This window comes from Halobacillus sp. Marseille-P3879 (assembly GCF_900240285.1).
In the GTDB taxonomy this organism is placed as follows: Bacteria; Bacillota; Bacilli; order Bacillales; family Halobacillaceae; genus Halobacillus_A.
In genome coordinates, this window is sequence record NZ_OESS01000002.1 from 401,911 (window position 1) to 632,596 (window position 230,686).

Here is a 230,686-nt window from a genome sequence, read left to right on the forward strand (position 1 = left end):
CCACCGTACGATAGGTTGAACTTGAGGTTGGAAATAATGAGACTTGTTAATATGTGGCCGCGTTCTTTAACTCTTTCTTCAACGGAGGAAGGAGTCTGTTTAAATCGCCTAAAATTACTTCATCAAACAAATAATCCTTTATAGTGGGTTCGTTATTTATTAAGATAGATGGAATCCCCTGGTTCCTTGCATACTCAGGTAAAAAGCTGAACGGAGTTACCTTAAGTGAAGTACCAAGCACGAGCAGACAGTCAGCCTGATCAATGACTGCTTCTGCTTCATCATGTGCGGTAATTAAATCTCCGAACAACACTACATTTGGTTTTAATATTGTTGTACATCCTTCACATCGAGGGATTTCATCTGCCAGTACATAATCCATAGAATAAGCTTTTTGACAGTATGGACAAGTCGCTTTGTCCAAAGACCCGTGGTATTCTATAATTCTTGAGCTTCCGGCCTTCTCATGTAATCCATCTACATTCTGAGTAATAATAGAAACTTGACGGCTGCCTGATTCTAATTCATTAATAAAGTAGTGGACGAAGTTAGGCTCATATTGCTTTAATAACTTTACACGAAAAATTTGTTTGTACTTCTTCCAAAAATCAACGGGGTCATAGAAGAAATATTCGTTAGACATATAATCTTCTCTAGTTAAATCTTGAGACCATAATCCATCATTTGAACGAAAATCAGGAATGCCGCTTGCTGTGGAAACACCAGCTCCAGTTAAAACGACTAATTTTTGCGAACGAGCAAGTTCTTCTGCTGCTCTTATTAATTGCTCTCTCATCATAACACCATTCTTTCTAGCGTTTGTTGAACCCTTTCTTCTGAACAAGGTCTGTTACATCCATCCGGATAGTTTTAGAGAAACGTCGGTGCATCTGTGCTGTCCATGTATCCTTGCGGCTGTTTTCTGATCTCGTTTGATAATAAGAAGCAATTTTATCATCAAATGCTTGGACGATATCATCGTGAGCTTCATACTTATTCTCAAAATAGACAGCAGACTTAGGAAGGCGCGGCTTACGTTCTGGTTGATGGGCTGGGACACCGACAGCCATCCCAAATAGCGGGATTACATGCTGAGGTAACGATAACAATTCGTCAACACGGGCTAAATCATTACGCAAGCTTCCTAAATAACAGATGCCCAGCCCCATAGATTCGGCAGCAATGGCAGCATTCTGGGCTGCTAAGGCAGCATCTATAGCAGAAACGAGGAAGTGTTCGCTGTTTTCCAGGTTTTCTATCATTTGGTTAAACATTTCTTGTGATGCTGTGTGAGTCTGACGGTGCAGATCAGCACAGAACACTAACAAATGACCGTTGTTCTTAACGTAAGACTGGCCGCTTACTTCAGCAAGTGCAGCTTTTATTTGTGGGTCTGTTACCCCAATAATAGTGTAGGCCATCATGTAGCTTGATGTGGATGCCTGCTGAGCTGATTGGATAATGCAATTCACTTGTTCATTGGTAAGCTTCGTATTCTTAAATTCACGAATACTGCGATGGTTGAGAAGAGTTTTAATTGTTTCGTTCATCATTCGCACTCCTTTGCTTCTTTCGTTGATAGAATAACATAATCGAAGCATAAAAATCTCCTGCTGAAATTATTAATCACTTTAAAGGAATTCTGTCGATTGAGGTAGAACTAATATATAACGAGCGTAAGGATGAAAGAAGGGACTGGGGATCATGACGAATGTTTATAACTTTGAGAAATTCAAATCAAAAAAAGAAATAAGAAAAGTTACCCAGGAAAATATTGTTTATGAGATTTATCTTACAACCGTGAAATACGTGCTTCGGTACAGCATATTTGAAAGTGAGGATCTTGAAAAGCCAATCACAACGGAATCGTCTCTCAATTATTTATTTAATGGCAGTCCTGAGAGATTTTCAAAAGCCTTCAATGGACTGGCCGATTATTGGAATATTGATATTGATTCAACAGGGCTCTATCCTACGGGTAAGGAATTTCAGGTTTTTCCAACTGTTGGACACTTGTGTATTTTCATTGAGGGAAAGATTAAGTACTCTGATGCATGATAAACTTTCGCTTTTTTATTAAGTGTAATGTTTTTATCTGAAGATGGGATTACTATATAATAAAGGAAACGTTTAAAAAGGGAAAAATAAGGAGGATATCATGAAATACTTTAAAGGTTGTATCCTTATTTCTTCTTTTATAGTGCTTATGGGCTGCTCTGATCAGCCAGACCCAGAGAATACGGTAGAGGACTATATGGAAGCATGGGAAAACGAAGATTTCGGTGAAATGTATGAATTGCTGAGTGAAGAGTCAAAAGAACAGATAAGTCAAGAAGATTTCGAGGAAAGGTACACGGCCATTTATGATGGAATAGAGATGAATAATCTGTCGATTACATATGAATCCTCCGAAGAAGAACAAGATTATGATAAAGAAGATACTCCTTCCTACAATTATGAAGTGGGCATGGAAACACTTGCAGGGCAGTTAGATTTTTCTCATACTGCTGAATTGGTTTATGAAGAAGGAGAAGATGAAAGCAGCTGGGCCATGGAATGGGATCCTTCTATGATTTTTGCAGGAATGGAAGAAGGAGATACGGTCAGCGCTGAATCCATTGCTGCTGAAAGAGGTGAGATTCTGGATGTAAATGGGGAGCCTCTAGCTGAAAATGGGTCAATGCAGCAGGTTGGTCTTGTTCCAGAAAGAGTAGAAGGAGAGGAAGATGAGGTTAAAGAAAAGTTGGCTGAAATATTAAATACTTCAGTAGAATATATTGATAGTCAGCTTGACCAGGCATGGGTACAGTCTTCATCTTTTGTTCCGGTTGGTTCTGTTGCCAATAATGATGAGGAAAAAATTGCAGATATTAAAGAATTAAGCGGTACACAATTTCAGGAAACCGATGCACGTGTCTACCCAGCCGGGGAGGCTGCCGCACATATTATAGGTTATGTAGACGACATTACCGGTGAGCAGTTAGAAGAAAAAAGCGAGGAAGGATACACAGCCCATGATCAAATAGGTCAAACAGGCTTAGAAAGTGTATTAGAAGATCAGTTACGTGGCAAAGCCGGAGGCAAGGTTACAATTGTAAATGAAAATGACGAGGAAAAAGAAGTACTGGCCGAGAGAGAGCCCACCAACGGAAAAGATGTGGAGCTTACCATCGATCGTGAAGTACAGGAAGCCATCTATGGAGAAATGGACGGGGAGTCAGGTTCTTCAGCAGCTCTGGATCCTAAAACAGGGGAAGTAAAAGCACTGGTTAGCTCACCTGCCTATGATCCTAATGAGTTTATTTTAGGAATAAGCGGAGAAAGAAGAAATGAGTTGCAGGAACAGGAAGGTGCCCCATTAAGGAACAAATTTAGCTCAACCTACTCACCAGGCTCCACTTTTAAACCAATTACGGCTGCTATCGGGCTCGAGACTGGAGATATAGATCCTGACTCAGAAATGACAATTGAAGGCAAGTCCTATACAAAAGACGGCTGGGGAAACTATTCAGTTTCCAGAGTAGAAGGCGCGAATGTAGATAATAGCGTGAATCTACGTGATGCATTAGTCCGTTCAGATAATATTTACTTTGCCCGCTCCATTATGGAAATTGGTGGAGAAACATTTTTGGAAGAATCTAAAAAGTTTGGGTTCGCAGAAGATTTGCCTTTTTCTTATCCGATCAGTGCCTCTCAGATAATAAATGAAGAGGAATTTGACAGTGAACCTTTACTTGCGGATACTGGGTATGGACAGGGCCAGGTACAAATGAGCCCGCTTCATTTAGCTGTTTCGTATACTCCTTTTATTACCGGCGGGGATCTGATAAAACCCACTCTGACATCTGAGGAAGAACCTGAACAAGTGTGGAAAGAGAGTATAATAAGTGAAGAGACAGCTTCTATAATTACCGAGGATCTTCAGGAAGTTGTAAATGATTCTGAGGGATCGGCTTACGAACCGAGACTTGAAGGGCTGACTTTAGCCGGCAAAACGGGAACAGCAGAATTAAAACAGTCTCTTGAGGATGAAAATGCCCAGGAGAATGGCTGGTTCATTGCTTGGGATACTGAGGCAGAGGATTTAGTCATATCTATGATGGTCGAGGATGTAGAGAATGGAAGCGGAGATGTTGTGCCGTTAGTAAAGAATGTATTTGAGGAATTAAAATAACACTTTTATGAGCATCAAGCAGGGAAGTCTTCCTGATACTTGATGCTTTTTTTTGGTCATGTATATATGGTTAATAGATTATGTGAACTAGTTAGTTATGGGTATGATTCGTTCAATTTTAAAAGGCTGGCTATTTTTAAGTCATGAGGACATTTCAAACAATATATTCTTCTCTAATTAGTAGCCCTAAGCTGAATCTTCTTTTATAAAGTGGAGGGTGTAAATAAAGAAAGCAGGGACAAAAAGTTCTAAGGACTGCTTTTTATTTACCAAAACTCATTCTTTCATATCGGCCTCTGGTTATTTCGTAAACGCCATAAAGGGTTAAACCAAGTGCAGTAATTCCTAGTAACCACTGTCCAAAAGGCTGTTGAGAAACTTCGGCGAGTGCGCCGTCTAAACCTTTTGCTTCACCTGGATTAGACGATAGCGCGGTTTGTATAAAAAAGATTCCAATAAGAGCCAGGACAACGCCTCTTGAAATTAAACCTATTTTTCCTGATTTTTCTGCTGCTTTTCTCTCATGTTCATTCATTTTCTGGAGATTAAATTTCCCTAAAAATTTTTTCGTCATACCACTATATAATTCAAAGAGTCCATAACCAACAATTATAGCTCCTATACCACTGACCAGCCAGGGACCGAATGGCTGGCGCAACAGCATGGCTGACATCGTTTGTTCCGCATTTCTTTCTCCGCTCCCGGCATGCATGGCTATTTGGAAAGCATTAAGAGCAAGACCTCCGTAAATACCAGCTCCAATAATATAACCAATGCGAGTAATCATTCCGCTCACACTTTTTCCAAGGTTTGATGTATTAAATACCGATTTAATAATTACCCAAGCTATATATCCAATCAGTCCTGTTCCAATTATCCAAAGTAAAACTTCTCCCATAGGGATGGAAGCGAGGGATTGGAAAAGTCCTTTTGTACCCTGAGCTTTCCCTCCTGCACCTATGGAAGCCATGAATGCAAGTAAGCCTAACATGGTGTAGACAGAGCCTTTCACCATATGCCCAAAACGGCCGAACCTTCGAAGCCATGGTTTGAGTTCTTCTGACGGCTCCCCTTGTTCAAATTTACTTTTTTCTTTTGCTAGGGTTGTGCTCATATTTCAATGCTCCTTTATCCATAATTAACAGCTTAGTTGTTAATTTCCATTTCCCTAATTTAGCGGTTACAAACAAAAAAGGTTGGGGCAAAACAGAATAAAGCATAAAATAATCCGAACGATTTTGAAATCAGTTCGGATTATTTATTTAGTAATAAAGTATTTTGTGGGCACGGTCTCAGCTTCCTTGAAAAAGCAAAGAACGCTTTCCTGCGGGACCTTCGACTCGCGCTGTTCCCACGTGAGCCTTAAGCATTTTGACTATGCTGATGATGCGTTTATATCTTATTTAATTTTTATTGTTCGTTTTTGACTGTCATTGCTGGTATGTCTGAGTAAGCCGCTTTATGGTAACGATTAAGGTTTCAAAATCACTTTAATGTTACCGTCTTCTTTTTTATCAAAAATGTCGTATCCTTTTGCAGCTTCCTCCAAATCAAGAGAGTGGGTAATTATATCAGTGGGGTCAAATTCTTTATTTTCTACCATTTCATAAAGTTTAGGCATTAAATGAATCACTGGAGCCTGGCCCATCTTCAGCGAGATATTCCGGCTGAAGAAATCTCCAAGAGGGAAGCCGTTTGCTTCTGTACCGTAGACTCCGGTCAACTGAACTGTTCCAAATTTACGTACTGCTTGTGAAGCAGTAACAATCGGGCTGATAGTACCGAACTGATTATCATGATTAGAACCGAATTCTTCTCCTGGAGAGACAGTTCCATCCATACCTACACAATCTATAATGACATCTGCCCCGCCTTTTGTCTCTTCAAATAGTAAAGCACCGATTTCGTCAAAATTTTTAAAGTTATAAGTTTCTACGTTATTTGTTCGACCGGCATGCTGTAACCGGTGGTCTACTTGATCAACAGCTATTACTCGTTCCGCCCCTTTTAAAGAAGCGAATTTTTGAGTCATCAACCCTATTGGACCACTTCCTAAGACTATGACGGTATCTCCTTTCTTTACGCCACTGTTCTCAACGCTCCAATAGGCTGTTGGAATAACGTCTGAAAGGAATAAAACTTGTTCATCATTCAGTTCACTTTCCTCTGGAACTTTAAAGGAAGTAAAGTCAGCGTAAGGAACCCTTAAATATTCGGCTTGTCCACCCGGATAGTCCCCAAAAGGTTCCGTGAAGCCAAATAAACCGCCGGAATCACTATGAGGATTGGATTCATCACACTGACTCTCCATTTGATTTTTACAGAAAAAACATTCCCCGCAGCCAATATTAAAAGGGATGACAACTCGGTCTCCCTTCTTTAAACTTTTTACATTATTACCGGTTTCTTCAACAATACCCATGGGTTCATGACCAACAATGTAATCATGCTGCGGTTCTATTCCTCCTTTATACAAGTGAAGGTCAGACCCGCAGATCCCGCTTGCTGTAATTCTTACGATCATATCATCCCCTGATTGAACTGAGGGAACAGGCATATCTTTTACAATCATTTTTTCTTTTCCTTGATAAGTTACAGCTTTCATAGATGTCACATCCTTTGTTACATGTTTACTGGTCTATTGCCAATTTTTAGATGTTTTAAACGATAGATTTTGAAGGAGCAGTCATAGACGAAGAAAGTATTTTCCCTTATAATCGAAACTGGAGTTGAATTACATAATGATAGGTAAAGGAGAGATGAGCATGGCGAAAAAATTAGTTTTTGGACATAAAAATCCAGATACGGATACAATTTGTTCAGCAGTTGTTTATGCCGAATTGAAAAATAAACTAGGGGAGGACGTAGAGGCCGTTCGTCTTGGAGAAGTGAACAGCGAAACGCAATTTGCGCTGGACCACTTCCATGTTAAGGCTCCGAGATTGGTGAACAGCGTGAGTAAGGAAGTAGAGCAGGTTATTCTTGTGGACCACAATGAACGTCAGCAAAGCGTAGATGATATTGATGAGGTTCAGGTTACGGAAGTAATTGACCATCACAGAATCGCTAACTTTGAAACGAATGGTCCTCTTTATTATCGTGCAGAACCTGTTGGGTGTACGGCTACTATTTTGCTGAAAATGTTTAAAGAAAAAGAACAGGAAGTTTCGAAGCATACAGCAGGATTATTATTATCTTCAATTATCTCAGATTCTCTGCTTTTTAAATCACCAACTTGTACTGAGGAAGACATTGAAGCTGCGAAAGAGTTGGAAGCTATTGCAGGAGTCGACGCAGAATCTTATGGTCTCGACATGCTTAAGGCTGGAGCAGATATTAGCAGTTCTTCAGCCGAAGAGCTTCTCACTATGGATGCAAAAGAATTCTCTATGGGGGAGGCTAAGGTCGAAATAGCACAGGTGAACACTGTAGATACACAAGAAGTATTGCAGCGGAAAGCTGAAATCACAAAATCTATTCAAGAAGTAGTCACTGCTAAGTCACTTGACTTATTTGTGTTTGTTATTACAGACATTCTTACTAATGACTCTACTGTTATCGCTATTGGCGACAAAGCCACTGCTGTTAACGAAGCGTTTGGAGTGCAGCTTACGGATAATCAGGCAGTTCTCCCGGGACTTGTCTCCCGTAAGAAACAAATTGTACCTCCTTTAAATGAACAGCTTGACTAATGATGTGAAGCAGGGAAAGCCTCTACTTAAAGAGCCTTTCCCTGCTTTTTAACTGTTCCCATTCTTCTCTTAAAATTCCCATGCGTATGGAGTCATAATATTTTCCTTCATAAATTCTGCACTTACGTAAACGGCCTTCCAACTTCATACCTAACTTTTCACCTACTCTCATCATCCTTTGATTCTTCGACCAGGTGGTCAGTCCGACTCGGGCTATCGGAAAGCTTGCAAACATATGCTCAATCCACAGCCGCAAAGCTTCCGTACCATATCCCCCGCTCCAGTAGGCCGGGGAGTAAATCCCGATCCCCACCTCCAGCCATAAAGATGGTTTGTGTTCCCAATAATAGGAAACTGTCCCTATGAGCGAACTATTCACTTCAATAATTAATCTCGAATCGGGTTCACCATTCCTTAACCGTTCGATTCTTGCATGCTCATGACTACGATAAGTCTCGAGTGTATGGGGTTCTAACGGATAATAGGGGGCATCCCATTTCTTCCACTCTGGATCAGCCTTACCGTATATTAATTGATATAACTCGGGGATGTCATGATCTGTAATACTTCTTAATTGTAAGGTATCACCTTTCAGCAATGTTTTAACAGCACTCATTTAAATTATTCCCCCCTTATTAGGGTTTGTTTATCTTATCCTATCATAATAAGAAGCCGTTTGTATGTTTGAGTTGTACAGATTCGGGTAATTTAAGTTCGTAAGGAAAGAAGAAGGTGATCGGTAATGTTAAGAATTTATGGATACTCTCGCGTTGAAGGACTGCTCTCCTTCAATAATCTTAAGGAGATAAATCACGCTTCACTTGATTGGTATTGGGTGGATCTTGAAAAACCTTCAAAGAACGAAGTGAATTATTTAACTTCTTATTTTAATTTTCATCCTCTCGCTGTTGAAGACTGTCTTCATGATTTGCAGCGTCCGAAGCTGGATTATTATGAGGATCATACTTTTTTTGTTTTTCATGCTTTACATAAAAAAAGCCTGGATCGAAGTGAGATCAATTTGTTTTTAGGGGATGGCTTTGTCGTAACCTTTCATAAACAACCATCCTCGGAAATAGAAGCAGTTGAGCGGCTTCTAATAAAGAACCAGTCTGACAATGTAATAGATGAGTATTTTGTTCTTTATCAGCTTCTGGATAAAGTTGTCGACCAATACTTTCCCATTGTTTATGATATTGAAGATCATATCAATGAAATTGAAGACAATACGAGGAAACTTTCTATGGAACAACTGCTTGAAGAACTATTTGACCGAAGAAGTGAACTGCTGAAAATTCGTCAAACTGTCCACCCGATGAGAGATTTACTGTATCGAATGCTGAATACTCATCATCTTGACGGAGTAAAAGAACGGAAAGAATATTTTATCGATATATATGATCACTTAATTAAAGTCGCTGAAATCGTTGGTTCAAATCGGGAAATGACCCAAGATATACGAGACAGTTATTTGTCATTAAACTCTCATCAAACCAATCGTACAATGCAAATACTTACTGTCATTTCAGTAATTTTTATGCCCTTAACTTTTATTGCAGGGGTTTATGGCATGAATTTTGTAAATATGCCTGAGCTCAGTACGCAATACGGATATTTTGTGGTATGGGTCGTAATGATTGCAATGGCTGTTACAATGATATTCTGGTTTAAGAAAAAAGGCTGGTTTGATTAAAAGGAAGGGGATAAAACTGAATAAAGCAAATAATAATCCGAACGATTCTATTACAATCAGTTCGGATTATTAAGTATCAAAAAAGGATTTATTGCTCCGTCAAAATACTTTGCTTTCGTCACTGGATTATTAAGCAATTTGGCTGCGCTGATGATCTGTGCTTATACGACTCAACTTTTATTGTTCGTTTTTAGCTATTATATAACTTTATTTATTTCACAGCTTCTTTTAAATTACTTTAATATGTCATGATCCACGTAACGTTCTCCATTTAATTCACTTACAATATTGACGGCGACTTTAGCTCCATCTCCTGCAGTAATAATTGTATGAACACTTACCCCGGCGATGGTACCCGCAGCCCATATTTTTCTTCGGTTTGTCCGTCCATCCTGATCTACATTAATTACTTTAGCTACACGGGGTTCAGAACCATCACTAATAGATAGCCCTGCTTCCTCAGCCAGTTTTGCGGACATCCCGCTTGCAAAGATGATATGATCGGCCTCAAAGCTTTGTTGATCTGTTTCCAAGGTATAATAATCATCAGTTTCTTTTATGGAATTAACATTTTCTTTAACTAGTTGGGCTCCATGTTTCACAGCCTGTCTCTGGCCTTTTTCTAATAATTCAGGACCTTCAACCTCATCTGCTCCATAATGATTTTCGATCCAGGCTTTAGCTGTAATGCTTTTACCATTATCGAAAAAGACGACGTTTTTTCCGGCTTTAGCAGCGAATAGTGCTGCACTGGCACCTGCAGGTCCTGCTCCTATAATGGCTATATCATACATATTCAGCACTCCTTTATTAAATAGATCTATGTTGATTATACAGAAAATTCAATTAAATATAAATCTCCAACCAAAAACCCTGCATTAGCGCAGGGTTGGTTGTTAAGGAAGAGAACAGAAAATATGCCAAACCTCCTCTCGTTTTGGTTTCTGCGTGGGAGAACACGGCATTTATGTTATTTTTTCTGGTGAGAGCCTTTGTTGTAAACTTCAGGCTGTCATTAAACAGAGATCGATGTTTCGCTGTTTATATGAGCTTCATAATGCTGAGAGCGTATACTGATGTCAGCAATACATCCTTCACATTCAGCCAGTATGGTCTCGAACACTTCATCAACATTTTCTCCGTCAATAATCATTAAAGCAGGCTGGTCAATATCTACGTATAAAAAAAAGGACAATAATTTAGTTAAGTGACCAGCATCAGCAATTAAATGATTCTGATGCAAGTAGATATTTCTATTGTTTTCAGTGGAATGTTTATAAATATTAATGATTTGATCAGTAGATAAAGGACGATTTAAATGTAAGTGATAAGAGGATAATTGGCTCATCCTTTTCACCTCCTGTTAGAAAGTATCTTAATATAACACTACCCCTCCTTGATTATCGATAAACCTTAACGGCTCCTTTATAATCATTCCGGTAACTTGTAGCGAAGAAGGGAGAATGGTATATTTTTTGAAAAGAGAGGTGATCGTATGTCTGTAGTGACCCTGGTTGATGTTTTTAAACATCGTATAACGCAGAAATACTTGAGGAGATCAGGTATTCACCATGCAGTAACAGTAGCACAGCATGCTTTTAAGCTTGCTGTTGCAGCTGGCATATCTCCTGACTTAGCAGCTAAGTCTGCTTTATTGCATGATATTGGCCATTACGAATGGTATAAAGATGGTAAATGGGATTATGAAGAATATCGTAAGCATGATATCCATGCCATTAAAGGTGCTGAACGGGCTCACAAATTGTTAATAAGACTGGGTGAGGACCGCCTGGCAGCAAAAGAAGTATCTTTAGCCGTTCTGCTGCACACAGATAGTTATCTGCCCTTTTCTTTAACTACTTTGCGCACCCCGCTTCAAAAGGTGGTAGAAGAGGCGGACCGAATGGATGAGCAGCCGCATGGTCTTCATCATTACAACAATATGTCTCCTAGTGAGGCGGTTAGACTGCTGCATCAATTAGATATGAAAATATCAGACTATTACGAAAATAATCCGAAGGTATAAGAGCACACATAATGAACGTTAAGGTCGCATATTTTAATTTTGTGGTTTTTATTAAACTGCATGATTTGCCAGGTTATGAAAGAAAGGAAAGAGGCCTTATGACGATTCATTTTTTTATTTATACAATTGACGTATCCGTCTCAAAGAAGAATGGAAAGCCGGGGAGAAGGATTAACAAAGAATGGGAAGATCAATTATTAAATCGGAAAGCAGCCTATCGTAATTTATATTAATATTAAATCCTCTTCCGTTAACAGCGGGAGAGGATCTTTTATTATCTTTGTAATTAACAAATATTTTCGTTATGGTTTTAAATAGAGAATTTATATACGAAAGAGGGAGTTAAGATGAATTTACATAGAAAGCCAATTCCCGTGACTCAAGCGATACAGCGTGTGATGGATTCATCACACGTACTGGAAACAGAAATAATTGATCTTGAGGAAGCGGATAACCGCATTTTAGCTGAAGATATAGTGGCAGCACATGCTATTCCGCCCTTTGACAAGTCCCCTTATGACGGGTTTGCTATTAGAGCGGAAGACACCTGCCATGCTTCAAAAGAAAACCCTGTTACCTTCAAAGTAATTGAAGAGATAGGTGCCGGTCACCGAGCGAGCCGCCCGATTAACAGCGGGGAAGCGGTTAGAATTATGACCGGCGCCGAAATACCGGAAGCAGCCAACTGTGTTGCTATGTTTGAAATCTGCCAATCATTTGAACAGGATGGCCAGGCTTACATGACAATTAAGCGAACAATGGAAAATGATCAGAATATTATTAAACGAGCTTCTGAAACTGCAGAAGGCACCCTGTTAACAGAGAAGGGAACTTTAGTTAACCCTGGTGTAAAAGCATTGCTTGCTACGTTTGGCTACGCAAATGTAGAGGTTTACAAGAAGCCTGTTGTGGGAGTGTTTGCAACGGGTACAGAATTGCTGGATATCGATCAGCCTCTGGAGCCGGGAAAGATTCGCAATTCCAATGCATATATGGTATTATCACAACTTAAAAGAAGTGGTGCAGAGGCAATTTATTTTGGTAAACTTGCCGATGATTTCGAAAGCAGTTATAAAGCAATAACTGAGGCTTTGAAGGAAGTTGATGTGTTAATTACTACAGGCGGTGTTTCAGTGGGAGACTATGATCTCATGCCTTTGATTTATGAGAAGTTAAATGCTGAAGTTTTGTTTAATAAAATCGCTATGAGGCCGGGAAGCGTAACTACAGCAGCTCGCATAGATGGTCAAATGCTGTTTGGTTTATCAGGAAACCCTTCAGCATGTTATGTTGGGTTTGAGCTTTATGCGTACCCCTATATACAGAAGTTGCTGAAAAAGGGTTCTCCTTATCACTCTGTAGTGGATGCTTATTTAGGAAGTGACTTCGGAAAACCTAATCCGTTTACTCGTTTTATAAGAGGTTTTCTCTCTTATGAAGGAGGAAATGTTGTGGTTTATCCGGCAGGTATGGATAAATCTGCAGTGGTTACCTCATTAGCGCGGACAAACGTGCTCATCGTTTTAAAGAGTGGGACAAGAGGGTATCGTAAAGGAGAGCAAGTTCAAGCCGTATTGCTTGAAGAAGATAGAGGCGCAAAGCACTTTGAGTTAAAGGGGAAGTAGAAAGGAGTAAGTGCTCCATGGTTGACTATGTACTAGATAAACACGATCGTCCGATGAAGGATTTACGCATTTCGGTCATTGATCAATGTAACTTTCGCTGTACCTATTGTATGCCTGCAGAGATATTTGGGAATGATTACCGATTTATGCCTGAGTCTGAACTTTTAAGTTTTGATGAAATTGTAAGACTGGTTAAAATATTTGCTCAGTTTGGTACAGAGAAGGTACGTATTACAGGGGGAGAACCCCTGATGAGAAAAAACATCGATCAGCTCGTAGGCCGGATTAAACAAGTGGAAGGAATAAAAGACGTAGCGATTACTACGAACGCTGTTTTCTTAGTCCGGCAGGCTGCCAAACTGAAAGAGGCCGGATTGGACCGGGTTAATATCAGCCTGGATGCAATTGAAGATGATGTTTTCAAAGAAACGAACGGCCGTGGAATTAAAACGAAGCCGGTTATTAAAGGGATAGAAGCCGCGAGGGCAGCTGGGCTCTCCATAAAAATAAATATGGTTGTAAAAAAAGGAATGAATGAGAGTCAGATTCTGCCAATGGCTCGTTATTTTAAAGAAACAGGTGATACACTTCGGTTTATTGAGTTTATGGATGTGGGCAACCATAATGGCTGGAATATGGATACGGTTGTGCCAAAGAAAGAAATCATTGATCAGATAAATGAAGAAATGCCTTTGGAACCCGTTGATCCTAATTATTATGGTGAAGTGGCCAACCGTTACAAATATAAAGATGGTTCTGGAGAGATAGGGGTTATCTCATCAGTTACTGATGCGTTTTGCAGTACGTGTACGAGAGTCAGACTATCAGCAGACGGTAATCTGTTCACTTGCCTATTTGCGTCAGTGGGGTATGACATTCGTTCGATGCTTCGCGATGGAGAAAGTGATGAAGCGATTATATCAAGATTGATCCAGATCTGGACGAAGCGAGATGATCAGTATTCTGTCGACAGGAAAAAGAGAAAACCGACGAAGAAAAAGATTGAAATGTCTTATATAGGAGGGTGAAGCAGCGAGCTCTTTTACTGGAGCTCGTTTTTTTATTATAGAAAAAATAAATCCTGCTTTGCTCTATTTGCTTACGTCCTCTATAATAATGATAGAATTCCAAACGGAGGTGCCATTGTGAAAACATTTAAGCTCGTTTCCCTTGATATTGTGGAAGAGAAAAATGAAGATATTACGCAGCGTCGTATTAAATTAAACGACGGATTGATTATTAACCGCGAAGATGATCGCGGGCGCTGGGTAATAGAAGCCTACGTTCATAATGAATATGAGAATTTTTTTCAGGAGATTTTAACCAACTCTGAAGAAGTGATGATTCAAGTAAAGATAACAAAGAGCAGTAACCGCCCGGCTACTTTTTTAGCAAAAGTAATTGATACAAATGTAATTGGAGAAGATATGAATGTGATCTTCATGGGCACGATGGTTGACCGCCGTCAAGAAAATATTGAGAAAATGTTAAAAAGCCTACTAGATGAAGGCTATCAAGGTGAAGAGCTGTTAGAAGAATTTAAGAGACGGGGAGAAGAAGCAGGAACTTAAACTTCGTCTTACATAATAGATAAAAGGAGCTTATATGTATGTTGTGGGTGAGAAAGCGAAAATGGAGGTGGATAAATGATTTATCCCCTTTCCAATTAATCGCACTATTCTATTTATTTGCAGTTACGATTTCATCCATCTTAATCGCTCTTCCCGTCGCCCACAGGCCCGGAGTAGAATTGTCTTTTATTGATATACTGTTTACGGCTGTAAGTGCAGTAAGTGTAACGGGACTTACTGCTGTTCCGACAGCTGAAACATTTAGTACTACAGGGTATTTTATCCTGGCTTTTGTGCTGCAGTTCGGTGGTATCGGTGTTATGACAGTGGGAACCATGATATGGCTTGTACTGGGTAAAAAAATCGGGTTAAGAGAAAGAAGATTAATTATGGCCGACCATAACCGTTCTTCCTTCCAGGGTATGGTGAGAATGGTTAAACAGATTGTCATCGTTGTATTAATTATTGAGTTCATTGGATTTCTAACATTGGGAACTTATTTTCTCCAGTACTACGAACCTGGAGAAGCTTACCTCCAGGGTTTTTTCGGTGCAATAAGTGCAATGACCAATGGAGGTTTTGACATAACCGGGGCATCTTTAGTTCCCTTTGAAAGTGATTATTTTGTCCAATTTATAAATATGATTCTAATTATAGCAGGGGCGATCGGATTTCCAGTGTTAATCGAGGTTAAGCAGTATTTGTTTAACAGCTATGACGTACGAACGATTCAGTTCTCGCTATTTGCCAAGTTAACTTCTTTTACTTTTTTTGCCCTGATTGTTTTTGGGGCGGTTATTATTGTTTTGTTAGAGTTTAATCATTTTTTTGCTGACAAAAACTGGCACGAAATCTTTTTCTATGCTTTATTCCAGTCTGTTACAACACGGAGTGGAGGGCTCTCCACAATGGATGTGAGTGAATTTGCTGAGCACACCCATATTTTTATGTCTTCTCTCATGTTTATAGGCGCTTCGCCAAGCAGTGTAGGGGGCGGTATCCGTACAACTACATTTGCATTGGTAGTAATTTTTATATTGACTTTCGCCCGTGGAGAAAACAACATTCGCGTGTTTCGACGTGAAATTCATCATGAAGATTTAAACAGAGCAGTTGTAGTAACGATTATGGCACTATTTACTGTATTCCTGTCTATTCTGGCGCTGTCCATCAGTGAAAAGTTTTCATTAAATGAAATTATCTTTGAAGTTTGCTCAGCGTTTGGAACAGTAGGTTTATCACTAGGCATTACTTCTGAACTTTCAAGCTTCGGCAAAGTGGTGTTAATGATCTTAATGTTTATTGGACGGATCGGAATATTAACTTTCTTGTTCAGTTTTCACAATGACAGAACGAAATCAAATTATCATTTTCCAAAAGAACGGATTCTCATTGGTTAATTAAAAAAAACCGCTGTCTCCTTAAAAAAGAGACAGCGGTTTTTTAATTCGTATTTAGTTAGCAGTAAAAAGCTGCACCTACGATGATTAGTAGAATGAACAACACAACGATCAACGCAAAGCTGCTGCCGGGTCTAGGGCATCTGCGTCCGTAACCGCCATAACCGCCGCCGTACGGGCTGTTTGCATAAGGACTGTTTTCGTACATCATCTCACCTCCTGAATGATTACCCTTCTAGCCTATGCGGGCAAATGGAGGAGGTATGGTTATATACCCATTTTTAGTCATATGAATTGATAAAAGAATAAATAGCGACGGTGACAATTTTACACGGGCAATTTAAACCGTGCTCGAGGTCGTGGTGGGTGAATTCGTTTTCTTCCTCTAGTTCATGGTGCCAGTGGTTTATATGTTCTTGTTTTAAGTTATTTAAATAAAGCGGTGCTCTTGTGTCTTCATAAAATGAAGAGATACGTTGATGATTCATTTTGTATTCCTCCTTACTGATAGCTTGCACAATTATAAATGAACTATGAATGGTTTACTTACATTAATCCCGTAAGGAGTTGAATTTAAGTGAAGGTGCTCGTACAAGAAATCAAGTCTCAGTATTATTTACTAAACTATAGGTAAAAAGAAGGGTTTTAAAAAAATTTTAAGTCATCATCTACAATTTCGTTAAATTAATTAGTTGAGTGTTATTCGATATTAGGTCATTCCGGAGGTTCTCGAGGTAAAAATAACCTATAGGTGTTATGGATAGCTTCATATAAAATCATTACATTTGTAGCACAAAATTGAAAAAATTTGTATAATAATAAATAGGAAGATTTTCTTACCTTACCTGGGTGAAAGTTAATATACGAATGTGTTGAAAGAAGGAATTCGATGACTCTATCCTTGAATTATTTAAATTTATCTCATATCCCACTTTTAAAAGAATTAGGAAGTTCAATGAGTGACAGTGTCTTCCTAATGAAGGTAAGTGACCAAAATTTCATTTATGATTATATGAATGAGGCAGGGTTTGAATTAGCACGTTTAAATCCGACAAGTCTGGGAAAGAGCCTGCAGGAATGTCTGCCCGAGAGTGAAGCTGCTTTTCTAACAGATCAATATTCTAAAGTTTTATTACTTCAACAAAAGATCTCCTATCACGATACCGTTGTATTTCCTAATGTACAATATTTAGCGGAAACCACATTATATCCCCTTTTTAACAATGGTTTAGAAGTCTCTTACGTCTTTGCAATAACTAAAAATATATCCATTCATACAATGAATTCACCTGAAGTCCGTCAATTAAATCGAATTTTTTCTTCTTATCTTGAAAACACTGAAGAAGCTTTTGCTTTATTTGACTTAAATTGGAACTTTCTCCGTATCAACGAATCCTTTTATCGACTTTTTGGCTATAAGAAATCGGAGATCTACAACTTGAATTGGTTCGACATACAGCCTAAATTAAAACTGCGATTTATGGAACTATATGAATTATTAAAACAAGGGGAAAAACTAAAACGGTTTGATCAAGACTTGGCTGGAAAGAATGGACAACAATTAATAGCGTCCATTGGTTTAACGGCAATCGCTGACGAGAATGGAGCCCTAATCAGGATTGTCATGACCCTGGAAGATATTACGGAAAAAATACATACAAAAAAACAGCTGGAAAAGTCTGAAGAAAGGTACAGGCTGATTGCTGATCACTCCCAGGACTTAATAAAGATTTTAACCAAAGACGGCTTTATCCAATACGCTTCTCCTTCCCATAAGCAGGTGCTGGGGTACCATCCAAAGGAGTTAAACGGGATTCATTACAGTGAATTTGTAGATGAGAGAGATTATAATACGATTGAAAGAAACTCAATCTCTCAATTGCAATTTTCCAAGGAACTCCGTTATGAAGTAAGACTTAAGAATAAAAACAACAAACCTTTATGGGTAGAAACCAGACTTACCCCTGTAAAAGACAATCAAGGACACTATAGAAAAGTGGTTGCTTCTAGCAGAGATATCACGAAGAGAAAGCTTGCTGAAGAACAACTAAAAAGAATGGCGTATACTGATTCATTGACAGGATTAACAAACCGGAGGGTTTTTGAGGATTCTTTAACACAGGCAGCTGAAAACAAATTAACAAGTAAATTTGCTCTTCTGTTTTTAGATGGAGATCAATTTAAAACTATTAATGATGAATATGGACATAATGTTGGAGATGAATTACTGATCATTATTGGCAGAAGGTTGAAACGCGCTGTGCGAGATGGGGATATTGTTGCCCGAATGGGGGGAGATGAATATGCGGTACTCTTAAAGAACATAAGTTCATCTCTTGATATTGAAGAAGTAGCAAAACGTATCATCAGCAACCTTCACCGTCCCTTTCTAATTCAGGGCAGGACATTTTCATTCACTTGCAGTATAGGAATTAGCGTTTTTCCTGAAGATGCGGTTAAAATAACGCAAATAAAGAAAAAGGCAGATCTTGCTTTATACGAAGCAAAGAAGAAGGGGAAGAGTCAGCATGTATTTTATTCTTCATTAAAATCTAAAAACCAGCATCGCTGAATGCTATGCTGGTTTTATTATTTCAATCTAGGCTGCTTTTGTTAAAAGAAGTTGCGATTTCTTTTTTAAGAAACGATGAGCAAATGGATCCAAACCAATACGTCCTGCATTAAGTCCGGCAGCTAGGATGAGAGCTCCAAGGATTGCCATTTCTGGGTTGGTACTTATGGTCCCGCTTAATAAGAAAGACATGTTCATGATTATACCAAAGAAGGCAGCGGTCTTCGTTAACAATCCAATAACAAGTGCTAATCCTACTAACACTTCGCCCCACATGACAAGAAAACTGAACAGTCCACTGTAAGGTAAAGCAAATGTCTCTAAAAAAGCAGCCCACCATCCTTGAACTACCGCTTCTTCACCTTGAGCATTGGCTATTGCACCCTGAAGATAACCCGACGCATCAAATTCTCCTGTCACTTTGCCAAATCCTGCAGTTAACCAGGTGTAACCGAGATAAAGTCGAATCCCTAATAAAATAATTGCACCACTTACATGTTCCGTAAACCATTGTTTCATAACCAATTCCCTCCTTTGGGTTGTTCAATGTTTCACAATCTTTTTACAGTTTTATAATAATATAATTTTGAAAAAAAAGGAATATATTGTTCAACAATTCACAATGTGTTCAATATCATATGTCTAAATTGTGAACAATGAAATGATTGATAACAATTAATACGTGTATAAGCGGTGCGGGACATGATATGATATAAATATAAATGACTGCATTTTTATATAATGCTTACCAGGTTTATCGTTGATGAGGGGGTGAAGGTATGACGGAGATTATTATGTTTTTAGTCTGTCTCGTTGTTCTTTTAGGGTTTATTGGCTTTTGTATTTTTGATCGCGGATAAACTTACACATATTACATGAAAAACTAATACATGATACGAAAAAACGGGACCAAAACGGTTCCGTTTTTAATTTTAACAGAGGAAGTTTAAGCAGCAACAAACAAGTTATATTGTCATCTTCAGGTAAAAACTGCACCTTCTAAATTACAGCAACATGGATGCTCCAAAATGAATAATAATAAAAGTTATAATTTATAGACACCTCCTGGCTGCTTATTTCGATTATAGAAGTGAAAGGAGGTGATTTACATGGCAGTAACAGCCGATATGGTTAACTCTCAGCTGCAACTGGTGTTTGAAAACGGAACAGATGATGAAGGGAATGTCAAGTATCGTCGTAAGTCTTTCAACAATGTAAAGATGGAAGCTACTGAAGATCAATTGTATAGAGTAGCAGTATCTATCGAATCTTTACAACAAAACCTATTGTCCACGATTGAAAGAAATGACCGCTCTGTTTTAGTAGATCTTTAAAATACCATAAGGAAATAAGGGAGGGGAGCCTATGAAGAAACTTGAATTAAAATTTTTAAATGAAGAAGAAAAGATCGTAACTGTATCGATTGATGATCCTGTCGAACCTGTAAATGAAGCAGATGTTAATGCAGCAATGGATGCAATCATTGAAGAGAATTGTTTCTTTTCAAGCGGGGGAGATCTTATTACTAAGAAAGAGGCTCGAATTGTAGAGCGCAATGTAACATCGATTCAACTATAATCCAGAAAAGCCGCTATTAAAATTATAGCGGCTTTTTCTAAAAAGAGGTGATTGAAAATAGAAAACTGGCTGCCGATTGTTACAGATCTAGGGTTTCCTGTTGCGGTGACATTTTACTTACTTCACCGTATTGAAGGTAAGTTAGATATACTCATCGATGCCCTTCATCAATTTTCTCAACGAACATAAAAAGACGTCCCATGCCTGATAAGTCAGGATGGGACGTCTATTTGGTCAAGCTTATTTCAGTAAAAGGATATATAATAAGTTCAGTACGACCAATAATTTCCTCTTCGCTAACAAACCCTAAGCCATTTCGGCTGTCTTTACTTACAGATCGGTTATCTCCCATGACGAAATATCTTCCTTCAGGCACTTCAACTGGACCGAAGTCTCTCGTTCCAGCCAATGATTGGTCACTCAAATAACTTTGCTCCTGGGGCTGTTCATTAACGTACAACTGGTTTTCTTTAAATTCTATTGTATCTCCTGGCTGGCCGATTACTCGTTTGACATAGTTTTTGGTAGGCTTTTCAATAATTACAATATCCCCATGATCAGGTTCATCTATATAATATATGATTTTATTAAACATGACTCTTTCTCCGCTTTCCAATGTAGGGTTCATGCTCGCTCCCTCAACAATCGAAGTAGCAAAGAAAAAGGTACGTAAAACAAAAGCAAGCACAATCGCAATAGCAATTGCTTTTATCCACTCTAACCATTCTCTTTTTGTTTGCTCAGACAATCTCACTCTTCCTCTCTTACAAAGCCATAGTAATCCAATGGTTACGTATCTATTTTACCATAAGAATATGGATTCCTTTGCAGAAGATGTTTGTTTGTCATTAAAATTTAATTAATTTTTACAAATTATTAGTGTTTAAATATTGTTCCAGCCGATCTAAACCTTTTTTAAGGGTTTCTTTACTATAGGCGTAAGAAAGTCGGACATATCCTTCTCCGTAAATAGAGAAAGCACTTCCCGGTACCAGTGCCACGCCGGCTTTCTCTACTAATTCAACGGCAGTTTCAAAGGTGGAGCTGCCAGAAGGAATCCTGGGGAAAATGTAAAAGGCTCCATCTGGAATAACATACTCTAATCCCATTCTATCCAACCTTTTCATAACATATTCCCGTCTTTCACCATAAGATTGCTTCATCACAGCTGGATCATAACGGCCGTTTTGGATGGCTTCGAGAGCTGCATATTGACTTGGTGTAGCAGCACAGGAAACATTGTATTGATGAACCTTAAGAATTTGACCAGCCAGCCATTGCGGTGCAAGTAAATATCCAATTCTAAATCCAGTCATAGAATGAGATTTTGATACACCATTAATGACGATGACATGATCACGCACTTCAGAAAATGAAGCAATAGACGTATGAGAGTCATCGTAGACTAATTCACTGTATATTTCATCAGCAATCATAAAGATTTGATGATTTAACAGAACTTGTGAGATGTCACTCAGCTCACTTTCTGTTAAGGATACTCCAGTTGGGTTAGATGGGTAAGGAGTAATCACACATTTGGTTTTCTCAGTTATCGCATCTTCCAGCAAATCCGCAGTAAGTTTAAATTGGTTATTACTTGTGTCGACATATTTGACTGTGGCTCCAGCCAATTTAATTAAGGGTTCATACCCAGGATAAATGGGACCAGGGAGAATGACCTCATCTCCAGGTTCAATTATAGTTCTTAGGGTGATATCAATGGCCTGAGAAGCCCCCACCGTCACAATAATTTCATCGGCAGGATCATAGTCCAGGCAGAAACTCTCTTTTACATAGCAACTGATGGCTCTTCTCAGTTCTATAATCCCGGCATTATGGGTATAGGTCGTACGGTCGTTATTTAATGCATTAATCGCAGCTTCTTTGACATGGCCGGGGGTAGCAAAGTCCGGCTGACCAATTGTTAAGGACACAACATCGTCATATTTACTAATCATATTAAAAAACTGACGAATTCCGGAAATTTCAATATCTGATAATGTAGTGTTAATTTTATTCTTCATAAAGAGTGCCTCCATATTTGTTAACAAAATGTTCAAACAATTTTGATTTATCTTATAAATATTTTTGTTACAATGAAAATGTAATTGAAGTTGCGAAAGAAAGGAGTTTGATCATGAGGACCAACCGAATCTCATTTGAAGAGCTCGTCGATCAAAATAAACAAAAACTTTTAAATGACCAACAGGCACTGGATAAAATCGATGAGCATTTAGATGAAAAAAGAGTGAACAATAGTGACCAAAATAAAATGATAAACTGATCATATCATAAAGAAAAAGCAGTCGCATTCGTGGCTGCTTTTTCTTTATGATATGATCGGATAAGGCCTGTTTTATCTTGTCAATTAATCGTTGAATGATTATTGATAGAAACACAAATTAACTTATGGATGGAGAAGGATATGTAGGTCTTAGAGTAGAAAATGCAAAAAACATCAGTGTTTAGGTAGTGAAGATCAAGAGTCAGATAAGATAAGAGTTAAGTATAAATAAATCAAAGGCCGTCTACAATGAGAAGTAAGTGATAAGAAGGGGAGTTTAACTTGATTAACTTTTCAATTGTAGATATTGTATCAAGTTGGTTTGATGAGGATTTACTACAAATATTTGGCTTAGACCCATGGTATTTGCTTTTTGGGCTGGTTTTCCTCCTAATGACAGGTATGATGTGGGTTGTTAAAGCTGTGGTCGAGTGGATGACCGTAAAGAATTGGATTACACTGCTTAGCTATATCAACTGCATACTTATTGGTTTTCTTATCCTCCAAACTGTAGATCATTCCTTTTCTGCCACTCAGTCCAGTGTGCTGCCTGTTTACTATTGGTCGGTGAGCTTATTAGCCATTAGTGCGTATGGTCTTCTCCTCGTAATGGTAAGAAGTATTCGGACAATGGCAAGACTTATAAGAAAAAAATCAAAAAAAGCGGCATAACAGCGAAACTTCTTAACAATCCTTCTCGTATTACATAGAGGAGGTGGATGAGTTGGAAATTGGATTGATTTTTCTAATTTTTATATTATTTGGGCTTGCCCTGTTTATATTTAATATTATTACGAGTGTATGGGCTTATCGTGATTCGAAACGTAAAGGAAACAGCCAGGTATTTACCTTAGTAGTCCTGCTTGGGACGTTATTCTTCCCGGTAGTCGGATTAATTGTCTATTTAATTATTCGTAATGATTAAGCGGTCTGCAAAAGCAGATCGTTTTTTTGTGACAAAAGACCTGTTTATGTATTGTTTTGTGATTCTAAGGTACTATGAAGGTTGAGTTTGTGGTATTGTCAAATGTGTAAAAGTGTTGAAAGGGAGAGACATACATGAATAAGGATCAAGGTATATTATTAGAGAGTGGAACAAACGAGCTGGAAATAGTAGAATTTAGTATTGGTGAAAATCGTTTTGGCATTAACGTAATTAAAGTAAAAGAAATTCTTAATCCTTCTGCCGTCACCAAGATACCACACTCTCACTCCTCAGTAGAGGGCATAATTGAAATCAGAGGCGACGTAGTACCTGTTTTGAATGTAGCTCATGCGTTAGGGTTTGAGAAGTCTGATAATCCAGATCAAGATAAGTTTATATTAGCGGAATTTAATCAGACTAAAATTGTATTTCATGTACATACTGTTACTCAAATTCATCGGATTTCATGGGAATCTATTGAAAAACCGGGTAAAATGTATCAAGGGCTTGATACTCAAATTACAGGAGTAATTAAAAAAGATGAAGATATGCTGCTGCTTCTGGACTTCGAAAAGATTGTGGCCGATATTAATCCTGAATCAAGCGTACATGCTGAGCAGATTCAGGAACTGGGAGAAAGAGAAAGGTCAAATAAAAACATTTTAATCGCAGAAGATTCTCCCCTTTTGAGAAGTTTGCTTCAGGAGACTTTAGAGGAAGCAGGCTATGTACATACAAACTGTTTTGAGGATGGAAAAGAAGCGTATGAGCATTTATTGAACTTAGCTCATGAAGGAAAAGAAATTTTAAAAGAATATCAGCTCATTATCACAGATATTGAAATGCCACAGATGGATGGGCACCACTTTACAAAGCTTGTAAAAGAACATAATCAGTTACAGGATCTGCCTGTCATCATTTTTTCCTCTTTAATTACAGGGGATTTGAAACATAAAGGAGAAAAAGTAGGAGCCGATGCTCAAATCTCTAAACCAGAGATAGTTAATCTGATTCAAACAATTGATCATCATATTAAATAAAAGAAGGGGCGGGATACTCCAGCCCTTCTTTTATTTGTGTTTTTCCAATCTTTTAAACAATGTATCATGCCATTGGTAAACTTTCTTTGAAATCTCTTCAGGACTGTTTCCATCAGGATGAGCTTCGAGGATCATATTTTTCTCAGCGTCAGTTAAGTGTTCGTACGATGACCTCATCTCAGTAGTATATTCCATGTAACGTTTTAAGTGAAACAGAAAATCATCCATTGCATTCATCGTCATACCATCACCCTCCTATGAACTTACATACCTTTTTAATGATTCTTTAAAACATAAGAGAGGTGGGGACAAAACTGAATAAAGATAAATAATCCGAACGATTTTATTGAAATCAGTACGGATTATTATGTGCCAAGAAAGGTATTTTACCATCGCTTAGTCAAAACATTTCGCTTTTTTCGTGGGCCTATAGCTCTTTCGACAAAGCAAAGAGCGTTTTCCAGCACCATCTTTCGGCTTGGGCAGTTTCCACAGGAGTCTTGAGCGTTTTGACTGCGCTAACGGTCTGCGTTTGTATGATTCAATTTTTACTGTTCGTTCTTTCATTACTGGACTTATGTCCCAGCCTCATTTACGTTTATGACGCTGATTCCATGGGGTGATATTCCGCTGACCTAGAAACGATGGGGAGGAGTGATAAGAAGCGGGTGTAGTTCTATCTTTTGTAGGTTGATCCCAGTCTAAGTAATCATAAAGAATCCGTTTGGCCTTAGATAAAGACAGCTTAGGTTTAGGATTGCGGTAAGCCTGGTCAACGGACCCTAAATGCTTCAGATGATCAAAGTCTTTTTTCTCAGCAGGTATATGGAAATAATAACCTCCCACTTCAATAAGCAAAGTCGAATGTTGTTTACTATATTTCGGGTGTTCTGAAAAATGAAGTCCGACCTTTCTTGCTTTATTTTCTTTAAGCAGCTTAGAAATCGCCTGCTTTTTAATATCATATAAATGCTTAGGCTGAGGAGCTGTTTTTGCATGACGATTAACGATGAACAAAGATTCAGCTAATTCCTGGTCCGTGATCTCTGAGCGCATATATGTCCTCCTTTCAATTATCTTCCATCCTATAAGAAATAGGGATTAATTGCAAAAAATTACTGGATTTTCTTTAAATCTTCTACAATGTTTTTCATTTCTTCAGCTTTCGTACCGTCATAGCTCTTTACTACAGTTCCATCTGAGTTAACGAGAAAAAAGTTTGTGCCATGAGCCATTTGATCTGAGTCTTCTAATTGGTTAAGGGGAGATCGAAATGATTTTATCGATAGTTCCTTTATCTCTTGAAAATCATACCCTGTCATAAAATCCCATGTTTCAAAATCAACATTATATTGGTCAGCAAATTCTTTTAACTTCTCTGGTGTATCATATTCAGGATCAACGGAAAACGAAACAAGAGAAGTGTGTAAATCATTCTCTTTTAATTGTTGCTGTAATCTTGACATGTTGCTGGTCATAGGAGGACAGACAGTATCACATCTCGTAAATATAAAGCTGGCCACCCAATACTCACCTTCATAATGATCAGGAAACGTAATGGTTTCTCCGGATTGATTGACGCCCTGGAAATCTTCTACGTCTCGTGACATCGTTTCTTCAATAGGAGAGCTGCACGCTGTTAATACAATAGTTATAGATAGAAGTAAAAGAGTTTGTTTCATAGTATCCCCACCTTACCAAATCAACAATAATTTAATTTCTTAGTTTGATTGCATAGTATACACGGTGTACTCTGGTCTACATAAAAAACGATAGGGCATGCGGGTGGTTCCTACACCGCGGCTGATATAGAGAGTCAGCGTATCACTGATCAAATGTTTGCCATCTACATATTTCTCCGCATATGGAGGAGTGATCATAGAACCGAGCAGGGGTATTCGAACTTGACCGCCATGACTGTGGCCAGATAGCTGGACATCAGCATGATAATCTTTGACACGGTCAGCAATGTCTGGTTCATGTACAAGCACAATAGAAAAAATGTTTTCTTTCAATTGGTTTAATGTCCCCCCAATGTTTGGGGAACCCAGCATGATATCGTCTAAACCTGCTAACATAATGGAGCTATCAGTTATAGTGATTTCTTTTACCTCGTTTTTTAATAAGGTAAATCCTCCATTAGACATGACTTCTTGCAGCTTTTCGGTTCCGTATCCTCCATGATCATGATTCCCGTAAATCCAATATTTTCCTAAAGGCGCATCTAATTCATTTAATAGGGATGGAATCTTTGCATTAAAGTGATATTTTTGAGGTTCGTCTACTAAGTCACCAGTGAATAAGATTAAGTCGGCTTCCTCTTGTTTTATTTTTTGTATAAGATTATGGAATTGGTCTATTGAATAATGAAAGCCAAGGTGTATATCAGAGAACTGTACAATTTTTATCTGGTTGAATGCCTCCGGGATCTTAGGGTGCTTCCATGTATATTGCTGGGTTGTTAACATATCAGGTTCAATATACCTGGCATAATAGTAGCCGCCGCCTGACAACCCAAGAAAACCTAACACACTGTATAACATTTTCTTAATAAAACTTCTTCGAGTTATCAGCATGCTTGTCCCTCCAATCAATACTTTCGCTATTATACCACTTTTCCTATCTATGAAATATAACAAACTTCTTTCAAATATTTTTAAAAATGAACAGGAATTCAGTTTTGTTTATGGAATTTATAATTAGAGGGAGGAATGATGTATGAAGGATCAAGTTATTGTGATAACCGGCGGGTCGAGTGGAATGGGCCTCTACATGGCTGAGCGCTTTGTAAACGACGGAGCAAATGTAGCCATCACAGGGAGAAACTTAGAAAAGCTGCAGCAGGCAAAAGAGAAAATTTCAAAAGGAAAAGAAGACCAGGTTCTCATTATAGAGATGGATGTACGGAAAAATGAAGACGTTGAAAAAATGGTGAACCAGACAGTGGAAGTGTTCGGGCAAATTGATCATTTAGTAAACAATGCAGCTGGAAATTTTATAACTCCGGCCGAGAAATTATCAGCAAATGGATGGAATTCCGTAATAAATATCGTATTAAACGGTACTTTCTATTGCAGCCAGGCAGTAGGGAAATACTGGATTGAAAACGGTATTAAAGGGTCAATTTTAAATATGGTAGCTACATATGCGTGGAACGCCGGTGCAGGAGTCATCCACTCAGCTTCTGCAAAAGCGGGAGTTCTCGCTATGACAAGGACGTTAGCAGTTGAATGGGGGAGTAAATATGGAATACGAGCAAATGCGATTGCGCCTGGTCCCATAGAAAGGACAGGAGGAGCAGATAAATTATTTGAATCAGAAGAAGCGGCAAAGCGGACGCTTCAATCCGTACCTCTAGGGCGCTTAGGTACTCCGGAAGAGATTGCAGGGCTGGCCCGGTTTATACTCTCGCCAGAAGCTTCCTATATGAATGGCGAAGTGGTAACGTTAGACGGCGGACAGTGGCTGAATAAGTTTCCATTTTAAGAAATAGTCCCTTTCCCGTCTGAGTGTAGTAGCGAAAAGGTATCGTTTCCGTGCTGCTCCTCTTGGAAGGGGTCTCCCGTAGAACACAGGTGTTTACTGGAAGACAAATACTTTCAGGGAGAAAAGTATTTGTCTTAAGGATTGTAAGCTGCTTATAATGAGCAGCTTTTTTTGTTAAATGATATAAAAGAAAATGGTGAAAAAGTGGAAAATGGATCCTCCTAATACGAACAGGTGCCATACCATATGATGATAAGTAAAGCTTCTCCATACATAAAAAATAGAACCTATGGAATAAAGCACTCCACCTACTACGAGATAAGTAATTCCTGCAGCTGGTACTTGTTCAGTCAGCGGACCCCAGACCAGGATAATAAGCCAGCCCATCACTACATAAAAAATCGTTGATAAGACAACAAACCGTTTGACAAAAAATACTTTAAATACAATCCCTAAGATCGCCATCGCCCATACGACAGCGAACAGAGTCCAACCTAAAGATCCTCTTAAAGGAATGAGCAGCATGGGAGTGTAGGTGCCGGCAATGAATAAATATATTGCTGAGTGATCAAAAATCTCAAATAAATCTTTAGCTTTACCAGGTGGAAAACTATGGACCAGGGTAGAAGAAACATATAATAAAAACATAGTCCCACCATAGATACTTACAGACACGATGTGCCAGCTTGTTCCTTGTAAACTTGCATATACAATCAGAAGAACGAGCATTGCCGTACTTAAAATAACGCCGATGCCATGGGTAATAGCATTAGCTAGTTCTTCTCTTCTCGAAAATGTGTGAGTCATCACTTTAATCTTCACCCCAACTTTTTACTCATGCCTAAGAAACATGGAGTTTTCTATAAGTATAAGCGTAATTCTTCTATAAATAAAGCAGGGAGGGCTAAGTTGTTATCGTTATAGTGTGAGTAATATGGAATGTATTTGATATAAGAGAAAAAAAGAAAGCGAATTCGTTTTCAGGAGGAATTTATGTTAGTATAAGAATGTATGATTTTATTGCTAGTTTCAATTGCTCCTTCAGTGAGAAAGGTCAAGGGAGTGTTCATGTAAAATGATAAGTGTACAAAGTAATGAATTAAATTTTCCGGTAGTTGAAGAGCTAATGATTTCATCAGAAAAAGTGGCGCACGTTCAAACAAACAATCCACTCGATCATGCTTTACTGGTATTACTTAAGACAGGCTACTCTGCTATACCAGTCCTTGATGCTGAAAATAAGTTTCAGGGAGTCGTAAGTAAATCCATGATCCTTGAAGAAACACTGGGAATCGAACAATTTGAACTCGATAAATTAAACGACCTTACAGTAGATCAAGTAATGAATAAAGACGTTCCTTGTTTAACTAAGGAACATTCAATGATTGATGCCCTTCATAAGCTGATTGATCATCCGTTTATATGTGTAACGAGTGATCAGGGAGAGTTTGATGGGATCATAACAAGAAGAACGATTTTAAAACAATTTAGTAAATACTATCATGAAACATTGAAGAGAGCATAGAAGAAACGAAAATTAAAATGCTTGCAGGGAGGCGTCCGTTCGTTCCGGGCGCCCTTTGTTATGTCTTTTTTATTAACTAGGGGGGCTTCTCATGAAAAGAGGCTTCGTACTGGCTTCAATTATGCTAGCCATGTTCCTTGCTGCCATTGAGGCTACGATTGTGTCTACAGCTATGCCCGGCATCGTTGCTGACTTAGGAGGCTTCAGTCTTTACAGTTGGGTTTTCTCTGCTTATCTGCTTACAAATGCATCAACAGTCCTGTTATTTGGTAAGCTTTCGGACACATATGGGCGAAAGCCTATATTTATGACGGGAATCAGCTTATTTCTAATAGGGTCAGTGATAGCTGCGATGGCCGAGTTCATGATAATCTTAATTGCAGCCCGATTCGTTCAGGGGTTGGGAGCAGGTGCGCTAATGCCCATCGCTACTACTATTGTTGGCGATATGTACACTAAAGAAGAACGTGCTAAAATTCAAGGCTATTTATCCAGTGTATGGGGAATATCAGCAGTCACCGGACCGCTGCTTGGAGGCTTTTTTGTCGATGTGCTAAGCTGGCCGTTTGTATTCTGGATGAATATACCTCTGGGGTTGCTTGCTCTCGCTGGTGTAATGCTTTTCTTTAAAGAAAAGGTAGATCGAAGGGCAGCATCTAAAGTGGAAGTAAAAAGCTCTTTGTACATAATGGTCGTGATCAGTCTGGCCGTTCTGATTCTCGTAGAAGGAGGATTTGGAATTAAATGGATTTCATTGGAAATGCTTGTGCTTTTTATAGCAGCGGCTGCCAGTTTTCTGCTTTTCCTTCGATCTGAACACACTTCCATGAATCCCATGCTGCCAATGCATTTATGGCAGAATCCTGTGATCCGTTATGCGAATCTGACATCCTTTACCACCGGAATGATATTAATCGGTGTTTCAAGCTACCTTCCTGCTTTTGTACAAGGTGTGATGGAGCAATCTGCTACAATAGCAGGTTTCACTTTAACAACAATGTCTATTGGCTGGCCGGTTGCATCAACTGTTGCAGGGCGTCTGCTTTTAATTATCGGTTTTAGACTAACATCAATTCTGGGTGCGGGTGCTTTAATAGTAGGAACCGGACTATTTTCCTTATTAACTCCAGAAAAAGGTCCAATTTTTGCTGCCGCAGGTTCCTTATTTATCGGAATAGGGATGGGGTTATCTACCACTTCTTTTATCGTTTCTATTCAGAATTCGGTAGCCTGGCAGACCAGAGGGATCGCCACAGCTTCAAATATGTTTATGCGGACTTTGGGAAGTGCTGTGGGTGCAGCAGTTTTAGGAGGTCTATTAAACAACCGGATTCATGAGTCCCTGCAGCAGGCTGGAATTGAGGAAGAGTACACAGTGGACTCTACGAATCTATTATTGAATAAAGAAGCACGAGCAGACCTGAGCGGACAAGCCTTACAGGTCTTTAAAGAAGGTTTGACGGATGGACTACATCTAGTCTATCTTTGTTTATTAATACTGGCTTTCATAAGTTTTATGTTTATATTGCGGCTGCCTAAAAAAGGATGATGGGAAATATCTTGTCACATATTATCCGCTTTGATAAAGTAAAGAATGAAACCTAAAGAAATGAGGAGGCTACATATGAAACAGATGGATGCTAATGAGATTATCTCATTTATTTCTAATAGTGAAAAATCTACACCAGTTAAAGTTTATGTGAAGGGGAAAGAATTATCTTCCATTAACTTTGGTGATGACGTTCAAGACTTCATTACCGGGGAGTCAGGTGTCATTTTTGGAGAGTGGAAAGTAATCGAACCGCTTCTCGAAAAATATAAAGATCAAATTGAAGACTATGTTCTGGAGAATGACCGCAGAAATTCTGCTATACCTTTACTTGATTTAAAGAAAGTAAATGCACGTATTGAGCCTGGTGCAATTATTCGTGACCAGGTAGAGATCGGTGATGGAGCTGTCATCATGCTTGGCGCTTCAATCAACATTGGTTCAGTTGTAGGAGAAGGCACAATGATCGATATGAATGCTGTTCTCGGAGGACGAGCTACTGTTGGCAAGAACTGTCATATTGGGGCAGGAGCTGTTCTAGCTGGGGTAATTGAGCCGCCTTCAGCTAAACCTGTCGTAGTTGAAGATGGAGTAGTTGTTGGGGCAAATGCTGTTATCCTGGAAGGTGTTACCGTCGGAGAAGGGTCTGTAGTAGCAGCAGGAGCAATTGTTACAGAAGACGTTCCTGCTAATACTGTTGTAGCTGGGACACCGGCACGTGTTGTTAAAGAGATTGACGACCAAACGAAATCAAAAACTGAAATTAAGCAGGAATTAAGAAAACTGGATAATTAAGTAGTAAAGACCTTGCTGTTTATGCAAGGTCTTTGTTATAAGGAGAGTAATGACGAATGGATAAACAACAAATCGTTAAAATAAGGCGGGATCTTCACCAAATTCCAGAATTAGGATTTAAAGAAGAGAAAACGCAGAAATATCTGCTTAGATTTATAGAAACACTTCCTCAGCAGCATTTGGAAATAGAAACTTGGCGAACGGGGATATTTGTGAAGGTAACAGGGAAGAAACCTGAAAAAACGATAGGTTACCGAACTGATATCGATGGCCTTCCGCTTAAAGAAGAAACTGGTCTTACATTTGAATCAAAACACAAGGGGAGGATGCACGCTTGTGGACATGATTTTCATATGGCTATCGCTTTAGCGTCACTCGAGGCTCTGGCGAGTGAACCTGCTGATAATCATGTTCTATTTTTATTTCAGCCAGCAGAGGAAGGACCTGGCGGTGCTGAGCCAATGCTTCAATCTTCAGCAATGAAAAAGTGGAAACCTGATGTAGTATTTGCCCTCCATATTGCCCCGGAACTTCCTGTAGGTACAGTGTCTTCCAGACCAGGTTTATTATTTGCTAATACAAGTGAATTGTTTATTGATCTGGCTGGAAAAGGGGGACATGCCGCTTACCCCCATCGCACAAAAGATATGGTAGTAGCCGCCAGTTCTCTGGTTACTCAACTGCAGCAAGTCGTATCTAGAAGAGTAGATCCCCTCGACAGCGCCGTTATTACAATTGGTAAAATAACAGGAGGCACCGTACAGAATATTATTTCCGAAAGTGCCCGGTTAGAGGGAACGATTCGGACAATGTCGCCTGAAGCAATGGAGGAAGTGAAGCAGGAAATAGAGAAAATAACGCGAGGTTTAGAAATCTCCAATGATTGTAAAGTATCAATCGACTATGGAGCAAATTATTACCAGGTAAACAATTCAGACAAACTTGTTCATCAATTTGAATATTTTGCCAAAGACCTGGGGGTAACCTATGTCGAAGCGGATCCTGCCATGACAGGGGAGGACTTTGGCTATATGCTAAAAGAAATTCCTGGTTTTATGTTCTGGCTGGGGGTGAATTCAAAAGCTGGACTTCACAATGCAAAACTTGCACCAGATGAGAAGGCTTTAGCTGTTGGTGCCTCTCTTGTCATAAAGAGTCTAAAAGAACTTTAAACCGTGCATAGGTTGCTTTCGTTATTCTCATAATAAATTCAAATTGTTTTTTTAGTTATAGAAATCAGCAATTGGTCTAATATTATGGGAAGTGACGCTATGGAATCTACGATAAAACTGCTGGCCGTTGCGCTGCTCATTATTTTAACGGCTTTTTTTGTGGCAAGTGAATTTGCCATCGTGAAAGTCCGCAGGAGCAAGATTGAATCAAGAGCAGAATCAGGAGATAAAAAATCTAAGATTTCCCTTGAATTATTAGATAATCTAGATGATTATTTATCAGCTTGTCAATTAGGCATTACAATAACTGCCCTTGGATTAGGATGGCTTGGAGAGCCAACATTGCAGCATATTCTACAGCCAATTGTGGGAGAAACCGGGCTGCCTGAAGCTCTCAGTCATACCGTTACATTTATTATTGCTTTTTCTATAATTACGTTCCTCCATGTGGTTTTAGGTGAATTGGCTCCGAAAACGATTGCTATCCAAAAGGCTGAACAACTTACACTTTTATTAGCACGACCTCTTATTATTTTCCATAAAATTATGTACCCTTTTATCTTTATACTTAACGGTTCTGCAAATGCGCTCGTCCGTTTATTTGGGTTAGCGACAGCAAGAGAATCCGGAGAGGTTCATTCCGAAGAAGAACTTAGATATATACTTGCCCAAAGCTTTAAAGAAGGTGAAATAAATCGGAATGAATACAGGTACGTGAACCGTATTTTTGAGTTTGATAACCGGATGGCAAAGGAAGTAATGGTGCCTCGTACTGAAATGGTAGCCCTTGATACCAATGATTCAATGAAGCATAATATACGAATTATGAAGCAGAACCGTTACACCAGGTATCCTGTTATAAATAATGATAAGGATCATATTTTAGGAATTATTCACATGAAAGAGTTCTTCTATGATGATATTGAAAAAATGGGCGTTCTAAAACCATACATTAAACCGGTAGTGAGAGTATTTGAAAACATTGCTATTCAAGATCTTCTCGTCCGTATGCAGAAAGAACGAACCCACCTTGCTATTTTAATTGATGAGTATGGCGGCACTTCGGGATTAGTAACGATTGAAGACATCATCGAAGAAATTGTCGGAGAAATAAGAGATGAATATGACCATGAAGAAGAAAGGGAAATCAAAACTTTAAAGAATGGGCATTTTCTTCTTGATGGAAAAACCTCTATCCAGGATATCAATGATTATTTTCATGTTGAATTGGATCACTTTGAAGTAGATACCATCTCTGGCTGGATATACACTCAAGATATTGATGCTAAAGAAGGAACAGTTATTGAAGGGAGCGGTATACACTTTAAAATTGTGGATATGCAAACGGGAACGATACGAAAAATTGAAGCTTGGTTATAGCAAAGAGCCCGTTTAAACTCAGGCTGTGGAGTAGTCTTGACAGCCTGATGTTTTTCTGGTTTCTTTCATTTTTCACCGCCTAAATAGTTGCTTATCCTAAAGATAAGAAACTATTTAGGCGGTGATTTTTTGTTTCATGACGTTTGGAGAACTTGTTTCCGAGAATCACTTACTTCGAAAAACGAACCTCTACATAGATTTCTCCTCTATCCCCGAAAAAGTACGGGCTGCCTGCCAAAACATTAAGAAATTTCAAGGAGCGAGTTCCTTCGCCTCCTGCGGAAGAACAAGTGAGACGAGATCGCCGAGCATGGTATCGCGAGGAAACTCGGGCGCTCGTCCGGAGAAAGGGAAGGAGAATCGCTCCTGACGGCATGAAAAAAGCTTGCGGAAAACAGGGGTTTCTCCACAAGCTGAGAGCCCGGTTGTTTTTCAAACCGGGCTCTTTTTACTAATTTTCTTTTTTGTTGATATAAACCTGGTGAGGGAAAGGTATTTCTATACCTGCTTCATCAAGAGCTTCCTTTATTGCTTTCCTAAGGTCTCTTTCTACTCCCCACTGCTCCATGTTCTCTGTCTTGCCTAGAATTCTTAATACAACATCAGAATCTCCCAGGCTTTGAACACCTAACACGTCCGGGCCTTCCTTAAAGCGAGGGTCTTCTGCGAATTCATCTGCTACTTTTTTAAGTATGTCAAGCGCGTAATCAATATTTTCATCATAAGAAATTCCGATATCGACAAGGGCACGCATATTGCCACGTGAGTGGTTGCTTACACCTGATATGTTCCGGTTCGGAATGAAATTAAGAGTTCCGTCAAAGCTTCTAATCTTAGTCGTTCGAATCCCGACTTCCTCTACAATTCCATCAAATCCCCCGGCTGTTACATAATCATCCACTTCAATTTGGCGCTCGAGAAGAATAAAGAACCCGGTCACTATATCAGAGACTAAGCCTTGTGCACCAAAACCAATTGCTAGACCTACGATCCCGGCACCAGCAAGTAAAGGACCAATCTCTATATTTACAGCTCCGAGAAGCATAACGATAAGCAGGAAAATCAGGATATATGAAAAAATGTTTACGGTGAGCTTTTCCAATGTTTTCGTACGCCCCTCTGGAAGCTTACGCTGTTTCCCCATGCGCTGAATACCCAGTCTGATAGCTTTCTTTCCAAGTGGTCCAATAATGGCAAATGCAATCAGGATAACGAGGATTTTTAATCCTCCTGTAATTAACCATTCAACAACAATTGTTGGGTTGAATTCAAAACCTTCCTCAAATAAGTTCATAGTAAAACTCCTTTCCGGCTTTAAAAAGCCTTATACCCATAATAGCGGAATTTTAATTGTATTTTCAATATTTTGCTGGTTAATGTCAAATGCTGTTGTTTTAGGGAGCAAATCATTTTACAATATTGTTTTCTTCATGTTTAATGGATTACAGCGTTGCCCATATTAAGTAGTATCAAGTACTAAAACGCTAGATTAAACTAATTTTTATTAAACATTGACTACAATCTAAACTATCGTTATACTATTTCTTGTGATTGTAGTTTAATGTTGAATTAAAGCAAAAACATATGGAGGGATTCTTTTATGGCAGAACGTATGGTAGCAAAACAAGCACCTCGCTTTGAAATGGATGCAGTACTTCCAAACAAAGAGTTTGGTAAAGTATCACTTGAGGAAAACATGAAAAACGATAAATGGACAGTACTATTCTTTTATCCAATGGATTTCACTTTCGTATGTCCAACTGAAATTACTTCACTTTCTGATCGTTTCGACGAATTCGATGATCTTGATGCTGAAGTAATCGGGGTATCTACTGATACGATTCACACTCACCTTGCCTGGATTAATACAGGCCGTGACGAAAATGGTCTTGGAGACCTTGAGTATTCACTGGCTGCTGATACGAATCACCAAGTTGCAAAAGACTACGGGGTACTTGTAGAAGAAGAAGGCGTAGCCCTTCGCGGACTATTCATCATCAGCCCTGAAGGTGAATTGCAGTATCAAGTAGTTAACCATAACAATATTGGCCGTGACGTAGACGAAACACTTCGTGTACTTCAAGCACTTCAAACTGGCGGACTCTGCCCGGCAAACTGGAAGCCAGGACAAGAAACACTTTAATTTAATTTCTAAAATTGGTCTAACCATAGTGTTAGACCTTTTTTTCCATGAGAATTCCATTTAAAGAGGAGGACTATTAATGAAGCTAAGAACACCTATGCCTGAACTCCCTGAAGCAACAAAATGGTATAACAGTGAACCTATTAGTAAAGAGGATCTGGTTGGGAACAAACCAACCCTTATTCATTTCTGGTCGGTAAGTTGTGGGTTGTGTAAAGAGGCCATGCCAAACGTCAACGAATTTCGGGACGAATACAGTGAGGATTTAAATGTCATTGCCGTTCACATGCCGCGGTCTGAGAAGGACTTGGACTTAGATCAAATTAAAGAAGTTGCTGAGGAGCATGGTATTACTCAGCCTATTTACGTAGATAATGAGCATCAGCTGACGGATGCTTTTGAGAATCAATATGTACCTGCCTACTACGTGTTCGATGAAGAAGGAAACCTTCGTCACTTCCAGGCTGGCGGCGGCGGAATGAAAATGCTGCGAAAGCGAGTGAATCGTGTACTAGGGGTTAACCAGAAATAATTCTTATAAAAGACAGTCTCATAATTGAGGCTGTCTTTTTGTATGATTAATGATAACGCATACAAATGGGGGTGTTCATTTTTCCTAAATTTTTAAAAATTTAGTCAAATGGGTGGAAATTTATTTCGATACTCGATATATTAGTAATTACGTTAAAGAAAAAGGAGGGAAAATAATTGGATGTTTTTAAAAAATTGAAACCGTATTACTGGCCGTTTAAGTCTTATTTTTTCTGGTCGTTATTTTCCTTGTTATTTGTAACCGGGATTACCGTAATCTATCCGATAGTTCTTCAGGTGACGATTGATGATGTAGTTGCGCAAGAACGTTATCATTTAATTCCTTATATATGTATCGTATTTATAGTTCTTATGATATTTAAAGGCGTAGCTACATATTATCATCAGTATTTGGGGGAGTATTTCGGAATTAAGTCAGTATATGTCCTGCGGGATGAGTTATATAAAAAACTCCAACGGCTTCCTTTTAAATATTATGACAATGCAAAAACAGGAGACATCATGTCCCGGTTAACAGCAGATGTAGAAGGCTTCAGATTTTTCTTAGCGATGGGCTTCTCTGAGTTAATTCGTATCATTTTATTGATCGTGATCAGTTTGAGCGTCATGTTTTATTACTCTGTTCCTTTAGCGTTCGTAACGATGGCCGCGATGCCGTTTCTGGCTTTCGTTGTTTATCATTTTGACCGTCGTGTTCATCCGGCTTTTCGTAAAATCCGAAAATCTTTCGGTAAACTAAATACGAGAGTCCAGGAGAACATAAGTGGAATGAATACGGTCAAGTCGCTTTCAAGAGAGGACTTTGAGGTAGGAAGGTTCAATGACCGCAGTGAACATTACCGTTCAAATTACATCCGTACATCAAATATATGGGCGCGTTTCTTTCCTCTTATGGAGTTTATCGGCAATGTATGCGTTGTTGCGCTGCTGGCATTTGGAGGGTATCTAGTCGTTAACAATTCCTTGCAGCTAGGTGAACTGGTAGCGTTTTTCAGTCTTGTCTGGTATATTCTTGGTCCGCTTATGAATCTTGGGTTTGTTATTAACCTGTTCTCTCAATCCAAAGCTTCTGGAGAAAGACTGCTCGAAATCCTTGAGGCGAATGAGGATATACAGGAAAAAGAAGAGGCGATCGTACAGGATCGGTTGAATGGACATGTGACTTTTGAAGGTGTAACGCTCACCTATTCAAAAGACGATGACTCCGCTTTAAAAGATATTACCTTTGATGCGCCGCCAGGAACTACAATAGGGTTGATTGGGGCCACAGGATCCGGAAAAACAAGTATTACCCAATTAATTACACGTTTTTACGAGCCGGAGCAGGGGGGCGTAAGAATTGATGGCCGTTCGGTAGCTGAATATGGTTTAAAAACATTAAGAAAAAATATTGGCTTTGTATTGCAGGAATCTTTTTTATTCTCCACCACGATTAAGGAAAATATTGCTTATGGAAATCCGGACGCTAGCCTCGAAGATGTAAAAGCAGCAGCCAAAAGGGCTCAAGCTCATGACTTTATTATGGAGATGCCTGAAGGCTATAATACTTTGCTGGGAGAAAGAGGAATGGGCCTTTCCGGCGGCCAGAAACAGAGGATTGCCATTGCACGGGCCATTTTAATCGACCCGGCAATCCTTGTATTGGATGATGCGACTTCAGCTGTAGATATGGAAACTGAGTTTCAAATTCAGAAGGCACTCAAAGAGGTAATGAAAGGAAGGACAACGTTTATTATTGCTCACCGGATTTCCTCTTTAAAGCATGCAGATGAGGTTCTAGTTTTAGAAGATGGTTGTATAGTTGAACGAGGCCGACATGATGTATTACTGCAAAATGGAGGGCCTTACCAAAGAATTTATGAAATTCAATATCAGGATAAAGAAAAAATATTAAACTCTACCAATATCTAATAAGGGAGGGAAAGCTTATGGCCGGGAAGCCAAAACATGTCCCTGAAACAACAAAACATTTAAACCGTTTTAAATATACGCAGGACCAGGCCATCGAGAAACCGTTTAACTGGAGTCAGCTGGTCCGTCTATTAAGATATGTTAAACCTTACTGGAAAACCCTGCTTCCCATTTCTATAATTGCCATGCTGATCGCAACAATTGTACGTTTAATTGTTCCTATTCTTATAGGGAAAGTGGCTATAGATGGAGCGATTGCAGACGGAGATACAAATTTACTTATTCAACTTGTCGTGGGAGTAGCCATTATGTATTTAATCAGCTATATTGCTAATATGCTCAGGATTAAATATGTAAACATACTCGGGCAGAATGTTATTTATGATTTAAGACAACACCTCTTTTCTCACGTTCAGAGATTGTCCCATAAGTTTTTTGATACTCGTTCAGCAGGGTCAATTCTCGTGAGGATTATGAATGATATTAATTCCTTACAAGAGCTGTTTACTAACGGGATTATTAACCTGCTTATGGATGTGGTCATGTTGACCGGGATTATTGTCATTCTGTTTGCGTTGAGTCCGAAGCTGGCTCTTGCCATTCTTGTTATTATGCCAATCATGTTTTACATTTCAACTAAACTGAGGAGAAATATAAGGAAATCCTGGCAGCAAGTGAGAATTCAACAATCCCGGTTGAATTCTCATTTAAACGAAAGTCTTCAAGGTGTGCGAATAACTCAGTCTTTTTCGCAGGAAAGAGAGAACGCCGAATACTTTGATGGGGTCAATACAAATAATTTCGAATCATGGAACGTAGCTACTCGCAAAAGTGCGATGTTCAGACCGTTCGTAGAGATGAGTAATGCTGTAGGAACCGTGATACTAGTAGCATATGGGGCATTCTTGATCTTACAAGAAGGGTTACCTGTCGGAACATTTGTATCATTTGCTTTTTTTCTTGGTATGTTCTGGGAGCCAATCTCCAGGTTAGGGCAAATGTATAATCAACTGCTTATGGCAATGGCTGCTTCAGAACGAATCTTTGAATTCCTGGATGAGAAACCAAATGTAGAGGAACGTGTGAATGCTAAAGTGTTAACGGATATGAAGGGGCATATCGTATTTGAACAAGTTCAATTTGCTTACGATGAAAAGAGGATTGCCTTAGATGATATCAATTTAGAAATGAAACCAGGAGAGACTGTAGCTTTGGTAGGGCACACCGGCTCAGGTAAATCAACAATTGCCAACTTGATCAGCCGTTTCTATGACCCGACAAAGGGAGCTGTAAAAATAGATGGAGTGGACTTGAAAGATGCAACGATTGATAGTGTCAGACAGCAGATCAGTGTTGTGCTTCAGGATACATTCATTTTCTCAGGTACGATCATGGAAAATATTCGATTTGGGCGTCCAACTGCAAGTGATGAAGAAGTAATGGAAGCAGCTAAAGTTGTAGGGGCTGAAGATTTTATTCAACGTTTGAGTGATGGCTACAATACGGAAGTAGAAGAACGGGGAAGCATTCTTTCTGCTGGTGAGCGTCAACTCTTATCATTCGCTAGAGCATTACTTGCTAACCCGAGAATTCTCATTTTAGACGAAGCTACAGCTAGTATCGATACTGAGACGGAAATGAAGATCCAGTCAGCTTTACGCCGCTTATTAAAAGGGCGAACAGCGATTATTATCGCTCACAGATTGTCGACGATTCGCGAAGCAGACACCATTTACGTACTTGAAAACGGCCACATATTAGAAAGCGGCTCTCATGAAGAACTAATGAGTGAAAAAGGTGAATACTTCGAATTGGTAAAAGCTCAGTTTCAGATGCTTGATGCGATTTAGATTATAATGCTCTCATATGAGGGCATTTTTTTTTGTTATTTGTGGTATGGTTCAATATCAGTTAAAAAAGTAGACAAACTCTGCTTCCTTTTTGTACGATACTAATATGCTGACTTTGTGAAGTTTGTCACAAAATAGTCATCAGTTGTATACCGCCAGAATGGATAACGGTACTATAATGGATTAGACAAATATTACTTGATTGATTTCAAGGAGGGACTTCCATGTTTTTTGAAGATACAGTCACCATGAGTCGGTTACTTACATCACTAACTTTAGTATTTCACGTTATTTTTGCGACCGTAGGAGTGGGGATCCCCGTTCTTATTTCTATTGCGGAATTTATCGGCATAAAGAAGAAAGATAAGCATTTACAATTGCTGGCCAGACGTTGGACAAGAGGGATGACAGTCACGATAGCCGTAGGTGTTGTGACCGGAACAGCGATTGGCCTTCAGCTTTCTCTTTTGTGGCCGAGATTTATGCAAATCGCCGGAAACGTAATCAGCCTTCCTTTGTTTATGGAAGTTTTTGCTTTTTTCTTTGAGGCTATATTTCTAGGTATCTATCTTTATACTTGGGATCGCTTTAAAAACCCAATTTATCATTGGCTTCTTTCAATACCGGTTATCATAGGATCTACTCTGTCAGCTTTCTTTATTACTACAGTAAATGCTTTTATGAATACACCTCAAGGGTTTGAGCTCGATAGTCAAACAGTAACGGAGATCAACCCATTAGCTGCTATGTTCAACCCTGCAACACCTACAAAAGTTTTTCATGTGGTAGCGTCATCTTATTTGACTTCTGCGGCTATTCTAGCAGCAATAGCTGCTATTATGCTGATTAAAAGAAAAGGTTCTACCTATCATAGAAAAGCTTTAAAACTAACCGTAACCGCTACTTTTATTTTTGCAATATTAACTGCAGTGGCAGGGGACCTGTCTGCTAAGTTTCTTGCTGAGAATCAGCCGGAAAAGCTGGCGGCTGGAGAGTGGCACTTTGAAACGGAAAGTGGAGCGGACCTTGTTTTATTCGGTTCTTTAAACGAAGAAGGGGAAGCAGAGAACTCCATTCGTATCCCTAATGCCTTAAGCTTCTTAGCATATGGAGATTTTAATGCAGAAGTAGAAGGTTTAAATGAAACGCCTGAGGACGAACAGCCTCCATTATGGATTCATTACATGTTTGATTTAATGGTCTCGATCGGGATGTATACCCTGGTTGTTTCTGCAGTCTTTCTGCTTTTATGGAAAGTGAAGAAATGGAACGAAGAAAATAATCTTCTTCTCTGGCTGATTGCCAGCTGCGGACCTTTGTCTATGCTTGCGGTAGAATTTGGCTGGATTTATGCAGAAGAAGGAAGGCAGCCGTGGATTCTCAGAGGAATTATGACAGTTACTGAAGGTGCGACAACTTCGAACCATGTAGGGCTCATGTTTATTTTGTTTACAGCACTTTATACAGTGTTAGGAGTTGGTTGTGTGGCTGTACTTCGTAAAATGTTTAAAAACCATCCGGCTGAAGCTGAATTTGAATCCCGTTATCCAGAAGTTGCTGCTACGAAGGAGGTTGAATGATGGGGTATGAACATATAGGTATAACGGTGCTGTGGATCTTTTTATATGGATATTTAATTGTAGCTTCTGTTGACTTTGGAGCAGGCTTCTTTGCTTATTACGCCAGGATCACCAAAAAGGATCATATAATGAACCAGTTAATAGCACGATACCTTTCGCCTGTGTGGGAAGTCACGAACGTATTTTTCGTATTCTTCTTTGTAGGTATTGTAGGTTTCTTTCCGGATTCGGCGTTCTATTATGGACAGGCATTACTCATACCTGGGAGTATAGCGATAGTGCTGTTGGCCATCCGTGGTTCGTTTTATGCTTTCGAAAATTATGGATCAAAAAATAATCACCTTTACATGTTTTTGTATGGGGCTACCGGTCTACTTATCCCAGCCTCTCTGTCTACCACACTGACAATCTCAGAAGGAGGGTTTATTGAAGAAACAGCTGGTGGCGTTCGATTGTTGTATGGGGAGCTGTTAAGCAGTCCTTATTCCTGGAGTGTGGTTTTTCTGGCTATAGTATCAGTTCTTTATATCAGCTCGATGTTCTTAACGTACTATGCAGCAAGAGCAAATGATCAATCTGCATTACAACTGGTCCGTAAGTATGCTTTATTCTGGAGTTCGCCGACCATCATTGCCAGTATGACTACATTTATTGCGTTAAGTCAGCATAATCCGGAACACTATCAAAAGGCTATTGACCTTTGGTGGATGTTCGGCATTTCCGTCGCATTCTTTCTGGCAGCTGTATTGCTGGTTTATAATGAAAAGTATTATGGATGGGCGTTTATAGCGGTGATGTTCCAATTTCTTTTTGCTTTCTTCGGGTATGGAGCCTCTCATCTTCCGTACATTTTGCAGCCGTATATTACAATTACCAGTGGAGCGACCCATGAAACGATGGGTGTTACATTGATCATAGTGTTTATAGCTGGTCTTTGTCTGCTGCTGCCATCCTTATATTTACTAATGAGGTTGTTTCTCTTTGACGCAGATTACGTTAAAGGGAATAAATAGAAAGGGAAGCCGCCGGACATCCCCTATTTATTTGACAGATTCCCTTTGTAAATTAAATTATGATAAAATGTCTTTAGAATGGAACTTTGGAGGATGGCTTTATGAAGAGAGAATTTGCTGTAATTGGACTGGGTCGTTTTGGCGGCAGTATTTGTAGAGAACTGAGCCGGGAAGGCATGGAAGTATTAGCTCTCGATTTAGATGAAGATAAAGTAAATGAATACCGGGATATAGCAGCCCACGCTGTAATTGCGGATTCTACCGATGAGAACGTATTAAAAGAACTTGGGATTAGAAATATTGATCACGTTATAGTAGCTATAGGTGATAACATACAAGCAAGTATGCTGACCACATTAATGCTTAAAGAATTAGGGATTAAAACAATTACAGTTAAAGCCCAAAATGATTATCATGAGAAAATTTTAAGTAAAATCGGTGCTGACCACGTTGTCCATCCTGAAAGGGATATGGGGAAAAGGATTGCTCATAATATCATTTCGAATAACATTTTAGATTACATTGAACTTTCAGATGACCATAGTGTAGTAGAAGTAAAAGCGGGAAGTAAAATGAGTGGACGGACATTAGTTGATTTAGATATTCGTGCTGAATACGGCTGTAACGTAGTTGCAATTAAAAGGAAGAAAGAGGTTATCGTCTCGCCGATGGCAACTGAAGAAATCCATGAGAGTGATATTTTAATCGTTATTGGGGCCGATAAAGATATCAGCCGCTTTGAGAAAAATTTAGTAGTAGAAGATTAAAAAGATCCTGTTTGACAGGGTCTTTTTATTTTTGTGTTTATTTTTTAATTGATAGGGAAAAAAAGAGGGGTAAAGTCATTTATCTGAAAGGATGTGTCTCTCTTGGCAGATCAAAGAACAGGTCAAATCATAGTAGATCTACTAGTTAATTGGGGCGTCCGTCATGTGTATGGACTTCCAGGTGATTCTATAAATGAATTAATAGAGGATCTAAGAAAAAGGCAGGAAGACATTGAATTTGTACAAGTGAGGCATGAAGAAACCGCGGCACTTGCTGTTTCTTCCTATGCGAAGTTAACAGGTAATCTTGGAGTCTGCATGTCAATTGCAGGTCCAGGAGGCGTTCATTTGTTAAATGGACTCTACGATGCAAAAGCTGATAAAGCTCCTGTTCTTGCAATTGTAGGACAGGTTCATAGTGAAGAGGTAGGGACAGGAGCTTTCCAAGAAATAAATTTAGAAAAAATGTTTGATGATGTTGCTGTATTTAATAAGAGAGTACAAACCGAGAAACAGCTCCCGGATTTATTAAACCAGGCAGTTAGAGAAGCATATACTCACAAAGGGGTATCTGTACTGGTTGTTCCGGATGACTTATTTAAAAAAACCCAGTCTTATGACGTGAAACTAACTTCTGAAAGCTATTATCGTCCTGAGGTCAGTCCGCAGAGTCATCACATGGAAGAAGCAAAAACATTGATTGAAACCGCTGAAAAGCCTTTAATATTAGCGGGGCAGGGAGCTGCAAACGCTAATAGAGAATTGGTGACCTTCGCCGAAAAGATTAAAGCACCCATTATTTTAAGTCTATTAGGTAAAGGTGTCATTCCCGATCATCATCCTTATTGTCTCGGACAGCATGGTCAACTGGGAACAAAACCTGCTTATCATGCGATGAAAGAATGTGATTTGCTTGTCTTAGTCGGGACTCAGTTTCCCTATCGTGATTTCCTTCCTGATAATGTAAAATCTATACAAATTGATAACCAACCCGATCATTTAGGGAAATATTATCCAATTACCGTCGGATTAGCAGGGGATGCAAAAGAAACGCTAGGAAGTCTGACCTCGATCCTGATTGAAAATAATAACTCTGATTACTTGGAAAAGTACCAGAAAAAAATGAAGAAGTGGAGCGTGGCTCTGCAGGAGGAAAAGAGGTCAACAGAAGAGCCCCTGCATGCTCCTCAAGTAATGTATCATATGGAAAATGTGATGCAGCCGAATGCGGTGGTATCTGGAGATGTAGGCAATGTTACCGTTTGGCTCTCCCGTTATTTATCATTGGTAGATCAGAAGTTCCTTATTTCGGGGTGGCTGGCTACAATGGGCAGCGGTTTACCAGGAGCGATAGCGGCCCAGAAAGCGTACCCTGACCGTCAAGTGATCGGAGTGAGTGGGGACGGTGGCTTCTCAATGGTTATGCATGATTTTGCTACTGCCGTACAACAACAGCTACCGATAAAAATGGTGATCCTAAATAACAGTAAAATTGCTATGATTAAATACGAGCAGGAGCAAATGGGACACCTTAGTTACCAGACGAACCTTGGAGATGTAGATTTTGCCAAATTCGCTGAGGCTTGTGGAGGAGAAGGATACCGAATAGAAACATTTGAAGATCTTACAACAAAAATGAAACAGGCTTTTCTTTCTAACAAACCAGCAATAATTGACGTAGTAATTGAAGATCAAGCTCCCCTGCCGGGTCATATTGACTACCAGTCAGCAGCTAATTACTCCAAATATATTATTAAGAATTTCTTTGAATCTGGGGATTTGGACTTGCCAGATATGAAGGAAACTATAAAAAGATTATATTAATAAAAGCACTGCGCTGTTACAGCGCAGTGCTTTTTCATTAAATCAAACTTCCATAATAATCGGGAGAATCATCGGACGACGCTTCGTTTTCTCGAATAAGAAAGGAGCAATTGTATCCGTGATTTCATTTTTAATTTCAGACCATTGCGTGGTTTTACGCTGCATCACTTTGTCAACGTGAGTGCTGACGAGTTTTTGTGCTTCTTTTATTAAATCCTCAGATTCCCTCATGTAGACAAAACCTCGGGAAATAATGTCAGGACCTGAAGCGATTTTGAACTCTTTCATGTTAATACTTACCACAACAATAACGAGTCCTTCTTCTGATAATATACGACGATCTCTTAAGACAATGTTACCGATATCTCCTATACCACTGCCGTCTACGTAAACAGAGCCTGATGGGACTTTTCCTGCGATCATCGCTTCATCTTTGCCCAGGGCCAGGACATCGCCATTATCCATAACAAAACAATTCTCTGGATCAATTCCGCAGTCTTCACTTAAATTAACGTGTTCTTTAAGCATACGGTATTCACCATGGATAGGCATAAAATATTTAGGTTGTATAAGTCGAAGCATAAGCTTCATTTCTTCCTGACTTCCATGCCCGGAAGTATGGATATCATTTAAAGGTCCATGAATAACTTCTGCACCGGCACGGTAAAGCTTGTTAATTGTCCGACTGACACTAATCGTGTTACCAGGGATTGGGGAAGAGGAAAACACGACAGTATCTTTTGGCTGGATTTGAATCTGACGGTGCGTACCGTTAGCGATCCGTGACAGCGCAGCCATTGGCTCACCTTGTGAACCGGTACATAAAATTGTAACTTCATGAGCAGGAAAACGATTAATTTGATTTGGTTCGATAAACGTTTCTTTTGGAGCGCGGATATATCCAAGTTCCTGACCAATTCGGACAGAGTTTTCCATGCTCCTTCCAAATACTGCAACTTTACGGTTGTACTTCACTGCTGATTCAATTACTTGTTGTAATCGATAAATATTCGAAGCAAAAGTTGCAAAAATTAATCTGCCATCCACTCTGGTGAAAATATCAGCAATGCTTTGGCTTACCACACGTTCGGATTTTGTAAAACCTGGTACTTCGCTATTGGTACTGTCAGATAATAAAGCAAGCACGCCTTCTTTTCCAATTTCCGCCATTCGCGCCAGGTTGGCGGGCTCTCCAACTGGTGTGAAATCGAATTTGAAATCTCCCGTATGAACAATATTGCCCGGAGGTGTCTTTACTACGATTCCAAATGAATCAGGGATACTGTGTGTTGTACGGAAGAATGATACCGACGTTTTGCGGAATTTAATAACATCGTCTTCCTGAATAGTGTGCAGCTTGGTACTTCTAAGCAGACCGTGCTCGTCCAGCTTATTACGAAGTAAACCTACAGCTAATTTTCCAGCATAGATTGGAATATTAACCTCACGCAGCAGGTAAGGGATACCCCCGATGTGATCTTCATGTCCGTGAGTGATAAACAGGCCTTTGATTTTATCTTCATTTTGAATGAGGTACGTGTAATCTGGAATTACATAATCTATTCCCAGTAATTCATCTTCTGGAAATTTTATTCCAGCATCAATGAGGATGATTTCATCTTGGAATTGTACTGCGTATGTGTTTTTGCCGATCTCACCTAATCCGCCCAGTGCGAATACGGCTGTTTGATCATTTTTTACAAACTTCATACGTTACACATTCTCCACTTTGAAATCTTCATCTTGCTTTTCATATTCCAGGTGTTCCTCATTTAACACCTGGATAAATTCAATATTTAACTTCTTTTCAATTAGTTTTTCGCGTACTTCTCTTTCTGAGTTCGCTTCAACGTACATAGCCTGAGTGCGTTCGCGAACAGGAACTTCTTGTGACAGCTCCTGATACAAAACTTTGTATACCATTCCTTAATCTCTCCTTACTAGATATAATTTCCATGTTTGTTCTAAGTGTAATGATAGCACGATTCATTTACGGTAGTCATAAAAAAATAGGTGAAGTCGTCATATTCCGCCATATGACATTAAATTTAAGCATAGCTCTTACGTTCCATGATTTCTTTCCAACGTTTTCGAAGCTTTCTTCTTAGACGCTTCATCATGTGCATCCATCTCCTTTCACCGATGAAGAAAGACACTAAAAACGTTAAACCGCCCAATCCCTGATACCTATAGTATAATACGGATTGTGCAAGAAAGAAACATTTTGGCACGATCAATTTCTTATATCTTTCGTAAAACTTCTCAAATATATCCGCTCATGCTAAAGTATAGCCAGTGTATTTTTATTGTTAATGGATTTTTGGAGGGATTGGATGACGAAAAAAATTGCTTTTTTTGATATTGATGGAACACTGCTTAATCATGATAAAGAACTGCCTGTGGAAACGATACAAGCTATTAAGGATTTACAGAATAATGGTGTATACTGCGCCATCGCAACGGGAAGAGCCCCGTTTATGTTTGAGCAAATAAGAGAGACGCTTGGAATCGATTCCTACGTAAGTTTTAACGGTCAATATGTTGTTTTCGAAGGGAATACGGTTTATAAAAATCCGCTTCCACATGAACGGTTAGAAGAGCTATACTTTGACGCTGTCTCTAATGGGCATCCTTTAGTATTTATGAATCATGAAGGAATGAAAGCTTCAGAGCCTAACAGGGAAACAATTGAAAAAAGTCTGGATTCACTGCATTTTCAATACCCTGCAGTAGATAAGGATTTCTATAAAAAGAAAGAATTATACCAATCACTTATTTTCTGCGAAGGAAATGAAATTGATTATTACCGGGATCAACATCCTGATTTCAGTTATATTCGCTGGCATGAATTTTCGTGTGATATATTGCCTGCGGGTGGCTCAAAGGCAGAGGGGATCGACCAACTGATTAAAGCAGCAGGCTTAGACATTGAAGACACCTATGCCTTCGGTGACGGACTTAACGACATAGAAATGATTCGTGATGTGGGGACAGGGGTTGCAATGGGAAATGCAGTTGATGCTACCAAGCAGGTTAGTGATTATGTGACGTCTGATGTATCCGAAGGGGGTCTTGTCAAAGCGATTTATCATTTGGAACTTCTATAAAGGAACAGATAAAGGAAGGCTTCCAGGGGGAGAGCCTTCCTTTATTTACTGATTCACCGATCGACTGCAACAGCTCCTTCAGGTTCTTTAAAGGGATTTTCGCTGTCAATATGATCATAGAACATAATACCATTTAAATGATCAATTTCATGTTGAAAAACAATGGCAGCAAAGTCTTTCAGTCTGAGCTTGATCTCGCTGCCTTCAAGATCCGTTCCTTTTAAAGTAATTCGGCGGTACCTCGGAACGTAACCTGGAACTTCACGGTCTACCGAAAGGCAGCCTTCTCCAGTAGATAGATAAGTCCGTTCAACGGAATGACTCACGATTCTTGGGTTAAATAAGCCATAACTGAAGAGTTTGTCGTTCAAATCATAAAAATGAACGGCGAGCATACGTTTATTTACATTTATCTGAGGTGCTGCCAGACCAACCCCTGGTCTAAGACCGTATCTTTCGCATACTTGCTCGTCCTGACTATTTTTTAAATACTGAAGCATATCTTCTAATATTGCTTTATCTTCTTCGGAAGCAGGTAAAGTTACTTCTTCAGTAACTTTTCTTAAAGCGGGGTGACCTTCCCGGACGATATCTTCCATTGTAATCATTTGCGACATCCTTTCTATAAGACACATTCCAAATTAGTTTAACATAGAAAAATCAACTATGGTCCGTCATAATGATATTCAATTCTTACTTCCAAACCTTTCAATTTATGTCTTTTTATTATAATATTAATGGTATGATTTAGAAACTACATAGCAATTTATGAGCATAAGGGGGAGAAATGTGCGTTACTTAAAAGTAGTGGGGCTGTTTTTGGCAGCGTTTTTTTCATTAGTTGCCTGTTCAAGCCAGTCACCTGAGGAACAAATGTATGAACATATGGAAGAGTCAGTGAGTTTGGAAGAAGACTTTAGACAACAGCAGGAACCCTTACAGGAGTTAGAACAAGAAGAGGAAGAGATTTATAATCAAATTATTGAAATGAATTCAGAGGAAATGGATGAGATAGAGGAGCTTTCTTCTGAAGCAGCTTCTATTGTTGAAGAAAGAAAAGAGCGAATTGACACCGAAAAAGAAAGTATAGACGAAGCAAAAGAGGAATTTGATAAAGTAGAACCTCTTGTTGAAGAGCTTGAAAGTGAAGAAGCACAGGAAGCAGCTAATAAATTGGTTGACACTATGAATAATCGGTATGATGCTTACCTGGAATTACATGAAGCTTATCAAACTGCATTAGAATTGGACAGCGAGCTTTATGAAATGATGAAGAAAGAGGATTTAACTAAAGAAGACCTACAAACTAAAGTTGATGAAATTAATGAAAGTTACAATGAAGTAATAGAAGCTAATGAAATCTTTAATGAGCATACAACTAATTATAATGATGAGAAAAAGGCATTCTATGATGCTGCAGATTTAGATGTTAATTACGAGGAAGCTGAATAGACAGGCTTTTCGATGGTTTCGCTTTCCGGGAAACGCTTCTTTCTTTTGGAGCACTTTTCACCTCCCCTGGTCTTGGCGGTCTGACTGTTTGTTTTGGTACAGGGGCCCCTGAAAGATGAGGGTTCCGCAGACCGTTCTTTAAATGAGTTACACTATGTATGTAAAAAGAATAAAGTAAGCTGTCGAGATTGTCGCGACACATTGAAACCAGCTGTGACGGCTGGTTTTTTTATTTGCATCTCTCTTTAAAAAAACGTAGAATTAATACAGGTTCAAAAAATAAGTAGTACAGTATTAAACTTATCGAATGAATCTAAGGAGGGTTTTTGTTCAATACGCTTATAACTACCATTGTAATTATTTAATTACAGAGTTATTGACGGTAACTTAAGATTGAGCTAAACTACAATAGGAAATTACATTGTACCAATTATTAAGTTGCTGAAATTGTAACAGTTATGCTCGGAAGCCGGCTAAGATTAATAAAGTTTGGTAAAGGGTAAAACCTATAAGAGGAAATCGGTACAGTTTTTTTACTTTTTTGGGAACGCTAAATGCAGCATCCAATTTTCAAATAATAGAAAGGAAGAGGTGGATCACTTTGAAACGAGTTCTCGAGAATATCGAAAATCAGTTTGAAATGTTTCAAATCCTTAATGAAAAAGGCGAAGTAGTCAACGAAGACGCAATGCCTGATCTATCTGATGAAGATCTAAAAGAAATTATGAAGCGTATGGTATACACAAGAATTCTTGACCAGCGCTCTATTGCCCTTAACAGACAGGGACGCTTAGGTTTCTACGCACCTACAGCGGGACAGGAAGCTTCTCAATTAGGAAGTCAATATGCATTGACGAAAGAAGACTTTATTCTTCCCGGTTACCGTGATGTACCACAGTTAATTTGGCAGGGTCTTCCGCTCTACCAAGCATTTCTTTTCTCTCGTGGACACTTTAAAGGGAATCAAATGCCTGAAGGCGTTAACGCAGTAAGCCCTCAAATTATCATCGGTGCTCAAATTACTCAAACCGCAGGTGTTGGCCTTGGCTTTAAGAAACGTAAAGAAGATGCGATTGCAATTACTTACACGGGGGATGGCGGTGCCTCCCAGGGTGACTTTTATGAAGGGATCAACTTTGCCGGGGCATTTGGTGCACAAGCAGTATTTGTAGTGCAAAATAATCAATTTGCTATCTCCGTCCCAGTAGAAAAACAGTCCGCAGCTCAAACAATTGCACAAAAAGCAGTTGCAGCTGGTATCGAGGGAATTCAAGTAGATGGTATGGATGTTCTTGCTGTATATGCAGCTACAAAAGAAGCCAGACAGCGTGCTGTAGATGGGGAAGGTCCAACTTTAATTGAAACAATGACATATCGTTATGGCCCTCACACAATGGCAGGGGACGACCCAACTCGTTATCGTACCGAAGACATGGATAGTGATTGGGAAGAAAAAGATCCGATTGTACGCTTCCGTAAATTCCTTGAGGCTAAAGATCTATGGTCGGAAGATGAGGAAAATGAAGTGATCGAACAAGCAAAAGAGGATGTTAAAGCTGCCATTAAAGAAGCGGATAATACTCCTAAGCAAAAGGTAACAGATCTTATGGAAAATATGTACGAAGAACTTCCTTCAAACTTGAAAGAGCAGTATGAAGAATACAAGGAAAAGGAGTCGAAGTAGATCATGGCACAAATGACAATGATTCAAGCCATCACTGATGCGATGCGCACAGAACTAAAAAATGATGAAAACGTGCTGATATTCGGTGAAGATGTTGGTCAAAACGGCGGTGTGTTCCGTGCGACTGAAGGTCTTCAGGATGAATTTGGTGAAGAGCGTGTATTCGATACACCGCTTGCGGAATCTGGAATTGGCGGAATGTCAATCGGACTTGCATTGACAGGTTTCCGCCCTGTACCTGAGATTCAGTTCTTCGGTTTCGTATATGAAACGATGGATGCGATCAATGGCCAAATGGCTCGTTACCGCTACCGTTCTGGAAATACTCGTCCAATGCCTATTACAGTTCGTTCTCCTTTTGGAGGAGGGGTGCACACACCAGAACTGCACGCCGACAGCCTTGAAGGGTTAATGGCACAGCAGCCGGGACTTAAAGTTGTTATTCCATCCAACCCTTACGATGCAAAAGGACTTCTTATCCAGTCAATTCGTGAAAACGATCCGGTTATTTTCCTCGAGCACATGAAACTTTATCGTTCATTCCGTGAAGAGGTACCTGAAGAAGAATACACAATTGAACTTGGAAAAGCTGAAGTTAAGCGTGAAGGCACAGATGTTACATTAGTTGCTTACGGTGCAATGGTTCACTCTTGTCTAAAAGCCGCTGAAGAACTGGAAAAGGACGGTGTAAGTGCTGAAGTTATTGACCTTCGCACAGTAAGTCCAGTTGACTATGACACTATTCTTGCATCTGTAGAGAAAACAAATCGTGCAGTAGTTGTTCAGGAAGCCCAAAAACAAGCAGGAATTGCTTCAAACGTTGTTTCTGAAATACAGGAAAAAGCAATTCTTCATTTAGAAGCGCCTGTTCTTAGAGTAACTGCTCCAGACACTGTATATGCGTTTACTCAGGCAGAAGAAGTTTGGCTTCCAAACCACAATGATATTGTTGAAAAAGTAAATAAAGTAGTGAACTTTTAATCATCCCTAATAATAGGAGGTAATACCTGTGGCGTTTGAATTTAAACTACCTGATATTGGAGAAGGTATCCATGAAGGTGAAATCGCAAAATGGTTTGTTAAACCCGGCGACGAAGTAAAAGAAGACGATGTTCTTTGTGAAGTGCAAAATGACAAGGCTGTTGTAGAGATTCCTTCTCAGGTTGATGGAACGGTAAAAGATATTCATGTTGATGAAGGTGAAACAACAACGGTCGGTACAGTTATCATCACGATCGATGATGGTTCTGAAGATTCTGCTGAGGAAGCTCAAGAGGAACAAAAAGAAGAGCCTAAAGAAGAAAAAGAAGAAGCTCCTAAACAAGAGGAAAAAGAAGAACAGCCGGCAGCTGAAGCTGAAGATGTGGATAGTGATAAGCGCGTTATTGCTATGCCTTCTGTAAGGAAATATGCGCGCGATAACGATGTAGATATCCGTAAAGTACAAGGATCCGGCAAGAACAGCCGTGTACTTAAAGAGGATGTAGACAGCTTCCTAAGCGGAGAACAGACATCTGCTACTAAAGAAGAAGCTTCTGAAGACAAACAAGAAGCTGCAGCTTCAGACGAATCCAGTCAGCAGCAAGCTCCTGCAGCCGGAGAAGCTTATCCTGAAACTCGTGAGAAGATGAGTGGAATCCGCAAGGCAATCGCTAAAGCGATGGTTAATTCCAAGCATACAGCTCCTCACGTCACTCTTATGGATGAAGTAGACGTTACTGAATTAGTCTCCCACCGTAAGAAATTTAAAGCTGTAGCAGCAGAGCAGGATATTAAGCTAACTTATCTTCCTTACGTTGTGAAAGCACTAGTTTCCACGCTTAAGAAGTATCCAGTACTAAATACTTCTCTTGATGATAATACGGATGAAATTATTCAAAAACACTATTATAATATTGGTATTGCAGCTGATACGGACAAGGGACTGCTCGTACCTGTAGTTAAAGATGCTGACCGTAAGTCAATCTTCTCTATCTCTAGTGAAGTAAATGAATTGGCTGTAAAAGCTAGAGATGGTAAGCTAGGATCAGACGAAATGAAAGGTGCATCTACAACGATCACCAACATTGGTTCAGCTGGCGGACAATGGTTTACACCTGTTATTAACCATCCTGAAGTAGCTATCCTTGGAATCGGACGTATTGCAGAGAAACCAGTTGTTCGTGACGGTGAAATTGTTGTAGCTCCAGTACTTGCAATTTCCTTAAGCTTCGACCACCGTATGATTGACGGTGCGACAGCTCAACATGCAATGAATAACATCAAGCGTTTACTGAACGATCCACAACTTATTATGATGGAGGCGTAAATGTATGGTAGTAGGAGATTTTCCAATTGAATTAGACACATTAGTAGTAGGAGCAGGACCTGGCGGCTATGTAGCTGCCATTCGTGCTGCTCAAACAGGACAAAAGGTTACAATTGTAGACAAAGGTAACCTGGGTGGTGTTTGCTTAAACGTCGGCTGTGTCCCATCTAAGGCACTTATTCAAGCGGGGCACCGTTTTGAACATGCTAAAGGCGCAGAAGACATGGGCATTAAATCAGAGAACACAACGGTTGATTTCTCTAAAGTTCAGGAATGGAAGAGCGGCGTAGTCAACAAACTTACAGGCGGTGTAGAAGGTCTGTTAAAAGGAAATAAAGTTGACATCGTAAAAGGTGAAGTTTATTTTGTCGACAAAAATACAGTACGTGTGATGGATGAGAAGAACTCTCAAACATATACGTTTAACAACTGTATAATTGCTACAGGCTCTCGTCCGATCGAGATTCCATCTTTCAAGTTTTCAGACCGTGTAATTGATTCTACTGGTGCTTTAGCTTTAACAGAAGTGCCGAAGAAAATGGTTGTCATTGGAGGAGGGTACATCGGTACTGAATTAGGTACTGCGTATGCCAATTTCGACACAGAAGTGACGATTCTTGAAGGTACGAAAGATATACTTGGGGGATTTGAAAAGCAAATGTCTTCTCTTGTTAAACGCCGCCTGAAGAAAAAAGGCGTTGACGTTGTCACAAACGCAATGGCTAAAGGTGTCGAAGAGAAGGAAGATGGAGTAACTGTAACTTATGAAGTGAAAGGCGAAGAGAAAACAATTGATGCTGATTACGTGCTGGTTACAGTAGGTCGCCGTCCTAACACTGATGAAATCGGACTTGAAGAGCTTGGTATTGAGATGAATGATAAGGGTGTTATTAATACCGACAAACAATGCCGTACCAATCTTGATAATATCTATGCAATTGGTGACATTGTAGACGGACCTCCATTAGCTCACAAAGCTTCTTATGAAGGCAAAATTGCTGCAGAAGTGATTGCAGGCGAAAAATCAGAAATTGATTACCTTGGTATTCCAGCTGTAGTCTTCTCTGATCCGGAACTAGCTTCGGTAGGATATACGGAACAAGAAGCAAAAGACGCAGGCTATGAAATTAACGCTTCTAAGTTCCCATTTGGAGCGAACGGCCGTGCATTGTCCCTCAACAACAGTGATGGTTTCTTAAAGCTAATCACACGTAAGGATGACGGTCTAGTGATCGGTGCACAAGTTGCAGGTCCAAATGCGAGTGACATGATTGCTGAATTAGGACTAGCTATTGAGACTGGAATGACTGCTGAAGACTTAGCTCTTACCATTCACGCTCACCCAACTCTTGGGGAGATTACAATGGAAGCAGCAGAAGTTGCTATGGGTCAGCCTATTCATATCACTAAATAAGTATAACAAAGCTCCTAAGCACAAGCTTAGGAGCTTTGTTTTTTTGAGATAGCAACCGTATTTTCTAATGTATTTACGATATCCTTAGGAGTAGTGTTTTCACCAGTAACTGTTTGTATGGGTTTGCCTTCTTTATATATGATAAGGGCGGGTAATTGCTCGGCACTCAAGTCTAATTCACTTGTGTTCACGGTAGATTCCTGGAATGAAAGATAATTGTCATCTTCTTGGTTTGTTTTCCAGTTTAACAGGGCCGCCATGTATTCATTTGCCTGCTCTTCATCGTCAGGGTGGGTATAGAGGTTTATTTTATAATCTGAGGGGTTCGCACTGATCACCTTTATATCTTCTCCGCCGGCAGTACAGCTTGAAATAAGGATTAAAGATAAACAGGATATAAATATGATTGCTGTTATTCTTCCCATACTGGACCACTCCTTCTTATACAACGAAGTGTATCAGAGAATCATTAAAAACAGCCTGATGTTATCTAATTGTTATTATAATGAAAAAACGTTGTTCATTGTTTAACTGTATTGTTATGATAGTTTTTTTAATGTAAAAAAGACGGCTCCTTGTGTCAGGGGCCGTCTTTTCTAGGGATTTATTTTCTCTTAAGACCTACTCGTTTGCCTTCATTTTGAAATTCTTTAAATAATGAGAAACACATAAGAATCATAATGAAAGTGAACGGGAAAGCGGCAATAATAGCTGCTGTTTGTAACGAATTTAAGCCGCCCTGCCAAAGTAATATGGAAGCTGCACCTGCTTGGATAACTCCCCATACAAATTTAACTTGTAAGGAAGGATTCAAGCTTCCGTTAGTAGTCTGCATACCTAATACAAAGGTTGCTGAGTCTGCTGAAGTAATAAAGAAAGTACTGATTAACAACAGACCGATAATTGTCATTACTCCGCCAAGAGGGATATGTTGCAGAGTGGAGAATAAGGCTACTTCTGACCCTAATTCACTTACGTCGGAGTAAATATCAATTCCCTCAAAGAACTCCAAATTAATCGCTGTTCCGCCAAATACAGAGAACCACAGCGCTCCAAAGATTGTAGGAACAAGCAGTACACCTGAGATAAATTCACGGATTGTGCGCCCTTTTGATACACGGGCAATGAAAGTACCAACAAATGGAGCCCATGAAATCCACCATGCCCAGTAGAATATCGTCCAGTCTGCCACCCAGGTATTATCTTCCGAGAATGGGGTCATTCGAAAACTCATATATGGAAGGTCACGTACGTAAGAGCCGAAAGTGGATGTGAAATAATCCATAATAAAGTTAGTAGGACCCGCAAATAACAAGAAGAACATGAGTAATAAGGCTAATACGATGTTCGTATTACTTAAATATTTAATACCTCGGTTAAGTCCTGTCATAGCTGAAGTCATAAACAAAACAGTGACAATAATAATGATTATCAGCTGGAGGCTGAACGTGTTTTCTATCCCTTCAAAGGAGAATGACAAACCACTTGCGATTTGTAGTGCTCCTAAGCCCAGGGAGGTAGCAACACCAAAGATGGTGGCAAATACCGCGATAAAGTCAACCAAAGTACCAATTGGACCTTTTACTCTTTTTTCGCCAAGTAAAGGAGTCAGGACTGCACTGATTACGCCGGGCGCGCCTTTTCTAAATTTGAAGTAAGCTAGTGCCAGGGCTAATACAGCATAGATTCCCCATGGATGGAAACCCCAGTGAAAGAAACTGTATTTCATTGCTTCTCTTGCAGCATCCTGACCCTGTGCCTCTGTTTCAACACCAGGTGGTGCATGGAAGTGAGAGAGAGGTTCCCCTGCTCCCCAAAAGACAAGTCCAATCCCCATACCAGCGCTGAATAACATGGCGAACCATGTAATGTATGGGTATTCAGGTTCATCATTCTCTTTTCCTAATTTAAGCTTTCCATATTTAGAAAAAATCAAATAAATGGCAAAAATAAGGAAGCCCGTGGCTGATAATAGGTAAAACCAACCAAATTTGTCTGTAATGAAGCCTTGTACATTCGTAGTTACCTCCGAAAGGTTAGCAGATTGCAGCATAGAATCCGGGAGTATCCCCCAGATAATAAATAACGTTGCTACAACAACTGAAATGTAAAAGACTTTCGAGACTTGTTGCATACCAAACATCCTTTCTTAAGTTTTTGAGTTTTCCTGGTGGATCCCTGGTTATTGTTCGTGTCTTCCAGTGAGTGATCCATCTAACTTTTCAACTATCACCAGGAGCAAGAGAAACCCGTTTTAATAAAATGTCGTGGATGATGTAATCCATAGTATTTGTCACCCATAAACATCCATGCGTCTATATTCAAGAGGAGGTCTTAAAATATAGGTAATTATGAACCATACAGGGGGGAGGTGTTGAATAGCAATAACGCTGAAAAGTGAGATGATTGTACCAATAGTTATAGTACCCATCCTTTAGCGAAACGAAACAACAAGTATGTCGATTCTTGTGAAGAGGTTTCAAGTTTCACACGAACAAATTAAAAAAGCCCACGCATGATGGGCATCAATAAAAAGGATAAATCTTATCCCAATCCAATGTCAACAATTTATGTTCAGCCGTGTATGTGGTTCATAAGTCACAATTTCACATTATACGCTAAATTTTTCAAAAACGATAGTGAAAAAGAGCACACTTACTTTATAATATAAATATACAAATATTAGTAATTATAGGGGGAGTTTAAATGAAAGGTATTTTGAGTGTGCTTTTGGTACTGTTACTAATAATGGGGTGTAGTCAACAATCTCAGACAAGTAATGCAGAAAAAAGTGAAGATAACGATAAGGTAGAGTCAGAAAAAGAAGATAAAGAAGAACAAAGTAACAAAGAGACAACTAATGAAGAGATAGACGAGGAGAAGGAGGAAGAGACTGAGCAAAGCAGCGACGAGAAACAAGAGCCGGAATACATAATGAATGACTCATGGTCATTTGAACCAATTGATAATGCCAAAGAGGAGGTAGTACTGCTTACATTTGATGACGCTCCCGATGAAAATGGGCTGGAAATTGCAAAGACTTTACATGAGTTAGAAACCCCGGCGATCTTTTTTGTGAACGGGCACTTTATCAATACAGAAGAGAAGCAGGAGATTCTAAAGCAGATCCATGATTTAGGTTTCCCAATCGGTAACCATACCATGACTCATGCTTCTCTGCCTGAGCTCCCCGAAGAAGAGCAGAAAGCTGAAATTGTCGATCTTAATGATCAGGTAGAAGAAATCACAGGAGAACGCCCAAGGTTTTTCAGGGCGCCTTTTGGACAAAATACAGATCTTACCAAGCAGGTGGCGGAAGAAGAAGAAATGCTTTTAATGAATTGGACTTATGGGTATGACTGGGAAGCTGAGTATCAGGAAGCTGATTCGTTAGCTGATATAATGGTGAATACAGATTTACTGGTACCAGGTGCTAATTTGCTGATGCATGATCGGGAATGGACTGCTGAGGCAGTTCCAGATATTGTAGAAGGATTTAAGGAAAAAGGCTACGATATATTAGACCCAGAACTTATAAAAATTAATTAACAAATAAGGCTGTCGATTTTTCGACAGCCTTATTTGTTAATCAAGTTATCTGGCATACTTTTTGACAAGCTTAATGAACAGGTACAAAGTACTGCAGAAACATAGATCAAATGGAGCTTCCACCTGCAGGGGTTTTAATCCTGTGGATAAAAGAAGATTATCTCAATGCCTTAATTAGAATTCGCTGCTTAAAATAGAAAAGTCATCCTATATCCTGGTGTCTATATTATACAGTCGGCACCTGCCGTTCTTTTTGTTTGTTTCACACCATATATTATATAAGACCAATTAATAGTATAACACAATTAACAAAAAGTTATACTTAAGGGGTTGTAATTTATATTGTGTCATATTAAAATAAGCTTACAGTGAAAGCGAATACAAAACAAAAGGATGGGATGTAGAAATGGGTACAATTGTATGTCAGGGATGTCAAAAGGTAATTGAACACTTTGAGAATGAAAAAGTATCTACTCTTTACAGTAAATGCCCTTCTTGTGATAAAACGTCAAAAAAATAGCTATTAAGAAAGCTCCCCAATGAACATGGGGAGCTTTCTTAATTACAAAAAGGAACATATACAAATATCGGCTATCAGTAATATAAGAAGTCAGCTATTGAAAGGCTTTGTGCTCCTTAATTACCTGGATGGTTTCTAAAGTATCATCTTCAAGTCCTTGAACAGGAAGACCGGCATCGATGTTTTCATTTATATAATTAATATTTTCCTGTGTAATGATTTCTCCAGGAATAAATATCGGAATACCTGGAGGATATATCATAAGAAATTCAGCGCAGATTCTCCCCGCGGCCTCACTAAAAGGAATTGTTTCTGTAGACGAGTAAAATGCTTCCCTTGGTGACAAGGCTAAAAGCGGGATCTCTGGAATACTTACTTCGACCTCTTTTAAGTAGAAATCGCTATGGGCTTCTCTTGCTAACCGGGTTAACCCCTCGATTAATAAATTAATCTCCTGCAACGAATCTCCTGAAGTTACAATACAAAGAATGTTGTATAAGTCAGAGAGTTCCACTTCAATGTTATAATGCTTTCTTAACCATACTTCTACATCGTAACCTGACAGACCTAATTCTTTAACAGAAATTATCAGCTTGGTAGGATCAAAATCAAAAGCAGCTGGTGACCCCAGTAATTCTTCACCAGCACAATACACTCCATTTATGTCATTTATTTTTTTTCGGGCTTGATCAGCAAGATTAAGCGTATGCTCTGCCAAGTGCCGCCCGTTAGTCGCCAGGTGTCGGCGTGCAGCATCTAAGGAAGCCAGTAATAAATAAGATGTAGAGGTGGTTGTTAGCATGGAAAGAACGGACTGAACTCGTTTGTGGGTAATCAGCCCTTCTTTTACATTTAATACGGAACTTTGCGTTAAAGCGCCTCCCAGCTTATGAACGCTTGTCGCCGCTAAATCGGCACCTGCTTCCATTGCAGACAGGGGAAGGCGATCATGGAAGTGGATGTGTACACCATGAGCTTCGTCAACAAGCACAGGCATGGAAAATCGGTGGGCAATAGATACAATCTTCTTTAAATCTGCTGTTACACCGAAATAAGTCGGATTTATTACAAGAACAGCTTTTGCATCTGGATGTGCTTCGCAAGCATGCTCGATGGCTTCAGGGGTAATGCCATGTGAAATGCCAAGCTGGTTATCTAAAGCAGGGTGTACAAAAATAGGTATAGCACCGGAGAAAATTATGGCTGACGTCACAGATTTATGAACGTTTCTTGGAACAATAATTTTATCTCCGGGATGACATACACTTAATACCATTGTCATAATAGCTCCGGAAGTTCCCTGAACGGAAAAAAACGTGTAATCCGCTCCGAATGCTTCTGCAGCAAGTTCTTGAGCTTCTTTAATTAAACCGTGAGGATTGTGCAGGTCATCAAGTGGTTCAATATTAATCAAATCCATTGATAATGCAGCTTCACCCATGAATGAAGCAAATTCTTCGTCCATTCCCTTACCTTTCTTGTGACCGGGAATATGAAATTGTACCGGGTTTTTAGCTATATGATTTTTAAGCCCTGTAAATAAAGGCGTTCGTCTCTGGTCCATTTATGGCCACCTCTTTTGAAAAATATCCAAGGATAAAAGCAAGTGAATTATAGCAGAGATATTATAAAGTGGCTAGCCGAAGAAAGTACGATGGAAATTTCAGCACTTTATCTCAACTTTGTTCCTGGCAGAATTTTCGTGATAAACTGATACAAAGGAGAGTGAAGGAGCATGAAATGGAGAACCAGGATAACAGATCTATTAAATATTAAATATCCAATTGTCCAGGGGGGACTTGCTCACTTAGCATATAGTGAATTAGCTTCTGCTGTGTCTGAATCTGGAGGCCTTGGTCAGATTACAGCAATGAGTATGAATAATGAAGAGCAGCTGAGGCAGGAAATACATAAATTACGAACTTTAACATCTAAACCATTTGGAGTTAATTTCGCTATTGGCCAGCATGGCAGACCTTATGAGTCGATGGTTCAGACAGCAATTGAAGAGAATGTTCCGGCCGTGACTATTACAGGCGGGAACCCGAAGCCATTGCTGGAAATGGTAAAGGGAACCGGGATTAAAGCCCTCGTCCTCGTAGCTGCTAAGCGTCAGGCGGTAAAAGCCGAAGAACTTGGTGCTGATGCTGTCATGGTAGTAGGACAGGAGGGAGGGGGACATATAGGCAGGGATGATGTAAGCACATTCGTTCTAACCCCTCAGGTAGTGGAAGCAGTATCTATTCCTGTCATCTCTTCAGGAGGAATTGGTGACGGAAATGGATTAATGGCAGCCCTTGCCCTTGGTGCTGAAGGAATAGAAATGGGTACAAGATTTATTGCGACTCAAGAATGTGTACACGCCCACCAGGCTTACAAAAAGGCTCTGATTGAGGCAGATGAAAATTCTACCATTGTAATAAAACGTTCACTGGGGGCTCCGGCCCGAGCTCTTAGAAACAGTTGGACGGAACAAATTGTTGAGTATGAAAAAAATCAGCCAGGGTACGAATTTCTCCGCCCTTATATAAATGGAGACACCAACAAGAAATATATTTATGATGGGGAGGAAATGAAAGGCTTTGGCTGGGCTGGACAAATTACAGGAAGAATAAAGGATATACCTTCCGTAGAAGAATTATTCTATCGTATAATTACGGAAGCAGAAACGATTCGGGCAAAGTGGAGTAACTGATATAAAGGTGTGAGAAAAATGAGTTATCAATATCCGATAGATGAAGAGTATTGGAGTAAGGAAGAAATTGTGGATGTCGTAAATTTTTATTCCAAAGTGGAACAAGCTTATGAAAGCAGTATAAATAAAGAAGAGTTACTGCTGGCATACAAAAGGTTTAAGCACATTGTGCCTTCTAAAAGTGAAGAAAAAAAATTATGCGGTCAGTTTGAAAAAGAGTCGGGATATTCTTGTTATCGTACGATAAAAAAGGCGAGAGAACTTTTAGAAGGACAGCGAGTTCAAATGAACAAATAAGACTGTATAGAGAAAAAGGTTAATTTCATTGTTGGAACGTGAGATGCTCCCGGTGAAAAGCTAACAGAATCATTACTCATGTTGACATAAAAAATGCTCAAGGAGATACAACAAGTTTTTCTCCTTGAGCATTTTTTATTTTGTGTAACGGTACAGGGGCAGAAGTGTTTCAAATGAGTCGCGGCATAAATCAATAAATTGCTGACCGTCCTGAAGACGTTTATCGTCACGATCAAGAGTGATTCCACAAAGAAGCTCCGCTTTTTTAATATTTTCTAGCCGTTCAAGCATTTGGGTGAGTTTCTCATTGTCTACATCTTTGTGAGGGATAGTCTCTGGTTTTGTATGATCAAGTGACCAAACAAAGTGATTTGGAACGATGGATTGGACTTCCGCTTTATTATTTAGCAGCGTTTTAGCAAACTCTTTTTTAATAGGGCTTTCATAAATCACAGCAAACCAGACAAAAACATGAGTGCCCCACATACCGATTTGGAAATGGGGGAGTTTTTTATACCCTCTCTTATTCGCTGCAAGGGCAGCCCATGTATCGTCAGGCGGGTTGGTTGTACGTCTGGCATGTTTAGCGACGTGCACAAACATTTCATCTCCTGTCATGGCTGTAAGATCGGGAGCAAGTTCAGCAGCAACCGCTTCTAATTTAGGCGAAATATTACCTCGAAGAGCTTCCATTCTTTCTTCAAGTCCCTTGATAGAGAACACATCAAAATCTTTCTGCGTAAATCCATTAAATTCACTCATAAGCTCAACTCCTATTTAATCTACAGAGAATTGTATCATAACAAGAAAAAAGCATTAAGTGATGTGTTTAACAGGTTTTATAAGGGCGAAAATGGGTTATAAATAAGTAATCTTCTCGAAACCTCAAGAGCTTATGGTCATATATATAATTAAGGATTGAGAAAGGGAGGAAAGACCAGTGAAACACGTTATGGAGGCGTTACGTAAAAGAGAAGCTGAAGAAAGGCTCCCCGTAATCCGCATGGAAATTGATTATGAACTGCTTTCGCTGCATGAGGCTATGGTTGCGGAGGACAAGGAGCAAATCAATAAATGTAAAACGCGTTTGTCTGAACTTCATAAGCAGCTTATGGAATGGTCCGAATAAGAAGAGCACCGTTCAAAGGCTGCTCTTTTTTTTGTTAATAATAGAAGAATTTTGATATGATAGTGGAATACCATACGAGAAGGAGTCAATCTAGCTTATGGATAGTAAAGCGAGAAGGTATCTTTTTGAAAAAGCTAAGGAATTTGTTTATGAAGCAGGTCAGCGGATAAAAGAACAAATTGACCAGCCCAGGACAATAGAGACAAAATCCAATCCTAATGATTTAGTTACTGAAATGGACCAAAACACCGAGAAGTTTTTTGCAGAGAGTATTAGAAATGAATTTCCTGAGCATCGCCTTTTTGGGGAAGAGGGGTTTGGGGACGACATTCAAGATTTAAAAGGGATAGTATGGATTGTAGACCCTATCGATGGAACGATGAATTTCGTCCATCAGAAGCGTAATTTTGCTATTTCCGTAGGTGTTTATGAAGATGGCGTAGGGGAGATTGGAGTTATTTATGATGTAATGGGCGGAGCATTATACTCGGCGATCCGCGGAGAAGGTGCTTATAAGAATGATTTACCATTAAGAATGCCTGAGAAGAAGAGAATTGAAGAAACGATTTTAGCGCTAAATACCTCCTGGTTAATACCGGAAAACCCTCACATTAACCATGCAGGTGTAGCTGAATTAGTAAAAACAATCCGCTCCACCCGGTCGTACGGCTCGGCTGCTTTGGAGTTCGTCTATGTGGCAGAAGGAATCATTGATGGTTATTTAACCATGACCTTAATGCCGTGGGACATAGCGGCGGGGAAAATTATTGTAAATGAAGCGGGCGGACTTGTAACTACAGCCGATGGCCGTGAATTGGACATGCTCAATAAAACCACAGTCCTTGCGAGTCACATTGATATTCATAAGGAAATTGTTGAAAATTACGTACAGCTTAAAACGAAGTAAAAAAAAACGCTGAAGAAATTCAGCGTTTTACGTTTCCTGCTGCTTTTTTTTAGCTATTCCGAAGCCCATAAGACCGAAGCCTGCAGCTAAAAATAAAAAGGCCAGCCAAAAAATTTCCTGACCAAGAGCAAAACCGACGGAAATGAAGGCTAAGATTACAAAGAATGCGAGTAAAATTGAATTCCAATTAATATTTTTCATTTCTTCACCCCTACTATTGCTCATTATAAATGAATTCCTGTAAGATGAAAACGGTTGTACTTATTTTATTAAGGTAGCATTAAGTCCATCCATTTAGTATGATGTGAAAAGAGTAACAGTGGAGAGGCAGGGAACAACATGACAGATATGTCGACTTTAGAGGTACCCGTGGATTTATGGCCGATTGCAGACCTGTTTTTTAATGGCTTAGGTAACGAAGTTAATTTAAATAACGAAAAAGAAGTGGCTGCATTATTCCGTTCTTTCTTCGGGCTTTACCTGGTTACTGTAGCATTAGCGGTCATTACATTTAAATTAGGGTTTGCAAGAAAACTTCCTCTTGTAAAAAATATAGTGGTATATTCTGTGCTTATTATCGGGACATTTTTCTTAACCTTAATTCTTGGGCTGAATTTACCAGTGGCAGAAAGCTTGTTAGTTGCAGCTCTTATTCTAGGCATTTACAGGCTGCGGTTACATAAAGAAAGAAGTGCACGCCAGCAAAGCGGTCAATCCTAGAAAGAGGCAGAACAAAAGTGTGTTTGTACACAAAAAATCCGAACTATCATTCGATTTCCTCAGGGGATCAGAGATAGTTCGGATTTTATTCTTTTATTCACCTGGTCACGACTTTGTTTATGATAAATGCTTTTCTTTTTTTACTTCTCGATGAAATCGAAAGTGACCCGTGTTTATTCTTTTTTCTGTATTAATCTTAATTCTTTCATAGCAAGATGGGCACATATAAGTGGTGATCTTGCGGTTCCGCAGTCTTTTTGCCTGCAGACAATAACTGTCGATAGTTTCAATTGAATCGCATAGTACACATTTGACGCGCATAAGGATCACCTCTTTCCATATCTTTTATACGTATCATAACATGAAAAAGCTATACACGCATTTCAGGTTTTAATTAAATAGGTTAAGGGAAGACTCTATTCATACGTTGATAAAAGAAAGGGTGATAGCATGAGAAAACGATGGATTTTTTCTGCAATCGGAGCAGCAGCAGGAGGGGCAGCTGCTTATCTTATGAAGGACGAGTCAAAAAGGCAGCAAGTTGTAGATAAAGCTAAAACTCTACAAGGGCGTTTTAAGAAAAACGACGACCTGCCCATTGAAGAAGCAGGCCAGCCTGAGTTGTCCGATAATGAAAATGCAAAAATGGTGTCTGAAGGATCTCAATTCGGTGTTCAGTACTATAATGACCTAACTGAAAAAGAAAGAGAGATTATTGAGAAAAGCAACAGCTAAATCCAAAAGGATTTAGCTGTTTTTCTAATGATCTGATGATTGATCTTTTTGAATGTTTTCCATATCCTGTTCATCTTCTTCTGGTATGGATTCTTTACTCTGGTCGTCGTTTGTAGGGACTTCGTTTATAGGGCCCTCTGGCAGGTAGCGGGCAATAATTTGACTGAGTTCATCTGCAACTGCTTCAACCGGGTGACCTTCAGACATCTTTTCACCTAGGTCTCTAATTCTTTCAACACCGTCTGCATCAGCGACGATAACTGCATTTTTTCCATCAGGGTCATCTTCTAATGCTTCAGCTACTGAGTATTTAATCACCCCTACTCTGGAGCGGTCTAAGTCCTTATCTACATCAATACCAACGACTGCATAGTTCCCTGCGACTAAGGCAGTTGCATCTTTTACATCTGGTACTTCAACCGCCAGCCTTGCTAAATGTCTGGCGGTTTCCTGTGTTGTTTTATCTTCTGGTTCCACTGGGTCCGAATCGGTTACATATTGCATATTTGTATCTGTACCTTGTGGTTTCTCCTGAAGTAATGAATCTTCTTCTTGCTGCTGACATGCTGCCAAAAGAAATATTCCGCTTAATAATAATAAGATAAGTTTCATTAGGAACCCTCGCTTCTTTTTGCATAGTTTGCGGAGTTCCTGGACAATTATACAACAAAAGACAGCTTAATCAGCTGCCTTTTTGCCATCTTGTTTATTGAAAAAATATTTCTTTTATACCTGTAATGGGCTGTTGGTTTTCGCCTTTATCCTTAAAATATAAATGGACAGGTCCACCTTCTTTTAATGGTTTACCATCTTTGGAAAATAATAAAAGTCCTTCAGCAAAACGGTCGGCACTCAATGTAATACTGTCGCCGTCTGTAATTAGAACAGCTTCTTCCACAGATGAGTCAGGTTCACTCGTGTGTATAAAAGGTTTAATTGGCATCATAAAGGAATCTGTAAATATTCTTTCTTTCTCTTTGCGATGCAGGCTCTTATTAACAGGAGGGTTTAACTTTTGCTGGTAGACTTCACGATCAAAACGCAGAGACTTTCTTTTTAACTCATCTTCTGCCTCATCCGTTTTATCTTCTGTTATTTCAGGATGAAACACTTCATCAAAGCTTTTTTTACGGTCATCGAAAATCCAAACAGTTGGATCCAATGTTATTGGGAACTTCACGTTGCCTTTTATTTGAACAATCAAATGGAGGGCCACCTTTCTGAAATTTATATGTACCATTCTCAGGATAGCAAAAAGTGAAGCCGATTTCACTAAAAGGAGATTTTATAAATGGTAAATAAACTGGAAAAGAAAACATTAGAAAGTTGGCTGGAAAATGTTAAGGAATACGCGTGCGAAGGAAAAGTAGCAGATTACATTCCGGCGCTGGCTGAGCAAAACCCTGAACACCTGGCAGTTGCTATATACCCTTTAAAAGGTGAATGCATATATGCCGGTCATTCTGAGAAATGCTTTACTTTACAAAGTATTTCTAAAGTAATCTCCCTGGCCCTTGCTTTAATTGACAATGGAGAGGATTTTGTGTTTGGGCGAGTTGGCATGGAGCCTTCCGGCGATCCTTTTCATTCTATTTACCGATTGGAACAGCATACTCCGTCTAAGCCTCTGAATCCAATGATTAATGCAGGAGCCTTGGTCGTTTCCAATATGATATATGGAGTAAATGCTCATGAAAGAGTAGGAAGGTTATTAAGTTTTATACATGAAATGACAGACGACCACTCGATCCAAGTTAATGAGAACGTGGCTGATTCTGAATTTAACAGCGCATTTTTAAATCGTTCACTGCTTTATTATTTGAAGCAGCATGATGTGATTAAAGGTGATGTAGAGGAAACGCTTGATGTGTACACCAAGCAGTGTTCCGTAGATGTGAATGTTTGTCAGCTTGCCAGGATAGGAGCTGTATTCGCAAATGAAGGAAGAGACATTCATTCAAACCGCCAGATCATTCCCAGGCATTATGCACGAATTTGTAAAACATTTATGGTAACCTGCGGCATGTATGATGCTTCCGGGTCTTTTGCGATCAAAGTTGGAATACCTGCGAAGAGTGGCGTTTCAGGCGGTGTTATGGCTTCGCTCAATCAATTTGGCGGTATTGCTGTTTATGGCCCGGCACTGGATGAAAAAGGCAATAGTGTAGTCGGGTTAAAATTACTAGAAATTCTTTCTAACCGCTATGACCTGTCAATATTTTAGTGAAGAGCATCATTCAGTTGTTGCATTTTTCAGTCCAAGACGATACTATTAATAGAAGATAGAATGTAAACGGAGGGGATCTTGATGTTGTCTGATGTGGCTGTGGATCACCGGGAAAAGGCCTATGCCCTTCTAAAAGCTGATGCTGATAAAATATTGCGATTAATAAAGGTTCAAATGGACAACTTAACGATGCCTCAATGTCCATTATATGAAGAAGTTTTAGATACACAAATGTTCGGTCTGTCACGAGAAATTCATTTCGCAGTCCGGCTGGATTTAATCAGTGAGGAAGAAGGCAAAGCGATTTTAGATAATCTTGAAAAGCAACTTAATGTCTTGCATGAAGCAGCGCAAAATTCGTGACAGACAAACTCAAATTGCGACATTTTATGTTGCGGTTTGAGTTTTTTTATACAAAAATCTGTAGAATATCAGCTGAATCTATTAAACTAGTAAGAATTTTGGAAAAAAAGAAGGAATTTTAAGATGAAACAAGAATTTAATACGTTAGTAGGGATGAATAATTATGATGCAGCGATTAAAAACCTATGACTTCACTTTATTATTTGCTCCTTTGGCCTTAGTAGCCTTTGGAAGTGTGATGATATACAGTGCAAGTATGGTTTATGGGCCGGTCCGTTTTGGTGTGGAGAGCAACCATTATTTATACAAACAATTACAATGGGTCTCTGTTGGGACAATATTAATGCTGCTGGCTTCTGCCTTTCCATACCGGCATTTAAAAAGGCTGTCAAAACTATTGGTTCTAGTAATGATCCTTTCTTTAGGAGGATTGTTCTTTCTAGGGACGACAGTAAATAATGCACAATCATGGTATAACCTGGGGTTTATGAACTTTCAGCCTTCAGAGTTTGCTAAATTAGGCTTGATCATTTATTTAGCTTCCGTTTATGCCAAAAAGCAAAGTTATATAGAAAACTTTACTAAAGCTGTAATGCCGCCGTTGATCTTAACGGGTTTTCTGCTTGCTTTAATTATGCTTCAGCCGGATATTGGGTCAGCAGCTGTGTTAGGTATGATAGCATCAGTAATTATCATGAGTTCAGGAATAAAATGGAAACATATTTTAGTTTTAGTTGCCATAACTGGAAGCGTTCTACTTCTTGCGGCCACTCAGATGATTACAGACGAAAGAATCCAACGGTTTACAGGGGCATATGAGCCTTTTAACACCCCTGATTCTGATGGCTATCAGCTGGTTCAGTCTTATGTGGCTATAGGTACTGGAGGATTATTTGGGGAAGGGCTTGGCCAAGGAGTCCAGAAACTGGGATACCTTCCTGAACCTCATACGGACTTTATAATGGCTGTTATTGCTGAAGAGCTTGGATTTATTGGAGTGGTTATTACAGTTGGGTTGCTGGCGTTAATTATTTTAAGAGGCTTGTACATTTCCTGGAAATGTAAAGATCCTTTCGGGGCCTTACTGGCGCTTGGGATTTCTTCGATGTTTGCCATACAAGCCTTTATTAACCTTGGTGCCATGAGTGGACTTCTCCCCATTACCGGTGTTCCCCTTCCTTTAGTAAGTTACGGAGGGTCTTCGCTGCTTATTATGATGCTTGCTTTAGGAGTTCTAAACAATGTAGCTAGAACCGTAAAAGCTAAAGAATCAGAAAAACAAAAAACGTATGAACCTATCAGACAGCCTGTTCATCGTACTAATAATCGAGGAGTGAAATCATGGCAGAATTAAAAAAGATCAACAAAGTTCTTGTCGCTAACCGCGGCGAAATTGCAATCCGTGTATTTCGTGCATGTACAGAGTTAAATATTCGTACCGTTGCTGTTTATTCTCAAGAGGACACTGGTTCTTATCACAGATATAAAGCCGATGAAGCCTATTTAGTAGGAAAAGATAAAAAGCCGATAGATGCTTACCTGGATATAGAAGGAATTATTGACATAGCTAAAAGCGTAGAAGTGGATGCTATCCATCCTGGGTATGGTTTCTTATCAGAAAACATCCACTTCGCAAGACGTTGTGAAGAGGAAGGTATTACATTCATTGGACCAACAAGTCAACACTTAGATATGTTTGGTGATAAAGTTAAAGCAAGAGAGCAGGCAATAGCAGCTGATATACCGGTCATCCCCGGGACTGATGGACCTGTGAGCGGGTTAGAGGAAGTTCGTTCGTTTGGAGAAAAGCATGGATATCCGCTCATGATTAAGGCAGCCATGGGAGGCGGCGGCCGGGGGATGAGGATCGTCCGCAGTGAAGAAACCCTTCAGGAAGGTTATGACCGCGCCCGGTCAGAGGCAAAAGCTGCTTTTGGAAGTGATGAAGTATACGTAGAAAAGCTGGTTGAAGAGCCAAAACATATCGAAGTTCAAATATTAGGGGACTTTGACGGAAATATTATACATCTATTTGAAAGGGATTGTTCTGTCCAGCGCCGCCATCAAAAAGTAGTGGAAGTGGCGCCAAGTGTTTCGCTTACAGAATCAATGAGAGAACAAATATGTAATGCTGCAGTGAAACTAATGGATAACATAAAATACGTGAATGCAGGGACTGTGGAATTTTTAGTAACAGGTGACGAGTTTTTCTTTATAGAAGTTAATCCAAGAGTGCAAGTTGAACATACCATTACAGAGATGATTACTGGTGTAGACATAGTCCAGTCTCAGATTATGATAGCAGAAGGATATAACCTTCACAGTAAGCCTGTATCCATCCCGGTCCAGGCGGAACTACAAACACATGGATATGCGATTCAGTCACGTGTGACTACGGAGGATCCATTAAATAACTTTATGCCGGATACCGGAAAGATAATGGCCTACAGAAGCGGTGGAGGTTTTGGGGTTAGACTGGATGCAGGTAACGGCTTTCAGGGAGCTGTCATCTCACCGTATTACGACTCACTGCTCGTTAAACTTTCTACATGGGCCCTTAGCTTTGATCAAGCCGCTCACAAAATGGTCAGAAATCTAAAAGAGTTTCGGATCCGTGGAATAAAAACAAACATTCCATTTTTAGAAAATGTTATTCAACATAAGCAATTTTTATCTGGTGAATATAACACCACGTTTATTGACCGTTCCCCGGAATTATTTGTTTTTCCAAAACGTAAAGACCGTGGTACAAAAATGCTTACCTATATTGCTGACCGCACAATCAATGGATTTGATGGTAAAGGCAATCGGAAGAAGCCGACAATTCCAACCCCTCGTATACCTGAAATAAAACATTTTGAAAAGATTCCCGAAGGTACAAAGCAGATCCTTGATAAAGAGGGGCCGGATGGACTTGCTGCCTGGCTGAAGGCGCAGGAGGATGTCCTGTTAACTGATACAACATTCAGGGATGCCCACCAGTCTTTACTCGCTACGAGGGTGAGAACAAAAGACTTACAGGCTATTGCTGAACCTACGGCCCGTCTTGCTCCCGACTTATTTTCTTTAGAAATGTGGGGTGGGGCTACGTTTGATGTATCCTATCGTTTTCTAAATGAAGATCCGTGGGAGAGGCTCCTTAAACTGCGGGAAAAAGCTCCCAACATTTTATTTCAGATGCTGTTAAGAGCATCTAATGCTGTAGGTTATAAGAATTATCCGGATAATCTGATAAGAGAATTTGTAGAAAAGAGTTCAAATGCAGGTATTGATGTGTTCAGAATTTTTGACAGCTTGAATTGGGTAGAAGGCATGAAACTGACAATAGATGCAGTTAGACAAAATAACAAAGTTGCAGAGGCTTCCGTTTGTTACACGGGTGACATTTTAGATGCTGCGAGACCTAAATATGATCTACAGTATTATCAAAACGTTGCTAAAGAGCTGCAGAGATCAGGTGCCCATATCCTTGGTATTAAAGACATGGCAGGATTGTTAAAACCGGAAGCCGCTTATCAATTGATCTCCACATTGAAAGAAACGATTGATATTCCGATCCATTTGCATACGCATGACACCAGCGGTAATGGAATTTTTACTTATGCTCGAGCTATCGAAGCTGGAGTGGATGTAGTAGATGTCGCAGCAGGGGCGATGGCAGGCTTAACCTCCCAGCCTAGCGCAAATAGTTTATATTACGCGATGGAAGGTAATAAGAGAAAGCCTCGTATGGATATCTCATCTTATGAAAAACTAGGTCATTACTGGGAAGATTCCAGGAAATATTATTCCGATTTTGAGAGTGGTATGATGTCCCCTCATACTGAGGTTTACCATCACGAGATGCCGGGCGGTCAATACAGTAATCTGCAGCAGCAGGCAAAAGCTGTGGGGCTGGCTCAACGCTGGGATGAAGTAAAGCGAATGTATCGAAGAGTCAATGATATGTTCGGTGACATTGTTAAAGTAACTCCTTCATCTAAAGTAGTTGGAGATATGGCATTATTTATGGTTCAAAATGATTTAAACGAAGATGATATATATGAGCGTGGAGATTCTCAGGCGTTCCCTGACAGTGTAGTAGAATTGTTTCAGGGATATCTTGGGCAGCCGCACGAAGGCTTCCCGGCTGAACTTCAGCGGATTATTTTAAAAGGAAGAGAACCAATTCAAGAGAGACCGGGCGAATTGTTAGAGCCTGTAGATTTCAATAATTTACAGGAAACTCTATTCCATAAGCTGGACAGACAAGTGACCAGTTTTGATATGATTAGTTATGCCCTATACCCTAAAGTCTTCATGGATTATCAGAAGTTCATAGAAGAGTTTGGAGATATGTCGGTACTTGACACTCCAACTTTCTTTTACGGAATGAGATTGGGTGAAGAAATCGAAGTAGAGATAGAGAAGGGTAAAACACTAATAGTTAAACTCGTCTCGATCGGAGAAGCGCAAAAAGATGGCACACGTACGGTTTATTTTGAACTAAATGGACAGCCTCGTGAGGTCATCATAAAAGATCAGAACATTACTTCTGCTGTAGAGGAGCGTCCAAAAGCTGACAAGACAAATGATAAGCATATTGGAGCTACGATGCCTGGTACAGTAATAAAAGTCATTGCAGAAAAAGGTGAAGAAGTGAAGAAAGGTGCTCACTTAATGATTACTGAAGCCATGAAAATGGAAACAACCGTCCAGGCACCGTTTGATGGAGTGATCAAAAATATTTATATTCATAACAATGAAGCTATTCATGTGGGGGATTTATTAATTGAATTTGAATAAAAAGCAGCCCGCGCCAGTATTTTACCGGTGCGGGTTTTTTAATGGTAATAGATCAAGGGGTTCTGTGGAAAGATAGACACAGAGCATCACGTTTATAGTAAAAGCCCTTGCAATGTTAATATATCTTTGCTAGAAATATATAGGTGCAACACTTTCTCAGGCTTCACAATTTTGTCACAAAAAAATAAAATTGTAATGTAGAAATAGATAGAACGATGAGAACATGGTACAATTATTTTGATGTTTCCTGACAGGTTACAATATTTACAAGAACTGAAAGAATGCTTTGTACTGAAAGTTTCAGCGAGCAGGAGAAGGAGGGAAGATATCTATGGATAACCCTAGAACAGTTAATACGACAGCTACGGTCATGAACTCTACTGTCCGTGAAACTTCATTACTGGCTGATATAAAAAGTTTAATTAAAGTTGGAATTATTAACTCGAATTTAATTACTACTTTTACAGGATTTTGGCTGGCTGTATATTATTCGGGAACCAGCTTTACCGGACAGTGGTTAACCTTCTTGCTGACAATGATCGGAACCGCTTTCGTAATTGCTGGTGGATGTATATTGAATAATTGGTATGATAGAGACATCGATCACTTAATGTCGAGAACTGTAAGCAGACCTACTGTTACAGGTTCTATACCATTAAACGTCATAAAATGGCTTGGAATTGGCGTTTCAACTGCTGGTATTCTTGTCTTATCCTTCACGACGATACCTGCTGCTTTATTTGGAGCCTTCGGCTGGTTCACTTATGTGGTTCTGTATACGATGTGGTCAAAGAGGAAGTATACCATTAATACAGTTATCGGCAGCTTCTCAGGAGCTGTTCCGCCGTTAATTGGCTGGGCGGCAGTAGAACCATCCCTGCAATTAGAAGCAGTAATGTTGTTTTTGATTATGTTTATTTGGCAGACACCTCACTTCTTAGCTCTGGCTATGAAGAAGAAGGATGAATATAAAGCAGCAGGGATTCCTATGCTGCCAGTCGTCCATGGTTTTCAAATGACGAAGCGGCAAATTGTAATTTACGTTGCGTGCCTGCTTCCTTTACCTATATATTTGGCATCACTGGGTACCGTATTCTTAGTCATTGCATTCGCATTATCCTTAGGATGGCTGATCCTGGGTATTGCAGGATTTTTCATGAAAAATGACTATAAATGGGCCAACTGGATGTTTGTTTATTCTTTAAACTATTTGACTATCCTGTTTTTAACTATGGTTTTAGTCACTCTTCCATTTTTTTATTAAAGAAACTAGCCCATAATTTTATGGGCTGGTTCCTAATAATATAAAGATTTCATTAAAAAGAGAAAGAGAGGTATTACTTAATGAGAGGTTGGATGGGAAAGTTCCGGACGTTCTTCTTATTTGGTGCACTAACCCTTGTATTATCAGGGTGTGGAATTGATAACCTTAGTGCGCTGAAGCCAAAAGGGTATGGATCGGATTTATTATTTGATCTTATGATGATCAGTATCGCTATTATGCTATTTGTATTTGTAATAGTTATGGCGATTTACACGTTTGTACTTATCCGCTATCGTCAAAAGAAAGGACAAGAAGACTTTATTCCTAAGCAGACAGAGGGGAATAAAGCGCTGGAAGTAATCTGGACAGTTATTCCGATTATTTTACTTTTAGTACTTGCAGTTCCAACGGTCCAGGCTACTTTTGACTTGGCTGATGAATCTACTAAAGGTGATGATGGAGTTACGACAATTGAAGTAACAGGGAATCAGTTTTGGTGGCACTTCAGTTATCCTGATGATGAAATTTCTACGAGTCAAGATCTCTATATCCCTACTGGTGAGAGAGTATACTTAGATATGAAATCGAGTGATGTCATTCACTCCTTCTGGGTACCTTCCATTGCTGGTAAAATGGATACTAACCCTGGAGATAATGACAATACTATGTACTTAGAAGCATACGAAGAAGGTGTATATTGGGGTAAATGCGCTGAGCTTTGCGGTGAATCTCATTCATTAATGGATTTCCGCGTAATAGCAGTCAGCCCTGATGAATACGACCAATGGAAAGAAGACATGCAAAACGTTGATCCTGAGGCAGAAGCTGAAACTGCGGATGCTCAAGAAGGGCAGGATTTATTTGAAGACAGCTGCATGGGATGTCACGCCATAGGTGACGGCGCAGCAGGACAAGGTCCTAACTTAACAAACTTCGCAAATCGCACAAAAATTGCTGGAATCTTAGAACCTAACAAAGAGAACTTAGTTGACTGGATCGTGAATCCGGAAGAAGTAAAACCAGGAAACCAAATGCCGGCTAACCTGGTTTCAGAAGATGAAGCTAGTCAGATTGCTGAGTATCTAATGGAGCTTGATCACTCTGATGTAGGGTCAAACGCATCCAGTGAAGAAGTAGAAGACGAATAATAATACTACGTGTAAAGGCTTTAAAGGGAGGTTAAAGCGTGAGTACTGCAATGTCACAAAAGCGTGGGCTCGGCGCTGCTATTTGGGATTACCTGACTACAGTTGACCACAAAAAGATTGCGCATCTTTATTTGGTTGCTGGCGGACTGTTTTTCTTAATCGGCGGGCTTGAAGCGATGCTAATCCGTATTCAGCTGATGAAACCGGATAACAATTTTATCTCAGCTGGCTTATACAATGAAATGATTACTATGCACGGCACAACTATGATATTCCTGGCTGCTATGCCACTAATTTTTGCTTTAATGAATGCTGTTGTTCCACTTCAGATTGGAGCAAGGGACGTCGCATTTCCGTTTCTGAATTCCCTCGGATTCTGGCTGTTTTTATTCGGAGGGTTATTGCTGAACGTTTCTTGGTTTACCGGTGGAGCACCTGATGCAGGTTGGACGAACTATGCACCCTTATCCACGGTTTCACCAGGGCATGGGGTTGATTACTATGTTATGGGACTCCAGATTTCCGGGGCTGGTACACTAATCGGCGGTATTAACTTTCTTGTTACTATTGTTAACATGCGTGCGCCTGGAATGACGTATATGCGTATGCCTTTATTTACATGGGCTAGTTTTGTAACAAGTACTTTAATTTTATTTGCATTTCCTGCTTTGACAGTAGGACTATTTCTAATGATGTTTGACCGCATGTTCGGTTCTGTGTTTTTTGACACTGCGGCCGGAGGGAATGCCATTATCTGGGAGCACCTGTTCTGGATTTTTGGGCACCCAGAAGTTTATATTCTGATCCTGCCGTTATTCGGTGCGTTTAGTGATATATTTTCTACATTCTCTAAAAAACGGCTGTTTGGATATTCAGCTATGGTTTTTGCGACCGTACTCATTGGGTTCTTAGGCTTTATGGTATGGGCTCACCACATGTTCACGGTTGGTATGGGACCTATTGCAAACTCTATATTTGCTGTAGCCACTATGGCGATCGCTGTACCAACGGGTATTAAAATATTTAACTGGATGTTTACAATGTGGGGCGGAAATATTCGAATGACTTCGGCTATGCTTTGGTCAATCGCTTTTATTCCTTCCTTTACAATTGGAGGCATGACAGGGGTTATGCTGGCAGCGGCCGCGGCTGACTATCAGTATCATGATACGTATTTTGTCGTTGGACACTTTCACTATGTAATCGTAGGGGGAGTAGTATTTGGCCTATTTGCTTCCTTGCACTACTGGTGGCCGAAGATGTTCGGTAAAGTACTTAATGAGAAGCTTGGGAAATGGGCATTCTGGCCGTTTTTCATTGGGTTCCATTTAACTTTCTTTATACAGCATTTCCTTGGCCTAATGGGAATGCCTCGTCGTTACTGGGTTTTTCTTGAAGGTCAGGGACTGGACACAGGAAACATGATCAGTACGGCAGGAGCTTTCCTTATGGCAATCGGTACGATTATTTTCTTGGTTAACGTGATTTATACTTCGGTTAAAACAGAAAAGGTCAGCGGAGATCCTTGGGACGGAAGAACTTTGGAATGGTCTATTCCTTCTCCTCCTCCTCACTACAACTTTGTGCAGACACCGCTTGTTCGAGGCTTAGATCCTTTATGGGTAGAGAAGAGCGAAGGCAAAAAAAGTATGACACCAGCAGAACCTTTAGGCGATATTCATATGCCTAACGCATCCATCCTGCCTTTTATGATGTCACTGGGTGTTTTCATCGCTGGGTTTGGTTTTATATACCAAGTAGATGACAAAGGATGGCTGGCCCTTGTATTTATCGGTATGGGCATTACACTGGGCTCTATGTTGATACGTTCAGTTAAAGATGACCTTGGGCATCATATCCATAAAGAAGATTTAGAAAAAGATATTGAGAAGGGGGCTGGGCAATAATGAGTCATGATGATGTATTAAACCCAAAACAAATGCCGCATGATCCAGAAAAAGCCACCCTCGAAGGGAAAAATAAGTTTTTGGCTTTTTGGTTTTTCTTAGGTGGAGAAACTGTATTGTTTGCTAGCTTATTTGGAACTTATTTAGCTCTAAACCGTTCGACTTCCGGTGATAATACTCCTGAGCATTTGTTTGGTCTCGAACTTGTTTTCATTATGACGATGCTGCTGTTAACAAGTTCCTTAACAAGTGTGTATGCAATGTACCATATGAAGAATAATGATTTTAAAAAGATGCAGCTTTGGCTGGGCATTACAGTCGTTTTAGGTTTAGGGTTTTTAGGTTTTGAAATTTATGAATTTGTGCATTATATTCATGAGTACGAATTTACCTTTCGATCTTCTGCTTTTGGATCTGCGTTTTATACCTTAGTTGGATTCCACGGTGGCCACGTGTTATTTGGTCTTTCCTGGATCGTTACTCTTATGATTCGTAACTCTAAGCGCGGTTTGAACCTTTACAACGCTCCTAAATTTTATGTTGCCAGCTTGTATTGGCACTTTATTGATGTTGTATGGGTGTTTATCTTTACCGTTGTTTACTTGATGGGAGTGGTATAATTATGTCTAATCACTCAAATATGACTCAGCAGCAAGATGAATTTGTAAAAAAGCAGCATAAAGAAGAGATGAAACAGCAGGTAATCAGTTTTGTGCTAATGATTCTCTTTACATTTATTGCATTTGGAATGGTGTTATTTGAGATCGGTTCGGTGTTCTTGATCCCTACACTATTACTACTGGCCGTAGTTCAAGTACTATTCCAGCTATATTATTTCATGCATATGAAGAATAAAGGCCACGACATGGTTGCCGTAATGATCTTTGGCGGATTAGGCGTAGCCATTTTAACAATCATTACATTTACAACGATCATTTGGTGGTAATAAAAAAGAGACCGGTTTCCGGTCTCTTTTTTCGAGTATTGAATAATGTTCCCGTTGGAAGAATGGTTATGTCTAAATTATGAACATTAAAAAAGATGCAGAGGAAGACTCGTTTTTTGTTGTGAATTTCGTTAGAATAGAAAAGAATCCTGTAAAAAAGAGGTGAGATGCCTGTGTGGTTAGAACTTCAAATATTTGGATTTAGGGCCTTATGGAGTCCATACTATTTAATTTTTATACTTGCCATTTCAGTGCTCTATTATTATATAACTGGACCTAAACGTAAAAATGGAGAAGAGAGACCAGCCGTTAATCAGCAGATCATGTTTTATTCCGGAATGATCTTACTGTATATCATAAAAGGGTCTCCTGTCGATTTGCTCTCACATATTATGTTTACGGCTCACATGACACAAATGGCGCTGTATTACTTATTGTTCCCTATTTTAATTATTAAGGGTGTTCCTTTATGGATCTGGCGTAAGGTGTTTGCTGTCCCAGTTTTATCGTCTTTCTTGACACTAATGACAAAACCGCTTGTTTCATTGATTGTTTTTAACGGGCTTTTTTCCATTTATCATATGCCGGTAATCTTTGACTACGCCAAGTCCAATGAAGTTGCACATACGCTGATAACTACATTTATATTAGTCACTGCTTTCTTTATGTGGTGGTCGGTCTTTAGTCCAATAAAAGAGATGGACCGGTTAAGTCCGATTTTGAAGATTGGATTTATTTTTGCTAACGGGGTGTTAATTACACCCGCCTGCGGATTAATTATTTTTGCAGGAACACCGTTATATGAGACATATACCCAGTCCGGGGCATGGATGCAGGCGATGAGCTTATGTGTACCTTCTGAAGTACTAGCTGGATTAAGTGCTTCTCTGAGTGGACCGGAGTATTTTACTCCTATGCCGCTTGTTGAAGATCAGCAACTAGGTGGAATCATTATGAAAATTACTCAGGAAATTATCTTTGGAGTAATTATCGCCTATATTTTCTTTAGCTGGTTTAATCGTGAACGAGATACGATTGATCCACTGCCCCCAAATGTGCAGACTGAATCCTAAAAAACAGTAGAGTGAGTCTTTCTTAATCAAGTTCGACTTCTTTTTCTGCGTAGAATTGAGATTTGAAAGAGGAGAAAAATAGTATGCCGTTATTACCTACATTAAGCACTTTTTTTATCGTAGTCAGTGCTGTTCTAGTAGCAATTGGCTGGGTGTTGATCGCCAAAGATAAACGTCTGGCTCATAAGAAGACCATGATAGCAGCTGCTATTAGTGCGTTGACTTTCTTTATTATTTATGTAAGTCGTACTGTTATCATTGGAAATACAAGCTTTGGCGGACCTGATGATATAAAGATTTATTATACCATTTTTTTAATTTTCCATATCATCCTTGCTACCACCGGAGGCGTATTCGGACTCGTAACGTTAAGGGTGGCCTTCAGGAGGAATATTTCTAAACACCGCAAAATCGGCCCGGTTACCAGTGTGATTTGGTTTTGTACTGCAATTACAGGTGTGTTCGTTTATTTACTGTTATATATATTATATGATGGCGGAACGACCACAAGTATGATGAGAGCAATATTTGGTTTTTGATCAATCAGTCAGTTAAAATAGCTGGCTGATTTTTGTTTAATTAGGTGAATAAAAAGGTATACAAATTTGTATGACTGGTTAATTACATAAATGAAAGGGAGTCGTAATTATGCAATTGTTGTCTGCCCGGCTGAAGTATATCCCTATAACGATTGAGCTTGCCCAAACGATTATGAAAAATCCGCTTGCGTTTTATTATAAGTATCAGCTTCCCTGGAATCGAAGCTGGCCGCATAATGGGTTAAAGGCAATGCTTCCCTTCTATGTTGAATCACTAGAAGAAAATTCGAACTATCTGGGCTTTGGCCCGTGGATCATTATGGATGTGAATCAAGAAAGAGTAATAGGGGATATAGGTTTTAAAGGAGTTCCTGATCAAGAGGGCAATGTAGAACTAGGTTATCATGTGATTGAAGCTGAACGTAATCAGGGGTATGCTACAGAAGCTGTTGAGAAGATGTGTTCGTGGGCGTTTGACGATGGCAAAGTGAAGAGCGTAGAAGCGCAATGTGATAAATCTAACATTCCTTCCCAAAAGGTATTGATAAATAATGGCTTTGCTCAAACGCTGTCGACTCGTGATATGTTTACTTTTAAAAAGGTTAAACAGAAAAAAGACAAAAAAAACAGAGAGTCAAGAAAGGAAATTTAAAACAGCCTATCTTTTCATAAAAAGATAGGCTGTTTTTCTATAGTTTGAAATTCAATCTGATAATTCCTGCTTCTTTGGCAGAGTTAAAGGCGATTACGAGAAGTGGGCCTAAAATAAAGCCCATTAATCCAATTAATTGAAGGCCGATATACATCGCAATTAAAGTAGCTAACGGTGACAGACCAATATGACGGCCCATTACTTTAGGTTCAACCGTTCTGCGGATTGCAAGCAGGATGATCGCCAGAAAAGCAAGTTGACCGCCGACTGCCAACTCACCAGCAATCAGCATATATAGTGCCCAGGGCCCAAGAATTACAATAGAACCGATAATCGGAATGAAATCAACAATCCATATAATCAGGGACATGACAATCGCCACCTCTGGCACGATCAAAAAGAGGCCAATTAAACAAACGATAAATATAATGATGCTGACAAGAAATTGAGCTTTTAAAAAACCGAAAACTACATAAGATAAACGAGCATTCATAAATTTAACTTTTTCTGAAGTAGATTCCGTAAAGTTACTATGCATTTTATCTTTTAATCGGGGAAGTTCAAGCATAAAAAGGAACAAAGCTATTAAGTATACGAGAAAACTTATAAGATACTCCGGCACCTTTGCGGCAAATGCAGCAATATTGCTAAGCTGTAGTCTCTGGCTTAAGGTCTGAGCTGTATTATCAATCGTATTCTGCAGTTCATCCGATACTTTATCCACAAATTCGCTCGGCATGTTTTGCGTAAAACTATTCATGTTATTCTGCCAGTTAATTAAAACGTTATTGATTTGGTTGATATATGTAGGCGCATTATCAGCGAGCTCTACCAATTGAGTAATCGCTCGAGTTACGGCATATGTGCCTAACAACCCAATTAATATGACAAATAATAGGAACACGATAGTTACAGCCATTTTTCGATTGAGCCTAAACTTGAATTGCATTAAGCGTACCGCAGGATTTAGAAAGAGGGCCGTGATCAAAGCAATAATTAAAGGGACAGAAACAGGTAAAATAAAGTAACCTGCTACTATACCCAGTATCCCTAATAATAACAGTATCCACTGTCGTTTAGATAAATAGCGGAACAATGTAATCTAAATCCTCCTTCTTTAATGGCTGATAGACCATTTTCTAAAAAAAGCCGCTCACCTGTAAAGGTGTGCGGCTCATGATCACAAGGCAGCAGACACTTATGAATTTTGGTGTTGAGCGACCGATTCCTTTAAGTTTTTGATTGCCTTTGTAGCTCTTTCGATCAAACTTGAAGAAAATTCTTCTTGTTCACCGTATTCTACGCCATGAGGATAATAGTGCTTACCGAGAAGCGGCGTAACCAATTGAATTACGGCATTTCCCCGGTCTACATCTCCTTCGACTGCATAACCCTGAATTCGAATGTAGTAGGTAACGTTTTTTTCAGGGGCATCTATCTTATAATCATAAGTTACACGCTCATAATCCCATGATCCCCCTAAAATAAAGCCGTTGCTTTCCATAATTTGAGTCAGTGGCTGTAAGTCTACCACCAATCCCTCAATACCAGTACCTTCAAGCTTCATCTCTTCCACCTCACAAAATTTATGTATATCATACTTCATTTTATTATGAACGAGTACAACTTGCAATTGATTAAGCCTTGAACGCTTCTTTGTTTGCTTTTATACCATTATGATTCCAGTGCCCTTTTATTATACTATAAATTTTTCCTAGATGCATGAGTTAAAGTCGCCTTTCTGGAGATACTAACCTTTGATAATGATTTAAAAAGGAGGATCATCATGAAAAAAGTAAGAGACATAATGAGCACAGATTTATCTGTATGCCAGTCAAGCAGTAGTCTGTTTGATGCAGCAAGCATGATGAAGCAGAAAAATGTAGGCGCGGTTCCTGTATGTGATGAAAATGGTCAGCTTATGGGAATGGTTACAGACCGTGACTTAGCTATTCGAGGTTATGCTAATCACAGTGCAGATTCCACTCCGGTGCAACAAGTGATGAGCGAACATTTATATAGTGTAACTCCGGAAAGTACATTAGAAGAAGCTTCACAAATGATGGCAGAACATCAAGTTCGACGTCTTCCTGTTGTGGAAAACGGAAAATTAACTGGTATGCTCTCATTAGGTGATCTATCAACTGAAAAACTTTCAGACGAGACTGCAGGCGTTGCATTACACGAGATTTCAGAGAGACCCGAGCTTCATTAAGGAAAAGGACGGCCCCATAGTGGTCGTCCTTTTTCTTTGAACAACTTAAGAGATGCTGCATAGGCTATAATGTAGTCTACGCAGCGAGGTGTGAGCAGCAATGAGTGAACACAATCTGCATCCTAGTGTTCAGAAATTTAGAGATTTTGTTAAACGGCATCCGGCTGTTAAAGAACAAATGAGAAAAGATCATAAAAGAATTCAGGACTTTTATGAAAAATGGATGATCCTCGGAGAAGACGATCCTTACTGGAAGGAATTCTCGCAGGAGAGTCCAAAAGAACGGATGTCTAAGAAGGAATGGATGAGGCAGTTTGGAGATTTACTTCAAGAAATTAATTGGGAAGATGTTTCCAAGCATATCGATGATTTGAATGGAGCAATCGGTCAAATTCAACAATTAATTTCCAATGTACAGCAGGATAAACAAAAATCAGAACGACGTCATCCAATGGAGTTTCCTTATTATTAATTTTAAGGCAGATGGAATTATTATTTCATTCTGCCTTTCCTTTTGATATGATAAAAAGTGGAGGTGGGCATCTATGTTAGCCACAATGGAAATTGTAGATCTCTTGGATCGTTCAGAAGCCATTGGCCAGATGATTATGGATTCAGATGTGATGAACCATTATCATCAAACAAAGTTAGAATTAGAGTCAGATGAAGAAGCACAGGCATTAATACGTAACTTTAATCATATAAAAGATCAGTATGAGGATGTTCAGAGATTTGGTCGTTATCATCCAGATTACAACAATATCATGAAACGCGTGCGAAGTGTAAAGCGCGAAATGGACATGCATGAGAAAGTTGTGCAATTTAAAAAAGCCGAAAGAGAAGTTCAACGCTTATTAGATGAAGTAAGCCAAAGTGTTGCCTTCAGCGTCAGCGAACAAATCAAGGTTCCAAGAAATGGAATGGTTTTTGATTCAGGCTGTGGATGTGGAAGCGGCGGAGGCTGTGGCTGCGCCTCGTAAATGTTGATGAAGCTTTCTATTGCGTCCGTTATCTAAACTTCTTAAAAAGTAGGGAATAACTATGAGAACGAAACGCCAGGGTCTTATTGTTTATTTTCAACATATGAAAAATATAAGACAAATTAAAAAGCATGGACATTTAATTCACGCTTCAAAAAAACAAAAGTATGCTTTACTTTATGTTGATCAGGAGGATGTCGAATTCAAGATGGACAAATTAGAACGTCTCCCTTTTGTATCGAGAGTTCTTCTTTCCCACAAACCCGAAATCCGAACTAATTACGATAATGCGAAGCCTGATAAAGCGAAGCAGTACGATTATAAAATGGGAATTTAAAAAAAGCGTTCGTCTGTGGAGACGAACGCTTTGCTTTTTATGAGTTATTCAGCTTAGAGGAGATAATTTCTTATGAGTCCGCAGGATGCCGATTAAATAATTGTAGTAAAGGTCATTCTCTGGAAAGACACTGGACGGTTTAACGGTGTACTCAACCACTGATTTTCCTGCAGCATCTGCCATCGATTTAAATAATTGAAAGCGTTGATTTGGGACCTCATGCGGGTTGGGAATCCCCTCTCTGCAAATATAGATAGGTTGGAATTTCTGCTCAATATCAGGCTTCATAATTAAAGCCAGCGAAGCTGCTGGCCGGCCTGACTTCTCGCTATAGAAAGCCAGCACATGCTGAATTCTTTCAGGCATTCGCCTTCCTAACTCTACTAGTTCATAAAGGTCAGTGTATCCTTCTCCAAGTTCAATGAATTTTTGAATCACATAAAATCCCCCCTGTATATTCGTCCGCTGTAAAAGAACCAGTCTGATATAACTTTAGCATTAATTTACATACAAGTGAACGTGTTTATTAAAAGAAGACAAAAAAACAGGGCTGCCCATTAATAGGCAGCCCTTCTTTTTGCTTGCTTAAGCAAAAAGCAAAGGGAGAGGAGAAACCGGTAAAAGAACTTATGGGGAAATAAGTGTCTTCACCGTTTCCAGAAGCAAAACTCCTGCTTCTGTTACAAGTATGACCATTTCATCTCATTTTATACGAAATTTCTTCTCTTTGTTCAAAAGTTTCCTGAGTGTACTTTTTTATGGTAGGATTATTGTGAATATAGAGAGGGGGCTTATAATGAGAGTAATTGCCGGAAATCATAAAGGCAGACAACTCAAACCTGTGCCTAACCATAAGACAAGACCGACCACCGATAAAGTAAAAGAATCTGTATTTCACATGATCGGCCCTTATTTCGATGGGGGAACAGCGCTCGATTTATTCGCCGGCAGCGGGGGGCTGGGCATTGAAGCATTGAGCCGAGGAATGAACCATTGTGTATTTGTAGACCAACAGCCTAAGGCAATTGAAACCATTTATGAAAATATAAAACTGCTGAAGCTTGAAGAACACACCGAAGTATTTCGAACAGAGGCGTTACGTGCTTTAAAGGCTGCGAGTAAAAGAGAGCTTCAATTTGACTACATATTCCTTGACCCTCCATATAATAAATTTTCTTATGAAGAATTATTGTATAAAATTTTAAAATATGAACTTTTAGCAGAAGGGGGAACGGTTATTTGTGAACATGATGCTTCAGAAGCAATTCCCGATAAGGTGGAAAATTTAAATTTAATGAAAACTGAGAAATATGGAAGTAATATAGGTGTATCTATTTTTAAGCAGGAGGTACTAAGATGACAAGATTAGCTATATGTCCAGGCAGCTTTGATCCTGTAACATACGGACATATTGATATTATACAACGTGGCGCCCAGGTATTTGATCACGTTACTGTGGCCGTTTTCAATAATCAAAGTAAATCTCCACTTTTTGATGTGGAGGAACGAGTGTCTATGCTGCGTGAAGTATTGAAGCATTTTGACAATGTGTCTGTAGATGCTTGCAGCGGTCTATTAATGGAATATGCTGAAGAAAAAAACGCTCAGGCTATTATCCGCGGATTAAGAGCGGTAAGTGACTTTGAATATGAAATGCAGATTACCTCCATGAATCGTAAACTCAATCAAAAAATTGAGACATTTTTTATGATGACGAATAACCAGTACTCTTTCTTAAGTTCAAGCATCGTTAAAGAGGTCGCAAAGTATCGTGCGAATATTTCAGATCTCGTTCCTCCACCAGTAGAAGAGGCTTTAAAAAAGAAATACGAAGCATAAAGCAGTTACACGTGTGACTGCTTTATTTTTTGGCAGCTCAGGATAAAAGCCAAAGCCAGTGTGAATATAGTAAATATCGGTCCATACATATACATGAACTCTAAATAGGAGTGGTTATGGTGTGCTGTAATATTTGAAACGTTAATCGAGTTTGTCCTGACAATGTCAGTCATCTGATAGAGAAAAAACATTATGAGCACGGCTGTTATACCGTGTATCATGCGTGCAACGAGATAAGGAGTAAAACGAATATCGGTATCGGCAAGGATACTTGCAATTTGAGCTTGAATTGAAAACCCGTGAAAACCAAGCATAAAACTTGCCAGGCAAAGCTGGGTAAGTAAAGGTGCATTCGATGAGGTAACTTCTCCGATCCCTGTCGTCAGCTCCAGTAATCCGGTTAAAACCGGAAAGTGAAGATCTGAAGGCACAGTGAGCAGATGAAGAAAACCGTATGATAGATCAAGTAGAAAGCTATGTTTAAGCAGACCAGTTAAAACTGAAAATAATATAATAAATCCACCGACTAATAGAAGAGTCTGTACTGATTGTATGACAGCGTCACCCAGCAGCTTCCCAAAAGGTCTGCCATCTTTAAGGCGGGCCTTGTGACTAGAAATAAAAGCTTCTTTAATGGAAAATGAAGCTGTGCGGTAAGCAGACCTTTGATCCTTATAACCATAAAATCTCATTAAAAAACCTACAATAATACACCCTCCATAGTGAGCTGCGGCTAATAATACGCCCAACCCCGGATCTCCGAAGAAACCTACACTGACTGCACTAAGGATAAACAAAGGACTCGAGGCATTGGTGAAAGCCACAAGCCGTTCAGCTTCGATCCGGGTGACTTGTCCGTTTATACGTAATTCTCTCGTCCATTTGGCACCAGCAGGATAGCCGCTCGCCATCCCCATTATCCATACAAAACCTCCTGAGCCGGGAACGTTAAACAGGGGGCGCATAAATTTTTCTGATAAAATCCCTACTCCATGTACTACCCCCAGTCCAAATAACAGCTCGGCCACAATGAAAAATGGAAGCAGGGAGGGAAAAACAATGGACCACCATAAATTTAATCCCTTAGTACTTGAAGAAAGTGCTACATCCGGCATTTGTATAAGCGAAACAGTTATATATATAATAAAAGCAGCCAGGAAAAATGTTTTTATGTATGGCAGAATCATCACCTCCACAGCATTCTCGTTTTCTGTACTTCTAAAATCATCCATAGTAAAATGATTATAGAAACCTAATCTCTTTTATCTATTTGTACGCTCATAAGTACTGTGCTTATTCCATAAAATAAAGTAAACTTCCTAAATGAAAGGCAAGATAGGCAGTGGAAGGGATCTTTTGAATAGGAGCACCAGGGGGAGATGTGGTGAAGCAGCCGAAAGTAGGTCTGGCACTTGGCTCAGGCGGAGCACGGGGATTTGCGCATTTAGGTGTGCTCAAAACCTTAACCGCTCATAATATCCCAATTGATATGATTGCCGGGAGCAGTATGGGAGCACTGGCAGGAGCCTTATTCGCATCAGGACAGAAAATTGATGATTTATATAAGCTTGCTTTAACTTTTAAACGGAAATACTACCTTGATTTTACGGTTCCTAAAATGGGCTTTATTCAGGGGCGTAGAATTAAGGAGTATATCCGTTTATTTACGTTTGGGAAAAATATAGAGGAGTTCACAATCCCCCTTTCAATCGTGGCAACCGATTTGGTTGCTGGAAAGAAGAAAGTATTTCAGACTGGCTCCGCAAGTGATGCCGTACGGGCAAGTATTGCTATTCCAGGTATATTTGTTCCGGAAAGGATTGCCGGCCGGTTGTATATTGATGGCGGGGTGATTGATCGTGTCCCCGTTTCTGTAGTGAAAGACATGGGAGCGGATATAGTTATTGCAGTGGATTGTGCTCACTCTACTGCTGAGCCAACAATTCACTCCATTTATGATGTTATCATTCAGAGTATTGATATTATGCAGGACGAATTAGCGTCCGTTACTGGTATAACTGATTACACGGATTTTATGATCCGGCCGGATGTTGAGCGTTTCAGCTCCAGGGCATTTAGAGACATCGAAGAGATCGTAAAAGAAGGGGAAAAAGCTGCGGCTAAAGAAGTAGACCGCATCCTAGAAAAGATTAGAGACTGGAAGGGGTCACCATAGCAATGAGATCAAATAAAAGAGTAATCATAACAGGAATAATCGCAATCCTGATTGTCGCTTTTTTAGGCGCATACCGCTTGCCGTTTTATATTTACAAACCTGGTACAGCTGATGCACTGGAACCTTTTGTAGAAATAGATGGTTCTTATCCCAGTGAGGGGGATATGCATTTGGTTACCGTCCGAGGGGGACAGGCAACACCCATTCAATGGGCGCTTGCCCAGATGAGAGAGTACCAAGAAGTCGTACCTTTAGAACAAGTCCGCCCTGAAGGGATATCTGAGGATGAGTACTTTCATGCTCAACTGCAGTTAATGGAGTCGTCTCAGGAAGCGGCAAAAGTGGTCGCTTATGAAAATGCAGAGCGTGACATTACAATTGATTATGAAGGAGTGTTCGTCGTTCAAGCTTTAGAAGGAATGCCTGCAGAAGAAAAGTTGAAAGCAGGAGATGAAATACTTAGCGTAAATGATAATAATATAAATGAATCTGAAGAACTTGTGAATTATGTTGAAAGCTTATCTGAAGGGGATAAGGTCACATTAACCATTAAAAGAGGGGATGAAATGATGACAAAGGAAATAGAGGTTGCTCCTTTCCCTGATGATAATAATCGAGTGGGTGTAGGAATTTCCCTCGTAACTGATCGTTCGGTTGAAGTAAACCCGGAAGTTTCTGTGAAAAGTGGAGATATTGGCGGCCCTAGTGCGGGGTTAATGTTTTCGTTGGAAATGTATGACCAGTTAACAGAAGAAGATATAACGAATGGTCAGGAAGTTTGCGGCACGGGAGAAATTAACTATGAAGGTGAAGTAGGCAGTATAGGAGGTATTGATAAAAAAGTCGTTGCTGCTGATCAAGAAGGCTGCGATGTCTTTTTCGCCCCTAACGAGGGGGGAGCTGAGGGATCAAATTATGAAGTTGCTTCAAGTGCCGCAGAGAATATCGGAACTGAGATGGATATTGTAGCTGTAGACACCTTTGAGGATGCTCTTAAATATTTAGAAGAGCTTTAAATCTTTAAGAGGTTGGGACAAAACTGAGTCAAGCATAAAATAATCCGAACGATTTTTTGTAATCAGTTCGGATTATTTTTTTGTGAAGAAAGGATTTTGACCATCGCTCCGTCAATCACTTCGCTTTTTTTTCGCGGGCACGTCCTTAAGTCTTTCTCGAAAAAGCGAGCGCTTTCCTGCAGGATCTTCGACTCGCGCTGTTCCTCAGGAGTCTTTAGTAGTTTGACTGCGCCAATGATCTGCATTTATACGCTTTAAGTTTTATTGTTCGTTTTTTCTATCATTGCTGCTATTATTTAATGAGTACAGGGGGACCATATTCTTTTTTTAAATGATTGACCCGTACTTCAGCATGCAATGGACTGAAATATGCCGCAGCCGCTCGTTCCTCTGTTTCAAGGAGGCCATTACTAAGCTTTTGGGGCTGCGTGATTAAAGGAACATTAAATCGTTTTTTGTGGACATTTAAATATTGTCTTCCGGTTTCAGTCATACCAAGTACCCGAATGTATGGAACTGTTTCTTTCGCTAAATATGCAGTTGCTTCTTCTTTGGTAAGACCCACTAATATGTGGGTACACAGCCGTTGCAGCCTCGTCCATGTATACCGCTTAGTTTTGACTCGCTGCATAAATTCCTGAAAAGAAGTAGAAGACTTTATCATTTGTTTGAAACGGTGTTCGAGCCCTTCGTCCATACCGTGAATGGCTTGAAGGTCCTTTGCGGGAGTTGTCATTATCGTGTAATGAAGAAAATTGAAATAATCTTCCCAGTCATGCCATAAGTTTGATTGGTTATAATAAGCGTGAAGCTCATCAATCGTGGTTTCAGGAAGAGCTTCAGATATATGAGACGTCAGTTTATTTTGTTTCTTTAAAGCTTTACGAATACTTGTTGCACTTGCCATTCTGCCTGATAAATCAGTGTCGTGGTAATTGCTTTCCTTTCGTTTAATGGTTAAAGGTTCAATATGAGGAGCAAAAGCTCTAATTTGTTTAACATAGCTATAGCCAAGAATATTATTAGGGGCAGAGTAATCGAATTCGTTCAGGGAAATTCCTATGGTTTCATTAGCCATGCGGGCTGCATCCGGATAGGATCTCCCTCTGCTCAATTCTTCTTTTAATGAACTTTCGTAAGCATGCTGGTGGGCATTTAAATCCTCATATGCCTTTATAAAAGGCTCGATGTTGCCGTTCTCACTACCGAAACAAATTGAATCTACCTGTAAAGCAGCCAGGCTGAGTACTGCCCCTTTACTGAAGAAATCGCTATGCTGTACCGCGAATATGTAAGGTAATTCAATAACAAGGTCGACTCCTGCCGATAATGCAGCTTTAGTCCGATGCCATTTATCGATAATAGCCGGTTCTCCCCTTTGAAGGAAAGGTCCGCTCATAACTGCTGCAATGCAATCAGCATTAGACTTTTGCTTACTTTGCATAACGTGATAGGCGTGTCCGTTGTGAAAAGGGTTATATTCCACAATAATCCCGCAGGCTTTCATTGGTAAAACCTCCTTGATTGAGTAAGAAATAGTCGATACGATGGGAGAACTATGACAGATGCTATTTTTTATTTTAGCATGGCCTGCCCTGCTTGTAAGTTGAGAAATGATTTATTTTCTAATAAAATAAAAAGAGTACATTTGGCTTTAAAGCCTCTGTAAAGAAAAAATATTGACAAATAGTTAAATTGCTTTTACAATAACTCTTGTTGCCATGAGGTGATAAATATGAAATTTCCTCTACAGAAACTTAATCAATCCGGTGATGAACCGTTTAAGTTTGAAGAAGATGTGGACGTTTCGGAGCTCGAGGAGATGAATAATGATATTCGGAGAATCTCCCCGGTACACGTGCAAGGAGAAGCTGTTAAATTTGGTGATGACATTATAGTTACTTTTACAGCTGAGGGAGAAATGGTCCTGCCCTGCGCACGTACTCTTGTTGACGTACCCTATCCTTTTCAGTTAAAGGAACGCGAACAATTTAACGTCTCTCCGTACTATGACGAAGAAGACGAAAGTGAAATTCATCCCGTTCGTGGAGAAGTCCTTGACTTAACGCCATATATCAAGGAAAATATTCTATTAGAGGTTCCAACCCGTGTATTTTCAGATGATCAAAAGGTTCAAGATCAGGCTCTTACAGAAGGTAAGGGTTGGCAGGTGATTACAGAAGAACCGGAGGAAGATAAAGTAGATCCTCGAATGGCTAAGCTGCAATCATTATTAAATGAAAAAGAAAACAAAGATTAAGGGAATAGATTTCCTCTTGTCAATCTAAAAGGAGGTGTACAACATGGCAGTACCTAAGCGTAAAACATCCAAAAAGGTCAAAAACCAACGTCGTACTCATAAAAAACTACACGTACCTGGCATGGTAGAATGTTCAAACTGTGGGGAGTACTCAAAACCACACCATGTTTGCAAATCTTGTGGACAGTATAATGGAAAGCAAGTTGTTGCTAAGTAAATGAAGAAAGAGAAAGAGTCTGAATGTTTATTCAGGCTCTTTTTTTTACATTTATTATGCCTAAAGGCAGAAGGGGGAGCTGTATGCAGCAGATTAGAACAATTTGTGACGATCATGGAGCAGTAACTATTCAGCTTAACCGCAGTGAAAAAATGAATGCGATTACAAACAGGGTAAGTAAATTACTGTTAAAAGAAATTGGTAAATTAAAAAATGACCCTGACATAAAATGTTTAGTGATTACAGGAGCAGGCGACGAATCATTCTGTGCAGGGGGAGACTTAAATGAACTGCATGGCGGTTTAACGGAAGAGGAGGCATATCGGGCATTACAGCCAATGAAACAAGTTTTATATGAGCTGGCCGCATTTCCCCTCCCTACTTTTGCCTTTTTAAACGGTCAAGCTAGAGGAGGAGGGTGCGAGATTGCAACTGCCTGCGATTTCCGTTACGGATTAGACACCGGGCATTATGGATTTATTCAGGGGAATTTAGGAATTACACCAGGGTGGGGAGGAGGAGAACTGCTTTATAAACGTATACAAGCTGATAGAGCAGCTCACTGGCTTATGGCTGCACAAATGTACAATGCAGACCAGGCCTATCAAATCGGATGGCTGAATAAGATTGTTGAAAAGGACCAATTGAATATTGAGACTCTTCTACCTTCTTTTTTAAACAAAACACAATCACAGCTCAAGATATTTAAATCGCAGTACTTACGTGCCATATCCTTTCATGACGCAGCGGAGGCCATGGAGGAAGAGGTTAGAAGATGTGCATCCTTATGGGAGTCCAAAGAACACCTGCAAGCTGTAAAAAAATTCTTAAGCACAAGAAAAAAGTATTAAAGTATAGTCTATCAATCTTCGCAATTGCATAACTATAAGCAAACCATAGAGGAGGGATAGAATGGACGCCCCTAGGCAGGATGCATGGAAGAAGGAAGAGGATGAATTATTAGCGGAAACAGTGCTTCAATACATTAAAGAGGGTCACACCCAGCTGGAAGCTTTTCAGGAAGTGGCAAGACAACTAAATCGGACTCCGGCTGCGTGCGGGTTCAGATGGAATGCTACGGTGCGGAAAAATTACCAAAAGGATATCAGGCAGGCAAAGCAGGAAAGAACTCAGCACCGTCATGCACTTACGACATCGACATTATCAAAAAATACATCGATTTCACTCGATGATGCGATTCTCTTTTTAAAAGAAATGAAACAACATTCCCACCATGATCAGGAAGAGCTGCAAACAAAGTTATACCAGCTTAGTGAAGAAAATGTGAGGCTGAAGAATCAGATTAAACAATGGGAAGAAGCCTGGTCCGAAATTGATAAATTAACAAACTGGGTGAAAAATAGATACCAAAGTTCTTCTTAAATAAAAAAGGCCCTACATTACTTGTAGCGGCCTTGTGTGTTTATTTTATATCTCTCTTTCTTCCACCCCTGTTGGAAGCCAGATTAAAGGGTTTTCTCCAAGGTCTCTTTCCACATCATATTTCGCTTTATGGAAGTCCATCTTCTCCCAGAAATCATGAGATCTTACACGTGGGTTTGTCTTAATTGGGAGTTGGTAATTTTTTGCGAAATCAACTAAAGCTTTACCAAATCCCTGACCTCGGTAATCAGGCAAGACTTCAAGCTTCCACAGCTCTAAATAATCCTGTGGAGGTTCAAAATAATGGTCATATTTTTTGGGGACTCGATATAGACTCATCCTTGCAACTAAAGCGTTTCCATAATAGATGCCGAAAAAAGGCGATTCACTGTCATTTTCCACAATATTACTTTGTAAGTCTTCAAACATGGCGAGCTCTTGATGTCCATATTCTTTGAAATGTTTAAATTCCTCTAACGTCTTATAATTAACTAGAAGTGGCTGAACTTTTACTTTCGTCATCATCTGTGATTTCCCCTTTCAAACTCTTTCTCTACATTTATTATAATATAAAAATATTCAGAATCAAATGAACAAGTAATGTATGAAAATTTGTCCCCTTTCAAATCATAAATTTGCTACAATTAGAAAAAGAGTTCGTTAAAGAAAGGGGAAGCAACATGAAAATAGGGGTGGTTGGCGGAGGTGCGGTTGGGTTATTACTATCCTCGTATCTTTCAAAAATTCACGAAGTTTCTCTATTCGTAAGAAGTGAGGAGCAGAAACAGGAGCTGAATACAAGAGGTATAACTTGTGAGGGGCTGCATGGCACGGTAAGGGCGTATACAGATGCAGCTTATTTTAATGATCAGAATTTATTACTAATTACGGTTAAGCAGCACCACCTTCCTGACATTCTCAATAAGCTCCCACCTTCACAGCCTGTTGTGTTTCTTCAAAATGGTATGTCACACCTCTCTTTTATAAAGGAGCTGCCCAATCCATTGCTGGTGGGGGTAGTTGAACACGGTGCAGTCAGGCATTCCGGGGCTGAAGTACAGCATACAGGGAAAGGGATTATATACTTAGCAGATTATCAGAATAGCAACAAAGCTCAAATGATAACCCGCTGCCTGTCTCAAGGGCAATTTATTTTTGAGTACAGGAAAGACTATTTGAAGATGATGGCGGAGAAACTTGTCATTAATACCGTCGTAAATCCCATTACAGCACTTTTTAATGTAAAGAATAAAGAGATTTTAAGTAATTCTCATCTCAATAATCTGGCGGAAAGGTTATGCTGGGAGGCGTGCAGCACACTTCAACTTTCTTTTAATGAACAATGGTCCAGGGTACAAAAAATTGCTGAAACGACTGGGGAAAATCATTCTTCTATGCTGCAGGATATACTAGAGGGGCGGAGGACTGAAGTAGATGCAATTTGCGGCTATATTGTTAACCGTTCCCGCAAGGAGGCCTGCTATCATTCTTTTGTACTGAATGCCATTCATGCGTTAGAGTTAAAAAATCAAAAAGGAGAAGCCACATGAGTAATGTAATTATATATTTTCTTGCGTTTATTATAACTGCTCCGTTACTCATTTTATTTATTCTGTATTTCTTTACAAGAAAATTGTACAGAAATAAAAGAAGGGCTGTTCATCTAACAGCTCAATTGATGGTTCCAGTATTAGTAGCTTCTGTGTATGTTCTGTTCGTCGTATTATTTGGCAATGGATATCTTCCATGGATTATCGTATTTTTACTGACCCTGTTAAGTTTAGCTGTGATCGTTCAATATAAGATCTCAGAAGAAATCCAATTTATTAAAGTTTTTAAGGGTTTCTTAAGGTTAACATTTTTGTTATTTATGTTTGTGTATTTCGGGCTGACTGCTTATGGGATAGTAGCTCGGGTGCTCCTTTAATAAACAGATTAGATGAACTTCATATAATATTTCTGTACAATACATATTGGTACATAACAACCTCTGAAACAGAAGGAGAAGTTCATAAATGCGTATAGAACCAATAAGCTTAGCGGACAAAAATCCACTTATTGCCGACTACAAAAACCACTTCACTAAAATTCAGGATAAATTTCAATATGATCTTAACGATAACACTATATGGAAGAAGCGCTTAAAATACCTTGAGTCTCAATCTTTTAACAGAGAGAAACTGGCAGAAGAACTGACAGTTATGAACGATAGGTATAATGCTTCTGAAGAAGTATTTGTTAATATTAACAAATTAAAAGACGAGCGGACTTCTGTTATTGTAGGAGGTCAGCAAGCCGGGCTGTTAACCGGACCTCTCTATACTGTGCACAAAATAATTTCTATAATTCAGCTTGCGCGGCAAACGGAACAACAGACAGGCCGTCCTGTTGTTCCTGTTTTCTGGATTGCCGGAGAGGATCATGATTTTGCTGAGATAAACCATATCTACATGAAGAAGAATGGACGAATGGAAAAGGTTCAGGCGGCTGCTAATGGATATAATAAATCTTCTGTTACAGATCTGCCCTTTAATCAACAGGAAATTCATGACTGGCTTGAGTCGATCTTATCCGATCAAAATGAAACGGAATACAGCGTAGATATTGTTCATCGGCTTAAGCAGATAATTAATACTTCTTCAAGTTACACGGATTTCTTTGCGAAACTGGTCCATCAGTTGTTTCCGTCTGAAGGACTTATATTATTAGATGCCCACGATCCGCAAATTCGCAAACTGGAGTCTTCCTACTTTGTAGATATGATTAAAAACAACAATCAAATAGCTGAAGGTGTTTATTCAAGTGAACAAAAAAGCAAACAACAAGGCTACCCTGTTTCTTTAGATAACGATATTGATGATGCCCACTTGTTTTACCACCATAAAGGTGAGCGTGTTTTATTAGTCAGAGATACGAGTGGGAGATTTACCGGCAAAAATGGAGAAGTGACGTTTACACAGGAACAACTCCTTGCTACTGCAGAAAACCGCCCTTGGCTGTTAAGTAACAATGTTGTCACACGGCCTTTAATGCAGGAATGTCTGCTGCCTGTACTTGCTTTTGTCGGCGGTCCGGGAGAAATCAGCTACTGGTCTGCGTTAAAACCTGGATTTGATGCCTTAGATTTAGAGATGCCTCCTGTATTTCAGCGGCTTTCCTTTACTTTGCTTGATCGTAAGTCAGACCAATGGCTTAAGAGGATGCAAATTGATGAACAAGAAGTGATAGAACAGGGAGTTGGTGCGAGAAAACTTTCTTGGCTGGCAGCTACTGGAAGCCCGCCGGTAGGGGAGCTTGTAGAAGAAGTAAAGAAAGAGATGGAAGTCATTCACCGGCCACTAAGAGAGAAAGCGTCTCAGTTAAGTCCAGACCTGTCTGCTCTGGCCGAGAAGAACTGGGACTATATTAAGCAGTCTGTTGATTTTCTGGAGAAAAGAATGAATCAAAGTATACAGGGTCAATACCGAAAGCAGATTGATACTTTTGATGAATTGAATTTACTTTTACATCCATTCGGAGGTTTTCAGGAACGAGTGTGGAGTATAATCCCATGGATTAATACTTATGGTATGACGGTATTTGAGCGTCTTAATTCACATCATCTCGCTTTGGACGAAAGTCACTATGTAGTTAAGATATAACTTCATCCCCCACCATTCCCCACTATAAAAAATAAATAATTAAACTAAGAAATTCCTGCAATCAACGGCAGGAATTTTTTTATTTTCACCGAATATTTAATTATGAGTGGTGAAAAGTGGAGCGATGTGGTAGGCTGAAAATAGAAAGTGGGGTAAACTCTATGTTCATGGGCGAATTTCAGCACAACATCGATACGAAGGGACGCATCATTGTCCCCTCAAAGTTCCGTGATGAGCTCCAGGAAGGGTTTGTCCTCACCAGAGGTTTAGATCAATGTTTATTCGCCTACCCTATGGATGAATGGAAGCTGTTAGAAGAGAAATTAAAGAAGCTTCCATTAACTAAAAAAGATGCTCGTGCATTTACACGCTTCTTCTTTTCAGGAGCTGTTGAATGTGAAGTAGATAAACAAGGAAGAGTCAATATTCCGCCACCATTAAGAAATCATGCCAAACTAGACAAAGAATGCGTAGTTATTGGTGTTTCTAATCGTATTGAATTTTGGAGCAAGGACATTTGGGAGGATTATTTTGAAGAGTCGGAAGAATCCTTTTCTGAAATAGCGGAAAATATGTTGGATTTTGATATTTGATGAAATGAAACGAGTGAGTACATGTTTGAACATTACAGTGTTTTAAAATCAGAAACGATTAAACAGATGAATATACAACCAGACGGGGTGTATGTTGATTGTACGTTAGGCGGTGGAGGACACTCCGAAGAAATTGCTTCAAGGTTGGACAGCGGCCGGTTAATTGCATTTGATCAAGATATAAATGCGTTAAATGCTGCTCGTGAACGGTTGAAAATTTACAATGATAAAATCATCTATGTTCACGCAAATTTCAGACAGCTGGAGGAGAAGCTATCCGAGCTAAATGTTAAGCGTGTCGATGGGATATTATACGACTTAGGTGTTTCAAGCCCTCAGCTGGATGTTGCCGAGAGGGGTTTTAGTTACCATAATGATGCTCCCCTTGATATGAGAATGAATCAATCAAGTGAAGTTTCTGCCTGGAATGTTGTGAACGAATGGTCGTATGAGGAGATAGTTCGAATTTTCTTCAAATATGGAGAAGAGAAGTTTTCTAAACAGATTGCCCGTAAGATCGAAGCTGCAAGAAAAGAAGCTTCGATCGACACCACTGATCAACTAGTAGAACTCATAAAAGAAGGAATTCCAGCGCCTGCCAGGCGAAAAGGGGGTCATCCGGCAAAGCGTATTTTCCAAGCTATTCGAATTGCTGTTAATGATGAACTTGGCGCGTTTTGGGATACACTGCATCAGGCTGCTAAAGTAGTATCTGTTAATGGCAGAATTGCTGTCATAACCTTTCATTCACTTGAAGACAGACTTTGTAAACAAGCATTCAAAAAGTGGAGTACAAACCCTCCACTTCCAAAGAACATTCCCATGATCCCAGAAGACAAACAGCCTCCGTTTAAATTAACAACACGCAAGCCAATTGTGGCAGAAGATGATGAATTAGAAGATAATCGCAGGTCGAGGTCTGCAAAGCTAAGAGTCGTGGAAAAAATAAAACCTTGGTCAGACTCATTTATATTTGAAGAAGGGTGGAAGCAAACATGAGTATGGAAAGAGCGAGAAAGCTTCAACAGCCGGTAGAAAGACAACAGGAACAAAAACAAATAAAAGTTAAAGTTCAGAAAAAACAATGGATTAGTACAGGCGAGAAAGTTTTATACTCATTGGCCACAGGACTGGTAGTTATTGCTTCAGTTTTTATGGTGCAATTCACCTCCACAACTGATACACTAAACCGTGACATTCAAAATATGGAGCAGGAAATTGCTCAGCAGAAATCTGATAATGACAGTTTAGCTTATAAAGCCAAAGAGTTGAGCAACCCTGACCGCATCCTGGAGATTGCGAAAGAGAATGGTTTAGAATTGCAAAACGCAGAAGTTAAACAAGCAGGTGTCGTCGGAAATTAATAGAAACTAGGTGAACTCTTTATGAAAAGCTCAAATACCCATAAAGGCGCCGCGATTTTGATATTAATCTTCTCCGCTATTTTCTTGATTATTACGGGGCGATTTTTATACATTCAATCCACCGCAGAAATTGAAGGCGTAAATTTAAATGAATGGGCAGAGAAAGCCCGTACAAGTTCGTACTCTCTCGATGCCGATAGAGGCAATATTTACGATAAAAATGGTATGCTGCTAGCTTACGACCGCCCTACATATAAATTATATGCGGTGGTCGATCCTGAATATTCCAGATCAGAAGAGGAGCCAGAACATGTGACGAACCCGGAAGAAACGGCGTCTGTGTTGGCTCCTTTGTTGAATATGGAAGAAAGTGAGATAGAAGAAAGAATCACTGAGGCCCAGGAAGATGGCCGGTTTCAGGTTGAATTCGGCAGCAAGGGACGTAGTTTATCTCAAGATCAAAAAGAAGAAATTGAAGATCAGGAGCTAAGTGGAATTAATTTTGAAGAAGAGTCTAAAAGGTACTATCCTAATGGAACGTTTGCTTCCCATATCATTGGTTTTGCTCGTACGGAAGAAGGGCATCTTACCGGCGTAACTGGTGTAGAAAAACAGATGGAGGAACATTTGCGGGAAGAAAAAGGCGAAATTTCTTATGAACGGGACAAGTACGGTTCGAAACTTCTTAATCCGAATGAAGTGCTTCAGGAACCAGAGGATGGTCACGATGTTCATCTTTCCATTGATCAGAAGATCCAAACCTTCTTAGAAGATGCAATGGCCACGGTAGATGAACAATATGAACCAGAAAAAATAATGGCTGCCGTAATGAATCCGAAAACAGGTGAGGTGGTTGCATTAGGTAACCGTCCAAGTTATAACCCGAATGATTTAGGAGAAGTGGACAACTGGTATAACGATATTATTGCAGATTCTTTTGAACCGGGTTCCACTATGAAGATGTTTACGTGGGCTTCCGCAATTGAAGAAGGAGTGTATAACGGAGAAGATACCTTTAAGTCAGGATCATACGAAGTTTCCGGGAGTACGATCCGGGACCACAACCGTGAAGGCTGGGGTGAAATAACTTACGATGAAGGGTTTGAACGGTCGTCCAATGTTGCTGCTGCAAAGCTGGGTTACGATTTATTAGGACCAGAAAAATACAGGGATTATTTATCTGCGTTTCACCTTGATGAAAAGTCAGGAATTGATTTACCGAATGAAGGTGAAGGAAGAGTGTTGTACGATTATCCAATTGAACAGGTTACAACATCTTTTGGACAAGGAACGACTACTACACCCCTGCAGTTAATGACAGCTGCCACAGCTATTGCGAACGATGGAAAAATGATGCGGCCATACACACTTTCTAAGGTCACATCCAGTGAAAACGGTGAAATAATTAGTGAGAAAGAACCTGAAGTTATTGATAAGCCGATCTCTGCGGATACAGCCAGTCAAATGAGAGATTTACTTGGCCGTGTCGTTTCAGGAGAAAACGGTACTGGATCTCAGTTTGAATTAAATGATTTTTCCTTAGGTGGAAAGACGGGGACAGCCCAGATTCCTAAAGAAGGTGGAGGTTATTTAACGGGGAAAGATAACCATATCTTTTCTTTTCTAGGGATGGCACCTGTAGAAGACCCTGAGCTTTTAATGTATGTTGCAGTTAAACAACCGGATTTGGACGCAACTGAAACGGGCTCCGAGCCTGTTTCATACATTCTTAAATCTGTAATGGAGAACAGTCTCCATTACCTGGATATTAACCCTGATCAGAACAATGACCATAAAGTAGAAGAAAAAGAAATAAAAGATTACGCTGGGAAGGATGTTAATAAGACAGAAGATGAATTGAAAAAGAATTTTAATGAAGTTACAGTCGTCGGTGATGGAAACAAGGTTAAAGCTACATTACCCGAGTCTGGGACGACTATGTTAAGTGATCAGCGTGTCATCGTCATAACAGATGAGCCTGAAATGCCTGATATTACAGGGTGGTCGTTAAGAGACGTACAAAGACTGGCTGAGCACTTTGATCTACAGGTAGAGTCTATGGGTGATGGTTACGTTGACAAGCAAAGTATAAAAGAAGGTTCTCAAATAAAAGAAGAAGGTTACCTGGTGGTAGAGCTCTCTACCCCAGAGTAACAGCTTAAGACAGTGTTCTATTCGTTTTCAGATTGCATATAGTGATACAAGCCTACTCTATTGATTTTAAAGGAGTCATGGATATGAGAAGAGTATCACAAGTAATCGTCAGAAAACGTTTAGTCGCTGTTTTTTTTGTGGCTTTAATTATTTTTACTGTAATTATCGGCAGACTGGGGTACGTTCAATTTGTTCTTAGTGATTTTCTGGTGGATCGAGCTGAGCAGTCATGGGGGAGGGATATAACGTTTGAACCTGAACGTGGGAAAATACTGGACACAAATGGAGAAGTTTTAGTTGGTAATCAATCGGCTCCAACTGTTATGGTCGTACCAAGACAGATAAAAGAACCAGAAAAAACAGCCGAGCAGCTGGCTGATATACTTCAGATGAGTGTGGATAAAGCTTATTCTCATGTAACGAAGCAGGTGTCTATTGAAAAGATGCACCCTGAGGGTAGAAAGATTTCTGAAGACCAGGCTGACGCTATCCAAATGCTAGACTTACCGGGGGTCTACATCGCTGAGGATTCGGAAAGGTATTATCCTAACGGTGCGTTTCTTTCCCATGTACTTGGTTTCAGTGGAATTGACAATCAAGGGCTGTTAGGTCTGGAATCGTATTATGATGAGGAGTTAAAAGGCGAGCAGGGTGCTTTATCATTTTTCTCTGATGCGAAAGGGAAGCGTATGCCGGATATTGCTGATACTTATACCCCTCCCGTAGACGGTAAGGATTTAAAATTAACAATCGATTATAATGTACAATCCATAATTGAACGAGAATTGGATATGGCCGAAGCTAAATATAATCCTGATGGGGCCGTTGCCATAGCGGTAGATCCCAAAACAGGACAAGTAAAAGCGATGGCTTCAAGACCAAATTTTCATCCGGGGAGCTACCAGGAAGTTGAAGCTTCAGTATATAACCGTAACCTGCCCGTCTGGAGCACCTATGAACCAGGTTCTACTTTCAAAATTATTACGTTAGCAGCAGCACTAGAAGAAGGATTAGTTGATTTAGAGGACGAGCATTTTCATGATTCAGGCTCGGTCAAAGTTGGAGGCGCAACGCTGCATTGCTGGAAAAGCGGGGGCCATGGTGACCAAACATTTTTGGAAGTGGTACAAAACTCTTGTAACCCCGGCTTCGTTCAATTAGGTGAGCGATTAGGAAAAGAAAAGCTGTTTAATTATATTGAACAATTTGGTTTTGGTGAAAAAACAGGCATTGACTTAGAGGGTGAAGGAAGCGGCATTTTGTTTAAACCTGAACAAGTAGGACCTGTAGAACAGGCAACTACTGCTTTTGGCCAGGGTGTCTCTGTTACACCAATTCAGCAGGTAATGGCAGTAGCAGCCGCTGTGAATGGCGGGTATTATTATGAGCCTTACGTACAGGAAGCCTGGCTTGACCCTGTAAGTGGTGAGGTGCTCGAAGAAAAAGAACCAAACATGATGAAGCAGGTAATCTCTGAAGAAACATCAAAGGAAGTCAGGGAATCCCTGGAAAGTGTTGTGGCGAAAGGAACAGGTCGCAGTGCTTATGTTGAGGGATATCGAGTTGGAGGAAAAACAGGTACAGCCCAAAAAGTGGGAGAAGACGGGAAGTATATGAGTGACAACCATATTGTGTCTTTTATTGGCTTTGCCCCGGCGGATGATCCTGAACTGGTTGTGTATTTAGCAATCGACAACCCTAAGGGTACTGTCCAGTTTGGCGGCGTAGTAGCAGCTCCTATTGTAGGTTCAATTATGGAAGACAGCCTTAGGTCGTTAGGTGTCAAAGAACGGAAAGATGGTCTGGAAAAGGAATACGCATGGCCTGATGAACCGCTTGTAGAAGTACCTGACGTCACAGGGATGAAACGCAAAGAACTGCGGGAAGTACTTACCACGTTACAAGTGGAGACCAGTGGTGAAGGAGATAAAGTTGTAGCCCAGGCACCAAAAGCAGGCGTTAAAGTCGCAAGTGATTCAACCATTCGCTTATATTTTAATGATGATTGACTTTTCTAAATTTAGGATAATACCATACAGCTTTACGATTTTTTGCTATAATGAAAAAGAATGTGGACAGTTAGGATGGTATGAATGAAAATTACTAAATTACTTGAATCAATCCCATATTATAAAACAAACCAAAAAATCGATGAATTGGAAATTAACGGAGTATCCATGGATTCTCGCTCTGTTGGTTTAGGTGACGTTTTTGTATGTATTATTGGAAACGAATCTGACGGGCATGACTTTGCACTCGCTGCAATCGATCAGGGAGCGGCTCTTATTATAGCCCAAAGAGAATTGGATATCGATTTTCCGGTAGTCACAGTAAACGATACGACAAAAGCGTTAGCTATGATAGCTTCCACCTTTTACAATTATCCAACCAGGCAGGTTCATACCATAGGTGTGACAGGCACGAATGGAAAAACAACGATTACGTATTTATTGGATGAGATTTTCACTTTAAATAAACACACAACGGCTACAATTGGAACCATTCAAATGAATATTGCGGGAACCACTTATCCGGTAAAAAATACAACTCCTGATTCTCTGTCTCTGCAGCAAAGTTTTAAGCAAATGGTAAATTCAGGTGTTGATACTGCGATTATGGAAGTTTCTTCCCACGCCCTGGACCAAGGCCGCGTTTACGGGTGCGACTTTGATGTGGCTATTTTTACAAATTTAACCCAGGATCATCTGGATTACCATGAAAACATGGACGATTATCTTCGGGCTAAGTCCCTATTGTTCGCTCAGTTAGGGAACGGGTATAATGTGGAACGTAATAAATTTGCTGTTATTAATCAAGATTCACCTTTTGCTCATAAGCTTATTCGTTCAACAGCCCAGCCAGCATTAACGTACGGCATCCACGCTGACGCGGACATTTCTGCTAAACAAATTAAGCTTCATGAAAAAGGCAGTTCCTTTATTTTATCAACTCCAGAAGGTGACATTCCGATCGAAAGTCCTCTAATGGGTATGTTCAGTGTTTACAATATGCTTGCTTCAGCTGGGGCTGCACTTGCCTCTGGGATAAGTCTTTCTACTATTCAACAGGCGTTTAAACAGACAAAAGGAGTCAGGGGACGCTTTGAACCTGTGCTGGAAGGGCAGCCGTTTGGTGTGGTGGTAGATTATGCCCATACACCTGATTCCCTTGAGAATGTGCTGAAAACGATGAGTGAGTTTTGTGAAGGATCAATCAGAGTAGTAGTTGGCTGCGGCGGAGACCGGGATCGTACGAAACGTCCATTAATGGCTGATGTAGCAGTCAAATACGCCGATCAGGCCATTTTTACATCAGATAACCCTAGAACTGAAGATCCAGAAGTGATTTTACAGGACATGACTTCCCATTTAGAGAAGGGGTTTATCGTTGAAGAAAATAGAAAAAAAGCAATCGAGTACGCTATCTCAAATTCGGTACATGGAGATATGGTGCTAATCGCTGGAAAAGGACATGAAACTTACCAGGAAATTCACGGGGTCCGCCACGATTTTGATGACCGAGAGGTTGCACGGGACATATTACTGAAAGTTAAGGGGAGTCAAATGTAATGTTTACTGTAAAGGAATTAGCACCACTTTTCTCTAAAGGGAATGGAGCCACAAATGACCCTATTCAAATTAAAAGTGTAATGACAGATACACGTATGGAGAAAAAACAGAGCTTGTTTATTCCTCTGGTTGGTGATAATCATGATGCCCATCGTTTCATTATGGATGCGATTAAGAATGGAGCTGTAGCCGCTTTATGGCAAAAAGACCACGATTTACCGAGGGAAATTCCTACTGAGTTCCCCGTGTTTATTGTCGAGGATACTCTCCAGGCATTGCAGGAGACATCCTCGTTTTATTTGCGTAAAGTAAATCCGATAGTTATAGGAATTACAGGTTCAAATGGAAAGACAACAACTAAGGATATAACAGCCTCGGTATTACAAGTGAAGTATCGCACACATAAAACTGCGGGAAACTTTAATAATCACGTGGGTATGCCGTTGACCATTTTATCGATGCCTCCGGAAACAGAAGCGGCGGTTTTGGAAATGGGAATGAGCGGACCAGGCGAAATTTCGTTATTATCTAAGCTTGCCAGACCTCAGCATGTCATGATTACCAACATTGGTGAATCTCACATTGAATATTTAGGTTCTCGAGAGGGGATTGCTAAAGCTAAGCTTGAAATTTTGGACGGCTGGCATGATGGCTGCTTTATTTTTGACGGTGATGAAGAATTACTCGCTTCCTGTTACAATAAGCCAAACGCGTTAGCATGCGGGTTTGAAGAACAATGTGATACTGTAATCAGAGATACTCTTCTGGAAGAAAACCGAAGTGAATTCGTCATTAATAATAAGCAATATAAATTATTACTGAGCGGTAAGCACAATGTGAAGAATGCGTCTTACGTGATTACCTTAGCTGAAAAAATGGGACTTACGTTTGAGGAAATTCAAGCTGGTCTTAATCAGCTGCAAATGTCAGGCATGAGATATGAGAAGCATGCTGGTAAAGAAGGCTCGTTAATTATTAATGATGCATATAATGCTTCTCCAACTTCAATGAGAGCGACGATAGAAATGGTTGCTCAGCTAACATCTAAGCAGACTAAAGTTCTCATTTTGGGAGATATGTTTGAACTTGGTTCACATGCGGATCAACTGCATAAAGAAGTAGCAGAAGCTGTAACTGAGGACATTGATGCAGTGTACACAATAGGCGAGCATGCTGCTTATATTGCAGAAGGAATAAAGGAACAGAAACACAATATAGAATTAAAACATTTTGAGGACAAAAGTTCGTTGGGTCATCACGTTTCCAGACGATTAAATTCTGATACGGTCGTTTTAATCAAGGCTTCAAGAGGTATGAAATTAGAGGTATTATTAAACGATCTATTAGATGAGTGAGACGACAACGGAGGAGGAAACATTCATGAACGACTATATATTATTACTAACAATGGCATTATCCTTTTTACTTACTGTGATTATTTCCCCGCTCATTATTCCTTTTTTGCGGCGGCTTAAGTTTGGCCAGAGCATTAGAGAAGAAGGGCCTAAATCACATCAAAAAAAATCAGGAACGCCGACAATGGGCGGAGTAATGATTTTAATATCTATAACGGTTACAACCTTAATCGCTTCCTTCTGGTTTATTGAAGCACCAAGTCAAGTACATATGTTTATCGTATTGTTTGTACTTATTGGGTATGGTTTGCTCGGATTTTTAGATGATTACATCAAAGTAGCTCTAAAAAGAAACCTTGGTTTAACTTCTAAGCAGAAAATGCTTGGTCAAATCATTATTGCCATCGTAGTTTATGTTATCTTGCAACAGAATGGGTTTTCTACATATATTGAAATCCCTGGTACGACGATAGAACTTGAGCTTGGCTTCGGTTATGCATTACTTATATTAGTAATGTTGGTTGGCGGGTCCAATGCAGTCAATCTTACAGATGGTCTTGACGGATTATTAGCAGGGACAGCCGCTATTGCATTTGGAGCTTTCGGTATTCTGGCTTGGATTGCGGATGGAAATGTGGAAGTGGCAGTGTTTAGCTTATCTGTTGTCGGTGCCCTTTTAGGCTTCTTAGTTTTTAATGCCCACCCTGCTAAAGTATTTATGGGTGATACTGGATCGCTGGCTTTAGGCGGAGCTATCGCAGTTGTAGCAATCTTAACAAAACTTGAACTGCTGCTTGTAATAATCGGTGGTATATTTGTTATTGAAACACTATCTGTCATTCTACAAGTGGCTTCATATAAAACAACTGGAAAAAGAATATTTAAAATGAGTCCGCTGCATCATCACTATGAATTGAAAGGGTGGTCAGAATGGCGTGTTGTGACCACGTTTTGGACAGTCGGTTTCTTATTTGCGATTTTAGGTGTATATATTGAGGTGATGTTCGGGTGAAACAACTAGACGTAAACGCATTTCCCTATTCTAAAGTTCTTGTGGTAGGATTAGCCAAAAGCGGCACAGCTGCCGCACAGTTACTGCTCGACAGCGGAATTAACGTAACGATTAATGATTTAAAAGCCACGGAGAATAGTCCTGAAATCCAGGATTTAATAGCAAAAGGGGCTTCTATAATTACAGGAAGTCATCCTCTTGAACTTTTAGATGAAAATGAGCTGGTTATCAAGAATCCGGGGATCCCTTACGAAAACCCGATTATAGATGAGGCGTTAAAGAGAAATATTCCCATAGTGACTGAAGTAGAGCTGGCAGGCTTGCTTCATGAAGGGAACATTATCGGGGTCACAGGCTCTAATGGTAAAACAACGACAACAACCCTTATTTATGAATTTATGAAAGCGGACCAATCTCAAGTGAGAATTGCAGGGAATATAGGCGAGGTTTCCTGTGAGGTAGCTCGTTCTACACATAGGAACGATACGATGGTAGTCGAGCTGTCTTCTTTTCAACTGCTCGGGATAAAGAAGTTTTCACCACATATTGCTGTACTGCTTAACTTATTTGAAGCACATTTGGATTATCATCACAGCATAGAAAACTATCATCAAGCCAAACTAGCAATTGCCAAAAACCAACGTGCAGATGATTTCTTTGTATATAATGCTGATGATCCTGCTATCCAGGCATACCTTAGTTCAATACCGTCCAGGCTCGTTCCATTTTCCATTTGCGAAGAGGTGGAAGGCAGTTGGTCGGACGGCACATCTATATACTTTAAAGATGAGAAAATAATGGATCTAAAAGAGGTTGTGTTAGTAGGGAAGCATAATCTGTCTAATATTTTGGCAGCAGTGGCTGCTGCTAAATTAAGCGGTGTGACCAACGCGGCAATTGTGCAGGTATTGTCTACATTTAAAGGTGTAGAACACCGGATGGAATATGTAACAAAGAAACAACAGGTTTATTTTTATAATGATTCAAAAGCGACAAATATTCTAGCCACCACCAACGCCCTCCAGGGTTTTAAAAAACCTGTCATACTTCTGGCGGGAGGCCTGGATCGAGGTAACGAATTTGATGAGTTGATTGGGTCACTTTCACGGGTCAAAGCTCTTGTCTTGTTTGGTGAAACCGCTCATAAGATCGCAGAAGCCGGACGCAAAGCCGGTATTTCGGATATTAAATTTGTGAACAACATGAATGAAGCTGTCGCTGCGGCTTATTCATTTGCAGACGCAGAGGATGTTATTCTTCTGTCTCCTGCATGTGCAAGCTGGGATCAATATAAGACATTTGAAGAAAGAGGTTATATGTTTAAAGAAGCTGTGCATAAGCTGAAGTAAGGGCTTATTGTACAAGCATGAAGCCCTGGTTTCCAAATGGGAGGTAGGGTTTTTTTATGCGATCAAATGAACAAAAGCCGGATGTATGGTTAGTCATTACGATTTTATGTCTTTTGATCATTGGGATCGTGATGGTTTACAGTTCATCAAGTATATGGTCTGAATACAAGTTTGATGACTCCTGGTTTTACGCTAAACGCCAGATACTTTTTGCTTCACTTGGTTTAATTGCTATGTACATGTTGTCACGAATCCCTTATTTTGTGTGGTATAAACACGCTAAATTAATTGTTATCGTCTGCCTGGTATTCCTGATTCTTGTTTTAATTCCAGGCGTAGGGATGGTGCGTGGAGGAGCAAGAAGCTGGATAGGAATTGGGATGTTCAGTATTCAGCCTTCTGAATTCATGAAACTCGGATTAATCATTTTTCTTGCTAAATTCCTTTCTATCAGACAGAAAAGAATGGTTTCTTTTCAGGAGGGTTTTTTACCAGGACTCGCAATTATCCTTATCCCTTTTGCTTTAATTATGCTGCAGCCTGACCTGGGAACAGGAGTGGTAATGGTAGGGACATGTTTAGTAATGATGTTCGTTGCAGGTGCTAGAATCGCCCACTTTATGTTGATAGTGGCTGGCGGATTGGCGGGAATGGCAGGATTAATTGCTTCAGCCCCGTACCGTATTCAACGAATTACAGCTTTCCTTCACCCCTGGGAAGATCCGCTGGGAAGCGGGTTTCAAATTATTCAATCTTTATATGCAATAGGACCAGGAGGGCTGCTTGGGCTTGGTCTAGGCAAGAGTATGCAAAAGTTCTTTTATTTACCTGAACCTCAGACGGATTTCATATACTCTGTACTTGCTGAAGAATTAGGATTTCTCGGTGGATCGATTGTACTCGTGCTTTTCTTTATCCTTCTATGGAGAGGTGTGCGGGCAAGCCTGCATGCGTCAGACTTGTTTGGAAGTTTACTTGCACTTGGAATTGTGGGAATGATTTCTATTCAAGTCATGATAAATGTAAGTGTAGTAACCGGCTTAATCCCTGTTACCGGAATTACCCTCCCGCTTATCAGCTATGGCGGTTCTTCTCTTACACTTACTTTAGCAGCTCTCGGACTGCTTCTGAGCGTTAGTCGATATTCAAATGAATCCTGACCGCACATTTTACGATGTGCGGTTTTTTGGTATATAGGTTTATAATTTTATAGAGGAGGGTAATTATAATTTGCCGTTAATAAAGGAAAACATCATTCTTTAGTCTACAAAAATAACTGAATAATCCTGTAAAACAATTAGATTCTCTTACATAAATAGCCTTATTTGTGTGATATAATGAGTCATATGAACGTAAGTACAGGGAAAGCATCCTGGCTTTAATTTAATGGAAATGGCAGCAAGGAGAAATGCGAATCATGCCGGAGAAAAAAGTTGTTTCCATAGAGGATCGAATACCAAAATTAAAACAAGTAAGAAAGAAAAAAGCAAACCGAAGATTAATTCAGTATCTATCATTATTATTTCTTCTCATATCAATAGTTGTCTATTTACAGTCGCCTTTAAGTCATGTGAACCAGGTAGAAATTGAAGGAGACCGATTTATAAATGAAGAAGAGATCAGAGATTTAACTGAAATTACAACGAAGTCAAATATTTGGCAGGTAGACCCTGCAGAGATTGAGGACAAAGTTTCTAAACACTCTCAAATAATGAATGTGTCTGTGAAAAGGGATCTCCCGAGTACAATAGTGGTCGAAGTAGACGAGGCTGAACGAATCGGCTATATCCAATCAGAGGGTCAATTTCAACCGATTTTAGAAAACGGTGCAAAAATAGATTCTTCGGAAGAACTGCCTGGGGGAGATGCTCCTATTTTAAAAGAGTTTAATGAATCAACTTATTTAGAAGAAATGTCGAAACAGTTAAAGGAGATCCCACAAAGCATTTCCAGTCTTATATCTGAAATTCATTACACTCCGGATGAAGAAAACCCCTATTTAATTACTCTTTACATGAGCGATGGATATGAAGTTCAAGCTTCTATTCGTACGTTTTCTGAGAAAATTACAGCATATCCTTCTATCGCATCTCAAATTGAAGATGGAGAGCAAGGGATCATTCACATTGACGTAGGAGCTTACTTTGAATCATACTCTGATTCAAACGAGGATGAAGATGGCTCAAGTGAAACGGATGATGGGGAAGCAGAAGAAAACCAGGATACCGCAGAAGAAGACAGCGAAGAGGAATAAGAGCATCGGCAGGGTAGAAATGGGTTTGCTTTACTTTTTCTTTAATAAATAGAATGGCAGAGTACCATCACAGGTGGGAGAGGTATTTTTCATTCCCTGAATATGAATTCTCATTATTTGGCTGTTGTTGTTTGAACAGGATTTGATACACTTTACTAGTGGAAAGGCAAATAATGAAATACTATTCACTGCTCATACTATTTAGAATTCCAATCTTACACAGCAGCCTGCTTAAGAAATTTCAAAAAATTGAAACGAATTTAGAGGGATTTTATAATCATTGTGGAAACAAAATGTAAGCGGGTAATTGAGTCAGCAGTTAAGGGCTCGTTTACGCTCTTTATCAATTCATTTACGTTTATATTGCAATGATTGTTTTTTTGTAGTAAAAACGATATGATTTTAAGTACTTATATGGCTTGTAACAGGAGGTGCGTCACTGGTGAATCAGAATGAAATTTTAGTAAGTTTAGATATTGGCACGAGCAGAATCAAAGTAATTATTGGAGAAATAATGAATGATTCTTTAAATATAATCGGCGTAGGTTCAGCTAAGTCAAATGGCATGAAAAAAGGTGCGATCGTTGATATTGATCAAACTGTTCAATCCATTAAGTCAGCTGTTGAACAGGCAGAACGAATGGTAGATATGAAAATCGATCGTGTCGTTGTCGGTGTAAATGGAAATCACGTGCAATTACAGCCCTGTCACGGGGTAGTAGCGGTTTCAGCAGAGAATAGAGAAATTGGCGATGAAGATATAGCGAGAGTAATTGATGCTGCTCAAGTAGTTTCAGTACCGCCTGAGCGGGAGATTGTAGATGTTATTCCTGAACAGTTCATCGTTGACGGCCAGGATGAAATTACTGACCCGCGGGGAATGATTGGTGTACGGCTTGAAATGGAAGGCATGATAATTACTTGTGCAAAAACAGTACTACATAACACATTGAAGTGTGTTGAGAGAGCAGGGCTAGAGGTGTTAGATGTGTGCCTTCAGCCATTAGCAGCAGGGACGGTTTCTCTCTCAAATGATGAAACGAATTTAGGAGTGGCTCTTGTCGATGTTGGCGGAGGGTCTACTACAGTGTCCGTATTTGAAGAGGGATATCTTAAAGGGACAAGCCTTCTTCCTTATGGAGGCGACAATATAACCAAGGACTTATCCATTGGGATGAGAACCTCTACTGAAGAGGCGGAGAATATTAAACTGGAATATGGCCACGGTTTTTTTGACGATGCAAGTGAAGAGGAAACATTTTCTGTCACAATAATCGGAAGTAATCGTCAACAATCATTCAATCAACTACAAATCTCTGATATGATTGAAGCAAGACTTGAAGAGATTTTTGTTTTTGCTGCAAAAGAATTGCAGCGTATGGGAGTTAGGGATCTCCCCGGCGGTTTTGTTCTGACCGGGGGAGCAATGAACATGCCTGGAGTGTTAGAACTTGCCCAGGATGTATTTCATTCTAATGTAAGGCTGGCCATCCCTGACTATTTAGGGGTGCGAGAGCCGCAGTATACAAGCGGTGTAGGAATATTGCAATTTGCTTACCGTAATGCGAAAATACAAGGAAAAGAACTATTTCCTTCAGTATCGACTCAGTATGAGGAGCCTGCTCCTCAGAAGCAGAAGCGTGTGGCAAAACAACAGACAAAAGATCAGAAAAGTAAGCCTAAAGAGAAAAAGGAATCAGGCTTTTCTAATTTATTGAAGTACTTCTTTGATTGATATGAAACACGTTATAAAACGGAAATCGATCATGAATCTTGTAATCTTGTAGAAATAGGAGGAACGGACGATGTTAGATTTTGATACAAGTATGGACCAATTAGCAACAATTAAAGTAATAGGTGTCGGCGGTGGTGGAAGTAACGCTGTTAACCGTATGATAGAGCATGGAGTGCAGGGTGTGGAATTTATTGCAGTAAACACAGATGCTCAAGCGTTAAACCTTTCCAAAGCTGAAGTTAAAATGCAGATTGGCGGCAAGTTAACTCGCGGATTAGGCGCTGGTGCTAATCCGGAAGTTGGTCGGAAAGCTGCTGAAGAAAGTAAAGAGCAGATTGAAGAGGCTCTACAGGGAGCAGATATGGTCTTCGTTACAGCTGGAATGGGCGGCGGAACTGGTACAGGTGCAGCCCCGGTCATTGCCAATGTAGCTAAAGAACTAGGTGCATTAACGGTTGGTGTGGTAACTCGTCCGTTTACTTTTGAAGGAAAGAAACGATCTACTCAGGCCGCGACCGGAACTGATAGCCTTAAAGGCAGCGTAGACACATTGATTGTTATACCTAATGATCGTTTGCTTGAGATCGTGGATAAAAACACTCCTATGCTTGAGGCATTTCGTGAGGCAGATAACGTACTACGCCAGGGTGTCCAGGGCATTTCTGATTTAATTGCCGTGCCAGGACTTATTAACGTTGACTTCGCAGATGTGAAAACAATCATGGTTGATAAAGGTTCCGCTTTAATGGGGATTGGTATTGCTACAGGGGAAAGCCGTGCCGCTGAAGCAGCCAAAAAAGCAATCTCCTCACCTTTACTTGAAACTTCTATTGATGGAGCACACGGTGTATTAATGAATATAAGCGGTGGAACGAACCTGAGCCTGTATGAGGTTCAAGAAGCAGCTGATATCGTCACCTCCGCTGCAGATCAGGAAGTAAACGTTATTTTTGGTTCTGTGATTAATGAGAACTTAAAAGATGAGATAGTTGTAACAGTAATCGCTACCGGGTTTGATGAGGCTCAAATTGCTCAAGGGAAGCAGAAGCCTCGCCAGACCCCAGTAAACCAAATGAAACAAAATCATGTTGAGCGTTCCCGTGAAGAACAGGCCCAGCCTACTACCAGAGAGCAGCCGGCTCAGCCGAAACCAAACACAGGGAATGAAGAAGATACGCTTGATATTCCGACTTTCCTGAGAAATCGTAATAGACGACGTTAATAAATTTAGTATTTCATAATCACTGCCCAATGGGCAGTGATTTTTTGTTTAATCTTTTTTACACCTGAAGAAAGTAAAAAGGAGGAAGAAGATATCAGAACAAAGGTTTAAGGAAGCTCAAAAAGAGAAGACAAGTTTTAACAAAAATAGCTGGCTCCTAAATCAAGTTTTGACAGACTTTTCATAGGACGAGATTTATACTTTTTTATAAATACAAATGAGGGGTGGGAGAGAATTTATCTTGATGCTGTATGGACGCTGAACTTATTGATGGATGGAATGATTTTATATTTAACCCAGGGGTTAACTCGGGCTAAAACTTCCAACGCAAGAATATTGACAGGGGCTGCAGTAGCTTCATGTATTGTTCCTGTGTCCGTACTACTGCCCAATTCCTGGCTGGTAACTATACCGGGTAAATTCTTGTTTTCTGTACTAATTATTCTCATTGCCTTTTCCTTTGTTTCTATTCGAACTGCGGTAGTTCAGTGGCTAACCTTTTATTTTGTCACCTTTGCTATAGGAGGGACGTTAGTAGGGGTCCATTTTTTCTTGAATAATCAAGTTCAATTAAAACAAGGTGAAATTATTACTTTTTCAACAGGATTTGGTGATCCGTTTAGCTGGTTGTTCGTGTGCATAGGTTTTCCGGCTTCGTGGTTTTTTACGAAGTGGAGAATGGAACATGTTCAGGCTCATCGATTGAAGACGGAAGATTTGTATCGAGTGAAAGTTGATTTTCTTGGTGAATCAGTGGTTTGTACAGGCCTCGTAGACAGTGGCAATCATTTAATTGATCCTATTAGTAAAAAAATAGTGTTTCTAGCGGATTTCCATGTTTGGAATCACTTTTTTTCTGAAGACCTTTTAAAAAGTTTAACTAGTCTTGATCAACTGGAAGGTATTGAGCAGTTATCGTCAGAGCAGCGGTCGTCTGTACGCCTAATTCCGTATCAGGGAGCGGGGATGGCTGGACAATTAATGACAACCTTTATCGTAGACTCGATTACTATATTTACGCCGGAGGGAGATTTAATTGTTAAAAAGCCGCTTCTCGGAGTACAAAAGAACGATTTAACTGACGATCAAATGTATCAAATATTAATTCATCCGCAGGCTGCAATTAAGGGGATTTCTGCTTAACAAAGAGGGAGTTGGCTAAATGAAACTGTCATTTAAGTTAAAGTACTGGTTGTATAAGTTAGCAATCAAGCTGGGCATTAAACAAAAAGAAATTTACTATATTGGAGGAAGTGAAGCGCTTCCACCTCCTCTAAGCCGTGAAGAAGAGAAAGATTTACTGGAGCGTCTTCCTAAAGGAGATAAAGCTGCCAGGGCAATGTTGATTGAAAGAAATCTGCGATTAGTCGTCTACATTGCCAGGAAGTTTGAAAATACGGGTTTAAACATAGAAGACCTTATAAGTATTGGTACCATTGGGTTAATAAAAGCAGTTAACACTTTTGACCCGGAGAAAAAAATAAAGCTTGCGACCTACGCTTCACGATGTATCGAGAATGAAATACTCATGCATTTAAGAAAAAGTAATAAACTAAAAACAGAAGTCTCTTTTGATGAACCGCTGAATGTTGATTGGGATGGTAACGAACTGCTACTGTCCGATATTTTAGGGACAGAAGAAGATCTAATCACAAAAGGTATCGAAAAGAAAGTGGATAAAAAGTTATTAAAGTCAGCTCTTGAGCAATTAAATGACCGGGAGAAAGAAATTATGGAGTTACGTTTCGGGTTAATTGGGAAGAAGGAAAAAACGCAAAAAGATGTAGCTGATATGCTGGGTATCTCACAGTCCTATATTTCCAGGTTAGAGAAAAAAATCATTCGCCGTCTTCAACGCGAATTTGATAAAATGGTGTAACTTTTAATTGAAATAACGATGCATAAAATTCCCTCCCAAGGAGATACTGAAAATGGAAATCAGCTTCTTGGGAGGGTCTTACTTTTGACACGACATAAAGTAGAAATATGCGGTGTGGACACATCTAAGCTTCCTGTACTTAAGAACAAAGAGATGAGGGCCCTGTTTGAGCGGTTACAATCAGGTGACCGTGAGGCAAGAGAAGTACTAGTTAATGGCAATCTGCGCTTGGTACTCTCTGTTATACAACGGTTTAATAACCGCGGAGAGTATGGAGATGACTTATTTCAAGTCGGTTGTATCGGCTTGATGAAGTCTATTGATAATTTCGATTTAAGCCATAATGTAAAGTTTTCCACATATGCTGTCCCTATGATTATTGGTGAAATACGCCGTTACTTACGGGATAACAACCCTATACGAGTTTCACGGTCTTTACGGGATACAGCATACAAAGCTCTTCAAATGCGTGAAAAAATGATTAGCGAAACTTCTAAAGACCCGGCTCCACATGAAATTGCAGAAAAGATGGGTATCCCTCATGAAGACGTGGTTTTTGCTATGGATGCCATTCAGGATCCAGTTTCGTTGTTCGAACCGATTTACAATGACGGTGGAGATCCGATTTATGTAGTGGATCAGCTTAAGGATGATCGGGAAAAGGATTCAAACTGGCTGGATGAACTATCTTTACGTGAGGGCATGAAAAAACTTAATGATCGTGAAAAGATGATATTAACCAAAAGGTTTTTTCAAGGCAAAACCCAGATGGAAGTAGCGGAAGAAATTGGAATTTCACAGGCTCAGGTTTCCAGGCTTGAAAAAGCTGCTATAAAAGAAATGAATTCATCCATGTTTCAATAGTATGTTTTAACACTGCTGATCATTCAGCAGTGTTTTTTATTTCGAGTGCATACGAAAAGGTTGACTGCCTGATGCATATACTCTAAAAGGAGGGATCAACATGAAAATATCCGAACTGCAGGTTAAAGACGTCATTGCAATGGAAACAGGAGAAAGACTAGGTTATATTTCAGATTTAGACATCGACAGCCAAAGAGGTCAGCTAAAGGGCTTAGTATTAACGTTAAAAGGGAAAGCGATGGGGCTTTTTGGGAAAGATGAGGAGATGGTCATTCCCTGGAATCAAATTGTTAATATTGGAGCTGACGTTATCTTAGTGAAAAAGACAGGGTATAATCCCAGACTGAAGGACCAAAAATTCGAATCACCAGATAATAATAGGAAAAAGAGTGAATAATGTGGTAAAATGAAGGGAAATTGAGGTGGTAGTATGACCGAACCCTTCCAGTACAAAACTTTGAAGCAGCTTAGCTGCTTTTCCGACTATCAAGTAACAGCAGGGATCACAACTAGAAAAGACGGGTACAGTGAAGTTCCGTTTAAATCTTTAAATATGGGACTTCACGTATCGGATGAATCAGATGTAGTTATTACAAATAGAAAGTCATTAGCTGAAGAACTTAACGTGCCTCTTGAAAATTGGGTCATGGGCGAACAAGTACACGGAACTAATATCCGAACTGTAACAAAAGCGGAAGCTGGACGAGGCGCTTATGTGCACGGTGAAGCAATTAATGGAGTGGACGGCCTGATTACAAATGAAAAGGGGATCCTCTTAACAGCTTTCTATGCAGACTGTGTCCCTCTCTTATTCATTGAACCGGAGAGCGGATGGATTGGTATTGCTCATGCCGGCTGGAAAGGGACTGTAAATGAAATAGCGCGGTGTATGGCTGAAAGACTAGCGCAGCAGGGCGCGAGTTTGAGCCGAATAAATTTAGCAATTGGTCCCTGTATTAGTAAAATGAATTATGAAGTAGATGACCATGTTATTAAACAAATAAGCACAGAGTTTCAGGATCAAGTAATTGAAAAAGTTTCTGAAAATAAGTTTAAACTCGACTTAAAAGAGTTAAACAGACAAATAGCGGTAAAAGCAGGGATTTCACAAGAAAACATTCAATTGTCAGAGTATTGTACGTTTAACAACAGTGACTTATTTTTCTCCCATCGGCGTGACCAGGGGCAGACTGGACGGATGCTTGCCTACATTGGTCTGATTTAGGAGGGTACATATGACCGTAGCAGAACAACTAGCTGAAATGAAGCAGAACATAAAGACAGCTTGCAGAAAATGTGAAAGGAATCCTGAGGAAATAAGGATTATTGCTGTTACTAAATACGTTTCAATTGATCGTACTTTAGAAGCTATCGAATCAGGGGTTAATGATTTAGGTGAAAACCGTAAAGAAGAGTTTTTGAAAAAACATGAGAGAATCGGAGATCAGGCAACCTGGCATTTTATTGGGTCGCTTCAGTCCCGCAAAGTAAAAGATGTAATCCATCAGATTGATTATTTGCATTCATTAGACCGCAAGTCTCTGGCTAAAGAAATTCAGAAACGTGCAGATAAGACGATCCCTTGTTTTATTCAAGTAAATGTAAGCGGTGAAGAATCTAAACATGGACTGCATCCTGATGATGTCGAAGAATTCATCGAATCAATCAACGACTATGATAAGATTAAAATAGTCGGCCTGATGACGATGGCCCCTCATGTCGAACATGAGGAAGAATTACGAGCTGTGTTTAGAAAACTGAGGGCTTTACGTGATATTATCCGGGATAGGAATTTACCCCATGCTCCATGTGAACATTTATCCATGGGGATGAGCAATGATTATACCATTGCCATCGAAGAAGGAGCTACTCATATTAGAGTTGGTTCAAGCCTGGTTGGTTAACTAAACAAATTGAGGTGAATAAATTGAGTATGAAAAATAAATTAAAATCATTTTTTACTTTAGAAGATGAGTATGAATATGAATATGAAGAAGAGGACCATGAAGAGCAAAGAGAAGAGCCTAAAGCTGGGCCGCAGAGAAGTAAACAGCCTTCAGAGCATCATAACATTGTAAGTTTACAAAGTGCTAAAAGCTCATCAAAGATGGTGCTGAGTGAGCCCAAAAACTATAATGAAGCTCAAGAAATAGCTGATCAGCTTGTGCATCGTAAAGCTGTAGTTATAAACCTACAGCGCGTTGATCATAACCAGGCAAAAAGAATTGTGGATTTTTTAAGTGGTACAGTTTATGCTATAGGTGGTGACATTCAAAAGCTAGGCTCGCAGACATTTCTCTGCACACCAGAAAATGTTGAGATTTCAGGTTCTATATCTGAAATGCTGATGAGTGAAGATGATGATATAAATAGAAGGTGGTAACTGATGGCGTTTTTGTTCGAAATCCTATTCACAGCGTTAAATATTTACAGCTGGATTCTAATCATTTACATTTTACTCTCCTGGTTTCCAGGAGCCAGGGAATCAAGCTTTGGTGAGGTGCTTGGAAAATTAGCCGAGCCATTCCTTGAACCATTCAGAAAAATTATCCCTCCATTGGGTATGATCGATATCTCCCCGATAGTAGCTATCCTCGTACTTCGTTTTGCTGCATCAGGGCTGGAGGAACTCTATCGGATGATTGTCACATTATAAGGTTAGAGAACAGATTAGACGCAGCACAGCATCTTATCTGTTCTTTTTTATTTAGTACAGGGCCGGATAAATAAGACCCCAGGTTTTGTGGTTATGAGGTGAATCAATGGAAATTTATCAGCATTTTAGAGAAGAAGAACGACCTTTTATTGACCAGGTTCTTTCCCTGCAGGATGATGTAGAAATGCGGTATCAGAGGAAAGAAACAGATTTTTTAGATCCTCGTGAACAACACATCTTCGAAAGTTTATTACGGAATCAACCTAATTTAACTTGGTCTCTTTTTGGCGGTTCGGTGCTTACGGAAAGAAAACGCGCAATCGTAGCGCCAGAATATGAAACCATTACATCAGAGGATTTTTCAATCTGCTTATTAGAAACTCACTATCATGATAAATTTATACAGCTTGAACATCGTGATGTTCTTGGCGCTTTTATGTCACTTGGTATTAAGCGGGAAAAGCTTGGAGATTTAATTGTGCAAAATGGTAAAATTCAAATCATAGTGGCCTCGGAAATTAGTGATTACATAAGAATGAATTTCACTGCGGTCAAAAAAGCTAACGTTCAATTTGCAGAAAAACCTTTTAATCATTTAATGAAAAGCAGCGAAGAATGGAAAACAGTTGATACTACAATCTCCTCACTTAGGCTGGATGTGGTGCTGAAAGAAATTTACGGCGTGTCACGTAAAAAGGCTTCTATGTTTATCGAAGCCGGGCATGTTAAAGTGAATTTCCGAACAGTAGAACAGCCGTCTTATCCGCTCGAGGAGGGAGATCTGCTATCTTTGCGCGGCAGAGGAAGAAGCCGGCTGATGGAGATTTATGGTACAACGAGAAAAGATAAATTTCGAGTTACATTAGCTAAGTTAAATTAATTGCTAATCTATGGCAGGAATAAAAGTAAACATGTCGAAACTAGTAGTAATAGAGGATTGAGCTTTATTTTAGGAGGTGGCCGGTGTGGGACTAACACCATTAGATATTCATAACAAGGAATTTACACGCGGATTTAGAGGATATGATGAAGATGAAGTCAACGAATTTTTAGATCAGGTCATTAAAGATTACGAAATCGTCATTCGCAGGAAAAAGGAACTTGAACGTGAAGTAGAGCAATTGAACGAAAGGGTAGGCCACTTCAACAATATAGAAACGACTTTGAATAAATCTATATTAGTAGCTCAGGAAACGGCAGAAGATGTGAAGACAAATGCAGAAAAGGAAGCAAAACTAATCGTCAAAGAAGCTGAAAAAAACGCAGATCGCATCATTAACGAAGCTTTGTCTACATCACGAAGACTTTCAGTTGAAGTGGAAGAAATGAAAAAGCAGGCGAAAGTATTTAAAATGCGCCTGCGCATGCTTGTAGAAGCACAAATTGACATGATTGATAATGATGATTGGGATCAGCTGCTTGATACTCAGTTTCCTCACGGTGAACCGGTGCAGCCTGAAGAAGAAGAGCAGAAAGAAACCGAAAAAGAGTACGCAGAGAAATAAGACTTGACGTAATCACAAAAATTACATATAATTCATTAACACATATGAATATAAGGATGCGTAGATAGGGAAAGTACTTAATGATCTTAGCAGCAGGAAGCGATTCGGTGATGGTGAAAGGCCGAAGCATGACATTAGAGGAAAATCCCCCTGGAGCAGCTATGTTGAAAATAAAGTAAATGTAGCCGGGTCGTTCACGATACGAATAAGAAGAGGACATCAGTATAACTGGTGGATTTAGGGTGGTAACGCGAGACCTTCTCGTCCCTTTTCAGGGATGGGGAGGTCTTTTTGTATAGAAGTAATTAAGGAGGATACTGAACAATGAACTATAAAGATACGTTGTTAATGCCTAAGACAGGTTTCCCGATGCGGGGAAATCTGCCAAACCGTGAACCTGAAATTCAGAAGAATTGGGAAGAAGAAGATATTTACAAGCAAGTCCAGGATCGAACAAAGGGACGGCCGCTATTTATTCTTCATGATGGTCCGCCATATGCTAATGGAAGCCTTCATATGGGGCATGCTCTTAATAAGACGCTGAAAGATTTTATCGTACGTTACAAATCAATGGCTGGTTACCATGCGCCTTACGTACCTGGCTGGGACACTCACGGCTTACCCATTGAATCTGCACTTGCCAAAAAGAAAGTAGATCGTAAAAAAATGTCTCTGGCTGAATTCCGTGAAAAATGTGCCGAATATGCACTAGGTCAAATTGACAATCAACGTCAGGAATTTAAACGTATGGGCGTAAGGGGAGACTGGGAAAATCCGTATATTACATTGAACAAGGATTTTGAAGCAGAACAAATTAAAGTATTTGGGGATATGGCTAAAAAGGGTTACATTTATAAAGGATTAAAGCCTGTTTTCTGGTCTCCTTCTTCAGAGTCGGCACTCGCTGAAGCGGAAATTGAATATCAGGATAAACGCTCTCCCTCTATCTATGTAAGCTTTGAAGTAACAGATGGAAAAGGTTTACTGGAAGGCGGCGAGAAATTTATTATTTGGACGACAACTCCATGGACAATTCCTTCTAATCTGGGAATTGCACTGCACCCTGCTTATGACTATGCAGTAGTTCAGGTAGACCAGGAGAAATTGATTGTTGCTCATGACCTGGTGGATGATGTGAAAGAAACATTAGGCTGGGAAGACTATGAAGTAGTGAAAATCTTTAAAGGGAAAGAAGCAGAAAGAATAAAAGCGAAGCACCCGCTTTATGACCGGGAGTCCCTTTTAATTCTTGGAGATCACGTAACCACTGATGGCGGAACTGGATGTGTTCATACTGCTCCCGGTCATGGTGAAGATGACTTCTGGGTGGGTCAGCAGTACGGGTTAGACGTCCTGTGTCCGGTGGACCATAAAGGTGTATTCACAGAGGAAGCTCCTGGTTACGAAGGGCTTTTCTATGACAAAGCCAATAAAAATATTACGGATCATTTAAAAGAAGCAGGAGCTCTCCTTCATCTGGAATTTATTACACACTCTTATCCTCATGACTGGAGAACAAAAAAACCGACAATCTTCCGTGCGACCGATCAGTGGTTTGCTTCAATTAAAGATTTCCGTGAACAGCTGTTAGAAGAAATTAATCGTGTAGAGTGGACGCCTAAATGGGGCGAAACCCGTTTATACAACATGGTCCGTGACCGGCAGGATTGGTGTATTTCGCGTCAGCGTACATGGGGAGTCCCTATTCCTGTCTTCTATGGTGAAGATGGAACCCCGATAATTACGGACGAAACGATTGACCATGTAGCCGGTTTATTCAGAGAGCACGGGTCAAATGTCTGGTTTGAAAGAGAAGCTGTTGACCTGCTTCCTGAAGGGTTTACATCTGAACACAGCCCGAATGGGAAGTTTACGAAAGAAATGGATATCATGGATGTCTGGTTTGACTCTGGTTCTACACACCAGGGCGTTCTTCACCAAAGAGAAGATTTACAGCGTCCAGCCGACCTCTATCTTGAAGGGTCTGACCAATATCGCGGTTGGTTCAATTCTTCCTTATCGACCTCAGTCGCTGTGACAGGGAAGGCTCCTTTTAAAGGTATTTTAAGCCATGGTTTTGCTTTGGATGGTAACGGACGAAAGATGAGTAAGTCATTAGGTAACGTAATGGTTCCAGACAAAATTATGAAACAGCTTGGTGCTGATATTATTCGTTTGTGGGTATCCTCATCTGATTACCAGGCAGATGTACGTATTTCAGATAATATTCTTAAGCAAGTGGCAGAAGTATATCGTAAGGTTCGTAATACCTTCCGCTTCCTACTTGGGAATCTCCACTATTTTGATCCGCAGAAAGACGCTGTTTCAAGTGGAGAACTGCAAGAGGTTGATCAGTATATGCTGTACCGTCTCAATACACTTATAAGAGAAGTGCACAACGCGTACGAAACTTATGACTTTTCAACCGTTTACAACAAAGTTCATAATTTCTGCACGATTGATCTAAGCTCGTTTTATCTGGATTTTGCAAAAGATATTTTATATATTGAATCAGAAAATCATCCGCACCGCCGCAGTATTCAAACGGTGTATTATCAGATTCTAACCTCATTAGTGAAGTTAATGGCGCCAATTCTTCCTCATACCACGGACGAAGCATGGAAGTTCATTCCTGGGGTAGAAGCACACAGTGTACAACTGACGGATATGCCAAAAGCGGATGAGAGCGCAAATGAGGAATTAGTGGAGAAATGGGATCACTTTATGGAAGTTAGAGACGACGTATTAAAAGCTTTAGAAGAAGCAAGAAATGAGAAGGTTATCGGGAAGTCATTAGATGCACAGATTACAATTGTACCTAAAGACGATAATACCAGGACTATCTTACAATCAATTTCTAACCTTCACCAGCTTTTAATTGTTTCCCATGCTCAGTTAAAAGAGGAGCACAAGGAAGCCAAAGAATACGATCATGTAAAAGTAATTGTAGAGAAGCATACAGGACAAAAGTGTGAACGTTGCTGGGTTTCCTCACATGATGTAGGAAAAGACGCTAATCACCCGGAACTATGTGAAAGATGTGCTCAAGTAATTGAGAAGCATTACGTATCCTAAAGGAAAAGTACTGTCATTAACGTGACGGTACTTTTTTTATAAAGCGGCAGTACGCCATGTATGGTACAATAGCATAGGAAAATAATACTTGGAGGACCATTATGATTATTTATTATCTTTTTGCAGCGGCTGTTATCGTTATTGACCAATTAACGAAATGGATTGTTGTGCAGCAGATGGAGCTGCGTGAATCTATCCCCGTCATCGATAATTTTTTTTACATAACCTCTCACCGCAATACAGGGGCAGCCTGGGGTATTCTGCAGGGGCAGATGTGGTTTTTTTACATTATTACTATCGTCGTTATAGGTGTAGTTATCTATTATATGAATCAGTACGCAAAAGTCAGCCGCTTTGTCGGTACCGCCCTGGCATTGATATTAGCAGGTGCTGTTGGTAACTTTATTGATCGCTTATTTCGTAAGGAAGTAGTTGATTTCCTGGATGTATATCTCGGTTCCTACAATTATCCGATATTTAATGTGGCTGATTCTGCTCTGGTAGTGGGGGTTATCTTTGTTATGATAGCCACACTCGTGGATGAGCGTAAAAAGAAAGGAAGTACCGCATCGTGATTGAAGAATATAAAGTAATGAAAGAAGATGAATTTAAACGAATTGATAAGCTTTTAGCAGACATAATTGAAGATGTTTCACGATCCCAGATTCAATCCTGGCTGAGAGATGAGCATGTTCAAGTAAACGGTGCACCTGTGAAGAGCAATTATAAAGTACAGAGGGATGATTATATAAGCTGGAGTATCCCTGAAGTTAAGCCATTAGAATTAGAGGCTGAGTCAATAGATCTTGATGTCGTTTTTGAGGACCAGGATGTAATTGTTGTAAATAAACCTTCAGGAATGGTTGTACACCCAGCGGCAGGGCACGAGAGAGGTACACTTGTAAACGCATTACTGTATCACTGTGATGATCTCTCTGGGATTAATGGTGTGGAAAGACCGGGAATTGTTCATCGAATTGACAAGGATACGAGCGGCCTTCTTATGGTGGCGAAAAATGACAAAGCTCACGAATCTCTCGTCCAGCAGCTGATGAATAAGTCGGTAGAGAGAAGGTATGTTGCTATTGTACACGGTAGTATATCTCATGAGTATGGAACAGTAGATGCTCCCATCGGCCGTGATCCCAAGGATAGACAAAGAATGGCAGTAGTTGACGGGGGCCGGGAAGCTGTGACTCATTTTCAAGTGCTTGAACACTTTGCTGATTTTTCCTACGTCGAGTGTAAGCTTGAAACCGGGAGGACCCACCAGATTCGTGTTCACATGAGATACATCAATCATCCTTTGGCAGGTGATCCAAAGTATGGACCTCGGAAAACGTTAGAGCTGGATGGGCAGGCGCTTCATGCGAAGTCTCTGGGGTTTACTCATCCTCGAACAAGGGAATGGAAGTTCTTTGAAGTTGAACCGCCAGAAGAATTTAATACTACGCTTGAATATTTACGAAACAAGGATTGACAAATTTCCTACAGTCTGTGATAATCCTATATAAGAAATAAAGTCCTTTAACAACAGTCCCGTGAGGCTGAGAAGGTAACGGATGACACGCGAAGTGTACCCAAGCCCTTTTCTGCCCTTATGTGGAAAAGGGCTTTTTGTATGGAGGTCTGTCCAATGGAGAAAAAAGCAACGGTTTTAGATGAAGCCGCTATTCGCCGAGCCTTAACTAGAATCTCACACGAAATTATAGAAAAGAACAAAGGGGTAGAAGATCTTGTTCTTGTTGGGATTAAAACAAGAGGTGTACCTATTGCAGACAGGCTGAAGAAGAAAATTGAAAACATTGAAGGTCAATCCATTTCAGGCGGCGAGATCGATATCACACTATACCGTGATGACCTGGAGAACAAAAGTTATGAAGCAGATCCTGACGTTAAAGATGCTCATATATCAGCAGACATTACGCATAAGAAAGTTGTTTTAGTAGATGATGTGCTGTATACAGGACGAACAGTGCGTGCCGCAATGGACGCGCTGATGGATCATGGACGCCCATCACAAATTCAGCTGGCGGTTTTAGTGGACCGGGGCCATCGGGAACTTCCGATAACTGCGAATTATGTAGGTAAAAACATTCCTACTTCCCAAAATGAGGTTGTAACTGTTGAGCTGGCAGAAACAGACGACCGTGATGAAGTTATAATCTACGAAAAATAAATCATTTACTCACCCTTTAATAAAGTCCAGAGAGGCTTAAAAGGTCGGAAGTAACATGCGTGTCAAGAGATACGTATACCTCTTTGCGAACTTTTAGGCGAAGAGGTTTTTTTTATGCAGACAAAGGAGGAAAAATCATCATGAAATCAATAGAAGCAGCAGTAGGCATCAGAGAAATCCCAAAAGCTCATAAATGGCTCGCGTTAAGTTTTCAGCACTTATTTGCAATGTTTGGAGCCACTATCCTTGTTCCATTTTTAACGGGTCTTCCACCTGCCGTGGCCCTGGTTTCGAGCGGCTTCGGCACCCTGGCTTATCTGCTAATAACAAGAGGTCAGGTTCCAGCGTATTTAGGGTCAAGTTTTGCTTTTATATATCCCATTATGGAGGTTTCAAATACGCATGGTGTAGCTGGAGCGATGATCGGCAGCTTTATGGCAGGAATCGTATATGGGGCTGTAGCGCTCCTTATTACGATCTTTGGAATGAGCTGGATTATGAAGCTGCTTCCCCCGGTTGTTGTAGGGCCGGTCATTATTGTAATAGGCCTTGGACTTGCGTCAACAGCCATTGATATGGCCATGTATGAGTCAGGAGATGGAGAGGTTTATAGTGCCACTCACTTTACAGTCGCTTTAGTTACGCTCGGCATAACGATTTTAGCCACGGTATTCCTAAGAGGATTTTTAAGTCTGCTGCCGATATTAATAGGTATTGTAGGCGGGTATATTTTCGCATTAAGTCAAGGAATCGTAGATACGAGTGAAATTGCTGCAGAATGGGCGGCTATTACAAGTGCAGAATCAGCGGGAGGATTTTTGGCCGCAGTGTTTCAAACGCCCGAATTCCTCATCCCCTTTAGAGATTTCTCTCCAGCAGCAGTGTTCAGCTGGCAGATTGTATTCTTAATGGTACCTTTTGCCGTTGTTACCATTACTGAGCACATTGGAGATCAAATGGTTTTATCTAAAGTTGTAGGAAAGAACTTTTTAAGGAACCCCGGATTGAATCGTTCGATCTTAGGGGACGGTGCCGCAACGATTATCGCTTCTTTCCTCGGAGGACCGCCAAACACAACTTATGGAGAGAATATAGGAGTTTTAGCAATCACGCGTGTTTACAGCATCTTTGTTATTGGAGGCGCGGCTGTGTTTGCTGTATTCTTCGGCTTCATCGGAATGAGTACGGCGGTGATTGGGTCAATACCACCTGCTGTTATGGGAGGGGTATCCATTCTTCTCTTTGGTACGATTGCGTCAAGCGGCCTGCGTATGCTGATTGATAATCAAGTCGATTTTGGAGAAAAAAGAAATCTGATTATTTCCTCCGTAATTATGGTACTAGGTGTAGGCGGTGCATTTATCGAAATAACGGACGGATTAGAAGTGCAAGGCATGGCGTTGGCAGCGATCATTGGGGTATTGTTGAATTTAATTCTTCCTGGTAAAGAGAAGAGCCAGGGGAATGGCCTGATGTTTGAAGAACCAGATATAGAAGATGATGAAAAGAAGGCAACAGGAGCAGCTTAAGCTTAACTAAACCAGACGCGTTTTAATAAAGTCCCGTGAGGCTTTAAAAGGTGGACTAGGGCTTAGCTTATTCGTGACGTTTAACGAAAAAGCACCCCCGGACACCGGGGGTGCTTTTTGTATAAAGGAGATGAAAACATGCAGCATTTGTTATCAATGAATGAATTAAGTGCTTCAGACATTCAGGAAATTTTTTCAAAAGCAGCATTAATCAAGCATGGCGGTGACCAGTGGCAGGCGTCGAACGCTTTCGCAGCTAATATTTTTCTGGAACCCAGTACGCGGACGAAAAACAGCTTCTATATTGCAGAAAAACGTTTAGGCATTGATGTTATTGACGTTAATGGAGCTGAGTCAAGCTTAACTAAAGGTGAATCGTTAAGAGATACATTAAAGACGTTAGAATCGATTGGCGTTACGCTTGCTGTATTAAGACAATCAGAACAAGGGATCCTTAGAGAATTGACAGATGACCTTAACTTATCAGTTATTAACGCCGGGGATGGTATCGGAGAACATCCAACTCAAAGTCTGCTGGATTTGTTTACCATTTCGGAGGAATTCACGAAGTTCGAAGGCTTACATGTCACTATTGCAGGGGATGTAAAGCACAGCCGGGTGGCACGCTCTAATGCATTTGCTCTGCGTAAGCTGGGCGCCAGGGTATCTTTTACAGCTCCACAAGAATGGAGAGATCCTGAATTAGGGGATGACTACGTATCAATGGATGAAGCTATTGAAACAAGTGATGTCTTGATGCTTTTAAGGGTTCAATCTGAACGTCATGAGAGGCACACAGGCTATGAAGATTATCTGGAATCATTCGGGCTGACAAAAGAAAGGGAAGCTCGAATGAAAAAAAGAAGTATTATTCTTCATCCTGCTCCAGTGAATCGGGGAGTAGAAATAGATTCTTCTTTAGTGGAGTGTCCACGTTCAAGAATCTTCCACCAGATGAAAAACGGGGTTGTTATTCGTATGGCCATTATCCAAACATTGCTACAGGAGGAATGTTCACATGTCAGTGCTTATAAAGAATGCTAAAAGAATTGAAAATGGAGAGTTTGTTCCATGTGAAGTTTTAATCTCGGAAGGTTTAATTGAAAAAGTTGATAATACAATCAATCAACAAGCTGAGACTGTCATTGATGCAGAAGGACATCTGTTAACTCCGGGTCTGGTAGATGTACACATTCATCTCAGAGAACCTGGAGGGGAAGCAAAGGAAACAATAGCCACAGGCACATTAGCTGCTGCTAAAGGAGGATTTACAACGGTGTGTGCGATGCCTAACACACGTCCTGTGCCGGATAATGCCGAAACGATGAAAGAATTAAATAAAAAAATCAAAGAAAATGCAGTCGTCCGCGTCCTACCTTATGCATCGATCACAACGAGACAGCTGGGAAAAGAAATGGTGGATTTTGAACAGCTAAACGACGCCGGTGCTTTCGCATTCACGGATGACGGTGTAGGTGTTCAGGAAGCCGGTATGATGTATGAAGCAATGCTTAAAGCTTCAAAGTTGAATCAAACGATTGTAGCTCATTGTGAAGATAATTCACTGGTATATAACGGAGTCGTTCATAAAGGAAGTGTAAGTACCAGGTTAAACGTTCCTGGTATTCCAAACGCAGCTGAATCAGTTCATATTGCGAGGGATGTTCTTCTAGCTGAAGCAGCAGATTGTCATTATCATGTCTGCCACGTTTCTACTAAAGAATCTGTACGGGTGATTCGCGATGCTAAGAAAGCAGGCATCAAGGTAACAGCTGAGGTTACGCCTCACCACCTTCTCTTAAATGAGAACGATATAAAGGAAAATGATGCTTTTTATAAAATGAACCCACCGCTTCGTTCGAAAGAAGATCAGGAGGCGTTAATCCAGGGGCTGCAGGACGGCACTATTGATTGTATAGCTACCGATCATGCCCCCCATACAGAAGAAGAAAAGCAGGCAGGTTTGATTAAATCACCATTTGGCATTACAGGACTGGAAATTGCTTTCCCCTTACTCTACACCTGCTTAGTTGAGAAAAAAGGGTGGAATTTAGAAGATTTAATTGATTGGCTTACTTCTAAGCCAAGTCAATTGTTTAAACTGCCTTATGGAACTTTAGAAGAGGGCTCTGCAGCAGATCTTACAATAATAAACCTTACTGAAGAACGAACAATTAATCGATTTGAGTTTGCTTCCAAAGGGAAGAACACACCATTTCATAATTGGAAAGCCAAAGGCTGGCCCGTTCTGACAATCGTCAATGGAGAAATTGCATGGAAGGAGAATTCAAATGAAACAGCTCGTACTTGAGGATGGAACAACTTTTAAAGGTAAAGGTTTTGGGAGCGATCGTGAACGCTTTGGGGAAGTAGTATTTAATACAGGAATGACAGGTTATCAAGAGGTGATTTCGGATCCCTCTTATTGCGGGCAAATTGTAACATTTACTTACCCTTTAATCGGAAATTACGGCATCAACCGGGATGACTTTGAAACGGTCAATCCCGCAATCTTAGGAGTGGTAGTAAAAGAACATTGTGACCACCCGTCCAACTTCCGAAGTGAAGAAACATTGGATGAGCTTCTAAAAGCAAAGGGGATACCTGGCATCAGCGGGATTGATACTCGAAAGCTGACAAAAATCATCCGCCAGCATGGAACTATGAAAGCAGTGATCACTTCTGCCGATCGACCAGTAGATCAAATTGTGCAGATGATAAATGATACACCTCTTCCTACTGATCAGGTGAAACAAGTGTCAACTGTAAAACCGTATGTGGTTCCCGGCCGTGGTGATCGAATCGTCCTTATTGACTTTGGAATGAAACATGGGATTCTTCGGGAATTCACAAAACGCAATTGTCATGTGACGGTTGTCCCTTACCATACAACTGCTGAAGAAATTATGAGATTGAAGCCAGACGGAATCATGCTTTCAAACGGTCCAGGGGATCCAAAAGATGTCCCCGAGGCTATTCAAACGATCAGGCTTCTGATGGGAGAAGTGCCAATATTCGGTATCTGTCTTGGGCATCAATTAATCGCGTTAGCCTCCGGAGCAGATACGAGCAAAATGAAATTTGGCCACCGCGGTGTAAATCAGCCTGTTAAGGATCTGCGTTATAACCAAACGAGGATGACTTCCCAGAACCATGGTTACGCCGTTAATACAGCTTCCATACAGGCTACAAAACTCAGACTGACTCAGGTTTCATTAAATGATGATACAGTAGAAGGATTAGAGCATTCAGACGCTAATATATTTAGTGTTCAGTACCACCCGGAAAGCTCACCGGGACCGGATGATACTTCTTATTTATTTGATGAATTTTTACAGAGAATTAAGCAAGAGAAGAATAACAATAAGGAGGCTCTTTATGTCTAAGCGAACAGATATACAGCGAATATTAGTTATAGGCTCAGGTCCAATTGTGATTGGGCAGGCGGCTGAATTTGATTATTCAGGTACCCAGGCCTGCCAGGCATTAAAAGAAGAAGGTTATGAAGTTATACTGGCCAACTCGAACCCAGCCACAATTATGACCGATCATACTTTTGCGGATAAGGTTTACATGGAGCCTTTAACGCTTGAGTTTCTTATGAAGATCGTCAGAAAGGAAAGGCCAGACGCTATTCTTCCGACCCTCGGAGGTCAAACTGGATTAAACCTGGCAGTGGAACTAAGTGAATCTGGTATACTTGAACGCTATCAAGTAGACTTGCTCGGAACTCCTTTAGATGCAATTCAAAGAGCAGAAGACCGTGAAAAATTCCGGACATTAATGCATCAGCTTGGCCAACCTGTACCAGAAAGTGAAATCGTTAATTCTGTAGAAGAAGCGGTCCAATTTGCCAATCGAATTGGATACCCTGTGATTGTGCGCCCTGCTTATACAATGGGTGGTGCCGGCGGAGGCATGTGTGATGATGAGGATCATTTAAGAGAAATCGCACGCAGCGGAATTTCCCTATCACCTGTAAGTCAATGTTTAATTGAAAAGAATATTGCTGGATTTAAAGAAGTGGAATATGAAGTGATGCGTGATACAAATGACCAGGCGATTGTCGTTTGTAATATGGAAAACTTTGATCCAGTAGGGATTCACACCGGAGACTCAATTGTATTTGCCCCGTCGCAAACACTTAGCGACCGTGAATATCAAATGCTGAGAAATGCCTCTTTGGAAATAATTCGTGCCCTCGAAATTGAAGGTGGATGTAATGTGCAGCTGGCCCTTGATCCGGACAGCTTTCAATACTACGTAATTGAAGTAAACCCAAGAGTAAGCCGTTCCTCTGCTTTAGCTTCCAAAGCTACAGGCTATCCCATTGCCAAAATGGCTGCAAAAATTGCAGTTGGTATGACATTAGATGAGATTAGAAACCCTATCACCGGTACAACTTACGCATGTTTTGAGCCGGCTTTAGATTATGTAGTAGCTAAAATTCCGCGTTGGCCATTCGATAAATTTGCAAAAGGAAACCGGAAACTCGGCACTCAGATGAAAGCTACTGGTGAAGTGATGTCGATTGGACGTTCCATTGAAGAAGCACTGTTAAAAGGAGTACGCTCTCTAGAAGGAGAAAATGAAGATTTATATGTAAACTCCATTCATAATCTTTCGGTAGAAGAGTTATTCCACAGAATGAAAAAGGCGGATGATGAACGAGTCTTTGTTTTAGCAGAAGCCCTGAGAAAAGAAGTTTCAATAGAAGAAATTCATAAAACCACAGGCATCGATTATTTCTTTTTAACTAAACTACAAAACATTATCAATCTTGAAAACACCCTTAAGGATAAAGGGTGGGATAATGAAATCATTAAAGAGGCTAAAGAAAAAGGCCTTTCTGATGGTCAGTTAGCAAGAGTACTTGGTGTAAGTGAAATGGATGTAATGAACTTCAGGCAGGAGCACAACATTCGACCAGTATATAAAATGGTTGATACGTGTGCAGGAGAATTTGTCTCAGAAACGCCTTATTTTTACAGTACGTATGAAGAAGAAAATGAGTCAGTTGTAACTGACAAGAAGAAAGTGCTGGTCATTGGTTCCGGTCCGATTCGTATCGGCCAGGGAGTAGAATTTGATTATGCGACTGTCCATTCGGTATTGGCATTAAAAGAACTTGGCTACGAAGCCATCATCATGAATAATAACCCTGAAACAGTATCCACCGACTTTAGTGTGTCTGATAAGCTTTATTTCGAACCACTAACTTTAGAAGACGTAATGCACGTTGTAGACATTGAAAAGCCAGAAGGAGTGATTGTGCAGTTTGGCGGCCAGACAGCGATCAACCTTGTGGAAGGACTCAATCGATGTGGAGTGACTATCCTTGGTACGACAATGGAAGCTATTAATCAGACGGAAGACAGAGACCTGTTTGAGCAGCTTCTTAACAAACTTGAAATTGCGAAGCCGGGAGGAGAAAGTGTAACAAGTGAAGCAGAGGCTGTCCAGGCAGCAGCTGATATCGGATACCCTGTTGTGGTAAGGCCTTCTTACGTACTTGGCGGTCGGGCCATGGAAATTGTTTACTCAGAAGAAGAGCTTAACATTTACATGGAAGAGAATGTCCGAGTACACAACGGTCACCCAATCTTAATCGACAAATATTTAACAGGTATGGAAATTGAAGTGGATGCGATAACTGATGGAGAAGACGTTCTTATCCCTGGAATAATGGAGCATATTGAGAGAGCCGGCGTTCACTCCGGTGACTCGATGGCCGTTTATCCGACACAGCGACTGAAAGAAGAGTTGGAGCAGCAGTGCGTTGATGCAACGGTTAAGATTGCGAGAGAACTGAATATGAAAGGATTAATCAATATCCAATTTGTTATTTTAGATGAGACAGCTTATGTATTGGAAGTTAATCCGCGTGCCAGCAGGACGGTACCATTCTTAAGTAAAATCACGGGAATTACCATGGCTCAGCTGGCTACTAAAGTGATCTTAGGCCAGACATTAAAAGAATTAGGCTATTATTCAGGACGAACCGAAAAGCCTGACGGAGTTTATGTGAAAGTACCTGTATTTTCCTTTGAAAAGCTTAGAAGTGTAGATACTACTCTCGGGCCGGAAATGAAGTCTACCGGTGAAGTGATTGGTTATGACCAGAGCCTGGAGAAAGCTTTATATAAAGGCATGACAGCAGCTGGACTCAAAATACCAACAGAAGGATCTGTGTTGTTAACTGTAGCTGATAAAGATAAAGCAGAAATGCTTGATATTGCAAAAACTTTCCACCAGCTTGGTTTTCAGCTGATTGCAACAAAAGGAACAGCTCAAGCGATTGAAGCAGCAGGGCTGCCTGTAGAAGCTGTAGGAAAGTTAGGAGCAGAGCAGAGAGATATTATTGATTTAATCCGCAACGGAGAAGTTCAGTTTGTAGTTAACACTATCAATACGGGAAGACGCTCCCGGTCTGATGGCTTCTTGATTAGAAGAGAAGCTGTAGAACATGGCATAGCTTGTCTGACAAGTCTGGATACAGCCAAAACAATAGTAGAAGTGATAGATGCTATGACGTTCACAGCACGCCCTATCGATAAGAAGGAAGCGGTGTTCGTCTAATGATTAGAGAATGGATGAGCATAGTCAATCATCAGGAAATTGCTTCACAAACCTACTTGCTTGAACTGCAGGGCGAAATCAGTTCACTAGTTAAACGACCTGGACAATTTGTACACATTCAAGTGAGCAGCCAGTATTTCCTGCGCCGCCCGGTTTCTATTGCAGATGTAAGCCCGGTAAAAGGTACAATTACCCTTCTTTATAAAGTAATGGGGGATGGCACCGAGGCATTAACGAATAAAAGAATTGGTGACAAGCTGGACATCGTTGGACCCGGGGGGAATGGCTTCCCTGTAGAGCAGAAAGAAGGAGAGGAAGCCCTCCTCATAGGGGGCGGCATCGGTATACCGCCGCTTTATTATTTAGCGAAGCAGTTAACGGCCAGAGGAGTTAAAGTAAACAGTGTGCTCGGTTACCGTTCTAAAGCAGACTTATTTTATGTAGAGGAGTTCAAAGCGTTAGGCAGTGTGCAATTGACTACGAATGACGGGAGTGCCGGGAAGCAGGGTTTCGTAACGGATGCTCTTCCCTCTCTCGCCAATATTGATCAGTATTATACTTGCGGGCCGTCCATTATGTTAAAAAACGTGAAGAAGAAACTTGATGGTCTTCCTGGTTATATTTCCATCGAAGAAAGAATGGGGTGCGGTATAGGCGCATGTTTTGCGTGTGTACTTGAAACTACAGAATCATGTGGAAAGGGATACGTCAGAGTATGCAGTGACGGACCCGTTTTTCGACCGGAAGAGGTGGTTTTATCATGAGGACTCATGTACAGTTACCAGGACTACAATTAAAAAATCCAATCATGCCTGCATCAGGATGTTTTGGTTTTGGTAAAGAGTTTGCTCAATTCTATGATTTATCCGTTTTAGGGGCCATCATTATTAAGGCAGCAACAGGAGAAAAACGATTTGGTAACCCAACGCCGCGTGTTGCTGAGACAGCAAGTGGTATGTTAAATGCTATAGGTTTACAAAATCCCGGCGTAGAAGGGATCATAAAACATGAACTGCCGTTTCTCGCTCCATACGAGACGCCGGTAATAGCCAACGTGGCAGGGAGCACTCTTGAAGAATATGGTGAAGTTGCCGCTAAGCTGTCTAACGGCATGGTTCAAGCTTTAGAAGTCAATATTTCCTGCCCTAATGTAAAAGAGGGGGGTGTACAGTTCGGTACAGACCCCGAACGGGCTTTTGAAGTTACCAGGCATGTTAAAGAACAAACGGAACTGCCTGTATATATAAAGCTGTCTCCTAATGTGACTGATGTGGTAGCCATTGCTAAAACTGTAGAAAAAGCTGGAGCTGATGGACTTTCCATGATAAATACAATAACAGGGATGAGAATCGATCCAAGATCGAGAAAACCTATCATTTCCAATCAGACAGGTGGATTATCGGGACCAGCTATTAAACCGATTGCCATTCGAATGATTCACCAGGTGTTTAAAGAAGTGAGCATTCCGATTATTGGTATGGGCGGGATTGAAACCACTGACGATATTATAGAATATTTGCTGGCAGGAGCCAGTGCTGTAGCCGTTGGCAGTGCGAATTTTAAAAACCCTAACATTTGTAAAAATTTAATTGATGAATTGCCGCACACTTTAGAAAAATACGGTTTTAATTCTGTTGAAGAAGCGATAGGAGGGGCTCATTATTAAGCAACTTGATGAAATTTATACAGCGCTTGACTTCGAAGACAAGCGGCAGGCACTAGAGTTTTTAAAAGAAAATAATCTTAATCAAATTCCAGTTAAAGTAGGAATGGAACTTTTTTATAAAGAGGGCCCCGCTGTCATATATGACTTGAAAGAAAGAGGTCACTCCATATTTCTTGATTTAAAGCTTCATGATATCCCTCAAACAGTAAACCGAGCAATGAAAAATGTGGCGTCATTAGGTGTAGATGTGGTGAACGTTCATGCTTCAGGAGGCAAAAAAATGATTTCCGCAGCTAGAGAAGGTTTGATGGAAGGAAGTGTGAATGAAGACTGTCGTCCCCTCTTATTAGCTGTGACGCAGCTTACCTCAACTGATCAAACCATGCTTTCTAATGAACTACTGTTGCCTCATACTGTAGAAGAGAGTGTAACCCATTTGGCTGAATTGAGTCAGTCGGGGGGAGCGGACGGCGTAGTATGCTCTGTAAAAGAAATTAAAATGATAAAACAAGCATGTGGGAATGAGTTTTTTACAATAACTCCTGGAATTAGAAAGTCAGAAGAGGACCAGCACGATCAGAAACGAGTAGCTGCTCCGTTTGAGGCAGGCAGAGATGGAACTGATGCGATCGTAGTTGGGAGGAGTATTACAGAAGCTGATGATCCTTTTCATACCTATCAGCTTATAAAGGAGGAGTTTATACATGGAAAACAATAACATCTCAGCATTGTTGTTACAAATCGGTGCAGTACAAGTTAACCCTAAACAGCTATTCACGTGGACGTCAGGTTTAAAATCTCCGATCTATTGTGATAATAGGATGACGATGTCCTATCCTCACGTAAGGGAGCAGATCATAGACCAAATGGTGGAGCACATAAAGGAACTTCCTTCAAGAATTGATATGATTGCCGGTTGCGCCACAGCGGGCATTCCCCATGCTGCCTGGGTAGCTGATCGTTTGAATTTACCTATGGTCTACGTACGTGGAGAAGCAAAGAAACATGGTAAGGGAAACCAAATTGAAGGTGATCTATCTCAGGGAGATAACGTGATCGTAATCGAAGACCTCATCTCAACCGGGAAGTCATCTATCGCTTCTAGTGATGCCCTGAGAGACAACGGAAAAAATGTGGTAGAAATATTATCAATTTTTAATTATAATTTATCCTCAGCTCGGGATGCATTTGAGGAAAAAGGATATAATTATTACTCATTGGCGGATTATAGTGAATTGATCGGTCAGTTAAAAACAAATGAAGAGTTAACAGAAGAAGATTATAGTAAACTAAATGAATGGAACCAACAGCCTGACATGTTTACTAATTCTTAATACTAGACAGATTTGCTCGATCATAAAATTATTAGTACGATAGTTATACTACTAATCGTTGGTGATGCAAATGAATTCGAGGAAACATTCTGTTTTTATAGTAACGAACGCCCTGTTAGGTCTGGGTACATGCATGGTTTACTTATATGTGTGGATTTCTCTTACCTTTATGGAGCCTGTGTGGTCATGGCAGCCTCTTCTGGGATGTGCTGTTTGTTTTGTGGTCTTTATCTTATGGAATAGGTGGTTATTAAGAAAAGAACGCCCCCGGTACTGGGGGCAGGCTTTGTTCTCCTATTTAACTGCAATTATTGTTTTCATCTATTTTTTAAGTCGTTAATACAAGCAGGAAAAAACTGATACAGCAAAAAATAATCCGAACCGATTTTATTGAAATCAGTTCGGATTATTTATGTGAGGGAAAGGGGTTTTAGCATCGCTCCGTCAAAACACTCCGCTTTCCGTGTTCGGACTCAGCTACCTAGGAAAGCAAGGAGTACTTTCCTGCGGGAGGTTCAACTTTAGTTGTTCCCACAGGAGTCTTAAGTTTTTTGGCTACGCTTGCTTTACAAACGCCCCGTGCTTTTTGCCTGTTATTTGTCTTTCAATCGTAAGACTTCTTCTGCATCAGGTGTAACATACAGCGTTTGTTGTTCATCATAGGTTACATAGCCGGGTTTAGCTCCTGAAGGTTTTTTGACATTTTTTATTAAGGTATAGTCAACGGGGACGGATGAAGACTGGCTGTACTTACTGTAATAAGCAGCAAGTCTTGCTGCCTCGAATAAAGTTTCTTCAGATGGATCACTATCTCTTATAACAACGTGCGAACCTGGAATGTCTTTCGCATGCAGCCAGATATCGGTTTTATTGGCAACCCTATTTGTTAAATGTTCGTTTTGTTTATTGTTTCTGCCTACAAGTATAAGCGTCCCGTCACTAGCCTGGAAAGCTTCAGGAGCCGGTTTGGCTGGTTTGTTTTTTGACTTTTTTGAGGATGCTTTTTTCTTTAGATATCCTTGATCCCTAAGTTCTTCACGAATATCCTCAATGTCCTCTTCACGAGCTGATTCTACTTGTTGAATTAAACGTTCAAAATATTCAATCTCATGTTCAGCTTTCTTTATTTCTGCCTGGACTACTTGTTTTGATTTTTTTAACTTCTGATAAGTCTGAAAGTAATTTTGTGCATTCTCACTTGGCGACTTTACCGGGTCGAGCTCAATCGTTAATTCCGATTGTTCTGGATCATAATAATCCATTACGGTTACAGAAGTATCACCTGTTTGAACGAGGTGCATATGAGCTGTAAGAAGTTCCCCCATTTTCTGATAGTCTCCGGCTGAGTCAGACTTTTTTAAAGTAGTTTGATGTTTTTTTATTTTACGTTTATTTTTTTCTAGTTCATTTTTTAGGAACCGGTGCAGGTCGCCGGCCTGCTGCTTAACTCGATCGCGTTCTGCTTTTCCTGAGTAAAATCGATCCAGCAGCTCACTGACTGTGGAATATGACTTTCCCGTTTGTTGCGTATGTTCAAGCGGGAATACATGAAATTGTTCGCGATCTCCGGTAAACAGAACAGGTGTATAACTGTTGTGAATAATTTTGCTGCGAATTTCTTCATAACTCTTTTTGTAGGCTTCTAAGGAACCGAGCCGGGCCTGATAAGCAATTTCTTTCGTAATAGAAGGAGAAAAACCCATTACACGGTTTAATATTTGCTGATCAATTTTTCCTGAATTGAAATCCAGCTTCCTTATTAAATCTTCCCCGGTTAAATCGATAGGATTTGTTTTCCCCTGGGACGGTGGCAGCTTATAAGGCTGCCCCGGCATAACAGTGCGGTGGCGGTTTTGTGATGGAGGAAGGTGTTTGATGCTGTCTACAATATGTCCTTGATTATTGTCGACAAGTAATATATTGGAATGCTTCCCCATAACCTCGACAACGAGGGTCTTGATCGTTTCATCGCCAATTTCGTTGCGTGATTTCACATGAAACTTAACGATTCGTTCCATTTCTATTTGTTCAATGCTTTCAATAAAACCTCCGACCAGGTGCTTCCGGAGCAGCATGCACAACATCGGGGGTTCTTTAGGGTTATGGTATTGGTCATTTGTTAAATGGAAACGGGCATAGCTTGGATGGGCTGAGAGTAATAAGCTATTCTTCGTTCCACTGCTTCTAATGGTAAACACAAGTTCTGTCTCAGTTGGCTGATAAATTTTAACGATTCGTCCCGATTGGATGCGTTCATTTAGCTCATATGTCATCGCTCGGGTTACAACGCCGTCAAATGGCATGGTACTCACCTCTCTAGTCTTGTCAGTATAGCAATGATTCGCTTCATTGTGAATAAATTTGATAAACTAAACTTGGTTTAAAACTATTTAATTATGGGACGGGATGTATAATGATTCGTAGCATGACAGGTTATGGAAGGCAGTCGATACAATGGAATAATATAAAAGGTACAATAGAAATCCGAAGTGTTAATCACCGTTTTTTCGACTTCTCGCCGAAAATCCCCCGCTCTCTTTTATTTATGGAGGAAAAACTAAAAAAAATAACAGCTTCTAAAATAACAAGAGGACACGTTGATATATTTATTAACCTTGAAGGTGAAGGGCTGACCACGGCTCAGCTGCAAGTTGATGAAGATCTTGTGCGCCAGTATAAAGAACAGCTTCATATCTTAAAGAGCAAGTATGAGTTGACTGGAGAAATTACTATTGATATGGTAGCTAAGTTAGACAACGTTTTTACGATTTCTGAAAGTGACAACTTCAATCATGAATTAACCGCTATGTTTGAAAAAGCTGTACTTGAGGCTTTGGATAACCTTATGGACATGCGGGAAAGAGAAGGTACCGAGCTAAAGGAAGACTTAGTAAATCGCTTGAAGACGTTAAGCGGCATTGTTCAGAGAGTTGAAGCAAGACGGGAACATGTAGTGAAAGAATATAAAGAAAAAATTAAACAACGAATTGAAGATTATACGCAGGAACCCATAACGGGGGATGATCAAAAAGTTCTCCAGGAGGTAGCTCTTTTAGCTGAAAAAGGAGATATTACTGAAGAAGTAACTCGAATATATTCTCATATTGAACAATTTTACATGGCTCTTCATAAAGGCGGAGTCACCGGCAGAACTCTTGATTTTATTGTGCAGGAGTTTCATCGTGAAATAAATACCATCGGTTCTAAATCTAATGACTCAGAACTTTCAAATCAAGTGGTCAAAATGAAAAGTGAAATTGAAAAAATAAAAGAACAGGTACAAAATATCGAATAACAATTGAGATTACTACACGATTTTTCATATAATAGTAATAGATTAGTGTCCTAGAAGGAGGAAGTTTCGTTGAGTTTAAGGTTAATTAACATCGGTTTTGGCAATGTGGTATCAGCAAATCGCATTATATCCATTGTTTCACCAGAATCTGCACCTATTAAACGTATTATTACCGTGGCAAGAGACAATAATAAATTAGTAGATGCTACATACGGCCGAAGAACACGTGCCGTTATCATTACAGACAGTGATCATGTCGTTTTATCTGCTGTACAGCCGGAGACGGTCGGTCAGCGTGTACTAAGTAATGAAGAAATGTCAGATGATAACTAGGAGGATCCATTCATGATAAAGGAAAAAGGCATTTTATTTATTTTATCTGGACCCTCTGGTGTAGGTAAAGGGACTGTGAGAAAAGCATTATTTGATCAGTCGACTGATTTAAGGTATTCCATATCAATGACGACGCGTGCCCCTCGTGAAGGAGAAGTGGACGGTGTTGATTATTTTTTTAAAAGCCGTGATGAATTCGAGCAGCTGATCAGTCAAGGTCAATTGATTGAACATGCAGAATATGTCGGTAACTACTACGGGACTCCTCGTCAGTACGTTGAACAAACCTTAGAAGAAGGAAAAGATGTATTTCTTGAGATTGAGGTACAGGGCGCTTTAAAAGTAAGGGAGAATTTCCCGCAAGGTGTCTTTGTCTTCCTTATTCCACCCTCTTTGGAAGAGCTTAAAGACCGGATTGTAAGCCGTGGCACAGAAACTGAAGAAAAAGTGAAAAATCGACTTCTCGCAGCTAAAGAAGAAATTGACATGATGGACGCCTATGATTACGTCGTTGTTAATGACAAAGTCGAGTCCGCCGTAAATAAAGTAAAAGCAATTGTAGCAAGCGAGCATTGTAAACGTGAACGTGTATCAAAACAATATAAAAAAGCATTGGAGGCAGATCAATCATGATGCTGGAGCCGTCTATTGATTCATTGCAGAAACAAATTAAATCCAAATATACTTTAGTCACCCTTTCGGCAAGAAGAGCACGAGAATTAAAGCAAGGCAGTGCACCTATGGTAGATAATCCTACATCAAGTCAGCAGGTGGGCGTGGCTCTTGAGGAAATCAATTCTGGAAAATTAACATATTCTGAAGCCGATAACATTCAGGAAAGAACGGAAACAACGTAATATCGTTCGTTTTATACCGTCAACAAAGCCGCGCTGTTTAAATTATAAAGCGCGGCTTTTCGTTATTAATTGTTCATGAAGGGACAGGTTTCTATGCTTACAAATAAAAAAATTGTGTTAGGCGTATCAGGGGGCATTGCTGCTTACAAAGCTGCAGCATTAACGAGTAAACTAGTACAGGCAGGGGCCGAAGTGAAAGTTGTTATGACAGAAAACGCAAAGAAATTTATTTCGCCGACAACTTTTCAGGCTCTATCACGTCAGCCTGTTTATTCCGATACCTTTAAAGAACAGGATCCCACGCAGATTCAGCACATTGATGTAGCTGATTGGGCTGATCTTTTTTTAATTGCTCCAGCTACAGCAAATACAATTGGAAAGCTGGCAAATGGTATAGCTGATGACATGCTTTCCACTACATTATTAGCTACGGAAGCTCCTGTATATATTGCTCCTGCCATGAATGTTCATATGTACAGCCACCCTTCTGTTATGAAAAATTTAAAGCAGCTGGACTCATGGGGCTTTAAGTTTATCGAACCCGGGGAGGGTTACTTGGCATGTGGATATGTAGGAAAAGGAAGGTTGGAAGATCCAGAAACAATCGTTCAGTTACTGGAAAGTGAACAAAAGAACAAATCTTTGTTACAGGGAAAGAAGGTTCTAATAACAGCCGGCCCTACACAGGAAAAAATTGATCCGGTACGCTACTTTACGAATCCATCAACAGGTAAGATGGGATTTGCGTTAGCCAGACAAGCTTCTCTTATGGGAGCTGAAGTAACTTTAGTAACGGGTCCGGTGCAGTTAGACACCCCCGCTGGAGTGCGTAGAATTAATATTGTATCTGCGGAAGAGATGTATGAGGCAGTTATGAAGGAATTTCCACACACAGATATAGTTGTTAAATCGGCAGCAGTAGCTGATTACCGCCCTAAAAACACATTTAATTATAAAATGAAAAAAACTACGGGTGATTATACGGTCGAGATGGAGCGTACGAAAGACATCCTTTTGGAACTAGGAAGAAAGAAGACGAACCAATATCTCATTGGTTTTGCAGCAGAAACAAATGAGAGTGAGCATTATGGTGAACAGAAATTGCGCAAGAAGAATTTAGACGCTATTGTAATAAATGATGTATCAGAAGAGGGTGCAGGCTTTGGACATGATACCAATGTTACAATTTATTTAACTAGAGAAGGCAAAAGAATTGTACTTCCATTAATGTCCAAGGATGAACTTGCGAAAAAGATATGGACAGAGGCTGCTGAGGAACACTCAGGTGAGGCATTTTGAGTATTGCCAGAGTAATCGTCGATGTTCCCTCTCAAAATACAAACCGTTTATTTGATTACGGAATCCCTGAGCAGTATGCATCTATAGTACAGCCGGGGGTAAGAGTGATCGTACCTTTTGGGCCTAGAAAAATTCTGGGATATGTTATTGAACTGGCTGAGTCCAGTGAATTTTCAAAAGTAAAGCAGATAGAGGAAGTTTTAGATATTGTCCCAGCTTTAACTCCAGAGCTGCTCCAGATAGGAAAGTGGCTTTCTCAACAAACGTTAAGCTTCTATGTTTCTTGTTTACAAGTTATGCTTCCGCAAGTATTAAAAGCTACTTATCGTAAAGAGCTTTGGAGACTGACAGATGAGCAGCTTCCTGAAGAGTTGGATCAGCTGTTTGCCGGACGCGGTGTAATAGATTATAAAGAATTCGCGGAATCTACATTAAATTACCAGAAACTTAAACAATTTGTAGACGATGGCTGGGTAGATATCCATTATGAAGTAAAAAGCCGTGAAACTACGAAAACGACCTCAATCATTGAACCTGTGCAATCACCTGTTCAGCTGGAGGAAACGTTAGTAGACCTTTCTAAGCAGGCGAAAAAACAGAGGCAGATCATTGAATACTTTATTGATCATCAGGAATCTGTACCTAAGAAGCAGCTTCTTACTATAACAGACTCTTCAGCTTCTACTTTAAAGCCTTTAATTAATCAGGGAATTATTAAGGAATATAAACAGGAAGTGTTTCGTGATCCTTTTTCTCATCGAGAATTTGAAAGGACCCGGCCCTTTCTTTTAACGGATGAGCAGAAAGAGGCTATTCATCCGATTCTGCTTTCATTAAAGGAAGAAAGACATGAAGTTTTTCTTTTGCACGGTGTAACAGGGAGCGGAAAAACGGAAATTTACCTGCAGTCGATTCAAAGAGTATTAGAAGAAAATAAGGAAGCCATTATGCTCGTACCTGAAATTGCGTTAACCCCGCAAATGGTAGAACGTTTCAAGGGCAGGTTTGGTTCTAAAGTAGCTGTTCTACACAGTGGACTATCCGCTGGAGAAAAATACGATGAATGGCGTAAAATCCAGCGGCACGAGGTGAAGGTAGTAGTAGGAGCAAGGTCTGCGATCTTTGCACCTTTCTCAAACTTAGGCATCATTATTATTGATGAAGAACATGAGTCGAGTTATAAGCAGGAGGACAGAACTCGTTACCATGCCAGAGATGTTGCTGTTGAAAGAGCAAAAATCCATTCCTGTCCCGTTGTCCTGGGCAGTGCCACCCCGGCATTGGAAACCTATGCCCGCGCAGCTAAAGGAAATTATACAATGCTTACTTTGAAAAAAAGGATGAATGATGCAGCAATGCCTTCCACGGAACTGGTTGATATGAGAGACGAGCTTCACCAGGGGAACCGCTCGATGTTTTCTCGTGTTTTACTGGATAAGTTAAAAGAAAGAATTGCCCGCGGGGAACAGTCGGTTCTTTTTTTAAATCGAAGAGGGTATGCGACTTTCGTAATGTGTCGAGACTGTGGACATGTAAAAGAATGTCCACACTGCGACATTGCATTAACCTATCACCGCAGACAGGAACGTCTCAAATGTCATTATTGTTCTTATGAAGAACCTATGCCTGTGCAATGTCCGGAATGTGAAAGTAAAACGATTCGATATTTCGGGACAGGAACTCAAAAAGTAGAAGAAGCACTTCAGGAACTTATTCCTGAGGCAAGAGTACTGAGAATGGACGTGGACACTACTAGAAGAAAAGGTGCCCATGAAAAGATATTAAATGATTTCGGTGATAAAAAAGCAGATATTCTGCTTGGGACGCAGATGATTGCCAAAGGCCTTGATTTTGCTAATGTAACGCTAGTAGGCATTCTCGCTGCAGATGCTCTTTTAAACCTGCCTGACTTTCGAGCAGCTGAGAAGACGTTTCAACTCTTAACTCAAGTAAGCGGTCGTGCGGGCCGTCATAAATTAGCCGGAGAAGTAATTGTCCAAACTTACAATTTAGAACACTACAGCATTCAGCTCGCCAGTCAATATGATTATGAGCAGTTTTTTAATGAAGAAATGAGGTTGAGGAAAGCGTTTAAGTATCCTCCTTATTACTACTTAACCCTTTTTACAGTCTCTCATCCAAATCAATTAAAAGTGCAGGAAGTAACCCGAAAAATTGTACTCTATATGAGGAACAAGTTATCGGAAGAAGCTGATGTACTAGGGCCTACGCCTTCTGCCCTGACGCGGATCAACAATAGATATCGATATCAATGCATGGTAAAATATAAAGATGAGCCTGAACAACATAAGTTAATCCAACGAATACTGCATTATTATGAAGATGAATTAAAAGAAGAGAACGGGTTACAAATCAACGTCGATTTCCAGCCGTATCAGTTAATGTAAGGAAGGAGTAGATTCATCATGACACGAATTGCATTTATGGGCACACCTGATTTTGCTGTGCCAGTGCTTGAACAGCTTGTCGAGCACAACTATGAAGTAGTAGTTGCCGTAACACAGCCAGATCGACCAAAAGGCCGAAAAAAATCTTTAACTCCTCCTCCCGTTAAGCAAGCAGCTGTCAAACTAAATATACCTGTTCTGCAGCCGGAAAAGATTAAAGAAGAATATCATGAAGTATTAGAGTTTAAGCCGGATTTAGTGATTACAGCAGCCTTTGGCCAAATCCTTCCCGGTTCTCTCTTAGAAGCTCCAAAACATGGTTGTATTAATGTCCATGCTTCCCTTTTGCCTGAATTACGAGGTGGGGCTCCTATCCATTATTCGATTATAGAAGGCAAGAAAGAAACCGGGGTTACCATCATGTATATGGTGAAACAATTGGATGCAGGGGATATTTTAAGCCAGGTTACCGTACCAATTGATCAGGAGGATCATGTCGGTACCCTCCATAATAAATTAGCTGAAGCAGGAGCTGCTTTATTAATCGATACTCTGCCTCCCCTTCTTGCAGGGGAGATTACACCACAACAGCAAGACGATGAGAAAGCAACATTTGCCGCGAATATTAAACGTGAACAGGAAAAAATTGATTGGTCAAAAGACCAGTATTCCATTTACAATCACATTCGCGGGATGCACCCTTGGCCTGTAGCATTTACATACTGGAAGGGCAAACCATTAAAAATATGGTGGAGTGAAATGGTTGATCACTCTTATAACGAGCCTGCTGGCACAGTGGTCGATTTTTACAATGATGGTATAGTTGTAGCCACGGGGGATCACAAGGCTGTTAAGATAACCGATCTTCAGTTGTCCGGCAAAAAACGGATGGACGGACAAGCATTTTTAAACGGCGCTGGACAGTCTATGCAAATTGGCGATCGACTGGGGGAGCAGGTATAACATGGCTAAATACCAACTAAGGGAATCAGCTCTTGAACTTTTAACGCGCATTGGTGAAGAAGGCGGATATAGTCATGTCCTGTTAGATCAGGAGATAAGTAAACGTCAATTAAGTTCAAAAGACGGGGCTCTTTTAACTGAAATCGTATATGGTACACTTCAAAATAAACTAAAAATCGATTATCAAATTCACTCCTATCTTGCTAAACAGAAAAAGCTTAAACCCTGGGTGAAATGGCTTCTATATATGTCAGTCTATCAAATGCTCTATTTAGAACGGGTTCCAGATCATGCTGTTATCCATGAAGCAGTAGAGATTTCAAAAATTAAAGGTCATAAAGGAATTTCAAGTCTTGTCAATGGCGTGCTTCGGAATATACAGCGGAATGGAGTAAGAAGTACTGAACAAATCAGTGACCCGATTGAGCAGCTGTCTATAGAGACCAGCCACCCCAAGTGGCTGGTTGAACGATGGGTGGATCAGTATGGTATCGAAATAACAAAAGGAATATGTTATCAAAATCTAAAGCACCTTCCGATGTCCGTTAGAGTACAGCCGATCAGAATTACAAGAGACACAGCAATTGAAGAGTTAAAGTCCCGTGGTATTCAAACAGAAATAAGCCGGTTTTCTTCACAGGGGCTGCTAATTACAGAAGGAAACATTTTAAACGATCCACTATTTAAGGAAGGTTTCATCTCCGTGCAGGACCAAAGCTCTATGCTTGTAGCAGAAATGATGGACTTATCTCCAGAATTAGCGGTTCTTGATGCTTGCAGTGCTCCAGGGGGGAAAACAACTCATATTGCAGAAAAAATTTATGACAAGGGTGAGGTGGTGGCTTATGACCTTCACAAGAAAAAAGCAAACCTTGTCAATGAAAAAGCCATTCTTCTTCAATTAAACTCGATCCAGGCAGCGCAAGCGGACTCACGTAATTTAGGGGATATTCATGAACGGGAGTCGTTCGATCGTATACTGTTGGATGCCCCATGTTCTGGTTTAGGAGTGTTAAGAGGAAAGCCTGATATTAAATACCATAAGCAGGAGCAGGATATCTTTAACCTCCGACGGATTCAGGACAGCTTACTGACAAGCGTAGCTCCTCTCTTGAAGAAGGGCGGGAAGATGGTTTACAGTACTTGTACGATTGACCGGCATGAAAATGAAGAAGCTATTAAACAGTTTTTAAATCAAAATGATAACTTTGCCGTTGATCCTTCTTTTTATGATGAACTTCCTGGGTTTTTACAAAATGGTCGGGGTATGAGTGAATACGGGTTACAGATATTTCCTCAGCAGTGGGATACAGATGGATTTTTTCTTACCAGATTAGTTAAGCGGTAAATCCCTATAAAATAGAGGTCAGAATAGCTATTAGTGATTTGAAGAGATGGGGTGAAAACCATGATAGGCAGCTTTTTATCAGATCAAGGAAAAGTTCGATACCATAACGAAGATGCAGGCGGGGTTTTTTATCATGAGAACGCTCAGATGCTTGCTGTGGTAGCGGATGGTATGGGGGGACATAAGGCTGGTGATGTTGCCAGCCAAATGGCTGTCTCTACTTTACATAAAAAATGGAAGGAAACGTCTTCCATCGATCATCCTGAAAAGGCAGAATTGTGGATGAAAGATGCAATTCATGAAGTGAACATGGAAATCTTGAAGCATTCCAGGGAAAATGAGGAATGTAGAGGGATGGGGACCACTGTAGTTGCTGCCTTGTGCAGTAAACAATTTACAACTGTCGGACATGTCGGGGACAGTCGTGTCTATTTAGCCAATGATGATGGATTTAAAAGAATCACGGAGGATCACTCCCTGGTGAATGAACTGGTACGTTCAGGACAGATTTCCGCAGAGCAGGCTGAAACTCATCCAAGAAAAAATGTTTTATTAAAGGCTCTCGGTACGGACGAAAACATATCTCCAGATATAATGACGCTAGAATTTGAACGCGATGATCGCTTGCTCCTATGTTCAGATGGATTAACCAATAAAGTGAATGAAGAAGAATTAAGTGAATTGTCAAACTATAAAGGGGACTGGCAGGAGTTCTGTCAATCCTTAATCAATTTAGCTAATGATCGTGGTGGAGAGGATAATATTACGCTGGCTGTTATTCACTATGCCGACTCCTCTTCGAAAGAGGGTGTTGATTAATGTTGAATAATCGTCTCCTCAACGATCGTTACCGGGTAAATGAAATGATCGGCGGAGGAGGGATGGCCAATGTTTACCTTGCCTATGATACGATTCTTGATCGAGAAGTCGCTATAAAAGTTCTGCGTTTAGAATATGGCAATGATGAAGAATTTATAGCAAGGTTTCACCGAGAAGCGCAATCGGCCACAAGTTTATCCCATCCTAATATCGTAAATATTTATGATGTTGGGGAAGAAGAAGATATTTATTTCATGGTAATGGAATATGTAGATGGGATGACCCTTAAGCAATACATTCAACAGAAAAGTCCGATAGAGACTGCTGAAGCAGTTGACATTATGCGTCAGGTAACTTCAGCGATTGCACATGCCCATGATAACGGGATTGTACATCGTGATATTAAACCACAAAATATACTGATAGATCATTATGGGCACGCCAAAGTGACCGATTTTGGTATAGCGATGGCTCTTAGTGCTACTGCTCTGACTCAGACAAATTCAGTACTCGGGTCCGTCCATTATTTATCTCCTGAACAAGCCCGCGGGGGGATGGCAACGAAGAAGTCTGATATTTATTCATTAGGAATTGTGTTATTCGAACTTTTAACAGGTAGACTTCCTTTTTCTGGCCAATCTCCCGTTTCTATTGCTCTTAAACACTTGCAGCACGATACACCTTCCTTAAAGAGGTGGGTTCCTGATCTACCACAAAGCGTTGAAAATGTAGTTTTAAAAGCAACAGCTAAAGATCCTTTTTACCGTTACGAATCTGTAATAGAAATGGAGGAAGATTTAGGAACTGCTTTAGAACCATACCGGGCTGATGAAGGTGTCTTTGCTATTCCAGATGATGAAGAGGACAAGACAAAAGCTATTCCAGTTATAACAGATGACAGTTTTGGTGATCAAGATGAGGATGCCACTATCGTGCATGATGCTACCCAGCACTTTGATGCTAAAGCATTGGAAGAAACAAAGAAAGAAGCAGCGGTAAATAACGGTAAGAAGAAAAAAGAAAAGAAGCCAAAAAAGAAAAAAAAGAAAAGGTGGCTTCTATGGCTGACCATTATCTTTTTTGTTTTACTGTTCGCGGGGATTGCTGCTCTTTTCATTCTTCCAAGTCTGCTTGAACCAGATGACGTTGAGATGATTGATGTTGAAGGATTGGAATATGAAGAAGCATATAGTGACCTTTCCGACCTGAATTTAGAAGTAGAAAGGGAAGCAGTTTTCTCTGATGAAGTAGAAGAAGGGCTGGTTATTCGAACTGATCCTGAAGCTGGTACAGTAGTAAAAGAGGAGTCGCGAGTTACTGTTTATTCTTCTAAAGGCAAGGAACGTGTACGATTTGAAGATTATGTTGGGCAGAACTACGAGGAAGTAAAGGAAGAGCTTGAAGAAAGAGGTTATGAAAGTGTGCTTGCTATTGAACAGACGGATGACCGCCCTGAGGGAGAGATCATTGATCAAATCCAACCTCAGGTAAATGATGATATTATCATTGATGAAACCAGGGTAATATTTCAGGTAAGTTCTGGCCCGCCTACTGTTACGCTTCAGTCCCTGGAAGGGGAAACGGAAGAAGAGGCAAGAGATTATTTAAGTAATAATGGGTTAAAAGCTTCTGTATCAAAAGAACATTCAGAAAGTGTACCTTCAGGAGAAGTCATTCGTCAGGATCCCGAATCTCTTACAGAAGTCAATGAGGGTTCTACTGTGAATTTAGTTGTTTCTTCCGGCCCTGAGGAGAATTCCGATGAGGAGTCGAATGAAGAGGAGCAGGTTGAAGAAGAGGAACAGGGCGATGATCAGGAAGATGATCAGGACGAAGAGCAGGAATCAGAGGCGACTCCTCGTGAGGAGACTATTCAAGTCGGGGTTCCCTTCAATGAAGATTCCGATCAGGAAGAGCAGCAGGTACTCGTGTATGTGAATGATTTAAACAATGAGATTTCCGAAGTGTATAGTGAGGAAATGATTACAGAGGATACGACAGTTTCTATTGATTTAACGATCTCACCGGAAGAGGAAGCCACTTATAAAGTCGTTAGAGAAGATGAAGTAATCGTAGAAGAAAATGTTTCATATTAAGTAGGTGAATGAATGGCTACAGGCAAGATTGTCAAAGCCCTAAGTGGGTTCTATTATGTCTATCATGAAGGTGTTGTATATCAATGTCGGGGCAGAGGAGTGTTTCGTAAAAAGAAAATTACTCCTCTTGTTGGGGATATAGTAGAATTTCAAGCAGAAACCTTAAAAGAAGGATATATACTATCTATAGAAAATCGGGCAAATGAATTCGTAAGACCGCCCATTGCTAACGTGGATCAGGCTTTAATTGTAACTTCTGCTGCTAACCCGGAGTTTAATCCTTTACTTTTAGATCGATTTCTTGTTCTTGTTGAAGCGAAAAGACTAGAGCCTGTAATCGTTATTTCTAAAGTGGACCAAATAAAGGAGGAGAAATTCTCTTCGATAAAAGCGTATCAAAAAATATATGAGGGTCTCGGATACCCGGTTCTGCTGTCAGCGATGAATGACCGGCTGCTGATTGAAGATATTAAACATTATTTAGCAGAAAAAACCACGGTAATTGCCGGTCAATCCGGCGTTGGGAAGTCTTCTCTTCTTAATTTTTTGGATCCATCCTTAAACATTGAAACGAATGAAATATCTGCAAGTCTGGGCAGAGGGAAACATACAACCAGACATGTAGAGCTTTACGAGATAGCAGGCGGACTTGTGGCAGACACTCCCGGCTTTAGCTCTTTAGAGTTTGGTGAAATGGAGCTGGAAGAGTTAAGTGAATGTTTTCCCGAGTTTGTTGCTGTGCAGGATGAATGTAAATTTCGCGGCTGTATCCATGCAAAAGAACCGAAATGCGCAGTTAAAGCAGGCGTAGAGCAGGGGGATATTGCAAAACACCGCTACGACCATTACCTGCAGTTCGTAGAAGAAATAAAAAATCGAAAGCCGAGGTATTAGTGCATGACAAAAATAGCACCATCAATACTAGCGTCAGACTTTGCTCAACTCGCAAAGGAAATTAAAGAAGTAGATGAAGGAGGAGCGGATTACATTCACGTAGATGTGATGGACGGTCATTTTGTACCTAATATTACTATTGGACCGTTAATTGTAGATAGTATTCGCCCGCATACCACCCTTCCGTTGGATGTACATCTGATGATTGAAAAACCGGATTACTATATTGAAGATTTCGCAAAAGCGGGAGCTGACATCATTACCGTTCATCAGGAAGCATGTCCTCATCTTCATCGTACCCTGCAATTGATCAAAAGTCATGGGGTCAAAGCGGGCGTTGTCATTAATCCGGCTACTTCCGTAGAAGCTATACGTCCTGTTTTGCCAGAGGCTGATTTAGTATTGGCCATGACCGTAAACCCAGGTTTTGGGGGGCAAGCTTTTATACCTGAAGTCCTTAGTAAAATTGAACAACTGGCAAAATATAGAGATGAGTATAATTACAGTTATGAAATTGAAGTGGACGGGGGTATTAATGAAAAGACTGCTCGAGAATGTGTAGCTGCAGGGGCTGATGTGCTAGTGGCCGGAAGTGCAATTTTTAATCAGAATAACCGCCAGCAAGCAATTGAATCCATTAAATGAATGAGAAAGATATTGAAGGCTCATAATAGTTACCCTATTAATGAGCCTTTTTTGAGGGCTGAAATGTGGAGTGAAAGTGGAGGAATTACTATGACTAAGTATGCAATTGTGGGAGGAGGCCCCAAACGTCACATCCCGGATTTATCCAAATATACGGGTGAAAGTTTCTTTTGGATTGGAGCTGACCAGGGGGCTGAAGTGATATTAGAAAACGAATTACCATTAAATGCAGCCATAGGGGACTTTGATTCAGTAAGCAGAAGTTCGTTTGAGAATATAAAAAATCAAGCAGCATACCTGAGTGTCTTTCCAAATGAAAAGAATGAAACTGATCTTGAGCTTGCCATTCGATATGCTATCAACCAGCAGGCAGAAGAAATACAATTTTTTGGGATTACCGGCGGCAGAATGGACCATACTCTTATAAATATCCAGATTTTGTATCCCTTATGGAAAAAAGGGATAAAAGCCCGGATTCTTGATCAGCAAAACCAGTTGGAATTGTTTGGCTGCGGAACGCATACAATAGGGAGAAATGAAGATTCTCCCTATATATCGTTTGTTCCCGTTACACTTGATGTTTGGGGGTTAACTCTTGAGGGTTTCTACTATCCTTTAGAGGGTACTCATTTAACATACGGTTCCACTTTATGTATCTCAAACCATTTGATTAAAGATGAAGGTACTTTTTCTTTTAGTCAAGGCATACTGTTAGTAATAAGAAGTAAAGATATCATTTAATAGAGGTATTATGGCACTCATAGCTTTATATGTTGAGGAGGACGCTCATGAAATTTTATACGATTAAACTTCCGCGTTTTCTCGGAGGAATGGTACGGGCTGTCATAGGAACATTTAAAAAAGATTAACAAAAAAAGCACCCATGCCGGGTGCTTTTTTTGGTGTTTAATTATACGCGTGTTACTTTACCTGATTTTAGATCACGAGCAGATACATAAACTTTCTTTGGCTTGCCATCGACTAGAATACGTACTTTTTGCACGTTAGCTTTAAATTTACGTTTATTAGCGTTCATCGCGTGGGAACGGTTGTTACCAGTGCTTGTGCTTCGTCCTGAAACGACACATTTACGTGACATGTAGAATCCCTCCTGTTACATACTTCTTGAAATACTTAATTAATGTATCATATAGAGAGTCGAATTGCAATAAACAGGCGATAATTATATCAAGAATTTTCTCTTGACAGACACCTATAATTGTTACAAAGTATAATAGGGGTCCAAGTGGTAATTCATAATATCATACTTGGCCTGGTCAGTGTGTGTTATAATTGGTCTACGAAGATGACGAGTATAAAGGAGGATTCCTATGTCAATTGATCTTCATAATCAATATGGTCATATAACCATCAATAATGATGTAATTTCTACAATTGCCGGTGGTACTGCTGTAGAATGCTACGGCATCGTAGGTATGGCATCCAAAAATCAGCTTCGTGACGGGCTGGCAGAAATGCTGAGACGTGAAAATTTTTCAAAAGGTATCGTGGTGAGGCAGGAAGAAGACCACGTACACATTGATATGTATATAATTGTAAGTTATGGCACGAAAATATCTGAAGTAGCTCATAATGTTCAATCTCAAGTAAAATATGCGTTAAATAAAAATGTAGGCTTATCTGTTAACTCGGTTAACATCTATATTCAAGGTGTTCAAGTAACAAACGAATAATAGCGTCTGGTGTAGTCAAAGGAGGAAGTAAGTGTGACGGTAAGAGAGATAGACGGTACAAAACTAGCGGAGATGGTGCTGCAGGGTGCACAACATTTGAAAGCCAATTCTCAAATGATTGATGCATTGAATGTATTTCCAGTCCCGGATGGTGATACCGGTACAAATATGAATTTATCGATGACGTCTGGTGCAGAAGAAGTGAGAAAGATAAGTGAAAACCATGCTGGAGCAGTGGGGCAAGCTTTAGCAAAAGGACTGCTTATGGGAGCACGCGGCAATTCGGGGGTGATTCTTTCCCAGTTATTTAGAGGATTTTCAAAGGCTTGTGAACAAAAGGAAGCGCTAACAACTAAAGACTTGGCAGAAGCGTTCCAGGGCGGAGTCAAAACTGCATATAAAGCGGTGATGAAACCTGTGGAAGGAACGATATTGACCGTAGCACGTGAAGCAGCCGAAGCAGCCGAAAAGCTCGCAGCCGAAGAGGAAGATCTGGTTTTCTTCATGGAAGGTGTAACCAAAGCAGCACAGGACTCGTTAAAAAGAACCCCTGAACTCTTACCTGTGTTAAAAGAGGTAGGGGTAGTGGATAGTGGAGGACAAGGTCTATTAACCATTTATGAAGGGTTTCTTGCTAACTTAAAGGGTGAAGAAATGCCTGAGACCGGCTCTGCTTCTGTTTCTATGGATGAAATGGTGAACGCCGAGCACCATAAATCAGCGCAGGACTTTATGAATACAGAAGATATTGAATATGGGTACTGCACGGAATTTATGGTTAAATTTGAACAGGATAAGTTAAATGAGAACCCGTACGATGAAGAGCAATTTCGTGAAGAGCTAAGCCAGCACGGGGATTCTTTATTAGTCGTCTCAGATGAAGAACTAATAAAAGTTCACATTCACGCAGAGTACCCGGGGGAAACCATGACGTTAGGACAGCGTTATGGAAGTTTAATAAATATGAAAATTGAAAACATGAGGGAACAGCATACTTCGATAGTAGGTGACCAAAAGTCCTCAGAACCGCAAGAGCTTGCTGAGTATGGGATTGTTACCGTAGCAGTTGGAGAAGGCATTACAAAACTGTTTGAAAGTCTTGGTGCCCATGTAGTTATACAGGGCGGGCAAACAATGAATCCTAGTACACAAGACATTTCAGATGCTATCAAACGTGTTCATGCAAAACACGTGTTAATTCTGCCAAATAATAAAAATATCACGATGGCTGCTGAACAGGCAGCCGAATTAGCGGAAGTCGACGTAAAGGTTGTAGCTTCAAAGACTATACCTCAGGGAATGAGTGCTCTTTTAGGGTTTAATCCTGAAGTTGATCTGCAAACCAACCAAGAAGAAATGACACGCTTGATGAAGGAAGTAAAAAGCGGCCAGGTTACTTATGCAGTACGGGATACTCAAATTGAAGGGCTGACGATTGAAAAAGGTCATTTTATGGGTATATTAGAAGGTGATATTAAATCCACTCAAAAGGGGCAGTTTGAAACAGCCAAACAGCTGCTGCGTGAAATGATTGAAGAAGATGAAGATGAAATTGTAACGATTATCAGCGGAGAAGAGGTTTCTAACGAGGAATTAGATAAACTTGAAACCTTTATTGAAGAAGAATATGAGGATATGGAAGTGGAAATCCATCACGGCGGTCAGCCTATTTACTCTTATATTTTCGCTGTAGAATAAAAAAAATCAGGTTGTCGAGAAAGTCTTGACAACCTGATTTTTTGTTTTTTGGATTCCTGTTCTGAGACAGTATCTTTAGAGGTGGCAATTTGTTTATTTGGGCGGTCAAACATCCTTTCCAATGAAGGGAAATGCATCTGCAGCATAGTAAGGGAAGATTGAGCGTAGCTGAACTGCATAGGATGTTCTATTGCCGCTTGCGCGAACACCTTGAAACTCCGGAGGAAAAACGGACTTATCCGAATGTTTGAAGTGGGAATTTCACAAAGAGGCTCGAGCGTTCATCCGCGGAAAGTGTGTGGTATTTGCCTGCACGGGTGCACAAAAAAGCTTGTAGAAAAACAAGGGGTTTCTCTACAAGCTGAAACACATACCTGGTAAGGGTCTCTTTTTTTTATGCTTATACGAATGGTGGTAACCGTACTTATAGGCTTTATTAGTGTCCGATGGAGCGGACGATAAATTCAACGAGAAAAACCATGGCGATTAATACGACAGGAGCTGAGAGCTCTCTTTGTTTCCCCATGGCAAATTTAACAACAGGGTAAGCGATGAAGCCAAATGCCATTCCGTCAGCAATTGAGTACGTAAAAGGGATCATTACTATGATCAGAAAAGCCGGCATGGCATCGGATAACTGATCAAGAGGGATCTCTTTAATATTTTGTACCATTAGTGCTCCTACAATAATGAGGATCGGACTAATTGCTGTTGAAGGGACCATAGAAATCCATGGAGTCAAGAAAATGGTAGTCAGGAACAATCCCGCCATCACAAGGCTGGCTCTGCCGGTTTTTCCCTCTGAAGCAATTACAGCTGCGCTTTCTGCTGAGGATACAGTCGGTGAAGTACCGAAGAATCCACAGGTTAATGCAGAAAATGCTGAAGCACGATAGGATTTTTTAAATTTGTCCTGCTGATTTAACATATCCAGCTGACCATGTATCAAGCCCATATTTTCAAATATAAGCACGATAGCCAGAGGAAATACAGCCATCCAAAAACCAAATTCACTAACAGCTCCAAAGGAGGGAAGAAAGACCCACTCTTGCTCACCTGCAGATATCCCTTTACCGGGACCATCCAGTAGACCGGTAAAATGTGCTATTACTGTACCAATTACCATGGTAATTAAAAAGTTTCCGGGCACATTTTTAGCAAATAGAAAGACGGCAATAAATAAAGTGAGAAGACTCGTAATTACAACGGCCGATGAGGGGTCCCCCAAAGTGATAAGGGAGTGTTCGCCTCTTACGACAAGCCCACCTTTCTCTAAGCCAATTAAGGTGAGGAACAGTCCAAGCCCTACAGTGATTGCATGCTTGAGGGCGCCTGGTATAGCATGCTTCAGCCAATCTCCTAACGGGGTGTACGCTGTAGTCAGAAAGATTAGTGCGGCTACTATTACTACAGCTAATCCTTCCTGGAAGTCCATACCTTTTCCTTCAATAATGGAATAAGCGAAGAGAGCATTTACTCCCATACCTGGAATAAGCACCATAGGAGCATTTGCATAAACAGCCATGATTAAACAGCCGACAGTACTTGCAAGAATTGTTGCAAGCATGCCATTTTCTAAGGGCAGGCCTGCATCTTGCAGAATTTGGCTATTAACCGCAATAATGTAGACGGTAGTAAAGTAGCCAATAAATCCGGCAATTATATCCTTACGCAGACTGTGCTGAGAATTATGCTGATTGAGCATCGTATTCTCCTCTATGAAGTTATCCCTCTCCCACCCGGTTATCTCATAACCCACAAACTAGTATTTTACTCTTTCTGGCAGAAATAATCAATATATCTAACTATTTTAATGAATTTTCATGGAAATATGGTAAAATATATATCGGTAATCGGATTATAGAAAGCGTTTACCTATTAACGGTAAGGATGGTGATCGTATGAAATATAGATCAGTATTCGATATTATTGGGCCCGTTATGATCGGCCCTTCAAGTTCACACACGGCTGGCGCCGCCAGGATTGGGAGAGCAGCTAGGCATTTATTTGGACGGGAGCCGGAATACATCTACGTCCATCTCTTCGGTTCTTTTGCTCAAACATATAAAGGTCACGGAACGGACGTAGCTATTATAGGCGGGTTGTTAGATTTCGAGACGGACGACACACGAATGAGCTCCTCGATTGATATAGCTAAACATAAAAACATACAAATTAATTTTTATGAAGAAGAAGCGAATACAGACCATCCTAATACTGCAAAGCTTGTTATTGGGGATAAAGAAGGCGAATTAGAGCTCGTCGGCATATCAATAGGCGGAGGTAAAGCTGAAATAACTGAGCTTAATGGGTTTGAACTCAGACTATCAGGCAGCCATCCTGCGATTCTATTAATTCATAATGACCGCTATGGAGCAATAGCATCAGCCACATCTATTCTTGCAAGCCATGAAATCAACATAGGTCGAATGGAAGTATCAAGAAAAGCTCAGGGAGAGCAGGCGTTAATGGTCATTGAGGTGGATCAGAATATTGAAGATACTGTATTAAACGAATTAGAACGAGCAGACCATATCACCCAGGTCGCCCGTATTTCCGATTAGATCAGGCTCGCTTTCTATTTAATAGGAAAGTGCCTTTAGAAAGGGGTATTCTGATGTTTAAAAATGTTGCTGAATTAATAGAACGGGCAGAAAAAGAAAATATTCCAATCTCTGAAATAATGATTCGTCAGGAAATGGAAGTAAAACAAGTAGATCGCGAAAAAATTTTCAGCCAGATGGAAAGAAATTTAGATGTTATGGAAAAAGCCGTAGAAGATGGGTTGCAGGGAGTGAAATCTCACAGCGGTCTTACCGGTGGGGATGCTGTGTTGATTCAAAATTATATGCGTGACCATGAACCTCTGTCAGGTAATTTACTTATGGATGCTGTTAGTAAAGCTGTGGCCACAAATGAAGTGAATGCAGCAATGGGAACCATTTGTGCCACCCCGACTGCTGGCAGTGCCGGTTGCGTGCCTGGGACTCTGTTCGCCGTTAAAAATAAATTAAATCCGACACGTGAGCAGATGGTACGATACTTGTTCACTGCGGGAGCTTTTGGATTCGTTGTTGCCAATAATGCTTCGATTTCCGGTGCTGCTGGAGGATGCCAGGCGGAAGTAGGTTCTGCTGCTGGAATGGCAGCGGCGGCTATCGTAGAAATGGCTGGAGGTACTCCGTCTCAATCCGCTGAAGCGATGGCTATTACGCTGAAGAACATGCTGGGATTAATCTGTGATCCAGTAGCCGGTCTGGTAGAAGTTCCTTGTGTGAAAAGAAACGCGATGGGTGCCTCCAATGCAGTGGTCGCCGCAGATATGGCATTAGCCGGTGTTACAAGCCGTATTCCTTGTGATGAAGTAATTGACGCTATGTATAAGGTAGGACAAAGGATGCCAAGTGCTTTTAGAGAGACTGCTCAAGGGGGGCTTGCTGATACCTTAACCGGCAGGAAACTTGAAGCCAAAATTTATGGGAGTCCGATTAATGAACAGTAGACTAAATTTATCGATTAGCGAAGTGAAAGGAATTGGGGAAAAGCTTCAAGCTCATTTAAACGAGCTTGGGCTTTTTGACATTCATGACTTATTATTTTATTTTCCTTATCGTTACGATTCATATGAAATTAAACCATTAACTGAACTTCAGCATGAAGAGAAAGCAACGATTGAGGGGCAGTTGACCTCTGAACCGGTCGTTCAGTTTTATGGAAAAAAGAAGTCACGCTTAACCATGACTCTACAAGTTGATCAATTTGCTGTAAAAGCTGTCATGTTTAACCGTTCATTTGCTAAAAAACAGCTGAGTGCCGGAGATACGGTGACAGTTACAGGTAAATGGGATCAGCACCGAATGCAAATCACAGTCAGCCAGTACAAAAAAGGGTCAGCACAGAGTCAGGAACCGATTCAGCCGGTTTATACATTAAAAGAAAGTGTTACACTAGTCACCTTAAGAAAAGTAATTAAGGCTGCTTTGGAAGATTACTTAGAAGATGTAGAAGAGATTCTGCCTGAGGATACAATTATCCGCTACAAGCTTCCTAAGCGCCAGCAGGCAATTGAACAAATGCATTATCCTCAAAGCCGTGTCTTATTAAAACATGCAAAACGAAGGTTCATTTATGAAGAGTTTTTAGTGTTTCAATTAAAAATGCAGTTACTAAGAAAATTACAGCGTGAATCAACAACTGGAAATGCCCAGAACTATGATAACGAGCGATTAACAGAGTTTGTTCAGTCACTTCCGTTTGAACTAACCGGTGCGCAGAAGCGTGCACTTAGTGAGATTTTACAGGATATGAAAAATCCTTACCGGATGAACCGGCTGCTGCAAGGAGATGTAGGTTCCGGAAAAACAGCCGTTGCAGCGATTGCTTTGTATGCGTCTATTACAACAGGACGTCAGACTGCTCTTATGGTCCCTACTGAAATTTTAGCAGAGCAGCACGCAGCATCCCTGCAGGAAATGTTCGGGGATCGGCTGAGGATTGCTTTGCTGACTGGCTCAGTTAAAGGGAAACGAAGAAGACAAATTCTAAGTGAGATCAAAGAACATCATGTAGATCTCATTGTAGGAACCCATGCTTTAATCCAGGAAGAAGTAGACTTTAACCGTCTCGGTTTCGTAATCGTAGATGAACAACATCGTTTTGGAGTGAATCAGCGGAGAACGCTCCGAGATAAGGGACTCCATCCTGATGTCTTATTTATGACAGCTACGCCTATACCTCGAACGTTGGCCATCACAGCTTTTGGAGATATGGATGTATCTGTAATAGATGAAATGCCCGCAGGGAGGAAACCAGTTGAAACGTACTGGGTAAAGGGACAACTTACAGATAAAGTCCTTGCCTTCATACAAAAACAGATTAAATCAGGCCAGCAGGCTTATGTAATCTGTCCGCTGATTGAAGAATCGGATCAGCTGGATATTCAGAATGCTATTGATTTATACGACCAGCTTTCAAATATTTTTGAACCGGGTGTACATGTTGGTCTTATGCATGGGCGTTTATCTAATGATGAAAAAGAAGAAGTCATGCATAGCTTTGCTGCAAATGAAGTACAAATCCTGGTTTCTACAACGGTTGTTGAAGTAGGGGTTAACGTTCCAAATGCCACCGTCATGGTTATTCATGACGCCGAACGTTTCGGTCTGTCACAGCTGCATCAGTTGAGAGGGCGCGTAGGAAGAGGAAATGTGCAAAGTTATTGTATATTACTTGCTGACCCTAAAGGAGACGTAGGGAAGGAGCGTATGCGGATAATGACGGAAACTACTGATGGATTTGAATTATCAGAACAAGACTTAAAACTTAGAGGACCAGGGGACTTCTTCGGAAGAAAACAAAGCGGCATGCCAGAGTTTAAAGTAGGAGATATGGTTCATGATTACCGAGCTCTAGAAACAGCAAGACAAGATGCTGCCCAAATTATTTCGGGTAATCTGCTGGAAAAAAATCATGAATATCGAGCTCTCAAGCAGATGATCGAGAAGGATCCTCATATATCCGGAAAAGTATTGGATTAAAAGAAAATTCCGATTGGTTTTCGTGATTTGCTTTTTCTTCGAGATCCTTGCGTTATTAAAAAAGGTATTATATATTACTATTAGTACCTAGTCATAATTGGCGAATGAACGGTGGGACATAGGATGAAACGATCCAAACAAGTGAGACAGAGCGAATTAAAGGACACGATCAAAGAAACGCCTTTTATTACAGATGAAGAGCTGGCACGCCGTTTTAATGTTAGTATCCAGACAATACGGCTTGACCGTATGGAACTTTCTATCCCGGAATTGCGTGAACGTATTAAATCTGTTGCTACTCATGAATGGAATGAAACGGTTAAAGCTCTGCCAATCGAAGAAGTTATTGGAGAAGTAATAGATCTGGAACTTGATGAGCGGGCAATTTCCATTTTAGACATAAAGCCGGAACACGTTTTTTCCAGAAACAGTATAGCCAGAGGACATCATTTATTTGCTCAAGCTAATTCCTTAGCCGTAGCTGTAATTAATGATGAACTTGCGCTGACTGCTGGATCGAGTATCCGGTTTACCCGGCCGGTTAAATTGGGAGAGCGTGTGGTAGCGAAAGCGTTCGTAAAAGGTGAAGATCATAAAGGGCGAACGATAGTAGATGTACACAGTTATGTGGAAAGTGACGAAGTATTTGCAGGGTCATTTAAGATGTTTCGCGAAAATGACCCTAAGGAGATGAATGAATAATGAAGCTGGCAATTGATGCAATGGGAGGTGACAATGCACCCGAAGCGGTTGTGAAAGGTGCATTGGAAGCTGTTCATTCAATAAAAGGGCTTGAAATTACTCTTATAGGAAATGAGAAAGAAATCAATCCTTTCTTAAATGATTCAACGAATATTAATGTTATACATACGACAGAATCCATAACGGCTGACGATGAACCGGTCCGGGCTGTGAGAAGAAAGAAGCAGGCATCTATGGTATTGATGGCTAAAGAGGTCAAAGAGGGAAGAGCTGATGGATGTATTTCTGCTGGAAACACAGGAGCTTTAATGAGTGCGGGACTGTTTGGTATTGGAAGGTTAAAAGGAGTAGAGAGGCCTGCTCTAAGTCCAACTTTGCCTACGGAAGATGGCAAAGGCTTTTTAATGCTGGACGTAGGAGCAAATGTTGATGCAAAACCTAATCACTTGCTTCAATACGCTGTCATTGGTTCAATTTATAGCGGTAAAGTAAGAGGAGTGTCTTCTCCCCGTGTCGGTTTATTAAACGTTGGAACAGAAGAGGGAAAAGGAAGCGAACTAACGAAGAAAGCTTTTGAATTAATGGCGGATGCGCCAATAAACTTTATAGGCAACGTAGAGGCTCGTGATCTTCTTAATGGCGCCGCTGATGTTGTCGTAACTGACGGTTTTACAGGAAACGTCGCATTGAAAACAATTGAAGGTACAGCCTTAACGATGTTCTCAATGATAAAATCTACTTTCATGCAGAACTTTAAATCCAAGATTGCAGCCAGCCTTGTAAAGAATGATTTAAAGCAGCTGAAAAATCAGCTGGATTATTCAGAATACGGAGGGGCAGGATTGTTTGGTTTACAGGCTCCGGTTATTAAAGCTCACGGCTCATCTAATGAAAGGGCGATTTTCAATGCGATCAAACAAGCTTGTCACATGATTGAAGAAAATGTGACCACTACAATTGAATCCACATTAAAAGAAGTGGCAAAGGAAGGTGCAGACGATTGAAAAAGGTAGCTTATATCTTTCCAGGACAAGGGTCCCAGGAAGTTGGAATGGGCCAGGAAATGTATGAAACTTACGATAATGTGAAACAATTATTTGACCAGGCGGATGAGAAGCTCGGGTATTCTTTAACTTCCCTCATGTTTGAAGGCCCGGGAGAGGAATTAACAAAAACGGAAAACGCTCAGCCTGCACTTCTCTTAAACAGTGTAGGGATTACTAAAGTACTTGAAGAAAAAGGGGTAACTCCTTTAATGACAGCCGGCCACAGCCTGGGTGAGTACAGCGCACTCGTCGCTGCAGGTTCACTGAACCCTGCAGAGGCTGTTCAGCTTGTCCATACAAGAGGTAAATTGATGGAAGAAGCTGTTCCTACTGGACAGGGGGCAATGGCTGCTGTCTTAGGATTATCAAAAGAGAATATTGAGGAAGTACTGGCAGACTTTGACGAAAGTGAGCCTGTTGATCTGGCTAATATTAACTGTCCTGGACAAATCGTAATTTCAGGTACAGCTCAAGGTGTGGAAAAAGCATCTCACCTGTTAAAAGAAGCAGGTGCAAAAAGAGTTCTTCCGTTAAATGTAAGCGGTCCTTTCCATTCCCGTTTAATGGAGCCTGCTAGTGAAGAGTTTGCAGCGAACTTAAAGGAAGTTTCGATCACTGCTGCTCAATGTCCTGTCTATGCTAATGTCACCGCGGAACCTGTAACAAAACCAGGAGAAATCGGGGAATTGTTAATAAAACAGTTATATTCTCCTGTACGGTTCGAAGAGATCTTAGAAAAATTTGTAGAAGCAGACCTCGATGCGATTGTAGAAGTAGGACATGGAAAAGTGCTTAGCGGGTTAGTTAAGAAAGTAAACCGGAGGACAAAGACATTCTCCATTCAGGATCCGGAGTCTCTTCAAAGTTTTATAGATTGGTATAAGGAGGATTCTTAATGTTGAACGAACAAGTGGCCCTCGTTACAGGAGCTTCTCGTGGTATTGGCCGTGCCATAGCACTTGAGTTAGCTTTAAAAGGTGCTAAAGTAGCAGTAAACTACGCGGGAAGTGAAGCAAAAGCTGAGGAAGTTGTTCAGGAAATTAAAAAAAATGGCGGAGAAGCCATTAAAATTCAAGCCAATGTTTCCAACTCAGATGATGTTAAAGCGATGGTCAAGGAAGTTGTCGATCAATTCGGAAAACTGGATATATTAGTGAATAATGCGGGTATTACCAGAGATAATCTGTTGATGAGAATGAAAGAAGATGAATTTGACGATGTTATCGATACAAATTTAAAAGGTGTATTCGTCTGTACAAAAGGTGTTACCCGACAAATGATGAAACAGAAATATGGACGGATCATTAATATTTCTTCCATCGTAGGTGTGTCAGGAAATCCTGGCCAAGCGAACTATGTAGCTGCTAAAGCCGGTGTGATTGGTTTAACCAAATCCAATGCTAAAGAGCTGGCTTCTAGAAACATTACAGTTAACGCTGTGGCTCCTGGTTACATTACCACAGATATGACAGATCAGCTTACCGAAGATCAGCGTGAACAAATGCTTTCCTTAATTCCATTGGGAAGACTTGGAAGCGGCGAAGATATAGCTGGCGTGGTTCGCTTTTTAGCCTCAGAAGATGCAGGATATATCACTGGTCAGACCATCCATGTTGATGGTGGTATGGTGATGTAAAATTTGTCTGGTTTTCCTTTTTAAAATTTACTATAATGATTGAAGGGAGGTGAAGTTCCTATGGCAGATACATTCGAAAGAGTAAAACAGATCATTGTCGATCGTCTTGATGCAGACGAATCAAAAGTAACAATGGAAGCTTCCTTCAAAGAAGATCTAGAAGCGGATTCTCTTGACGTTGTTGAATTAGTAATGGAGCTTGAAGACGAGTTCGATATGGAAATTTCTGATGAAGAAGCTGAAAAAATCAATACAGTTGGCGACGCTGTGAACTACATAAACAGCCAGTCGTAACTTATGAATTGCTGTCTGCTTTGCAGGCAGCCTTTCCTATATAGATCAATTTCGAGAAAAGGACAAGGTGAATTATGGAGGATTTTTCCAGTTTCCAAGAAAAAGTCAATATTCATTTTAAAGACGTTACGTTACTGGAACAGGCATTTACCCATTCATCCTATGTGAATGAGCACCGCAAAACAGACCGTGAGGATAATGAGCGTCTTGAGTTTTTAGGGGATGCTGTCCTTGAACTAGGGGTATCGCAATATTTATACAGAGAATTTCCTGAAATGGCAGAGGGAGAACTTACAAAGCTGAGAGCTTCGATTGTTTGTGAAGCCTCGTTAGTCAAGTTTGCAAATGAATTGAATTTTCAGGAGTTCATTCTCTTAGGGAAAGGCGAAGAAATGACCGGCGGGCGGAATCGTCCAGCTTTGTTGGCGGATGTTTTTGAAGCCTTCATTGGAGCTGTCTATCTGGATAAGGGTTTTGACCAAGTAGTGGCGTTCCTGAATACTTATGTGTATCCTAAAATTAAAAGTGGTGCTTTTTCTCATGCGATGGATTTTAAGAGTCAGCTTCAGGAATACATACAGCGAGATCGAAACAGCCGTATAGAGTATGAAATTGTTGAAGAAAGAGGACCTGCCCATAGCAGGGAATTCATTGCTCATGTAAGTGTGCAGAATGAAACCGTAGGCATTGGAGTGGGGAGAACAAAAAAAGAAGCTGAACAAAAAGCTGCTCATCAGGCTCTCCTTAACAATGGAGCAATTCGATAAGTAAACAAAAACCATTTCTATTAAAGAAATGGTTTTTTTGGTGCATTATTTACTTACGATAGTTTCCTAATTCCTGTACAAATGCCTGAATCTCGGAAACACTCAGCTGACCCTTCGATTGGATGATGTCGTGAAGGGATTTAATTTCACTATATTTGTCCAAGTCATAGTCCTCGGGATCCATAATCGAACGGTTTACAACTTGAAGACGATCAGCCATATCGTCAATAATATAGTTTAGATTATCTCTGGTAGGCTCTTGAAGACTCACAATTTTCCTCCTCAACTATTCTCTAGGGGTTATAACATATCATAAAATATTTTCTGTCATATTAAAACCCTTAAAAAAGATTTGCTTTTCTAAATCGATCTCCACTTACCTTTTTCTTATGGGGTATGATAAAATAGACAAGTTAAAATAGTGATACACAGGAGGATGAGTATGTTCCTCAAACGATTAGATACGGTAGGATTTAAATCATTCGCTGAGCGCATCTCGGTAGAATTTGTTTCTGGAGTGACCTCAGTAGTAGGCCCGAACGGCAGCGGGAAGAGCAATATTACCGATGCCATCAGATGGGTATTAGGGGAACAGTCAGCTCGCTCTTTGCGCGGGGCAAAAATGGAAGATATCATTTTTGCAGGAAGTGATACGAGAAAAGCGTTAAACATGGCAGAAGTAACCCTTACACTAAATAATGAACAACAGACACTTCCTCTAGAATTTGAAGAAGTCAGCGTGACGAGAAGGGTTTATCGATCAGGCGAAAGTGAGTTTTATATAAATAATCAATCATGCCGGTTAAAAGACATTGTAGATTTATTCATGGATTCCGGTCTTGGACGTGAAGCTTTTTCAATTATCAGCCAGGGTAAAGTCGAAGAAATACTCAGCTCTAAAGCAGAAGAACGACGCTCTATATTTGAAGAAGCAGCCGGTGTACTTAAATATAAACAAAGGAAAAAAAAGGCAGAACATAAATTGTTTGAAACACAGGAAAACCTAAATCGAGTGGAAGATATTATCCACGAGCTTGATATACAACTAGAGCCTTTGAAAGAACAAGCTTCAATCGCAAAAGACTATCTGGATAAAAAAGAAGAATTAAAGCAAATTGAAGTTTCACTGTTAATTACACAAATTGAAGACACGCATTATGAATGGAAACAGCTGTTAAAAGATTTAGAGCAAGTGAAGGAACAAGAGGAAGAATTGAAGGCAGATCTGCAAAAAAAAGAAACATCGATTGAAGAAAAAAGAGATCATATCCTGGCGCTTGATGAGTCACTTGAGGACTTGCAGGAAACTCTACTTTCATTGACGCGGGAGCTCGAGAATGTCGAAGGTAAAAAAGAATTAATAAAAGAGCGTCATAAGCATTTTTCTGAAAACAAAACAAAACTTGAGGAAGAATATAATAGTATTACTGCTGAAATTGCTTCATTGGAAAAAACAGTGTATGCAGAGAATAATAAGCTTAAAGAAGTAAAACGTGAACAGAAGGACACAAAAAAACAAATAGAGCTGACAAAAAAAGCTCTTCATAATGGAACTGAAAACATCGAAGCTCAAATAGAAGACTTAAAAAGTGAGTATATAGATTTATTAAATAGTCAAGCTGCAAAACGGAATGAGAAGCAATCTTTAGAACGCCAGTTAGAGCAGCTCAATAGTAAAAAAGGTATGCAGCAGGGTAAATTTAAGGAATTGAATGAGGAACGCAGCCAACTGCAGTCTGAATTTGACCGTCTTAGTAAAGAGCTTAACGATCACACGAATGAACGATTTAAATTAGAAGAAACTCTCACTAATTATCAGCGTCAGCTTGCCAATGATGAAAGTTCTTACGATGAATGGCAGAATAAACTGTACCAGGGATACCAGTACTTGGAAAAGCTTCGTTCGAAACAGGAAATGCTCGAAGAACTTAAAGAGGATTTTTCAGGATATTTTCAAGGAGTAAGAGAAGTGTTGAAAGCTAGAGAAGAGGCCAGGCTTGAAGGGATTGAAGGTGCTGTACTTGAGGTGATTGACATACCTTCCCGCCTTCTTACTGCTATAGAGACTTCCCTGGGTGCTCAAGCTCAGCATGTGATCGTTAAAGATGAATCAAAAGGACGCCAGGCTATTCAATGGCTGAAGAAGAATAACAAAGGGCGGGCGACCTTTTTACCGCTGTCTACCATCCAGCCAAGGTTTGTACCTGATCAGGCTGTGGAGAAGGCGGCTGATCAACAAGGGTTTGTTGGAGTTGCTTCTGATCTCATTAGTTTTAACGAGGATTATGCGCCTGCTGTTAAGCATTTATTAGGTCATATTGTGATTGCTGAGTCGCTGGAGCACGCTAACGTGATTGCCGGTGTGCTACACCGTAAATTTAGAGTAGTGACTATAGAGGGAGATGTCGTTAACCCAGGAGGTTCAATGTCTGGAGGGGCACAAAAGAAATCCAATCAATCCCTTTTCACAAGAGAAAAAGAATTACAAGAACTGACTGGTAAAATTGAATCCTTCGATAAGAAAGCTCAGGATGTGGAAAAGAAGGTAAAAGAATTAAAACATAATATTACAGATAAACAGCAGTCGATTGAAAATCTGCAATCTCAATTAGACGCGGTGAAAAATAAAGAATTTGAACAGCAATCGTATAAGAGGGAACTTCAAATAAAAATTGACCATTTAAACGATCAATTAGTCATTTATGATCAAGATCAATCTCAATTCACAAATGATAAAAAACAAGTTGACGAACGCCTTCTAGGATTAGAGGAAGAACTAAGCCATCTTAACCATAAACTTGAAGAGCTACAAAATCAGATTGACCATTTAACAAAAACGAAAGAACGGCAAAAGGATGATGAAGAACAGCTTCGGGAGCGGCATCAGCAACTGAAGATGAAGCAAGTTGAGCAGGAGTCGAAAGTTGCGAACCAGCAGGAAAAAACGGATCGGATGGAACAGGAATTGAAAAAGCTTCAGGATGCTGTGAATCAGAATCGTCAATCCTATTCCCAACTGCTTGAGGTTGCTGAGTCGAACGAAACTGAAGAAGATCTTGAAGAGAAAATGCAAACGACAAAACGCCGTAAAGAAACAACAAGCCAACTGATCCACGACCGGCGGCAGGAAAGAAATTCGCTTTCTTTATCCGTCCAGCAGGAAGAAAAGGAACTAAAAGAAAAGCAGCGTATACACCAGAATTATGTTCAGGATCTGCAGCAAAAAGAAGTCAAAGCAAATCGTCTAGATGTAGAACTGGAAAACATGCTTGATTATTTACAGAGCGAATACGTGATAACCTTCGAAAAAGCTCAAAAAGAATTCTCACGTGTCGAAAACGTCGATCAGGCCTCTACTCAGGTAAAACTGATTAAGAAAGCTATTGATGAATTAGGGACGGTCAACCTTGGTGCAATTGATGAATACGACCGCATTGTAGAGCGTTATGACTTCTTATCTGGTCAACAGGCTGATCTTCAGGAAGCTAAAGATACGCTCCATTCCATTATTGACGAAATGGATTATGAGATGAAACGCCGCTTCGAAGATACCTTCACTAAAATAAGGCAGGAATTTGGTCAGGTTTTCAAAGATTTATTCGGCGGCGGCCAAGCCGATCTGAAATTAACAGACCCTCAGGACATGCTGGAAACAGGGGTTGATATAGTCGCTCAGCCTCCAGGCAAAAAACTGCAAAACTTAAGTTTGCTGTCAGGCGGGGAAAGAGCTTTAACTGCCATTGCGCTGTTGTTCTCCATTTTACGTGTGCGTCCTGTGCCTTTCTGTGTGTTGGATGAAGTTGAAGCAGCTTTAGATGAAGCGAATGTGAATCGTTTTGCTAAATTTTTAAAGGAGTTCAGTGAACAGACCCAGTTTATTGTTATTACTCACCGTAAAGGTACAATGGAAGAATCCGATGTATTATATGGTGTAACCATGCAGGAATCAGGTGTTTCTAAACTGGTTTCCGTAAGGTTAGAAGAAACGGCAGAATTAATGGAAGCGTAGAAAGGATGAGACGATGAGTTTCTTCAAGAAATTAAAAGAGAAGTTCGTACTTGAACCTCATGAAGTCGAAGAAAAAGAAAAAGAGAACGAACAATTAAAAGAGTCTTTAAAGCATAATTATGAACCTGAAAGCAAACCATCTACAGATTTAGAAGGTGAAACAGAGACTCCCGAGGAGAATGAACTTATTGATCAGCAGGTCGATGTGGGGCATGGTGATCAAGCTTATGAGGCAGATTCCACTGTTCTTCCTGATAAAACCGGGGAGGAGGCCGGTGAAAAAGAAAACATCGCCTCTAAGTTTAAAAAAGGATTAGCCAAGACACGAGATTCTTTCACTTCAAAAATTAATGATTTAGTGGCTAAATACCGTACGGTAGATGAAGATTTCTTTGAAGAGCTGGAAGAAGTGCTTATTTCGGCAGATGTAGGTGTTAATGCGGTAATGGAAATGATAGAAGAGCTGGAAATGGAAGTAAAGAGAAGAAATATAAAAGATACGGTGCAGGTTAAAGAAGTGATCTCGGAGAAGCTTGTAGAGCTGTATTACGGAGAAGAAATGGAAGCAGATATCGAAGAGCTTGCCACGAATTCCGATGGTTTGACCATTTATTTATTCGTAGGTGTAAATGGAGTTGGAAAGACTACCACTATTGGAAAGCTGGCCCATCAATTAAAGGCTGACGGTAAAAAAGTGACCCTTGCAGCGGGGGATACGTTCCGTGCTGGAGCCATTGATCAGCTGGATGAGTGGGGAAAACGAGCTGGTGTGAATGTGATTAAGCATAATGAGGGGAGTGATCCTGCTGCTGTCATTTATGACGGAATTCAGTCTGCAAAGTCTAAGGGAGCCGATGTACTTATTTGTGATACAGCCGGCCGATTGCAAAACAAAGTTAACTTAATGAATGAATTATCTAAAGTGAAGCGGGTAATTGAGAGGGAGATTCCGGGGGCACCGCATGAGGTGTTGCTGGTACTTGATGCAACAACAGGCCAAAATGCAATGAGTCAAGCAAAAACCTTTTCTGAAGCCACAGACGTCTCTGGAATTGTTCTTACTAAGCTTGATGGAACTGCTAAAGGAGGCATCGTCCTCGCTATCCGAAATGAACTGCGGATCCCCGTTAAGTTAGTAGGTTTGGGTGAGAAAGTAACTGATTTAGAAACATTTGACGCCAACGCCTTTGTTTATGGGCTGTTCGCAGATATGATAGAAGAACAGGAGACTGAGCAAGGAGAGCTTTAAGTCTTGACACTGCTTAGTCAACTCGGTTAGTATTTGTATGTAAAGGCATTTCACTTAACAAGGAGTGAATAAACGTGCTGGAAAAAACGACGCGGGTTAATTATTTGTTTGATTTTTATCAATCGTTACTCACTCCAAAACAACGGAACTATATGGAGTTATATTATCTGGAAGACTATTCTTTAGGTGAGATTTCAGAGAACTTTGAGGTTTCCAGGCAAGCCGTTTATGATAACATCAGACGAACGGAAGCCATGCTGGAGGAATATGAGAATAAACTCCATTTATACGAAAAATTCGAAAAACGTCAGCAAATTTTTCACCAAATGGAGAACAGAGCAGCAAGTGATAATAATCTAAATAAGTGGCTCCAGCAACTACAAGAATTAGAATAGGAGGGTTCCTTCGATGGCTTTTGAAGGTTTATCCGACCGTTTACAACAATCGATACAAAAGATTAAAGGGAAAGGGAAAGTTTCTGAGCAAGATGTAAAGGAAATGAGCAGAGAAGTCAGACTTGCCCTTCTAGAAGCAGATGTAAACTTTAAAGTAGTAAAAGATTTTGTGAAGCGCATTCGCGAACGAGCTGTTGGCGAAGAAGTAATGGGCAGTTTAACACCTGGCCAGCAGGTAATAAAGATTGTGAAAGATGAACTTACAGAGTTAATGGGCGGCAATGAGAGTAAAATTGCCGTGGCCCAGCGTCCACCCACTGTTATCATGATGGTTGGTTTACAAGGTGCAGGTAAAACAACTACTACGGGAAAGCTTGCAAACCTTCTGCGGAAAAATTATAACCGCAAGCCTCTTTTAGCAGCAGCAGACATATACCGTCCGGCTGCTATTCAACAGCTGGAAACCCTCGGGAAGCAACTGGACATGCCCGTTCATTCTCAAGGTACAGATGCAGATCCTGTAGATATAGCCAGGCAGGCTGTAGAGAAAGCAAAAGAAGAGCATAACGACTACGTTATCATTGATACAGCCGGACGCCTGCATGTGGACGGAGATCTGATGGAAGAACTGCAGCGGATTAAAGAAGCGGTAGGTCCTGATGAGATATTTCTTACAGTCGATGCTATGACGGGGCAGGATGCTGTAAATGTAGCGGAAAGTTTTGATGAACAACTGGACGTAACAGGGGTGCTTTTAACCAAGCTTGATGGAGATACCCGCGGTGGTGCTGCCTTGTCAATTAAAGCAGTTACCGGTAAACCAATTAAGTTTGCCGGGATGGGAGAGAAACTTGACCAGCTGGAACAATTCCATCCCGAGCGAATGGCATCGCGGATTCTCGGTATGGGCGATGTGATGACGCTAATTGAAAAAGCTCAGACTCAAGTAGATGAACAACAGGCGAAAGATCTTGAGTCGAAGATGCGTAATGCATCCTTTACTTTTGAGGATTTCCTTGAACAAATGGATCAGGTGAAAAATATGGGGCCCCTTGATGAACTCATTAATATGATCCCTGGAGCTAATAAGATGAAGGGACTGCAGAATGCTTCGTTTGATGATAAACAGATCGTCCATGTCGAGGCAATTATTCAGTCGATGACTAAGGCTGAGAGACAGGATCCATCTTTAATGAATGCCAGCCGTAAGAAGAGGATTGCCAAAGGTTCAGGAAGATCTGTTTCAGAAGTGAACCGTCTTTTGAAACAGTTTGAAGACATGAAAAAAATGATGAAGCAGATGAGTAATACAAAAGGAAAGAAAGGCAAAGGAATGAAATTTCCTTTTATGTAATGTAAAAAACCTTTACACACATGAGAACATCTGCTAAAATCTAAACTTGTGCGAAACAATTTATTAAAGAAAGTTAATGGAGGTAGTTAAATATGGCAGTAAAAATCCGCCTAAAACGCATGGGCTCTAAACGTAACCCATTTTACCGTGTAGTAGTTGCTGATTCACGTTCTCCTCGTGATGGACGTTTTATTGAACAAATCGGAACGTACAATCCTGTAGCTAACCCAGTACATGTTGACATTGACGCTGATAAAGCGATGGATTGGATGTCTAATGGTGCACAGCCAAGCGATACTGTTCGCAATCTGTTCTCTAAAGAAGGAATCATGAAGCAGTTCCACGATAAAAAAAACAATAAGTAAAGAAGCGTGATATCATGAAAGCCTTGATCGAAACGATCGTTACACCGCTTGTAGATCATCCAGAAGAGATCGAAGTAAACGTTAAGGAAGAGAAAAGCAAAGTTGTTTATCACTTAACAGTTCACAAAGAAGATGTTGGTAAGGTGATTGGAAAGAACGGTCGAATTGCTAAGGCAATTCGGACGGTGGTTTATGCGGCAGGCTCAGATGCTAGTAAGCGAATCTATTTGGATATCATGTAAGAAAAGGGAGAGGGGAAACCTTTCCCTTTTTTTAACATAAAAAATTAAAATAAGAGGCAGGAATATCATGCAGATTATCAAACGAATACCCGTCAAGCAAATCTTAACGGATACGAGCAGACAAGCATTGAAGGATCGTTTTAATAAACAGTATGATCAGCTGGATAATGAAAGTCAGCAGCTTCAGTTTGAACAGAAAAAAATTGAAAGAAACAAAGAGTATAACCAAAATGAAGTCCGCCAGCGTTTTAATAAAGAAATTCGTCTTCGTAAGGAACGGATGAAAAGATTGCAATATCAAATCGGCCAGTTAGATACACTGCCGAATGGGGAAGAATTAAAAGTGGACGAAGTAGAAACACTGGTAAATATAGAAGAAGGCGACCACTACGAAGAACTTATTAGAGATCGGGAAATCGTAATTAAAGATGGAATTGTTATACGAGCGAGGTAGGTTATAAGATGAACGAACAATATTTAAATGTCGGGCAGATTATCAATACTCATGGAATAAGAGGCGAAGTAAAGGTGCGTCGTATTACTGACTTTGATGAGCGGTTTGAGCCCGGACAGCTATTGTATTGGACGAATGATGATAAGGTTATGGAAGAACTTATCATAAAAAGTCACCGGATCCATAAAGGGTTTGATTTAATAAGTTTTGAAAACCACCCTACAATTAATGATGTAGAGAGGTTTCGGGATGGCTTCTTGAAAATTTCTTCAGATGAACAATTAGAGCTGGCTGAACACGAATTCTACTTTCATGAAATTATTGGTTCCGCCGTTTACTTGACTTCGGGAGAGAAAATCGGTGTAGTCAAAGAAATTTTAACTCCCGGGGCAAACGATGTGTGGGTAGTAAAGCGTGAAAAGGCTAAGGATGCACTTATTCCCTATATCGAAGAGGTTGTTAAAGAAGTGGATACTGAAGGAAAACAGATTATCATTGATCCAATAGAGGGGCTGCTGGACTAATGCATATAGATATTCTGACACTTTTCCCAGAAATGTTTCCTGGTGTTATGGAACAGTCTATTATGAAAAGGGCTTTAGACAAAGGAGCTGTTTCTTATCAAACAGTTAATTTCAGGGACTATACTGAAAATAAGCATAATAAGGTAGACGACTATCCATATGGGGGAGGCGCAGGTCTCGTGCTCACACCTCAGCCTATTTTTGATGCTGTTGAAGCTGCAAAGCAAACGACGGTTGCTGAATCAAGAATTGTGCTAATGTGTCCACAGGGAGAGCCATATACTCAAAAGAAAGCAGAGGAATTAGCCGGGGAAGAACATCTTATTTTCTTATGTGGTCACTATGAAGGGTATGATGAAAGGATCAGGCAGGAACTCGTTACAGATGAAATTTCGATCGGAGATTATGTTTTAACCGGCGGGGAGTTAGGAGCAATGGTAGTAATCGATTCAGTTGTCCGTCTGCTTCCGGATGTCCTTGGTAATGAACAATCTGCTCCTGAAGACTCTTTTTCCAGCGGGCTGCTGGAACACCCCCATTACACTCGCCCGAGAGAATTCCGGGGCCGAGAAGTGCCTGAGGTGCTCCTATCTGGAAATCATGCAAAAATCGAAGAATGGCGGCATTATGAATCCTTGAAAAGAACTTATAAAAGAAGGCCGGATCTACTGGAACACAGAAAACTAACTGAGCAGGAGAAAGCCTGGCTGGATGAATGGAAATAACCGAATTCTATTGCGAAAATTAGAATTCTATGGTATATTATCTGTTGTGCTTAAACGTTCGGTTTAAGTTTAAAAACGATGTTCCGCTTTCTCTTAGAAGATAAGAGCATTAGTTAAGAAGGAGTGAAAACAATGCAACAACTAATTCATGACATTACGAAGGAACAGCTTCGTACAGACCACCCTAACTTCCGTCCAGGTGATACTGTTAAAGTACACGTGAAGGTTGTCGAGGGTAACCGTGAACGTATTCAGGTGTTCGAAGGTGTTGTAATTAAGCGCCAAAACGGTGGGATCAGCGAAACATTTACAGTACGTAAGATTTCTTACGGTGTAGGTGTAGAGCGTACATTCCCGTTACATTCACCACGTATTGCTAAGATTGAGCGTTCTCGTCGTGGTAAAGTACGTCAAGCTAAGCTGTACTACTTGCGTAACCTGCGAGGTAAAGCTGCTCGTATTAAAGAAATTATCTAATTTAGCGAAAAGGAGCTTGCATCGTCAAGCTCCTTTTTTCTAAATTCTCAGCTATACTTTTACAATCTGTGGGAAGTCTGACTTATCGCAGGATGTGTCTTCCAAGACTTTTGCGCATTTGTAATTGTCTTGCTGCGCCTTTTAGAAACTCGTAACATAAGAAGCCTGCTTCTTTTTTGCGGTTTGTTTATGATCTCGTGTGTCGGCAGATGTTAGCGCATTTCTTGAAAAGGATTGATTTTATGAAGAAGAAGCAGTGGTTAGAATGGATAAAGGCTTTCGCGATTGCTGCTGTTCTGGCTGTGATTATCAGAGTATTTTTATTTGCTCCTGTAGTCGTTGAAGGACCTTCCATGTCACCCAATTTACATAATGGAGACCATTTGATCGTCAGTAAAATTAATTACTCGCTTGGAGAGCCTGATCGATTTGATATAGCGGTATTTCATGCAACCGATCAGCAGGATTATATTAAGCGTGTGATTGGTCTGCCTGGAGAAGAGGTAGCTGTGCAGGGGGACGAGCTTTATATAGATGGTGAGAAGGTTGAAGAACCGTATTTAGAGAACCAGAAACAATCGCTTCCTGAAGGGGAGCACTTAACTGAAAATTTTACAATTGAGGAACTTCCAGGCGGACATGACACTGTCCCCGAAGACACTGTACTGGTTCTGGGAGACAATCGTAATAATTCAACAGACAGCCGTTCTATTGGGATGGTACCTTACGATCAATTAGTAGGAGAAGGTATATTTTCCTACTGGCCGCTTAATCGTATAGGTCTGCTAGACTGAGGAGGAATATCATGACAATTCAGTGGTACCCGGGGCATATGGCCAAAGCAAAAAGAGAAGCAGAAGAAAAACTAAAATTAGTTGATTTTGTAATTGAATTAGTCGACGCAAGAGCTCCTTTTTCTTCAGAAAATCCATCGCTGCATTTATTACTGCAAAATAAGCCGAAATTGGTAGTTATGATGAAAAAAGACCTGGCAGATCCTTCGTTAACTGATCACTGGATCAATTATTATGCTGAACAGAATGTTACGGCCATAGCTATCGAAGCTAATAATAAGAAGGATATACAACGAGTCATTCAGGCTGGTAAGGATCTCGGCAGGGAGAAAATGGAAAAGTTAAAGGCTAAAGGGATAAGACCGCGTCCATTGAGAGCAATGATTCTTGGCATTCCCAACGTTGGTAAATCTACGTTAATTAACCGGCTGGCTAATAAGAAGACGGCTGAGACGGGAGATAAACCAGGAGTTACAAAGAAACAGCAATGGATTAAAGTGAAAAAGGACTTTGAGCTTCTTGATACGCCGGGGATCTTATGGCCTAAATTTGAAGATGAAGAAATTGGGTATCGATTAGCCGCAATAGGTACGATTAAGGACACCATCTTACCTAAAGAGGATGTAGCTGCTTATATTCTTGATTACGTCAGCAGCCACTATCCTGATTTATTAGAACAAAGGTATGGTTTTTCTTCCTACGATGATATTATGGAAGCTTTTGAACAAATCGGCCGCAAGCGGGGTTGTCTTGAAACCGGCGGGGTCGTTAATTATGAGAAAACAGCTGATATTATCCTCCAGGACCTCCGCACAGGAAAACTTGGGTTAATCAGCTTCGAACAACCTGAATAATGGAAGAAAAACGCAATGATAGCTTTATATTCAATTGCGTTTTTCTTATTTATTTCTATTTACGAATGCCGATATAAAGTATGATGGAGTGAAAGTTTTGAATTCAAACAGTACGATTAAAGAAATTAAATTAAGGTTCGATTCAGGAAATTTAACAGAGGAAGAACTACAGGCTTACAGGGAAGATGAACGAATAGGTATTCAAAAACTGGTCGCCCGGCATGATCGACAGATTCAGGCAAAGAAAAAGTTGAAACTGCGTTTTGAAGAAATGAAGAGTTATGAATACTATTATAAAGCAAAAGGTAAAAAATTTATTGCAGGGATAGATGAAGCTGGAAGAGGCCCGCTGGCAGGACCTGTAGTAGCAGCAGCAGTTATTCTTCCGGATGACTTCTTTTTAGAGGGACTTAATGATTCAAAGCAATTACCTTTACATAAACGAGAAGAATATTATGATTTTATTCAAGCACATGCCCGTATCGGAGTGGGGATAGTTTCAAATTTGGAAATTGACCAAATTAATATTTATCGTGCAACTAAGCTAGCTATGCAGAGGTCAGTTGAGCAGCTTGGTGTTAAGCCGGATCAACTATTAATTGATGCCATGAGACTAGGAGAACTGTCATGCGAGCAGGAATCGATAGTTAAAGGGGACCAGAGAAGTGTTTCTATTGCGGCAGCCAGTATTATCGCTAAAGTAACAAGAGATAGCATTATGAAAAACCTCGCAGAAGAATATCCCCATTATCACTTTGAGTCGAATCAAGGGTATGGAACGAAAAGTCATCTGGATGCCTTAGGCGAACACGGCATTACCCCCTATCATCGCAAGAGCTTTGCGCCTGTAAGAGAAAGGATCGGTTCATAGGAGGCATAAGAAAGTGAGTTCTACAATTACTGCTTTATTTCAATCATTCAATCAAATGGCGAAAGAGACCAGGTTACTTTAAAGGAAGGCCAGTATGTGACTGGAAAAGTGGTTAACATGCTGCCCAAAAAACAGGCGATTGTTCAAATTGGAAACCAGAAGTTAAGAGCTCAGTTAGATGCTTCTTTAACAAGTGGAGAACATTATTTAATGCAGGTAAAGCAAATAAACAATAACTCTGTACTAAAAGTAATATCAGATAGGCCTTTAAGTTCTACCGAAAATATCATTAAAGTGCTTAAAGCCGTTGACAAGAGCCCTACTGCACTAAACATATCTATGGTACAGCAATTGATTAACAGGGGATAGGGGATTCCCGTTCAAAAGGATTCAAGCTTGGTAGAGCTGCTGTCAGAATTAAACATAGATGAACAGATTCCCGAGGAACTTTACCACGTAGTAGTAGAAGTATTTGCGTTTATCTATCAATCCGATCAGAATGTAAAGAAATGAATCTATAAGTTTACATAATTAAGTGTCGGTAAACTAATTTGAAAATTTCGACAGAAAAAAAGGTTAGTGTGGACAATTGTTGAGGTTTTTTTATACAATGATAATGCAGTGAAATTTGATGGGAGGATGAAACATGAATATTCATGAGTATCAAGGAAAACAAATTATGAGCGATTTTGGCGTTCCAGTGCCAAAAGGCCATGTGGCATATTCTGTAGATGAGGCTGTTGAAGCAGCTAAAAAGCTAAATAGCAGTGTCACTGTAGTAAAAGCACAAATCCACGCAGGCGGACGGGGAAAAGCCGGTGGAGTTAAGATTGCAAAGAATCTTGATGAAGTGCGTACATACGCTGAAGAAATACTGGGGAAAACGCTTGTAACCCATCAGACCGGCCCTGAAGGTAAAGAAGTAAAGCGCTTACTAATTGAAGAAGGCTGCGATATTAAAAGTGAGTACTACATCGGTTTAGTATTAGATCGTGCCACTAGTAAAGTAACGATGATGGCTTCAGAAGAAGGCGGTACAGAAATTGAAGAAGTAGCAGAAAAAACGCCTGAGAAGATCTTTAAAGAAGTTATCGATCCTGTAACAGGCCTAACGCCTTTCCAGGCACGCCGCTTAGCATTTAATATTAACATTCCAAAAGAAGCACTAGGAAAAGCGGTTAAATTTATGCTCGGACTTTATGACGTTTTCGTACAAAAGGATTGTTCTATTGCAGAAATCAACCCGCTCGTTACAACAGGAGACGGAGAGGTTCTTGCATTAGACTCTAAATTAAACTTTGATGATAACGCATTGTACCGTCAAAAGGATGTTGCTGAACTTCGTGACTTGGATGAAGAGGATCCAAAAGAAATTGAAGCATCTAAATATGACTTAAGTTACATTGCACTTGACGGAAACATCGGGTGCATGGTTAACGGTGCAGGGCTTGCTATGGCCACTATGGATACGATTAAGCACTATAAAGGGGATCCTGCCAACTTCCTGGATGTTGGAGGCGGAGCAACGACAGAAAAAGTAACGGAAGCGTTCAAAATTATTTTGTCAGATGATAATGTAAAAGGGATTTTCGTTAATATCTTCGGCGGAATTATGAAATGTGACATTATTGCAGAAGGTGTAGTTGAGGCAACGAAACAAATTGGGTTGACACTTCCTTTAGTTGTAAGACTTGAGGGGACAAACGTAGAAGCCGGTAAGAAGATTCTTGATGAATCCGGATTAAATATTACTTCAGCAGATTCCATGGCAAACGGTGCACAAAAAATCGTAGAACTAGTGAAGTAGAAAGGCGGGGAATAGAATGAGTGTATATATTAATAAAGATACAAAAGTGATTGTGCAAGGGATTACTGGATCAACAGCCCTTTTTCATACAAAGCAAATGGTTGAATATGGAACAAATATCGTCGGCGGGGTTACACCTGGTAAAGGCGGAACAGAAGTAGAAGGCATCCCGGTTTTCAATACTGTATCTGAAGCGGTTGAGAAAACGGGAGCAACAGCCTCTGTTATTTATGTGCCTGCGCCATTTGCTGCAGATGCCATTATGGAAGCAACGGATGCAGAGATGGACCTGGCGATTTGTATTACAGAGCATATCCCTGTACTGGATATGGTTAAAGTGAAGCGCTATATGGAAGGCAAAAAGACACGCCTGGTAGGACCTAACTGCCCTGGGGTCATCACACCTGATGAATGTAAAATTGGAATCATGCCGGGCTATATCCATAAAAAAGGTCACATTGGTGTTGTCTCCCGTTCAGGTACATTAACCTATGAAGCTGTTCACCAGCTGTCGGAAGCAGGACTTGGTCAGTCTACTGCTGTAGGGATTGGCGGAGACCCTGTAAACGGTACTGACTTTATTGATGTACTCAAAGCATTTAATGAAGATGACGATACGAAAGCAGTCATTATGATAGGGGAAATAGGTGGTACAGCCGAAGAAGAAGCAGCTGAATGGGTAAAAGCCAATATGGATAAGCCGGTCGTAGGCTTTATCGGTGGCCGTACAGCACCTCCTGGAAAACGTATGGGGCATGCCGGTGCCATTATCTCTGGTGGTAAAGGTACAGCTGACGAAAAGATCCGTGTTATGAATGAATGCGGCATTGAGGTTGCGGATACTCCTTCTGTTATGGGGGAAACTTTAATAGACGTATTGAAAAAAGAGAACCTCTTTGACACTTGTAAAACTCATTAATTCTCAAAAAACCGTGCCTTTATAAGGCACGGTTTACTAATACCCTAATGAAATGAGGACGAGTAATGAAGACGTTAAAAGACAATTTAATTATCCTGCATGAATGCCCTGATGTATCACGTTCAATATTGAGAAAAGTATTAAAAACTGAACATTTACTTGCTTCCATTTATAAGATTTCCACTGCAGAATTTGCAGATGCTGTCCAAATCCCTTATTCAAAATCTACAAAGATTTATCATTTTATGACAAACACTAATATAATGAAGAAACTCGACAAAAACCGTAAGAAATACCACTATATCACCTGGTTTGACAAAGAGTATCCAACTTCTTTACGAACCATCCCTGATCCTCCATTAGTTCTCTACGCTTCAGGTAATCCCTCTCTTCTTCTTCATCCATTAAATATTAGTATAGTCGGTACTAGAACTCCTTCAAACTATGCGTTTCCCGCTATGAACAAAATCCTTCCTCCCCTTGTCAAAGCTGGTTTTTCTATTGTTAGTGGAATGGCTATGGGTATAGATCAATATGCTCATCAAATAGCACTGTCGAATCAAGGGAAAACGATCGCTGTAATAGGGTCGGGGTTTAACCATCTATATCCTAAAAATAATCTCAATTTGTTTGAGCATTTAACCAAACATCAAATAGTGGTAAGTGAATATCCCCCGGACACCCCTCCGAGAAAGTATCACTTTCCAGAGAGAAACCGCATTATATCAGGGCTTTCAGAAGCTACTCTGGTGGTCGAAGCCCGTTTGAGAAGTGGATCTTTAATTACAGTAGACCAGGCATTGGAACAGGGGCGTGATGTGTACGCTTTTCCAGGACCCATCGGCTCGTTAACAAGTGAAGGGTGTCACCACATTATTCAACAGGGGGCCAAACTAGTTCAAAGTTATGAGGACATTATATCCGCTTACTGTGTGAAAAATTAAAATTTTAAAAAAAGCAGGCTGATAAAGGGATAAAAGCCATGAAGGAAAGAATAATTTAATAATGGAAGTTTGACAAACGGTTTCATTCTATTTAATAATAGGGAAGATTTGTGATATATATAAATAAATACAGAAAAACCTCTATGGGAGGAAACTACATGGCAGATTATCTCGTAATCGTTGAATCACCTGCTAAAGCAAAAACGATTGAACGATACCTTGGAAAAAAATACAAAGTTAAAGCGTCCTTAGGACACGTAAGAGACTTACCAAGAAGCCAAATGGGTGTGGACGTCGAAAACGAATTCGAACCTAAATACATTACAATACGCGGGAAAGGCCCTGTGTTAAAAGAATTAAAAACAGCTGCAAAAAAAGCTAAACGTGTTTACCTGGCTGCCGACCCCGACCGCGAAGGGGAAGCTATTGCCTGGCACCTGGCACACAGCCTGAACATAGACCATAAATCTGAATGCAGAGTTGTATTTAATGAGATCACTAAAGATGCAATCAAAGATTCATTTAAGCAGCCTCGTACCATTGATTCAGATTTAGTAGATGCGCAGCAAGCGAGAAGAATTCTCGATAGGCTGGTCGGATACAATATTAGTCCGATACTGTGGAAAAAAGTTAAAAAAGGTTTAAGCGCAGGACGTGTACAGTCCGTCGCTGTAAAAATTATTATTGACCGGGAAAATGAAATTAAAAATTTTAAACCTGAAGAATACTGGACGATTGATGGAGATTTCTTAAAGGATAAAGAAAGTTTTGAAGGATCGTTCTATGGAATAGACGGCGAGAAAAAAGAACTTAAAACAGAAGATGATGTAAAAAAAATTCAGGAGCAGATGAAGGGCGATGAGTTTACGATTGAGAAAGTGAATAAGAGGGAAAGAAGAAGGAATCCCTCTCAGCCTTTTACTACATCTTCCTTACAGCAGGAAGCTGCCCGCAAACTCAATTTCAGAGCAAAGAAAACGATGATGGTTGCGCAGCAGCTGTATGAAGGAATTGATCTAAAAGGGAAACAAGGGATTACCGGGCTTATCACTTACATGCGTACTGATTCAACTCGACTTTCTAATTCTGCTAAAGAAGATGCCAAGAATTATATCCAGGAGAACTTTGGGAGCGAATATCTTTCAAAAAATAAAACCGAGAAAAAACAAGGCGGGGCCCAGGATGCACACGAGGCCATCCGGCCAACTGGAGCAGACCGAGACCCTAAAGCTATGAAAAGTTTATTGTCGCGCGATCAGTATCGACTTTACAAATTAATATGGGACCGATTTATTGCAAGTCAGATGGCGCCGGCTGTCCTGGATACGATGACGGTTCACCTTTATAATCACGGGGTGGAGTTCAGGGCTACAGGGTCAAAGGTGAAATTTAAAGGATTTATGAAAGTGTATGTCGAAGGCCGTGATGATAACAAGAAAGAAAAAGATAAACTGCTTCCGCATCTAGAAGAAGGGATGACAGTAAAGGCGGAGGCTATTAAACCGAATCAGCACTTCACCCAGCCGCCGCCGCGTTACACAGAAGCACGTCTAGTGAGAACGCTCGAGGAGCTTGGAATCGGCCGTCCTTCTACCTATGCTCCAACCCTTGATACGATTCAGCGAAGAGGGTACGTAGCTCTTGATAACAAAAGGTTTGTACCTACAGAATTGGGTGAAATCGTACTTGAGCAGCTGAAAGAGTATTTTCCTGAGATAATTGACGTCGCTTTCACAAAGGATATGGAAGATGATCTTGACTCCATTGAAGAGGGAAAGCAGGATTGGGTCTCGATCATTTCACAATTTTATCAAGGCTTCCAGCCGCGGCTCGAAAAAGCAGAGCAGGAAATGGAGCATATAGAAATCAAAGATGAACCTGCTGGTATAGACTGTGAGAAGTGCGGTCATGAAATGGTATATAAGATGGGACGTTATGGAAAATTCCTTGCGTGTTCCAATTTTCCGGATTGTCGCAATACAAAGCCGATATTAAAGAAAATCGATGTTACATGTCCAAGATGTAAAAAAGGCGAAGTAGTTGAACGAAAAAGTAAGAAAAACCGGAAATTCTTTGGTTGTGAAAGGTATCCTGAATGCGAATTTATTTCCTGGGATAAGCCCATTTCAAGACCTTGTCCGAAATGTGAATCCCTGCTCGTTGAAAAAAAATCGAAAAAGGGAACTCAAATTCAGTGTACAGAGTGTGATTATAAAGAAGAACCGCAATCGTAACGATAAAAAACCTGCGCTGTCTTTAAGCCGCAGGTTTTCTTCGTTCATTTTTAACTAAATTGTTTGACACACCTTACCAAGGGGGCTATAATTACGGTTTGGTAAGGATATATACTTGACAGTAATTATTTGTAATTGTTTATTTTTCACTTCCATAGACGTATAATAAAAGGGATAAATCTGAAACAATTCAGAATTTTATTACAATTTTGTTAAATGAATTGTTATTATAGTGAATAGTGTGGTAAAATTTAGACGCTTTGTGAGGTGAAATATGAACGACAATCAAATCGAACACCAAAAGAGCTTATTCATCGAGTATTTGCAGATTGAAAAGAATGTCAGTTCTTTAACCGTTACAAATTACAAAGAAGACTTAACTCATTTTTTGAAATTTTTGCAGGCGGAATCTATAGACTCGTTACAACAAGTGGATTACGCTGTGATAAGAGTATACTTATCTATGCTTCACGACCAGCAGTTGTCCAGAAGAAGTATTTCAAGGAAACTCTCCTGCTTAAGAAGCTTTTACAGGTTCCTGGAGCGGGAAAAGCTGGTGGAAGCTAATCCTTTCTTAAACATAAGAATGCCTAAAACTCAAAACCCGATTCCGCAATTCTTCTATGAAGAAGAACTTAAATATTTATTTGAAGTCAGCGATGTAACCACTCCCCTGGGAAAACGCAACCAGGCTCTCATTGAATTACTTTATGGCACAGGGATGAGGGTAAGTGAATGTGAGCAGTTAAACATTGAAGATATCGATTTCTCTTTATCAACTCTTCTGGTCAGGGGCAAGGGGCGGAAAGAAAGGTATGTACCCTTTGGACAATTTGCTTTTGAAGCTTTGAACGATTACTTAAATAATGGCCGTTCAAACCTTTCTAGTCATAAAACAGAAGGATCACACCGCGTATTTTTAAATGCGAGAGGCGGTCCGCTGACAGCCAGAGGTATCCGTACGATCTTGAGTAAAATGGTAGAAGACGCTGCTCTGACAGTGGATATTCATCCTCACAAACTCAGGCATACTTTCGCAACACATCTACTTAATGAAGGAGCAGATCTACGTTCTGTCCAGGAACTGCTTGGACACGAGCATTTGTCTTCAACGCAGATATATACGCACGTCACGAAGGATCGACTTCGTCATGTTTACATGAATAGTCATCCTCGCGCTAATAAATGATGAGGTGATGGGAATGGATCGTCAATTTCATGCAACGACTATATTCGCTGTGCAGCACAACGGAAAGGCTGCGATGAGCGGTGACGGACAGGTTACACTTGGAAACCAGGTTGTCATGAAGCATAAAGCTGTAAAAGTACGCAAACTTTACAACGATCAAGTTTTAGCGGGTTTTGCCGGTTCAGTAGCAGATGCCTTTACTCTTTTTGAGAAGTTTGAAGCCAAATTGGAAGCTTATGATGGAAACTTAGCACGGGCTTCAGTTGAATTGGCAAAAGAATGGCGGAGTGACCAGGTTTTAAGGAAGCTGGAGGCCATGTTAATCGTTATGAACACTGAGAAGATGTTCTTAGTTTCAGGAACTGGCGAAGTTATAGAACCAGATGACGGTATACTTGCAATAGGATCTGGAGGAAACTATGCACTAAGTGCCGGCCGTGCCTTAAAAAGGTATTCCCCCGAACAGTCAGCTGAAGGGATCGCACAAGCTGCTTTAGAAATAGCAGGCGAAATTTGTGTGTTCACGAATAACCAAATTACGTTAGAGGTATTGGAATAGGAGGTTTTTTATCGTGTCCATGAATTTAACACCTAAACAAATTGTCGAGCGGCTTGACCAATATATAATTGGTCAAACTGATGCGAAACGTTCTGTAGCTGTCGCTTTAAGAAATAGATATCGACGTATGCAGTTAACCGATGATCTGAAAAATGAAGTGGTCCCTAAAAATATCTTAATGATGGGACCGACAGGGGTGGGTAAAACCGAGGTTGCCAGGAGACTGGCTAATCTTGTCGGGGCACCTTTCGTAAAAGTGGAAGCAACCAAGTTTACCGAAGTCGGCTATGTAGGCCGTGATGTAGAGTCTATGGTTCGGGACCTTGTGGAGATGGCAGTTCGAATGGTTAAAGAAGAGAAAATGGAAGCCGTTAAAGATCGTGCTGAGGAACAAGCGAATAAACGGTTGGTAAAGCTATTAGTGCCATCCAGGAAGAAGCAGGGAAATACGATGAAAAATCCATTTGAAATGCTTTTTCAACAAGGAGATCAAGAAACTTATCAATCCGAACAAAGTGATGAAGATAGTGATACAGAATCAAAAAGAAGCCGGATAAAGCATCAGCTTGAACTCGGTGAATTAGAAGACCATATGGTTACAGTAGAAATTGAGGAATCTCAGTCTTCTATGTTTGATATGCTCCAGGGTTCGGGAATGGAGCAGATGGGTATGAATATGCAGGATGCATTTAGTCAGTTTATGCCAAAGAAAAAGAAAAAGAGAAAACTCCCTGTTTCTAAAGCGCGTAAGGTTTTAACACAGGAAGAAGCACAAAAACTAGTGGATATGGATGAGGTAGGTCAGGAAGCGGTAGAAAAGACTGAACAATCGGGAATGATCTTTATTGATGAGATTGATAAAGTAGCTGCAAAAGGTGAGAATCAGGCGAACGTTTCCAGAGAAGGTGTACAAAGAGATATCCTTCCGATTATCGAAGGCTCAACCATCGCGACTAAATATGGGCCAGTTTCTACCAACCATATTCTATTTATAGCAGCAGGTGCTTTTCATATGGCAAAGCCTTCTGATCTTATCCCCGAATTACAAGGACGTTTCCCGATCAGGGTAGAACTGAAAAAACTAACTGTAGAAGATTTTAGAAGTATTTTAGTAGAGCCATCTAACGCCTTGTTGAAACAATATACTGCACTTCTTGAAACAGAAGGTATAAAGGTTGAATTTTCTGACGAAGCTATAACTAGACTTGCTGAAATCGCATATGAAGTTAATCAGGAGACCGATAATATTGGTGCCCGCCGTCTGCACACCATTTTAGAGAAGCTTCTGGAAGATTTATCGTTTGAAGCTCCAGATGTAACACTTGAAACAATAGAAATAACACCTCAATATGTAGAAAGTAAACTATCTACAATTGTTAAAAACAGAGATTTGAGCAGATTCATACTTTAGAACCTATAAGGAGGAAATGAACAATGGAATTATTAAACCGTGCAAGAAGGATTAACGCCATGCTTCAAAAAACAACAGGGAAATCGGTGGATTTCAATGATATGTCAGCCACTTTGAGAGATGTAATTGGTGCAAATACATTTGTATTAAGCCGTAGGGGAAAACTATTAGGCTTTGCTATTAAACAAGAGATTGAGAATGAGCGAATGAAAGCTATGCTTTCTGAAAGACGTTTTCCACAGGAATACACTCAAAATCTTTTTAATATTCAGGAAACCACTCCCAACCTGAATATAGAAAGCGAATATACAGCTTTTCCGATTGAAAACAAAGAGTTGTTCGAAGAAGGTCTTACCACTATTGTCCCTATTATTGGGGGAGGACAGCGCCTGGGAACTTTGATTCTCAGTCGACTGAATGAAAGTTTTAATGAAGATGATCTTCTTCTTGCTGAATACGGTGCCACAGTAGTAGGTATGGAAATTCTTCATGAGAAAACAGAAGAGATTGAACAGGAAGCCCGTAATAAAGCTGTAGTTCAAATGGCAATTAGTTCTTTGTCTTATAGTGAATTAGAAGCAATTGAACATATTTTTGAAGAACTAGAAGGAAACGAGGGGCTTCTTGTAGCTAGTAAGATCGCGGACAGAGTCGGCATTACCCGTTCTGTTATCGTTAACGCCCTTCGTAAGCTGGAAAGTGCGGGAGTGATTGAATCACGTTCGCTGGGTATGAAGGGAACATACATCAAAGTATTAAATAACAATTTCCTGGTCGAATTACAAAAGCTTCGGACCAATTAATTAAAAAAAAGCTCCCTTAATCAGGAGCTGATCAAGCTGTCGAGAAAAAGTCTCGGCAGCTTGATTTTTTTCTTTCGTACTAATTATTCCCTGCCGATAGGTTACTCCTTTTTATCTTAAAAAGGTATTGAGGAAATGACGAGAGCTTTGTGGGGTGAGCCCCTGAAGGTCAAAGCCTTAAGAGACTTAAACGTCCACGCATAGCGGCACCCTGTGTTTTTAAGATGAAAAGCCCTCTAAATTTTTAATCCATGAGGTATGATAAGGCTTGATAGGAAAAAAGTAAAGGCTAGGACAAAACTGAATAAATCATAAAAATAATCCGAATGATTCTGTAGGAATCAGTTCGGATTATTTATGTTAATGAGAATTCACACCATCGCTCCGTCAAAATTCTTCGCTTTTAAGTGGGCACGGCCTTAAGCTTCCTCGAAAAGCAAAGAGCGCTTTCCTTCGGGATCTTCAGCTCGCGTTATTCCCACAGGAGTCTGCATATTTTGACTACGCTAATGATCTGCGTTTATACGAATATTTTTTTACTGCTTTACTTATCCAAGTCCCTTTTTATAATGAAGCAGAATTGTATGGCAGATATGTATTTTGTCAAAGCGGATATTCTTTAAGAGGCACTTTTTTAAATATAATTAAAAATCAGATTTAATTTACCTGGTAATTGTGTAATAATGTTCTTTATAGTAGTTGTTTCGACAAATAGTAATAAAGTGCGACTGTTTGCGACTTTATTACTAGGTCCAAAGTATTGATTATTCATTAAAACCAAAAATAACAATATTATAATGGACACTTTACCAATCTTTTCTTAAAATATAGTTTGGTCGTATGTCAAATGATGTCTAAAAATGGAGGGAAAAAAGAATGAATTTGTTCAATGATACCTTTTCCACGTTAGAAAGCTCTTTAAACATGGCAGCTAAAAAAAATTCGGCCATATCTGACAACATATCAAATGTTGACACTCCTGGTTATAAAGCAAAGGATGTGGCGTTTAAAGACGTACTAAACGGAGAGATGAAAGGTCTGCAGACGGCCAGGACAGATGAACGTCATTTACCTTTTGAGAAGAAGTCAACGGGAAACATAATTACAACCCGTAAAGAGGGGACTACTTACAATCATAATGGCAATAACGTTGATATTGATAAAGAAATGAATGAGCTTGCAAAAAATCAAATTCAATATCAAGCGTTAGTAGACAGAATGAGCGGAAAGTTCAGCAGCCTTAAAAGCGTAATTCAAGGAGGGAATTAAGTAATGAGTATTTTTAGTTCAATTAATTCCAGTGCCAGTGGTTTAACTGCTCAGCGGCTTAGGATGGATACGGCTTCCTCTAACATGGCGAATGCAAACTCTACCCGGGCTGTATTAAATGAGGATGGTGAATGGGAGCCCTACCAAAGAAAAATGGTTAACTTCCAACCAAAAGACCAGTCCTTTGGTTCATATCTGGAAAAAGCACGGGAAGCCGGCTCTTCTGCAGGAAAAGGCGGCGTAAAGGCTACTGAGATTGAAGATGATGAAACACCATTTAAACAAGTTTATAACCCCAGTCACCCTGATGCGGACGATGAAGGATATGTAGAAATGCCGAATGTAGACCCACTGAAAGAGACGGTGGATATGATGAGTGCGACCCGCTCTTATGAAGCAAACGTAACAGCTTTAAATGCATCTAAAGGCATGCTTATGAAGGCTATGGAAATCGGTAAACAATAAGGAGGTTATTTTTTTGATTAATAATATTCCAATTTCTTCCAATCACATTCAGCCACCTGAACATACTTCTACTAAGTTAGGAAGCCCGGCGGAAGCCCACTCTCAATTTTCCGCTCATCTTAAAGATGCAGTAGAAAATGTCAATCAAACGAATAAAACTTCCGATGAAATGACGCAAGATTTAGCAAACGGTGAAGTAGATGATCTGCATGAAGTGATGATCGCATCTGAAAAAGCCAGCATCACCACTCAAACTTCAGTAGAAATTAGAAATAAAGTAGTAGATGCATATAAGGAAATTATGAGAATGCAAGTATAAAGATATTGTTTCTAGGTGCTATACATATTCTCGAATCTTCTGCTTTTTGTGGGGGCAATTATGAAAGAAAAAATAAGAAACTATAAAAGAAAATTAACTTCTTTCTGGGCAGAACGGAGTAAAAAACAAAAAAGCTTATTAATCGGGGCTGCTTTAGCCTTGATTCTTTTGTTATCTGTTGCAAGTTTATTTGCGACCAGCTCTAATATGGTTCCACTTTATCGTGACCTATCTCTGCAGGAAGTAGGTCAAGTGAAAGAAGAACTGGATGCCCGGGGCATATCTTATGACCTGGATTCCGGCGGGACAACAATACATGTTCCTGAGGCTCAGGCCGAATCGCTTCTCGTAGATTTAGCAGCCTCAGGGATTCCGGACAGTGGAAGCATTGATTACAGTTTTTTTAGTGATAATGTTTCATGGGGGATGACAGATAACGAGTTTGATGTCATTAAACTGGATGCGATGCAGTCTGAACTGGCCGGCCTAATGAGCGGAATATCAGGAATTGATAATGCAGACGTCATGATCAACGTTCCTGAAGAGGACGTGTTTGTAGCCGATTCAGAACAAGCGGCCACAGCATCCATTGTCCTAACAGTGTCACCCGGTCACAATATTCAAAATGAACAAGTTGAAACTCTATATAATTTAGCTTCCAAGTCAGTTCCAAACCTCTCTAAAGAAGATATCGTCATTATGGATCAAAATTTCAACTATTTTGACACAAATAATTCAGAAAATGGAAATAATTCAGATGCCTATACATATCAGCAAGGCGTAAAAGAGGACATAGAACGAGATATACAGCAACGAATACAAAAAATGCTCAGCCCTATGGTTGGTCAAAATAAAGTGGTTGCTTCTGTAACTGCTGACATCGACTTCACTCAGGAAAATCGTACAGAAGAACTTGTGGAGCCGGTAGATGAAGAGACTATGGAAGGCTTGCCAATTAGTGTCGAGAAAATAGAAGAAGCATATGAAGACGGCTCACCAGAAGGCGGTACGGCCGGCACAGGCGATGAGGACGTTACGAACTATGAAGCAGAAGATGCTGAAGGCAGTGGAGATTATGAAATGTCTAAAGAGACGGTCAACAACGAATTCAACCGGATTCATCGCAATATTAAAGAAAGTCCATATAAAGTCAGAGATTTAGGAATTCAAGTAGCTGTCGACTCGACCAAAAGTGAAAATGAACAAGGTGAAGTCGAAGTACTTTCACAGCAGGAACAGAACACGGTCGAAGAAAGTATTCAATCAATGATTGATTCTATGATTACAACTTCAATAGATGGAAGTTATGGTGAGGATATAAATGCCGAAGAGAAGGCCTCCATTGTATTTCAGGAGTTTGAGGGGACTCAACAGGCAACCCCTGAATCTGAAGGAATTCCGTTATGGATTTACGCTTTAGGTGGTTTGCTTCTATTACTCGTCATAATTTTTATATGGAAGCTATTTAGTCGTCGAAAAGAAGAGGAAGAAGAACTCGTTTTTGAAGAGATTGTAGATGAGCAGCCGGCAGCTGTACCGGATATAGAAGAACAGGAAAATGAATCTACTTTAAAAAGAAAACAGCTTGAACGCATGGCTAAAGATAAACCTGAAGACTTTGCAAAGCTATTGCGTTCATGGATCGCAGAAGATTAAAGGGGGGTAACCTAAATGGCCTATCAAAATGCAGGGTTATCAGGAAAGCAGAAGGCAGCCCTTCTGCTCATCTCTCTTGGCCCTGATGTAGCTGCTCAAATCTATAAACATTTAACTGAAGAAGAAATGGAAAAGTTAACCTTAGAAATTTCGGCTGTACAAAAGGTTGATGCAAAGCAGAAAGAAGAGATTTTAGAACAATTTCACCAAATTGCTCTCGCTCAGGATTACATTTCTCAAGGCGGGATCGGCTATGCAAAAACAGTACTTGAGAAAGCGCTTGGAGAGCAGGAAGCATCCAATATACTTGGCAGGTTGACCTCTTCTCTCCAGGTAAAACCATTTGATTTTGCAAAGAAATCAGATCCGAATCAGATCTTGAACTTTATACAAAATGAACATCCTCAAACCATTGCCCTGGTTTTGTCTTATTTAGATGCCGCCCAATCCGGGCAGATTCTATCTGAACTGCCTCAAGAATTACAGGCAGATGTGGCTAGAAGAATTGCAACAATGGATTCGACTTCACCAGAAATTATCAGTCAGGTCGAAAGTATTCTAGAAAAAAAATTATCTGCAACTGTAACAAACGATTATACGGAAACCGGAGGCATCCAGGCAGTCGTGGAAGTTTTAAATGGAGTGGACCGCAGTACGGAACGTACTATTTTAGATGCATTGGAAATTCAGGATCCTGAGCTTGCTGAGGAAATTAAGAAGCGGATGTTTGTATTTGAAGATATTGTTATATTGGATAACCGTGCGATTCAACGTGTTATACGCGAAGTGGAAAACTATGATCTCCGTCTTTCCTTGAAGGTATCCAGCGATGAAGTAAAAGACCTGGTATTTAGTAACATGTCTGAAAGAATGTCTGAAACCTTTAAGGAAGAAATGGAAATCATGGGACCTGTACGACTTCGGGATGTAGAAGAGGCACAGACCAGGGTAGTATCAACAATACGCAGACTGGAAGATATAGGTGAGATCGTTATTGCTAGAGGCGGAGGAGATGACATCATTGTTTAATAATAAACGGGTCATTCAAATCCGGCCGTTCCCTCTTTCTAATTCAGAGGAAGAGGAGAAGCCGACAGGTGAGAAAGAGGCGAAGGCTGAGCACTTAATCCAAAAGGCAGAAGATAAGGTGATTGAAGCCCAGACCAAAGCGGAGGATATCCTGCAGCAGGCGAGACAAACTGTTGAGCAAGAGAAAAGAGAGTGGAGTAAGGAAAAAGCGCATTTAAGAAAACAGGCAGAGGAAGAAGGCTTTAGTGCAGGATTTAATCAAGGGGAGGAACAAGGTTTTCAAACGTTCCACGATAAAATAAGTGAAGCCAATCAATTGCTTGAATTAGCTCGGCAAGATTACCTTGCTAAGATCAGTGCCACCGAAGAAGCTATTCTGGATATAGCAGTTGAGTGTGCGGAAAAAATCCTTAACAAAGAGTTAGAGCAAGATAAAAGCTCTCTTTTTAATGTCATTAAGAAAGCCGTTGAGGAAGTCCAAGAACAACCGGTTATTAGCGTCTTTGTTCATCCGGAAATCTATCCTTTGATTCACTCGCAGAAATCCGAGCTTGAAGCTATTACTGATTGCCATGCTGCACTTCAAATAATTATAAAGGATACGGTGGAGAAAAACGGGTGTATTATAGAATCTCCATTCGGGCAGATAAACGCGGGTATAGAATCCCAATTACAAGAATTAAGAGAAAAGCTCTTTCAGCTCGCGCAAGAGGAGAGAGCGGATGAATAAAGATTTGTATTTAAAGTCAATCCAGAAGTTTGATACATACAAAAGATTTGGGAAAGTGACCAGGGTTGTAGGGCTTATGATAGAGTCTAAAGGTCCTGAAGCAAGCATAGGGGATTTGTGTTACATCCATGCCCACACTCATGGAAGGACCAGGAAAATTGCAGCTGAAGTAGTAGGGTTTCAGGAAGAGAATCTATTACTTATGCCTCTTTCTGACTTAAAGGAGATTGGGCCAGGGAGTTTAGTAGAAGCGACTAAAGAACCACTGCAAATAAAAGCAGGTACAGGGTTAGTTGGACAAGTGATTAACCCCTTAGGCGAAATGATGGACGGTACATGTCTGCCTAAAGGTTTAAAAAACTATCCGACTGAACAAGCTCCACCCAATCCTTTGAAACGACCGACGATCTCTGAACCAATTCAGGTAGGTGTTAAAGCAATTGATAGTTTATTAACCGTCGGTGAAGGGCAAAGAATTGGAATTTTTGCCGGAAGCGGAGTAGGAAAAAGCACCTTGCTTGGAATGATGTCTCGCAACAGCTCAGCAGACGTAAATGTCATTGCCCTTATAGGGGAACGGGGGAGAGAAGTCAGGGAATTTATTGAAAATGATTTAGGAGAAGAAGGGTTAAAACGATCTATTGTTGTAGTAGCTACTTCTGATCAGCCGGCATTGATGAGAGTTAAGGGAGCTTATACTGCGACAGCCATAAGTGAATACTTTCGTGAACGTGGCTTCAACGTAAATCTATTAATGGATTCTATCACGAGATTCGCAATGGCTCAGCGTGAAATAGGATTAGCGACAGGTGAACCTCCTACTACTAAAGGTTATACTCCTTCTGTCTTTGCTGCATTACCTAAGCTGCTCGAACGTACAGGAAAAAGTCATAATGGTTCTATTACAGCCTATTATACCGTTCTTGTCGATGGGGATGATTTAAACGAACCGATCTCAGACACGGTTCGGGGAATACTGGATGGCCACATCATCCTGGATCGAAAGCTTGCTGAGCAGGGTCAATTTCCAGCTATTAACGTATTGAAGTCAATAAGTCGTGTAATGAACCAGGTTGTGGACGATAATCATAAACAAGCGGCTGAGAGGTTGCGAAAACTACTGGCTGTATATGAAGAAAATAGTGAACTTATACAAATAGGTGCATACAAAAGAGGAAGCAGCAGGGAAATTGATGAAGCTATTCAATATCATCCTTCTATTATTAAGTTTCTAAAGCAAGGTGTAAACGAGAAATCAAGTTTTGAGCAATCGATCAACAGTCTTTTACAACTGCTGGTTTAGGAGGTTACTTTATGACGTCCTTGGATACTTTTTATAAAATAAAAGATTTCCAGGAAATGAAGAAGAAGGAAAAACAGAAAGTTTATCAGGAACATATTGAGCACTTTGAAACTGTGGCAACGAAAATGTATGAACTGCTAAAAAGAAAAGAGATTGCCGACGCTCGATTTGACAAAGATATTAATAAAAAGTCATTAAAAGTTGAAGCCTTTATTAATCACCAACGGTTCGTTGAACAGCTGGAGCTGCAAATTGAAGAATTGCAGAGCGTTGTGCACAAAGCCAGGAGTGACATGGAGTCAGCACATGAGAAGCTCTCTTCAGCTCACATAGAAGTTAAAAAGTATGAAAGTCTAATAGAACGCAGACTTCGATACCACGATGCCCATGTAAAAGCAGAAGAAAACAAATCAATGGATGAATTATCAAACCGGCAATTTTTAAATTATAAAAACAGGTGATGGTATGCCAAAAGAAAAGAAAAACAATAAAAATCGGGTTCAATCTTTTTTTCTCTTAATTTTTGTTCCGGCTGTTTTCACTTTGACGCTGTTAACGATCGTTCTTTCTTTTATGGGGGTAAACGTATTACAAAAAGCGGAAGCTGCGGCGGGTCACCTGCCTGTAATATCTCAATGGGTCTCAGCTTCGGAGGAGGAAAGTGTAAGCAGCTCAAAGGAACAGCTTGAAAGGACAATCGAAAAGAACAACTCTGAAATACAACAATTAGAAGCAGAAAATAAGGACAAAGACGCAACTATTGAAGAACTCAATCAGAGTATTGAGGAGTTGGAAATGCAGCTTGAAAAGTCCTCTGAAGATGAGGAAACGGAGGAAGATGACCCTGACCAGACTAGTGAGACGGCACGCGCTTTCCAGGAGATGGATGAGAAGGAAGCCGCGCCTATTATTGAGAATATGAATGAAAACCTGGCAGTATCGCTGCTTGAAAAGGTTAAGAGTGACCAGCGAGGAGCAATATTAGGGATGATGGATCCAGAGAAAGCTGCTGAATTGACAAGTTTAATGACCTCAACGAATTAAGAATGAAACTTTGTGAAAGGAGGTGAAAAAGTTGGAAATGATGGCACAGATGTTCTCTTCTATGCCGAAAAGCATCGATTCCCGGTTTTCTGGTGCTTCCACAAAGAAAACTGAAGCCCCTGCATTTGCTGAGACATTCAGAGGATTATTGGAAAAGCAGCCGGAAGGACCAATTAGTTTTAAAGAATTTATGAGCAATATGAAGAAATCACTTGAAGCGATGGGGCTTTCTTTTACTGAGGAAGAAGTTGAGCTGGATTCGGAGCAGTTAAAAAATGTTATTTCTGAACTGGAAACTGAAAATGCGGGATTATGGATGGAAGAAGGCGTCCCAGGGCATATCCAGGCTTTGTTTGAAAATAGTGAAGAGAAGTTGGCGGAATTAGATGAAACAAACAAAACAGTTTTAATGGAGAACTTCCAGAAGCTTACAGAAGGTCTACAGTTAGCAACAGAAGGAACGGGGGAAGTGAAGGAGTCACTCACCCAGCTGATGCTCCTCACAGGTGACACGAATGGACAATCTGTAAAGAAGCCATCTCTAGAAGGCCCGCTCTTAAATGAGATGAAAGAAATATGGTCAAAGTTTGAAAAAATCTCTACTCAGTTGACTTCTCTCAGACAGGAGAATGGGGGAGTTCTTCTTGAAGATATCGATCAGAAGATGAGTACAGAGCTGAAACAAGTATTAGAACAAGTTAGTAAGCTTGCCGGTCAGACAAAGGACGGGAAGGCTTTTCAAGATACACTGGTGCAGATTAGTAGGAATGGAAGTAGTGAACAACAGCAGCTTTTTGCTCATTTAATTAAGAACTACTCGGATCGTAAGTCTGTACCATCAGGTTATTACCAGCAAACAAGAAACAGGGACATAGCTAAGTGGGCTGCTCAGACTTTATCAAGGAACATAACCAATGACCAAAAGAGCATTACACATGGGGGTGGGTTTCAATCTGTGATGAGTAATGTCGAACAATATGTGCTCCATGTGAACCAGAATCAATCCCAGGGAGTCCCTGGCAGCCAATTTATGGAGCAATTTGAGCAATTGATTAAATCAAGCCGTTTATTCCGAAATGGCCAATCTGAGATGAACATTCGCCTGAAGCCTCAGCATTTAGGTGACATGAACATTAAGATTTTGCAGATGAATGGAGAAATGACTGTGAAAATAACGGTTACCACCCAGGCGGCAAAAGACATATTGGAAAACAACGTAAATCAATTAAGGCATATGTTTTCTCCACAGCAAGTGGTCGTAGACAAAAGTGATATAGCTTCTGGAGAGCAGTTCTTTTCTCAGGAAGAAAAAGAAGCGGGAGGATTTAAAGATCAGCAACCTTCTCAAAGTGAGGATGACCACGATGCAGAAGATTCTTCAGAGGAAGAGACGGTGTCTTTTAAAGAACTTTTAGTAAATGAACAAGTGTAGGTGATAGTGATGACGAGTATTGATCAATCTTACTATTTAAATAATCAGCCCCCTAAAAAATCAGGAAGTGATCAGTTAGGTAAAGATGATTTTTTGAAAATCCTTATGACTCAACTGCAAAACCAGAATCCGCTTGACCCGATGGAAGATAAGGAGTTTGTTTCTCAAATGGCTCAATTCTCAAGCCTGGAGCAAATGACTAACATGTCGTCTTCCATGAGTGATTTTACAAGCAGCCAGAGTTCCTTGCCGGTCGTACAGTATAGCGGTCTGATTGGGAAAGAAGTGACATACCCGGTGTATGATGAAGAAACAGAGACAGTGGAGGAATACAGAGATAGTAAAGTAGAGTCGGTCAGCCAGGAAAATGGAGATACATTATTAGTTCTTTCGGATGGTCAGGAAGTACCTGTAGAAGAAATTACAAATGTAACCGAATCTAAAGAATAGGAAGCAGGTAAAGTTATAGACCCTAAAAAGTTTTTGGTTCATCAACCGTTACCAAACATAAACAGGAAAATCCCTGCTTATAAGGGATATAGCCTCTTTAAAGAATACCTAAATATAGCAAGCGCTAAAGGGGTAACCGATTCTTTAATAGTCCATAACGCTTCATGCATTAGTTGTAAGGCATCAAAAAAGTAATCGCTGTAATGAACATGAATCCAAATCTTACATGTTCGCCAACATCAGTTGAACGATCATCTTAGATGGGGAGGGCAGGCAGGCCCCCATACAGGGAACCCGGCTTGCATACTGATCGACTAATGTAAACCACAAACTAAAAAGGAGAGATCGTACAATGCTACGTTCAATGTATTCTGGAGTGTCTGGAATGAAAGGGTTCCAGACTTCACTAGACACTATTGGAAACAATATCGCTAACGTCAACACAAGTGGCTTTAAGAAAGGAAGGGCATCTTTTCAGGATATGATGAGTCAAACCGTATCGGGTGCTCAAGGGGCGGTTGAAGGCCAGGGAGGTAACTTGCGCGGTGGAACAAACCCTTCTCAAGTTGGCCTGGGTTCGCAATTGGGATCAGTGGACAGCATACATACACAAGGAAACCGCCAGACAACTGACCGCCCACTCGATTTATCAATTGAAGGAGACGGCATGTTTGTTCTGGCTGAGGGTCTTGATGGAGAACCAATCAATACGGAGGCTACTTTTGGAGAAGATGGTCTGGAAAACTTAAACACAAGTTTTACTCGAGCAGGGAATTTTTATTTAGATGAAGAAGGTGCGATTGTCAATGGGGATGGGAAATATTTAGTAGGCGAAACGTTTGAAGGTGGAGATGGGCAGGATTATCAAGCCAGCGGAGAAGCTGGAGTGATTCGAATTCCCGAAAACGCCCAAAGCTTTAATATTCAATCAGATGGTTCCGTAAGTTTCGTAGATGAAGGCGGTAATCCTCAGACTGCAGGCCAAATACAGCTGGCGAATTTCTCAAACCCTGAAGGCTTAGAAAAGCTGGGTGGCAGCACTTATCAAAATACTGACAATGCAGGTTTGATGACGGAAGCTGGTGATGGAGTATTAAGCAACCTTGATGATCTGGCTCCTGCTGGTGAAGATGGGACTGGAGAAATGGTATCTGGCTCCCTGGAAATGTCTAATGTTGATTTAGCTGAAGCTTTTACCGAAATGATTACGGCTCAACGAGGTTTCCAAGCGAATACCCGAATTATTACTACCTCAGATGAAATTCTACAGGAGCTTACCAACTTAAAACGATAATAAAGGGGGAAGGAGGACTCCGATGAAGAGTTCTCCGATACTCGAATGATTTCATTAACGAGGCTGAATGGTGATGGATTTTGGTTTAACCCGATTTACATAGAGAAGATACAGTGTAATCCGGACACAACGATTACGACTACACAAGGTAAGAGCTTTGTAGTGAAAGAATCGGAAAAAGAAGTTATTAAAAACATGAAACAGTATTATAGAGAAATTGGATTAGTAAGAATTGTGCACGAGGCGGGTGATAAAGATGAAAAGTAATATTTTTAAGACCATGCTGGCTGTGCTTGGGACCATCACTGTCCTTGGAGTTGCTGCTCTAGTTCTTGTTTTAAATATTTCTAAAGGCGAAGCAGATGAGGAAAGAAGTATTGATGAAATGGTTGAAACCTCTATGACAACGGAAGACATTACAACAGACATAGAAAATGGAGATTTTGTGAGAATTAGCTTTCAGGTAGTGACAGATAGTGAAGACGCATTAAATGAACTTCAAAAACGTGATTTTCAAATGCAGAACATCTTAATAAAAGAGCTGGCTACTATGGAGGCAGAAGCCTTTAAGTCTGATCTTGATGAATTGGAAGAAGAGGTAAGACTAAAGTTGAATGAACTTATGACTGAAGGTAAGGTTGAAAAAGTTTATACCGTAGATAAGGTTCTTCAATAGATACGAGAAGTTAAAAGATGGAGGTGAGGATTTTTGCCGGAAGAAGTGTTGTCGCAAACTGAAATAGATTCGCTGCTCTCAGCGTTATCAACAGGGGAAATGGATGCTGAAGATTTAAAAGCAGAGGAAGAAGAGAAAAAAGTGAGAGTGTATGACTTCAAGCGTGCCCTTCGCTTTTCTAAAGACCAAATTAGGAGTCTATCAAGAATTCATGAAAACTTTGCGAGGTTATTAACTACTTACTTCTCAGCACAGCTTAGAACTTATGTGAATATAAGTGTAGCCTCTGTCGATCAATTGCCATATGAGGAATTTATTCGTTCCATACCATCGATGACAATTCTTAATATCTTTAGTGTACAGCCGCTTGAAGGAAGGATTTTATTAGAAACGAACCCTAATATCGCATATGCGATGCTTGACCGCGTGCTTGGAGGAAAAGGAAGCAGCGTAAGTAAAGTAGAAAAATTAACAGAAATCGAAACAACGATTATGACCCAGCTCTTTGAGAATTCACTGGAAAATTATCAGGAAGCCTGGGGCTCCATCGTAGAAATAGAACCTGAATTAGAAGATCTAGAGGTAAACCCTCAATTTTTACAAATGGTGTCGCCTAATGAAACAGTGGTAGTGGTTTCATTTAATACCTCCATAGGGGAAGCCACCGGGATGATTAACATCTGCATACCTCATGTAGTCCTTGAACCGATCATTCCAAAATTATCTGTACATTACTGGATGCAGAATCAACAGCCTAAGGAAAGTAATCCTCAAGAGCTTGAGGCTTTGTCGAAAGCAGTTAAACAAGCTGAAGTAGATATTCGTGCAATTCTTGGAGAGGCGGATATGTCGATAGAAGAATTCCTGAAGCTGGACAACAATGATATTATCCGCCTTGACCAGTCAATCGAAGACCCTATGAAACTACGTATTGATGAAGAAGAAAAATTTCAGATTCAGCCAGGTAAATTTAAAAACAAGCTGGCTGTGCAAGTGTTAAATGAGTACCAGGGGGGTGCCGGATATGATGAGTGATGACATGTTGTCGCAGGATGAGATTGATGCTCTTTTAAATGGAAGCAGTCCAGGTATGAGCAATGACAGCGAACAATCACAAACAGATAAGCAAGTAGAAGACTATATCACAAATGTAGAGGAAGACGCTCTAGGTGAAATAGGTAATATTTCTTTTGGCAGTTCAGCAACTGCTCTGTCTTCTTTACTTAACCAAAAGGTAGAGATTACTACCCCCTCTATTTCGGCTGTTAAACGGTCAGAGCTGGGAAGTGAATTTCCAAAACCTCACGTAGCTATAAACGTTAACTACACAGATGGATTTTCAGGGGAGAATATGCTGGTAATTAAAAGCCGTGACGCTGCCATCATTGCAGATTTAATGCTGGGCGGAGATGGAACGGCTCCAGATGAGGAATTAAATGACATTCATTTAAGTGCTGTCCAGGAAGCTATGAACCAAATGATGGGTTCAGCAGCAACAAGTATGTCAACCATCTTCAATAAAAAAGTTGACATTTCGCCTCCATCTATAAATGTGCTGCATCTACAAGAAAATCAAGGAACTGAACAAATCCCTGTTGATGAACTGCTTATTAAAGTTTCCTTTAACTTAAAGGTAGGAACGTTGATTGACTCAAATATTATGCAATTACTTCCGGTAGATTTCGCCAGGGAACTGGTAGACGAATTGCTAAACCCTCAGGAAGAAGAACCTGTGGTAAAAGAAAGAATAAAAAAAGAAAATAGTAAGGAGAATCAATCACCTTCGCAGGAACAGTCTCGGGCAACTTCCACTCACAAGCAAGAGAGTAAACCAAAAGACCCGCAGCTGTTAGGAGGAACGGGGGGGCAGCACCTGAATAATTCCACGATTCAGTCTGCGCAGTTCTCAGCGTTTGAGCACATCCAATTAAATGATACCGAGCAGCGGAACTTAGACATGTTAATGGATATCCCATTAAAAGTAACAGTAGAGCTCGGTCGTACAAAAAGAACGATTAAAGAAATATTAGAGTTATCAGCCGGGTCTGTAGTGGAACTCGATAAGCTTGCCGGGGAGCCAGTAGATATTCATGTTAATGAAAAACTGATGGCTAAAGGTGAAGTGGTAGTTATTGACGAGAACTTTGGCGTGAGGGTTACAGATATATTAAGTCCAAAAGATAGATTAAAAAAATTAAAGTAACAATCAGGGAGGAATATTAAATGGCAGAAAGTATTTTAATAGTTGATGATGCAGCGTTTATGAGAATGATGGTGAAGGATATCCTGACAAAAAATGGTTATGAAATTGCAGGTGAAGCGGAAGATGGCCAAAAAGCCGTAGAACTCTATAAAGAACATGGACCGGATCTCGTAACAATGGATATTACAATGCCGGAAATGGACGGCATTACAGCCTTAAAAGAGATTAAATCATACAATCCTGAAGCTAAAGTAATTATGTGCTCAGCAATGGGGCAGCAGGCTATGGTAGTCGATGCGATTCAAGCAGGAGCAAAAGATTTTATTGTTAAGCCGTTTCAGGCGGACCGTGTGATCGAAGCTATACAAAAAGCACTTAATTAAACAGAAGGATAAGGATGAACTTCATGTTACGCATGCTTCTTACAGCCGTTTTAGTTTTATTTTTCAGTATAATGATCGATTCATCCCAATTATCTGTTCACGCTGCTCCTTCTGTAACTGATTGTTCAGAAAATCCGGAACTGGAAGGATGCGGTTCAAGCAGCCCTGAAGAGGGTGAAGGAAATTCCTCTGCTCAAAATGCAGAGGAATCGCCTTCAATAATCTGGAACATCATAAAGTTGATTTTTGCTCTGCTTGTAGTACTGGCACTAATTTATGGCTTATTAAAATTTTTTAATAAACGCAATAAGCTTTTTCAAAAAAGTCGTGCCATGGAAGCACTTGGAGGCATTACACTTGCTCCTAACCGTTCTTTGCAAGCCGTCCGGATCGGTGAAAAATATTTTGTAGTAGGGGTAGGAGAGTCCATTGACCTTATCACGGAAATTACCGATAAACAGACAATTGAAAGTTTAACCAGGGAAGAGTCTGATTTTGTGAACAAAGGCGTTAATCATATTAAACAGTTAAGTAAAAAGAACCAAAGTGATTCTACAAGAAAAAATTCAACGATTCAATTTCAACAGCTGTTTGAAAAACAGTTGAAAGAAATGAAAGAAAAAAGGAAGTCGTTCTCTAAAAAGGAGGATGATTCTTTATGAGTGAATTCGTAGACATGTTCTCTGGTTCAGACCCTGAGAGTGTAGCTACTTCTGTAAGACTGCTGCTGTTACTTACCGTGTTGTCACTCGCACCAGGAATATTGATCTTAATGACCAGTTTTACAAGGATTTTAATCGTTTTATCTTTCGTAAGGACCTCATTGGCTACTCAGCAAATGCCGCCCAACCAGGTGTTAATCGGCATTGCATTGTTTCTAACTTTTTTTATTATGGCACCGACCTTTCAGGAAGTTAATGAAGAAGCATTGACACCATTATTTAATGAAGACATTACTCTCGATGAGGCATATGACGAAGCGAGCGTTCCAATGAAAGAATTCATGGCCAAACATACGCGACAAAAGGATTTAGAGTTATTTATAGGTTACTCGGAAATGGAAGAACCTGAAACTGTGGAAGATATACCGTTAACAACATTAGTACCAGCGTTTGCAATCAGTGAGTTGAAAACGGCTTTTCAAATGGGTTTTATGATCTTTGTTCCTTTTTTAGTCATAGATATGGCTGTGGCAAGTGTTCTGATGTCAATGGGTATGATGATGCTTCCGCCTGTAATGATTTCCCTGCCGTTTAAGATCTTGCTTTTTGTACTCGTTGATGGTTGGTACTTAATATCCAAATCACTTTTGGAGGGATTTTAACTGGTTACGGAGGTTAATGGATTATGACAACAGAAATGGTTCTCTCTTTTGCGAAAGAAGGGATTTACACAGTATTGCTAGTATCCGGCCCGTTATTAATTTTAGCGCTGGCTGTAGGTTTATTAGTAAGTATTTTTCAAGCAACTACTCAAATTCAGGAACAAACACTGGCGTTCATCCCTAAGATAGTTGCGGTCCTTATAGGCATGATTTTCTTTGGGTCATGGATGCTGACTACTATGGTGGAATTTACTGTGAGAGTGTTTGAAAACTTAAACATGCTGGTGGGTTGAAAATGCTTGACTACATAAGTGCTGTTAATTTACCAGCTTTTCTACTGATATTTGTAAGAGTTACATCTTTCTTTGTAACTTTGCCCATATTCTCTTACCGCAATTTACCTGGCCAGCATAAGGTAGGGTTTAGTTTTTTCCTGGCGTCTTTGATGTATTTTACTATCGAAATTCCGGAGCTAACCATTGATGCTTCCTATTTCTTACTGCTCTTTAAAGAAGCAGCTGTCGGGATAGCGGTAGGGCTGCTGGCATACATTATTCTCGCAGCAATTCAAATAGCAGGAGGGTTTATAGATTTTCAAATGGGATTTGCCATTGCGCATGTTATTGATCCCCAAACAGGAGTCCAAAGTCCACTGATCGGTCAGTACATGTATACCATTACCTTGTTATTTATATTAGCCGTTAATGGTCATCATTTAATGATCGATGGAGTGTTTTACAGCTATGAACTAATTGCATTGGATCAGCTTGTACCTCCTGGTGATGAAGGATGGATTCTGTACATAATCGAGGCATTTAATCAGATGTTTGTCATCGCTTTCTTGATGGCTGTACCGATTGTTGGATGTTTATTTTTGGTGGACGTTGCCTTAGGGATAATAGCGCGAACGGTACCCCAGCTCAACGTTTTTGTCGTCGGCCTGCCATTGAAGATTTTCGTTGCTTTGTGTGTACTTGTTATAGCTATGACATTCTATATTATGTTAATACAAAATTTATTTGAAACCATGCTTGAGACAATGCAAGGACTTATGCAGCTGTTTGGAGGAGAGTAGATCGTGCGTTTGTTAACTTTAAATCTGCAATTCTTCGCAGCAGATGAAAAAACAGAGAAAGCCACCCCTAAGAAGAGAGACGATACGAGAAAAAAAGGTCAAGTAGCCAAAAGCCAAGATGTCAATACCGGCTTTTTACTGCTGTTAGTTTTTGGGGGGTTATATTTGCTGGGAGGTTTTATGCAGGAAGCTGTGACTGGTATGTATAGACAAACTTTTCAGGAATATATGAATTGGGAAGTCACAGTAGACACAGTGGCGGCTGTCTTTCTTGAAGCTACGATTGAAATGGCAAAAGTAATCGGTCCTATAATGGGAATTGCCATTATAGCTGGGGTTGCTTCCAATCTCGTTCAAGTCGGCATTCTTTTTACAGCTGAACCTTTAAAATTTGATTTAAAAAAAGTCGATCCAATAAAGGGAGCTAAACGAATTTTTTCAGCACGAGCACTGGTAGAACTTATCAAATCCTTACTGAAAATTTCCCTGATCGGTGTTATTACATTTGCAATTATTTGGGTGAACAAAGACCAGATGATGTTGATGTCTCAAAAGTCTGTAGAAGATGCCCTTGTCTTTTTCGGGGAAATAACGGTTACAATGGGACTCGCTTCTGGACTTGCACTACTGCTTCTTTCGATATTGGACTATACATATCAGAAATTTGATCATGAAAAAAATATTCGCATGTCTAAGAAGGACCTTAAAGACGAACATAAAAATATTGAAGGAGATCCGTTGATTAAATCAAAAATCAAGGAAAAACAACGGCAGATGTCTGCATCACGAATGATGAACGAAGTACCAGAAGCAGACGTCGTAATTACGAATCCGACTCATTATGCGATTGCAATAAAATATGACGAACAAGTCTCCGACGCACCGATTGTTGTGGCGAAAGGTGTGGATTTTGTTGCTCAGAAAATAAAGGAAGTCGCCAGGGCCCATGAAGTGGTGATGGTGGAAAATCGTCCATTAGCCAGAGCCCTGTACCAGGATGCTGAAATTGACAAGCCTATAGATGAACAATTTTTTAAAGCAGTGGCAGAGATACTGGCTTATGTGTACCGTTTGGAGAAGAAAGTGAAGTCTTAAGGAGGTGACCCTGATGTCAGCAAGAGATTTATCTGTATTAATTGGTGTAATTTTAATTATAATCATGCTCGTTATACCGCTACCGGGTTGGCTTCTCAGCTTTTTGATTCTAATCAATATCACACTAGCTCTAATCGTAATTTTGGTATCAATGAATATGGAGGAGGCACTGCAATTTGCCGTTTTTCCGACATTATTGCTGTTGCTAACGCTGTTTAGGCTTGGGTTAAATGTTTCCACTACACGATCTATTTTATCAGAAGCTGATGCAGGAGGAGTCGTCGAAACCTTTGGAACTTTCGTTATCGGAGGTAATCCGCTGGTTGGGTTTGTCGTTTTTATTATATTAGTTATTATTCAGTTTCTAGTCATTACTAAAGGTGCTGAAAGGGTTTCTGAAGTAGCAGCTCGTTTCACGCTCGATGCGATGCCAGGTAAACAAATGAGTATTGATGCTGATTTAAATGCTGGAATGATAAATGAACATCAAGCGAAAGAAAGAAGAGAAAAAATCGAAAATGAAGCTGATTTTTACGGTGCGATGGATGGTGCTAGTAAATTTGTTAAAGGGGATGCTATAGCGGGAATTATTATCGTACTTATGAACATTATTTTCGGATTAATTATAGGTATGGCCCAGATGGGGATGTCATTTACTGAAGCGATTGATACATACATGAGACTTACAGTAGGAGACGGGCTTGTTAGTCAGATTCCTGCATTGTTAATTTCTACTGCTACCGGGATTGTAGTCACTAGAGTAGCTTCTGAAGGGAATTTAGGATCTGACGTGACCGGCCAGCTTCTTAAGTTCCCTAAGCTATTGTACATAGCAGGTATTACAGTATTTTTACTTGGTTTAACGCCTATTCCTTTTTTTATCACTACCATAATCTCTGCCATCCTTATCTTTGGTGGATACTGGTTATCCCGAATAGAGGATGAACCAGAATATGAGGAGCCTGAGGCAGTGGATGAAGTGGAAAGTGACCAAATGAGGTCGCCGGAAAATGTAGTTAATTTAATAAGCATGGACCCTGTGGAATTTGAGTTCGGATATGCCCTTATTCCTATTGCAGATACGAGCCAGGGGGGAGATTTATTAGACCGCATTGTGATGATCCGCCGCCAGCTTGCGATAGAACTGGGGATTGTCATTCCCGTTGTTCGCATACGAGATAATATTCAGCTTGGCCCTAATGAATACCGGTTAAAAATTAAAGGCAACGAAGTAGCCAGGGGTGAATTATTATTGGATCACTATTTAACGATGAGTCCAGGGATGGATGATGATGAAATTGAGGGAATTGAAACCATGGAGCCAGCATTCGGCCTTCCTGCGAAATGGATTACTGAGGATCTAAAAGATGAAGCGGAGCTTTCAGGCTATACAGTTGTAGATCCTCCTTCTGTCGTGTCTACTCACATTACCGAAGTGATCAAAAAGCATTCCCATCAATTATTGGGGCGGCAGGAAACACAACAATTAATTGATCATTTAAAAGAAACCTATCCTATCCTAGCGGAAGAAGTCACACCTGAGCCGTTATCTGTAGGAGATGTACAAAAGGTACTGGCAAAATTATTAAAAGAAAATGTTTCGGTTAAAAATCTTCCTGTTATTTTTGAAACCCTAGCTGATTTTGGTTCTATGACTAACGATACAGATTTATTAGCCGAATATGCCAGGCAGGCATTAGCAGCCCAAATTACGAGTCAATATAAAAAAGAAGATCAAAACATGCGTGTGATTACTGTGTCGGGAAAGGTAGAGAAAATGATTGCCGATCATATACAGCAAACGGAGCACGGTAATTATCTGGCCCTTGAGCCTGAGATCCAGCAGTCTGTAATAAAAGCAGTTTCAGAACAAATTGATCAAGTGCTTCTTCAGGAAGAGTATGCCATTATCTTATGCTCTCCAGCAATTCGTATGTATATGAAACAGCTTCTGGACAGATATTTTCCGCAAGCAGTTGTCCTTTCCTACAATGAACTTGATCCGAATGCCGAAGTAGAAAGTGTCGGGGTGGTGAATGTGGCATGAAAGTAAAGAAATTTCAAGGACCTTCGATGCCTGAGGTCATGAATAAAGTAAAGAAAAACCTGGGGACAGACGCAGTCATTTTAAATTCAAAAGAAATTAAAGTGGGCGGCTTCCTAGGAATGTTTAAAAAACCTTATATTGAAGTAATTGCAGCAATTGATCCAGCGGAGAAAATGCCAGTGTCCGGCAGCTCTTCTTCTGACTCTTTACGTGGATCTGCCCGTGCTGGACTTGCTAATGACCATAAAGAAGTCATAAAAGAGATAGAGCAGCTCAAAATTATGATTCAGGAACAGTCAGGAACAAAAGAACCAACCTCCGTTGTTAAAGTAATCTCTTCTTATCTCGAGAATCAAGGGCTGGATCAGGAGCTGGTAAAAAGTATAGTGAGTGAAATCAAAGCAGGTCTTAACTATAATGAACATCTAGCAGGTCAAGTAAATGAGTTGGTAAGGAAGACTTTAGTGCGGTACTTAACCAGTATTAATATTGGCCACCACGGTTTCAGGGGGAAATTTGTCCAATTCGTGGGACCCACAGGTGTTGGCAAAACCACAACCATTGCAAAGCTGGCATCCGAAGCAGTATTAAATCGTAAACAACGAGTGGCACTTATAACCACGGATACATATAGAATTGCAGCTGTTGAGCAATTAAAAACCTACGCTAAACTTTTAGATGTACCTCTGGAGGTTGCTTATACCAGAGACGATTATAGACGAGCCAGAAGCTTGTTTAGTAATTACGACAGGGTATTTGTCGATACGGCAGGGCGCAATTTTAAAAACGCCTCGTATGTCAATCAATTAACAGAGACAATAGATTTTAATGAGGATACTGAGACCTATCTCGTTCTTTCACTAACATCCAAAAACGAGGATATGAAACGAATATATGACAGCTTTAATCAAGTACCCATACGACAACTTATTCTTACTAAGAATGATGAAACTTATTCTTTAGGTGGAGCATTAAACCTGGCTGTACTTCAAAATATAGGGATAGCCTATATTACGAATGGCCAGGGCGTTCCTGATGATATTGAAAGCGCAAGTATTTTTCAACTAGTAGAGTCAGTAATGAAGGATTTTCCAAATGAGTGACCAGGCGGAACAGCTACGAACCTGCTTAAGAGACAAGGACGTCGGGAGGACTGCCAAAATAATGGCAATTGCCAGTGGGAAAGGGGGAGTAGGTAAGTCCAATTTTACTATTAATTTTGCCATAAAGTTAAAAGAACATGGAAAGAAAGTTCTTCTGATTGATTTTGATATTGGTATGGGAAACATAGATATTTTGTTGGGAGTTGTCCCTCAAGGAACTATTGTTGATCTCTTCACACAATCAATCACGATTGAAGAACTTATTGAAATAGGACCAGGAGATATTGCTTATATATCCGGGGGATCTGGATTGAGTGAAATTTTTAATCTTAATGAAGAACGATCAGCCTGTTTCTCACAACAATTCAAAAAACTGGTGCATACTTACGACTTTATATTATTTGATATGGGGGCAGGGATTACAATGGATAGTTTGTATTTTATGGTCTCTGCAGACGAATCAATCATAATTACTACTCCTGAACCTACTTCGATTACAGATGCATATGCCGTTATTAAGCATCTTTGTTATTTCGATCACGGACTTCCTATCCAAATGGTTATTAATAGAGTAATGGCAAAAGGAACTGCAGAAGACACATTTCTGAGAATGCAAAAAGCTGCTATGAGGTTTTTAAATAAAGAATTGACATTACTAGGGAGTTTGCCTGATGATCCCAAAGTCATGCAAAGCGTACTTGACCAGATACCGTTTGTAATAAAAGAGCAAATGTGTCCGGCCAGTAAAGCTATGAATCGAATGGTTGAAAAGTATTTAAATATTCCTGTCAAAACAAATTCCCCTGCGTCTTTTTTAGCGAAGCTGAAAAGCTTTGTAACAGAAAGGTGAGGACTAAATGGAAAAAGTAAATGTATTAGTAATTGATGATTCTGCTTTTATGAGAAAAATGCTGTCCGACATTTTAAATAATGATCGGCGCATTGAAGTTACAGGTACAGCAAGAGATGGGGAAGAGGGTATTCAAAAAGCGATTCAACTTAAGCCGGATGTAATTACTCTGGATATAGAAATGCCTAAAATGGATGGGTTGACTGCGCTGGAGAAATTAATGGATGCTCACCCTATTCCAGTCGTAATGGTTTCGAGTTTAACTAGTGAAGGAGCGGAAAGTACGGTTAAGGCTATGACCCTTGGAGCGGTGGATGTAATCTTAAAGCCGTCGGGCGCAATCTCCCTAGATATTCAAAAAGTGGAAAAGACAATCGTAAGAAAAGTTATTACAGCTAGTAAAGCAAGGGTAGATTTATCAGACAGATCAAACGTCAGAAAGACTCCTGTTCAATCTTCCCATTACCTGAATGAGCTTAGTTCGAGTAAGAAAATTGTTGCGATCGGAACCTCAACGGGAGGACCACGAGCTCTGCAGACGGTATTACCTTCTTTGCCTGAAGACTTGGATTGTCCCATCGTAATTGTTCAGCATATGCCAAAAGGATTTACAAAGTCACTCGCTGCCAGGCTTAATATGCTTTCTGAAATTCATGTAACAGAAGCTGAAAACGGAGTGTTTTTAGAAAAAGGTACAGCTTACATTGCACCTGGAGATTACCATCTGGGCGTTCAGGAGAAGAATGGAAAATTAATCTCTTGCTTGCAGCAGAGTCCCCCAAATAATGGCCACCGCCCTTCAGTGAATCATTTATTCCAATCCCTCTGCCGGACCGATGTGAGTACATTAGCTGTAGTAATGACAGGGATGGGAGCAGATGGTACAGAGGGACTGCTTCAATTAAAACAATGTAAAGCAGATACGTATGTTATTGCTGAATCAGAAGCGACCTCTGTTGTTTTTGGTATGCCAAAGGCAGTAATCAAATCTAAGCTTGCTAATGAGGTAATCGATGTCGATAAAATAAGTGAAGTCATTAAACTAGTTATTTCGAAATAGGGGGAAGGAAGATGGAAACCAACCAATATTTAGATCTATTCATCGATGAAAGCAGTGAACATCTACAGTCGATTAACGATCGGTTACTGGAGTTAGAGAAAAGCCCGGAAGACACTTCAATTGTGGGAGAAATATTCAGGTCCGCTCATACTCTAAAAGGGATGGCAGCGACGATGGGGTATGAGGATTTAGCGGACCTGACTCATAAAATGGAAAATGTATTAGACGGGGTAAGAAACGATAAGATTCAAATCGATGCTGAAATGCTGGATATCGTTTTTGAATCTGTTGATCATTTAGAAGCTATGGTTCTTGAGATCTCCCAAGGGGGAACAGGCGAAAGAGATATCAGGAGGGTTGTAGAACTTTTGCAAGCAATTGAACTGGGAGATGCGCTTGACCAAAGGAAGAAAGAACAATCCCTGCCTGCAGATACTACTCCTTTCCAAGAGAATTCAGTAGATGAATTTACCCGTACAGTTCTTAAGCAATCGAAAGAACAGGGGCTGTCAAATTATCATATTATCGTTTCCCTAAGGGAAGATTGTATGCTGAAGGCTGCAAGAGTTTATATGGTGTTTGATGTGCTAGAACAAATGGGGGAGGTCATTCTTTCAACTCCTCCAGTTGAGGATTTAGAGAATGAGGATTTCGAAACTGATTTCCAGGTGTTATTTGTTACCGAAGAATCACGTGAAGATATCGACGCTAAAATTATGAAAGTTTCCGAGGTTCATAGTGTACATATTACAGAATATAAGATTTCTGAAACCGAGAACAAAGCGCAAGTCCCGTCTGCACAAATAGAAAAAGATGACAGCAGCAATGAAAATAATGGTGCTTCTTCAAATTCCAAACAAGCACTGAATAAAACAATCCGAGTTAATATTGATCGTCTTGACGTCCTTATGAATCTATTTGAAGAACTTGTTATCGACCGTGGTCGTTTGGAGCAGATATCAAACGAATTACAACATTCCGAGTTGCAGGAAACTGTAGAAAGAATGTCTCGAGTTTCAGGTGATTTGCAAAATATTATTTTAAATATGCGAATGGTACCAATAGAACAAGTGTTTAATCGTTTCCCAAGAATGGTACGTCAACTGTCCAGGGATTTGAACAAAGATATAGATTTAAGAATCATAGGGGAGGAGACGGAGCTTGACCGCACAGTAATAGATGAAATCGGAGATCCCCTTGTACATTTACTAAGGAATGCCATAGATCATGGCATCGAGAGTCCTAATGAACGTAAAAAGAATGGAAAGTCCGGAACAGGGAGTATTGAACTGAAAGCGTACCATAGTGGAAATTATGTTTTCATTGATATCACCGATGATGGCGGCGGCATTAATCGAGAGAAGGTCCTGAAGAAAGCGCTGGATAATCAAGTGGTAACAAGTGAACAAGCTGAAAAGCTATCCGAACAAGAAGTATATGAGCTGATTATGGCCAGTGGGTTTTCAACAGCCGATACAATCTCTGACGTTTCCGGCCGCGGAGTTGGATTAGACGTTGTAAAAAATACAATCGAATCGCTGGGTGGAACGATTACTATTAATTCACAGCTGGGTGAAGGAAGTAACTTTTCGATACAGCTGCCACTAACCCTGTCTATTATTTCTGTCATGCTTGTCGAAGTCCAAAAAGAGAAATATGCTATCCCGCTTTCTTCCATTATTGAAACAGCGATCGTTAAAAAGGAAGAGATTCTTCGTGCACATAACAAAGAAGTTATTGATTTTAGAGGAAGTGTCGTTCCGTTAGTATTTCTAAAAGACGTTTTGGAAGTTCCTATTGAGTTAGAAGAAGATGAGTATTATTCACTTGTCATCGTTAGGAAAGGAAATAAGATGGCCGGCCTTGTCGTAGATTCATTTATTGGACAGCAGGAAGTTGTGTTGAAATCATTAGGGGATTACTTATCAGGTGTTTTTGCTATTTCAGGAGCTACAATTCTTGGGGATGGCCAAGTAGCTTTAATTTTGGATGCAAATGCGTTAATTAAATAAAGGAGGCTGTAAAATGGGAGTAGAAAGTAAATCAATGAAAGTGATCATTTTTCAACTTGATCGTGAGGAGTATGCTATTCCGGTTCACCAGGTAGGTTCTATTGAAAGAATCATGCATATTACAAGAGTACCTCGTACCTCTTCATTTGTAGAAGGAGTGATTAATCTAAGAGGAATCGTCACACCTATTATAGATTTGCGCTCCAGGTTCGGAATTGAAACGGCGCCTTATAGTGAAAGTACTCGTATAATCATTGCCAACATTGAGGAAATGGATGTGGGGCTGATTGTGGATGCGGCCAATGACGTACTGGATTTTGAAGTAGAAGCAATAGAACCTCCTCCCGAAGTCATAGATACAATGGAAGCGGAGTATGTCAAAGGCGTAGTAAAAGTAGAAAAGCGCTTGTTTATCCTCCTAAATTTAAGCAAAGTTCTCTCCACAAGTGAAATCAAGGAATTAGAAGAAATTGAAGGCTGAGGAAAGGGTATTTAAAGATGAATTCTCTGCTTTACAGCTTGACGTTTTAAAAGAGGTTGGAAACATAGGGGCAGGAAATGCTGCAGCCTCTCTTTCCACCTTATTAAATAAGCCCATTAATATGTCAGTCCCTTCCATCCAGGTGATTGAATTTGATAAGGTAATGGACTTAGCAGGGGGCGCTGATAATGAAACGGTAAGTATATCATTACGGATAGAAGGAGATGCGCCCGGGAGTATGTTTTTTATGCTGTCTCCTCAACAAGCTGATGACTTTATTACAGAGCTTTTTAAAGAAGAGAGCGGATCCACAGAACTTAGACAATCTGCCCTTCAAGAACTTGGGAATATTATTGCGGGTTCCTATTTATCTAGTCTTGCTGATTTTACTCAACTTGACCTTATGCCTACTGTTCCTGTCGTGGTGTCAGATATGGCAGGAGCTATTTTAAGTGCAGGGTTAATCAAGCTTTCTCAATATTATGACCGGGCCATTGTAATCGAAACGTTATTAGAGGATAAACAGGTTGACGGTAAAATGAATGGACATTTCTTTCTCTTTCCTGATCCGGAATTTTACAAGGTATTATTTCGGTCAGTTGGTGTTTTCAATGAATAAGGTCAGCCAGGTAGTTAAAGTTGGAATAGCAGATATGAATATTGTAACAGCCCCGGAAGTGTTAAAAACGTCAGGTCTTGGTTCTTGTGTTGGGGTAGTGCTCTATGATGCAGGACGTGCTAAGGCTGGAATGGTCCATATCATGCTGCCAAACTTTAATTATAGTAAGAATGCAGGAGATAATCCTGCCAAATACGCAGATAGTGGGATTGAGCTTCTTTACCACAGGCTGATTAAGGCCGGCGGATGTCCTCAAAGATTTACTGCCAAAATTGCAGGAGGTGCTCAAATGTTTCAGTTTAGTACTGATATGATGCGGATCGGTCCTAGAAACGTGGAAGCTGTTAAAAGTAAACTTCTTCAGCTGAATATTCCTTTAGAAGCTGCTGATGTAGGCGGTAAATGTGGACGGACTATTGAATTTGACCCTTCTTCATGCCTGCTCAATGTACGGACTGTTCATAAAGGAGAAAGAATAATATGATTCCATCTATTAAGTAGAACATAAGTTTTGATGTCAAAGCGCTTTTTGTTTGGGACTGCTGCAAATTCTTTGGTGTGATGTGGGTTTATATTAATGGTACATTCTTTTCCAGGACCATTGCGCTTATTGCAAAAAAACAAAAGGCCGTAAACAAAAAAGCCTGATGAACTTTAATTAAAGTTAGTTCTCCCGCAATTAAGCGGGTCAAGGAGGGATACGGATGCACGGCTCTGTAACACATGAAAATGAGTTATGGGAAAAGTGGGTAAACGATGGGAACAGCGATGCCGTTAACGAGTTAGTTCAGGTATATGACTATTTAGTTAGCTTTCACGTCCAGAGAATTTCGGCTCATTTACCTAAAAGTGTCTGCAAAGACGATGTGAGAAGTTTAGGTCTTCTTGGGTTGTATGATGCGCTTAGAAAGTTTGATGTCAATCGTGATTTGAAATTTGATACATATGCATCGTTTCGTATCAGGGGATCAATCATTGATGGTTTACGGAAAGAAGACTGGCTGCCGAGATCAGTCAGGGACAAATCAAAAAAGGTAGAAGCCGCTGCTGAAGAGCTGGAACAGCATTATAAAAGACCTCCGACCTCCGGGGAGGTAGCAGAGAAAACCAGCATGAGTAAACGGGAAGTTGAAGAAGTGATGAAAGACACGTTATTTGCTAATGTGCTTTCCATGGAAGAGAAACCAAAAGAGGGAAAAGAAGAACATAAAGAAGGCATTGGTTATTCTATACCTGATCAAGGTGCTCTATCTCCTACTGAACGTATCATACAAAAGGAAAACTATCAGGAACTGGCCGAGCAAATAAAAAATTTGAATGAAAAAGAACAGTTAGTAGTAAGTCTATTTTACACAAAAGAACTTACCCTTACTGAAATTGGGGAAATAATGGAATTAACAACATCAAGAATCTCTCAAATTCATGCCAGGGCACTATTTAAACTTCGCCACTCTCTTATCGAGATCGTCAGCTAATTATTGGCGGTGCTGATTGGACAATCATTAGAGACGTTACAATGGCGACAAGAGTAATATAAGACAATATACATAGGGTAGTGTAATTGTAAGAGGATTTAGGGATGAGGCTCTATGTTAAAACTGCAGTTTTAAAAGATAAATGAAGGGGCCAGTTTTAAAGAGCGAGAAATGGGGTGGATACCCCCTTGCTGCAAGATCGACTATACGGGTGGGGCTGAATTATATGTTATATTTTTTACTGGTAATCAGTTTTATAATTGACGGGATAATCATCTTTGCACTATTCACAGTGTTTACAAAAGTGAAAAAAACGGAAGAAATAGAACTGAGACAGCAGGAAGTAGCAAAGGAGATAGAAGATCTTTTTTCTTCTTATCTGTTAGAAATTAAAGAAGAAAACAGCCGCTTTGAATCTAAGGTAATAGAATCTTCGAATAACGAAAGTGAAACCTACAAACCTCCTGAACCTGATAAAGAAGAAGACTATGAGGTGTCTACTCAATCAAAAGTGATTTCTTTGTACAACAAGGGGAAGTCAGTTGATGATATAGCAAGAGAGCTTAATTTAGGTGTGACTGAAACACAGTTAATTGTTAAGTTTCACAAAAAAAAGTAGCATCATCTACTTGATTGAGAAGGATGATTATGGTATATTTACTGTCGGTGTCAATACACACACCTTCTAATTTCACTCCCAGGTTGCTCTAGCATATAGAGTTGGGAAGGAAAGATGATGACGGTGGAGGATACTAAAAAAACCAATAGGAGGAATTACTAATGTCTGTTATTTCTATGAAACAGCTTTTAGAAGCTGGTGTTCATTTTGGACACCAAACCCGTCGCTGGAACCCGAAGATGAAGAAGTACATCTTCACTGAGCGTAACGGAATTTACATCATCGACCTGCAAAAAACGGTTAAAAAGGTAGATGAAGCATTCAACTATGTACGTCAAGTTGCTGCTGACGGTGGAAACATTCTTTTCGTAGGTACGAAAAAGCAAGCTCAAGACACGGTACGTGATGAAGCTACTCGTTGTGGTATGTACTACATCAACCAACGCTGGTTAGGTGGTACTCTGACAAACTTCCAAACGATCCGTAAGCGTATCAACCGCTTAAAGGATATCGAGCGTATGGAAGAAGACGGTACTTTTGATGTACTTCCTAAAAAAGAAGTTGTAGATTTATTAAAAGAAAAAGATCGCCTAGTTAAATTCCTGGGCGGAATTAAAGAAATGACATCTATTCCTGATGCAATGTTTGTCATTGACCCTCGTAAAGAGCGCATTGCGATTGCAGAAGCTCACAAACTTAATATTCCGGTAGTTGGAATTGTTGATACTAACTGTGACCCAGATGAAATCGACTACGTGATTCCAGCTAACGATGATGCAATTCGTGCGGTTAAATTGCTTACAGCTAAAATGGCTGATGCTGTTCTTGAAGCGAAACAAGGTGAAGAAACTGAAGTAGCTGAAGAAGCAGAAGTTGAAGCAGAAGCAGTAGAATCCGTAGAAGAGTAATTGATGTTCAAGAGGTGATAAGGGGGAATACCTTTTATCACCTTTTTTAAAGCAAGAATATTTAAGGAGGCTATAACATGGCTATTAATGCAAAAATGGTAAAAGAACTTCGTGAAAAAACCGGCGCTGGTATGATGGATTGTAAGAAAGCACTAACTGAAACAGACGGTGATATGGATAAAGCGCTGGAATGGCTTCGTGAAAAAGGAATTTCAAAAGCACAGAAAAAAGCTGACCGCATTGCTGCTGAAGGCTCTGCACATATTGTTGTTGAAGGAAATACAGCGGCATTATTTGAAGTGAACTGTGAAACAGACTTTGTTACTAAAAATGACCAATTCCAATTATTGCTTCAGGAGCTTGGCAAACATTTAGTAGAGCAGAAGCCTGCTACTGTTGAAGAAGCTTTGGAACAGAAGCTTCACGGAGAAGGAAGCAGCCTAAATGACTATATTACTGATGTAGTAGCGAAAATCGGAGAAAAAATCTCTCTTCGTCGTTTTGTAGTTAAGGAAAAAACTGATAATGATGCCTTTGGTGCTTATACTCATATGGGAGGACGCATCGGAGTACTTACTGTTCTTGAAGGTTCTACAGATGAGGCTGCAGCAAAGGATGTTGCTATGCATGTAGCAGCGGTTAATCCTCGCTATGTTTCTCGTGATGAAATTCCTGAAGAAGAAGTAAATGCTGAGCGTGAAACTCTTAAAACACAAGCTCTAAATGAAGGCAAGCCGGAGAATATTGTGGAAAAAATGGTTGAAGGCCGCCTGAACAAATTCTTCCAGGAAATCTGCCTTCTTGAGCAGGATTTCGTTAAAGATCCTGATCAGAAAGTGAAGAAATATGTGGCAGCTGCAGGCGGAGAAGTGAACGGATTTGTTCGCTTTGAAGTAGGAGAAGGCATGCAGAAGCGTGAAGAAAACTTTGCTGACGAGGTTATGAGCCAGGTTAAAAAATAATAGATTGACAAAAATAGGGGACACGGGGTGTTCCCTATTTTAAAAAAAGAACGTAAACAACCGCTACATAAATGAATAAAAAAGTAGCAAAAGGATTAAACCAGGGAATAAATGGAGGTTTCTATGACTACAGCGCGCTATCGACGAATTGTATTAAAACTTAGTGGAGAGGCTCTAAGCGGTGAAAATGGCTTCGGCATTGAACCCGGAGTCATTAAATCGATTACTCAGCAAGTTAAAGAAGTAGCTGAATTAGGTGTGGAAGTCGCCGTTGTTGTAGGCGGCGGCAATATCTGGCGCGGTAAGGTCGGCAGTGAAATGGGGATGGATCGTGCCAACGCTGATTATATGGGGATGCTTGCAACCGTCATGAACTCTCTTGCCCTTCAGGACAGCTTAGAAAACATCGGGATACCGACGAGAGTTCAAACATCAATTGAAATGAGACAGGTAGCTGAACCTTATATAAGAAGAAAAGCGATACGCCATTTAGAAAAGAAACGTGTCGTTATTTTTGCGGCCGGAACTGGGAATCCGTACTTCTCTACAGATACAACGGCTGCTTTGAGAGCTGCTGAAATTGAAGCTGATGTCATTTTAATGGCAAAAAACAATGTGGACGGGGTATACTCTGACGATCCGAAAGTCAATGAAGATGCTAAGAAGTACGATAAAGTTTCTTATCTAGAAGTACTAAATGAAGGATTAGGAGTAATGGATTCTACTGCTTCATCATTATGTATGGACAACGACATTGATTTACTGGTATTCTCTATTACAGAAGAAGGTAACATTAAGAAAGCCGTAATGGGCGAAAATATTGGAACGATCGTAAGGGGGAAATAGTCATGTCCGACTCAGTAATTAACGAAGGAAAACAACAAATGGAGCAAGCCGTTCAAGCTTTCTCTCGACAATTAGCTACCGTAAGAGCTGGTAGAGCCAATCCATCAATATTAGATAATGTGTATGTCGATTATTACGGTGCTGCTACTCCATTAAATCAACTGGCACAAGTTTCCGCACCTGAGCCGCGCCTGCTTGTCATTACTCCATTTGACAAGTCAGCAATCTCGGAAATTGAGAAGGCTATCCAAAAAGCTGATCTGGGTTTATCACCTTCAAGCGATGGTAATGTGGTAAGAATTAACATTCCAGCTTTAACAGAAGAGAGACGTAAAGACCTTGTTAAAGTAGTAGGCAAATATTCAGAAGAAGCAAAAGTCCAGGTGCGTAATATCCGTCGGGATGTCAATGATCAACTTAAAAAACTTCAAAAAGATGGAGATTTGACTGAAGATGATCTTCGTTCATCTCAGGAAGATGTTCAAAAAGTAACAGATCAAAACATTGCTGAAATCGATAAGCTGGCAAAAGCTAAAGAAGAAGAAATGATGGAAGTGTAAAGGTATCGATTCGTTTTATAGCGATAGTTAAGTCTAAAGGGCTTCTAATTATTGCTGAATTTTATAAAGCCGCACTGTTGCTGGATGACAGTGCGGCTTTTGTTTTACTCAATCATTTGTTATGCGTTAGCTTTTGGCTTTTAGCATCTATTACGCTTTTCTTAAATCCTCTTTAAGAGATCGGCAGCATGTTGTAGGATAATAGTATATAATAATATAATGGAGCCATCGAACTGGAGGATTTATTCATGCCAATCAAGTTTCCATTTACAAGGAATAAAAAACAAACGATCAATCGAACCCTTGGTTTAGATTATGATCATATACCAAAACACGTAGCGATCATTATGGATGGAAATGGTCGATGGGCAAAGAACAGAGGAATGCCTCGGATAGCAGGTCATAAAGAAGGAATGAGCGTCGTTAAGAAAATTGTCCGTCATGCATCCGACCTCGGCGTACAAATACTAACACTTTATGCGTTTTCAACAGAAAACTGGAAACGTCCGAAAAATGAAGTTGATTTTTTAATGAAGCTTCCTGTTGACTTTTTAGGTACATATTTACCTGAGTTAATTGAGAGGAATGTGCAGGTCCAAACCATTGGCGATGTCAGCCTCTTACCCGAACATACTCAAAAGGCAATAAGAGATGCGATTGAGAAAACTTCAGATAATGATGGGTTGATTCTAAATTTTGCATTAAATTACGGCAGCCGTTATGAAATGGTGCATGCTGTCAAGGAAATTGCAAAAAATGTAGAGAAGGGCGAAATTTCATCTGAGGAAATAACAGAAGAGATGTTCACCTCTCATTTGTATACTTCTAAACTGTTCGAGCCTGATTTGCTTATTCGCACGAGCGGAGAGCAGCGGCTTAGTAACTTTTTATTATGGCAGCTTGCTTATTCAGAATTTTGGTTCACTGAAGTTTTCTGGCCTGATTTTGATGAAAGCCATTTCGAAAAAGCGCTGTATGATTATCAAAATAGGAAGCGTCGATACGGCGGAATTTAAGGTGTGAATGTATAATGAAACAAAGAACTATTACAGCAATCGTTGCAGTACTTATATTTTTACCTATAGTTATTTTAGGCGGTGTGCCGTTTCAACTTTTCGTCTATTTGATCGCAAGTATAGCTATATTTGAGTTAATGAGAATGAAGAAGATTGCCAGGTATTCCATTGCATCAGGAATAACTCTGTTGTTACTTTGGGCACTTATGTATAAAGAAGGGACACTAGCAGGCTATTCTCTCCCTATTACAAAAGCAGAAATCACCCTTTTAGCAGTCCTGGCCCTGCTGAGTTACACGGTACTCGTTAAAAACCGTTTCACATTTGATGATGCAGGGTTTCTTATAATTTCAGCCTTTTATGTAGGTATGGGTTTTTACTATTTAATAGAGACCAGGGAGGCGGATTTAGAGTATATTTTTTATGCTTTGTTTGTCGTCTGGGCTACCGATACAGGAGCCTATTTGTTTGGCAGAGCCTTTGGCAGGCATAAACTTTGGCCGCAGATTAGTCCGAAAAAAACAATAGAGGGCTCAGTAGGCGGAATATTATTGGCATGTGTAGTAGCTTTTATATTTCAACTTGTAGAACCTGTGCACTCCTCTATGATGGTTGTATTATTTGTAACCGTGATTATATCGGTGGCAGGTCAAATAGGCGACCTGGTGGAATCGGCTTTTAAAAGGCATTATGCTGTTAAAGATTCCGGGAAAATTCTGCCGGGGCACGGAGGAGTTTTAGACAGATTCGACAGCTTGATTTTCATGCTGCCAATCCTGCATTTAATAGGATTTATTTCAACGTGATTCTAAACGTATATATTTTTTCGACTGGAGAAAAATCAACAGAGCATAAGTTTTGTTGATTTAAAGGGGAGTCAGGGGGAGTACGAAATGAAGCAGATTGCACTGTTGGGAGCAACCGGTTCAATAGGGTTGCAGACACTTGATGTATTAAGGATACACAGAGAGGAATTTTCTTTATACGCCTTGGCTTTTGGAAGAAATATTGATGAAGCTGTACCGCTTATACAGGAATTCAAGCCGGAAATTGTGGTCGTTCAAGACGAAGATGCAAAAAAAAGACTGGAGAATGAAATAGACCATTCCTGTATTTTAAGCGGAAGTGGAGGTTTAATTGAAGCAAGTGTTGCCGATTCTGTAGATGTAGTCGTCAATGCAGTTATGGGCAGTATAGGGCTTCCTGCGACGCTTAAAGCAATAGAAGCTAAGAAATCGATTGCTATTGCCAATAAAGAAACACTTGTTACAGCGGGACATTTAGTCATGGAAGCTGCCCGTAAACATCAGGTGGCACTGCTGCCTGTGGACAGCGAGCATTCAGCTATCTATCAGGCTTTAAATGGAGAAAATCCTAAAGACATCCACAAGTTGGTTATCACTGCATCAGGAGGGAGCTTTCGGGATAAGACCCGGGATGAACTGGCAGGGGTGACAGTTAAAGATGCTTTAAACCACCCGAACTGGAGTATGGGCGCTAAGATTACTGTAGATTCAGCCTCTATGATGAACAAGGGACTGGAGGTAATTGAAGCCCACTGGTTATTTGGAGTTCCTTATGATAAAATCCATGTAATTCTACATAGAGAAAGTGTGATCCACTCTATGGTGGAGTTTGTGGATCGTAGTGTAATAGCTCAGTTGGGAACGCCTGATATGAAAGTACCGATTCAATATGCACTGACTTATCCGAACCGGCTTAATCTGCCGATGACGAAGCAGCTGGATCTCGAGGAAATCGCATCCTTGCATTTTGAAAAAATGGATATGGAAAGATTTCCTTGTTTACGAATGGCTTACGAAGCAGGGCGTGAAGGCGGGTCTATGACGACCGTGTTAAATGCAGCGAACGAGGAAGCTGTACAGTTGTTTTTAAATAACCAGATCTCTTTCCTGGATATTGAACAGCTGATTGAAAAAGAGCTTGAGAGCCATCAAGTTATTCATACCCCTGACTTATCAACCATACTATCTATAGACAAGACTACTAGAGAAAGAGTCCGCAGCCATTTAAATTAAAAGGAAGGTGCTTCATTTGACTACAGTGATTGCGTTTATAATCATGTTCGGCTTACTTGTGTTTGTACATGAGTGGGGGCATCTCATTTTTGCCAAAAGGGCAGGAATGCTCGCCAGAGAGTTTGCAATCGGTTTTGGGCCGAAAATCTTTGCTTTTACAAGAAACGAAACTCTATATACGATCCGTTTATTGCCGATAGGCGGCTATGTCAGAGTGGCTGGCGAAGACCCGGAAATTATTGAATTAAAAGCAGGTCACCATATCGGCCTGGAGTTTAATGATTCTGGCAAGGTCAATAAGATTATAGTTAATAATAAGTCAAAACATCCAAATGCACGTGTGATTGAAGTTGAAGAAGCTGATTTGGATCATCGTTTAATTATTGAAGGCTATGAAATTGATGAAGAGGAAAAGCTGTTTTTTGAAGTAGATCCAAAGGCCATGTTTGTAGTAGATGAGAAAGAAACTCAAATCGCTCCTTTTGATCGTCAATTCGCCTCTAAATCTGTTCCACAAAGAGCTATGCAATTATTTGCCGGGCCATTGATGAATTTTGTTCTGGCGATCATTCTGTTTATGATTCTCGGCTTTATTCAGGGAGTACCAGCCGATAAAGCCATGATTGGTGAAGTGCAGCAGGAATCACCAGCAGAACAGGCAGGACTGCAGCCAGGTGATGAAGTAACAGCGGTCAACAATGAAAGTGTTAATACATGGGAAGAGTTCACGACGATAGTAAGGGAGCACCCTGAAGAAGAAGTAACACTAACTGTTTCTAGAAATGGACAAACCAATGAGTTAACCGTCACCCCGAATCGTTTAGAAGAGGGAGACGTAGAAATTGGGCAGGTAGGCGTAGCTCGCGCGTTTGAAGATTCGATAGCTAAGAAGCTGACATTCGGATTTACACAGACGTATGAATGGGGATCTTTAATACTGACAAATCTCGGCATGCTGGTCACAGGGCAGTTCTCCCTTGATATGCTGTCCGGTCCTGTTGGTATATACGATGCAACTGATCAAGTCGTACAAACCGGTTTAACTAATTTCGTGATGTGGACTGCAATACTAAGTGTAAACCTGGGCATTATTAATTTGCTTCCTCTGCCAGCATTAGACGGCGGCCGATTATTATTTGTAGGTTTAGAAGGCGTGCGCGGCAAGCCAATTGATCCACAAAAAGAAGGGATTGTGCACTTTGTTGGTTTTGCATTATTAATGCTTTTAATGCTTGTTGTAACATGGAACGATATCCAAAGGTTATTTCTTTAGTTCAAGGGGCTCGGGAGCATGGAGAGAAATAGCTCTCATCATGCTTTAGAGCCTTCTTTTTATTTTTAATAAAAAATGGGGTGTATATAATGAAACAGAGTCAAATGCTGATACCAACCTTAAAAGAAAATCCTGCAGACGCAGAAATCAAAAGTCACCAGCTTCTTGTGAGGGCAGGATACATAAGACAGATTGCATCCGGGGTTTACAGTTATTTACCGTTAGGAAAACGAGTTTTAAGAAAGGTGGAAGAAATTGTAAGGGAAGAAATGGATAAGGCCGGTGCTCATGAACTAATGATGTCTGCCTTACAGCCTGCGGAACTATGGAAAGAAAGCGGCAGATGGAATACTTATGGTTCAGAATTAATGCGGCTTCACGATCGGCACGAGCGGGAATTTGCTCTTGGGGCTACACATGAAGAGGTAATTACAAGTCTCGTCCGTGATTCGATTAAAAGCTATAAGCGTCTTCCGTTATTGGTCTATCAGATTCAAAATAAATTTAGAGATGAAAAGAGACCCCGCTTTGGACTGCTTCGTGGTCGAGAATTTTTAATGAAAGATGCTTACTCGTTTAATGAATCATTTGAAAGTCTGGATGAAACGTACGATCAAATGTTCACAGCTTATTCAAATGTATTCTCAAGATGCGGCTTAGACTTCCGTGCTGTGATCGCCGATTCCGGACAGATGGGTGGAAAAGATACACATGAGTTTATGGTGCTGTCCGAAGTTGGGGAAGATGTTATTGCTTATTCTGATACTTCCGACTATGCTGCAAATATAGAAATGGCTCCTGTTGTTATGGATTATCCTTCATCAAACGAGACTCCAAAAGAATTATCAAAAGCCGCTACGCCTGAACAAAAAACAATGCAGGAGGTAGCAGATTATCTGGGCCATGATTTAGACAAAGGGTTAAAATCAATCATGTTCAAAGTAGACGAGCAGTTTGTCATGGTAGTTACCCGTGGAGACCATGAAACTAACGATGTTAAGTTGAAGAACTTCTATGATGCTGATATTGTTGAACTGGCAACTGAAGAGGAAACACGTCAGCTGCTTGGTACCGGATTCGGTTCACTAGGGCCTATCAACGTACCAGAAGAAGTAGAAGTAGTCGCAGATAGAGCTGTTGAAAAGCTTATTAACGTAACTTGCGGTGCGAATGAAGAAGGCTATCATTACACAAATGTCAATCCATCACGTGATTTCAATGTAAAAGCATATGCTGATCTGCGTTTTATTAAAGAAGGAGATCCTTCTCCTGATGGTCAGGGTATCATCCAGTTTGCCAGAGGGATCGAAGTTGGGCACGTCTTTAAACTGGGTACGTTTTATGCTGAAAATATGAACGCTTCTTATCTGGATGCTCAGGGTAAATCTCAAACGATGGTTATGGGCTCCTACGGGATTGGAGTGTCACGGACGGTTGCTGCAATAGTGGAACAATATCACGATGAAAGTGGCATTACATGGCCATCCCATATTGCGCCATATCAAGTACACCTTCTGTCTCTTAACCCTAAGAAGGAAGACCAGCAGAGGCTGGCAGATGAATTGTATGAGCAGCTACAGGCTGCTGGTATTGAAGTGTTATATGATGACCGCAAAGAAAGAGCGGGCGTTAAATTTGCGGACAGCGATTTATTTGGAATTCCTTTACGAATTACTGTAGGAAAACGTGCAAGTGAAGGTATAGTAGAAGTAAAAGAGCGGCAGACAGGTAAGCAGGATGAACGAAATCAATCAGAGATTGTTGACACTGTCCGTCAATGGTTCGATAATTAATAGAGAGTTTTTAATGTACCCTTGCTTAAGTGGACAGGCAAGGGTATATTTTTCGTATATGATACCACCTAATTATAGGATAAAGAATCCGGAGAGGAAGGAATCAGATTGGATGTAAGCAGTCAGGACAAGATGTACTATTTGTTGGAACAAATCCAATTTCCTCAAGATTTAATACAGCCTCACTTTGAAAATAGTAAACTAGAAAAGCTTACTGTCTATAAATCAGAAAAAAAGTGGCATTTTTTATTCCGATTTGAAAAACCTCTGCCCCCTTCAGTTTATCAACTTTTCACAAGTAAGCTGCAAAGCACTTTTCGTGCCCTGGCTTCAGTTGAATGGACAATAGAAGCAAATGATAAAAATGTAAGCGCAGAGGATATTTGTGAATATTGGCGGAGCTTTATTCAATCGATCAGTGATTTGACTCCTGGTTATAAAGATTTACTCATGGAACAAGTCCCTGAAGTTAACGGTAACAAGGTTATGTTAACATGCAGGAACTTAGCTGAAAGTCATGCTATAAAGAAAAAGCTGGAAATGCCGCTGCAAAGCTTTTGCTTACGAACGGGACTTAACGCCCTTATGCTGAATACTCGTGTGAAGGAAGAGCAGGAAGAGTTAAAAAAGTTCCAGGAACAACGTCAGCAGGAAGATAAGCTTATCGTCCAGAGGGCTGTAAAAGACCAGGAAGAACGAGCTAAAGAGAAGGAAGACCATAAACCTAAAGGTCCGCTTGAAATCGGTTATAAAATTCAAGATGAACCTGAACCAATGGAAACTCTCCTTGAAGAAGAACGAAGAAAAACAGTACAAGGCTACGTGTTTGATGTTGAAATTAAAGAGCTGCGTTCAGGCCGTCACCTTTTACTTCTTAAAGCCACGGATTACACAGATTCCTTTGCTATTAAAATGTTTTCCCGGGGGGACGACCATCCCGAACTCTTTAAACAAGTTGAAAAGGGTATGTGGATTAAAGCGCGCGGCAGTATTCAAACCGATAACTTCACAAGTGAATTAACTATGATGGCGAATGATATTAATGAAGTGAAGCCGGTAATTAGAAAAGATGAAGCAGAAGGTCAAAAACGAATTGAACTTCACGCTCACACTACGATGAGTCAGATGGATGCGCCTGTTTCAGCTTCCCGATTAATCGCTCAGGCAGCAGACTGGGGGCACGAAGCTATAGCAATCACCGATCACGCAGTTGCCCAGGCATACCCGGAAGCCCATGCAGCCGGTGAAAAAAACGGAGTAAAAATCATCTATGGCATGGAAGCGAACCTCGTTGACGATGGGGTACCGATCGCTTACGAAGAACAGGATCGTGAACTGGCTGACGATGTTTACGTCGTATTTGACGTGGAAACTACAGGGCTTTCTGCTGTTTATGATAAGATTATTGAGCTTGCGGCCGTTAAGGTAAAAGACGGGGAGATTATTGATCGGTTTGAGTCCTTTGCAAACCCTCATCAGCCGCTGTCGCAAACTACTACCGATTTAACGGGCATAACGGACGAGCACGTGAAGGACGCGCCTGAAATTGAGGATGTCCTTAGAGACTTTCATCAATGGATGGATGATGATATCTTAGTTGCTCATAACGCAAGCTTTGATATGGGATTCTTAAATACTGGTTTTGACCGTATAGACTTAGGCAAAGCTTCCAACCCGGTTATTGATACACTTGAACTGGCGAGGTTTTTAGTCCCTGAGTTAAAGAATCACCGATTAAACACCCTTTGTAAGCATTTCGATATTGAGCTTACACAGCATCACCGGGCAATTTACGATGCGGAAGCAACAGGTTACTTACTGTGGAAGCTGGTAAAAAAAGCTTTAGAACGCGGTATCAGCAATCATAAAAATTTGAATGATTATATGGGCGAAGGCAAGGCCTACCAGCGTTCGCGTCCGTCCCATGTTACTTTGCTGGCTGCTAACTCCACAGGGTTGAAAAATATTTATCGTTTAGTGTCAGAAGCTCACGTCAATTATTTCTACCGTGTACCTCGAATTCCCCGGTCCCGTTTGGCCAAGTTGAGAGAAGGGATTCTTGTAGGTTCAGGATGTGACAAAGGAGAAGTGTTTGAAGCGGCTATGCAGAAGTCAGAAGAAGAGGCTGAAAAAGCAGCCTCGTTTTATGATTTCATTGAAGTTCAGCCTGTGGGAAATTACTATCATCTTCTGGAAAAAGATTTGGTTCAAAATCAAGCCCAACTTTATGACATTCTTAAGAAGGTTGTAAAAATTGGGGAACGACTTAATAAAACAGTTACTGCAACCGGCAACGTACACTATTTAGACCCACATGACAAACAGTATCGGCAGATTCTTATTTCTTCTCAAAACGGAAACCCTTTAAATAGGCAGACTCTTCCTGATGTGCACTTTAAAACCACAAATGAAATGCTGGAAGAGTTTTCATTCCTGGGTGAGGAGAAAGCGCATGAAATAGTTGTCACAAATACTCACCTTATCAATGAGCAGATTGATAAAATCACTCCTGTCAAAGATGATCTTTACACCCCGAATATTGAGGGGGCGGATCAGGAAATTAGAGATATGTCGTACAATAAAGCGAGAAGCCTCTACGGAGATGAACTGCCTGAACTGGTAGAGAAACGTTTGGAGAAAGAGCTGGAGAGTATAATCGGACACGGATTTGCGGTCATTTATCTAATTTCACAAAAACTGGTAACCAAGTCCCTGGAAGATGGATATCTCGTGGGCTCGCGTGGTTCAGTGGGCTCTTCATTTGTAGCAACTATGACGGATATTACAGAGGTTAATCCGCTCCCTCCGCATTATGTTTGTCCAAGCTGCCGACACCATGAATTTTTTACAGATGGCTCTGTAGGTAGTGGATTTGACTTGCCGGAAAAGGATTGTCCAGAATGTGGAACTGCGTATAAAAAAGACGGTCAGGATATTCCATTTGAAACGTTCCTTGGTTTTAAAGGAGATAAAGTTCCAGATATTGATTTGAACTTCTCAGGGGAATATCAGCCGCACGCTCATAACTATACAAAGGTTCTATTCGGTGAAGAAAATGTTTACCGTGCAGGTACAATTGGCACCATCGCTGAGAAAACAGCTTATGGTTACGTAAAAGGGTACGCAGGGGACCACCAGCTTCAGTATAAAAATGCCGAAGTAGATCGTCTGGTCCAGGGGTGTACGGGAGTGAAACGGACAACAGGTCAGCACCCCGGCGGCATAATTGTTGTGCCAGATGATATGGATATTTTTGATTTTTCACCTATTCAGTATCCGGCAGATGATACAAAATCGGAATGGAAGACGACACACTTTGATTTCCATTCGATTCACGATAATCTGCTTAAACTTGATATACTCGGGCACGATGATCCAACGGTTATCCGAATGCTTCAGGATTTAAGCGGGATTGATCAGAAAGAGATTCCTGTAGATGATCCTGAAGTGATGAAGATTTTCAGCGGCCCTGAAGCTTTAGGCGTAACGGCAGATCAAATTATGTGTAAAACAGGAACACTCGGGGTGCCTGAATTTGGTACCCGGTTCGTTCGTCAAATGCTTGAAGATACAAAACCAAAAACTTTTGCTGAACTGGTTATTATTTCGGGACTTTCCCATGGCACAGATGTATGGCTCGGGAATGCGGAGCAGTTAATTAACGATGGGATTTGTACACTGCCTGAAGTAATCGGCTGCCGTGATGATATAATGGTTTATCTTATGCATAAAGGGCTTGATCCATCTCTTGCTTTTAAAATCATGGAATTTGTAAGAAAAGGGAGAGGGCTTCAGGATGAATGGATCGAAGCAATGAAGGAACACGGGGTCCCGGACTGGTATATTGATTCTTGTAAGAAAATCAAGTATATGTTCCCGAAAGCCCACGCTGCAGCCTACGTGCTGATGGCCGTACGGATTGCATATTTTAAAGTTCATTATCCTATTTACTTTTATGCTGCTTACTTTACCGTTCGTGCAGGCGACTTTGAGCTTGAAACAATGATTAAAGGTTCTGAAGCGATTCGTAAACGGTTAGAAGAAATCCAGGCTAAAGGGTTAGACGCCACACCAAAAGAAAAAAGTTTAATGACAGTTCTGGAAATCTCCCTGGAGATGTGTGAACGAGGCTTTGGTTTTAAACCAGTTGATCTTTACAATTCAAGTGCCACAGACTTTTTAGTAGACGGAAATAACCTTGTACCTCCTTTTAATGCAGTAGATGGTTTAGGTACTAATGCGGCGATTAGTATTGTTAATGCCAGAAAAGAAGGAGAATTTCTTTCGAAGCAGGATCTTCGGGAAAGAAGCCGTATTTCGAAGACAGTTCTTGAATATTTGGATACACAAGGATGTTTAGAAGGAATGCCTGAAGAGAACCAGCTTTCACTGTTTTAGGTTGTATTGCATTATAACGGAAACTATGGTATATTTTTTATGGTGACAAGAGCGATAAGAACGGCCGAAAGAGTGGGGAAACCCACTCTTTCGTATATTTTAAGGCATGTTCATGTATTCTATTTCTTGTAAACCGCTATGATTTTTCATAGCGGTTTCATTACGACTCTAAACAGTTAAGTACCTAATTAATAGTGAGATTAGCTAAAGGAGGGATTCGGAGTTGAATCAAAACATAACAAGTGTTACACAGCAATTAGTGGAACCAATTTTAGAACAGATGAACTTAGAATTAGTCGAAGTAGAGTATAAAAAAGAGGGGAAAAACTGGTTTTTGCGTGTCTTTATTGATAAACCAGGAGGCGTAGACATTGAAGAGTGCGGTCAGGTTTCTGAGCTGCTTAGTGAAAAACTTGATGAAACGGATCCGATTGAGGGTGCCTACTTTCTGGAGGTTTCCTCCCCTGGAGCTGAACGACCTCTTAAAACCCCGGCCGACTTCAAAAAGTATGAAGGGGAACACATTTATGTTAAATTATATGAACCCATGGACGGAGAGAAAGAATTTGAAGGAACTTTAGTAAGTTTCGAAAACGACGTTGCTGCGATTGAAATACGAATCAAAGCGCGCAGGAAAAAGCTTGAAGTACCATTTAACAAAATTGCCAAAGCTAATTTGGCTGTAACTTTTAATTAAGGGGGATAAACTCTTGAGTAGTGAACTATTTGATGCCATGAATTATTTAGAAAAGGAAAAAGGCATTGACAAAGATTTGTTGTTGGAGGCTTTAGAAGCAGCTCTTATATCAGCGTATAAGAAAAATTTTAACTCCGCAACAAACGTTCGTGTAGATATTAATGAAGAAGAGGGCAGCATGAAAGT

At 40.2% G+C, this 230,686-nt stretch carries 239 protein-coding genes, 1 pseudogene and 1 other annotated feature (1 of these 241 cut by a window edge); of the genes and pseudogenes, 201 read left to right on the forward strand and 39 right to left on the reverse strand.

Translation table 11 applies throughout. The annotated features are described in order from the left end of the window. Positions 1–46: 46 nt before the first annotated feature. Positions 47–796: an NAD-dependent protein deacylase gene (locus C1A12_RS09775; protein WP_373420466.1), complete on the reverse strand. Its 750-nt coding sequence runs from the start codon at positions 794–796 to the stop codon at positions 47–49. A 16-nt stretch (positions 797–812) separates the two neighbouring features. After that, entirely contained in the window at positions 813–1,550 is a 738-nt protein-coding gene (gene nfsA / locus C1A12_RS09780; RefSeq protein WP_101843693.1) for an oxygen-insensitive NADPH nitroreductase, read from the reverse strand. A gap of 154 nt (positions 1,551–1,704) precedes the next feature. Between nfsA and C1A12_RS09785 the strand changes: the two genes are divergently transcribed. After that, positions 1,705–2,058, forward strand: coding sequence for a hypothetical protein (locus C1A12_RS09785; RefSeq protein ID WP_101843694.1), 354 nt, complete (start codon positions 1,705–1,707; stop codon positions 2,056–2,058). A 100-nt stretch (positions 2,059–2,158) separates the two neighbouring features. Next, positions 2,159–4,174, forward strand: a complete 2,016-nt coding sequence (locus C1A12_RS09790; protein ID WP_101843695.1) for a penicillin-binding transpeptidase domain-containing protein — start codon at positions 2,159–2,161, stop codon at positions 4,172–4,174. Between the two features lie 262 nt (positions 4,175–4,436). Here the strand turns inward: C1A12_RS09790 and C1A12_RS09795 are convergent, their stop codons facing one another. Together C1A12_RS09795 and C1A12_RS09800 are read right to left on the reverse strand one after the other, a co-directional pair. Then, positions 4,437–5,288 (reverse strand): DUF1206 domain-containing protein, encoded by an 852-nt coding sequence (locus tag C1A12_RS09795; RefSeq protein ID WP_101843696.1) that lies wholly within the window; start codon positions 5,286–5,288, stop codon positions 4,437–4,439. Between the two features lie 357 nt (positions 5,289–5,645). Beyond that, positions 5,646–6,779, reverse strand: a complete 1,134-nt coding sequence (locus tag C1A12_RS09800; RefSeq protein WP_101843697.1) for an alcohol dehydrogenase catalytic domain-containing protein — start codon at positions 6,777–6,779, stop codon at positions 5,646–5,648. A gap of 160 nt (positions 6,780–6,939) precedes the next feature. Between C1A12_RS09800 and C1A12_RS09805 the strand changes: the two genes are divergently transcribed. After that, on the forward strand, positions 6,940–7,866 hold the full coding sequence (locus C1A12_RS09805) for a manganese-dependent inorganic pyrophosphatase (protein WP_101843698.1): 927 nt from the start codon (positions 6,940–6,942) through the stop codon (positions 7,864–7,866). Positions 7,867–7,888: 22 nt separating this feature from the next. On the opposite strand, the gene C1A12_RS09810 is transcribed toward C1A12_RS09805, so the two are convergent. Continuing rightward, complete coding sequence (locus C1A12_RS09810) at positions 7,889–8,482, reverse strand: GNAT family N-acetyltransferase (protein WP_101843699.1); 594 nt, start codon at positions 8,480–8,482, stop codon at positions 7,889–7,891. 126 nt (positions 8,483–8,608) lie between these two features. On the opposite strand from C1A12_RS09810, the gene corA reads away from it, so the two are divergent. Then, positions 8,609–9,559: a magnesium/cobalt transporter CorA gene (corA, locus tag C1A12_RS09815; RefSeq protein WP_101843700.1), complete on the forward strand. Its 951-nt coding sequence runs from the start codon at positions 8,609–8,611 to the stop codon at positions 9,557–9,559. A 233-nt stretch (positions 9,560–9,792) separates the two neighbouring features. Here the strand turns inward: corA and C1A12_RS09820 are convergent, their stop codons facing one another. Both C1A12_RS09820 and C1A12_RS09825 read right to left on the reverse strand, forming a co-directional pair. Then, a complete protein-coding gene (locus C1A12_RS09820; protein WP_101843701.1) occupies positions 9,793–10,353 on the reverse strand; it encodes an FAD-dependent oxidoreductase in 561 nt (186 codons plus the stop codon). Positions 10,354–10,574: 221 nt separating this feature from the next. Next, entirely contained in the window at positions 10,575–10,907 is a 333-nt protein-coding gene (locus C1A12_RS09825) for a hypothetical protein (RefSeq protein ID WP_101843702.1), read from the reverse strand. A 147-nt stretch (positions 10,908–11,054) separates the two neighbouring features. Between C1A12_RS09825 and C1A12_RS09830 the strand changes: the two genes are divergently transcribed. The 6 genes from C1A12_RS09830 (at position 11,055) to C1A12_RS09855 (ending at position 16,181) form a co-directional block, all read left to right on the forward strand. Then, positions 11,055–11,585 carry an HD domain-containing protein gene (locus tag C1A12_RS09830; RefSeq protein ID WP_101843703.1) on the forward strand — a complete coding sequence of 177 codons (531 nt, stop codon included), beginning with the start codon at positions 11,055–11,057 and terminating at the stop codon, positions 11,583–11,585. Between the two features lie 11 nt (positions 11,586–11,596). Beyond that, positions 11,597–11,818: a hypothetical protein gene (locus C1A12_RS09835; protein ID WP_101843704.1), complete on the forward strand. Its 222-nt coding sequence runs from the start codon at positions 11,597–11,599 to the stop codon at positions 11,816–11,818. A gap of 114 nt (positions 11,819–11,932) precedes the next feature. Then, entirely contained in the window at positions 11,933–13,210 is a 1,278-nt protein-coding gene (gene glp, locus C1A12_RS09840) for a gephyrin-like molybdotransferase Glp (protein ID WP_101843705.1), read from the forward strand. Between the two features lie 17 nt (positions 13,211–13,227). Beyond that, entirely contained in the window at positions 13,228–14,238 is a 1,011-nt protein-coding gene (gene moaA / locus C1A12_RS09845) for a GTP 3',8-cyclase MoaA (protein WP_101843706.1), read from the forward strand. A 117-nt stretch (positions 14,239–14,355) separates the two neighbouring features. Then, the gene (locus C1A12_RS09850) at positions 14,356–14,781 is read left to right on the forward strand and encodes a YwpF-like family protein (protein WP_101843707.1); all 426 of its coding nucleotides are present in this window, start codon (positions 14,356–14,358) and stop codon (positions 14,779–14,781) included. Between the two features lie 38 nt (positions 14,782–14,819). Next, positions 14,820–16,181: a TrkH family potassium uptake protein gene (locus C1A12_RS09855; RefSeq protein ID WP_101843708.1), complete on the forward strand. Its 1,362-nt coding sequence runs from the start codon at positions 14,820–14,822 to the stop codon at positions 16,179–16,181. A gap of 58 nt (positions 16,182–16,239) precedes the next feature. Here the strand turns inward: C1A12_RS09855 and C1A12_RS21385 are convergent, their stop codons facing one another. Continuing rightward, a complete protein-coding gene (locus C1A12_RS21385) occupies positions 16,240–16,389 on the reverse strand; it encodes a YjcZ family sporulation protein (RefSeq protein WP_235001583.1) in 150 nt (49 codons plus the stop codon). A 73-nt stretch (positions 16,390–16,462) separates the two neighbouring features. Beyond that, positions 16,463–16,669 carry a hypothetical protein gene (locus C1A12_RS09865; protein ID WP_101843709.1) on the reverse strand — a complete coding sequence of 69 codons (207 nt, stop codon included), beginning with the start codon at positions 16,667–16,669 and terminating at the stop codon, positions 16,463–16,465. A gap of 401 nt (positions 16,670–17,070) precedes the next feature. Between C1A12_RS09865 and C1A12_RS09870 the strand changes: the two genes are divergently transcribed. Continuing rightward, on the forward strand, positions 17,071–18,753 hold the full coding sequence (locus C1A12_RS09870; RefSeq protein ID WP_101843710.1) for a diguanylate cyclase domain-containing protein: 1,683 nt from the start codon (positions 17,071–17,073) through the stop codon (positions 18,751–18,753). 27 nt (positions 18,754–18,780) lie between these two features. On the opposite strand, the gene C1A12_RS09875 is transcribed toward C1A12_RS09870, so the two are convergent. After that, positions 18,781–19,272 (reverse strand): DoxX family membrane protein, encoded by a 492-nt coding sequence (locus tag C1A12_RS09875; RefSeq protein WP_101843711.1) that lies wholly within the window; start codon positions 19,270–19,272, stop codon positions 18,781–18,783. Between the two features lie 590 nt (positions 19,273–19,862). Here C1A12_RS09875 and C1A12_RS09880 point away from each other — a divergent pair. The 3 genes from C1A12_RS09880 to C1A12_RS09890 are packed head-to-tail and all read left to right on the forward strand — an operon-like array spanning position 19,863 to position 20,520. Continuing rightward, positions 19,863–20,087 (forward strand): DUF1659 domain-containing protein, encoded by a 225-nt coding sequence (locus tag C1A12_RS09880; protein WP_101843712.1) that lies wholly within the window; start codon positions 19,863–19,865, stop codon positions 20,085–20,087. 31 nt (positions 20,088–20,118) lie between these two features. Then, positions 20,119–20,331: a DUF2922 domain-containing protein gene (locus C1A12_RS09885; RefSeq protein WP_101843713.1), complete on the forward strand. Its 213-nt coding sequence runs from the start codon at positions 20,119–20,121 to the stop codon at positions 20,329–20,331. A 57-nt stretch (positions 20,332–20,388) separates the two neighbouring features. Then, complete coding sequence (locus tag C1A12_RS09890) at positions 20,389–20,520, forward strand: YvrJ family protein (RefSeq protein ID WP_101844853.1); 132 nt, start codon at positions 20,389–20,391, stop codon at positions 20,518–20,520. Between the two features lie 37 nt (positions 20,521–20,557). Here C1A12_RS09890 and lepB (C1A12_RS09895) read toward each other — a convergent pair whose 3' ends face one another. Together lepB (C1A12_RS09895) and C1A12_RS09900 are read right to left on the reverse strand one after the other, a co-directional pair. Then, the gene (gene lepB / locus C1A12_RS09895) at positions 20,558–21,079 is read right to left on the reverse strand and encodes a signal peptidase I (RefSeq protein ID WP_101843714.1); all 522 of its coding nucleotides are present in this window, start codon (positions 21,077–21,079) and stop codon (positions 20,558–20,560) included. A gap of 118 nt (positions 21,080–21,197) precedes the next feature. After that, positions 21,198–22,355 carry an aminotransferase A gene (locus C1A12_RS09900; RefSeq protein ID WP_101843715.1) on the reverse strand — a complete coding sequence of 386 codons (1,158 nt, stop codon included), beginning with the start codon at positions 22,353–22,355 and terminating at the stop codon, positions 21,198–21,200. A 113-nt stretch (positions 22,356–22,468) separates the two neighbouring features. Between C1A12_RS09900 and C1A12_RS09905 the strand changes: the two genes are divergently transcribed. The 4 genes from C1A12_RS09905 to C1A12_RS09920 all read left to right on the forward strand — a co-directional run bounded on the left by C1A12_RS09905 (position 22,469) and on the right by C1A12_RS09920 (position 24,580). Then, a complete protein-coding gene (locus C1A12_RS09905; RefSeq protein ID WP_373420438.1) occupies positions 22,469–22,615 on the forward strand; it encodes an FbpB family small basic protein in 147 nt (48 codons plus the stop codon). 282 nt (positions 22,616–22,897) lie between these two features. Continuing rightward, on the forward strand, positions 22,898–23,287 hold the full coding sequence (locus C1A12_RS09910) for a hypothetical protein (protein WP_101843716.1): 390 nt from the start codon (positions 22,898–22,900) through the stop codon (positions 23,285–23,287). 52 nt (positions 23,288–23,339) lie between these two features. After that, on the forward strand, positions 23,340–23,540 hold the full coding sequence (locus C1A12_RS09915) for a PLDc N-terminal domain-containing protein (protein WP_235001584.1): 201 nt from the start codon (positions 23,340–23,342) through the stop codon (positions 23,538–23,540). A 134-nt stretch (positions 23,541–23,674) separates the two neighbouring features. Continuing rightward, entirely contained in the window at positions 23,675–24,580 is a 906-nt protein-coding gene (locus tag C1A12_RS09920; protein ID WP_101843717.1) for a chemotaxis protein, read from the forward strand. Between the two features lie 30 nt (positions 24,581–24,610). Here the strand turns inward: C1A12_RS09920 and C1A12_RS09925 are convergent, their stop codons facing one another. The 4 genes from C1A12_RS09925 to C1A12_RS09940 form a co-directional block, all read right to left on the reverse strand. After that, positions 24,611–24,823: a hypothetical protein gene (locus tag C1A12_RS09925; protein ID WP_101843718.1), complete on the reverse strand. Its 213-nt coding sequence runs from the start codon at positions 24,821–24,823 to the stop codon at positions 24,611–24,613. Positions 24,824–25,168: 345 nt separating this feature from the next. Beyond that, a complete protein-coding gene (locus C1A12_RS09930) occupies positions 25,169–25,636 on the reverse strand; it encodes a YkyB family protein (RefSeq protein WP_101843719.1) in 468 nt (155 codons plus the stop codon). A 59-nt stretch (positions 25,637–25,695) separates the two neighbouring features. Then, positions 25,696–26,262 carry an SCO family protein gene (locus tag C1A12_RS09935; protein ID WP_101843720.1) on the reverse strand — a complete coding sequence of 189 codons (567 nt, stop codon included), beginning with the start codon at positions 26,260–26,262 and terminating at the stop codon, positions 25,696–25,698. Positions 26,263–26,301: 39 nt separating this feature from the next. Continuing rightward, the gene (locus C1A12_RS09940; RefSeq protein WP_101843721.1) at positions 26,302–27,156 is read right to left on the reverse strand and encodes a metallophosphoesterase; all 855 of its coding nucleotides are present in this window, start codon (positions 27,154–27,156) and stop codon (positions 26,302–26,304) included. 142 nt (positions 27,157–27,298) lie between these two features. Between C1A12_RS09940 and fadH the strand changes: the two genes are divergently transcribed. Further along, positions 27,299–28,066: a 2,4-dienoyl-CoA reductase gene (fadH, locus tag C1A12_RS09945; RefSeq protein WP_101843722.1), complete on the forward strand. Its 768-nt coding sequence runs from the start codon at positions 27,299–27,301 to the stop codon at positions 28,064–28,066. 174 nt (positions 28,067–28,240) lie between these two features. Here fadH and C1A12_RS09950 read toward each other — a convergent pair whose 3' ends face one another. Beyond that, entirely contained in the window at positions 28,241–28,873 is a 633-nt protein-coding gene (locus tag C1A12_RS09950) for a hemolysin III family protein (protein WP_101843723.1), read from the reverse strand. A gap of 268 nt (positions 28,874–29,141) precedes the next feature. On the opposite strand from C1A12_RS09950, the gene cbpB reads away from it, so the two are divergent. The 5 genes from cbpB to C1A12_RS09975 all read left to right on the forward strand — a co-directional run bounded on the left by cbpB (position 29,142) and on the right by C1A12_RS09975 (position 34,487). Then, positions 29,142–29,591 carry a cyclic-di-AMP-binding protein CbpB gene (gene cbpB / locus C1A12_RS09955; RefSeq protein ID WP_101843724.1) on the forward strand — a complete coding sequence of 150 codons (450 nt, stop codon included), beginning with the start codon at positions 29,142–29,144 and terminating at the stop codon, positions 29,589–29,591. A gap of 91 nt (positions 29,592–29,682) precedes the next feature. Continuing rightward, on the forward strand, positions 29,683–31,140 hold the full coding sequence (locus C1A12_RS09960) for an MDR family MFS transporter (RefSeq protein WP_101843725.1): 1,458 nt from the start codon (positions 29,683–29,685) through the stop codon (positions 31,138–31,140). A 75-nt stretch (positions 31,141–31,215) separates the two neighbouring features. Beyond that, positions 31,216–31,935 carry a 2,3,4,5-tetrahydropyridine-2,6-dicarboxylate N-acetyltransferase gene (dapD, locus tag C1A12_RS09965; RefSeq protein ID WP_101843726.1) on the forward strand — a complete coding sequence of 240 codons (720 nt, stop codon included), beginning with the start codon at positions 31,216–31,218 and terminating at the stop codon, positions 31,933–31,935. 56 nt (positions 31,936–31,991) lie between these two features. Then, positions 31,992–33,107, forward strand: a complete 1,116-nt coding sequence (locus tag C1A12_RS09970; protein WP_101843727.1) for an N-acetyldiaminopimelate deacetylase — start codon at positions 31,992–31,994, stop codon at positions 33,105–33,107. Between the two features lie 99 nt (positions 33,108–33,206). Further along, the gene (locus C1A12_RS09975; RefSeq protein WP_101843728.1) at positions 33,207–34,487 is read left to right on the forward strand and encodes a hemolysin family protein; all 1,281 of its coding nucleotides are present in this window, start codon (positions 33,207–33,209) and stop codon (positions 34,485–34,487) included. A 451-nt stretch (positions 34,488–34,938) separates the two neighbouring features. Here the strand turns inward: C1A12_RS09975 and C1A12_RS09980 are convergent, their stop codons facing one another. Continuing rightward, positions 34,939–35,781, reverse strand: coding sequence for a mechanosensitive ion channel family protein (locus C1A12_RS09980; protein ID WP_101843729.1), 843 nt, complete (start codon positions 35,779–35,781; stop codon positions 34,939–34,941). A gap of 306 nt (positions 35,782–36,087) precedes the next feature. Here C1A12_RS09980 and C1A12_RS09985 point away from each other — a divergent pair, with 306 nt between their 5' ends. The 8 genes from C1A12_RS09985 (at position 36,088) to C1A12_RS10020 (ending at position 46,127) form a co-directional block, all read left to right on the forward strand. After that, complete coding sequence (locus C1A12_RS09985) at positions 36,088–36,630, forward strand: peroxiredoxin (protein ID WP_101843730.1); 543 nt, start codon at positions 36,088–36,090, stop codon at positions 36,628–36,630. Positions 36,631–36,709: 79 nt separating this feature from the next. Next, positions 36,710–37,162 carry a redoxin domain-containing protein gene (locus C1A12_RS09990; protein WP_101843731.1) on the forward strand — a complete coding sequence of 151 codons (453 nt, stop codon included), beginning with the start codon at positions 36,710–36,712 and terminating at the stop codon, positions 37,160–37,162. Between the two features lie 176 nt (positions 37,163–37,338). Next, complete coding sequence (locus C1A12_RS09995; RefSeq protein ID WP_101843732.1) at positions 37,339–39,093, forward strand: ABC transporter ATP-binding protein; 1,755 nt, start codon at positions 37,339–37,341, stop codon at positions 39,091–39,093. A gap of 17 nt (positions 39,094–39,110) precedes the next feature. Then, entirely contained in the window at positions 39,111–40,943 is a 1,833-nt protein-coding gene (locus C1A12_RS10000) for an ABC transporter ATP-binding protein (protein ID WP_101843733.1), read from the forward strand. A gap of 224 nt (positions 40,944–41,167) precedes the next feature. Beyond that, the gene (locus C1A12_RS10005; RefSeq protein ID WP_101843734.1) at positions 41,168–42,523 is read left to right on the forward strand and encodes a cytochrome ubiquinol oxidase subunit I; all 1,356 of its coding nucleotides are present in this window, start codon (positions 41,168–41,170) and stop codon (positions 42,521–42,523) included. Continuing rightward, positions 42,523–43,536: a cytochrome d ubiquinol oxidase subunit II gene (locus tag C1A12_RS10010; protein WP_200816580.1), complete on the forward strand. Its 1,014-nt coding sequence runs from the start codon at positions 42,523–42,525 to the stop codon at positions 43,534–43,536. The genes C1A12_RS10005 and C1A12_RS10010 overlap by 1 nt, the downstream gene beginning before the upstream one ends. Before the next feature lie 101 nt (positions 43,537–43,637). Then, entirely contained in the window at positions 43,638–44,303 is a 666-nt protein-coding gene (locus tag C1A12_RS10015) for a TrkA family potassium uptake protein (RefSeq protein ID WP_101843736.1), read from the forward strand. A gap of 102 nt (positions 44,304–44,405) precedes the next feature. Then, entirely contained in the window at positions 44,406–46,127 is a 1,722-nt protein-coding gene (locus C1A12_RS10020) for a pyruvate oxidase (RefSeq protein ID WP_101843737.1), read from the forward strand. A gap of 42 nt (positions 46,128–46,169) precedes the next feature. On the opposite strand, the gene rnjA is transcribed toward C1A12_RS10020, so the two are convergent. Then, the gene (gene rnjA / locus C1A12_RS10025; RefSeq protein ID WP_101843738.1) at positions 46,170–47,837 is read right to left on the reverse strand and encodes a ribonuclease J1; all 1,668 of its coding nucleotides are present in this window, start codon (positions 47,835–47,837) and stop codon (positions 46,170–46,172) included. Between the two features lie 3 nt (positions 47,838–47,840). Then, the gene (locus tag C1A12_RS10030) at positions 47,841–48,050 is read right to left on the reverse strand and encodes a DNA-dependent RNA polymerase subunit epsilon (protein WP_101843739.1); all 210 of its coding nucleotides are present in this window, start codon (positions 48,048–48,050) and stop codon (positions 47,841–47,843) included. A gap of 410 nt (positions 48,051–48,460) precedes the next feature. On the opposite strand from C1A12_RS10030, the gene C1A12_RS10035 reads away from it, so the two are divergent. Continuing rightward, on the forward strand, positions 48,461–49,234 hold the full coding sequence (locus C1A12_RS10035; protein ID WP_101843740.1) for a Cof-type HAD-IIB family hydrolase: 774 nt from the start codon (positions 48,461–48,463) through the stop codon (positions 49,232–49,234). 53 nt (positions 49,235–49,287) lie between these two features. Here the strand turns inward: C1A12_RS10035 and def are convergent, their stop codons facing one another. Further along, a complete protein-coding gene (gene def, locus C1A12_RS10040) occupies positions 49,288–49,842 on the reverse strand; it encodes a peptide deformylase (protein WP_101843741.1) in 555 nt (184 codons plus the stop codon). Between the two features lie 181 nt (positions 49,843–50,023). Here def and C1A12_RS10045 point away from each other — a divergent pair, with 181 nt between their 5' ends. The 5 genes from C1A12_RS10045 to lpdA all read left to right on the forward strand — a co-directional run bounded on the left by C1A12_RS10045 (position 50,024) and on the right by lpdA (position 56,092). After that, positions 50,024–50,686, forward strand: coding sequence for a YkyA family protein (locus C1A12_RS10045; RefSeq protein ID WP_235001585.1), 663 nt, complete (start codon positions 50,024–50,026; stop codon positions 50,684–50,686). A gap of 601 nt (positions 50,687–51,287) precedes the next feature. After that, on the forward strand, positions 51,288–52,370 hold the full coding sequence (gene pdhA, locus C1A12_RS10050) for a pyruvate dehydrogenase (acetyl-transferring) E1 component subunit alpha (RefSeq protein WP_101843743.1): 1,083 nt from the start codon (positions 51,288–51,290) through the stop codon (positions 52,368–52,370). 3 nt (positions 52,371–52,373) lie between these two features. Beyond that, positions 52,374–53,351, forward strand: coding sequence for an alpha-ketoacid dehydrogenase subunit beta (locus C1A12_RS10055; protein ID WP_101843744.1), 978 nt, complete (start codon positions 52,374–52,376; stop codon positions 53,349–53,351). Between the two features lie 28 nt (positions 53,352–53,379). Further along, positions 53,380–54,678 (forward strand): dihydrolipoamide acetyltransferase family protein, encoded by a 1,299-nt coding sequence (locus C1A12_RS10060; RefSeq protein WP_101843745.1) that lies wholly within the window; start codon positions 53,380–53,382, stop codon positions 54,676–54,678. 4 nt (positions 54,679–54,682) lie between these two features. Further along, on the forward strand, positions 54,683–56,092 hold the full coding sequence (gene lpdA, locus C1A12_RS10065; RefSeq protein WP_101843746.1) for a dihydrolipoyl dehydrogenase: 1,410 nt from the start codon (positions 54,683–54,685) through the stop codon (positions 56,090–56,092). Positions 56,093–56,118: 26 nt separating this feature from the next. Here the strand turns inward: lpdA and C1A12_RS10070 are convergent, their stop codons facing one another. Together C1A12_RS10070 and C1A12_RS10075 are read right to left on the reverse strand one after the other, a co-directional pair. Beyond that, complete coding sequence (locus C1A12_RS10070; protein WP_101843747.1) at positions 56,119–56,517, reverse strand: hypothetical protein; 399 nt, start codon at positions 56,515–56,517, stop codon at positions 56,119–56,121. 179 nt (positions 56,518–56,696) lie between these two features. Further along, positions 56,697–58,226 (reverse strand): BCCT family transporter, encoded by a 1,530-nt coding sequence (locus tag C1A12_RS10075; protein WP_101843748.1) that lies wholly within the window; start codon positions 58,224–58,226, stop codon positions 56,697–56,699. A 572-nt stretch (positions 58,227–58,798) separates the two neighbouring features. Between C1A12_RS10075 and C1A12_RS10080 the strand changes: the two genes are divergently transcribed. Continuing rightward, positions 58,799–59,641 carry a polysaccharide deacetylase family protein gene (locus C1A12_RS10080; protein WP_101843749.1) on the forward strand — a complete coding sequence of 281 codons (843 nt, stop codon included), beginning with the start codon at positions 58,799–58,801 and terminating at the stop codon, positions 59,639–59,641. Between the two features lie 406 nt (positions 59,642–60,047). Continuing rightward, positions 60,048–60,161 carry a GapA-binding peptide SR1P gene (locus C1A12_RS10085; protein ID WP_101843750.1) on the forward strand — a complete coding sequence of 38 codons (114 nt, stop codon included), beginning with the start codon at positions 60,048–60,050 and terminating at the stop codon, positions 60,159–60,161. 94 nt (positions 60,162–60,255) lie between these two features. On the opposite strand, the gene C1A12_RS10090 is transcribed toward C1A12_RS10085, so the two are convergent. Continuing rightward, positions 60,256–61,725 (reverse strand): aminotransferase class I/II-fold pyridoxal phosphate-dependent enzyme, encoded by a 1,470-nt coding sequence (locus C1A12_RS10090; RefSeq protein WP_101843751.1) that lies wholly within the window; start codon positions 61,723–61,725, stop codon positions 60,256–60,258. A 171-nt stretch (positions 61,726–61,896) separates the two neighbouring features. Here C1A12_RS10090 and C1A12_RS10095 point away from each other — a divergent pair, with 171 nt between their 5' ends. Beyond that, positions 61,897–62,856: a nitronate monooxygenase family protein gene (locus C1A12_RS10095; protein ID WP_101843752.1), complete on the forward strand. Its 960-nt coding sequence runs from the start codon at positions 61,897–61,899 to the stop codon at positions 62,854–62,856. Between the two features lie 18 nt (positions 62,857–62,874). After that, positions 62,875–63,153, forward strand: a complete 279-nt coding sequence (locus C1A12_RS10100; RefSeq protein ID WP_101843753.1) for a UPF0223 family protein — start codon at positions 62,875–62,877, stop codon at positions 63,151–63,153. Between the two features lie 135 nt (positions 63,154–63,288). On the opposite strand, the gene C1A12_RS10105 is transcribed toward C1A12_RS10100, so the two are convergent. Continuing rightward, positions 63,289–63,915 (reverse strand): YktB family protein, encoded by a 627-nt coding sequence (locus C1A12_RS10105; RefSeq protein WP_101843754.1) that lies wholly within the window; start codon positions 63,913–63,915, stop codon positions 63,289–63,291. Positions 63,916–64,093: 178 nt separating this feature from the next. Here C1A12_RS10105 and C1A12_RS10110 point away from each other — a divergent pair, with 178 nt between their 5' ends. Both C1A12_RS10110 and C1A12_RS10115 read left to right on the forward strand, forming a co-directional pair. Beyond that, positions 64,094–64,282, forward strand: coding sequence for a hypothetical protein (locus C1A12_RS10110; protein ID WP_101843755.1), 189 nt, complete (start codon positions 64,094–64,096; stop codon positions 64,280–64,282). A 97-nt stretch (positions 64,283–64,379) separates the two neighbouring features. Beyond that, positions 64,380–65,189 (forward strand): inositol monophosphatase family protein, encoded by an 810-nt coding sequence (locus tag C1A12_RS10115; RefSeq protein ID WP_101843756.1) that lies wholly within the window; start codon positions 64,380–64,382, stop codon positions 65,187–65,189. Between the two features lie 27 nt (positions 65,190–65,216). On the opposite strand, the gene C1A12_RS21100 is transcribed toward C1A12_RS10115, so the two are convergent. Further along, positions 65,217–65,390 (reverse strand): DUF5325 family protein, encoded by a 174-nt coding sequence (locus tag C1A12_RS21100; protein WP_159462180.1) that lies wholly within the window; start codon positions 65,388–65,390, stop codon positions 65,217–65,219. A 138-nt stretch (positions 65,391–65,528) separates the two neighbouring features. Here C1A12_RS21100 and C1A12_RS10120 point away from each other — a divergent pair, with 138 nt between their 5' ends. Beyond that, complete coding sequence (locus tag C1A12_RS10120; protein ID WP_101843757.1) at positions 65,529–65,909, forward strand: YlaH-like family protein; 381 nt, start codon at positions 65,529–65,531, stop codon at positions 65,907–65,909. Positions 65,910–66,026: 117 nt separating this feature from the next. Here the strand turns inward: C1A12_RS10120 and C1A12_RS10125 are convergent, their stop codons facing one another. Further along, positions 66,027–66,230, reverse strand: a complete 204-nt coding sequence (locus C1A12_RS10125) for a YlaI family protein (RefSeq protein ID WP_101843758.1) — start codon at positions 66,228–66,230, stop codon at positions 66,027–66,029. Between the two features lie 129 nt (positions 66,231–66,359). Here C1A12_RS10125 and C1A12_RS10130 point away from each other — a divergent pair, with 129 nt between their 5' ends. After that, positions 66,360–66,644 carry a hypothetical protein gene (locus tag C1A12_RS10130; RefSeq protein WP_101843759.1) on the forward strand — a complete coding sequence of 95 codons (285 nt, stop codon included), beginning with the start codon at positions 66,360–66,362 and terminating at the stop codon, positions 66,642–66,644. Positions 66,645–66,668: 24 nt separating this feature from the next. Here C1A12_RS10130 and C1A12_RS10135 read toward each other — a convergent pair whose 3' ends face one another. Both C1A12_RS10135 and C1A12_RS10140 read right to left on the reverse strand, forming a co-directional pair. Further along, positions 66,669–67,256 (reverse strand): YhcN/YlaJ family sporulation lipoprotein, encoded by a 588-nt coding sequence (locus tag C1A12_RS10135; RefSeq protein ID WP_101843760.1) that lies wholly within the window; start codon positions 67,254–67,256, stop codon positions 66,669–66,671. 94 nt (positions 67,257–67,350) lie between these two features. After that, positions 67,351–67,848 carry a hypothetical protein gene (locus C1A12_RS10140; RefSeq protein ID WP_101843761.1) on the reverse strand — a complete coding sequence of 166 codons (498 nt, stop codon included), beginning with the start codon at positions 67,846–67,848 and terminating at the stop codon, positions 67,351–67,353. An 87-nt stretch (positions 67,849–67,935) separates the two neighbouring features. On the opposite strand from C1A12_RS10140, the gene glsA reads away from it, so the two are divergent. The 12 genes from glsA (at position 67,936) to C1A12_RS10200 (ending at position 81,548) form a co-directional block, all read left to right on the forward strand. Beyond that, positions 67,936–68,868, forward strand: coding sequence for a glutaminase A (gene glsA, locus C1A12_RS10145; RefSeq protein WP_101843762.1), 933 nt, complete (start codon positions 67,936–67,938; stop codon positions 68,866–68,868). Positions 68,869–68,952: 84 nt separating this feature from the next. Further along, entirely contained in the window at positions 68,953–69,234 is a 282-nt protein-coding gene (locus C1A12_RS10150) for a DUF1507 family protein (RefSeq protein WP_373420439.1), read from the forward strand. A gap of 163 nt (positions 69,235–69,397) precedes the next feature. Continuing rightward, the gene (ftsW, locus tag C1A12_RS10155; protein ID WP_101843763.1) at positions 69,398–70,588 is read left to right on the forward strand and encodes a putative lipid II flippase FtsW; all 1,191 of its coding nucleotides are present in this window, start codon (positions 69,398–69,400) and stop codon (positions 70,586–70,588) included. Next, positions 70,576–74,019, forward strand: coding sequence for a pyruvate carboxylase (pyc, locus tag C1A12_RS10160; protein ID WP_101843764.1), 3,444 nt, complete (start codon positions 70,576–70,578; stop codon positions 74,017–74,019). The genes ftsW and pyc overlap by 13 nt, the downstream gene beginning before the upstream one ends. 331 nt (positions 74,020–74,350) lie before the next feature. Beyond that, on the forward strand, positions 74,351–75,283 hold the full coding sequence (gene cyoE, locus C1A12_RS10165) for a heme o synthase (protein ID WP_101843765.1): 933 nt from the start codon (positions 74,351–74,353) through the stop codon (positions 75,281–75,283). Positions 75,284–75,363: 80 nt separating this feature from the next. Then, complete coding sequence (gene coxB / locus C1A12_RS10170; RefSeq protein ID WP_101843766.1) at positions 75,364–76,431, forward strand: cytochrome c oxidase subunit II; 1,068 nt, start codon at positions 75,364–75,366, stop codon at positions 76,429–76,431. 38 nt (positions 76,432–76,469) lie between these two features. Further along, entirely contained in the window at positions 76,470–78,338 is a 1,869-nt protein-coding gene (ctaD, locus tag C1A12_RS10175; protein WP_101843767.1) for a cytochrome c oxidase subunit I, read from the forward strand. Next, complete coding sequence (locus C1A12_RS10180) at positions 78,338–78,958, forward strand: cytochrome (ubi)quinol oxidase subunit III (protein WP_101843768.1); 621 nt, start codon at positions 78,338–78,340, stop codon at positions 78,956–78,958. Before ctaD ends, C1A12_RS10180 begins: the two co-directional genes overlap by 1 nt. Positions 78,959–78,960: 2 nt before the next feature. Beyond that, positions 78,961–79,284, forward strand: a complete 324-nt coding sequence (ctaF, locus tag C1A12_RS10185) for a cytochrome c oxidase subunit IVB (protein WP_101843769.1) — start codon at positions 78,961–78,963, stop codon at positions 79,282–79,284. Between the two features lie 173 nt (positions 79,285–79,457). Then, a complete protein-coding gene (gene ctaG / locus C1A12_RS10190) occupies positions 79,458–80,357 on the forward strand; it encodes a cytochrome c oxidase assembly factor CtaG (protein WP_101844861.1) in 900 nt (299 codons plus the stop codon). An 83-nt stretch (positions 80,358–80,440) separates the two neighbouring features. After that, positions 80,441–80,896: a DUF420 domain-containing protein gene (locus tag C1A12_RS10195; RefSeq protein WP_101843770.1), complete on the forward strand. Its 456-nt coding sequence runs from the start codon at positions 80,441–80,443 to the stop codon at positions 80,894–80,896. A gap of 109 nt (positions 80,897–81,005) precedes the next feature. Then, the gene (locus tag C1A12_RS10200) at positions 81,006–81,548 is read left to right on the forward strand and encodes a GNAT family N-acetyltransferase (RefSeq protein WP_101843771.1); all 543 of its coding nucleotides are present in this window, start codon (positions 81,006–81,008) and stop codon (positions 81,546–81,548) included. A gap of 37 nt (positions 81,549–81,585) precedes the next feature. Here C1A12_RS10200 and ytvI read toward each other — a convergent pair whose 3' ends face one another. Both ytvI and C1A12_RS10210 read right to left on the reverse strand, forming a co-directional pair. Then, complete coding sequence (gene ytvI, locus C1A12_RS10205; protein WP_101843772.1) at positions 81,586–82,644, reverse strand: sporulation integral membrane protein YtvI; 1,059 nt, start codon at positions 82,642–82,644, stop codon at positions 81,586–81,588. 102 nt (positions 82,645–82,746) lie between these two features. Continuing rightward, a complete protein-coding gene (locus C1A12_RS10210; RefSeq protein ID WP_101843773.1) occupies positions 82,747–83,115 on the reverse strand; it encodes a YugN family protein in 369 nt (122 codons plus the stop codon). Positions 83,116–83,334: 219 nt separating this feature from the next. Here C1A12_RS10210 and C1A12_RS10215 point away from each other — a divergent pair, with 219 nt between their 5' ends. The 4 genes from C1A12_RS10215 (at position 83,335) to C1A12_RS10230 (ending at position 85,080) form a co-directional block, all read left to right on the forward strand. Further along, positions 83,335–83,763, forward strand: a complete 429-nt coding sequence (locus tag C1A12_RS10215; RefSeq protein ID WP_101843774.1) for a CBS domain-containing protein — start codon at positions 83,335–83,337, stop codon at positions 83,761–83,763. A 100-nt stretch (positions 83,764–83,863) separates the two neighbouring features. Further along, a complete protein-coding gene (ylbD, locus tag C1A12_RS10220; protein ID WP_101843775.1) occupies positions 83,864–84,235 on the forward strand; it encodes a spore coat protein YlbD in 372 nt (123 codons plus the stop codon). A gap of 73 nt (positions 84,236–84,308) precedes the next feature. Next, positions 84,309–84,743, forward strand: a complete 435-nt coding sequence (locus C1A12_RS10225; RefSeq protein WP_101843776.1) for a YlbF family regulator — start codon at positions 84,309–84,311, stop codon at positions 84,741–84,743. A gap of 61 nt (positions 84,744–84,804) precedes the next feature. After that, positions 84,805–85,080: a YlbG family protein gene (locus C1A12_RS10230; RefSeq protein ID WP_101843777.1), complete on the forward strand. Its 276-nt coding sequence runs from the start codon at positions 84,805–84,807 to the stop codon at positions 85,078–85,080. Between the two features lie 48 nt (positions 85,081–85,128). Here C1A12_RS10230 and C1A12_RS10235 read toward each other — a convergent pair whose 3' ends face one another. Beyond that, positions 85,129–85,518 carry a methylthioribose kinase gene (locus tag C1A12_RS10235; RefSeq protein ID WP_101843778.1) on the reverse strand — a complete coding sequence of 130 codons (390 nt, stop codon included), beginning with the start codon at positions 85,516–85,518 and terminating at the stop codon, positions 85,129–85,131. Between the two features lie 358 nt (positions 85,519–85,876). Here C1A12_RS10235 and rsmD point away from each other — a divergent pair, with 358 nt between their 5' ends. Beyond that, on the forward strand, positions 85,877–86,440 hold the full coding sequence (rsmD, locus tag C1A12_RS10240; RefSeq protein ID WP_101843779.1) for a 16S rRNA (guanine(966)-N(2))-methyltransferase RsmD: 564 nt from the start codon (positions 85,877–85,879) through the stop codon (positions 86,438–86,440). Further along, positions 86,437–86,919: a pantetheine-phosphate adenylyltransferase gene (gene coaD / locus C1A12_RS10245; RefSeq protein WP_101843780.1), complete on the forward strand. Its 483-nt coding sequence runs from the start codon at positions 86,437–86,439 to the stop codon at positions 86,917–86,919. Before rsmD ends, coaD begins: the two co-directional genes overlap by 4 nt. A 5-nt stretch (positions 86,920–86,924) precedes the next feature. Here coaD and ylbJ read toward each other — a convergent pair whose 3' ends face one another. Continuing rightward, positions 86,925–88,106 (reverse strand): sporulation integral membrane protein YlbJ, encoded by a 1,182-nt coding sequence (gene ylbJ / locus C1A12_RS10250; RefSeq protein ID WP_101844863.1) that lies wholly within the window; start codon positions 88,104–88,106, stop codon positions 86,925–86,927. A 197-nt stretch (positions 88,107–88,303) separates the two neighbouring features. Here ylbJ and C1A12_RS10255 point away from each other — a divergent pair, with 197 nt between their 5' ends. Both C1A12_RS10255 and C1A12_RS10260 read left to right on the forward strand, forming a co-directional pair. Beyond that, positions 88,304–89,095, forward strand: a complete 792-nt coding sequence (locus C1A12_RS10255; protein WP_101843781.1) for a patatin-like phospholipase family protein — start codon at positions 88,304–88,306, stop codon at positions 89,093–89,095. 2 nt (positions 89,096–89,097) lie between these two features. Then, complete coding sequence (locus C1A12_RS10260; protein ID WP_101843782.1) at positions 89,098–90,111, forward strand: SepM family pheromone-processing serine protease; 1,014 nt, start codon at positions 89,098–89,100, stop codon at positions 90,109–90,111. Positions 90,112–90,403: 292 nt separating this feature from the next. On the opposite strand, the gene C1A12_RS10265 is transcribed toward C1A12_RS10260, so the two are convergent. After that, positions 90,404–91,618, reverse strand: coding sequence for a nucleotidyltransferase (locus tag C1A12_RS10265; RefSeq protein WP_101843783.1), 1,215 nt, complete (start codon positions 91,616–91,618; stop codon positions 90,404–90,406). A 228-nt stretch (positions 91,619–91,846) separates the two neighbouring features. Between C1A12_RS10265 and C1A12_RS10270 the strand changes: the two genes are divergently transcribed. The 4 genes from C1A12_RS10270 to C1A12_RS10285 all read left to right on the forward strand — a co-directional run bounded on the left by C1A12_RS10270 (position 91,847) and on the right by C1A12_RS10285 (position 93,971). Further along, positions 91,847–92,371 (forward strand): DUF177 domain-containing protein, encoded by a 525-nt coding sequence (locus C1A12_RS10270; RefSeq protein WP_101843784.1) that lies wholly within the window; start codon positions 91,847–91,849, stop codon positions 92,369–92,371. A 43-nt stretch (positions 92,372–92,414) separates the two neighbouring features. Beyond that, the gene (gene rpmF / locus C1A12_RS10275) at positions 92,415–92,588 is read left to right on the forward strand and encodes a 50S ribosomal protein L32 (RefSeq protein ID WP_101843785.1); all 174 of its coding nucleotides are present in this window, start codon (positions 92,415–92,417) and stop codon (positions 92,586–92,588) included. An 83-nt stretch (positions 92,589–92,671) separates the two neighbouring features. Further along, positions 92,672–93,439: an enoyl-CoA hydratase/isomerase family protein gene (locus C1A12_RS10280; protein ID WP_101843786.1), complete on the forward strand. Its 768-nt coding sequence runs from the start codon at positions 92,672–92,674 to the stop codon at positions 93,437–93,439. Between the two features lie 61 nt (positions 93,440–93,500). Beyond that, on the forward strand, positions 93,501–93,971 hold the full coding sequence (locus tag C1A12_RS10285; RefSeq protein ID WP_101843787.1) for an RsfA family transcriptional regulator: 471 nt from the start codon (positions 93,501–93,503) through the stop codon (positions 93,969–93,971). A gap of 45 nt (positions 93,972–94,016) precedes the next feature. Here C1A12_RS10285 and C1A12_RS10290 read toward each other — a convergent pair whose 3' ends face one another. Further along, positions 94,017–94,493 (reverse strand): N-acetyltransferase, encoded by a 477-nt coding sequence (locus C1A12_RS10290; protein WP_200816600.1) that lies wholly within the window; start codon positions 94,491–94,493, stop codon positions 94,017–94,019. A gap of 158 nt (positions 94,494–94,651) precedes the next feature. Here C1A12_RS10290 and C1A12_RS10295 point away from each other — a divergent pair, with 158 nt between their 5' ends. The 39 genes from C1A12_RS10295 (at position 94,652) to pyrE (ending at position 137,485) form a co-directional block, all read left to right on the forward strand. Beyond that, positions 94,652–95,521, forward strand: coding sequence for a 2-dehydropantoate 2-reductase (locus C1A12_RS10295; protein WP_101843789.1), 870 nt, complete (start codon positions 94,652–94,654; stop codon positions 95,519–95,521). Continuing rightward, positions 95,518–95,898, forward strand: coding sequence for a DUF3397 domain-containing protein (locus tag C1A12_RS10300; protein WP_101843790.1), 381 nt, complete (start codon positions 95,518–95,520; stop codon positions 95,896–95,898). Before C1A12_RS10295 ends, C1A12_RS10300 begins: the two co-directional genes overlap by 4 nt. Before the next feature lie 88 nt (positions 95,899–95,986). Further along, a complete protein-coding gene (bshC, locus tag C1A12_RS10305) occupies positions 95,987–97,612 on the forward strand; it encodes a bacillithiol biosynthesis cysteine-adding enzyme BshC (RefSeq protein WP_101843791.1) in 1,626 nt (541 codons plus the stop codon). Positions 97,613–97,773: 161 nt separating this feature from the next. After that, complete coding sequence (gene mraZ / locus C1A12_RS10310; protein WP_101843792.1) at positions 97,774–98,205, forward strand: division/cell wall cluster transcriptional repressor MraZ; 432 nt, start codon at positions 97,774–97,776, stop codon at positions 98,203–98,205. 21 nt (positions 98,206–98,226) lie between these two features. Further along, positions 98,227–99,204, forward strand: coding sequence for a 16S rRNA (cytosine(1402)-N(4))-methyltransferase RsmH (gene rsmH, locus C1A12_RS10315; RefSeq protein WP_101843793.1), 978 nt, complete (start codon positions 98,227–98,229; stop codon positions 99,202–99,204). Continuing rightward, entirely contained in the window at positions 99,201–99,569 is a 369-nt protein-coding gene (gene ftsL / locus C1A12_RS10320) for a cell division protein FtsL (protein WP_101843794.1), read from the forward strand. The genes rsmH and ftsL overlap by 4 nt, the downstream gene beginning before the upstream one ends. Before the next feature lie 21 nt (positions 99,570–99,590). Continuing rightward, positions 99,591–101,723 (forward strand): penicillin-binding protein, encoded by a 2,133-nt coding sequence (locus tag C1A12_RS10325; protein WP_101843795.1) that lies wholly within the window; start codon positions 99,591–99,593, stop codon positions 101,721–101,723. A gap of 83 nt (positions 101,724–101,806) precedes the next feature. Next, positions 101,807–103,732 carry a stage V sporulation protein D gene (locus C1A12_RS10330; RefSeq protein ID WP_101843796.1) on the forward strand — a complete coding sequence of 642 codons (1,926 nt, stop codon included), beginning with the start codon at positions 101,807–101,809 and terminating at the stop codon, positions 103,730–103,732. A gap of 84 nt (positions 103,733–103,816) precedes the next feature. Then, a complete protein-coding gene (locus tag C1A12_RS10335; protein ID WP_101843797.1) occupies positions 103,817–105,292 on the forward strand; it encodes a UDP-N-acetylmuramoyl-L-alanyl-D-glutamate--2,6-diaminopimelate ligase in 1,476 nt (491 codons plus the stop codon). Next, complete coding sequence (murF, locus tag C1A12_RS10340) at positions 105,292–106,647, forward strand: UDP-N-acetylmuramoyl-tripeptide--D-alanyl-D-alanine ligase (RefSeq protein WP_101843798.1); 1,356 nt, start codon at positions 105,292–105,294, stop codon at positions 106,645–106,647. The genes C1A12_RS10335 and murF overlap by 1 nt, the downstream gene beginning before the upstream one ends. Positions 106,648–106,672: 25 nt before the next feature. Beyond that, a complete protein-coding gene (mraY, locus tag C1A12_RS10345) occupies positions 106,673–107,659 on the forward strand; it encodes a phospho-N-acetylmuramoyl-pentapeptide-transferase (RefSeq protein WP_101843799.1) in 987 nt (328 codons plus the stop codon). Beyond that, positions 107,656–109,008, forward strand: coding sequence for a UDP-N-acetylmuramoyl-L-alanine--D-glutamate ligase (gene murD / locus C1A12_RS10350; RefSeq protein ID WP_101843800.1), 1,353 nt, complete (start codon positions 107,656–107,658; stop codon positions 109,006–109,008). Before mraY ends, murD begins: the two co-directional genes overlap by 4 nt. A gap of 56 nt (positions 109,009–109,064) precedes the next feature. Then, a complete protein-coding gene (gene spoVE / locus C1A12_RS10355; RefSeq protein ID WP_101843801.1) occupies positions 109,065–110,168 on the forward strand; it encodes a stage V sporulation protein E in 1,104 nt (367 codons plus the stop codon). 257 nt (positions 110,169–110,425) lie between these two features. Further along, positions 110,426–111,262, forward strand: coding sequence for a cell division protein FtsQ/DivIB (locus C1A12_RS10360; RefSeq protein WP_101843802.1), 837 nt, complete (start codon positions 110,426–110,428; stop codon positions 111,260–111,262). Positions 111,263–111,704: 442 nt separating this feature from the next. Further along, on the forward strand, positions 111,705–112,997 hold the full coding sequence (gene ftsA / locus C1A12_RS10365) for a cell division protein FtsA (protein ID WP_101843803.1): 1,293 nt from the start codon (positions 111,705–111,707) through the stop codon (positions 112,995–112,997). A gap of 70 nt (positions 112,998–113,067) precedes the next feature. Continuing rightward, complete coding sequence (gene ftsZ, locus C1A12_RS10370; protein ID WP_101843804.1) at positions 113,068–114,219, forward strand: cell division protein FtsZ; 1,152 nt, start codon at positions 113,068–113,070, stop codon at positions 114,217–114,219. 234 nt (positions 114,220–114,453) lie between these two features. Beyond that, entirely contained in the window at positions 114,454–115,362 is a 909-nt protein-coding gene (spoIIGA, locus tag C1A12_RS10375) for a sigma-E processing peptidase SpoIIGA (RefSeq protein WP_255408418.1), read from the forward strand. A 19-nt stretch (positions 115,363–115,381) separates the two neighbouring features. Beyond that, positions 115,382–116,098 carry an RNA polymerase sporulation sigma factor SigE gene (sigE, locus tag C1A12_RS10380; RefSeq protein WP_101843806.1) on the forward strand — a complete coding sequence of 239 codons (717 nt, stop codon included), beginning with the start codon at positions 115,382–115,384 and terminating at the stop codon, positions 116,096–116,098. An 84-nt stretch (positions 116,099–116,182) separates the two neighbouring features. Beyond that, positions 116,183–116,962 (forward strand): RNA polymerase sporulation sigma factor SigG, encoded by a 780-nt coding sequence (sigG, locus tag C1A12_RS10385; RefSeq protein WP_101843807.1) that lies wholly within the window; start codon positions 116,183–116,185, stop codon positions 116,960–116,962. A gap of 100 nt (positions 116,963–117,062) precedes the next feature. Then, complete coding sequence (locus tag C1A12_RS10390) at positions 117,063–117,359, forward strand: YlmC/YmxH family sporulation protein (RefSeq protein ID WP_101843808.1); 297 nt, start codon at positions 117,063–117,065, stop codon at positions 117,357–117,359. Between the two features lie 33 nt (positions 117,360–117,392). Continuing rightward, positions 117,393–118,187 carry a peptidoglycan editing factor PgeF gene (gene pgeF / locus C1A12_RS10395; RefSeq protein WP_101843809.1) on the forward strand — a complete coding sequence of 265 codons (795 nt, stop codon included), beginning with the start codon at positions 117,393–117,395 and terminating at the stop codon, positions 118,185–118,187. Positions 118,188–118,197: 10 nt separating this feature from the next. After that, positions 118,198–118,866, forward strand: a complete 669-nt coding sequence (locus C1A12_RS10400) for a YggS family pyridoxal phosphate-dependent enzyme (protein WP_101843810.1) — start codon at positions 118,198–118,200, stop codon at positions 118,864–118,866. A 23-nt stretch (positions 118,867–118,889) separates the two neighbouring features. Beyond that, a complete protein-coding gene (locus C1A12_RS10405) occupies positions 118,890–119,345 on the forward strand; it encodes a cell division protein SepF (RefSeq protein ID WP_200816581.1) in 456 nt (151 codons plus the stop codon). Positions 119,346–119,348: 3 nt separating this feature from the next. Continuing rightward, on the forward strand, positions 119,349–119,618 hold the full coding sequence (locus C1A12_RS10410; protein WP_101843812.1) for a YggT family protein: 270 nt from the start codon (positions 119,349–119,351) through the stop codon (positions 119,616–119,618). 106 nt (positions 119,619–119,724) lie between these two features. Next, a complete protein-coding gene (locus tag C1A12_RS10415) occupies positions 119,725–120,498 on the forward strand; it encodes an RNA-binding protein (protein ID WP_101843813.1) in 774 nt (257 codons plus the stop codon). An 85-nt stretch (positions 120,499–120,583) separates the two neighbouring features. Next, the gene (locus C1A12_RS10420; protein ID WP_101843814.1) at positions 120,584–121,123 is read left to right on the forward strand and encodes a DivIVA domain-containing protein; all 540 of its coding nucleotides are present in this window, start codon (positions 120,584–120,586) and stop codon (positions 121,121–121,123) included. Positions 121,124–121,175: 52 nt separating this feature from the next. Further along, positions 121,176–121,395, forward strand: a binding site (T-box leader). A gap of 52 nt (positions 121,396–121,447) precedes the next feature. Continuing rightward, a complete protein-coding gene (ileS, locus tag C1A12_RS10425; protein WP_101843815.1) occupies positions 121,448–124,198 on the forward strand; it encodes an isoleucine--tRNA ligase in 2,751 nt (916 codons plus the stop codon). Positions 124,199–124,299: 101 nt separating this feature from the next. After that, positions 124,300–124,773 carry a signal peptidase II gene (gene lspA / locus C1A12_RS10430; protein WP_101843816.1) on the forward strand — a complete coding sequence of 158 codons (474 nt, stop codon included), beginning with the start codon at positions 124,300–124,302 and terminating at the stop codon, positions 124,771–124,773. A 17-nt stretch (positions 124,774–124,790) separates the two neighbouring features. Then, a complete protein-coding gene (locus tag C1A12_RS10435) occupies positions 124,791–125,678 on the forward strand; it encodes an RluA family pseudouridine synthase (RefSeq protein ID WP_200816601.1) in 888 nt (295 codons plus the stop codon). A gap of 156 nt (positions 125,679–125,834) precedes the next feature. Further along, complete coding sequence (gene pyrR, locus C1A12_RS10440) at positions 125,835–126,377, forward strand: bifunctional pyr operon transcriptional regulator/uracil phosphoribosyltransferase PyrR (RefSeq protein WP_101843817.1); 543 nt, start codon at positions 125,835–125,837, stop codon at positions 126,375–126,377. 140 nt (positions 126,378–126,517) lie between these two features. After that, positions 126,518–127,906, forward strand: coding sequence for a solute carrier family 23 protein (locus C1A12_RS10445; protein WP_101843818.1), 1,389 nt, complete (start codon positions 126,518–126,520; stop codon positions 127,904–127,906). A gap of 138 nt (positions 127,907–128,044) precedes the next feature. After that, positions 128,045–128,950 carry an aspartate carbamoyltransferase catalytic subunit gene (locus C1A12_RS10450; protein WP_101844867.1) on the forward strand — a complete coding sequence of 302 codons (906 nt, stop codon included), beginning with the start codon at positions 128,045–128,047 and terminating at the stop codon, positions 128,948–128,950. Next, positions 128,925–130,217, forward strand: a complete 1,293-nt coding sequence (locus tag C1A12_RS10455) for a dihydroorotase (protein WP_101843819.1) — start codon at positions 128,925–128,927, stop codon at positions 130,215–130,217. Before C1A12_RS10450 ends, C1A12_RS10455 begins: the two co-directional genes overlap by 26 nt. After that, positions 130,198–131,292: a carbamoyl phosphate synthase small subunit gene (locus C1A12_RS10460; protein WP_101843820.1), complete on the forward strand. Its 1,095-nt coding sequence runs from the start codon at positions 130,198–130,200 to the stop codon at positions 131,290–131,292. Before C1A12_RS10455 ends, C1A12_RS10460 begins: the two co-directional genes overlap by 20 nt. Next, entirely contained in the window at positions 131,285–134,485 is a 3,201-nt protein-coding gene (gene carB, locus C1A12_RS10465) for a carbamoyl-phosphate synthase large subunit (protein WP_101843821.1), read from the forward strand. The genes C1A12_RS10460 and carB overlap by 8 nt, the downstream gene beginning before the upstream one ends. Continuing rightward, complete coding sequence (locus tag C1A12_RS10470) at positions 134,485–135,249, forward strand: dihydroorotate dehydrogenase electron transfer subunit (RefSeq protein ID WP_101843822.1); 765 nt, start codon at positions 134,485–134,487, stop codon at positions 135,247–135,249. Before carB ends, C1A12_RS10470 begins: the two co-directional genes overlap by 1 nt. After that, positions 135,246–136,151: a dihydroorotate dehydrogenase gene (locus tag C1A12_RS10475; protein ID WP_101843823.1), complete on the forward strand. Its 906-nt coding sequence runs from the start codon at positions 135,246–135,248 to the stop codon at positions 136,149–136,151. The genes C1A12_RS10470 and C1A12_RS10475 overlap by 4 nt, the downstream gene beginning before the upstream one ends. Positions 136,152–136,164: 13 nt before the next feature. After that, positions 136,165–136,869, forward strand: coding sequence for an orotidine-5'-phosphate decarboxylase (gene pyrF, locus C1A12_RS10480; protein ID WP_306417011.1), 705 nt, complete (start codon positions 136,165–136,167; stop codon positions 136,867–136,869). Then, positions 136,856–137,485, forward strand: coding sequence for an orotate phosphoribosyltransferase (gene pyrE, locus C1A12_RS10485; RefSeq protein ID WP_101843825.1), 630 nt, complete (start codon positions 136,856–136,858; stop codon positions 137,483–137,485). The genes pyrF and pyrE overlap by 14 nt, the downstream gene beginning before the upstream one ends. Before the next feature lie 593 nt (positions 137,486–138,078). Here pyrE and C1A12_RS10495 read toward each other — a convergent pair. After that, positions 138,079–139,788, reverse strand: coding sequence for an NFACT family protein (locus C1A12_RS10495; protein WP_101843827.1), 1,710 nt, complete (start codon positions 139,786–139,788; stop codon positions 138,079–138,081). Positions 139,789–139,898: 110 nt separating this feature from the next. Between C1A12_RS10495 and C1A12_RS10500 the strand changes: the two genes are divergently transcribed. The 14 genes from C1A12_RS10500 (at position 139,899) to spoVM (ending at position 153,311) form a co-directional block, all read left to right on the forward strand. Then, positions 139,899–140,780 carry a YicC/YloC family endoribonuclease gene (locus C1A12_RS10500; RefSeq protein WP_101843828.1) on the forward strand — a complete coding sequence of 294 codons (882 nt, stop codon included), beginning with the start codon at positions 139,899–139,901 and terminating at the stop codon, positions 140,778–140,780. Between the two features lie 69 nt (positions 140,781–140,849). Next, positions 140,850–141,113, forward strand: a complete 264-nt coding sequence (gene remA, locus C1A12_RS10505) for an extracellular matrix/biofilm regulator RemA (RefSeq protein WP_101843829.1) — start codon at positions 140,850–140,852, stop codon at positions 141,111–141,113. A gap of 12 nt (positions 141,114–141,125) precedes the next feature. After that, positions 141,126–141,746 (forward strand): guanylate kinase, encoded by a 621-nt coding sequence (gene gmk, locus C1A12_RS10510; RefSeq protein WP_101843830.1) that lies wholly within the window; start codon positions 141,126–141,128, stop codon positions 141,744–141,746. After that, positions 141,743–141,970 (forward strand): DNA-directed RNA polymerase subunit omega, encoded by a 228-nt coding sequence (rpoZ, locus tag C1A12_RS10515; protein WP_101843831.1) that lies wholly within the window; start codon positions 141,743–141,745, stop codon positions 141,968–141,970. The genes gmk and rpoZ overlap by 4 nt, the downstream gene beginning before the upstream one ends. A 93-nt stretch (positions 141,971–142,063) precedes the next feature. Continuing rightward, entirely contained in the window at positions 142,064–143,269 is a 1,206-nt protein-coding gene (coaBC, locus tag C1A12_RS10520; protein WP_101843832.1) for a bifunctional phosphopantothenoylcysteine decarboxylase/phosphopantothenate--cysteine ligase CoaBC, read from the forward strand. Continuing rightward, the gene (priA, locus tag C1A12_RS10525; RefSeq protein WP_101843833.1) at positions 143,266–145,677 is read left to right on the forward strand and encodes a primosomal protein N'; all 2,412 of its coding nucleotides are present in this window, start codon (positions 143,266–143,268) and stop codon (positions 145,675–145,677) included. The genes coaBC and priA overlap by 4 nt, the downstream gene beginning before the upstream one ends. A gap of 18 nt (positions 145,678–145,695) precedes the next feature. Continuing rightward, a complete protein-coding gene (gene fmt, locus C1A12_RS10530; protein WP_101843834.1) occupies positions 145,696–146,640 on the forward strand; it encodes a methionyl-tRNA formyltransferase in 945 nt (314 codons plus the stop codon). Between the two features lies 1 nt (position 146,641). Then, positions 146,642–147,988 carry a 16S rRNA (cytosine(967)-C(5))-methyltransferase RsmB gene (gene rsmB, locus C1A12_RS10535; protein WP_101843835.1) on the forward strand — a complete coding sequence of 449 codons (1,347 nt, stop codon included), beginning with the start codon at positions 146,642–146,644 and terminating at the stop codon, positions 147,986–147,988. Positions 147,989–148,048: 60 nt separating this feature from the next. Continuing rightward, positions 148,049–148,807 carry a Stp1/IreP family PP2C-type Ser/Thr phosphatase gene (locus C1A12_RS10540; protein ID WP_101843836.1) on the forward strand — a complete coding sequence of 253 codons (759 nt, stop codon included), beginning with the start codon at positions 148,049–148,051 and terminating at the stop codon, positions 148,805–148,807. Then, entirely contained in the window at positions 148,807–150,903 is a 2,097-nt protein-coding gene (pknB, locus tag C1A12_RS10545) for a Stk1 family PASTA domain-containing Ser/Thr kinase (RefSeq protein ID WP_101843837.1), read from the forward strand. The genes C1A12_RS10540 and pknB overlap by 1 nt, the downstream gene beginning before the upstream one ends. A 12-nt stretch (positions 150,904–150,915) precedes the next feature. Further along, positions 150,916–151,797: a ribosome small subunit-dependent GTPase A gene (gene rsgA / locus C1A12_RS10550; protein WP_101843838.1), complete on the forward strand. Its 882-nt coding sequence runs from the start codon at positions 150,916–150,918 to the stop codon at positions 151,795–151,797. A 3-nt stretch (positions 151,798–151,800) separates the two neighbouring features. Further along, a complete protein-coding gene (gene rpe / locus C1A12_RS10555) occupies positions 151,801–152,442 on the forward strand; it encodes a ribulose-phosphate 3-epimerase (RefSeq protein ID WP_101843839.1) in 642 nt (213 codons plus the stop codon). A gap of 90 nt (positions 152,443–152,532) precedes the next feature. Next, complete coding sequence (locus tag C1A12_RS10560) at positions 152,533–153,183, forward strand: thiamine diphosphokinase (protein WP_101843840.1); 651 nt, start codon at positions 152,533–152,535, stop codon at positions 153,181–153,183. 47 nt (positions 153,184–153,230) lie between these two features. Continuing rightward, a complete protein-coding gene (gene spoVM, locus C1A12_RS10565) occupies positions 153,231–153,311 on the forward strand; it encodes a stage V sporulation protein SpoVM (protein WP_101843841.1) in 81 nt (26 codons plus the stop codon). Positions 153,312–153,352: 41 nt separating this feature from the next. On the opposite strand, the gene rpmB is transcribed toward spoVM, so the two are convergent. Continuing rightward, a complete protein-coding gene (gene rpmB, locus C1A12_RS10570; protein ID WP_101843842.1) occupies positions 153,353–153,541 on the reverse strand; it encodes a 50S ribosomal protein L28 in 189 nt (62 codons plus the stop codon). 232 nt (positions 153,542–153,773) lie between these two features. On the opposite strand from rpmB, the gene C1A12_RS10575 reads away from it, so the two are divergent. Both C1A12_RS10575 and C1A12_RS10580 read left to right on the forward strand, forming a co-directional pair. Next, on the forward strand, positions 153,774–154,136 hold the full coding sequence (locus C1A12_RS10575) for an Asp23/Gls24 family envelope stress response protein (RefSeq protein ID WP_101843843.1): 363 nt from the start codon (positions 153,774–153,776) through the stop codon (positions 154,134–154,136). Between the two features lie 33 nt (positions 154,137–154,169). Further along, a complete protein-coding gene (locus tag C1A12_RS10580; protein WP_101843844.1) occupies positions 154,170–155,834 on the forward strand; it encodes a DAK2 domain-containing protein in 1,665 nt (554 codons plus the stop codon). Between the two features lie 436 nt (positions 155,835–156,270). Here C1A12_RS10580 and C1A12_RS10590 read toward each other — a convergent pair whose 3' ends face one another. Beyond that, positions 156,271–157,539 carry an NCS2 family permease gene (locus C1A12_RS10590; protein WP_101843846.1) on the reverse strand — a complete coding sequence of 423 codons (1,269 nt, stop codon included), beginning with the start codon at positions 157,537–157,539 and terminating at the stop codon, positions 156,271–156,273. A gap of 196 nt (positions 157,540–157,735) precedes the next feature. Here C1A12_RS10590 and sdaAB point away from each other — a divergent pair, with 196 nt between their 5' ends. The 9 genes from sdaAB to rnc all read left to right on the forward strand — a co-directional run bounded on the left by sdaAB (position 157,736) and on the right by rnc (position 165,816). Further along, on the forward strand, positions 157,736–158,398 hold the full coding sequence (sdaAB, locus tag C1A12_RS10595) for an L-serine ammonia-lyase, iron-sulfur-dependent subunit beta (RefSeq protein ID WP_101843847.1): 663 nt from the start codon (positions 157,736–157,738) through the stop codon (positions 158,396–158,398). Between the two features lie 53 nt (positions 158,399–158,451). Further along, entirely contained in the window at positions 158,452–159,336 is an 885-nt protein-coding gene (gene sdaAA, locus C1A12_RS10600; RefSeq protein WP_101843848.1) for an L-serine ammonia-lyase, iron-sulfur-dependent, subunit alpha, read from the forward strand. Continuing rightward, the gene (gene recG / locus C1A12_RS10605; protein WP_101843849.1) at positions 159,326–161,371 is read left to right on the forward strand and encodes an ATP-dependent DNA helicase RecG; all 2,046 of its coding nucleotides are present in this window, start codon (positions 159,326–159,328) and stop codon (positions 161,369–161,371) included. Before sdaAA ends, recG begins: the two co-directional genes overlap by 11 nt. Before the next feature lie 123 nt (positions 161,372–161,494). After that, positions 161,495–162,073, forward strand: coding sequence for a transcription factor FapR (gene fapR, locus C1A12_RS10610; RefSeq protein WP_101843850.1), 579 nt, complete (start codon positions 161,495–161,497; stop codon positions 162,071–162,073). Next, positions 162,073–163,077 (forward strand): phosphate acyltransferase PlsX, encoded by a 1,005-nt coding sequence (plsX, locus tag C1A12_RS10615; protein ID WP_101843851.1) that lies wholly within the window; start codon positions 162,073–162,075, stop codon positions 163,075–163,077. The genes fapR and plsX overlap by 1 nt, the downstream gene beginning before the upstream one ends. Further along, on the forward strand, positions 163,074–164,015 hold the full coding sequence (fabD, locus tag C1A12_RS10620; RefSeq protein WP_101843852.1) for an ACP S-malonyltransferase: 942 nt from the start codon (positions 163,074–163,076) through the stop codon (positions 164,013–164,015). Before plsX ends, fabD begins: the two co-directional genes overlap by 4 nt. Further along, positions 164,015–164,755 (forward strand): 3-oxoacyl-[acyl-carrier-protein] reductase, encoded by a 741-nt coding sequence (fabG, locus tag C1A12_RS10625; protein ID WP_101843853.1) that lies wholly within the window; start codon positions 164,015–164,017, stop codon positions 164,753–164,755. The genes fabD and fabG overlap by 1 nt, the downstream gene beginning before the upstream one ends. 60 nt (positions 164,756–164,815) lie before the next feature. Further along, the gene (gene acpP / locus C1A12_RS10630) at positions 164,816–165,049 is read left to right on the forward strand and encodes an acyl carrier protein (protein ID WP_101843854.1); all 234 of its coding nucleotides are present in this window, start codon (positions 164,816–164,818) and stop codon (positions 165,047–165,049) included. Between the two features lie 74 nt (positions 165,050–165,123). Next, positions 165,124–165,816, forward strand: coding sequence for a ribonuclease III (gene rnc, locus C1A12_RS10635; RefSeq protein ID WP_101843855.1), 693 nt, complete (start codon positions 165,124–165,126; stop codon positions 165,814–165,816). 49 nt (positions 165,817–165,865) lie between these two features. On the opposite strand, the gene C1A12_RS10640 is transcribed toward rnc, so the two are convergent. Next, positions 165,866–166,087 carry a DUF1128 domain-containing protein gene (locus C1A12_RS10640; RefSeq protein ID WP_101843856.1) on the reverse strand — a complete coding sequence of 74 codons (222 nt, stop codon included), beginning with the start codon at positions 166,085–166,087 and terminating at the stop codon, positions 165,866–165,868. Positions 166,088–166,258: 171 nt separating this feature from the next. On the opposite strand from C1A12_RS10640, the gene smc reads away from it, so the two are divergent. From smc to nusA, 67 genes and pseudogenes are all read left to right on the forward strand, one after another. Continuing rightward, positions 166,259–169,825 (forward strand): chromosome segregation protein SMC, encoded by a 3,567-nt coding sequence (smc, locus tag C1A12_RS10645; RefSeq protein ID WP_101843857.1) that lies wholly within the window; start codon positions 166,259–166,261, stop codon positions 169,823–169,825. A gap of 13 nt (positions 169,826–169,838) precedes the next feature. Beyond that, on the forward strand, positions 169,839–171,074 hold the full coding sequence (gene ftsY / locus C1A12_RS10650; RefSeq protein WP_101843858.1) for a signal recognition particle-docking protein FtsY: 1,236 nt from the start codon (positions 169,839–169,841) through the stop codon (positions 171,072–171,074). A 74-nt stretch (positions 171,075–171,148) separates the two neighbouring features. Continuing rightward, positions 171,149–171,469, forward strand: coding sequence for a putative DNA-binding protein (locus C1A12_RS10655; RefSeq protein ID WP_101843859.1), 321 nt, complete (start codon positions 171,149–171,151; stop codon positions 171,467–171,469). Positions 171,470–171,482: 13 nt separating this feature from the next. Beyond that, positions 171,483–172,823 (forward strand): signal recognition particle protein, encoded by a 1,341-nt coding sequence (ffh, locus tag C1A12_RS10660; protein WP_101843860.1) that lies wholly within the window; start codon positions 171,483–171,485, stop codon positions 172,821–172,823. A gap of 92 nt (positions 172,824–172,915) precedes the next feature. Further along, positions 172,916–173,188, forward strand: a complete 273-nt coding sequence (rpsP, locus tag C1A12_RS10665; RefSeq protein WP_101843861.1) for a 30S ribosomal protein S16 — start codon at positions 172,916–172,918, stop codon at positions 173,186–173,188. 14 nt (positions 173,189–173,202) lie between these two features. Further along, positions 173,203–173,430, forward strand: coding sequence for a KH domain-containing protein (locus C1A12_RS10670; RefSeq protein WP_101843862.1), 228 nt, complete (start codon positions 173,203–173,205; stop codon positions 173,428–173,430). 67 nt (positions 173,431–173,497) lie between these two features. Next, positions 173,498–173,884, forward strand: coding sequence for a YlqD family protein (locus tag C1A12_RS10675; RefSeq protein ID WP_101843863.1), 387 nt, complete (start codon positions 173,498–173,500; stop codon positions 173,882–173,884). 8 nt (positions 173,885–173,892) lie between these two features. Further along, positions 173,893–174,408: a ribosome maturation factor RimM gene (gene rimM / locus C1A12_RS10680; protein ID WP_101843864.1), complete on the forward strand. Its 516-nt coding sequence runs from the start codon at positions 173,893–173,895 to the stop codon at positions 174,406–174,408. Beyond that, positions 174,408–175,133 (forward strand): tRNA (guanosine(37)-N1)-methyltransferase TrmD, encoded by a 726-nt coding sequence (gene trmD / locus C1A12_RS10685; RefSeq protein ID WP_101843865.1) that lies wholly within the window; start codon positions 174,408–174,410, stop codon positions 175,131–175,133. Before rimM ends, trmD begins: the two co-directional genes overlap by 1 nt. A gap of 132 nt (positions 175,134–175,265) precedes the next feature. Next, the gene (rplS, locus tag C1A12_RS10690) at positions 175,266–175,610 is read left to right on the forward strand and encodes a 50S ribosomal protein L19 (protein WP_101843866.1); all 345 of its coding nucleotides are present in this window, start codon (positions 175,266–175,268) and stop codon (positions 175,608–175,610) included. 242 nt (positions 175,611–175,852) lie between these two features. After that, positions 175,853–176,404 (forward strand): signal peptidase I, encoded by a 552-nt coding sequence (gene lepB, locus C1A12_RS10695; protein ID WP_101843867.1) that lies wholly within the window; start codon positions 175,853–175,855, stop codon positions 176,402–176,404. Positions 176,405–176,415: 11 nt separating this feature from the next. Further along, entirely contained in the window at positions 176,416–177,258 is an 843-nt protein-coding gene (ylqF, locus tag C1A12_RS10700; RefSeq protein ID WP_101843868.1) for a ribosome biogenesis GTPase YlqF, read from the forward strand. Positions 177,259–177,355: 97 nt separating this feature from the next. Then, on the forward strand, positions 177,356–178,129 hold the full coding sequence (locus C1A12_RS10705) for a ribonuclease HII (protein WP_235001586.1): 774 nt from the start codon (positions 177,356–177,358) through the stop codon (positions 178,127–178,129). A 96-nt stretch (positions 178,130–178,225) separates the two neighbouring features. After that, positions 178,226–178,498: a hypothetical protein gene (locus C1A12_RS10710; protein WP_101843869.1), complete on the forward strand. Its 273-nt coding sequence runs from the start codon at positions 178,226–178,228 to the stop codon at positions 178,496–178,498. A 3-nt stretch (positions 178,499–178,501) separates the two neighbouring features. Next, positions 178,502–178,642, forward strand: a pseudogene (locus C1A12_RS21665) (EscU/YscU/HrcU family type III secretion system export apparatus switch protein); the annotation flags it as partial. Between the two features lie 133 nt (positions 178,643–178,775). Then, a complete protein-coding gene (gene sucC, locus C1A12_RS10715; protein ID WP_101843870.1) occupies positions 178,776–179,936 on the forward strand; it encodes an ADP-forming succinate--CoA ligase subunit beta in 1,161 nt (386 codons plus the stop codon). 16 nt (positions 179,937–179,952) lie between these two features. Beyond that, a complete protein-coding gene (sucD, locus tag C1A12_RS10720) occupies positions 179,953–180,855 on the forward strand; it encodes a succinate--CoA ligase subunit alpha (RefSeq protein WP_101843871.1) in 903 nt (300 codons plus the stop codon). 65 nt (positions 180,856–180,920) lie between these two features. Beyond that, on the forward strand, positions 180,921–181,799 hold the full coding sequence (gene dprA, locus C1A12_RS10725; RefSeq protein WP_101843872.1) for a DNA-processing protein DprA: 879 nt from the start codon (positions 180,921–180,923) through the stop codon (positions 181,797–181,799). A 158-nt stretch (positions 181,800–181,957) separates the two neighbouring features. Beyond that, the gene (gene topA, locus C1A12_RS10730) at positions 181,958–184,033 is read left to right on the forward strand and encodes a type I DNA topoisomerase (RefSeq protein ID WP_101843873.1); all 2,076 of its coding nucleotides are present in this window, start codon (positions 181,958–181,960) and stop codon (positions 184,031–184,033) included. Between the two features lie 274 nt (positions 184,034–184,307). Beyond that, positions 184,308–185,222: a tyrosine recombinase XerC gene (gene xerC / locus C1A12_RS10735; protein ID WP_101843874.1), complete on the forward strand. Its 915-nt coding sequence runs from the start codon at positions 184,308–184,310 to the stop codon at positions 185,220–185,222. A gap of 13 nt (positions 185,223–185,235) precedes the next feature. Beyond that, positions 185,236–185,781 carry an ATP-dependent protease subunit HslV gene (hslV, locus tag C1A12_RS10740; protein WP_101843875.1) on the forward strand — a complete coding sequence of 182 codons (546 nt, stop codon included), beginning with the start codon at positions 185,236–185,238 and terminating at the stop codon, positions 185,779–185,781. A gap of 13 nt (positions 185,782–185,794) precedes the next feature. After that, positions 185,795–187,192 carry an HslU--HslV peptidase ATPase subunit gene (gene hslU / locus C1A12_RS10745; protein WP_101843876.1) on the forward strand — a complete coding sequence of 466 codons (1,398 nt, stop codon included), beginning with the start codon at positions 185,795–185,797 and terminating at the stop codon, positions 187,190–187,192. Between the two features lie 23 nt (positions 187,193–187,215). Then, on the forward strand, positions 187,216–187,995 hold the full coding sequence (codY, locus tag C1A12_RS10750; RefSeq protein WP_101843877.1) for a GTP-sensing pleiotropic transcriptional regulator CodY: 780 nt from the start codon (positions 187,216–187,218) through the stop codon (positions 187,993–187,995). Positions 187,996–188,871: 876 nt separating this feature from the next. Continuing rightward, positions 188,872–189,264 (forward strand): flagellar basal body rod protein FlgB, encoded by a 393-nt coding sequence (flgB, locus tag C1A12_RS10755; protein WP_101843878.1) that lies wholly within the window; start codon positions 188,872–188,874, stop codon positions 189,262–189,264. 3 nt (positions 189,265–189,267) lie between these two features. Further along, positions 189,268–189,729, forward strand: a complete 462-nt coding sequence (gene flgC / locus C1A12_RS10760) for a flagellar basal body rod protein FlgC (RefSeq protein WP_101843879.1) — start codon at positions 189,268–189,270, stop codon at positions 189,727–189,729. A 13-nt stretch (positions 189,730–189,742) separates the two neighbouring features. Further along, entirely contained in the window at positions 189,743–190,048 is a 306-nt protein-coding gene (gene fliE / locus C1A12_RS10765) for a flagellar hook-basal body complex protein FliE (RefSeq protein WP_306417001.1), read from the forward strand. A 60-nt stretch (positions 190,049–190,108) separates the two neighbouring features. Further along, complete coding sequence (fliF, locus tag C1A12_RS10770; protein ID WP_101843880.1) at positions 190,109–191,704, forward strand: flagellar basal-body MS-ring/collar protein FliF; 1,596 nt, start codon at positions 190,109–190,111, stop codon at positions 191,702–191,704. Between the two features lie 15 nt (positions 191,705–191,719). Continuing rightward, complete coding sequence (gene fliG, locus C1A12_RS10775) at positions 191,720–192,733, forward strand: flagellar motor switch protein FliG (RefSeq protein WP_101843881.1); 1,014 nt, start codon at positions 191,720–191,722, stop codon at positions 192,731–192,733. Continuing rightward, on the forward strand, positions 192,726–193,463 hold the full coding sequence (fliH, locus tag C1A12_RS10780; RefSeq protein ID WP_159462181.1) for a flagellar assembly protein FliH: 738 nt from the start codon (positions 192,726–192,728) through the stop codon (positions 193,461–193,463). The genes fliG and fliH overlap by 8 nt, the downstream gene beginning before the upstream one ends. Next, positions 193,456–194,766, forward strand: coding sequence for a flagellar protein export ATPase FliI (gene fliI / locus C1A12_RS10785; protein WP_101843883.1), 1,311 nt, complete (start codon positions 193,456–193,458; stop codon positions 194,764–194,766). The genes fliH and fliI overlap by 8 nt, the downstream gene beginning before the upstream one ends. 11 nt (positions 194,767–194,777) lie before the next feature. Further along, the gene (fliJ, locus tag C1A12_RS10790; protein ID WP_101843884.1) at positions 194,778–195,227 is read left to right on the forward strand and encodes a flagellar export protein FliJ; all 450 of its coding nucleotides are present in this window, start codon (positions 194,778–194,780) and stop codon (positions 195,225–195,227) included. Between the two features lie 4 nt (positions 195,228–195,231). After that, a complete protein-coding gene (locus tag C1A12_RS10795) occupies positions 195,232–195,810 on the forward strand; it encodes a MotE family protein (protein ID WP_101843885.1) in 579 nt (192 codons plus the stop codon). Between the two features lie 37 nt (positions 195,811–195,847). Then, complete coding sequence (locus tag C1A12_RS10800; protein WP_235001611.1) at positions 195,848–197,242, forward strand: flagellar hook-length control protein FliK; 1,395 nt, start codon at positions 195,848–195,850, stop codon at positions 197,240–197,242. A gap of 9 nt (positions 197,243–197,251) precedes the next feature. Further along, complete coding sequence (gene flgD / locus C1A12_RS10805; protein WP_101843887.1) at positions 197,252–197,692, forward strand: flagellar hook assembly protein FlgD; 441 nt, start codon at positions 197,252–197,254, stop codon at positions 197,690–197,692. A 352-nt stretch (positions 197,693–198,044) separates the two neighbouring features. Further along, positions 198,045–198,986, forward strand: a complete 942-nt coding sequence (flgG, locus tag C1A12_RS10810; protein WP_101843888.1) for a flagellar basal body rod protein FlgG — start codon at positions 198,045–198,047, stop codon at positions 198,984–198,986. A gap of 45 nt (positions 198,987–199,031) precedes the next feature. Beyond that, complete coding sequence (locus C1A12_RS10815; protein WP_101843889.1) at positions 199,032–199,253, forward strand: flagellar FlbD family protein; 222 nt, start codon at positions 199,032–199,034, stop codon at positions 199,251–199,253. After that, on the forward strand, positions 199,243–199,662 hold the full coding sequence (fliL, locus tag C1A12_RS10820) for a flagellar basal body-associated protein FliL (RefSeq protein ID WP_101843890.1): 420 nt from the start codon (positions 199,243–199,245) through the stop codon (positions 199,660–199,662). The genes C1A12_RS10815 and fliL overlap by 11 nt, the downstream gene beginning before the upstream one ends. 33 nt (positions 199,663–199,695) lie before the next feature. Then, positions 199,696–200,697: a flagellar motor switch protein FliM gene (fliM, locus tag C1A12_RS10825; protein ID WP_101843891.1), complete on the forward strand. Its 1,002-nt coding sequence runs from the start codon at positions 199,696–199,698 to the stop codon at positions 200,695–200,697. After that, positions 200,687–201,865 carry a flagellar motor switch phosphatase FliY gene (fliY, locus tag C1A12_RS10830; RefSeq protein ID WP_200816583.1) on the forward strand — a complete coding sequence of 393 codons (1,179 nt, stop codon included), beginning with the start codon at positions 200,687–200,689 and terminating at the stop codon, positions 201,863–201,865. Before fliM ends, fliY begins: the two co-directional genes overlap by 11 nt. A 20-nt stretch (positions 201,866–201,885) precedes the next feature. Then, positions 201,886–202,248 (forward strand): response regulator, encoded by a 363-nt coding sequence (locus C1A12_RS10835; RefSeq protein WP_101843892.1) that lies wholly within the window; start codon positions 201,886–201,888, stop codon positions 202,246–202,248. Positions 202,249–202,262: 14 nt separating this feature from the next. Continuing rightward, positions 202,263–202,910 (forward strand): flagellar biosynthetic protein FliO, encoded by a 648-nt coding sequence (locus C1A12_RS10840; protein WP_101843893.1) that lies wholly within the window; start codon positions 202,263–202,265, stop codon positions 202,908–202,910. Beyond that, positions 202,907–203,572, forward strand: a complete 666-nt coding sequence (fliP, locus tag C1A12_RS10845) for a flagellar type III secretion system pore protein FliP (protein ID WP_101843894.1) — start codon at positions 202,907–202,909, stop codon at positions 203,570–203,572. The genes C1A12_RS10840 and fliP overlap by 4 nt, the downstream gene beginning before the upstream one ends. Positions 203,573–203,595: 23 nt before the next feature. Further along, positions 203,596–203,865 carry a flagellar biosynthesis protein FliQ gene (fliQ, locus tag C1A12_RS10850; protein ID WP_101843895.1) on the forward strand — a complete coding sequence of 90 codons (270 nt, stop codon included), beginning with the start codon at positions 203,596–203,598 and terminating at the stop codon, positions 203,863–203,865. Between the two features lie 2 nt (positions 203,866–203,867). Then, positions 203,868–204,647, forward strand: a complete 780-nt coding sequence (gene fliR / locus C1A12_RS10855) for a flagellar biosynthetic protein FliR (protein ID WP_101843896.1) — start codon at positions 203,868–203,870, stop codon at positions 204,645–204,647. Positions 204,648–204,650: 3 nt separating this feature from the next. Beyond that, positions 204,651–205,742: a flagellar biosynthesis protein FlhB gene (gene flhB / locus C1A12_RS10860; RefSeq protein ID WP_101843897.1), complete on the forward strand. Its 1,092-nt coding sequence runs from the start codon at positions 204,651–204,653 to the stop codon at positions 205,740–205,742. A gap of 13 nt (positions 205,743–205,755) precedes the next feature. Then, complete coding sequence (gene flhA, locus C1A12_RS10865) at positions 205,756–207,789, forward strand: flagellar biosynthesis protein FlhA (RefSeq protein ID WP_101843898.1); 2,034 nt, start codon at positions 205,756–205,758, stop codon at positions 207,787–207,789. Then, positions 207,786–208,892, forward strand: a complete 1,107-nt coding sequence (gene flhF, locus C1A12_RS10870; RefSeq protein ID WP_101843899.1) for a flagellar biosynthesis protein FlhF — start codon at positions 207,786–207,788, stop codon at positions 208,890–208,892. Before flhA ends, flhF begins: the two co-directional genes overlap by 4 nt. Positions 208,893–208,953: 61 nt before the next feature. Beyond that, the gene (locus C1A12_RS10875) at positions 208,954–209,742 is read left to right on the forward strand and encodes a MinD/ParA family protein (RefSeq protein ID WP_159462182.1); all 789 of its coding nucleotides are present in this window, start codon (positions 208,954–208,956) and stop codon (positions 209,740–209,742) included. A 7-nt stretch (positions 209,743–209,749) separates the two neighbouring features. After that, complete coding sequence (locus C1A12_RS10880; RefSeq protein WP_101843901.1) at positions 209,750–210,802, forward strand: chemotaxis response regulator protein-glutamate methylesterase; 1,053 nt, start codon at positions 209,750–209,752, stop codon at positions 210,800–210,802. Between the two features lie 11 nt (positions 210,803–210,813). After that, positions 210,814–212,814 carry a chemotaxis protein CheA gene (locus C1A12_RS10885; protein WP_101843902.1) on the forward strand — a complete coding sequence of 667 codons (2,001 nt, stop codon included), beginning with the start codon at positions 210,814–210,816 and terminating at the stop codon, positions 212,812–212,814. Between the two features lie 13 nt (positions 212,815–212,827). Then, positions 212,828–213,295, forward strand: coding sequence for a chemotaxis protein CheW (locus tag C1A12_RS10890; protein ID WP_101843903.1), 468 nt, complete (start codon positions 212,828–212,830; stop codon positions 213,293–213,295). Then, positions 213,285–213,914 carry a chemotaxis protein CheC gene (locus C1A12_RS10895; protein ID WP_101843904.1) on the forward strand — a complete coding sequence of 210 codons (630 nt, stop codon included), beginning with the start codon at positions 213,285–213,287 and terminating at the stop codon, positions 213,912–213,914. The genes C1A12_RS10890 and C1A12_RS10895 overlap by 11 nt, the downstream gene beginning before the upstream one ends. Beyond that, entirely contained in the window at positions 213,907–214,398 is a 492-nt protein-coding gene (locus C1A12_RS10900; RefSeq protein ID WP_101843905.1) for a chemotaxis protein CheD, read from the forward strand. Before C1A12_RS10895 ends, C1A12_RS10900 begins: the two co-directional genes overlap by 8 nt. A 220-nt stretch (positions 214,399–214,618) precedes the next feature. Further along, on the forward strand, positions 214,619–215,389 hold the full coding sequence (locus tag C1A12_RS10905) for a FliA/WhiG family RNA polymerase sigma factor (RefSeq protein ID WP_101843906.1): 771 nt from the start codon (positions 214,619–214,621) through the stop codon (positions 215,387–215,389). A gap of 226 nt (positions 215,390–215,615) precedes the next feature. Then, on the forward strand, positions 215,616–216,008 hold the full coding sequence (locus C1A12_RS10910) for a DUF6115 domain-containing protein (protein WP_101843907.1): 393 nt from the start codon (positions 215,616–215,618) through the stop codon (positions 216,006–216,008). Positions 216,009–216,169: 161 nt separating this feature from the next. Continuing rightward, entirely contained in the window at positions 216,170–216,916 is a 747-nt protein-coding gene (gene rpsB / locus C1A12_RS10915; protein ID WP_101843908.1) for a 30S ribosomal protein S2, read from the forward strand. Positions 216,917–216,993: 77 nt separating this feature from the next. Next, a complete protein-coding gene (gene tsf, locus C1A12_RS10920) occupies positions 216,994–217,878 on the forward strand; it encodes a translation elongation factor Ts (RefSeq protein WP_101843909.1) in 885 nt (294 codons plus the stop codon). A gap of 123 nt (positions 217,879–218,001) precedes the next feature. Further along, entirely contained in the window at positions 218,002–218,724 is a 723-nt protein-coding gene (pyrH, locus tag C1A12_RS10925) for a UMP kinase (protein ID WP_101843910.1), read from the forward strand. A gap of 2 nt (positions 218,725–218,726) precedes the next feature. After that, positions 218,727–219,284 carry a ribosome recycling factor gene (gene frr / locus C1A12_RS10930; RefSeq protein WP_101843911.1) on the forward strand — a complete coding sequence of 186 codons (558 nt, stop codon included), beginning with the start codon at positions 218,727–218,729 and terminating at the stop codon, positions 219,282–219,284. Positions 219,285–219,532: 248 nt separating this feature from the next. Beyond that, positions 219,533–220,300, forward strand: a complete 768-nt coding sequence (locus C1A12_RS10935; RefSeq protein ID WP_101843912.1) for an isoprenyl transferase — start codon at positions 219,533–219,535, stop codon at positions 220,298–220,300. Between the two features lie 14 nt (positions 220,301–220,314). Beyond that, positions 220,315–221,106 carry a phosphatidate cytidylyltransferase gene (locus C1A12_RS10940; protein WP_101843913.1) on the forward strand — a complete coding sequence of 264 codons (792 nt, stop codon included), beginning with the start codon at positions 220,315–220,317 and terminating at the stop codon, positions 221,104–221,106. A gap of 87 nt (positions 221,107–221,193) precedes the next feature. Beyond that, on the forward strand, positions 221,194–222,339 hold the full coding sequence (gene dxr, locus C1A12_RS10945) for a 1-deoxy-D-xylulose-5-phosphate reductoisomerase (protein ID WP_101843914.1): 1,146 nt from the start codon (positions 221,194–221,196) through the stop codon (positions 222,337–222,339). 16 nt (positions 222,340–222,355) lie between these two features. After that, positions 222,356–223,612 (forward strand): RIP metalloprotease RseP, encoded by a 1,257-nt coding sequence (gene rseP / locus C1A12_RS10950; RefSeq protein WP_101843915.1) that lies wholly within the window; start codon positions 222,356–222,358, stop codon positions 223,610–223,612. 89 nt (positions 223,613–223,701) lie between these two features. Further along, positions 223,702–225,405, forward strand: a complete 1,704-nt coding sequence (locus C1A12_RS10955) for a proline--tRNA ligase (protein ID WP_101843916.1) — start codon at positions 223,702–223,704, stop codon at positions 225,403–225,405. Between the two features lie 108 nt (positions 225,406–225,513). Next, a complete protein-coding gene (locus C1A12_RS10960; RefSeq protein WP_101843917.1) occupies positions 225,514–229,803 on the forward strand; it encodes a PolC-type DNA polymerase III in 4,290 nt (1,429 codons plus the stop codon). Positions 229,804–230,026: 223 nt separating this feature from the next. After that, on the forward strand, positions 230,027–230,500 hold the full coding sequence (gene rimP / locus C1A12_RS10965) for a ribosome maturation factor RimP (RefSeq protein WP_101843918.1): 474 nt from the start codon (positions 230,027–230,029) through the stop codon (positions 230,498–230,500). 13 nt (positions 230,501–230,513) lie between these two features. Further along, positions 230,514–230,686: the beginning of a transcription termination factor NusA gene (nusA, locus tag C1A12_RS10970; protein ID WP_101843919.1), read on the forward strand. It continues 928 nt past the right edge of the window; only the first 173 of its 1,101 coding nucleotides appear in the window; the start codon lies at positions 230,514–230,516; the stop codon falls past the right edge of the window.

Bases quoted from the DNA above. Each gene is read 5' to 3' on its own strand.
- C1A12_RS10460 (WP_101843820.1), top strand. From the start codon at position 130,198: ATGAAACAGCTCGTACTTGAGGATGGAACAACTTTTAAAGGTAAAGGT.
- C1A12_RS10410 (WP_101843812.1), top strand. From the start codon at position 119,349: ATGGCGTTTTTGTTCGAAATCCTATTCACAGCGTTAAATATTTACAGC.
- C1A12_RS09970 (WP_101843727.1), top strand. From the start codon at position 31,992: ATGGATAAACAACAAATCGTTAAAATAAGGCGGGATCTTCACCAAATT.
- xerC (WP_101843874.1), top strand. From the start codon at position 184,308: ATGAACGACAATCAAATCGAACACCAAAAGAGCTTATTCATCGAGTAT.
- C1A12_RS09795 (WP_101843696.1), bottom strand. From the start codon at position 5,288: ATGAGCACAACCCTAGCAAAAGAAAAAAGTAAATTTGAACAAGGGGAG.
- flgC (WP_101843879.1), top strand. From the start codon at position 189,268: ATGAGTATTTTTAGTTCAATTAATTCCAGTGCCAGTGGTTTAACTGCT.
- C1A12_RS10010 (WP_200816580.1), top strand. From the start codon at position 42,523: ATGGGGTATGAACATATAGGTATAACGGTGCTGTGGATCTTTTTATAT.
- C1A12_RS10180 (WP_101843768.1), top strand. From the start codon at position 78,338: ATGAGTCATGATGATGTATTAAACCCAAAACAAATGCCGCATGATCCA.
- C1A12_RS09775 (WP_373420466.1), bottom strand. From the start codon at position 796: ATGAGAGAGCAATTAATAAGAGCAGCAGAAGAACTTGCTCGTTCGCAA.
- topA (WP_101843873.1), top strand. From the start codon at position 181,958: ATGGCAGATTATCTCGTAATCGTTGAATCACCTGCTAAAGCAAAAACG.
- rpmF (WP_101843785.1), top strand. From the start codon at position 92,415: ATGGCAGTACCTAAGCGTAAAACATCCAAAAAGGTCAAAAACCAACGT.
- cbpB (WP_101843724.1), top strand. From the start codon at position 29,142: ATGATAAGTGTACAAAGTAATGAATTAAATTTTCCGGTAGTTGAAGAG.
- lepB (WP_101843867.1), top strand. From the start codon at position 175,853: ATGAAGAAGAAGCAGTGGTTAGAATGGATAAAGGCTTTCGCGATTGCT.
- frr (WP_101843911.1), top strand. From the start codon at position 218,727: ATGTCCGACTCAGTAATTAACGAAGGAAAACAACAAATGGAGCAAGCC.
- C1A12_RS09870 (WP_101843710.1), top strand. From the start codon at position 17,071: ATGACTCTATCCTTGAATTATTTAAATTTATCTCATATCCCACTTTTA.
- fliG (WP_101843881.1), top strand. From the start codon at position 191,720: ATGGCCTATCAAAATGCAGGGTTATCAGGAAAGCAGAAGGCAGCCCTT.
- moaA (WP_101843706.1), top strand. From the start codon at position 13,228: ATGGTTGACTATGTACTAGATAAACACGATCGTCCGATGAAGGATTTA.
- C1A12_RS10195 (WP_101843770.1), top strand. From the start codon at position 80,441: ATGCCGTTATTACCTACATTAAGCACTTTTTTTATCGTAGTCAGTGCT.
- codY (WP_101843877.1), top strand. From the start codon at position 187,216: ATGGAATTATTAAACCGTGCAAGAAGGATTAACGCCATGCTTCAAAAA.
- C1A12_RS10280 (WP_101843786.1), top strand. From the start codon at position 92,672: ATGCAGCAGATTAGAACAATTTGTGACGATCATGGAGCAGTAACTATT.
- C1A12_RS10300 (WP_101843790.1), top strand. From the start codon at position 95,518: ATGAGTAATGTAATTATATATTTTCTTGCGTTTATTATAACTGCTCCG.
- sigE (WP_101843806.1), top strand. From the start codon at position 115,382: ATGAAACTGTCATTTAAGTTAAAGTACTGGTTGTATAAGTTAGCAATC.
- C1A12_RS10135 (WP_101843760.1), bottom strand. From the start codon at position 67,256: ATGAAACTTATCTTATTATTATTAAGCGGAATATTTCTTTTGGCAGCA.
- C1A12_RS10200 (WP_101843771.1), top strand. From the start codon at position 81,006: ATGCAATTGTTGTCTGCCCGGCTGAAGTATATCCCTATAACGATTGAG.
- acpP (WP_101843854.1), top strand. From the start codon at position 164,816: ATGGCAGATACATTCGAAAGAGTAAAACAGATCATTGTCGATCGTCTT.
- C1A12_RS10295 (WP_101843789.1), top strand. From the start codon at position 94,652: ATGAAAATAGGGGTGGTTGGCGGAGGTGCGGTTGGGTTATTACTATCC.
- C1A12_RS09785 (WP_101843694.1), top strand. From the start codon at position 1,705: ATGACGAATGTTTATAACTTTGAGAAATTCAAATCAAAAAAAGAAATA.
- coxB (WP_101843766.1), top strand. From the start codon at position 75,364: ATGAGAGGTTGGATGGGAAAGTTCCGGACGTTCTTCTTATTTGGTGCA.
- pyc (WP_101843764.1), top strand. From the start codon at position 70,576: ATGGCAGAATTAAAAAAGATCAACAAAGTTCTTGTCGCTAACCGCGGC.
- C1A12_RS10035 (WP_101843740.1), top strand. From the start codon at position 48,461: ATGACGAAAAAAATTGCTTTTTTTGATATTGATGGAACACTGCTTAAT.
- lpdA (WP_101843746.1), top strand. From the start codon at position 54,683: ATGGTAGTAGGAGATTTTCCAATTGAATTAGACACATTAGTAGTAGGA.
- coaD (WP_101843780.1), top strand. From the start codon at position 86,437: ATGACAAGATTAGCTATATGTCCAGGCAGCTTTGATCCTGTAACATAC.
- pyrE (WP_101843825.1), top strand. From the start codon at position 136,856: ATGGAAAACAATAACATCTCAGCATTGTTGTTACAAATCGGTGCAGTA.
- flgB (WP_101843878.1), top strand. From the start codon at position 188,872: ATGAATTTGTTCAATGATACCTTTTCCACGTTAGAAAGCTCTTTAAAC.
- C1A12_RS09800 (WP_101843697.1), bottom strand. From the start codon at position 6,779: ATGAAAGCTGTAACTTATCAAGGAAAAGAAAAAATGATTGTAAAAGAT.
- ylqF (WP_101843868.1), top strand. From the start codon at position 176,416: ATGACAATTCAGTGGTACCCGGGGCATATGGCCAAAGCAAAAAGAGAA.
- C1A12_RS09830 (WP_101843703.1), top strand. From the start codon at position 11,055: ATGTCTGTAGTGACCCTGGTTGATGTTTTTAAACATCGTATAACGCAG.
- ftsW (WP_101843763.1), top strand. From the start codon at position 69,398: ATGATGCAGCGATTAAAAACCTATGACTTCACTTTATTATTTGCTCCT.
- C1A12_RS09790 (WP_101843695.1), top strand. From the start codon at position 2,159: ATGAAATACTTTAAAGGTTGTATCCTTATTTCTTCTTTTATAGTGCTT.
- coaBC (WP_101843832.1), top strand. From the start codon at position 142,064: ATGCTTACAAATAAAAAAATTGTGTTAGGCGTATCAGGGGGCATTGCT.
- cyoE (WP_101843765.1), top strand. From the start codon at position 74,351: ATGGATAACCCTAGAACAGTTAATACGACAGCTACGGTCATGAACTCT.
- C1A12_RS10095 (WP_101843752.1), top strand. From the start codon at position 61,897: ATGAAATGGAGAACCAGGATAACAGATCTATTAAATATTAAATATCCA.
- flgG (WP_101843888.1), top strand. From the start codon at position 198,045: ATGCTACGTTCAATGTATTCTGGAGTGTCTGGAATGAAAGGGTTCCAG.
- C1A12_RS21385 (WP_235001583.1), bottom strand. From the start codon at position 16,389: ATGTACGAAAACAGTCCTTATGCAAACAGCCCGTACGGCGGCGGTTAT.
- rimM (WP_101843864.1), top strand. From the start codon at position 173,893: ATGAACGAACAATATTTAAATGTCGGGCAGATTATCAATACTCATGGA.
- rpmB (WP_101843842.1), bottom strand. From the start codon at position 153,541: ATGTCACGTAAATGTGTCGTTTCAGGACGAAGCACAAGCACTGGTAAC.
- C1A12_RS10030 (WP_101843739.1), bottom strand. From the start codon at position 48,050: ATGGTATACAAAGTTTTGTATCAGGAGCTGTCACAAGAAGTTCCTGTT.
- C1A12_RS10230 (WP_101843777.1), top strand. From the start codon at position 84,805: ATGAGAACGAAACGCCAGGGTCTTATTGTTTATTTTCAACATATGAAA.
- C1A12_RS10335 (WP_101843797.1), top strand. From the start codon at position 103,817: ATGAAAATTACTAAATTACTTGAATCAATCCCATATTATAAAACAAAC.
- lspA (WP_101843816.1), top strand. From the start codon at position 124,300: ATGATTATTTATTATCTTTTTGCAGCGGCTGTTATCGTTATTGACCAA.
- hslV (WP_101843875.1), top strand. From the start codon at position 185,236: ATGGATCGTCAATTTCATGCAACGACTATATTCGCTGTGCAGCACAAC.
- glp (WP_101843705.1), top strand. From the start codon at position 11,933: ATGAATTTACATAGAAAGCCAATTCCCGTGACTCAAGCGATACAGCGT.
- C1A12_RS10540 (WP_101843836.1), top strand. From the start codon at position 148,049: ATGATAGGCAGCTTTTTATCAGATCAAGGAAAAGTTCGATACCATAAC.
- pknB (WP_101843837.1), top strand. From the start codon at position 148,807: ATGTTGAATAATCGTCTCCTCAACGATCGTTACCGGGTAAATGAAATG.
- C1A12_RS10120 (WP_101843757.1), top strand. From the start codon at position 65,529: ATGACAGATATGTCGACTTTAGAGGTACCCGTGGATTTATGGCCGATT.
- C1A12_RS10325 (WP_101843795.1), top strand. From the start codon at position 99,591: ATGAAAAGCTCAAATACCCATAAAGGCGCCGCGATTTTGATATTAATC.
- ftsZ (WP_101843804.1), top strand. From the start codon at position 113,068: ATGTTAGATTTTGATACAAGTATGGACCAATTAGCAACAATTAAAGTA.
- C1A12_RS09925 (WP_101843718.1), bottom strand. From the start codon at position 24,823: ATGACGATGAATGCAATGGATGATTTTCTGTTTCACTTAAAACGTTAC.
- C1A12_RS09900 (WP_101843715.1), bottom strand. From the start codon at position 22,355: ATGAAGAATAAAATTAACACTACATTATCAGATATTGAAATTTCCGGA.
- C1A12_RS10055 (WP_101843744.1), top strand. From the start codon at position 52,374: ATGGCACAAATGACAATGATTCAAGCCATCACTGATGCGATGCGCACA.
- C1A12_RS10575 (WP_101843843.1), top strand. From the start codon at position 153,774: ATGTCAATTGATCTTCATAATCAATATGGTCATATAACCATCAATAAT.
- nfsA (WP_101843693.1), bottom strand. From the start codon at position 1,550: ATGAACGAAACAATTAAAACTCTTCTCAACCATCGCAGTATTCGTGAA.
- rnjA (WP_101843738.1), bottom strand. From the start codon at position 47,837: ATGAAGTTTGTAAAAAATGATCAAACAGCCGTATTCGCACTGGGCGGA.
- ylbD (WP_101843775.1), top strand. From the start codon at position 83,864: ATGAGTGAACACAATCTGCATCCTAGTGTTCAGAAATTTAGAGATTTT.
- C1A12_RS10360 (WP_101843802.1), top strand. From the start codon at position 110,426: ATGCCGGAGAAAAAAGTTGTTTCCATAGAGGATCGAATACCAAAATTA.
- C1A12_RS10495 (WP_101843827.1), bottom strand. From the start codon at position 139,788: ATGCCATTTGACGGCGTTGTAACCCGAGCGATGACATATGAGCTAAAT.
- C1A12_RS10670 (WP_101843862.1), top strand. From the start codon at position 173,203: ATGAAAGCCTTGATCGAAACGATCGTTACACCGCTTGTAGATCATCCA.
- ileS (WP_101843815.1), top strand. From the start codon at position 121,448: ATGAACTATAAAGATACGTTGTTAATGCCTAAGACAGGTTTCCCGATG.
- C1A12_RS09980 (WP_101843729.1), bottom strand. From the start codon at position 35,781: ATGAACTTATTTGAGGAAGGTTTTGAATTCAACCCAACAATTGTTGTT.
- C1A12_RS09985 (WP_101843730.1), top strand. From the start codon at position 36,088: ATGGCAGAACGTATGGTAGCAAAACAAGCACCTCGCTTTGAAATGGAT.
- C1A12_RS10005 (WP_101843734.1), top strand. From the start codon at position 41,168: ATGTTTTTTGAAGATACAGTCACCATGAGTCGGTTACTTACATCACTA.
- pgeF (WP_101843809.1), top strand. From the start codon at position 117,393: ATGACCGAACCCTTCCAGTACAAAACTTTGAAGCAGCTTAGCTGCTTT.
- C1A12_RS09950 (WP_101843723.1), bottom strand. From the start codon at position 28,873: ATGACTCACACATTTTCGAGAAGAGAAGAACTAGCTAATGCTATTACC.
- C1A12_RS10875 (WP_159462182.1), top strand. From the start codon at position 208,954: ATGGCAATTGCCAGTGGGAAAGGGGGAGTAGGTAAGTCCAATTTTACT.
- C1A12_RS09940 (WP_101843721.1), bottom strand. From the start codon at position 27,156: ATGCTGATAACTCGAAGAAGTTTTATTAAGAAAATGTTATACAGTGTG.
- glsA (WP_101843762.1), top strand. From the start codon at position 67,936: ATGGTAAATAAACTGGAAAAGAAAACATTAGAAAGTTGGCTGGAAAAT.
- C1A12_RS09820 (WP_101843701.1), bottom strand. From the start codon at position 10,353: ATGTATGATATAGCCATTATAGGAGCAGGACCTGCAGGTGCCAGTGCA.
- rpsB (WP_101843908.1), top strand. From the start codon at position 216,170: ATGTCTGTTATTTCTATGAAACAGCTTTTAGAAGCTGGTGTTCATTTT.
- flgD (WP_101843887.1), top strand. From the start codon at position 197,252: ATGACGAGTATTGATCAATCTTACTATTTAAATAATCAGCCCCCTAAA.
- C1A12_RS10940 (WP_101843913.1), top strand. From the start codon at position 220,315: ATGAAACAAAGAACTATTACAGCAATCGTTGCAGTACTTATATTTTTA.
- ylbJ (WP_101844863.1), bottom strand. From the start codon at position 88,106: ATGATTCTGCCATACATAAAAACATTTTTCCTGGCTGCTTTTATTATA.
- C1A12_RS10450 (WP_101844867.1), top strand. From the start codon at position 128,045: ATGCAGCATTTGTTATCAATGAATGAATTAAGTGCTTCAGACATTCAG.
- fliY (WP_200816583.1), top strand. From the start codon at position 200,687: ATGATGAGTGATGACATGTTGTCGCAGGATGAGATTGATGCTCTTTTA.
- C1A12_RS10225 (WP_101843776.1), top strand. From the start codon at position 84,309: ATGTTAGCCACAATGGAAATTGTAGATCTCTTGGATCGTTCAGAAGCC.
- spoVM (WP_101843841.1), top strand. From the start codon at position 153,231: ATGAAATTTTATACGATTAAACTTCCGCGTTTTCTCGGAGGAATGGTA.
- ftsY (WP_101843858.1), top strand. From the start codon at position 169,839: ATGAGTTTCTTCAAGAAATTAAAAGAGAAGTTCGTACTTGAACCTCAT.
- C1A12_RS09835 (WP_101843704.1), top strand. From the start codon at position 11,597: ATGAACGTTAAGGTCGCATATTTTAATTTTGTGGTTTTTATTAAACTG.
- C1A12_RS09930 (WP_101843719.1), bottom strand. From the start codon at position 25,636: ATGCGCTCAGAGATCACGGACCAGGAATTAGCTGAATCTTTGTTCATC.
- rsgA (WP_101843838.1), top strand. From the start codon at position 150,916: ATGGCTACAGGCAAGATTGTCAAAGCCCTAAGTGGGTTCTATTATGTC.
- carB (WP_101843821.1), top strand. From the start codon at position 131,285: ATGTCTAAGCGAACAGATATACAGCGAATATTAGTTATAGGCTCAGGT.
- C1A12_RS09975 (WP_101843728.1), top strand. From the start codon at position 33,207: ATGGAATCTACGATAAAACTGCTGGCCGTTGCGCTGCTCATTATTTTA.
- C1A12_RS10445 (WP_101843818.1), top strand. From the start codon at position 126,518: ATGAAATCAATAGAAGCAGCAGTAGGCATCAGAGAAATCCCAAAAGCT.
- C1A12_RS10590 (WP_101843846.1), bottom strand. From the start codon at position 157,539: ATGCTCAATCAGCATAATTCTCAGCACAGTCTGCGTAAGGATATAATT.
- C1A12_RS10330 (WP_101843796.1), top strand. From the start codon at position 101,807: ATGAGAAGAGTATCACAAGTAATCGTCAGAAAACGTTTAGTCGCTGTT.
- fabG (WP_101843853.1), top strand. From the start codon at position 164,015: ATGTTGAACGAACAAGTGGCCCTCGTTACAGGAGCTTCTCGTGGTATT.
- C1A12_RS10455 (WP_101843819.1), top strand. From the start codon at position 128,925: ATGTCAGTGCTTATAAAGAATGCTAAAAGAATTGAAAATGGAGAGTTT.
- C1A12_RS10475 (WP_101843823.1), top strand. From the start codon at position 135,246: ATGAGGACTCATGTACAGTTACCAGGACTACAATTAAAAAATCCAATC.
- rsmH (WP_101843793.1), top strand. From the start codon at position 98,227: ATGTTTGAACATTACAGTGTTTTAAAATCAGAAACGATTAAACAGATG.
- C1A12_RS10955 (WP_101843916.1), top strand. From the start codon at position 223,702: ATGAAACAGAGTCAAATGCTGATACCAACCTTAAAAGAAAATCCTGCA.
- C1A12_RS10905 (WP_101843906.1), top strand. From the start codon at position 214,619: ATGCACGGCTCTGTAACACATGAAAATGAGTTATGGGAAAAGTGGGTA.
- fliR (WP_101843896.1), top strand. From the start codon at position 203,868: ATGCTTGACTACATAAGTGCTGTTAATTTACCAGCTTTTCTACTGATA.
- mraZ (WP_101843792.1), top strand. From the start codon at position 97,774: ATGTTCATGGGCGAATTTCAGCACAACATCGATACGAAGGGACGCATC.
- C1A12_RS10675 (WP_101843863.1), top strand. From the start codon at position 173,498: ATGCAGATTATCAAACGAATACCCGTCAAGCAAATCTTAACGGATACG.
- tsf (WP_101843909.1), top strand. From the start codon at position 216,994: ATGGCTATTAATGCAAAAATGGTAAAAGAACTTCGTGAAAAAACCGGC.
- C1A12_RS10085 (WP_101843750.1), top strand. From the start codon at position 60,048: ATGGGTACAATTGTATGTCAGGGATGTCAAAAGGTAATTGAACACTTT.
- C1A12_RS10290 (WP_200816600.1), bottom strand. From the start codon at position 94,493: ATGACGAAAGTAAAAGTTCAGCCACTTCTAGTTAATTATAAGACGTTA.
- recG (WP_101843849.1), top strand. From the start codon at position 159,326: ATGAACAGTAGACTAAATTTATCGATTAGCGAAGTGAAAGGAATTGGG.
- C1A12_RS10215 (WP_101843774.1), top strand. From the start codon at position 83,335: ATGAAAAAAGTAAGAGACATAATGAGCACAGATTTATCTGTATGCCAG.
- rsmD (WP_101843779.1), top strand. From the start codon at position 85,877: ATGAGAGTAATTGCCGGAAATCATAAAGGCAGACAACTCAAACCTGTG.
- pyrR (WP_101843817.1), top strand. From the start codon at position 125,835: ATGGAGAAAAAAGCAACGGTTTTAGATGAAGCCGCTATTCGCCGAGCC.
- C1A12_RS10130 (WP_101843759.1), top strand. From the start codon at position 66,360: ATGAGAAAACGATGGATTTTTTCTGCAATCGGAGCAGCAGCAGGAGGG.
- trmD (WP_101843865.1), top strand. From the start codon at position 174,408: ATGCATATAGATATTCTGACACTTTTCCCAGAAATGTTTCCTGGTGTT.
- fliJ (WP_101843884.1), top strand. From the start codon at position 194,778: ATGACGTCCTTGGATACTTTTTATAAAATAAAAGATTTCCAGGAAATG.
- gmk (WP_101843830.1), top strand. From the start codon at position 141,126: ATGATAAAGGAAAAAGGCATTTTATTTATTTTATCTGGACCCTCTGGT.
- C1A12_RS09885 (WP_101843713.1), top strand. From the start codon at position 20,119: ATGAAGAAACTTGAATTAAAATTTTTAAATGAAGAAGAAAAGATCGTA.
- C1A12_RS09825 (WP_101843702.1), bottom strand. From the start codon at position 10,907: ATGAGCCAATTATCCTCTTATCACTTACATTTAAATCGTCCTTTATCT.
- fliP (WP_101843894.1), top strand. From the start codon at position 202,907: ATGAGTGAATTCGTAGACATGTTCTCTGGTTCAGACCCTGAGAGTGTA.
- mraY (WP_101843799.1), top strand. From the start codon at position 106,673: ATGAACGACTATATATTATTACTAACAATGGCATTATCCTTTTTACTT.
- C1A12_RS09920 (WP_101843717.1), top strand. From the start codon at position 23,675: ATGAATAAGGATCAAGGTATATTATTAGAGAGTGGAACAAACGAGCTG.
- C1A12_RS10880 (WP_101843901.1), top strand. From the start codon at position 209,750: ATGGAAAAAGTAAATGTATTAGTAATTGATGATTCTGCTTTTATGAGA.
- C1A12_RS10115 (WP_101843756.1), top strand. From the start codon at position 64,380: ATGGATAGTAAAGCGAGAAGGTATCTTTTTGAAAAAGCTAAGGAATTT.
- C1A12_RS09875 (WP_101843711.1), bottom strand. From the start codon at position 19,272: ATGAAACAATGGTTTACGGAACATGTAAGTGGTGCAATTATTTTATTA.
- C1A12_RS10560 (WP_101843840.1), top strand. From the start codon at position 152,533: ATGACTAAGTATGCAATTGTGGGAGGAGGCCCCAAACGTCACATCCCG.
- C1A12_RS10470 (WP_101843822.1), top strand. From the start codon at position 134,485: ATGATTAGAGAATGGATGAGCATAGTCAATCATCAGGAAATTGCTTCA.
- C1A12_RS10800 (WP_235001611.1), top strand. From the start codon at position 195,848: ATGATGGCACAGATGTTCTCTTCTATGCCGAAAAGCATCGATTCCCGG.
- C1A12_RS10015 (WP_101843736.1), top strand. From the start codon at position 43,638: ATGAAGAGAGAATTTGCTGTAATTGGACTGGGTCGTTTTGGCGGCAGT.
- C1A12_RS09880 (WP_101843712.1), top strand. From the start codon at position 19,863: ATGGCAGTAACAGCCGATATGGTTAACTCTCAGCTGCAACTGGTGTTT.
- C1A12_RS10390 (WP_101843808.1), top strand. From the start codon at position 117,063: ATGAAAATATCCGAACTGCAGGTTAAAGACGTCATTGCAATGGAAACA.
- C1A12_RS10795 (WP_101843885.1), top strand. From the start codon at position 195,232: ATGCCAAAAGAAAAGAAAAACAATAAAAATCGGGTTCAATCTTTTTTT.
- C1A12_RS10150 (WP_373420439.1), top strand. From the start codon at position 68,953: ATGTTGTCTGATGTGGCTGTGGATCACCGGGAAAAGGCCTATGCCCTT.
- fmt (WP_101843834.1), top strand. From the start codon at position 145,696: ATGACACGAATTGCATTTATGGGCACACCTGATTTTGCTGTGCCAGTG.
- C1A12_RS10090 (WP_101843751.1), bottom strand. From the start codon at position 61,725: ATGGACCAGAGACGAACGCCTTTATTTACAGGGCTTAAAAATCATATA.
- C1A12_RS10815 (WP_101843889.1), top strand. From the start codon at position 199,032: ATGATTTCATTAACGAGGCTGAATGGTGATGGATTTTGGTTTAACCCG.
- fliI (WP_101843883.1), top strand. From the start codon at position 193,456: ATGAATAAAGATTTGTATTTAAAGTCAATCCAGAAGTTTGATACATAC.
- pyrH (WP_101843910.1), top strand. From the start codon at position 218,002: ATGACTACAGCGCGCTATCGACGAATTGTATTAAAACTTAGTGGAGAG.
- C1A12_RS09865 (WP_101843709.1), bottom strand. From the start codon at position 16,669: ATGAATCATCAACGTATCTCTTCATTTTATGAAGACACAAGAGCACCG.
- C1A12_RS09805 (WP_101843698.1), top strand. From the start codon at position 6,940: ATGGCGAAAAAATTAGTTTTTGGACATAAAAATCCAGATACGGATACA.
- flhF (WP_101843899.1), top strand. From the start codon at position 207,786: ATGAAAGTAAAGAAATTTCAAGGACCTTCGATGCCTGAGGTCATGAAT.
- corA (WP_101843700.1), top strand. From the start codon at position 8,609: ATGTTAAGAATTTATGGATACTCTCGCGTTGAAGGACTGCTCTCCTTC.
- C1A12_RS09810 (WP_101843699.1), bottom strand. From the start codon at position 8,482: ATGAGTGCTGTTAAAACATTGCTGAAAGGTGATACCTTACAATTAAGA.
- rplS (WP_101843866.1), top strand. From the start codon at position 175,266: ATGCAACAACTAATTCATGACATTACGAAGGAACAGCTTCGTACAGAC.
- C1A12_RS10210 (WP_101843773.1), bottom strand. From the start codon at position 83,115: ATGAAGCTTGAAGGTACTGGTATTGAGGGATTGGTGGTAGACTTACAG.
- dapD (WP_101843726.1), top strand. From the start codon at position 31,216: ATGAAACAGATGGATGCTAATGAGATTATCTCATTTATTTCTAATAGT.
- C1A12_RS10400 (WP_101843810.1), top strand. From the start codon at position 118,198: ATGACCGTAGCAGAACAACTAGCTGAAATGAAGCAGAACATAAAGACA.
- C1A12_RS09960 (WP_101843725.1), top strand. From the start codon at position 29,683: ATGAAAAGAGGCTTCGTACTGGCTTCAATTATGCTAGCCATGTTCCTT.
- dprA (WP_101843872.1), top strand. From the start codon at position 180,921: ATGAAGACGTTAAAAGACAATTTAATTATCCTGCATGAATGCCCTGAT.
- C1A12_RS10415 (WP_101843813.1), top strand. From the start codon at position 119,725: ATGGAAATTTATCAGCATTTTAGAGAAGAAGAACGACCTTTTATTGAC.
- C1A12_RS10260 (WP_101843782.1), top strand. From the start codon at position 89,098: ATGAGATCAAATAAAAGAGTAATCATAACAGGAATAATCGCAATCCTG.
- spoVE (WP_101843801.1), top strand. From the start codon at position 109,065: ATGCGATCAAATGAACAAAAGCCGGATGTATGGTTAGTCATTACGATT.
- bshC (WP_101843791.1), top strand. From the start codon at position 95,987: ATGCGTATAGAACCAATAAGCTTAGCGGACAAAAATCCACTTATTGCC.
- rnc (WP_101843855.1), top strand. From the start codon at position 165,124: ATGGAGGATTTTTCCAGTTTCCAAGAAAAAGTCAATATTCATTTTAAA.
- rpsP (WP_101843861.1), top strand. From the start codon at position 172,916: ATGGCAGTAAAAATCCGCCTAAAACGCATGGGCTCTAAACGTAACCCA.
- flhA (WP_101843898.1), top strand. From the start codon at position 205,756: ATGTCAGCAAGAGATTTATCTGTATTAATTGGTGTAATTTTAATTATA.
- def (WP_101843741.1), bottom strand. From the start codon at position 49,842: ATGATTACAATGGAAGATATCGTCCGGGAAGGTCACCCCGCTTTAAGA.
- rsmB (WP_101843835.1), top strand. From the start codon at position 146,642: ATGGCTAAATACCAACTAAGGGAATCAGCTCTTGAACTTTTAACGCGC.
- sdaAB (WP_101843847.1), top strand. From the start codon at position 157,736: ATGAAATATAGATCAGTATTCGATATTATTGGGCCCGTTATGATCGGC.
- ftsL (WP_101843794.1), top strand. From the start codon at position 99,201: ATGAGTATGGAAAGAGCGAGAAAGCTTCAACAGCCGGTAGAAAGACAA.
- C1A12_RS10910 (WP_101843907.1), top strand. From the start codon at position 215,616: ATGTTATATTTTTTACTGGTAATCAGTTTTATAATTGACGGGATAATC.
- sucC (WP_101843870.1), top strand. From the start codon at position 178,776: ATGAATATTCATGAGTATCAAGGAAAACAAATTATGAGCGATTTTGGC.
- rpoZ (WP_101843831.1), top strand. From the start codon at position 141,743: ATGATGCTGGAGCCGTCTATTGATTCATTGCAGAAACAAATTAAATCC.
- ctaF (WP_101843769.1), top strand. From the start codon at position 78,961: ATGTCTAATCACTCAAATATGACTCAGCAGCAAGATGAATTTGTAAAA.
- murF (WP_101843798.1), top strand. From the start codon at position 105,292: ATGTTTACTGTAAAGGAATTAGCACCACTTTTCTCTAAAGGGAATGGA.
- fliF (WP_101843880.1), top strand. From the start codon at position 190,109: ATGAAAGAAAAAATAAGAAACTATAAAAGAAAATTAACTTCTTTCTGG.
- dxr (WP_101843914.1), top strand. From the start codon at position 221,194: ATGAAGCAGATTGCACTGTTGGGAGCAACCGGTTCAATAGGGTTGCAG.
- C1A12_RS10900 (WP_101843905.1), top strand. From the start codon at position 213,907: ATGAATAAGGTCAGCCAGGTAGTTAAAGTTGGAATAGCAGATATGAAT.
- C1A12_RS10935 (WP_101843912.1), top strand. From the start codon at position 219,533: ATGCCAATCAAGTTTCCATTTACAAGGAATAAAAAACAAACGATCAAT.
- plsX (WP_101843851.1), top strand. From the start codon at position 162,073: ATGAAGCTGGCAATTGATGCAATGGGAGGTGACAATGCACCCGAAGCG.
- C1A12_RS10125 (WP_101843758.1), bottom strand. From the start codon at position 66,230: ATGCGCGTCAAATGTGTACTATGCGATTCAATTGAAACTATCGACAGT.
- C1A12_RS10080 (WP_101843749.1), top strand. From the start codon at position 58,799: ATGAAAGGTATTTTGAGTGTGCTTTTGGTACTGTTACTAATAATGGGG.
- C1A12_RS10265 (WP_101843783.1), bottom strand. From the start codon at position 91,618: ATGAAAGCCTGCGGGATTATTGTGGAATATAACCCTTTTCACAACGGA.
- C1A12_RS10070 (WP_101843747.1), bottom strand. From the start codon at position 56,517: ATGGGAAGAATAACAGCAATCATATTTATATCCTGTTTATCTTTAATC.
- fliL (WP_101843890.1), top strand. From the start codon at position 199,243: ATGAAAAGTAATATTTTTAAGACCATGCTGGCTGTGCTTGGGACCATC.
- C1A12_RS10840 (WP_101843893.1), top strand. From the start codon at position 202,263: ATGAACTTCATGTTACGCATGCTTCTTACAGCCGTTTTAGTTTTATTT.
- C1A12_RS10885 (WP_101843902.1), top strand. From the start codon at position 210,814: ATGGAAACCAACCAATATTTAGATCTATTCATCGATGAAAGCAGTGAA.
- sucD (WP_101843871.1), top strand. From the start codon at position 179,953: ATGAGTGTATATATTAATAAAGATACAAAAGTGATTGTGCAAGGGATT.
- C1A12_RS09990 (WP_101843731.1), top strand. From the start codon at position 36,710: ATGAAGCTAAGAACACCTATGCCTGAACTCCCTGAAGCAACAAAATGG.
- sdaAA (WP_101843848.1), top strand. From the start codon at position 158,452: ATGTTTAAAAATGTTGCTGAATTAATAGAACGGGCAGAAAAAGAAAAT.
- C1A12_RS10075 (WP_101843748.1), bottom strand. From the start codon at position 58,226: ATGCAACAAGTCTCGAAAGTCTTTTACATTTCAGTTGTTGTAGCAACG.
- C1A12_RS10270 (WP_101843784.1), top strand. From the start codon at position 91,847: ATGAAATTTCCTCTACAGAAACTTAATCAATCCGGTGATGAACCGTTT.
- C1A12_RS10890 (WP_101843903.1), top strand. From the start codon at position 212,828: ATGGGAGTAGAAAGTAAATCAATGAAAGTGATCATTTTTCAACTTGAT.
- smc (WP_101843857.1), top strand. From the start codon at position 166,259: ATGTTCCTCAAACGATTAGATACGGTAGGATTTAAATCATTCGCTGAG.
- C1A12_RS10500 (WP_101843828.1), top strand. From the start codon at position 139,899: ATGATTCGTAGCATGACAGGTTATGGAAGGCAGTCGATACAATGGAAT.
- C1A12_RS09935 (WP_101843720.1), bottom strand. From the start codon at position 26,262: ATGAAACAAACTCTTTTACTTCTATCTATAACTATTGTATTAACAGCG.
- C1A12_RS10105 (WP_101843754.1), bottom strand. From the start codon at position 63,915: ATGAGTGAATTTAATGGATTTACGCAGAAAGATTTTGATGTGTTCTCT.
- C1A12_RS09905 (WP_373420438.1), top strand. From the start codon at position 22,469: ATGAGGACCAACCGAATCTCATTTGAAGAGCTCGTCGATCAAAATAAA.
- rpe (WP_101843839.1), top strand. From the start codon at position 151,801: ATGACAAAAATAGCACCATCAATACTAGCGTCAGACTTTGCTCAACTC.
- C1A12_RS10435 (WP_200816601.1), top strand. From the start codon at position 124,791: ATGAAAGAAGATGAATTTAAACGAATTGATAAGCTTTTAGCAGACATA.
- C1A12_RS21100 (WP_159462180.1), bottom strand. From the start codon at position 65,390: ATGAAAAATATTAATTGGAATTCAATTTTACTCGCATTCTTTGTAATC.
- C1A12_RS10000 (WP_101843733.1), top strand. From the start codon at position 39,111: ATGGCCGGGAAGCCAAAACATGTCCCTGAAACAACAAAACATTTAAAC.
- C1A12_RS10100 (WP_101843753.1), top strand. From the start codon at position 62,875: ATGAGTTATCAATATCCGATAGATGAAGAGTATTGGAGTAAGGAAGAA.
- ffh (WP_101843860.1), top strand. From the start codon at position 171,483: ATGGCTTTTGAAGGTTTATCCGACCGTTTACAACAATCGATACAAAAG.
- fliQ (WP_101843895.1), top strand. From the start codon at position 203,596: ATGACAACAGAAATGGTTCTCTCTTTTGCGAAAGAAGGGATTTACACA.
- C1A12_RS10285 (WP_101843787.1), top strand. From the start codon at position 93,501: ATGGACGCCCCTAGGCAGGATGCATGGAAGAAGGAAGAGGATGAATTA.
- C1A12_RS09855 (WP_101843708.1), top strand. From the start codon at position 14,820: ATGTTGTGGGTGAGAAAGCGAAAATGGAGGTGGATAAATGATTTATCC.
- fapR (WP_101843850.1), top strand. From the start codon at position 161,495: ATGAAACGATCCAAACAAGTGAGACAGAGCGAATTAAAGGACACGATC.
- C1A12_RS10835 (WP_101843892.1), top strand. From the start codon at position 201,886: ATGGCAGAAAGTATTTTAATAGTTGATGATGCAGCGTTTATGAGAATG.
- fadH (WP_101843722.1), top strand. From the start codon at position 27,299: ATGAAGGATCAAGTTATTGTGATAACCGGCGGGTCGAGTGGAATGGGC.